Below are 230,686 nucleotides of genomic sequence, written 5' to 3' on the forward strand. Positions count from 1 at the left end.
ATGGATCGCACCGAGGGGGGCCGCTGCGCGCCCGGAGGGACTCGAACCCCCAACCTTCTGAACCGTAATCAGATGCTCTATCCATTGAGCTACGGGCGCTTGCCGTTTGGCTGGGTATAAGCTTACACGCTCTTCACCAGGATGCAAAATCAAGAGCTATGGCTTGAACCACACCGAAGAAGTGCATCCTGCAGTCGACCAAGATCGAGCAGCATATACAAAGATCCTCCGCGCACCCGGCAGCGCACCCTTATCCTTGCTGCATTCCTGCCCTGGGGAGGTTCGGATGATACCGTCACGCGGAGGACCGGACCCCAGCATACACGTTTTCGCCCCGCGCGCGCAGCTGCGAAGACCGCAACTCGCCAGCCTCACACAAACACCTCACGCGCACCGCTCACACCATGATCGTTACACACGCTTAAGGACTGACCAGGCGCCACCAACCCACGGCGAACAGACCTACCCTGAGACCATGAGCGACATCAGCATTCCCCGCATCGGCTCACTGGAGCCGGCACCCGCACTGGACCATCTCGATCTACTCGCCCCACCCGTCGCCGCTGCACTGACCGCGCTGGCCGAGCGTGGAGTAGCCACGGCCTCGTCCGCACTGGTTGTCGCGATCGACCCGGAGCTCGCGGACACGGAGGTCATGACGCGCGAGTTCGGCATGGACCTGGCACTGTCGTCGAACTGCATTCTGGTGGCCGGCAAGCGCGCCGGCGAGGAGCGGATCGCAGCGTGCGTCGTGCGCGCGACGACGAACGCGGACGTCAACCATGTCGTGAAGAAGCGCCTCGACGTGCGCAAAGCGAGTTTCTGGCCGCAGGAACGCGCGGTTGAGGCGTCGGGCATGGAGTACGGCGGCATCACGCCGGTGGGCATACCCGGCTCATGGCGGCTCCTCATCGACTCGGCGTGCGCGGTCGGATGGAGCTGCATCGGCTCGGGCCTGCGCCGATCAAAGCTCTTTGTGACTGGCGATGTCCTGGCCGCGCTCCCGGGCGCAGAGATCGTCGAGGGCCTCGGAGTCTAACGGGACGAGGCCTGGGCTCAGCAGCGCAGTGACCGCCCGATTAGCGGCCGGTGCACACAGCACCACAAGCGCCGCCGGTGTGGAGGGCGCCGGAGGGCCTGGCCGCAGTGCCGGTGGGCGGTGGCGGGGCCTGGCCGGGCTCCGAGACGACGCGCCGAGCGAAGCTCGCGGCGCGGACGGCGAGCAGGCGGGCCGCCGCCCACCGGCACTGCGGCCAGGCCCATCAAGTCAGGCCACACGGCACCCACAACACGGACGCCACAGGCAACAAAAACCCCGGAACCTGAAGCGGTCCCGGGGTCCGGTGGCGGAGGATGGGGGATTCGAACCCCCGAGGGCTTGCACCCAACACGCTTTCCAAGCGTGCGCCATAGGCCACTAGGCGAATCCTCCGTGCACATCGTGCAGGACAATCATAAGCGACAAAAGGCTCTCAGCGCCAATCCTGGCCAATGGAGCAGGTCACAGCGCGGCACGAACCCCTTAGAAGAGCCCAGAAAAGCCGATCAGATAGAAGATCACGGCGCCGCCGATCAGGATGCTGTCGAATGCGAGGGCTGCGATGGCTTCGCGCGCGCCGACGCGGCCGGGCAGGTTTTGCGCCTGCACGAGGGCAATGATCGCAAGGACGACCGAGACGACAATCGGAAGGAAGAAAATTCCGAAGACGCTGACCCACAGGGCAGCCTTCGCGAGGGGATTCCCAATCGGCTTGGGCGAGTTGTAGCCACCATCGGCGAAGATCGCAGCAACATCTACGTACTGCGTCCCGGGGAACGTGGGCCCCGAGAGGTCGGCGCTGGGGACGCGAAGGCGGCCCGGCGCGTATCCGAAGCGGTCGCCCGGCGCATCCATCGACGAGGTCGCATCCGGGGTCGCCCAGGGCACGCTCGAGACGGCGGGGGCGATGTTCGAGGACGGCTGACTCATGTGCTCCACTATTCCATAACGGGAGGGGCATGCACCACACTTTGCCCGCTGAAGGGGTTTAGGCGTGGCGAAACCTGCGCGGACAGGGATGGACGCGCTACCCTGTTATTCCGACCGGTACGGCCATTCTGCCCATCAACTGATCGGATTTGCACGCTTATGAGCGAAACGAAGACCCCGCTGTTCCGTTGGAAGCTTCACGGTAACGGCACGTCCATTAATCCCGGCGACGTCGTCCTTCCGAGTGAACGACTCTCGTGGCCGCGCACCGCAGGTATTGGTGCTCAGCACGTGGTCGCAATGTTTGGCGCCACGTTCCTTGTTCCGTTGTTGACGGGTTTCCCCCCGTCAACAACGCTTTTTTTCACCGCGATCGGCACCCTGCTGTTCTTCCTGATTACGGCGGGCCGCCTGCCCTCGTACCTGGGTTCTTCGTTCGCGCTGATCGCGCCGATCCAGGCAGTCAGCTCCTCCATGGGCCCGTCCTACGCGCTCGGCGGCATCATTGCGGTGGGCGCGACGCTGGCACTCGTCGGCCTGATCGTCCACTTCGCGGGCGTGCGCTGGATTGATGCTGTCATGCCGCCCGTGGTGACGGGCGCGATCGTAGCTCTCATCGGCCTCAACCTGGCGCCCGCCGCCTGGGACTGGGTGAAGCAAGGCCCGATCACAGCCGTCGTGACGATCGTGTCGATCTGCGTCGTGACCGTCCTCTTCAAGGGCATCCTCGGCCGCCTCTCGATCCTCATCGGCGTACTGATCGGCTACCTGGTAGCGATCTACCAGGGTGAGGTCGACTTCTCCAAGGTGAGCAACGCCGCATGGATCGGCTTCCCCGAATTCCACACCCCCGCATTCTCCTTCTCGACCCTCGGCCTGTTCCTGCCGGTCGTTTTCATCCTGGTCGCCGAGAACGTCGGCCACGTGAAGTCGGTGTCCGCGATGACGGGCGAGAACATGGACGACCTGACGGGCCGCGCACTCGTGGCGGACGGCCTCTCCACGATGCTGGCCGGCAGCGGCGGCGGCTCGGGCACGACGACCTACGCGGAGAACATCGGCGTCATGGCTGCGACCCGCGTGTACTCGACGGCGGCGTACATCATCGCGGCCGGTGTCGCCCTGGTCCTGTCGATGCTGCCGAAGTTCGGCGCCCTCATCGCGACGATTCCCCCGGGCGTCCTCGGCGGCGCGGGCACGGTCCTGTACGGCATGATCGGCATGCTGGGCGTTCGCATCTGGGTGCAGAACCGCGTGGACTTCTCCAACCCCGTGAACCTGAACACCGCCGCGGTCGCCCTGATCGTCGCGATCGCAAACTTCACGTGGGTTGTCGGCGACATGACCTTCGGCGGCATCGCGCTGGGCACGGCTGCCGCTCTGCTGATCTACCACGGCATGCGCCTGATCTCGAAGCTGCGCGGCACGAACCTGGAGGCGGCGACCCCCGCGTCCGCGCCGTCGGGTTCGGAGCTGGAGGGCGAGGCGTACTCGAAGCGCCACCGCTCCCCCGCGCCGCAGGCTGACGCCTGATCTGACGCGTTCATAGACGAGGCCGGGGCTCGGCCACTCGCTCACCGCACGGTGAGGGGTGGGTCGGGCCCCGGCCTCGTTTATCCCTCCCAATTCCGCATGCAATTCCCCGAACGCCCCACGAACACCGTCAGCCCAATGCCCGGAATTCCAACGTTTTTAGGCACACCTATAAAGTGACCGACTGAGAATTGCATGCGACTTTTTCGGGGGAGGCAGGGGCCACGAAGATGCACAGGGGCAACGACGGCCCAGCACGCTCAGTTCCCCTCGCCCCCGCCACCGCGCAGCTCGTCGAGCATGCCCGCCGTGATGATGCCCGAGGGCAGGGCAACGACGGCGACGCCCATGAGCGAGGAGATCATGGCGATGGCACGCCCCACGTCGGAGGTGGGGCGTGCCATCGCCATGAGCGAGGAGATCATGGCGATGGCACGCCCCACGTCGGAGGTGGGGTAGAGGTCGCCGTAGCCGACGGTCGTCAGGGAGACGACCGCCCAGTACACGGCATCGAAGAAGGTGTTGAAGGTTTCCGGCTCGACGTTAAAGATGGCGAGGGCGCTGACGAGGATGTAGCCGATGGCCAGGCCGAGGACGGCGAGCAGCGCCTCCCTCTCTTTCTCGAACACGGCGGCGATGACGGAGGCGCTCTTCGAGTAGCGAATGAGCTTGAACGTCCGCAGGGCCCGAAACAGGCGGAGGACTCGCAGCGTGCGCAGCGCGTCGTTGAGGGCATTGAAGACTGGCAGGATCGACAGCAAGTCGATGACGGCCATGGGGGTGAAGGGATAGATCAGGAACGACAATGCGCCCTTGCCGAGCTTCAGATCCGCCGTCGCCCATCGTGCCAGGTAGTCGGCGATGAACACGAGGACGCAGGCGTACTCGATTGTCTCGAGGACGGGGCTGGATTCCTTGAAGCACAGGGGGAGCAGGCTGGCGATAATGAGCACGGTCATGACGCGCCCGCACCACATTGCCGCTCCACCATCACCATCCAGCAGAGAGTAGAGACGTTTCCGCACCTTTAACACTCCTCATCGATATGCGAGTCACGCGCCGGGAAAACGCACCCACGACTGGGCACTGACTTGCGTCGAGCGAGGGCCCCGGAGCTTGCCACTCGCCGATACCACGCACTGTAGCACCGCGCCTAGTCCCGCCGACCACGCCCCACACACAGTTGTGGGCCGCTCACAAACAGCACAAGAACGCCTATCTCGTCAAAAACTCAACGAGTTTCCCCTCACAAACACCATACATATCAATTATTTACGCGTAAGGTAGTGGGCATGGCAACAGATGCATGCACGCTGTTCGCGACACTGATCGACACGGAAGTTCGCGCTTGGAGCGCCGTTGAATCCGCCCTCTCCGAGGCCGGAAACGCGCTGACACTCGGCCGCTTCCTCGTCCTGCGCACGGTCCGAGACACCCCCGCGTGCCGCATTCAGGAGGTCGCGGCGAGTCAGGGCATCACCCTGGGAGCGGCCTCGCGCCTCGTGGATCGCCTCCACCGCGACGGGCTGCTGCACCGCACCCCGTACGAGCATGACCGGCGCGCGACCATCCTGACGGTGACAGAGCAGGGCCTGGCGCACCTCGAGGAGGCCTGCGCGGTCGTCGAGAAGGAGCAGGAGCGCCTCTTCGCCCCGCTCTCCACAGTCCAGCGCAAGGAGCTGACGCGCTGCCTCGCGCTCATCGCCGAGGCTGCCAAGGAGCGCGCATGATTCGCTTCGACCACGTCTCCAAGACCTACCCGGGCGGCACACGCGCCGTCGAGGACTTTTCCCTCACCGTCGAGCAGGGTTCCACGACCGTCTTCCTGGGCACCTCGGGCTGCGGCAAGACGACGCTCATGCGGATGGTGAACGCGATGGTCACCCCAACCTCGGGCAGGGTATTCGTACGAGACCAGGACGTCGCAGGCGAGGACCCCGTGCGCCTGCGCCGCTCGATCGGCTACGTCCTGCAGGAGGGCGGCCTCTTCCCCCACCGAAGCATCGCAGACAATATCGCGACCGTCCCACGCCTGGAGGGCGCCACGAAGCAGGCTTCCCGCGAGCGCGCGCTCGAGCTCCTCGAGCTGGTGGGCCTGGATCGCGAGATGGCTGATCGCTACCCCGCCCAGCTGTCGGGCGGCCAGCGTCAGCGCGTGGGCGTGGCTCGGGCGCTGGCCAATCGCGCGGACATCCTGCTGATGGACGAGCCCTTCGGCGCTCTGGATCCGATCGTTCGCGCCGATCTGCAGCGTGAGCTGAAGGAGATTCAGCGCACGCTGGGTACGACGATCCTCTTCGTGACGCACGACGTGGACGAGGCGTTCACGCTGGGCGACCAGGTCGCCGTCCTCTCGACGGGCGGCCACATCGAGCAGGTGGGGACACCCACCGAGCTGCTCTGCTCTCCCGCCTCGCCCTTCGTCGCGGATTTCGTGGGCGCCTCGCGTGCCGCGCGCCCGGTGCGCATCGCAGGGCCGGGCGGCCTGGTCGTCGACGACGCCGGCACCCCCGTGGGCACGCTGACGACCGACGAGGCCGGGGAGCGCCCGTGACCTGGCTGTCCTCGAACTGGGGAGTGATTGGCTCCCTGACGCTCGCGCACCTGTGGATCGCCCTCCCAGCGATCGCACTGTCGGTGCTGATGTCCGTGCCGATCGCACGCTGGGCGGCATTTTCTCGCCGTGGCGGCTGGGTCCTGTCTGCCCTGTCGGCGCTGTACGCGGTGCCGTCGCTGCCGCTCCTGATTGTCATTCCTGTGATCGTCGGGGTGGCGCTGCGCTCGCCCGCCAACATGATCATTGTCCTGACGCTGTACGGCGTGGCGGTGCTGGTGCGCCAGGTGGCGGAGGGCTTCCGCGCGATCCCTCGCGCGACACTGCAGGCCGCGAACGCGTGCGGCTATCCCCTCTTTCGGCGTTTCGTCGAGGTGGAGCTCCCCCTGGCGACACCCGTCATCGTCGCGGGCACGCGCGTAGTCGCCACGTCGACGGTGTCGCTCGTGACAGTAGGCGCATTCATCGGCGTGCGCTCGCTGGGCACGCTGTTCACTGACGGCTTTCAGCGCGGGCTCATCGCCGAGGTCGTGGCCGGCTTGGTCGCGACGGTTCTCCTTGCGCTCGTCGTCGATGCGCTGATCCAGGGAATCGGCTGGGCCCTCACCCCGTGGACGAGAAGGGGGCGGGCATGAACATTCTCCTTGACGCCCTGACATGGCTGACGGTCCCCGCGCACTGGCTGGGCGAGTCCGGGATCCTCGTTCGGACTGCCCAACACCTGGGCCTCACTCTTCTGATCGTGACGCTCGCAGCGCTCATCGCGCTGCCGCTGGGCACGTGGATCGGGCACACGGGCAAGGGCCGATGGCTGGTGAGCGCGACGGGCGCGGCTCGGGCGATCCCAACGCTCGGCGTGCTGACGCTGGCCGGCCTGTGGCTGGGTATCGGGCTTGCGGCACCCACGCTCGCGCTCCTCGTTCTGGCGATCCCGCCGCTCCTGTCGGCGACCTACTCGGGAATCGCCTCGACGCCGCGGGCCACCGTGGACGCGGCGCGAGCGATCGGGCTTACCGAGCCCCAGGTCCTCGCGCAGGTGGAGGCCCCGCACGCGGCCGGCCTCGTCGCGGCAGGGGTCCGCTCGGCAACCCTCCAGGTGATCGCGACGACGACACTGGCGGCCTACACGGCGAACTACGGCCTCGGACGTTTCCTCTACGAGGGGCTCAAGACCCGCGACTACGCGGAGATGATCGGCGGCGCGATAGTCGTCGTCGCCCTCGCGCTGGTGACCGACGCACTCCTGGCGCTCATCGCCCGGCGCCTACGCGCCCGCACACATTCTTACTCAGACAACGAGAACAACTCACTCAAGGAGTCACTATGAAACGCACGATGATCACAATGGCTGCCGTCGCGGCTTCCGCCCTGGCCCTGGCCGCCTGCGGTTCGGCAGAGTCGGTCGGCGGCAACACGAGCACCGGGGGTTCGGAGAACGGCTCGACGACGCTCATCGTGGGGTCGCAGGACTACTACTCCAACGAGATCATCGCAGAGGCGTACGCCCAGGCCCTCGAAGGGGCGGGATTCACGGTCGACCGCCAGCTGCGGATCGGCCAGCGCGAGGTCTACATGCCCGAGATCGAGGCCGGCGCAATCGACGTGTTCCCCGAGTACACGGGCAACCTGCTGCAGTACCTGGATGCTGACGCAACCGCGCGATCCACGGACGAGGTCTACGCAGCTCTGCAGACCGCGCTCCCCTCGGGCCTGCGCGCCCTCGAGCAGGCACCTGCGACCGACCAGGATTCCTACGTGGTGACGGCAGATTTCGCAGCCGCGCATTCGCTGGCCTCAATCGGCGACCTCGCGAGCGCGGGCACGCTCACCCTGGGTGGCAACTCGGAGTTGCAGACGCGGCCATACGGTCCGACGGGACTGTCACAGACCTACGGCGTGACCGTCGGGTTCACTCCGATTGAGGACTCGGGCGGCCCTCTCACCGTCAAGGCGCTGAAGGACGGCGACATCCAGCTGGCAAACATCTACTCCTCGGACCCGGCGCTGGCTGACGGGACGCTGAAGGTCTTGGATGACCCGAAGGGCCTGTTCCTGGCCTCGCACGTGGTACCCCTGGCCTCGTCACGCGTCAGCGATCAGGCCGCAGCGGTCATCAATCGGGTGAGCGCCGCGATGGACGCTCAGGACCTGGTGGAGATGAACCGGGCGTCGACGGTGGACCAGAAGTCCGCCTCGCAGATCGCCCGCGAGTGGCTTATTTCCGAGGGTTTGCTCTCCTAATTCCTCCCCTTTACTCGACAAGGCCGGGGCCGGGCGTGTCCGCACGCTCAGCCCCGGCCTCGTCGCATGAACACTTGGTCACAACAGTCCCACTTTTATGTGACCTACACCATGATTTGACCTACTTTTTACGTTTGTAACCAAAATGTAATGCGCACATGATGGACATCTTTCATGAATTCCACGCGGCACGGGTTAATCTCGGACCATACCTGAGGGCACCGCCTCAGTTCCACCCATCAACCAGGAGGAAGAATCCATGAACCTGAAGAAGGCATGGCTCGTCATCCCCGCGGCTGCCGCGCTCGCTCTGACCGCCTGCGCCGGCGGCGGCACCACGTCGTCCGGCTCCGGCGACAAGGTCATCACCGCCAACGGCAACGAGCCCCAGAACCCGCTCCTGCCGGGCCTGACCAACGAAAACGGCGGTGGCAGGATCCTGACCGTCCTGTTCAGCCAGCTCGTCCGCTACGAGACCGACGGCACGGCCGTCCTCGACGTTGCCGAGTCCATCGAGCCCAACGAGGACGCGTCCGAGTGGACCATCAAGCTCCACAACGACCGCAAGTTCTCCGACGGCACCCCCGTCCAGGCCCACAACTTCATCAAGGCCTGGAACCTCATCACGTCGAAGCAGCAGCAGCAGGCTGCGTTCTTCAGCATCTTCGAAGGCACCGACGACGAGGGCAACGGTGAGATCACCGGTCTGACCGAGGTTGACGACTACACCTTCACCGCGAAGCTGAAGAACCCCACCTCGGACTTCATGTCGCGCCTGGGTTACGTCGCCTACGCGCCGCTTCCGGACTCGACCCTGGAGAACCCCGAAGCAGGCGGCCAGGCCCCCGTGGGTAACGGCCCCTACAAGATGGCCTCCGCTGACGCATGGGAGCACAACGTCAAGTTCGCGACCGTCCCCAACGAGCACTACGTGGGTGACACCAAGGCTCAGAACGACGGCGTGACCTTCGTCTTCTACACGAGCCTCGACGCTGGCTACCAGGACCTGTCTTCCGACTCCCTCGACATCCTCGACGGCGTCCCGGCCTCCGTCTTCAAGACCTTCGAGTCCGAGCTGCCCGGCCGCACCGTGAACCAGCCCTACGCTGGCGTCCAGTACTTCACGATCCCGCAGTACCTGCCCCACTTCTCCGGTGAGGAAGGCCGCCTGCGCCGCCAGGCCATCTCCCTGGCCGTCGATCGTGACACCATCACGAAGACCATCTTCAACGGCACCCGTACCCCCGCCAAGGACTTCACGGCCCCGACCCTCGAGGGCTACGACGCCAACATCGCCGGCAACGATGTCCTGACCTACAACCCCAACAAGGCCAAGGAACTGTGGGCACAGGCCGACGCCATCTCCCCGTGGGACGGCGCCTTCACCATCGCCTACAACTCTGACGGTGGCCACAAGGAATGGGTCGACGCGACCGCTAACTCCATCAAGAACACCCTGGGCATCGATGCTGAAGGCAACCCCTTCGCCGACTTCAAGTCGCTGCTCGATGCCGAGGACAAGGGCGAGATGACCGGCGCGTTCCGTAACGGCTGGCAGGGCGACTACCCGGCGCTGTACAACTTCCTGCAGCCCCAGTTCGCCACCGGTGCCGACGCCAACAAGGGCGGCTACTCCAACAGCGAGTTCGACTCCCTGATGATCCAGGCGTCCTCCGCCACCACGACCGCGGACGCCGTCAAGACCCTCCAGAAGGCCCAGACGATCCTGCTCCAGGACCTGCCGGCCGTCCCGCTGTGGTACCCGAACGTCAGCGGCGGTTGGTCGAAGAACGTCGACAACGTCCAGTTCGACTGGAAGGGCCAGCCCGTGCTGTACAAGGTCACCAAGAAGTGATCGCACAAGGTTAACCTCTCCCGCGGGGCGGGCGGCACAAGCCGCCCGCCCCGCGGGCATCTTCTTGACAGCCGCAAACACATCCACGCAGCTCAGCGACGCACCGCACACCCGCATTGACGCGGCACACACTTTCATCTCAAAACAGCATCACGGGATTGATGCGGCTGACAAATTCAGAGACTGATGCGCCATTTGCCCATTCTTTACCCTATGATGAGACCATAGTCGGCCTCGCCTGCGAGGCTCCGCCAGGGATCGGTACCTCCCCTCCCACGACACGAACACTAAAGGATTGTCCATGCTCCGCTACATCGGACGGCGACTCCTCCAGACCATCCCGGTCTTCTTCGGAGCCACCTTTCTGATCTTCGCGATGGTCTACCTGATGCCAGGTGACCCCGTCGCCGCACTCGGCGGCGACCGCGGCCTCTCCGAGGCCGCCGCCGCGCAGATCCGCGCCCAGTACAACCTGGACAAGCCCTTCTGGATGCAGTACCTGCTGTACCTTAAGGGAGTCTTCACCCTCGACTTCGGCACCGCGTTCAACGGCCAGAAGGTTACGTCCATCATGGCGACCGCCTTCCCGACGACCGCGAGGCTCGCCATCTACGCCCTCGCCATCGAGACCTTCCTCGGTATCGGCCTCGGCGTCGTCGCAGGCATGCGCCGCGGCAAGTGGTTCGACTCCACGATCCTCGTGGTCTCCCTGCTGCTGATCTCCGTCCCCACCTTCGTTCTGGGCTTCGTCCTCCAGTACGTCCTGGGTGTTCAGCTCGCGATCCTTCCGACCACGGCCTCGGCCTCCGTCGACATTAAGAGCCTGACCATGCCCGCCATGGTGCTCGGCGGCGTGTCCCTGGCCTACGTCATCCGACTGACCCGCCAGTCCGTCTCCGAGAACGTTTCCGCGGACTACGTGCGCACCGCGCGCGCCAAAGGCCTGTCTGGCGGCGTCGTCATGACGCGCCACATCCTGCGCAACTCCCTCATCCCCGTCGCCACCTTCATCGGTGGCGACCTCGGCGCCCTCATGGGCGGCGCGATCATCACCGAGGGCATCTTCAACATCCACGGCGTCGGCGGCACCCTGTGGAACGCCATCATCAAGGGCGAACCCCAGACCGTCGTGTCGGTGACAACAGTGCTCGTGCTGGTCTACATCATCGCGAACCTGATCGTCGACCTCCTGTACGCCGTGCTCGACCCGAGGATCCGCTATGAGTGACCAGATTCCTTCCGCCAACATCACCCGCACCCGCGCGGGCCAGGACCACTACGTCTCCGACATCGACGAGACCGGCCTCGGTGCCGTCGACGCGGTCGCCGACGAGGGCGCGCCCTCGTCCATGTGGGGCGAGGCCTGGAAGCGCCTGCGCCGCCGCCCGACCTTCTGGATCGCCGCGTTCATCATCGCGCTCGCCGCGCTCCTCGCGCTCTTCCCCTCGCTCTTTACCGCGACAGACCCGAAGTTCTGCGAACTCTCCTCGTCTCTCGCCGGCCCCTCCGCCGGACACCCCTTCGGCTTCGACAAACAGGGCTGCGACATCTACGCCCGCGTCGTCTACGGTGCCCGCGCATCCGTGTCCGTCGGCATCCTCACAACCCTCGCCGTCGTGCTGATCGGCGGCACCATCGGCGCGCTGGCCGGCTACTTCGGCGGCTGGTTCGACGCTCTGCTCTCACGCATCACCGACGTGTTCTTCGCGATCCCGCTGCTCCTCGCAGCGATCGTGTTCATGCAGATGTTCAAGGGCTCGCGCTCCATCGCCATGGTCGTCATCGTCCTGTCCATGTTCGGCTGGACCTCCATCGCGCGTATCACCCGCGGCTCGGTCCTATCCGCGAAGAACGAAGAATTCGTGACGGCGGCCCGCGCGACCGGCGCATCCCGCGCACGCATCCTCCTGAGCCACATCATCCCCAACTCGATGGCCCCCATCATCGTGTACGCGACCGTCGCGCTGGGCACCTTCATCGTGTCCGAGGCCTCCCTGTCCTTCATGGGCATCGGCCTGCCGACGTCGGTCGTCTCCTGGGGCGCTGACATCTCGTCCGCTCAGACGTCCCTGCGCACCAACCCGATGGTCCTGTTCTACCCGGGCGCGGCCCTGGCCCTGACCGTCCTCAGCTTCATCATGATGGGCGACGCCGTGCGCGAAGCCCTCGACCCGAAGGCACGCAAGTGAGCGAAACGAACACCCCCCAGCTCTCCGACAAGGAGATGGAAGAGATCGTCGAACGAGCCGTCGCCGCCGGCACGGCCCCGGCCTCGTCCGACATTCACCCAGACGACGCGCAGCCCCTGCTTAAGATCACGGACCTGGAGGTCACTTTCACCTCCTCGACCGGCGTCGTCCCCGCCGTGCGCGGCGCGAACCTGACGATCTACCCCGGCCAGACCGTCGCCATCGTCGGCGAGTCCGGCTCCGGTAAGTCCACGACCGCCGCCGCCGTCATCGGCCTGCTGCCGGGCACCGGCAAGGTCGCGGGCGGAAAGATCGAGTTTGACGGGCGCGACATCACCCACCTGACCACCAGTGAGTGGGTGGAGCTGCGCGGATCCGGCATCGGCCTCGTCCCCCAGGACCCGATGAGCAACCTCAACCCCGTGCTCCGCGTGGGCAAGCAGGTCAAGGAAGCCCTCATCGCGAACGAGGTCGTACCCCGCTCCGAGGTCGGACAGCGCGTCACCGCCCTTCTCGAGGAAGCCGGCCTGCCCGACGCGGAACGCCGCGCCAAGCAGTTCCCCCACGAGTTCTCCGGCGGCATGCGCCAGCGCGCGCTTATCGCCATCGGCATGGCCGCGCACCCCAAGCTGCTGATCGCCGACGAGCCGACCTCCGCCCTGGACGTCACCGTCCAGCGCCGCATCCTCGACCACCTCGGCAAGCTCACCGCCGAGATGGGCACCGCCGTGCTGTTCATTACGCACGACCTCGGCCTGGCGGCCGAGCGCGCCGAGCAGCTCGTCGTCATGCACCGCGGCCGCATCGTCGAGTCCGGCCCCGCCCTCGAGATCCTCCAGCACCCCCAGCACCCCTACACGAAACGTCTCGTGTCCGCCGCGCCCTCCCTGGCCTCGGCGCGGATCGAGTCCGCGCACAAGCGGGGGATCGCGGTCACCGACGAGGAGCTCGTCGGCGCCGGCAAGGGTGCGACCTCCACGGACGCCATCATCCGCGTCGAGAACCTCACGAAGGAATTCGACATCCGCGGTGCCAAGAAGGGCAACGACACCTTCCTGGCCGTCGACGACGTTTCCTTCGAGCTGCGCCGGGGCACGACCCTTGCGGTCGTCGGCGAGTCCGGCTCCGGCAAATCCACCGCCGCGAACATGGTGCTCCAGCTCCTCAAGCCCACCAAGGGCAAAGTCTACTTCGACGGCGAGGACACCTCGCAGATGAGCGAGGCGGAGCTCTTCCGCCTGCGCCGCCGCCTCCAGGCCGTGTTCCAGAACCCCTACGGCTCCCTGGATCCCATGTACTCGATCTACCGCCTGATCGAAGAGCCGCTGAAGATCCACGGATACGGCTCCCTGGAGTACGCGCGCGCCGAAATCAAGCGCGCCGAGGCCACGGGCCGCGAGCCCGAAGAGTGGATGCGCGTCCTCGTCGAGGCCGCCGACGCGAAGCGTTCGCTGACCGCCGCCGAGAAAGGCCAGTTCAACCCGAAGAAGCTGCGCATCGCGCGCGCTTCCGAGCTGCTCGACATGGTGGCCCTGCCGCGTAGCGCCATGCGCCGCTACCCGAACGAGCTCTCTGGCGGCCAGCGCCAGCGCGTGGCCGTGGCCCGCGCCCTCGCGCTCAACCCGGAGGTCATCGTCCTGGACGAAGCCGTGTCCGCCCTCGACGTGCTGGTGCAGAACCAGATCCTGTACCTGCTCAACGACCTGCAGGCACAGCTGGGCCTGTCCTACCTGTTCATCACGCACGACCTGGCCGTTGTCCGCCAGATCGCCGACGACGTGATCGTCATGGAGAAGGGCAAGCTCGTCGAGGCCAACTCGACGGACGAGCTGTTCAACAACCCGGTCCAGGACTACACGCGCGAGCTGATCGAGGCCGTCCCCGGCCGCAACATCCAGCTCAACCTGTGAGCAACTGACACACGCGAGTGTGGGGCCCGAGGCGCTGCGGCGCTTCGGGCCCCTCGCTGTGTCCTGCCGGGTTGCTTGGCCCGATTGATGATGTTGCTTGTGGCCCCACGGGTGTTCCGGGCGCCGTCGGGCCCGGGTGGCGTCGGGTCCGGGTACCCACCACACCGGCGGCGATGGGGGTTTTGCAGCATTAGGAGGTGGCTGGCGGCGTGTCGCCGGCATGTCACACCCCTAATGACGCATTTCCCCCGTTTGGGGGCGGCCAGGTCCCGACGGGAGGCGGTGTGGCCGCCAAACTGCAGACCACCTCGGCGAACAACGCTGATAACGGCCTGTTGTGACTGATTGGGTCTGCGCTGTCGTGGTTTCGGTCTTAGTCATCGTGTGTTGTTCGCACGTGGGCCCTTGAACCTGCGCGTCAACCCTTAGACGCGCACATAAACCCCTAGACATGCGCCTGGGCTGCGCCGCCCACGCGCATATCATCGGGTTAACGTGCGAGGTATCGGGCCCACGTGCGAGGTATCGGGCCCACGCTACACAAGCCGGGCCCAGGCGCAAGGTGACGGGCTCGCCGGCGGAGCCAGCGACTGATCAAACCAATGTCGCATGCATTGTCCCTATCAACCTTTCACACATTGAAATGGCATCTTCGCAATTCCAACGTTTCCAGGGATTGCAGGATACTAGCTCGGGGAGATTGCATGCGACTGTCGGGGGACGCCACCCCTGACATTTGTCACGGCACCACCTGCATCAAAGGGCACTTCCGGGACCATTAATACGGGCGCAGACTGGGAGCCATGAACGCAGAAGCAACGCCCGCCCTCCAGGCGACAAACATTCACCAGTCTTTCGGCCACGTCGACGCGCTACGCGGCGTGAACCTGACCCTCATGCCCGGCGAGATCGTGGCACTCCTCGGCGTCAACGGCGCGGGCAAGAGCACTTTCCTGGACATCGTCCTCGGCCTGGCCACCCCCACGCAGGGCGACATCAGCGTCTACGGCATGAGCCCGCGCGAGGCCGTGCGCCGCTCCCTCGTGAGCGCGATGCTTCAGACCGGATCGATGCCGCGCAACGGGAAGGTCCGCAACACGATCGACCTGGTCGCCGCAATGCACGCCAACCCAATCCCCACCGACGAGCTCCTCGAACGCACAAACCTCACCAAGCTCGCCAAGCGCCCCCTCGACAAGCTTTCCGGAGGCGAGCGCCAGCGCGTGCGCCTCGCCCTCGCACTGGCCGGCAACCCGGAATTCCTGATCCTCGACGAGCCGACCGCCGGCATGGATGCGCTGGCCCGCCGCGCCTTCTGGGAGACGATGCGCGCCGAGGCCGCGGAGGGCCGCACGCTCCTCTTCGCCACGCACTACCTGACCGAGGCCCGCAAGGACGCCGACCGCATCGTGATCATTGACGCCGGGAAGGTCCTCCTGGACGCTCCCACCGAGCAGGTCGTCGCCGACAACGAGGACCTCGAAGACGTCTTCGAGCGCATCACCTCCCACACCGACGCCGAGTGAGCGCGACGAACGCCCACCCCGATGAGCCGTCCCCAGCCGCGTCCCGAGGCCAACGCCGAGGCCCACGCCCCACGAACGCAGACACGACACACGAAGAAGGCATCATGACCACCCAGGCACCCGCACGAGCCACCGACCGACCGATTCCCTCCCCCTTCACCGGAGCGGGCAAGCTGTGGCGCGCGACTTTCCTGTCCCACATCCTCAACCCGTGGAACATGGCGTTTGCCCTGCTGCTCCCCATGTTCATGTACGCGATGTTCGGCATGACCGATGTTGCGCGCACGACCCAGACCGGGCGCGGGAACCTGGCAGCCGCGATGATCGCGATGATGACCACGTACGGCGTCATCCTGGTCGGAGGCTCGCTCGGCGCGACGCTGTCCGTCGAGCGCACGACCGGCATCTCGCGCATGTACGCGCTGACCCCCATCCAGCCGTGGGTGATCCTCCTCGTACGCCTCACGGCCCTCGTGGCGCTGAGCGCGTTTATCACACTCATCACCTTCAGCTTTGGCCTGGCCACGGGCGCGCAGATGACCCCGGGCGCGTGGGCGGCCAGCGCCGCGGTCGTCGTCGCCCTGTCGGCCCTGGGTGCGCTCATCGGCCTGGCCTGCGGATACACGATCAAGGGTGAGAACGCCTACAGCGCCTCCGCGTTCGTCATGCTGATGGGCGCGTTCGTGTCCGGCATGTTCATCCCGCTGGACCAGCTGCCGCCTTTCGTCGCACAGATCGCGCCCTTCACACCTCTGTACGGCGCCGTCCAGGCGATCTACGCCGTCGCCGGAACCGTGACGATGCCGACCGCCGCGTGGCTCAACATCGCCGGGTGGGCGGTCATCACGGCCGGCATCGCCTGGTGGGGTGCGTCCCACGACACGGGTCGATAGGCTGTTGCCATGAAGGAGCGCTTGATCTCCCTGGCGTGGGCGGCCCCGTGGATGCTGTTCATGGGCTTCCCCCTGGCCTACGCCCTGGAGTTGACGGATACCGCCCAGCGCGCGGGCATCATCGGGCTGTGCGCCCTCCTCGCGGCCGCTAACTCGGCGGTGTGGCTGACCAATCCCCTTCCAGCACGCAACTCTTTCACGAGGCCATTCATCCTCTCACACGCGGCGCTGGCGGCGGCGACGGCCATCTACCTCGTCTACGCGACCGCTGTCGGTTTCCCGTACGCATTCATGCTGACGTCGTATCTGCTGGTCGCATGGATTTTCCAGGCGCCAATTCGCTTCGTCCCCTCGGGCGTCGTGCCGATCGTCGCCATTGCGGGCGTGGCCGCTTATGCCGAGGGAGAGCCACTGTGGATGATCTGGTACCTGGCCCTCCTCATCGGTTTCGTGGGGGTTGCCCGTTGGGGCATGGAACGCTCGGCCCGTGAGCGCCTGCGCCGCCAGGACGCGATTCAGCGCGCGAAGGCCGCCGAGCGTGCGCGCCTGAGCACGGACCTGCACGATATCCTCGGGCACTCGCTGACGGGGATCACGATGGTGTCCGAGCTGGCGGGTCGCCTCCTGGAGGCGGGTCGCGTGGAGGAGGCGCGCGAGCAGCTGCGCGCGGTCACGGCTCAGTCGAACGAGGCCTTGGCTGACGTCCGCCGCATCGTGGCGGCAACGCGGGCCCTGTCGCCCGTCGAGGAGCTTGAGGAGGCCCGTGCCCTCCTGGAGGTCGCGCGCGTCGACGCCGACATCACGAACGAGGGAGAGCCGCCGTCGGGTCCTCGTTCGGCTGCGGCGGCTCACGTGATCCGTGAGGGCGTCACGAACGCGATCATGCACGCGCACCCCTCGTGGGTCCGCATCCGCCTCTCCCCCGGCGGCGTAACCGTCACCAACGACGGTTACTCAGCCGCCTACGCCGCGTCGAGCGCGGGATCAGGGTCGGGCCTGGCGGGCCTGTCCGAGCTGGTCGGCGACGAGGGCACACTTTCCTGGGGCGCGTCGGGCTCCACGTGGACGCTCGCGCTGTCCTTCGGCTCCGAACCCAACGCTCGCTCATCCTGAGGGGCGGGCACACCCGAGAGATGATCCTCTGATCTGCGCTAGCCTGGTACCCCAAGCGCAGACAGGAGGGTGACGTGACGATTCGGGTACTCGTGGCCGACGATCAGGCGATGATTCGCGGTGCCCTGGCGGGGCTGCTGGACCTGGAGCGCGACATCAAGGTCGTCGCGCAGGCCGCAGATGGCGCGCAGGCCCTCGAGGAGCTGGCGCGCGTGGCATCAGCGGACGACCCGGCCCGCAGGGGCACCCCCGTCGACGTCGCCATCATCGACATCGAGATGCCCCGTATGGACGGCATCACGGCCACGCAGGCAATTCGCTCACGTTTCCCGGGCGTGCGCGTGCTCATCGTGACGACATTCGGGCGCCCGGGATACCTGCAGCGCGCCCTCGACGCGGGTGCCACGGGCTTCATGGTCAAGGATGCACCGGTCGAAGCCCTGGCCGACGGAGTGCGCACGGTGGCTGCGGGGGGCCGCGCGATCGACCAGAGCCTGGCCCTCGAGGCGCTGTCGGCGGGCTCCTCACCCCTGACGGACCGCGAGGCCGACGTTTTACGCGAGGTCGAGGGCGGCGGCACCATCGCGGACATCGCTCACTCGCTGGGGCTCAGCCAGGGGACGGTGCGCAACCACGTGTCGTCGTCGATGCTGAAGATGGACGCGCGCACGCGCGCCGAGGCCGCGTCCCTGGCCCGCGCCGCAGGCTGGTTGTAGGCAGGCCGCGCAAGTGGTATCAGAGTGATACCATGTCGATATGGCTATGACACTTCGACTCGACGAGGAACACGCACGCAAGCTGGACGAGCTCGCCCAGCGTTCCGGCACGTCCAAACACGATGCAGTGCTGCGCGCCATCGATGAGGAATTCAACCGCATGACCCACCGTCAGCGCGTCACCGACGCACTCAACCAAACCGTTGAGCGCTGGGGGGACGCACTTGAGCGACTCGGCCAGTAACACTATGCCGTGCGAGTTTCTCTCGCTTGAGGACCTCCTGGATATTATGACTGCACTGAGAATCGGTCCTGTCCGGGATCTCGGCCTCCTCAATGCGGCGGCACTGCGCCCCCAAACAACGTTGATGGGCCAGGACGCCTACCCGTCCACCGCCGCCAAAGCCGCAGCCCTCCTCGAGTCGCTCACGAAAAATCACGCGCTCATCGATGGAAACAAACGCCTTGCATGGGCCGCATGTTCCGTTTTCCTATCACTCAACGCGCTCGAGATCCGGGAGACCGTTTCCAACGATGACGTGTACGAGCTTGTCATCGCCGTCGCTTCCTCTGACGTGACGTTTGAGCACGTCTGCATCACATTGTCGGAATGGACGGCTACGCACCCATGAAGCGCGAGTTGCGTGCCATGAAGGGCAGCAGGCGCACGCCCGCGTAGGTGCCCAGCGTGTTCATGATGATGTCGTCGATGTCGACGACTCGGTAGGTGCAGGGCACGACGCCGAACAGGCCCGTGTACTGGGTCAGCTCGATAAGGCAGGAGACAGCACAGCCGATCACCACCCACGCCAGGACGCGGCGGTGCGGGATCGATCGAGCCAGGCGAGATCCGTCGGCGGGCGCACCCTCGGGGGCACGCCGCATGCGGCGGATGCGCCACGTGGTCTCCACGAGGGACCCCAGGGGCACAAACAGCGCGATGTTCAGCAGGATCGACAGCGCGTACAGGGTGCCACGCAGACTCTCGCCGTCGCGGAACTGGTCGGCGACAGCCACGAACGATCCGAACGGCGTGTAGTTATCCCAGTGGATGATCGCGGCACACGCAGCCACCGGGTCGGAGGGCAGCGGCAGCAGCGTGAAAATCAGCAGGCCTGCCACGTACAGAATCCAGGCGAGAGGCAGGGCGCGCGGGAGCCTCCACTTCGACGAGGCGGGGACCGCGACCGCGGGAATCTCTGCCGTCGTCGGGGTGTCCGGGTTCTCCTCGCGAGGCAGGAGCGCACTCGTCTGTTTCGAGCGACGATAGATGAGCGGCAATGCTTGAACGACGGTCAGGCGCGCACGGCTCACCCGCCCGGCGCTCTGAACGGAGTCGGTCGAGGCCTCGGCACGCCCCGCGGTGACACTGGGTTCACCTCGGCGCCCGAACCACCACCACAGCGCGCACGTGATCGCGCAGACAGTGACGTAAAGGCCCAGATCAAGCGCCCAGTTAATTGCCGTGTACATGTCACCCCTCCCCTTGAGGGGAACATTACCGGCGTTATCGGGCAATGTTGCGGACGTGCGCTCAGTTCCACACGAGATGGACACATCGTGAGAAAACGCCTGGGAAACCACTGGAAATTGCTGGTCAGAACTGCGCGTCACAACGGCGCATGGCGCAGGGCTAGCACCCCGCCCATCACCCGGAACAGATAGACAGCTGCTCGGCGAGCGCGTCCTGTTCAGCCCGAGTCACGCTCAGCCCGTACGCGTTTTTGACGGCGATCTGGCGCTTCACGTAGTCGCAGCGGAACGCGGTATTGGGCGGCAGCCACTGATCCGCGGACGAGGCCGATTTGTCCTCGTTAGCCTGGCCATCCACCGCGAGCAGGTTCTCCGGGTCGTTGGCGAATTCCTGGCGGCGCTGCGCGTCCCACTGCCAGGCGCCCGAGCGCCACGCGTCCGCGAGGGCGACGACGTGGTCGATCTGCACCAGGGACGAGGTCTTGTCCCCCCTCTGGAACTCGATCGTGGCACCCGTGTAGGGCTCAGCGAGCGTGCCCGACAGGACCACGCAATCGCGCGTGCCCGGCTTGAAAGTGGGGCGCGCCAGGTCGCGGGCAAGAATGTCATTGCGGGTGTCGCAGCCGTTGCGGTCGGTGTCCGCCCAGCGCTGCCCGAAGGCCTCGCGGTCATACGCCGGCGCGGCCGGATCGTCGACCGACTCTCGGACCGTGAGCTCACGCAGCTGGCGGGCAGCCTCGCTATCCGGCAGAGAGGACAGCGCCTGCCCGCTGCGCAGCGGCGGCCACCCCAGGCGCGAACGCAGGCCCAGCAGATCCCAGCCGACGCCGGGCGCGAACGCCCACACGAGCGCCGCGAGAATCACCAGCAGGAGGACCGTGTCCCCAACGCTCCTGCGTCGCTTGCGCGCCATCTCCCTCTTCTTCCTCTCACAACACTCACACAATGAGGGCACCCCGAGCGGTCGGGGTGCCCTCATGATGCACCCACCCACCGGCATCTGCGTCCAGGCGGCGAGTGCCTGTGGATAATTAGGCCCTCTTGCGCGACCCCACCAGCTGGCGCACGAAGTAAATCGCTACGATCACAAGCGTGAGCGCACCCATGGAGACCAGCTGAGCCCGGCCCTCGTCGCTCATGAGCATGAGGACACCGATCCCACCCAGACCCGCGAGGACCAGCCACGGCAGCCACGGCCACCCGGGCATACGAATCACGAGAGAGCCCGAGCGCTCCAGCGAGGGGTGCAAACGCATCAGCGAGATGATGATGAACGTCCACACGATCAGCAGAACCATACCGATCGCGTTAATGAGCATGGTCAGGATCGAACCGGGCAGGTACCAGTTACCCAGGACGGCCAGCAGCGCCAGCACGACGACGAGGCCGACCGCGCGCTTCGGGGTCCGTCCAGCCTCAATGTCACCCTGGAGCTCGGTAGCCAGGAGCGCCTCGTCGTCCTCGAGGGCCGCCTCAACGACGGAACGTGCGCGCGCCTTATTGGAGGCCGAGGCACCCAGCAGCCAGCGCGGTCCCATGTCGCGCGCAGACAGTGAGTAGGCCATGCGGGAGGAGGCGTAGATGTTCGCAGAGAACGCGGAAATCAGCGCCATGAAGATGATGACGTTCATGAGCGTACCGACCGCAGGGACGCCCGCCATTTCAAGGATCGCAGCGAAAGCGTTCGTATTCATCGCCTCGCTGTCCCAGGGCAGCAGCGCTATCAGCAGGATGACGGACCCGACGTAGAACACGAGGATACGGGTGACGACCGAGCGAATCGCGCTGCTCATGGCGGCGCGGGGATCCTCGGCCTCGGCGGCGGCGATCGTCACGATCTCCAGGCCACCGAAGGACGTGATGACCGCCAGGAGAGCGACCGCGATACCCGACAGGCCATTGGGTGCGAAACCGTTATGCCCCAGCACGTTCTGCAGCACGCCCTCGTGACCCGGCAGGGGGCCGACGATCGCCGTGCGCGCAACCAGGTACACGCCCACGCCCAGGAAGGCGATGATCGCGACGATCTTCACCATCGACAGCCAGGCCTCGATTTCACCGTACTGCCCGGCCGCCAGCAGGTTAATACCGCCAATAACAACGACAATTACGAGGGCAACCACCCACTGCGGAACTGCGGGGAACCAGCCGACGAAGAACGTCGCCGCGCCCGTCACCTCCAGACCCGACACCATGATGAGCATGACCCAATACAGCCACCCGATCGTGAACCCGGCCCACCGACCGATCCCAGCCTCGGCGTAGGACGAGAAGGACCCCGTCGACGGCAGAGACGAGGCCAGTTCCGCGAGAGCCAGCATGACCGACACGACGATGATGGCCGCCAGGGCGTAGGACACGATGACAGCCGGACCGGCCTGATGGATCGCGGAACCCGTGCCCAGGAAGAAGCCAGCACCGATGGCGAGGCCCAGGGCCATCATGGACAGGTGCCATGTCTTGAACGGCTTACGCGCGGAGGCGGCCGACGCGGCGGGAGCTGAAGAAGCGGGTGTTGATTTGGGAGTCACACCGCCATACTAACGCTTGCCCCCACGCAGAGCTTTTAACTGCGAATATGTGAGAGTGATGGTCCACTCGCGGGTCTGGGGAAGCTTCCAGCGGCGCCAGTGCGCCATTCCTGTGAACACGAGGCCCACGATGATGGACGCGCCCATGCCCAGGACCGGCTGGCCCATGTGCCAGAAGATGACGGTGACCAGCGAGCACGCGAACGCGGGGGTCGCGTAGAGGTTGTTGCCACCAAAGACGCGCGGCACGAGGCCTGCGGAGATGTCACGGACCATGCCGCCGCCGATCGCCGTCATGATGCCCATGAGGATCGCCGGCATGATCGCGAACCCCGCGTCGAGGGTCTTGATCGCACCGGTCGCACTCCAACAGCCCAGCACCATGCCGTCGGCGATCACGAGGAGCACCGACCACGCGCGCGAATCCATGCGGAAGGCCATCGCGATGAGAGCGCCGACGATCGCGAACCCCAGGTAGTAGGGGTCCGTGATGGCGACGGGCGCTCCGGTGCGCGTCGTCAGGAGCAGGTCACGGATCATGCCGCCCGCGAGCGCCGTCATGATAGCGAGAATGCAGAAGCCGACGGCGTCGAAGTTGCGTTCTCGGGCAACTTTGCCGCCGAGGATACCGTTGAGGAGAACGCCCATGAGATCAATGGCTCGGAAGACCTCGGGCAGGGAGTTGTTCAGCGCGTCGAGCAGGTGCATGGCGATCCGGAGGAGTCGATGAGTGTCGTTGTTCATATGCTACAGGGTTTGTCGGCCTATCAGCGAGAGCCATGGCCATCCCGTCTCGCACGGCCACCGGGTGCGACAATGTCCCCATGACTGCTCTCTTCGCCGGGCTCACGACCCTGGATGTCCTGCATCGACTCGACCACGTGCCGGACCCTTCCCTGAAGGTCACGTCAACGGAATTCACGATGGCCGCAGGCGGTCCCGCGACGAACGCGGCCGTCACGTACGCGGCGCTGTGCGCGGCCTCGCGTGTTGTTTCTGATCCTGAGGACGAGGCCGGGGCCGCCTCGGGCGCTCCCGCTGACTCTGAGGAAACGCCGATTCTGTTGACAGCGCTCGGCGAAGGTCCGGTGTCAGCCTTCCTTGCAGCCGACCTGGCGGCCGTGGGTGTGCGCGTCGTGGACGCGACGGCCCCGGCCTCGTCCCCCGCGTCGCGCGAGCCCGCAGTGTCCTCGATCATTGAGCACCCGAGCGGTCGCATGGTGGCCTCCACGAACGCGCGGCTCGACGCCGACGCGGAGCGCGTGGCGACCGATCTGCCCGAGCGGGTCGGCGCGGTCCTCATCGACGGGCACAACCCGGCGCTCGCGCACGCGGCCCTCACGCTGGGCGTACCCGAGGTCGACGGGGAGGACCCGTTCGCCCCACTCGAGGCTCGCCCGCCGCACCCGCGCATCCTGGATGGCGGCTCATGGAAGGAGTGGCTCACTCCCCTGCTGGGCTTCGTCGACATCGCGGTCGTGTCGGAGGATTTCGCGCCGCCGCTGATGGCGCGTCCGGACGGGGCGCAGGTCGCCGAGTTCCTGCGAGGCTTCGGCGCCACGCGCACTGTGCGCACGCGCGGGGATCGGACCGTGCAGTACTGGTGGGATGGCACGAGCGGCGAGATTCCCGTCGAAGCCGTCCCAGACGCATCAACGCTGGGGGCGGGCGACGCTTTCCATGGGGCTTTCGTGTGGGCGATCGAGCGCGGCGGGGACGCTGACCCGGAGCGCCTCATCCGCTTTGCCTCGTCCGTCGCCGCAGTGTCTGTGTCTTCCTTCGGCACGAGGCAGTGGCTGACTTCCCGGGCTCTCGCTGAGCTGGTGCGCGGCTGGTAGGTGGCCGCTGGCGGGGCACGAGTTGCCCGGCGGGATCCCGCGGCTGCTGGCCCGCGACAAAGTTCGCCCAGCGCAGCCCCTACTACGGTGTTTTCACAAAAAACTCGCCCAGCACGCCACAAACCGCGGATTCTAGGCCTTATCTCGTGCGCTGGGCGAACTTACTCACGCATTCGCCCACCATCAGACCAAGCAGGGCGAACTATTTTGCGCACAGGACACAGCCACGTGGCGACTTTGAAACCAATGACACCTCTGCAGCCACAGATGCAGGCCAGCATGAAACCCCCATCACCACTGCGCGCCCCTGAACAGCAACCATTGAAACCAACAACACCACTGCAACCGAAAAACGCACCAAAAACACCCATGTCTCACCCGCACAGGCGATGACGGTTTCAACCCCACGCACGTACGAGCGAGCAAAGGCGACACCGGTTTCAGACAACCGCACTACCTGGTCTGCAGGGCATGGCCGCGGTGCCCACAGGCGTCGGCAAGGCCTAGCCAATAAGGGTGCAATGGCCCGGATATGAAGTGAGCCAGGCCGCAGAGCCGGTGGGCGGCGGCGGGCCAGGGCGAGCTTCGCGCCAACGCACTCAGCCACGCACAGCGACACAGTGCCGCCGGTGTGGAGGGCGCCGGAGGGACCGGAGGGCACGGGCGGGCTTCGACATCGACCACTCCGAGCCGAAAGCTCGCGTGTGGCGATCTCGCGGGCGGGCAGGCCACGCGGCGCCCGGAACACCAGCGGCGCAACAAGCAGCGCCGGAAATCAGGCGATCAGCGACTCACGGGCACCCAGCGGCTCGCCCACTTGGCGGCAACATCCGCCAGGGTAGGCAGGTGCGCCGAACCGGAGGCGGCGAGCGCGCGATCCACGGCCTCGTCGATGATGGGCACGCCGTCGACCGGCGTGTACTCGCCCGCGATGCCGTCGGGGGCAGCGGTCATTTCGACGAGGGAGCCGTCGGGCAGCAAGTGGAAGACCTCGCGCGTGCGGTCGAGCAGACCGGTCTCCTCATCGAAGGAGTCGTGCGTGATGAGCACCGGGACGCTGAGACCGCGCAGCGCGTCCTCACCGGAGACCATGGACATGTCGGCGAGGGTGCGCTTGGAGATCGTGAACTGCCGGCGCACGGACTCGGAGTCGTCGGGCACGGTCGTGGCCCCGTGGTGCTCAAGGTCGGAGAGCTGCACGTCGGAGAACACGAGGTTCCAGTCGTAGGAAAGGGGACCGAGGACCGGGGAGACCAGCACGTATGTCTGCACGGCGGGCGAGCGCGAGCGCAGCGCGACGGCGGCGCCAAACTCGTGGCCGACGCAGATTTGGCGCGCGAAGCCCTGGTCGGCGAGCCAGCCGGACGCGGAGCGGAAGTCTTCGATGAGGGGGTCGAAGGTGATGATTTCGTCGCCCGAGGCGCCGTGGCCGGAGTAGTCGAAGGTGAGGGTGGCATAGCCGGTGCGACGCAGTGCACGACCGAGTGAATCGAACATGCCCGATGCGTGACGATCCGATAAAAAGGTGTGAGAAAAGATCACCGCGGCGTCGCGGCAGTCCACGGGACGCGTGAATGTACCGGAGAGGGACACTCCCCGGGGCGTCTCAATCGTTATCTGAGTCACGCTATAAACATAGCGCGTGCGGACCACTCACGGAAAGAGGGGCCCACACTGTGCACGAATGTGACAAGGGGACATCTGAGACGAGAAGCATCCGTGAATAATCCCCACTCATGGTGAGGATCGTGCGGCGCGGCAGGCAACGCCACTAAGATGGCACGCATACGCGCCGGTGAGAGCCGCGCCCACGGGGATTGCGAAACACCCGCCACAACGGGACGCCCCACGACCTGCAGCGAGAGAAGGACATTCATGGGAACTAAGACTGGAATCCTCATCGGAATTGGCATCGGATACGTCCTGGGCACCCGAGCAGGCCGCGAGCGCTACGAGCAGATCCGCGCGAACGCCTCGAAGCTGCGCCGTCTCCCGATCGTCGCACGCCCCCTGGATGCGGCGGGCCAGAAGATGTCCGACCTCGTGCGTGCGGGCGGCGAACAGGTGACCGATAAGGTCGCCGACGCCGTGAAGGAACGCCTTTTCGGCGCCCCCGCCTCCGAGCCGACGACGGTTGACGCGCAGGCCACCTCCTCCACGACGCAGCGTTGAGCGCGGTGGGGAACGAGGCCGTGAGTGCAGACCCACAGCTCAACACTCAGGAGCCATCACGCGCGCAGATTAAGCGCTGGCGCAAGCACCTGGCTGAGGAGCGCATGGAGGCTCGCACCTACCGCGATCTTTCTGAGCGCCGGACGGGCGAGGAGCGCGCGGTCCTCTTGCAGCTCGAGGAGGCGGAGCGCCGCCACGAGGAGTATTGGCTGGCGCGCCTGGGCGACCACGCCCTGCCCGCTCCCAAACCGCCGCTGCGCACGCGCGCCGCGTCCGTCCTCGCACACCTTTTTGGCACGATTTTCATTCTGGCGATGGCCCAGCGCGCGGAGCAGCGTTCCGCCCGCGACGTGGATGACGATGTTCCCGCGCACATGCAGGCGGACGAGCACATTCACGCCGAGGTCATTCGTTCCCTGGCGGCAAAGTCCCGCGAGACCCTGGCGGGCACGTTCCGCGCGGCGGTCTTCGGCGCGAACGACGGCCTCGTGTCGAACCTGGCACTCGTGCTGGGTGTGGCGGCGACGGGCGTGGAGCCCCATGTCGTTCTCCTGACGGGCATTTCGGGCCTGCTCGCGGGTGCCCTGTCAATGGGGGCCGGCGAGTGGGTGAGCGTGCGCAGTCAGCGCGAGCTGCTCGACGCCTCGATCCCCGACCCAGACGCGCATCAGGCGGTGCCGGACCTGGACGTGGACGCGAACGAGCTGGCGCTCGTATTCCGCGCGCGCGGCGAGAGCGAGGAGGAGGCCGAGCGGCACGCGAGGCAGGTTTTCGTGCGCCTCGCCAAGCCTGCGAACGGCGAGTCCGGCGCGATCGCGGTACGCGCTGCACTGGGCGGCAGCCCCGAGTCGGACGGTGCGGGCGACCAGGTGGGCACGCCCGTGAAGGCGGCGCTGTCCTCGTTCTGTTTCTTCGCGGCGGGCGCGTTCTTCCCTCTGATTCCCTACCTGCTGGGCATGACCAGCCTGGCGGCGATCGTCGTCGCGGCCGTGATCGTCGGCGTCGCCCTGCTGTTCACGGGCGGCGTGGTCGGCATCCTGTCCGGCCAGTCCCCCGCGCCCCGCGCGCTGCGCCAGCTCATTGTGGGCTACGGCGCCGCGGGTGTCACGTACCTGCTGGGTTGGCTGTTCGGTACATCGATCGCCTGAGTCTTCCACGCCGGGACGGAACGGGACGAGGCCGGGGTCCAGCTGGCGGCCCCCTGTGCGACACTTGGGGCATGTCGGTTTTTCTTTCTCGGGCGCGCGGCGCCCTCATGGGCCTGGCTGTCGGCGACGCGGTGGGCACCACGAATGAGTTCAAGTGGGCGGGCACTTTCGATCCGATCACGGACATGGTGGGCGGAGGGCCTTTCCTCCTGAAGCCCGGGCAGTGGACGGATGACACGTCGATGGCTCTGTGCATCGCGGATTCCCTGCTGGCGCAGGGCCGCTACGACTCGTTCGACGTGATGGACCGCTACCAGCGTTGGTTTTCGGAGGGTTACCGTTCGTCGACGGACAGGTGTTTCGACATCGGCGGCCAGGTGCGCGCCGCGCTATTCGATTTCGAGCACGATCCGCGTGTGCCTGTGACCGCAGAGCGTACGACCAGCGCGGGTAACGGCGCGATCATGCGCCTGGCGCCCATGGTGATCGCTGGGTTCCGCTCGCGTTCCCCTCGCGAGGTCGTCGCGACCGCTCGCTTGAGCGCACGCGAGACGCATTTTTCCGTCGAGGCCGAGGCCGCCACCGAGGTCTTCGCCGCCCTGCTGGTTGGCGCGCTGCTGGGCTGGTCCCCGGAGCAGCTCATGGACGTGTCCTGGGCGTCGACGGGTCAGCCGTTCGACGAGGTGGCCGCGCGGGTGATCAGCCCGGATCCGCGGGTTCGGGCGTCGTGGGAGGCTGAGACCAGCGGTTACATCGTGAACGGTCTTCGCCTGGCGGTGCACGGCCTGCTGGATTTCCCTTCCTTCAAGGATGCAACCCTGGCGATCGCCAACATGGGCGGTGACTCGGATACGAACGCCGCGATTTACGGGCAGCTGGGCGGCGCATTCTATGGGATCGAGGCCATCCCGGCCTCGTGGAGGGAGCGTGTGTACCAGGGGGAGGAGATCGACGAGCTGGCGTGCGCCCTCGTGGATCTGCAACTGGAGGCGCCGGTAACGCGCTTCGACGAAGACCTGCAGGACGAGGCGCCCTCCGCCTGACCGGCGGCCGCCTCTGGCCAGCGACTAGACTGGCGCTATCATGCCTGACTCTCGCCCCACGCCTCCGTCCGAGCCCAACGAGCGCGGCCCCCGTTCTCGCAACGCGGGTCGCCCCGCCAACGGGCGTGACAGCGCGCGGCGCCGCCGAGGCCAGGCAGGCCGCCAGGGCCGAGAGAAGCGCACCCGCGAGGGCCGCCAGCCCCGCGAACACGCGCGCCCCTTCAAGCCCTTCACGCCGGAGCAGCTAGCCGAGCGCGCCGCAGCTATCCCCGTCATCTCCTTCCCCGACCTGCCGGTGAGCTCCCGCCGCGACGAGATCGCCCGCGCCATCCGTGACCACCAGGTGGTCATCGTGTCGGGCGAGACCGGCTCGGGTAAGACGACGCAGCTGCCGAAGATCTGCATGCAGCTGGGCCGCGGAGTGGCCGGCATGATCGGGCACACCCAGCCGCGCAGGCTCGCGGCGCGTTCGGTCGCGGACCGCATCGCCGACGAGCTAGGCCAGACCGTGGGCCGCGAGCGCGGCCAGGTGGTCGGCTACCAGGTGCGTTTCACGGACGAGGTCGGCCCCACAACCCTCGTCAAGCTCATGACGGACGGCATCTTGCTGGCGGAGATTCAGTCGGATCCGATGCTGCGCCGCTACGACACGCTTATCATCGACGAGGCCCACGAACGCAGCCTGAATATCGACTTCATCCTGGGCTACGTGGCGCGCCTGCTGCCCGCGCGCCCGGACCTGAAGGTCATCATCACGTCGGCGACGATCGATTCAGACCGTTTCGCGCGCCATTTCGGCACGTGGGAGGGCACGCCCGGCTCGGGCCGCCTGATCGAGCCGGCGCCGGTCATCGAGGTCTCGGGCCGCACATACCCGGTCGAGATCCGCTACCGTCCCCTCGGCCCGACGACGCCCTCCTCGTACAGGTCCGAGGCCTCATCGACGCAGGCAGACGAGCCCGAGGAGAGCGCAGACGAGCAGAGCTCCGGACCCATGCAGCTGGTCCTCGAGGACCCGGACGACGAGCTGGCGACGCTGGGCTACGGCATGGGCGAGGACATCGACGTGGAGACCGCGATCTGTCACGCCGTGGACGAGCTGAGCGCGGAGGGCGACGGCGACATCCTGGTCTTCCTGCCCGGCGAGCGCGACATCCGCGACACGGAGGCGGCCCTCCTCGATCACTTGAAGGGACGAGGCCGGCGCGCGGGAGATGACAAGGGCGCACGCCCGGGAGACATCGAGATCCTGCCGCTGTACGCGCGGCTGACAGCGGCCGAGCAGCATCGCGTGTTCGAGCCGCACCGCCTGCGCCGCGTGGTCCTGGCGACGAACGTGGCGGAGACATCGCTGACGGTGCCGGGCATCCGCTACGTCATCGACCCGGGTTTGGCTCGTATTTCCCGCTACTCCAACAAGACGAAGGTGCAGCGCCTCCCGATCGAGCCGGTCAGTCAGGCCAGCGCGAACCAGCGCGCGGGCCGATGCGGCCGAGTCGCGGAGGGCGTGGCGATCCGCCTGTTCTCCCAAGCCGACTACCTGTCGCGCCCGCGCTTCACGGAGCCGGAAATCCTGCGTACATCGCTGGCCAGCGTCATCTTGCAGATGGCGTCCCTGGGCCTGGGCGCCGTCGAGGACTTCCCGTTCCTGGACGCCCCGGATCGGCGCGCGGTGCGCGACGGCGTGGCCCTCCTCGTGGAGATCAGCGCGCTCGCGCAGGATCGTGAGAGCGCGGACGCGGCCCCGGCCTCGTCCCAGTACAGACTCACCGGCATCGGACGGGACCTGGCGCGCCTGCCGATCGACCCGCGCCTGGGGCGCATGCTGCTGGAGGCCGAGCGCCGGGGATGCGCCTCGGAGGTGCTCGTCATCGTGGCGGCGCTGTCGATCCAGGACGTGCGCGAGCGCCCGGCCGAGCACCAGGGCACGGCGGACGCCTCGCACGCGCGCCTAGCCGACCCGCATTCGGACTTCATCACCTACCTGAACCTGTGGCGCTACCTGGCGGTGCAGGCCCGCGACCTGTCGGGCTCGGCGTTCCGGCGCATGTGCCGCGCGGAGTTCTTCCACTACCTGCGGTGGCGCGAATGGCGCGACGTCGTCGGCCAGCTGCGCCAGATGGCGCGGGCGCTGGGAATCGCCGCGGGGCCGATGGGCGAGCCGTCGACGGGCGACGTCGTGGAGGCCGCCCAGTTCGGCGGCGCGCAGGACGCGGCCGTTCGCGCGGTCTTGGCCTACGGGCAGGGCACGGCGAGCGTGGACGCGGACCAGGTGCACCGCTCGCTGTTGGTCGGCCTGCTGTCCTACCTGGGTTCGTGGGACGAGACAAAGCGCGACTACGAGGGCGCCCGCGGCACGCACTTCACGATCTGGCCGGGCTCGGGCATGAGCGGGCACCCCGCCTGGGTGATGACCGCGGAGCTCGTGGAGACCTCGCGCCTGTTCGCGCGCACGGTGGCCCGCATCCGCCCGGAGTGGGTGGAGCCGGCGGCGCGCGTCCTGCTCAAGCGCTCGTATTCGGAGCCGTTCTGGTCGGTCGCGAAGGGCGCGGCGATGGTCCGCGAGCGCGTGACGCTCTACGGGCTGACGCTGGCGGCGGACCGCGAGGTGCTGCTAGGGCGCTTGGGGGACCTCGTCATCGACGAGGCCGTGGCCGCCTCGCGCTCTCACGCTCCGCGCGCGGGATCGCTGGAGGCGCTGGCGGCCGGGTTGGTGTCGGCGTCGAAGGATTCGCTGTCGTCGGGGTCGTTTGAGCCGCGTCATTTCGAGGAGCTAGCGGCCGCGCGCGAAGGGACGACGGCGCGTGAGCTGGCCCGCGAGATGTTCATTCGCAACGCCCTGGTGGATAGCCAGTGGAGGGAGAGGCACGCTTTCCAACGCCGAAACGAGGCACTGGTGGAGCAGGCCCGCGAGGTTGAGCGCCGTAGCCGCACCCACGGCCTCGTCGCGGATGAGCAGGCGCGCTTCCGTTTCTTCGACGACCTGATCCCCGAGCACGTGACCAGCGCGGCGGCATTCAACCACTGGTGGAAGGACAAGCGCCGGGAGCATCCGGATTTGCTGATCTATCCGGCGTCCCTGCTGATGCCGCGCGAGGCGACCTCGGGCGAGGGTTTCCCGGATCGCTGGCAGTGCGGCGATCTGTCGCTGGCCTTGAGTTACGAGTTTGCCCCGGGTAGCCCGCGCGACGGCGTGTCGATGCGCATCCCAATCGAGGTGCTCGAGCGCGTCAGCGATGCGGGCACGGACTGGCTGGTGCCCGGCATGCGCGAGGACCTGCTGACCGAGGCAATCCGCGCGCTACCCAAGGGCGTGCGCCGCCTGCTGGCCCCCGCGCCGGACGTGGCCGCGTCGGTGGCTCGCTGGATCGAGCAGGCGGGCGACGAGCCGGTCGAGGCGGCGCCAGCGGCGGACGAGTCCGCCGCAGGCCCGCAGAAGACCAAGGATTCCGACGAGCCGGACCCCCTGAGCCTGGACGCCGCGATGGGCCGCCTGGCCGCGTGGGGCGCGACGTCGGGTAAGCTGTCGACGCGCAATTCACCCGCGAAGGCGCCGAAGAAGGCGGCGCAGAAGGAGGCTCCTGCGTCGGAATCCACCCAGCAGGGCGCGCCTGCCACCGAGACGCCCAAGCCCCGCCCCCTCACCGAGGGCCCCATCCTGGACGCCCTCGCCCACGCGGTGCGCGTGTTGCGCGGCGTGGACCTCAGCGAGGCAGACCTGGCGCACGCGCGCGCCCACCTGCCCGATCACCTGCGCATGACCTTCGTCGTCACCGACGCGTCGGGCAAGGAGCTGGGCGCGGGCAAGGACCTGGCCTACCTGCAGCGTTCCCTCGCCAGCGACGCAAACAAGGCGGTGCGCACGGCCGTGCGCGCGGCCCTCGAGGAGGCCGGCGAGAAGCAGGCGCGCAGGAACAAACGCGGGCGCGGGGCCTCGGAGAAGGCCGCCGCGCGAGGTGGGGAAGATTCCTCCACCTGCACATCCGCGTCCAACGTGGGCGCGCAGTCCGCAGCCGGGAAGGGCACGCACGCACCAAAGGACGCCCAGGCCTCGGCCCCCGCGCAGGACCCGGCGTTCCACGCGGACGGCGTCACGCAGATGCCGACGCTGCCGCGCTCGATCACCCAGACCTCGGGCACGATGACACTGCGAGCCTTCCCTGCACTGGTCCCCCAGGGCAGCACCGCGGCCCCGGCTGCGGGCGTGCGCGTCATGGCCAGCGCCGCCGAGGCGGACCGCGAGCACCGCGCCGGCCTCGCCCGCCTGCTGCTCTCCCGCGTCGCACTGGCGACGAACCGCGTGACCACGCGCTGTACGGGCCGCGAGGCCCTCATGCTGGCGGCCTCCCCCTACGCGGACACAGCGGACCTGGTCGCCGACGCGCAGCTGGCCTCGGCCCTCGCCCTCGTGGACGAGCTGAACACCCCCGCCGATGTGCGCGACCCCGAGGCCTTCGAGACGCTCGTGGCGGACGCTCGCGACGCCCACGAGGACCGCGTCTACCAGATCCTCTCCCACGTCGTGCGCGCCCTGGAGGCCAGCGCCGAGGCCGACGCCGCCGTGCGCTCCCACCCCCAGGCCTCGCTCGAAGAGACCACGCGGGACGTCGCGGCGCATGGGAAGACCCTGCTCTACGAGGGTTTCGTGTCGGCGACGCCCGCCTCCGCGCTGCCGCACCTGGCCCGCTACCTGCGCGCCGGCGCTGTGCGCATTGAGCGCGCCGCCTCGTCGCCGGGGGCGCGGGCCCGCGACCTGGAGGACATGGACCGCATCCACCAGGCGGAGGACGAGATCGCCGCCACGCGCGAGGCCCTGGAGCGTCGGCCCTACGACGCCCGCCGAGACGCCGCGCTCACTCAGGCGCGGTGGATGGCCGAGGAGCTGCGCGTGTCCATGTTCGCCCAGACCCTGGGCACCCCCAACAAGGTTTCCATGAAGCGCCTGCTCGGTGTCCTCGCGGGGGCGCGGTGAAGCGCGAGGAGGCACGTGCCCTCGCGCGTTCCCTCATGGACGCTTCTGGCCTGGTCGACTGGCGTTTCCGCTTCGACCGCGCCAAGCGCCGGGCGGGGGCGTGCACGCATACCTCGCGCACGATCAGCCTATCCGGGCCACTCACCGACCTGTACGATGCGGACACGATCCGGGGCATCATTCTGCACGAGATCGCCCACGCCCTCATTGGCCCCTCCCACGGGCACGACGCCGCGTGGAAGCGGGCTGCACGCACCCTCGGCGCCCCCGATTCCGCCCGGTTGCCCTCGTTCCTACCCTCCCCGGACGCACCCTGGGTGGGGACGTGCCCGCGCTGCGGGGCCACCCGCCGCCTGTACCGGGCGCCGAGGCGTGTCTCCTCGTGCGGGGTGTGCTCGCGCGCCTTCAACCCGGCGCTCATCCTCACGTGGGAGCACCGAGGAAAGGCCGCCTCGCCCGGGCGCGCATACGAGCGCGAACTCGCCTCGATCCGCCGCCGTTAGCGTTACCGACGCCAACTGAGTGCGCACGAGGCAAGCGTCCGCCCACGTCACAGTTTTATTCTCCGTACGGGCGCGCACACACCCACCCGACGGCGATACCCTTGATCCCAACACCCCCGAGAGAAGGAAGCCATGGGTACCACCGCCAGCCCCGACGCCACCACCGCTCCCGACCGCGAGGTCCTCACCTGGGAAGGCTTCGGCGACGCGTCCCGTGAGCTCACCCAGCAGATCGTCGACTCCGGCTGGATCCCAGATCTCATCGTCGCTATCGCGCGCGGCGGCCTCATCCCGGCCGGCGCCATCGCCTACGCGATGGACGTCAAGGCCATCGGCACCATGAACGTCGAGTTCTACTCCGGCATCGGCGAAACCCTCGAGGAGCCCCAGCTGCTTCCCCCGCTCATGGACATCTCCGCGATGGACGGCAAGCGCGTCCTCGTCGTCGACGACGTCGCCGACTCCGGCAAGACCCTCAAGATGGTCATGGACCTCATCGACGAGCACGGCCTCTCTCTCGACGGCTCCGCCGCCGTGCGCGTCGAGGCGCGCAGCGTGGTCATCTACAAGAAGCCCGTGTCCATCATCGAGCCCGACTACGTGTGGGCGTACACCGACAAGTGGATCAACTTCCCCTGGTCGACGCTGCCCGTCATCAAGCCGTGACTTCCTCACGGGCGAGCTCAGGACGGCAGGCAACTGCCGCCTCCCCTGAGTGCGCCCAGGCCTCGTCGATCACCCGGCGCATCGTCGAGGCCGTGGCCGAGCGCGCACGCAGCGGTGACCCCGTGCGCGTGCTGGGCCTGACCGGTCCTCCGGGAACCGGTAAGACGACGATCGCCGCCGAGCTGGCGCGCGCCCTGCCCGAGGCCGGCATCCCGGTCGCCGGCCTGGCGCCCATGGATGGCTTCCACATGTCCAACGCGGTGCTGGCCGCGCGCAGGATCGCCGACCACAAGGGCGCGCCCGACACCTTCGACGTGGGCGGATACGTCGCCCTCCTGGGGCGCGTGCGCCGCGCGGACGGCGTCGTCCTCGCCCCCGATTACCGGCGCGACCTGCACGAGCCCATCGCCGCCTCCCTACCCGTCGAGGTCGACGGCGTCGTCATCACGGAGGGCAACTACTTGGGCCTTGAGCTGCCCGGCTGGGCGGATGTGCGCGGCCTCATCGACCTGCTCGTCTTTATTGACACTCCATTCGAGGAGCTTGCGTCGCGTTTGATCGAGCGACACATGAGCTTTGGCCGCGACCGCGCGGACGCCGCGCACTGGGTGCGCACGGTGGACGCGGCGAACATGGCCCTCGTCGATCGCACGAAGGAGCGCGCGGACCTGGTCCTGTCGCTGTAGGCACACTGTCGGGCTCTGACATCCGTTTGTGCGCTTGCATCCAACAATTCGCGTGCATTTTCAACCACTTCCAAGTAAGGTGAACCTATGTTCCTCTTGCTTGGCCTTCTTGGAGGCTTCATCACGGGTATCTCCCCGTGCATCCTTCCCGTCCTACCCGCACTGTTCCTCGGAGCCGCTGGCGGCCGCACCTCGAACGAGGCGCCCCAATCCTCCGAGGCCGGAAAGACGGGCATCGACCCGTCACTGTTCCGCGTCGCTCCGGGCGTAAACCTGGGCGGCGAAGCCCCGAAGAAGGCAGCCGTGAAGGCCGACGGTAGTGACTCGGTGACGCGTCGTCCCGTGCTCATCGTCCTGGGCCTCGTCACCTCGTTCATGATCATCACGGTCGCGGGTTCGGCGCTGCTGAGCCTGCTCAACCTGCCGCAGGCACTGATCCGCTGGACCGGCATCGTCCTGCTGCTGGCCGTCGGCATCGGCATGATCGTCCCGAAGATCATGGAAGTGCTCGAGCGTCCCTTCACGCGCCTGGCACCTCGCACGACGGGCGACAGCGCGGGCTTCGGCCTCGGCCTCGTCCTGGGCGCGGCGTTCGTGCCGTGCGCGGGTCCGGTGCTGACCTCGATCATCGTGGCCTCCAGCTCCGGGCAGATCACGTGGCACATCGTCGGCCTGGCCATCTCCTTCGCGATCGGCGTGTCGATCCCGCTGATGATCGTCGCGATCGCGGGTTCGGGTGTCGCGGCCCGCTTCCTGAAGACCCGCCAGCATCCCCTGCGCATCGCTGCGGGCCTCGCGATGATCGCGCTCGCGCTGGGTATCGCGACGGACGCCCCGATGGCGCTGCAGCGCATGATCCCCGACTACACGGCCTCGCTCGAGGCCAGCACTGAAGGCGCATGCGAGGACGGCGCGTGCGAGCCCGAACACGAGGTCCAGGCAAGCACCGACTTCGCGCAGTGCGCGCGCAGCGGGGCGAAGGATTGCGGCACCCTCCCCGCGATCGGTGCCACGGAGTGGCTCAACTCTCTAGGAGAACCTCACGGCACGGTGACCCTCGTCGACTTTTGGTCGAGTTCGTGCGTCAACTGCGCGCGCGAGATTCCCGAGGTCGAGCGCATCTACGAGAAGTACAAGGAGGCTGGCCTCGTTGTGATCGGCGTACACTCCCCGCAGCAGGCCCACGAGCGCGAAGCGTCCGTCGTCAGTGGCGCCGCGTCCCGTCTGGGCATCACCTACCCGGTGGCGCTGGACCCGGAGCTGGAGGCCTTCAAGGCCTACGGCGCAAACGCGTGGCCGACCCACTACCTGGCCGGGCCTGACGGGCAGCTGCGCTCGATGGGCAGGGGCACCTCGGGCCTCGAGGAGCAGATTCGCACCCTCCTCACCGAGGCGGGAGCGTCCCTGCCCAACTGAGGCACCACCCTTTAACGCAGCGAGCGGCCACCCCACGCAGGGTGGCCGCTCGTCTGCATAAAACGTCGGTTCGCCGCGCGCCTAGCGCACGAGGGCGAGGATCTGCGGGGTGACCCGCTCGATAACCTCAAGGGTGTCCAGGAAGTCCTGGTGGCCGCCGTACCACGGGTCGGGCACGTCACCGCTGCCCTCGGGGTCGAGGTCGCGGTACAGGCACACGCGCGGCCCCTGCCCCAGTTCGGCGGCGGACGCGGGCGCGCCCTCATGCTCAACCCCCACGCGCTCAGCGAGGCGCTCCAGGACGTTCAGGTGGCGCGAGGTCATGGCCAGGATGAGGTCCCACTCCCCCAGCTCGCCGGCACGGATCTGGCGCGCACGATGGTCGGGCACGGTGTACCCGGCGTCGCGCAGCACGCGAGCGGCGCGGCGGTCGATCGGGTTGCCCTGCTCTTCGTCGGAGACGCCGGCGCTATCGACGATGACGTCCACACCGGCGCGCGCGGCGGCCTGTTCGAGGACCGCGTGGGCCATCGTAGAACGGCAGATGTTGCCGGTACACACCATGAGGATTCGGGTGGGGCGATCGTTGGTGTTCATAGCATCCTCAGGTAGGCGGCAACCGCGTCGGCGCTGTGAGAGGCCGCGCGTTTGCCATCCATATGGAACGCCTGGTCGGCGCTGGGCTCACACAGGTCAGAGACGGCTCGCAAGGAGATCCAGTCGACGCCGGCGGACCAGCATACTTGGGCCATCGCGCAGGTCTCCATGTCGGTGGCAATGGCGTCGGGGAAGCGCCGACGCATGGGTTCGGCGTGTTCCTGCGTGCAGAAGGAGTCGGAGGAGAGAACCTGGCCGATTCGCACCCGGTGGGAGATCACGTCGGACAGGTCGTCCAGTCGCGCTGCCGCCGCCTCGGATGAGGTGTAGTCGACGGGCATCTGTGGGATCTGTCCCGGCGCGTATCCAAACGCAGTTGCATCCGCCTGCCCGTAGATGGCGGTCGTTCCAGCGGCGATGTCACCGACGCTGATGTCACGCGCGAGTCCACCGGTCGTACCCGCCGCGATCACCACGGGAGTATCGACGAGTGCGAGGGCGCGGGCGGTGGCGCAGGCGGCGTTCGCCAGCCCGATGCCCGAGGTGACCACCAGGACACTCTTCCCTTCGAGCTCCCCGAGGGCAAATCGCTGGGTCATGCGCGACCCGCCGAGCACCGCGTCGGGTGTCTCAGCGTCGCCGAGGGGGGCAAGCTCGTGTAGGAAGGGGGCGGCCTCCATGTCCATGGCGGCCTGGATGACGGCGTCGACGCGGACGCGTTCGGGCATGCGCAGATTCATGCACTCAATGTTAGGCGACGGCAGCGCCCCGGGCGCGCTCGCCCCGCGCGCAGCGAGACCCCCGGACCGGTGGTTCGGGGGTCTCGCTAGCCTATCGGCCTTGTCAGGACTGGCTGACGCGCTGGCGCTTACGCGCCCACATGCACGCTCCAGCAAGGGCAATCATGCCGACTCCTGCCGCGACGTGGGGGTAGACGCCGTATCCGCCTGCGACGGGCAGCGTGCCCACCTGGGTGTCGACGATACGGATGCCGGGGGCCCCCGCCTCACCGCTCACCCCGGGCTGCGCCGGCAGGACGCGCACAGAGGAAAAGCCCTCATCGGGACCGAACTCCGCCGTGAGGACGGTGGTCGCTTCCGCGTCGTTTCCGACGCTGATGCGGAATGGGACGGGCCTGGGGAGAAGCGCGTGTCCGGCTGGCGCGCGTGTCTCGACGAGCCAGTAGTCGGTGTCAGGGGCCAGGGGGGCACTCAGGAAGGTGGGGCCACCGTCGACGACGCTGACGGGCGTTCCCTTGAGTTCAGCGTTGTCGTAGATCGCGAAGGCAGCGCCCTTCAGCGGGTAGGTTCCATCGTCGTTGGGAGTGCCAACGGGTTGGGTCCCGGCCTTCTCGATGCGGATGTAGCGAGGACGCACGGGAGCGCACGCCTCGTTGTTGGCGCTTCCGTCGTAATCGTAGGGGCCACTCACCGAGTTATAGAGGCCGCGTCTAGGCGTCAGGTGCCCATTGTCGGAGGCGCACTCCAGTGCGGGCTCACTGTAACCCGGGGTCCTCTTGTTGCGTGCCACATTCATACGGATGTACCAGGTGGCCTGGGCGCCCGGTTCGAGGTCCGTTCCCTCGGTGAGGGTGTAGGGGCCGTAGCGCGTTGGGGTGGCGCTGTCGAGTCCTTCCAGGGTCGTGGCGATCCTGACGGAGCGCTCCTTCAGTCCCGGAGCGAAGGAGGGGGAGTCCGCCAGTCGTCCGGTGGTTCCTGTCAGCGTCCCGTCGTTGGTCGCGGTGATGCGATAGGTGACGGTGATGTTGGGGGTGAAAGCGTCCTCGACGCTTTCGATGCTCTTCTCGATGCGGATCTTGGGGGCCTGCTTCTGGTTGGTGAAGGTGCAGGTCACCGGCAGAGCCTTGGCCGAGGAGGCGGGGGGCACGGCGGAGAAGTCGATGCCGCCGGTGGCCGGGTCGCGCGTGACGTTCACTCGGTCGCCAACTCCGTTGACGCAGGTGACCTCCGAGAGCTTCCACTGCGCGGCGTTGGGATCATCGCTGACTGGCCAGGGTCCGTAGTAGCCGGGCTGGCCGGGCGCGATCGGGTTCCTGCCGGGGATCGTGGGGCCGGTCTCCGCGACGATGAACTGGGACTTTCCGGGGATGAAGGACTGGTATCCGCTCAGGACCGTCCCGCCGTTGCCGTAGGCGGTGGGCTTGAGGGAGAAGTCGGAGAAGGATCCGGGACTGATGTAGGTGTCGGCCTGTGCCTCGTTGGGCAGGGGCGCTCCCTCGGGGGCCTTCCAGTCGCCAGCGGGCAGGGTCGTGAAGTTGAAGGCGGGAATCTCCTCGCCGGGGGCTCCGGAGTCCTCGGTGACGTTCTTCGCGATGCGCAGGAATCGCTCCTGACGGAACTCTCCGTAGAGGCATCCGTAGGAGGTTTGATTCTCCTTCGTGGTGAAGGTGTTGACGGGAGCCGAACCCGCGGGCGGCTCGGCGGGGCAATTGCCGTCGGCGCTGGGCACGAAGCCCCAGAGGAAGAGGCGGTAGGGGATGCCGTCAACGACGAGGGTGCGGTCCGAGGTGGTCTTGTTCACGGTGAGCACATCGTCAGATTCGGGCGTCTGCCCCGGAACATCCACGTAGTTGGGGTAGTAGTTCGGCTGGTTGGTGTAGATGTCGTAGTTGCCGTAGCCGGGGCCCACGTGCTGGAAGCAGAACCAGGTGTTCTCCCCGTATCCGCGGATGAGGGCGTAGTAGGGTGCCTCCGCGGGGCACGAGCGGGCGGAGTATGCCTGCGAATAGTACCTGTAGGCTCCGCCTTGATTCGCCACGGCGGTCGTGTCGTTATCATTGGTGGTCTCGTGCTGGTCGAAGGGGAATGATTCTTCGAGGTCTCCGATGCGAATGTCGAAAGAGGCGTGCACGTAGTGGATCGCCGACCAGATCGGGAAGTTGTTGTGTCGAACGGTGCCGATCAGGAAGGTGCTGTTGAGCGCGGACTTGCCGGGGTTGTTGGGCTTGTAGCCCAGGGCGCTCGTGGTTGAGGCGGAGATGACGTTGTCCCTGTACTCCCCCTGGTATCCGTAGGGATTGATGTGGTAGTCCCACGCGACGCCTCGGGTGATGTAGGACCAGTAGTCCCCACGCTTGGCGACGTCGGCCTTCAGCCAGCGTTGGGCCACGCCCGGCTGGTGAGCCTGCGAGTACTGGTTGCGGTCCCTGGAGTCGTAGACGCTCATGCCGCGCACGACGCCGAAGAATGCGTGGTCGGCGACGGCGGTCGTGCGGTCGGTCGGAGAGTCGTTGAGAATGGCGGGACCGATGCGCCCCTCGGTGCGATCGAAGACAACCTCGTCTGATCCGGCGCTTTCGAGGGTCGGGCCGGCCTGGGTCGGGGAGGCCAGCAGGCCGGGCATCGCGACGAGCGCGGCGAGCGCGGCTGCGACGAGGACCCGCACGCCATACCGACGAGGCGTGATCGCGGCCCTCGCATGTCGCACAATGCGGGCGTTGGGGCGATACTGCATCAGTTCTCCAAGTGTCTTTTACGGTTCTATGGTAATTATATTTGTTCAGACAACAAGCGTGCTAGTGAGCTTACTCGCCAATTGACGCTTCGTCTTCATTGGGGGCTGCGGCGTCCTCCACCACAGCCAACGATTCCGGCGGGTGCGGTGCCTCCAGCGCTTCCCGGGCCCGCTTGCGCGAGCGCAGCCAGATCCAGCCGGCGACGCACAGGATCACTACAACGGAGGCGAGGACGGCGATCATCCAGGGCTGCAGGACGCGGGAGTGAACCTGCTCGGCCTCGGCCTGTGCGTCCCCATCATCCATGGGGACCCTTTCGCCCGTCACGAGGAGGCGGTGCGTGTTAACTCCGTAGGGAGTACACGTGATCAGGGTGGCCAGGTCCTTACCCTCTACCTTGTTCAGGGACTCTGTCTCGTTGGGTAGCACCACGCGGATGTCGGTGACCTGATACTTCAGGTGGCGGCCGGCGGTCTCAATGTAGAAGAACTCGCCCATCTGCACGCTCGTGAGTTCATCAAAGATCGTGGCCGTCCCCAGGCCCGTGTGGCCTGTGAGGACGGTGTGGGTGGACTCCCCACCCACGGGGAGAGCTGTGCCGAACAGATGGCCGACCCCCTTGTCGAGGGTCGCGGTGTCGGTTCCGTGGTAGATCGGAAGATTGACGTCGATGGATGGGATCTTGACGGTCGCCATGACGTCGTTCAAGTCGAGCTGAGAGAGGTATTCCTGGTACTGGACGGTGTCGGGGCGCTGCGCATCCAACCAGGGGTCAAGGATGGGTGCCTCCGCGGCCGCGCGGTTGTATTCGTCGGCGCGGCTCAGGCTCTCTGCAACCGCGTCAGGACCAACCTCCTCGGCGACCGCACTGAACTGCTCAGCGATCTGGGACTGGCGCTGATTGTTGTACTGGGTGGCCAGGACCGGGTAGAGCAGGACGAGGATACCGGCCAGGAGGAGAACGGGGGGCGCGATCGTCAGAAGACGGACCTTGAGAGGGGTCTTCGACTGATCGGGCGCTTGCTTACTCACGCGTTCTCCATTCGTGCTGGCACTCCAGCTGAGTCATTGGGATGTCGCCTCACCAGAGGCGAATGTTCGTTGCATGCACGGGGGTGCGGCCTGCGGCCGCACCCCCGTGTGCTACCGCAGATCAGGCGTCAGCCTGCTCCTTACGGCGCTTGTTGGCCAGCACGATCGCGCCGGAACCAGCCACGAGGAGCGCACCCGTACCGATGAGCACGCCGACACCGGCAGCACCGGTCAGCGGCAGGTTGAATCCGCCGTTCTTCGGCACGTCCTTGACGGTGGTCTCGAGGGTGTACTTGTTGTCCTTGGTGGAGTTAGACGCCAGGATCTGGAAGGCGATCGGGCGGGACTGCAGCTCGAAGCCGTCGGGAGCCTTGGTCTCAACCAGGCAGTAGTAGCCGGGATCAGCCACTGCCTCGTTGTCTTCCCAGTCGTTGTTGCGCAGGCCGTCGATCGTGACCTTGCCCTGGTCGTCGGTGACGAAGGTGTCCTTGCCATCCACGGTCAGCTTGGTGTCGAGGGAGGCATCCACCGACTCGAAGTTATTGGCGGGCTTGGTGGTGGGCTTGCACTTGTAGACCTGGAACTCGGCGCCCTGGAGCTTCTTGGTCTCGTCAACGGAGGAGGTCTTGGTGATCGTCACCTTGCCGAACTTGGAGACGACCTTGGCGTTCGGGTAGTCCGGCGGGGGAACCTCGCCACTACCGGGCTTCCAGTTGTTGGCGGGAGCGCCGGGCAGGAGGATGGCCTTGTTCTCGACCAGACCCTCGTCGCCGATCTTCTCCTTGAGGGTACCCTCCAGCGACATGACGATCTTGGTGTCGTTGCTCTTGCGCTGGTCGATCATCTTCTTGCGGCCGGCCTCGGTGAACTCGGCGGTCCAGAAGTTGGTCTTGCCGTCCTTGCCCACGGCCGGGATCAGGGTGTAGTCCTCACCCTTGACCAGGGGAACATCGCCGTCCTTGGCTTCGACCATGCGCAGCTCGATCTGGTCCTCGGGCAGGTCCACGCGCTTGTCGTACTGGTCGACGACGTTGTAGTAGTCCACGACCGGGGCGTCGGGCACGTCGGCGGTGATGGTGTAGGAGATCGGGGAGCCGACGGCGGGCGTCTGGGCGTCGTCGACCTCCTTCTCGACGTTGACCTTGGCGTTCTTCGGGTAGGCGTGAACGTCGTAGACCCACTTGTTCAGCTCGGTGGGGTGCGTCATCGGCACCGTGATGATGAAGGGGCGCGAGCCGGTGTATCCGGCGGGGGTCTGGGTCTCGGTGACGATGTAGGCGCCGAGCGCGAGGTTGTTGAAGGTGGCGAGGCCGTCAGCACCCGTGGTCTGGGAGACGGGCGTGCCGACGCCGTCGGCGCGGGCTGCCTCGATGGCGGCGGCGTTCGCCGAGATCTTCTCGTCGCCCTTGCCCTTACGGTAGTTGGCGAGCTTCTCCCAGCCCTCCTGCTTGGTCAGGTCGACGGAGGTGAGCTTCTCGACGGTGAAGGTCGCGCCGGCCAGCGGCGCACCGGTGGCGCTCGGGTCGAGGAGGCCGTTGCCTTCCTTGGTGCCGTTGTCGTCCTGCTTGACCAGCTTGTGGATGGTGATCGAGCCGGTCTTGGTGGCGTCGAGGTCGACCAGGGAGGGCGCACGCTCGGTCGTGGCGGCCAGGCCGAAGGTGGGGGTTGCCTGCGACGCGGCGGCGGGCAGGGCCAGCGCGCCGGCGGCGACGGCAAAGGCCGCGAGCAGGCTCACGCTGCGGCGGGTCTTCGTGGTGCTCATTGTTTTCCTTATTCTCCTGTGTGTGATGTGTGAGACGTAAGTCTTCAAGGGAAGGCTGACGCCCCCGAGCACGAGCGCGAGTGTCATCCAGCAAGCGCGTCGGCGCCGCAAGCTCTTGACAGCTCGCAGGCCAGGCCGTCGCCACCGGTCAACACGACTGCAACGAGGGTTAACCCGCAACGATCGGGCGCTCGCCGATGAGACGCGATCACTCAAACGAATCGCGACCTCATCGCCACCCGATCGCCATCGAGAATTTCCCTTCGATTGGCTCATATGTCGCGATTGCGAGCCTCACTGGGAGACCTAGGCAATCGCTCGATATCTTTGACATAGAGAACCATACGCCACGGTTACCAAACAATGCAACTCCACATTATCTGTTTCACATAAGTCACCATTTCATTCCCTCAACCATCTCAACTGCCGTATCTTGTGGCGGCATTTCTCTTAATTACCAACCGTTTTAATAGATTATGCAGGCGGGCTACATCCGTCTAGACAGCTGACAGTTAACGGCTATCGAATACGGATAACTGACAGGAGAGGTGGCTTCACACCCATCCATACCCCCTCGCGACTCCCTTACCGGTGCGTGCGCAACCCCAAACTCCCTCAGTCCAGGCCCCGGGCCGCAATTACTGCAGAATAGAGAGCATGGACCTACGCCCCGTCGCTCTGGACACGCCCGTCACCACCTACGATCCCTCGCGTCCGACCCCGGCCGCCATCGTGTCCGGCCACATCGCCGCGCACGACGCGCCTCACCCCCTGTCGGTCTTCGACATGTTCCGTATCGGGATCGGCCCCTCCTCGTCCCACACGGTCGGTCCCATGCGTGCCGGGCTCGCCTTCACGACTGAACTGACGACTCTCCCCCCTCCATGCCACATCACAATCGATCTCTTCGGTTCCCTTGGAGCCACCGGACGCGGCCACTCCACGGACCGCGCAGTACTCCTCGGCCTGGCGGGCTACGATCCGGAAACCGTCGACATCTCCACCGTCGAATCGATCCTGCCGACCCTGGCCAGCACCGGGACGCTGACGCTGCCCAGCGGAGCCCAGGTCACTCTTGATGTTGCACGCGATATCCGCTTCGTCGCGCGCACGGTCCTGCCCTACCATGTCAACGCTCTCACCATCACCGCCACCGACGCAGACACACACATCATCCTGCGACGAACCTACTACTCGGTGGGAGGCGGCTTCGTGATGACCCAGACCAACGACGACACCGACAACCCCGAGGTTTCGTCGCTAGCCTCCGGACAAACCAGCGTCGGCATTGACGTCCCCGCTCCCTATCCCTTCACTTCGGGTAGCCAGCTGCTGGCCCAGTGCGACGCGGAGGGCAAGAGCATCGCAGAGCTGGTGCGCGCCAACGAGGAGGCGGTGCGCCCCCGCGAGACCCTGGACGCCTACCTTGACCGCATCGCCGACACGATGTTCGACTGCGTGGACGCGGGGACGTCCGCGACGGGCATCCTCCCCGGAGGGCTCGACGTCCCCCGCCGTGCGCAAGCGCTCGCCGGAAAGCTCGCCAGGCGCCTCCTTGGCCCATCGGCCCCCGCGACCGCCGAAACGGGGCAAGGGGGGCAGGGTGACGCGCGGGCGTGGGTCTCCACCACGGCCGATCCGATGCGCGCGATGGACTGGGTCAACCTTTTCGCCCTCGCCGTCAACGAGGAGAACGCCGCGGGACACAGGGTCGTGACCGCTCCGACGAACGGCGCGGCAGGCGTTATTCCGGCCGTCCTGGGCTATCTCGTCACCCACTGCCCCGAGACAGGATCAACCCCGGGTGTTGCGGCGGGTCCGGATACGCGCGACGGCTCGATCGCGCCGCTCTCTCACATCCGCCTCACCGACAGCCACGCAGGTGCCACACATGAGGACTGCGACGACGGCGACGAAGAGACGTTCCGGGAGCGTCGCCGCACCCTCGTGCATGATTTCCTACTCGCGGCCACCGCGATCGGCGCACTCATCAAGACGAACGCCTCCATCGCGGGGGCAGAGGTCGGCTGCCAGGGGGAGGTCGGCTCCGCCTCGGCGATGGCTGCTGCCGGCCTGGCCCAGGCGCTGGGAGGAAGCCCCCAGCAGGTCGAGAACGCCGCGGAAATCGCAATGGAGCACTCCCTGGGACTCACCTGCGACCCCGTGGCCGGACTCGTCCAGGTTCCATGCATCGAACGTAACGCCATCGCGGCTGTTAAGGCGATCAACGCCGCACGCATGGCCCTGTGGGGGGACGGACGCCACACCGTGAGCCTGGACGTCGTCATCGAAACGATGCGCCAGACGGGCAACGACATGCTCTCCAAGTACAAGGAAACATCCGAGGGAGGGCTGGCGGTCAACGTCGTCGAGTGCTGAGGCGCAGCTAAGCCTGGCCGGACAACGAGCCGACGCGGATCACGCTGAGCACACCGGGCCCACCGGTGCGGAGGGTGCCGGAGGGACCGGAGGGCACAAGAGGGTCTGGCCGCGGTGCCGGTGGGCGGCGGCAGGGCCAGGGCGGGCCTCGAGATCGACCACTCCGAGCGAAGCTCGCGTGTGGCGATCTCGCGGGCGGGCCGCCGCCCACCGGCACACACAGCGGCCCGGCCCATCAAGGCAGGCCACGCGGCGGCCGGGGCCTCCGGCGCCAGGAACACCAGCGGGGCCACAAGCAACACCACACAGCACAACATGACAACGGGTGGGGCGCCTCTCGACACCCCACCCGTCATCAACACCCGTTGATCAACCAGGAATCAATCCATCGCCAGCGCCTCCGAGGGGCTGACCTTGGCGGCCCGGCGGCCCGGCAGCCACGAGGCGATCAGCGCGGACACGATGGCCACGACGCACACGCCGACCAGCTGCAGCCACGGCACGCTCAGCACGGCGGTGGCCCCCTCAATGGGCAGGCTCATGACGCCTACCCACCCGAAGGCGACACCCATACCGACGCCGATCAGCACGCCGGTCAAGGACAGGAACAGCGCCTCGAAGGCGAGGAGGCTCTTCATCTGGTGTCGCGTCAGGCCCAGCGCCCTCAGCAGGCCGTTCTCGCGGGTACGTTCGGCGACCGACAGGGACAGCGTGTTGGCCACGCCCACCAGCGACACGAGGACGGAGACGCCGAGCAGCCCGACGAGAACAAGCATCAGCTGGTCGATGATCTTCGTGTACATCTGACGCTCCAACGCGGAGCCGTTGACGCTCAGGTGCGAGTCCTTGAGCAGCGCACTCTGGACCGTTTCGGCGTCGGCGCCGTCGGCCATCTTGATGATGACCGCCTGACGCTCGAGCGAGCTCGCGATGGATCGCAGGGTTTTCTCGGAGACCTGGGCCTCCCCGACGCTGCCGTTCTTGTCGTAGGTGGCGCTCAGGTCCACGCACGTGTCGGCGCACAGGCGCAGCGTCTGCCCGGCCAGGGCCTCGTCGCCGACGCGCACCTGGTTATCGCCCAGCTGGGTGACGGTCGAGTGGGTGACGCCCGCGTAGTCGGGTTCTCCGGTGATCATGACCGACGAGGCCTGGGCCTCGTCCTCCGAGCCCGCTCCCTCGGGCCCGGCGTAGGCGGGCGCGCCCGAGGTGGTCGTCAGGGTGCCGGGAGCGGCGTACTGGGCGACGGTGGCGGCGACGCCGTCGGTGGCCGCGATGGCGGCCTGCTGGTCATCGGTGACCGCCCCAGTCGTGGACACGGCCATGAGGTCGAAGGGGCGGGCGTCGTTCACGGCGTTGGTGAGGGTGGTGCGCACGGAGGCGGCACCGACCATGATGGTGACGACGAGGGTCACGCCGATGATGATCGCGGTGCCGGTCGCGGAGGTGCGGCCGGGGTTGCGCGTCGTGTTCTCGCGGGCCATGGCGGACAGGGTACCCGGGAAGGCCGCGCCGAACGCGCGGGTGAGGGCTGGCAGCAGAACCGAGGCGACGAGCAGCGCACCGAGGAGCGCCAGGAGCGACCCGCCAAAAGCCCCGAGGAATTTCGTGCCGCCGCTATCCGAGCGCCACGCAGCCGCCACGGCGGCGCAACCGGCCACAGCGATGAGCGCGCCGATGATGAAGCGGACGGTGTGCTTCTTGCGGGCGGCGGCCCCGGCCTCGTTCACGGGGGCGAGGGCGGCGACGGGAGCGACGCGAGAGGCCGCGCGGGCCGGGAAGACGCCGACCAGGGTCGTGAACAGGGTGGCACCCAGCCACGTGAACGCAAGCTGCCAAACGGAGGCACTCGCCAGCGCCGCGCCGACGCTAGAGGCCAGTCCGGTGCCCGCCTCCGCGAGCGCGCCGATCAGCCAGCCGAGCGCGACGCCAATCGCGGACGAGATCGCTCCGATCGCGAGGGCCTCGCGAGTCACGAGCGAGCGGACCTGTCGCCTGGTCGCTCCCAGCGTGCGCAGCAGCGCCAGTTCGCGGGTGCGCTGCGTGAGCACCACTCGGAAGGTCGACGAGACGACGATAGAGGCCACAAGCGCCGCGATCGCCGGGAAGATCAGCATGATGCCCATCGTCATGGACGCTCCCAAGCGCGCCTGTTCGAGGTCGTCCTGAATTGCCTTGTGCACGCTGGTCACGGTCACTCCCGAGACGGTGCTGATCGCGGAGTTCGCTGTCGCCACCCATTCGTCCTGGGTGGCGCTGGGAGGGTTTGCGTTGCTGTCCGTATCCGCTCCAGAAGTCGCGACGATGAACTGTCCGGACGCGGTGCGCTCGAAGAGCGCGGAGAAACCGCCGTCAGTCACGTAGCTGGCGGGCACGCCCATGCTGATCGTGTTCGAGCGTGTGGTGCCGACGATGGTGAGAGTCTGGTAGGCACCCTCGGTGAACCCTGCGCGCACGCGGACGGTGTCGCCGACCTTCAGTGAGAGGGTCGAGGCCGTGTGCTCCGGGATAGTGATCTGGTCGTCGGCGGTCGGGGCGTCTCCGGCGCTCAGGTCGAGGCCGGCGAAGGGCTTGGGAGCCAGCGGCGAGACGTAGAGTCGGCCACGCGTCGCGTCGGTCTGGGCATCGGCAGGCCACTGGGCCATGTGCTTGATGGCGGTGACGCCGCTGGTGGAACGCAGGATTTCTTCGGCGCGCTGAATCGACTCGCCGGTCGCGTCAGCGTTTTGGGAGACGACGATCGTGCCGCCGCGGTACTGGCTGTAGACGCCGGAGGTCAGGCCCGCGGTCATCGCCGTCATAACGATGAGGGTGATGACGATGAAGGCCGTGGAGATGGCGACGGCCAGGCCGGTGGAGATGTAGCGGCGGCCATGGGAGCGCAGGTTGGCGCTCAGGAGGGAGTTTGTTGCAGACATGAGATGAGCCTTGGGGAGTGGACGCGCGCTCAGCGCAGCGCCGCGGTGAGGGAGTCGGCGGTAACGTCGCGCAGGTCGGAGACAATGCGTCCGTCGCGACACACGAGGACGCGGTCCGCGTAGGCGGCGGTGGAGGTGTCGTGGGTGACCATGATGACGCTCTGGCCGAGCTCATCGACGGCGCGGCGCAGCAGGTCCATGACCTCGGTGGTCGAGTGGGAGTCGAGGTTGCCGGTGGGTTCGTCCGCGACAATGACGGCGGGGCGGCTCATGAGGGCGCGGGCGACGGCGACGCGCTGCTGCTGGCCGCCGGACATCTCGGAGGGGCGATGACTCAGGCGGTCCTCGATACCCAGGGAGTTGACGATGAGGTCGAACCATCCCTTCTCGGGGGTGGCGTCGGCCAGGCGCATGGGCAGGAGGATATTGGCGCGGGCGTCCAGGGTGGGCACCAGGTTGAAGGACTGGAACACGAAACCGATGCGGTCGCGGCGCAGCTTGGTCAGTGCGGTGTCTTTCAGGGCGGTGATGTCGGTGTCTTCGACGAAGACGTGCCCGGAGGTGGGGGCGTCAAGGCCGGCGAGGATGTGCATCATCGTGGATTTGCCGGAGCCGGAGGGGCCCATGATGGCGGTGAATTCGCCGGCGCCGAAGCCGACGCTCACGTCGTCGAGGGCGCGCACCTGAGCGTCGCCGCTTCCGTAGATCTTGGAGACGCCCTGGAGTCGGACGATGGACGAGGCCGGGGCCTCTTGGTCGGCCACGGGGGCCTGCGCGATTGTCGTGTTCGTGTTCATGCATTCATCGTGCGCCTGCGGTGCGCGTCACCGCTAGGGAGGTTTCCCCTGATTCATCCCCGAGACCTCCCGGGGTGCCCTCGGGGGTGCTCGGCCGCCCTACCCCGGGGTGCCACCATTGAAATTCCCGTGTTATGTGCCTGCGGGGTTGTTGGTCCTGACTGTGCCACTCGTGGGCGGCGGGCCTGGCAGCGGTGCGTAGCTGCGGCACCCAGGAGTGATGGCAGAGACACATACCCGAAGTTTCGCACGTAATTCGATTGCGTGAAATTTTAATAACAGCCCGAATCGTTGCAATTCCAACGACACCAATTCACATCCTGAAATAGTGACAGAGGAATTACGTGCAAAATTGGTCGGTTCGCATCCAACAGCGCGGCATCGCCGCCACACGGGGGAATGACGCCATCCAAGCCTCCGACACGCCCGCGACACGCCGCCAGAGGGCTTCGCATGGCGCAAATCCCCCAACCGCAGCCACCCTGAAGTGCACCGCATCGCATCCAAGACCGACGCAGGGCCAATTGGCGCGAAATAGCTCGCCCAGCACAGCCCCTCCAGCGACATCTCCGCGAAAAAACTCGCCCAGCAAGCGCAAAAACGCCGAATTTGGACCAATTTGAGCGCGCTGGGCGAACTTTGTCGCGCTCACGCCCACCATCAGACCAAGCAGGGCGAAGAATATCGCGCACCAGGCGCGACAACGCGGCGACATTGAAACCAACACCACCACTGCTCGCCCCCAACAAGGAACCGCTGAAACCGGCATCACCTCTGCACCCGAGAACTGCACCAAAAACACCCATTTCTCACCCGCAAAGGTGACGGCGGTTTCAATTGAGGCTCGACCTACGCCCGCAAAGGTGACGGCGGTTTCAGACAAGCGGGCCACCCGGTCGACAGGGCCCAGACGCAATACCCGTGGGCGGCGTCGGGGCCTGGCCGGGCTTCGAGACGACGCGCCGAACCAGATAACAGCGACCCAGCCCCACTGGTGTGAAGGGCACCGGAGGGACCGGAGGGCCTGGCTGCGGTGCCCGTGGGCGGCGGCGGGGCCTGGCCGGGCTTCGAGATCGACCACTCCGAGCCGCAGGCTCGCGTGTGGCGATCTCGCGGGCGGGCCGCCGCCCACGGGCACACCAAGCAGCCCGGCCCAAACATGGCAAGCAACGCAGCGCACGGAAAACCCGTGGGGTCTGAAGCGATTACGACTCGCCGCGCGGCTCGCGCAGGGATAGTCCGCGGTAGCGGTTGATGGCGGCACCAACATCGATGAGGCGCGGGCGCGCCAGGAACGCCGGGTACGAGCGGGCGCCAAACTTGCAGACGGCGTCCAGGCCCTCGGAGGCGAGGCGCCGTCCAAGCTTGGCCATGAGGTCGGGCATCGACTGTTTGCCTGCCATCTCCTCGAGGACACCGCGCACGCACCAGGCGATGGCCTCGGCCTGCCCGGGGTCGACGACTGCGGCGACGTCGGAAATGTCGACGGTTGAACGGTCGATGGTTAGCACGGACGTGCCCGAGGCCTTGGTGCGCGGGCGGTCCACGCGGGCCTTCGCGGCGGGCACGCGGGGAGCGGCCTCCCAGATGGTGGGGGCGTCGGTGCGGAGGCGCGGCAGGTCGGCCACGACCTCGCGTGCGCGGGCGGTGACGTCGAGACAACGGTAGTTGTCCATCATGAGGACCCGGTCGGCGGCGTCCAGGAAGGCGCCGGAGCCGCCGACGACCATGATGAGGGAGACGCCGGCCTCGGTGAGGGAGGTGACGCGGTCGACGAGGGGCGTGATGGGTTCCTTCTCGGCGGCGACGAGGTCGCGCATGCGCGTGTCGCGGATGAGGAGGTTGGTCGCGGAGGTGTCCTCGTCGATGAGGAGGGTGCGTGCGCCCAGCTCAAGGGATTCGATGATGGAGGCGGCCTGCGAGGTGGAGCCGGACGCGTTTTCGGTGGAGAAGGACGTGGTGTCGGCACCGCCGGGCAGGTGGGTGATAAACGGCGAGATATCAACGCCTGTGACGGCTCGCCCGTCGGCGGCGCGCACCTTCGTGGCAGTGGGGTCGGTGGCGACGAGCTCGCGGCCGTCGCCGGGGATGTGCGCGTACACGCCCTGGGCGATGGCCTCGAGGAGCGTGGACTTGCCATGGTAGCCGCCGCCCACGATGAGGGTCAGGCCCGGGGGGATCGCCATGCCGGACACCTCGCCGGCGTGCGGCAGGGTGACGGTGGCGCGCAGGGACTCGGGGGCATTGAAAGCGACGACGCCGTCACCCGTCAGGGGCGTTTCGGACACGCCGGAGCGGCGCGCCAACAGGGCTTCGTCGGCGACGAAGGATACCCAGCTGCGTTCCTCGAGGATTCCCTGGAGGGCACGGTAGTCCTCGTAGGCGGCGACGTGGCCGAGGAGGCGGGAGCGCTTGCGGGTGGTGGCCGGGTCCTCGGAGACGAAGTCGAAGCAGTCCATGACGATGTTGGGCACGTCCACGTCGAAGAGGCGGGCGGCGCTCTTGCCGAGGATTGTGCGTCCGCGCGCGGGGAGCTTGACTTGGAAGCGGACCTCGACGCGGTCGGGCAGGACGGTCGCGTAGGAGCGCTGGAGGATGAGTGTACCGGCGCGGGCGATCGACACGTCGCGGGTGTCGCGGGCGCGGATAGCCTCGTCGAAGGAGCGGGCGATAAAGTCCGCGGCAGCCAGGCGTGCGTCGGACGAGGCCAGGGCGGCCTCGGGCAGTCCCATGGCCTCGGGCGTCGACCAGGCGCGCAGGGACGAGGGCGGGGCGTAGGGATCGGCCTGCACGTGATCGATCGCGAGGGTGAAGTCCCCGTAATCCCAGGCACCTAGGGCGTTCTTGTAGAAGCCGTAGGGGCGTCCGTCCGCGTATCGCAGCTGGTCGAGGAGGTCTGCGTCGGTGCCGGCGATGGCGCGCGAGGGTGCTTCGTATCGGGGAGTCATACCCTCAAGAATACAGGCGGAGCCTGCGGAAACGGCATCACCGTTCCTACAGGCTCCGGGGTGTGAGGAGTCAGCACTGTCGCGCGACTCTCACGGGTGGCGGGGTGGTATCAGCACACGACTTATCGATCACTGAGGAAAAAGGCGAGGAGAAGGGCAAGAGGCACGAGCAGCTGGAGTGATGCGCATATGGACGTGACGACCACCGCGGTATTCGTCAGCGACATGATGTCCTGCGGGGCATCCAGGCGCTTCGCCTTCCTGCGCTGCATGAACGACAACACCATCGCGGGGATCGAGAGGAGCAGAAAGGCAGTCAGGAAACTCACGCCAGCCAAGATCATGGCGAGATGCGCCTGGGAACGCAGGTCCGCGTAGGCAACGAGGTGTGAACTCGCATAGTACGGCTGCGCATAGGCCGGCGTGGGCTGACTGTACGCCGTCCCATTGGGCATGCCGTAGGCAGGCTGCTGGCGGTACACTGCCTCGGGATGGCCGTAGGGCGTGGATGCGGCCGGGCCATACGGCGTCTGCTGCGAGTAGGGATCCTGCGCACTCGCAGGATTGGCCCCATAGGGGTAAGCCGGATCGCTCATGGTGCACTCCAGATAGTTCCGTGCGGATGACGATGGGCGCTATCGTAGCAGCGGCCCTCAACCACTATGCGTTGGGGCCCGAGGAAACTCGCCGTTTCCTCGGGCCCCACACGTAACGATGCGTCAGCTGTTGGCGGCCGCAGTCGCGCCGATGATCACCATCAAGATGAGGAACAAGAAAACCGCAGCGGCGATCGCGATCTGGATAATCGAGCAAATCTTCGCAGCCGAGCGAGCGCTCTCCACATCCGCCATCACGTCCATCGGGGCGCCCAGGATCTTGGCTTCCTCAACCAGCTTGTTAGTCCAGAACCACATGCCACCGGCAAGCAGGAGGTGGCCGAACAGGAAACTCACGAAGGAGAGCATGCGGGCCGTCGACGCGTTCGAACGGATCCTCTCAATCTCGGGGTTGAGGGCGTATACGGGCTGACCGTAGGCCGGCTGCGCATGACCGTAAGCCTGCTGCTGGCCGTAGGCCGGCTGCGCATGACCGTAAGCCTGCTGCTGGCCGTAGGCCGGCTGCGCATAACCGTAAGCCTGCTGGGGATGTTCCTGGCCGGCGGCGAGGTAGGCGTTTACGGGATCGCTCATGAGTTGCTCCAAATGGGTTATGTCGATCGGATACGGCTGTCATCGTAGCCGACGCGAGAGTACAAAAATAAACAAAACGGCCTTTAGTTACCGCGAACACAGCGGCATCCGCTGGATCGCTAACGCATGTTCTCCGAGACAATCAGCAAGATGATCAGGCTCACCTGCAGGAGGAGCATGCCGAACGCAATGCCGCGCGCAATGTTCACCTTCCGTGTCACGTCGGACGGAGCGTCGATCTCCTGGGCGTGGGTACACAGGCGCTGCGCCCGAACCGCGTTGGCGAGCAGCAGGATGACCGGCGTCGTGAAGAACCACACGAAGGACATCACGATGGCGACGGTCGCGTTGGACTTGAGGCGGGAGAAGGCCAGCTGCCGGAGCTGATCCGTGGACGGCTGCGCGGGCTGGCTCGCGTACGCGGCCTGCGGATTCACGCCGTACTGCGTGGCGGCGGCCTGCTGCATCGGCTGAGCGACGGGTGCAGGCTGCGCCTGGTAGGCACTCGGCTGGCCGTGGGACGGCATCGGCTGGGCGGGTGCGCCCTGCTGGGGATACGGAGCAGGGGTGCCATACGCCGGTGCCGCGCTGGCGGCCGTGACCCCGCTGTGTCCGGGAGCGTAGGGCGACTGCTGCGCGGCGGGCGCGGCGGACGCGACATTTACGGGTGCGCCCACCGGGGGCGCAAACTGCGCAGGGGCGGGTGCCTGCGGTGCGGCGGGAGCGCTCGACCACATCGAGGCGGGAGCACCCGCCTGGGGTGCGACCGGTCCGTCGCTTTGCTGAGGCCAGTCCCAGCCGGCCGGAATTGCCCGCGAGGGCATCTGTTCATCACTCATTTCAACAACCAATCACTTCGTAGATTCCACGAGCCAGACAAGGAGGAAGGGAGCGGCGATCAGAAGACCAAACAGCACGATCCCGACAATTCCGCAGATGAGAGCCGTCGTTCGCGCACCGCGCACGTCCCTCAGCACGTCCTCGGGGGCACCCAGCCTCTCGGCCTCACTAAGGAGGTTCATGCTCCAGAACCACGCACCGAACGACAGGAGCGGCCCCACCGTCACAAAGCTAACGAAAGACATGATGCGCACCATGGATGCGTTCGAACGCACGCGTTCGACGGCGGGGTTCAGCGCGTACACGACCTGGCCGTACATCGGCTGCCCGTAGGAAGCACCCGCGCCGTACGAGGTCTGGGCGCCGTATGCGGGTTGGGTACCGTATGCGGGCTGCTGCACTACGGGGGCCTGCCCGTAGGCAGGCTGGGCGCCGTACGCGGCCTGGGTGCCGTACGAGGCCTGAGTGCCATACGCTGGCTGGCTGCCGTAGGGATTCGATGGATCGCTCATCAATAGCTCCGGTCAGAATGTGGGATCTTATCCTCTCACATCATACGAGCAACCTCTGCAACGTGGAAGATTCGCCCAACCTCACGCCGGTACACCCGGCCCGCCCCGGCCTCGTCCCACATGAAACGGTGCGGGGGCCGGTTTCCCGACCCCCGCACCACCCGACAAACGGGCGTCACGTCACAGCATGCAGGACACGCAGCCCTCGACCTCCGTGCCCTCCAGGGCCATCTGGCGCAAGCGCATGTAGTACAGGGTCTTAATGCCCTTCTTCCACGCGTAGATGTAGGACTTGTTCAGGTCACGCGTCGTCACCGTATCCGGGTAGAACAGCGTGAGCGACAGGCCCTGATCCACGTGCTGGGTGGCCACAGCGTAGGTGTCGATGATCTTCTCCGGGCCGATCTCATACGCGTCCTGGTAGTACTCCAGGTTCTCGTTCGACATGTAGGGCGCCGGGTAGTAGACGCGGCCAATCTTGCCTTCCTTACGGATCTCCACGCGGGACACGATCGGGTGAATCGACGACGTCGAGTTGTTGATGTACGAGATGGAACCCGTCGGAGGCACAGCCTGCAGGTTCTGGTTATACATGCCGTACTTGGCGACGTCAGCCGCCAGGGCCTCCCAGTCCGCCTGGGTCGGGACCTTGATCGACGAGGCGGCGAGCAGCTCGCGGCACTTGTCCGTGGTGGGGGCCCACTCCTCGTCAATGTACTTGCGGAAGAACTCGCCCGATGCGTACTTCGACTCCTCGAAGCCCTCGAAGGTCTCGCCGCGCTCACGCGCGATCTTGCACGAGGCCTTGATGGCCTCGAACAGGACCGTCATGAAGTACATGTTCGTGAAGTCGAGGGCCTCCTCGGACCCGTAGTGCACGTGCTCGCGCGCCAGGTAACCGTGCAGGTTCATCTGGCCCAGGCCGATCGCGTGGCTCATCGCGTTGCCGCGGGCGATCGACGGCACCGAGCCGATGTCCGACAGGTCCGAGACGGCCGTCAGGCCGCGGATCGCCATCTCGATCGTCTTCGAGAAGTCCGGGGAATCCATGGTCTTCGCAATGTTGAGCGAGCCCAGGTTGCAGGAGATGTCCTTGCCGACGTGGTCGTAGGACAGGTCATCGTTGTAGGTCGAGGCCTCGGACACCTGCAGGATCTCCGAGCACAGGTTCGACATGGTGATGCGACCCTTGATCGGGTTGGCCTTGTTCACCGTGTCCTCGAAGACGATATAGGGGTAGCCGGACTCGAACTGGATCTCCGCGATCGTCTGGAAGAAACGACGAGCGTTGATCTTGCGCTTGTGGATACGGCCGTCGTCCACCATCTCGTGGTACTTCTCCGTCACCGAAATCTCGGAGAAAGGCACGCCGTACACGCGCTCCACGTCGTAGGGACTGAACAGGTACATGTCCTCGTTCTTGCGGGCCAGCTCGAACGTGATATCCGGGATGACGACGCCCAGGGACAGCGTCTTGATGCGGATCTTCTCATCCGCGTTCTCACGCTTGGTGTCCAGGAACTGCATGATGTCCGGGTGGTGCGCGTGCAGGTACACAGCGCCCGCGCCCTGACGCGCACCCAGCTGGTTCGCGTAGGAGAAGGAGTCCTCGAGCAGCTTCATGACGGGCACGACGCCGCTGGACTGGTTCTGAATCTTCTTAATCGGAGCGCCCGACTCGCGCAGGTTCGTCAGCTGCAGGGCGACACCGCCGCCGCGCTTGGACAGCTGCAGGGCCGAGTTGATGCCGCGCGCGATCGACTCCATGTTGTCCTCGATGCGCAGCAGGAAGCAGGAGACCAGCTCGCCGCGCGCCGCCTTACCGGCGTTGAGGAAGGTCGGGGTGGCCGGCTGGAAGCGGCCCGTCATGATCTCATCCACGAAGCTGCGAGCAAGCTCGATGTCGCCGCGCGCCAGGTACAGCGACACCATGGCGACACGATCCTCGAAGCGCTCCAGGTAGCGCTTACCGTCGAAGGTCTTGAGCGTGTACGACGTGTAGTACTTGAACGCGCCCAGGAACGTCGGGAAGCGGAACTTGTGGGCGTAAGCCTGCTTGTACAGCTCCTTGATGTCCGCGAAGTCGTACTGGTCCAGGACGTGCTTCTCGTAGTAGCCCTCGTCCACCAGATACTTCAGCTTCTCTTCCAGGTCGTGGAAGAACACCGTGTTCTGGTTGACGTGCTGAAGGAAGTACTGGCGAGCCGCCGCACGGTCCGCGTCGAACTGGATGCGTCCGTTCGCGTCGTACAGGTTAAGCTGCGCATTCAGCGCGTGGTAGTCCAGCTCCGGGGAGGGAGCTTCCTCTACGCCTGTGTCGGTGTAGTTTTCTGCCAAAACTGTTCCAGTCCTTCGCGAACTCTGGAGACGTCCTCGGGCGTACCGAGGAGCTCGAACTTATACATGTGGGGGACCCCCAGCTTGGCCGCGATGATGTCGCCCGCGATGCAGTAGGCCTTGCCGAAGTTGGTGTTTCCCGACGAGATGACGCCCCTGCACAGGACTCGATTGTCGGGGTCATTGAGGAACCTGATGACCTGCTTGGGCACCGCTCCCTTGATATTTCCACCGCCGTAGGTGGGCACGATGAGCACGTACTCGTCGGTCACGCGCAGGGGTTCATCCTTGGGAAGCAACGGGATTCGCGCCGCCGGGAGGCCGAGTTTTTCGACAAAACGGCGGGTATTGCCCGTCGCCGACGAGAAGTAGACGACGCTGCCCATGATGATCCTTCCTGCTTGGCGGGATGCTGAACCTCTAGTGTCTCACCCCCGAGGCCCGGGCGGCGGGTCCTCACGGCCAGTTGGCTGCTCATTTCCCCGCATCGATGATGCGTTTCACTCCTCGCCGATGCGAGCGCGTGCGTGCCGTTTCCGCGTGAGTGAGCCCCGGCCTCGTTCCCGCCCAGATACGCGAAAGTCCCAGCCTCGCGACCGGGACTTGTCGGCGCGACTCAGGCCTGCAGCGCCAGGGGGGCAGCTGCGGCGGCGACAGCCTTGATGCGGTCGGGGCGGAAGCCGGACCAGTGATCCTCGCCGGCCACGACGACGGGCGCCTGCTGGTAGCCGAGGCCCTTAATGAAGGCGAGGGATTCCGCGTCCTGGGTGACGTCGATCTTCTCGTAGGAGACGCCCTGCTTGTCGAGGGCGCGGTAGGTCGCGTCGCACTGGGGGCAGCGGGGCTTGGAGTAGACTGTGATCGACATGTTCGTGTCTCCTTGCGGCTCAAGGCCGGACGTTGGCATCCTGCGTTGTCTTTCTGGCGGCTCGTTCGCCGCGAACACCACAACACTACACCTCGTGGCCACCCACGCAAGCGACCCCTAGATGTTGTGTGCGCCGCCCCTACTGTGGACGAGGCGGGAGGGGTCTGTGGATGGAGCGAGCGGTCAGGATCTCGGAGGCACCTTTGCGGTTTGTCGCCCCCTCAACACAGGTGGGCGAAGATGCGCGCAAACATTGGGGTTTGCAACTAACCCACGGGCATATCTAGGGGCTTCCAACACCCTCACACACACCTGTGCACCCTGTGGACAAGCACATCATCACCCTGTGTATAACCACCTGCCAACCACCTGAAAGATGTCGAGCATCACACTCTTTGGTGGATACCTTGGGCGTGTCGCACCCGAACATCTAGGGGTCGTTGGTGACTAAGTGCCCCTAGATATAGGGGTGAGTGGCATTTTCGGCGAAATGGCTGGAATCTCGCGGAAATGCGATCACAGGGGGCCTGAGTGATGTGCCGACACGCGCCTCCAACGGGAGATGCCCCTCGATCGAGGGGATCGCACGAGCCCTACATCTAGGGGGGACGCGACCTAGACCAAGGGGCTAACGCTCGACCAACATCTAGGGCATGGATACTCCCTGTATCAAGGCAGCACCTCCCAGGCACTGCACACCAGTAGGCTCTGCCACTCGACAAGACGCGCCCGGCACCGCCCCGCGACGGCTTCCCCGCGACAAAGTTCGCCCGGCACGGGCCATCACGGGCTCACCCGCGAAAAACTTCGCCCGGCACGCCATAAAACGCCATTTCTGGGGCATTTTTCGTGCGCTGGGCGAACTTCTTCGCGCTCGCGTCCACCATCAGAACGAGCAGGGCGAACTTTTTCGCGCGCAAGACGCGGCGACGTGGCGATATTGAAACCAACAACACCACTGCAACCGCTAATGCAGGTCAGTATGAAACCCCCATCACCACTGCGCGCCCCTGAACAACAACCAATGAAACCAACAACACCACTGCGACCAACAAACACACCAAAACCGCCCGATTCTCACCCGCAAAGGCGACACCGGTTTCAACCCCAGGCACGTACGAGCGAGCAAAGGCGACAGGGGTTTCAAGGAACCGAACCGCCTGGTCTACGGGGCCTGGCCGCGGTGCCGGTGGGCGGCGGCGGGGCCTGGCCGGGCTTCAAGACGACGCGCCGAGCCGAAGGCTCGCGGCTCGGACGACTCGCGGGCGGGCCGCCGCCCACAGGCACACACAGCGGCCCGGCCCCACAAAGCACACGCGGCGGCTGGAAATCACGCGGGCGGCCGGGCCATCCGGCGCCCGGAACACCAGCGGCGCAACAAGCACCGCCACAGGAAAAGGAAAGCCTACAGCCCCAGGAACGCCTTGATCGCGGGCATTTCGCGCACAGCCTGCACCAGGCCGGCACGGTAGGTGGCCTCGAGGCGCTCGCGCCGCGACTCGGTGTTGTTGATCCACAGGTTGTCGGGGGCGAACACGTAGGCCTGGCCTCGTTCTTCGAGCTCGAAGAGGAGGCGGCGTCCCGCGTTGTAGCGGTCGGGGCGCCGGGCCACGCCCTCGAACACGGAGGGGAACTGACGGTAGGCGGTGCGCAGGAGGGCACCGACGCTGGCGGGCATGGGACCCTTAACGTAGTCGCGGGGGCGAGTGAGGACGACGAGGAGCTTGCGGTAGCCCTCGCGCAGGGGCTGATCGAAGGGCAGGCCACCGTTGGGTCCTAGTGCACCATCGACGTAGGTGTCGCCCTCGATCTCGACGGGCGGCATGAGGACGGGCAGCGTGGAGGAGGCGCGGATGATGGGGCCGAGCGTGTCCAGTGAGCTCATGTCTTCCTTGGAGAACCAGCGCACCTCGCCGCGCGACGCGTTGAAGGCGGCGACGCGAGTGCGCGCCGGGTTGGCAAGAAAAGCGTCCATGTTGAAGGGGTAGGCACCATCGGGGTAGCAGACTCGCTCGTAGATGTACTCGGCGTTGAAGTAGCCGTGCCCCTTTCGGAAGTGTTTGAGGCCACCGAACTCTGGGTCGTCAACCAGGTCAACGAAGGTCGCGTGCGAGCGGGCGGCGTCGCGGGAGGTGAAGTTGCACAGGTGGCTGGAGCCCGCGGAGACGCCCGAGATGTGGGGGAAGTTGATGCCTTCGGCGATGAGTCGGCTCACGAGTGCGGCCGTGTAGGCGTTGCGCATGCCGCCGCCTTCGAACACGAGGGCGGTGTCATCGATGGTGACCATCGTGGCGATGGACTCTTCGGGGGTCGGGTAGTGCTCTGGCGTTTCCTTCACGTTTCGACCCTACCGTCGCACCTTCAACCTACGCGCGCGTATGCCCGGTGAAGACCACGTAGTGGTAGAAGAAGAAGCGGAACGCGGTGCCCAGGGCGAAGCCGACGACGTAGACGGCGATGTTGTCAGCCAGCGCCGAGGCGAACCCGAGGATGTGGTGGGTGAACAGGAGGCAGAACTGGGAGATGCCGATGCCGCAGGCGTTCGCGAAGAAGAAGAGGATGGCCTCGCGCGTGGCGTTCTCCCGCGTGCGGCCGCGGTAGGTCCACAGGCGGTTGGCGATCCACGAGTAGAGGGTCGCGGTCGCGGCGGCGACGAATTGCGCGGTGTTGGGGTGCCCAGCGAGGAAGCCGAGCGGCCCGTGCTGGAGCAGGTTGAACAGGCCCGCGTCGACGATGTAGGCGGTGGCCCCGACCATGCCGAACTGGATGAACTCACGCACCCAGGCGAGGAGTCGGCGCGTCAGGCTCAGGGACGAGGCCGCGGCCGCTCCCCCCTCAGCCTGCCCTCGGGTGCCGGGCTGGGTGGGTAAGGGGTCGCGGGGGCGCGCGGCCACGGGGTCGAGCGCGGCAGTGGACCCGTGCAGGCAGTGTTCGTCTCTCACTCCCCTAGTGTCGCACGGCCTCGCCGCTGTTTCGTGGATCCCCAACAGTTGGCCCCGCCCCTAAGATGGTGCCCATGACTGACACGACCACGCGTAACACACGGCCTTCGTCAACTCCCCCGGTCGCCCCCAAGCGGTACGGGTACCGGGTGCGCGACCAGTTCGGCCAGCATTTCGATGACCCGTGGGACTGGTTGCGTGACGGCGAGGATCCCGAGGTCAGGGCTCATTTGGAGGCGGAGAACGCGTGGGCGGACACGGTGACGGCGCCGACGCGCGAGGCGGCCGCGCGCCTCGTGGAGGAGGTCAAGGCCTCCACGGCGCTCACCGACGTGACGGTTCCGATCCGCGAGGGCGAGTTCTGGTATTTCCGGCGTTTCGCGGAGGGCCAGTCCTACGCGACGCATCACCGCGCGCCGGTGGAGCGCGACGAGGCCGGGGCACCGGTCCCGCTCGTCCCCCAACCGGGCGTGCCAGCGCGGGGCGAGGAGCTCCTCGTCGATGAGAACGAGTGGGCGCGCGGGCAGGAGTTTTTCCGCCTGGCGGACATGTACCCGTCCCCGGATGGGCGTCTGATCGCGTGGGCGCGGGACACTAGCGGGGATGAGCGCTACACGTGGGTCGTGCAGGAGGCGTCGGGCCGCGTCATCGACGAGGCCGTGGTGGACGCCGGGTACGGCTTCGCATGGGCGGATGATTCCGCTTCCTTTATCTACATGGGCGTGGACGACGCGTGGCGCGCGTGCGACGCGTGGCTGCACCGCGTGGGCACGCCGCGTGAGGCCGACGAGCTGCTGCTGGTGGAGCCGGACGAGGGCTTCGAGATGGGGTTCGCTCCCTCGGGTTTCCCGGGGCACGTCGTCATTCACGCCTCGTCGTCGACGGCGGGCCGCGCGTGGCTGTGGCTGCCCGCCCACCCGTCCGTGCGCCCGCTTCCGCTCATGCCGGTGCGCCCGCGCACGCTGGTGTCGGCGGATTCGGCGGGGGATCGCCTGTTCATCGTGCACACGGGGCTGACGCAGGAGGGCTCGCTCGCGCAGGCGATGCTGCCCGCCGGGGGGTCGCCCGAGGCCTTGGCACAGTTGGGCGTTACTTCTTCCTCCGCGTATAGTCGCCAAGCGCTGGCGGATCGCACGCCGGGCACTCCCCTGCCGGAGGACGAGCCCGCGCCCCTCGCTCCGTTTGAGTCCTGGGAGCCGCTGCGCAGCCCCGGCCCCGGCGAGCGCATCACCGACGTCGAGGCCCACGCGGACTACGTGGCGCTCTCGCTTCGTTCGGGCTCTCTCACGCAGGTCGACGTGTGGGATCGCCGCGAGCCCACGCCCACGTGGCGACGCGTAGAGGTGGACGCCCCGGTGCGCACAATCGCGACCGTGCCGACCCCGTGGAAGGATCCGCTTCGGGTTGAGTTCCAGTCACAGACCGTGCCACCGACGGTCGCCGAGGTGTTGCTGCCGAACACGGCCCCGGCCTCGTCCTCCGAGACCTCGGCGCTGAGCGTGCGGACCCTGCGCACCCGCGAGGCGCCCGGCTGGGACCCCGCCGAGTACGTTGAGGAGCGCGTGTGGGTGGTCGCACGCGACGGTGCCGCCCGCATCCCCGTCACCCTCATCCACCATCGCGACGCGCGCCCGGACGGCACGCACGCGGGCTGGCAGATCGGGTACGGCTCGTACGAGGTCAGCTACGACCCCGAGTTCGAGACCCTGCGTCTGCCGATCCTGCGCCGCGTCGTCTACGCGATCGCGCACGTGCGCGGCGGCGGCGAGATGGGCCGCTCCTGGTACGAGGACGGCAAGGAGCTGGTCAAGGAGCACACCTTCACGGACTTCATCGACGTGGCCGACTGGCTGGTCGACTCCGGGTGGGTGGCGCCCGGTCGCCTGGTCGCGGAGGGCCGCAGCGCCGGAGGCCTGCTCATGGGCGCGGTCACCAACGCAGCACCCGACCGCTTCCGCGCAATCCTCGCGGGCGTGCCCTTCGTGGACGCGCTCTCGACGATCCTGGACCCGACCCTGCCGCTCACCGTCGGCGAATGGGAGGAGTGGGGCAATCCGCTGACCTCGCGCGCCGTGTTCGACGCGATGAGCCGCTACACGCCGTACGAGAACGTGCCCGACGGCGCGCTCCTGCCCGCGGTCATGGCGACGACGTCGGTCAACGACACGCGCGTCGAGTTCGTCGAGCCCACCAAGTGGGTGCAGCGCCTGCGCGAGGCCACCGGCCAGGTTCCCTCCACGGACGAGGCCGGGGCTGGGCAGCGCTGCAATTGCTGCGATTCAGGGACTGGCGAGGTGAGCGTAAGCGGGGAGGCCAGCCACGGCCTCGTCGCCGCGCGCGACCCGTTTGAGCGGCCCATCATTCTGCGCACCGAGATGGTCGCCGGGCACGCCGGCCCGTCCGGGCGCGAGGGCCGGTGGGCGGCGCGCTGCGAGGAGTTCGCCTTCGCGCTCGGCCAGGTGGGCATCACTTTGTAACAAGTGGGGGGCGGTCTTCGTTGGAAGACCGCCCCCCACTATCGCGCCGCGCACGTTGGGGCGCGATAGTGGGCCTTACTGCGCGCCGCCGTCCCAACCGGGCCTCAGGGCGAAGGACTGGATGTCCAGCGTCCGCGTCAACACGCCTTCCTTGAGGTAATAAGCCAGGTCACGGGTCGTGAAGATGTCACGCCACTCGCCACCTTCCCAGGGCCTGTACGAGAGGGTGACGACACGGTCCACTCCGCGGTCCTTGAGCATGTAGACACCGGTCTCGGTCACCTGGAAAACCGACAGGTACTCGCTCCACGGCACGTCGAGGGAGAACAGATGCCGGCCCTGGCCGCTCGTGAGGTCGACGGCAAAAGCGTCCCCGCCAGAGGAGACGAACCTGTATTCGCTGCCCACGCGAATCGCCTCGTACTCGGAAACGCCCTGCTCATCATTCAACTCAAGGGGGTTGCCGGCCTCGTCGAGGACGGGAATGATCGAGCGCTCACCCGTTGACAGGTCCCACCGCTCAAGAACCATCGTTCGCTGCCGCTCGCTCGTCGAACCATGGCTTGAGGCAGCGGCCTCGTCCGACAGCTCGGTCGGCATCGTGATGACATCCCCTTCGCAGGCAAACATGTGCTGTCGCGACCCCAAGCCGTCGATCATCGGCGCTACCGCGAGGACTGGAGACTCCTCGCCATCGTGGTCATTGAGCTGAACAACAGCCGCGAGGGTGGTCGGCGGCTTCTCGTCGCCCGATCGAGCAGCATACGCTGCGAACGCGGCGGCACTGATGCCGGGAGACTGCTTCGTGCCGGTGATCGCCAGGATCCGCGACCCACACTGCCCGACAGCGCCTCCTGTCTTTTCGTTCCTGACTCTCGTCACACGTCCATCAACGTGGACAGTGCCAACCACAAACCCAAACCCTTCATCACTCACAACCGCGAGCGCGCCATCGGGGAGCGCGTAGCGTTGACGTTCGTCGCTGCTACGGTAGCGTCGTTCGAATCCTTGCGTCCCCGCCTCCGTCGTGAGGAAGTCATGAGAAGGCGACCCGTAGAAAACGCCCCGCTCATTCCACAGCACATCGCCGTGAAGCACATTGTTCACGGCAGCAACCTGTCCGCGCCCGTCGGCGTCGAGAAGCACGATCCAGCCGTCATAGTCGTTATACCGAAAATCCTCGGCCACCGTGGACCATCCGGACCCCAGACGCACGGCAACGACCGCGTCATTCGTCGCGTGAAAACTGGCCGGTTTTCTGGTCAATCCCCCATGGAATACGCAGCTCCACGCCAGCGCGGCAACCGATAGCACGACGACGAGGAGAGCCCATCGGCGGATACGCTTCGGCTTCTTCGGGTGGCCATGCTCCTGCTCGTCGGCACCCGTCTCGTGCTTCTCACCGTTGTGTGTACTCATGGTCATCTCCGTCCTCGTCTGTGCGGCGAAGGGCGCGGCCACACCCACCCCCAGAGTCTAGGACACGAGGAGTGGGCTGCCCCGGCCTCGTCCCATCGTCGTAGCAGCCGAAGCCTTATCCCAACCGGGCACGAGGCTCGGACAACCGAACAACCTTACTGGGCACCGCCGTCCCACCCGGGGCGCAGAGAGAATGACTGAATCCTTCGCCAGTGGCCCGACGGCAGAATATCGCCCTCCAACCAGACGTAGTCTGCCAGCTTGTCCATTGTGATGACGTCCCGGTATGCTCCCCCATCCCACGGCCGGTAAGAGAGGGTGACATTGTGATCCTCCCGGCGACCCTCGAGCGCGTAGACGCCCGTCTCACTCACCTGGTACACCATTCGCTGGTTGATTCGCGTACCGTCATAACTAAACAGGAAGCGACCTCGACCGCTCCTCAGGTCCACTGCAAACGCATCCCCGCCTTCACTGATGAACCGGTACTCATCACCGACCTGGATCCCCCGGTAGCCGAAAATGCTGTGCTCTCTATCTATTTCGATAGGATTCCCCTGCTCGTCGATCACAGGAATGATCGTGCGCTGCCCCGTCGACAGATCCCAGCGCTCGAGAACCATCGTTCCCGTCTCTCCACCATCTGCCATCACACGAACGTCTCGAGAGTCGCCCGTTTGGACGCTCGGCATCGTGATCACGTCCCCCTCACAGGCGAACTCTCTCTGTCCCGACACCAAGCCGTCGATCATTGGCGCGACGCCAACGAGGCGGGGAGTATCACCATCGCGATCATTCAACTGAACAACAACAGACAGCTCCTCCGGCTGCGCACCATCATTGCCCGACTGCGCGGCGTAGGCTTCAAGGGCCTCTTGCTTCCTGCGCCAGAGCTGCTTCGTATCAACGATCGACAGGATCCTATCCCCGCACTGTCCCATGTCCCCGCGCGTTCCGGGCGTTGACACGCTCGTCACGCTTCCATCAAGTTCGATCGTATCGACCCGGTAACCCAAGTCCATCTCGTACGAAACCACGATGAATCGACCATCCGACAACTCATAACGCTGGACGTTCGAGGCCCGCCAGCCCTTAGTTTCTTGACTACTCGTTCCGTTTTCTGTCGTCTGGTACTCCCATTGCTCGGCACCGAAGGAAATACCGCGATCAGACCACAGGATCCTACCTTCCCACTGGTTGCCGATACGCACGATATCCTGCTCCCCGTGCACGTCAACAAGTGCGACCAAGTTGTCCTGAATTGGGGCTTCAAGGCCCGACTGCGATTGTGCTTCACCCAGCTGCACAGCAATGACGGCATCCCCAATGGCCAGTTTGCTGGTCGGCGTCACTGGCAGGGGAGCCTTCGGAGCGCAACTCCACGCGAGCAGCGCAATCGGAAGAGCGAGCGTCAGGAACGCCCATCGCCGGGAACGCTTCGGTTTCTTCGAGCTGCCTTGCTCCTGTTCGTCGGCACCCGTCTCGCGCTTCTCACCGTTGTGTGTACTCATGGTCGTCTCCGTCCTCGTCTGCATGCGCTACTGCGCGCCGCCATCCCAGCCGGGGCGTAGGGCGAAGGACTCGATGGCGCGCTGACCACCCGAGAACAGCTTGCGCACCCTCAGGTAGCCCTCCAGGCTGCCCGTCGAAAGAACCACGCGAGAATCGTCACCGTCCCACGGATGATAGGAAAGAGTGACTGCGTGCTCGCGGGAGCTATCCGTCAAGAAATAAACGCCGCTCTCGGTCACCTGGAACACCATGTCCCCTTGTCCGACCTGCTCGGGGATGGAAAACAAGTGACGGCCCTGTCCGCTCGTCAGATTGATTGAGAAGGCATGACCATGGCGACTGATAAGCCTGTATTCGTCGCCCACTAGGATCGCCTTGTCACCATAGATATCCAAATCCTCATTGAGGTGGATAGCGTTTCCTGCCTCATCGAGCACGGGGCTCACCGAGCGCTGCCCCGTCGACAGATCCCAGCGCTGGAGAACGAGGGTCCCTCTCGCCGCAACGACGCTGCTCCCTCTCGCGCCGATGGGATCATCCACTTGGATGCTCGGTGCTGTCAGCAAATTCCCTTCGCAGGCGTACAAGTGCTGCACTGACCTCAAGCCCGGAATCATCGGCGCTGCCGCGAGGATCCGCGGGGTAGCTCCGGCAGGATCATCCAACTGCACGACAACCGAGAAATCTTCCGGTTCACTTCCCTCGCCACCCGACTGAGCGGCATAGACCTCGAACGCCGCGGACTTCATGCTCTGGGACACCTCCGTATTCATAATCGCTAAAACCCGCGACCCACACAGCCCAAAGCCGCCCGACTTGTCGTCGGTCTCCACGCTCGTCATCGTTCCATCACGCTCGATGATGTCCGCACGAATACCAGAGCCTCTCGCAGCACTGATGACTTCGATTCGCCCATCGGGGAGCGCAAAACGGAAATATTCAACGGAACGATCACCCACGCGGGGGATCCGCTGCGTCCCCTCCTGCGTCGTCAAAAAATCCTCCGCCTGGACGCCGTACGACACCCCGAGCTCAGTCCATGCGATATCACCACGCTCCCCGCGTTCGACATGCCCGGCTTGCCCCCGCCCTTGGAAGTCGAGGAGCACAATCCAGTTGTCACCCGTTCCACCCGGCAGGGCCGCAGACGCCTCTGCACCACCCAGCCGCAGGGCGATGACCGCCTCACCCGTCGTCAGCTTGTCGATAGGTTTTTCGTCGAGAGATGCAAGGGAAAGACAGCCCGACAGCAGCATGACGATCGACAGTGCTGCCGCACCGACGCCGGACCGGCGCACGCCCTTGCGGCTGAGCGATCCCTTGCGGTTCCTCGCGCGGGTGCCATTATTGAGCGGCTCGTCAGTATGCGGCTCCATCGTCCTGATCCATTCTCGTCACTGCGCTAACGGGCGCATCATGCGCCCACACCCGAGTCTAGGGCACGAGGCCAGGGCCGCCCCATCCCAGGCCCCAGATACCGCGCAGGACAACGACACCGAGCCCCGGCCTCGTGCTCCAACCCCCAGAGTCAGCGCACCACCCGGCTGCACGCGCTACTGCGCGCCACCGTCCCAGCCGGGGCGTAGGGCGAAGGACTCGACGCTGCGCCTGTACCCCATCAGCAGATTTCGCTCCACGAGGTAGCGCGACATTGTGCCCGTCGTCAAGAGCACACGCTTGCCGCCCCCATCCCACGGCTGGTACGAAAGAGTGAGGACGTCCTCATCATCATTTTGCTCGAGCGCATACACGCCGGTCTCACTCACCTGGAATACCGCTGGGATGAAAGTTTTCTCCGATGGAATCGAGAAAAGGTGCCGGGCGTTGCCGCTCGTCATGTCAACCGCGAAGGCATCCCCTTTCTTCGTCACGAAGCGGTACTCATCCCCCACCCGGATCGCTCGAACACCGTAGAGGTTATTATCCTGATCCGTTTCGATGGGCTGTCCTGCTTCATCAAGCACAGGAATGATCGTGCGCTGCCCTGTGGACAGGTCCCATCGCTGCAGGACCAAAACCCCTTCGAGTGAGTTCCTTTTACCGCTACGCACAGCGGCTGGGTCGTCCTGCTGGAGACTCAGAACCGTGATGACGTTCCCGTCGCACGGAACACTCATCCAACCCTCCACCAGACCATCGATCGCAGGTGCCACCGCAAGGAGTCGGGGAACATCACCAGTGGGTTCATCGATCTGAATCACAGCAGCCACATTCTCGGGCATCTCACCGCCCGACTGGGCTGCATATGCCTCGAACGCCGCCGACCTGATGCTCTCAGATTCCTCAGTATCGGTGATCCCAACGATGTGCTGCCCGCACTGCCCAACCGGCGCACTAGTATCGGGGATTTCCGTCGTCTCAATGCGCCCATTAGGGTGGATCGTGTCGACCCTGATCCCGTCGCTCAAATCTACGACAGCAATTCTCCCGTCCGGGAGCGAGAAGCGTTGATACTCAGAACTCCACGAGTGTTTAACATCGATCTCCTGCGTTCCCTGATCGGTCGTCACGTATTCCTTATCCGGCGCGCCAAAGGAGAGACCGCGTTCAGTCCACATCACATCGCTGCCACGTTTGTTTTCAATACGGGTCGCTTGCCCCCGACCCTGCGCGTCCAGCAGCACGATCCAGTTGTCGTTCGGCGGGTCCGGAAGCCCCGCCGAGAACTTTCCCTGGCTCAGCCGCACAGCAATCACCGCATCCCCCAGACTCAGCTGATCAGCCCGTTTCTCCGTCACAGCCCCCTGAGACATACAGCTCGACATCAGCATGACGATCGACAGTGCAGCCGCAACGACGCCGCACCGACGCACGCCCTTGCGACTGAGCGATCCCTTGCGGTTCCTCGCGCGGGTGCCATTATTGAGCGGCTCGTCAGTATGCGGCTTCATCGTCCTGCTCCGTTCTTATCGCTGCGCTAAATGGCGCATCACGCGCCTATCCCCGAGTCTAGGGCACAACGCCAGGGCCACCCCATCCCAGGCCCCAGATACCGCGCGGGACGGCGACACCGAGCCCCGGCCTCGTCCCCCTCCGATCAAGCCTCGGGATGCCGATAGGATGAGGTCATGACGATTACGGCGGCAGCAGACGGTTCTTCCCTCGGCAATCCCGGGCCCGCGGGGTGGGCCTGGTACGTGGACGAGGACACGTGGGACGCGGGCGGCTGGCCGCAGGGAACGAACAACCTGGGTGAGCTGACCGCTATTCTGCGTCTGCTCGAGGCCACGGCCGAGACCGGCGAAGAGCTGCACATCCTCGCCGACTCGCAGTACGCGATCAACGTCGTGTCCAAGTGGCGGCTCGGCTGGAAAAAGCGCGGCTGGACGAAGGCCGACAAGAAGCCCATCAAGAACCTGGAGCTCATCCAGGAGATCGATCGGGCCATGGAAGGGCGCCGCGTCACCTTCGAGTGGGTCAAGGGCCACGCTGGGCACCGTATGAACGAGCGGGCGGACGACCTCGCGCGCGCATGCGCCGAGGCGTACCAGGCGGGGCGCATGCCCGAACCGGGGCCCGGGTTCGGGGGCGGCGCGTCGCGCGGCGCTGCGTCGGCGGATCAGGCGTCCTCAGATCAGGCGTCCGGGGATCAGCCGGATGAGGGCGCGACCACTGTGGCTGCGTCCGTCGAGCCGCACAACATGCCCGCCACTACTGATGCCCTGGGGAGCGCTCCCGCTTCACACGACGCCTCCACCGACGAGGCCGCCACGTCGACATTCCGTTCTCATCCCAGCGTTTTCTCCACGCCCACCGAGGCGAACGAACCCGCGGAGGCAGCCCCGGCCTCGTCCGTGAGTGAGCCCGCGATGACCACCGAAGACGCGATCGCCCGCGAGCGCGAGTTCATCCTGGCGTGGACCGGCTGTGACGAGGAGGCGCTGGCGGCTATGACCGACGAGCGGACGACGCGCATCTGGCCGGGTGGCGGCGCGACCACGTCGCTGGCGGGGCCCTCGCCCGCTTCCCCATCCATCGGCCGCATCGACGCGCACGATCTGGGCGGGTCGTTCCTGACGCGCTACCGGGTGCGCTGGGAGGGCGGCGCTTCGCTGGAATCCAGCGTGTGGGCGCCGGCGACTTCTGGCGAGGGGCGCCTGATCATGGTGCACCACCAGTCGACGCTGATCTCCTGAGCCTGGGCGTTCTGTCTCGGGTGGACTCAGCTCGCACAGTCTCAACTCTCGCGCGCGCTCGATGCACCGGATCATCACGCGGGGCGCCGGGCCACGGCGCGAATAAGCACCTCGACGGCCAGCGCACGCGTCCCGGTCCAACGCAGCCCTTTACGCGGATAGGTTATGCGCACGCGGATAGGTTATGCGCACGATCTGGATAGGAAACGACAAACTGGATAGGTTATTGCGTTCTGGATAGGAAAATAAGCTATCCAGAAGAGTCGTTCCTATCCAGAACACAACTTCCTATCCAGAACACGCAACCACTCCACCGGAAGACCGCCACGCGACCCATTCGCGGGCCACGAGTGGCGGAACATGTCCGGACACCCCAACAGCACACCAAGCCCCCGTTGTTTGGAGGGCGCCGGTGGAACCGAAGGGACTGCCGGGCCAGGCCTTGCCGCCGCCCACGGGCATACCAAGCAGCCCGGCCCAGCAAGGCCGGCCCCTCCACGAGGAGCCCCCACACGCTTACAGCTTGGCGCCTTCGAAGCTGAAGATGTCGAGGAACTTGCGCGCTCGGTCAGACGCCGGGTCGGCGAAGAACTTGCGCGGCGGGTCGACCTCGACGATGCGGCCCTCGTCCATGAAGACGATGCGGTCGGCGATCGCGCGGGCGAAGCCCATCTCGTGGGTGACGATGAGCATCGTCATGCCGGTACGAGCCAGTTCCAGGACGACGTCGAGGACCTCGCGCACCATCTCCGGGTCAAGGGAGGCCGTGACCTCGTCAAGGAGGAGGATCTCGGGGTCCATCATGAGGGCGCGCACGATGGCGACGCGCTGACGCTGGCCGCCGGAGAGCTGGCGCGGGTAGTCGTCGGCGCGGTCCGCCAGACCGACGCGCTCGAGCAGTTTCAGCGCCCGCGCGCTCGCGTCGGCGCGCGATTCTCCCGCGACGAGGCCGGGGGCGAGCGTCAGGTTCCCCATAACGGTCAGGTGGGGGAAGAGCTCGTAGGACTGGAAGACCATGCCGATGCGGCGGCGAACCTCGGGCCAGGAGACGCCGGGGGCCGCCAGGTCATTCCCATCGAAGAGGATCTGCCCGGAGTTGATCGGCTCAAGGCCGTTGATCGTGCGTAGGAGCGTGGACTTGCCGCAGCCGGAGGGACCGATGATGACGACGACTTCGCCGTCGGAGACGTCGAGGGAGACGCCGCGCAGGGCGTGGTGGCCGCCGGGGTAGGTCTTGTCGAGATCGACGAGGCGCAGCTGCGGGTCGGAGGTCAGTTCTGCCATGTTTTCTCCATGTGGCGTGAGAGGAGCGAGATGGGCCAGCAGATGAGGAAATACAGCGCGAAGATCAGGCCGTAGATCCACAGCGAGGCGGTCGGGTAGTTGAAGCGGTTGGCGTCGATGATCTGCTGTCCAACCTTGAGGACTTCGACGACGCCGATGAGGACGACGAGGGAGGTCGTCTTGATCATGCGGGTGATGAGGTTGACGGCCGGGGGCGCGAGCCTGCGCAGGGTTTGAGGCAGGATGACGCGACGCATGGTCTGCCTCGGGGTGAGTCCCAGCGCGTATGCGGACTCGTACTGATGGCGCGGGATCGCGATGAGCGCGCCTCGCACAAGGTCACCCATTTCGGCGCCGCCCCACAGGGTGAAGACGAGGACGGACGCGGTAATGCCGTCCAGGTTGATCCCCGCGACGCGCGTGAGCCCGAAGTAGGCAACGAACAGGAGGACGAGCTGGGGCATGATGCGCACGAACTCGAGGTAGATCTGCATGAGCCAGCGCAGGGGGCGCCAGCGCGAGCGCATGCCGAGGCCGACGAACACGCCGAGCACCAGCGACAGCACGACGGACAGCGCGGAGATGCCGACGGTGACGCCCAGTCCTTCGAGGATGCGCACGAGGTTGCGGCCTTCGAAGATGACGTTAATTCCCAAATCCGCCACGGCGCACCTTCTTTTCGATGAGTCGGGCCGCGATGGACACGGGCAGAAGGATCACCAGGTAGGCGATGACCAGGAGGATCAGCGCTTCGGAGGTGTTGTAGGACATGCCGATGAGGTCTTTCGCGACGTACACGAGGTCGGGCAGCGCGACGACGGAGACGACGGATGTTTCCTTGATGAGGAAGATGACGTTGGCGGCGAGAGGCGGCACGGAGGTCGCGATGGCCTGCGGGAGGGCGACGTGGCGCAGCGTCTGGGTGCGGGTGAGGCCGAGCGCCGCAGACGACTCCCACTGGATGGTGGCGATCGAGTCGAGACCCGAGCGCAGGGCCTCGGCCATGTAGGCGCCGCCCAGGAAGATGAGGCCGATGATCGCACAGGTCTCGCCGCTCCACTTGATGCCCACGCGCGGCAGGCCGAAGTAGATGAAGAAGAGCTGCACGAGCAGGGGCGTGTTGCGCGACAGTTCGACGTAGGCGGCGGCGATCTGGGCGGCGACGGGGATCCGGTATTGCCGGATCGCGGCCACGAGCAGGCCGACCGCGAGCGAGCCGACGATGCCGATAGCCGCGATCCTCAAGGTGAGGATGGCGGCGTCGACGTACAGGGGCGCGTATCGCGCCAGGATGTCGAGATTCATTGGAAAAATCTGGGACGAGGCCGTGGCCGGCCGGGGCGTTTACCCGCGGTGGGCGCTGTCCCCGGCGGGGCCACGGCCTCGTTCCTGTCAGTTGGTGGAGGTGGTGTCCACGCCGCCTTCGACAACGAGGTCGTCGGGGGTCGCGGCGTCACCGTAGACGGGGGCGAGGGTCTGCTCGTAGTCCTTGTGGAAGAAGTTCTCCTGGCCGAGCTCAACGAGCTGGTTGTTCAGCCAGTCGAGGAGGGCGGTGTTGCCCTTCTTGACGGCGGCCGCGATGTAGCTGGTCTCGCCCAGGCTCTTGATGCCGACGCTGAAGCCGGGGTGCTGGATCGCCCATGCGATGACCTCGGTGTTGTCGGTGGAGAAGGCGTCACCTCGGCCGTCCTCGAGGGCCTGGTAGGCGTCGGAGTACTGGTCGTACTTCTGGAGCTTGACCTCGGGGTGGTTGGCCTCGAAGTAGGCTTCGGCGGTCGTGCCCTTGGTGACGATGAGGGTCTTGCCGGCCAGCTGGCTCACGTCGGTGATTTCAGCCGAGGTGGGCGAGACGACGCCGAGGGAGACCTTGAAGTAGGGGTTCGCGAAGTCAACCTTTTCGGCGCGCTCGGGCGTGACGGTGAAGTTCGCGAGGGTGATGTCGACCTTGTTGGAGGCGAGGACCTCGGTGCGGGCGGCGGCGTCGACGGGGACGTACTTGGCGGTGACGCCCAGGTCGGCGGCGATGCGGTCGCCGTAGACGACGTCGTATCCGGCGGGCTTGCCGTCGGCGTCGATGTAGCCGAAGGGGGCCTTGTCGGAGAAGATGCCGATGACGATCTCGCCGGCTTCCTTGATCTGCTCGGGGCTGCGGTCGCCGACCTGCGCACTCGACGAGGAGGACGAGGAAGTGGACGCGCCACCGGAGCATGCGGCCATGCCGAGGGCTGCGACCATGGCGACGGCGGCCGTGGCGAGTCGAAGGAATGGCTTCTTGCGTGCATGAGTGGCGCTCATGAGGGCTCCTGATCTGCGTTTTCAATGGATGCGCCGAGGGGATTTTCCTCGGCGACAGGAACGATATTTCCACCGGACGGTCTATTGCGCGAGGGCTGTTTCCCGTTTTGAAACTATGTGACAGGTGAGGGCTATCCCTCCCCGCAGGTTTCCACACCGGGACCTTCGACCCACTAAAACGTGCAAGTCGTCACGCACGGCCCCGCCAGCGCGCGCGAGGCCGTAGCGGCGCGTAAGAATTGCTCCCATGCCCAAGCTACCGCGCACCGTGAATGTCCCCGTGCCGGCTAGCCCTACCCGCCTCGAGATCCTCGAGGGCCTGCGCATCACGGCACCCGTCGCCGCGGGTTACATCCCGCTGGGCCTGGCATACGGCGTCCTCGTCATCCAGCTGGGCCTGCCGTGGTGGTTGGCTCCGTCGCTCTCCCTGGCCGCCTACTCGGGGTCGGCCGAGCTGCTCGTCGTCACTCTGGCCGCGCAGAATACGCCGCTGGCCGTCATTGCGGTGACGATGCTGCTGGTGAATTTCCGCCTCCTGTTTTTCGCCTTCTCGTTCCCCCTGCACGTGATCGAGGGGCGTGTCGCGCGCCTCTTCTCGATGTACGCCCTGGTGGACGAGGCCTACGCGCTGACCGCAGCCCGCCCGAACGGGTGGACGAAGCCTCGGCTGCTGGCGATGCAGGTTCTCTTTAACCTGACGTGGGTGATCTCGAGCCTCGTGGGCGTATCCGCGGGATCGTTGATTCCCACGCAGATCGAGGGCCTCGACTTCGCGCTCACGGCCCTGTTCATCACGCTGACCCTGGATGCGGCGCGCACGAGGCGCGAGCTGCCCTCGATCCTCCTGTCTGGCGTGTCCTTCGCGGTGGCCATGGTGGTGGCGCCGGGCCAGCGCCTTCTGGTCGCGCTCCTGCTGTTTGTCGCGTGCCTGGTGGTTCGTCACGTCCTTCATCGCCGAGGCATCCTGCACTCCGCGGCTGAGGTGGCCGAAGGGGGTGCGCAGTGACTCCGACGCTGGGCTACCTGCTGGCGCTCCTGGCGATCACCTTCGTCATCGACTTTACGTTGCGCGCTCTGCCGTTCAAGATCCTGGAGCCGCTGCGCGATTCGCGCTTTGTCTCCGACATGGCGGTGTGGATGCCGCCGGGCATCATGCTGATTCTGGTGCTCTCGACGCTGACGCAGGGCGCGCAGGAGGCGGGTGGCCGCTGGTGGGCGGCGCTGGTGGCGACGGGAGTGACGGTCGCAGTACACCTGCTGAGCGGCCGCAAGCTCCTGTGGAGCGTCGGCATCGGAACGGTCTGCTACGTCGCGTTGCTCAACTGGCTCTGACGAGCTCCGCCGAACGACTCCGACCAGCTGGCTGGGCTGCAGCCGCCCGGACCGCCAGGGTCGACCTACGCGCACGTTAACCCGATAGGTGGTGGCCTGGGCGGCCTGCCCACCATGCCACCAATAGGGTTTAGCTGCGCATTAGCGGGTTAAGGGTGCCAGTAGTGGGGTCCAGCTACCAGATCCGCCTCGCATCCGCCTCGCCTACAGCGCTGAATAGCACAATCGATGCATCCACCCCCTCACGCCGCAACCTCAGCACCACGCAACGGGGGAATGGCGTCATTAGAGGTACGACACGCCGACGACACGCAGCCAACCAGCTTCTAATGCTGCAAACCCCCCCACCTCAGCCAGCCTGAAGTGCGCGGCGCTGCATCCAAGACCGGCGCAGGGGCGGTTGGCGCGAAGAAACTCGCCCAGCACCGCCCCTCCAGCAACTCTTCCGCGAAAAAACTCGCCCCGCGGGCCAGAAAACGCCGATTTTGGGCCATTTTGAGCGCGCAGGGCGAACTTTTTCGCGCTCACGCACACATCAGGCCACGCAGGGCGAACTTTTTCGCGCACGAGGCGAGACAACGTGGCGACGTTGAAACCAACAACACCTCTGCTCACCCCCAACAAGGAAGCCTTGAAACCGGCATCGCCTCTGCTCTCCCCCAACAAGGGACCCTTGAAACCGACATCACCTCTGCACCCGAAAAACGCACCAAAAATGCCCATTTCCCACCCGCAAAGGCGATGGCGGTTTCAATCGGGGCTCGGCCGGCGCCCGCAAAGGCGATGACGGTTTCAGTCGAGGCTCGGCCGACGCCCGCAAAGGCGACACCGGTTTCAGACAACCAGCCGCCTGGTCGGCACGGCCTGACTGCGGTGCCCGTGGGCGGCGGTAGGGCTGGGCCAGACAACGAGCCGACGCGCCGAGCCACCCATCAGCGTCACAAGCCCCACTGGTGTGAAGGGCACCGGAGGGACCGGAGGGCCTGGCTGCGGTGCCCGTGGGCGGCGGCGGGGCCTGGCCGGGCTTCGAGATCGACCGCTCCGAGCCGCAGGCTCGCGTGTGGCGATCTCGCGGGCGGGCAGCCGCCCACGGGCACACCAAGCAGCCCGGCCCCACAGCCGGACCAAACAGCACCTAGAACAGCCACGGCCACAACGGCGCCGCCACAAAACCGCTACCATTGTGTCCATGCACACAGAGTCGTACCTGCACCACGGTCACACCGTTTACGAACACCGCCTGGACGTTCCCCTTGATCACCTGCGCCCCACTGGCGAGGACAACCCGACGATTCAGGTTTTCGCGCGCGAGGTCGTGCGCAAGGGCCGCGAGGACGCGCCCTACGCGGTGTTCCTCCAGGGGGGACCGGGCTACCCGAGTCCGCGTTTCGGCACGTTTACCGGCGGGTGGATGAATCGTCTCCTGCAGGATTACCGCGTGGTGCTCCTAGATCAGCGAGGCACGGGCCAGTCGACCCGCATGGACGCACAGGCGCTCTCCCACTTGGACACGGACGAGGAAAAGGCTGCGTACCTGCGCCACTTCCGCCAGGATCAGATCGTGTACGACGCGGAGGCGCTTCGCCGCGAGCTGTGCGGGGATGACCCGTGGACGACGCTCGGCCAGTCGTTCGGCGGCTTCATCACGACCTCGTACCTGTCGCTGGCTCCCCAGGGCCTGAAGGCCAGCCTGATCACGGGAGGTCTGCCCGGCCTCGTCCATGTGGACGACATCTACCGCCTGACGTATGAGCGCACGGCGGCCCGCAACCGCGCGTACTTCCAGCGCCACCCGAGCGATGAGCGCACGGTGCGCGAACTGTGCGCGCACCTGGCGGACACAGAAGAGACGCTGCCGACGGGCGAGCGCCTCTCCCCCGCGCGCCTGCGCATGATCGGCATGATGCTGGGCGGCCAGGGCAACACGGATCAGCTGCACTACCTGCTGGAGGGACCGTGGACGTCGGTTCGAGGCCAGCGCAAGCTCTCGTCGCAGTTCCTGGCGGCGATCGGCTCGCAGGTGGACGTTGCGCCGATTTACGGCGTGTTCCAGGAGTACATCTACGCGTGTGCGACGCCGGACCTGGTGGGCACGGCGACCGGCTGGGCGGCGGATCGCCTGGCCGAGGAGATCCCGGGCTTCGCGAAGGACGCGAACCCCTTGGATGAGAGTGAGCCGTTCTACCTGACGGGCGAGCACTTCATGCGCCGCGTGTTCGACGAGGATCCGGGCTTGACGCCGCTGAAGGGCGTCGCAGAGATCCTCGCGTCGACGACGGAGGCGGCGCCCGTGTACCTGCCGGATGTGCTGGCCGAGAACACGGTGCCGGTGGCTGCGGCCGTGTATTACGACGACATGTTCGTGCCGCGCGAGCTGTCCGTGGAGACGGGTGAGCTGATCGGCGCTCGCCACTACATCACGAATGAGTACCAGCACGACGGATCCGCCTATTCGGGCGGAAAGGTCGTCTCTCACCTGCTTGACCTGCTCGCGGATTGATCCGCGCGCTCCCGATTGAAAGGACTGGCCATGGCCACCTCAGCTAGCTGTTCTTGTCCGTGCGCTGGCTCGGTGGACCCGACTCGGGTCGCGGGGTTCGCGGCGGGCGTGGGTGCGACCGTCGCGTGGTACGCCCTGCCCGATTACGTGCGCTCACGCCCGTTGCGCGGCCTCGTGAAGGCGGGTCTCCTGGGGGTACTCGGCTGGTCGATGGTGGCGCAGCTGCCGGAGCCCTCGGAACTTCCGCCCTACGATGACGAGGACGTGGATTGCTCGAAGTCGTCCCCCGTCGCGGGTGAGGATCCGCTCGAGGGCATCACTGAGGCGGATCCGGCGGAGCTGGCGGTTCTCGCGGGCGCGGCGCTGGGGTCGGCGATGATCACGGTCGGCGTGGAGCGTTGGCTGTTCCGCCGCGGTGAGGGTCGCCGTGCGCAGGGCGCTCGTTTTGCCCACACGAGGCAGGGGCTGGCCCTGGGCGCTCTGGAAGCGGGCCTGACCGCGCTGACGTTCGGCGCGGGAGCCGTGCGAGAAAAGCTTTCGAAGGGCTGACGTTTCGTCTATCGTCCCGCGCCGACGAGGCCGGGGCGCAGTGATCGGGTCCGTGCGCGTGGGCGTGCGGGCCCGATGCGTGTCAGAGGGTGCGTCCGTTGATGCGGCGCAGTGCTTGGCAGGAGCGCCAGGAGTTGAGGAGCCCCATGGCAAGGGGCAGGGAGGCGAGGGCGGCGAGGAGAGCGGATTCGGTGGCGACGGCGATGCCACCGACGGCGAGGAATCCGATGAACCAGGCGAGCTTCATGCGCGCGCAGGCGGTCATGACGGCGCCGTCTTGCCGGGCGGCGTGCAGGGCTGCGTGGGACTCGGAGAAGATGACGAGGTCTTCGTTGCCGTCCCATTCGCGGTGCCAGCGGCGGGCCGCGATGAGGAGTGCGGCGAGGAGCGCAAGGAGGATGAGTCCTCCTCCGAGAATGAGGCTCAGGGCGAGGCCGGCGAGCTTTTCGCTGACCGGTTCGGGCATGGAGGAGAGTTCGACGATGGCGCCGATGGCGCTGACGGAGACGATCAGGAGGATGGTGACGACGTCGATGGCGATGTTGACGCGGCCCTGCGTTCGCTGGCCGGCGCGCACGCGGTTGTAGCGGCGCAGCTGGTCATTCCCCAGGCGGTAGGGCCGGGGCGCGGCATCGAATTGCAACGGCTGATAGGTCACACCCTCACAATAGCGTTGTCCGTTAACTTTTCGCGCCTTACAAAGCAACTACAAGCTGCCCAGTTGGACACTTTTTCACTGGTCAGGATATGAGCATTTTTCGCCATAATCACTGAAACTGCGCGGCGACAGGGATCAGCGGGTGAGCGCCATCAGTCCGAAGAGGATGAGCCCCGCCAGCACGATCATGCGTATGAAGTCCATGACGGAGCTCCCCGGTCCGGGAAGCACTTGCGCAGGATCCTGAAGGTCAGGCGCACGCCTCGCGGGAGGACGCGATTGAAGCACGCGATCTGCGCGAACGTCATGAGGTAGCCGCTGAGCGACATGACGGCGTACAGGAGGAAGAAGAGGAGCGCGAGCTCATCCGTCATGATTCGCAAGGTCGCGACGTAGCCGATTCCGCAGCCGAAGCCCGCGAAAATGGCGAAAATCCAGGCTTTGTCGAGGGCGAAGGTCACGCGCTTGAGCATCCGCCCGTAGGCCTCGGCGAGGGCCGGCTCCATCTCGACGGCGTCCCAGGTCGACGAGGCACAGGGGCAGCTCGCGGGCAATCTCGCGGGATTGGGGGTGCAGGCGCATGCCGGCCGAGGCGGTCGGCGTAGGCCGCGGCCTGGACGTCGCGACGGTAACAGGCGTCTTCACCCATGACCTTCAGGGATTCGAGGATAGACAGGACCACGCGGTAGTCGTACCGGGCGAGGGCCTCGTCAACGTCGGCGAAGGTGGGCGTCGTCATGGCGCATACGATACCGCCCCGCACACGCCCGAGGTGACCTCGTCCACGACACACGGGTGAATCTCAGAACGTGTCCTGAGCACATCATCTCTGACCTGCGACTACGACAAAACACTGCGCTGTAGAGCCAAATCGCGCTGCGGATTGTTGAACAACCGGAGTACGCTGACCATTAAGTGACGCACAGCATGCGCGCCGCCCGATTGTTCCAACGGAGTGAAGCAATGCCCCCCCCTTCCAGCTACCTCAACGGTTCCCACATCGGCGGGAACCGTAGAATTCGCCGAGTCCTTTACGTGGGACTTTCCGGTTAAGGTGGACGCGATCCTGTCGCTGAAGGATCAGTGCGATAAACCGATCGCGGCACTCGACGAGGCCATTGGCGACGCGACGGCCGCCCGAGGGATGGTCGAACATCAGAGAGCCAGGCTGGTGGAGACCGTCGTCGAGCACCTGACGAATGTCATCTCCGCAGCCGAGCACGCGCTATCATGTTTTCGCTCACTACAATCCGCCCTGGAGGACTACGGGGGCGCCGTGAAGCCCATCAGGACAGAGTTTGAGGCCATCATCACCGACGCCAGTGGCGCAGGATTGACGGTTTCACAAGACGGTACACAGGTGACCATCAGCCACCCGGCGAACATCCCGGGCGGCCTTGGCGCCTTCTTTGCATCGCTGCGCTCGCGCTGCGAGATCAACCAGAGGAAGTTCGCCTACGCGGAAAAACTGTTCGGCGATGCCCTCGCAGGCATCGACCCCGCCCTCTGGGAGTCGACGCTCCTCCCCGTGTTCAACAAATTCGTCGAAACATACGGATTCCCCACGGGGTTGAATGCGAGAGCTCGCTTGCCCGGATGGGCAGACACCATGCACAATACCCTCGCAGACGGGATCGAGTCGGTCTACTTACAGGCGAAGGGTGCCAAGTACCAGGCGCCGGCCGGAATCAAGGACGCGTCCCCCTGGAAGCAGATCACCGAGCGAGGGAACCTCAAGAACTGGAAGGTCCCGGGGGTGGACGCCGTCAAGGGCGGCAGTCGAGCGATCAAGACCGCCGACGTTTTGCGAACGGGCGGCAAGCTCGCGGGCCGCGCCTGCGCGGTCCTCGACGGAGTCGTCAGCGCCTACGACAGCTACCAGTCGGACTCCTACCACCACCCGGAGATGGGACAGGGCGAAAAGATCGCAAGAGCCGGAGTGACGGGCGCAGCCAGCGCTACAGGCGCGTACTTCGGAGCCACCTACGGAGCACAACTCGGCGCAGCGATCGGTGCTGTCGGCGGCCCCGTCGGCATTCTGGCGGGAGGCGTTATCGGCGGCATTATTGGTGGACTTGGCGGAAGCAAACTCGGACAAACGGTAGGGAATATTGTCAACAACGGTATGCACTCACTCATCAACACTGGAGGTTCACAGTCATGATTTTCTGGGAAGTCTTTGGCGCAATTTTCGGGCTCATGATTATTGGCGCCTGGTACATGGAGACCTATCTCGATACCACGTTCTCTAGCAACTCCCGTATCATTACCTCGCGGATGAGCAGCAGCGCGAGAAGCCAAGCAACAACACGCCCACTTGTTGGCCTTGGTTTCTTCATCTGTAGCCTCGGAAACACCAGCTATAAATTGGGTTTCCATTACGTCATGACGGGGATCCTCACAGCCGTCGGTATACTCTGTTTTCTTATCGCTGCCATCTATCATTTCTTCCCCTTATCCGTTCCCCGATGGGCCGACGCTCGGTACCAGTACATGAAGCGCCACGGAATGCTGGACGAGAACGGTGATCCCCTCCCGCAGTTCGAGCTTTCGGAGGACGACGAGGAGTCCGCTGACAACGATCAGGGATGGAGGACACCATGAGTCTGTCGACCTATTGGCTGTTGCCTCCCCGCTGGTCGTCGTGCCCGAAGGAGGAGATCTCCTCGATCCTCAACCAGGCATTCGGGAGCACCGGCGACACACAGGATCAAACAACGGCCGACAATACGGAACAGGATTCAACGTCTCCCGAAGGGGGCGTCATCGCCCTCGCCGTCGGCCCCATCGATGCCGACTACGATTTCACGCCCACCCTCCTCGTGCTCGCATCCCCCATACCCGCGAGCACGACGCCCGCACAGGCGCTCGCCGACTCGGCACGGTCCATGTCCGATCAGGTTCCTGGCTTCCGCATGCTGGAGGATTGCGAGTGGCCGGCGCGACCCGAATCGTCACACCTGCGCACGGGTATCTACATTCAGGGCAGTGTTCCCATCACCGCCTGCCAGTGGGCGTGGATTCATTCTGACGGCGGGAATGACTTCCTCCTCACGGCGACTGCGACGATGACGACACCCGCTTTCGGCGACCTGAACGATGACGTTCTCGCGATCATCATGAGCCTGGAGGTGCGCAATGCCTGACCGTCCTCACATCATCATTCCGGGTGATGTCACCTTAAGCTTCGCTACCTCCGAGGGACTCACCGACGACGCGGCACGTCTCGCGGCTCTCATGCGCACGGCTCGCTCGCGATTGGTCATCGCCACCACGTCTCCGGATGCTTCCCAGTGCCGCCAGGCTCTCATCTGGATGCAGCCGGGCCCCTGCGTCGTCGCCCGCACCGCCACCACCCCCAACGGCGACACTGAGACCCACATTTATCAGATCGATAACGAGGAAATCCCCCATGTCGCGGCGGCGGTATCTCCACTCACGCCTAACCCCGCCGTCTTCGATGGACCTCCCATCCTGCCGACGGCCATCGTGTACGCCGCACAGCAGGGCACGACCCAACAGACGGCCCAGCTTCTCGAGAACTATTCCTCCTACGGCCCCTCAGATTCCGCCTTCGCGCAGGCTCTCGTGGCCCAACGCTGGGCATACACGACCTGGATCCGGGAAGAGCGCACGAAGAAGGGCTCCTTTGTTCCGACCTCCACCCTCTCCACCTTCATCACACCAGCCGCCGCCTACAGGGTCGAGGCTCCGCTTTTCGCGCCCAGCACCGGACCTCACATCCCCATCCACCCCATCTACAACACGCAACTGTGGGCGCTCATCACGTATTTCTTCACCCTGTCACCCGAGAGGAGCCTGCCATGACTTACCGCGTTCTCGAATGGAATTACGAGGAAGTTAATTCGATCATTGCGAAGCTCAGCAACGCCTGCCTGGAACTCACGAATACGCCAGCCCTCAGCACGTCCGACACTGGCAGTGAACACGATGCAACCCTGAGCAAACACGTCACGGCGCTGAACTCAACACGCAGACACATGGCGTGGATCCTGAACGGCATCTACTTGGGCCTCGCCGCCGCGACGGAGGACTTCATGTGCACGGACGACGCGGTCGCGGACGTCATGCGCGAGATCCAACGTTACAACGACGAATACAACCACAAGTACACGCCCCCTGTTCCAACGGGGAACACACAGATCACAGCCGTGACCCCCTCATCAAGCTGACCCCGTCCATGAAACGCAGCACGTCACAGTTCACTTCTGAGCACACACCATGATTGCGATTGTGGGACTGATTCTCATCGGGCCTTTTGGCCTGTACTCGTGGTACGCACAGACCTACACGGACTCATCAAGCGCCTCGCTATGGAGACGCATGTCCACCTCCCCTCAGGCGTTGGGAAAGAGCAGAACTCTCGTCAAACCACTTGTTAGTCTGCTCTTCACTCTTGGGGGAGCAGGAATGCTGGACGAGAACGGAGACCCCATCGACCTCGACGAAGAAAGATCCGACCAACCGAGGTGACCTCGTCCACGAAACACGGGTCACCAGCCTCGTCGCGGGCCTCGCACCCACTATCCTGGACCCTATACGCGAGGCCGCCCCGGCCTCGTCCGTCCGACACCGCACATAGAGGAGCCCCCATGGCAACCGAGCCCGTGTTCGAGGCCATCAACTGGAACAAGATCCAAGACGACAAGGACCTTGAGGTCTGGGATCGCCTGACGGGCAACTTCTGGCTGCCTGAGAAGATTCCGCTCTCCAACGACCTGCCGAGCTGGAAGACCCTCACCAAGGATGAGCAGCTCATGACGAACCGCGTGTTCACGGGCCTGACCCTGCTGGACACGCTCCAGGGCACGGTTGGCGCGGTGTCGCTGATCCCGGACGCGCGCACCCCGCACGAGGAGGCCGTCTACACGAACATCGCGTTCATGGAGTCGGTGCACGCCAAGTCCTACTCGTCGATCTTCTCCACCCTGCTGTCCACGGAGGAAATCAACGAGTCCTTCCGCTGGTCGAACGAGAACGAGGCCCTGCAGAAGAAGGCCGAGATCGTCAAGTCCTACTACGACGGCAACGACCCGGAGAAGCGCAAGGTCGCCTCGACGATGCTCGAGTCCTTCCTGTTCTACTCGGGCTTCTACGCGCCCATGTACTGGAGCTCGCACGCCAAGCTCACCAACACGGCCGACCTGATCCGCCTCATCATCCGCGACGAGGCCGTCCACGGCTACTACATCGGCTACAAGTACCAGCTGGCCGTGAATGAGTCGAGCCAGGAGCGCCAGGACGACCTGCGCGACTACACGTACTCGCTACTGTACGAGCTCTACGAGAACGAGGAGCAGTACACGGAGGACCTGTACGATCCGCTGGGCCTGACCGAGGACGTCAAGAAGTTCCTGCGTTACAACGCGAACAAGGCGCTCATGAACCTGGGTTACGAGGCCCTGTTCCCGGCCGATGCGACCGACGTGAACCCCGCGATCCTGGCGGCCCTGAGCCCCAACGCGGACGAGAACCACGACTTCTTCTCGGGTTCCGGCTCGTCCTACGTGATGGGCGAGGTCGTGGACACCGAGGATGAGGACTGGGACTTCTGAGTTTCACGAGGCCCGGGCCGGGGCGCGCGAACCACGCCGCCTGACCGCCTCCCTCAGCTCAAGACGTACGTGGGTGCGCCCGCCAGATGGCGGGCACACCCACATCGTTTTCAACGGCTCCTACGCCGTCACCAGCAACAGAAATGCGACACGCCCTGTCCACACTCTGTTTGCTCGGACACAACTATTGTCACACGTGTAACATGTGCACCAAATGTCACAGGCGCATCATGGCAAGGTATTCCCTGCCATGACGGACCTTCGATGCGAGCGCGCAGGCCTTTGCTCATCGGGAACATCCCGGCAGATGGGGCCACACCGCTTCGCGCGGCGGCTAAACTGTGACTGGGAGCGGCCTCGCTTCCACCCACACCGTACGTCGCGCGCACAGCGCGGGGGAATGAGGAGAGCACGACTATGAGTATCTTCGACCGCTTCGAGAGCGCCGTCGAGAGAGGCGTCAACGGCGCCTTCTCGCGCGTGTTCCGGTCGGGGATCAAGCCCGTGGACATCACCACGGCGATCCGCCGCGCCATGGACGAATCCGTCCAGGAAGTCTCCGCCTCGCGCATCATTGCCGCGAACCACTTCTCGGTCTACGCCTCGCGCACCGACCTCACCTCCCTCGAGGCGTCCCTCGACGTCCTCGCCGACGAGTTCGCCCAGCAGGCCACCGAACACGCCGCAGCGAACAGCTACTCCCTCCTCGGCCCCATCACGATCGAGTTCATCGCCGACGCCTCCGAGCCCAGCGGCACCCTGAAGGTCGACGCTGAAAACCGCCGGGGACCCGCAGCCCCCGCCACGGCCTCGTCCGCGTCCCCCGAGCACCCGATCATCGACGTCGACGGCGAAAAGTGGCTCCTCACCGAGCCCGTCACCGTCATCGGACGCGGCTCCGAAGCCGACATTGTCGTCAACGACTCGGGCGTCTCACGCCGCCACCTCGAACTGCGCATCACTCCCACCGGCGTGATCGCGACTGATCTGGGCTCCACCAACGGCTCCTTCGTTGAGGGCCACCGCATCGACGCAGCGACCCTGCTCGACGGCAACCAGATCGTCATCGGACGCACCAAGATCCTCTTCTGGACGCACCCAGACCAGAGCGGAGTTTAATGAAGTGACCACAGACCTCGCATTTACCGTTTTCCGCATCGGGTTCCTGGTGCTGCTCTGGCTCCTCGTGCTCGCGGCCGTCAACACGCTGCGACGCGACATCTTCGGCACCGTCGTGACCCCGCGCGGCAAGGGACGCGACAAGGCCACCTCACGCCACAAAGCCTCCCGTGAGAAGCGCAAGGACAACAAGAAGCGCACCTCCACGAACCCCCTGGCTCCCAAGGATCTCCTGGTGACCGGAGGCCCACTCGTCGGCACCATACTGCCCCTCGGCGAGGCCCCCATCGTCATCGGCCGCTCCCCCGCGTGCACCCTCGTGCTCGAAGACGAGTACGCGTCCAGCCGCCACGCGGCACTCACCCCCCAGTCCGACGGCTGGTGGATCGAAGACCTCTCCAGCCGTAACGGCACCTTCATCGACGACGAGCGCCTCAACGCCCCGCGCCAGCTCAAGATCGGTGACGTCATCCGCATCGGCCAGACGACTCTCGAATTGGTGGGTTGATATGTCAGGAAACGCGGTTCAATTCCACTACGCTGCCCGCTCCGACGTGGGCCTCGTACGTTCCAACAACCAGGACTCCGGCTACGCCGGCGCGAACCTGCTGGTCCTCGCCGACGGCATGGGCGGTCCCGCAGGCGGCGACATCGCCTCCTCGGTGGCACTCGCGCACCTCGTCCCCCTCGACACGGACTCGCACCCGGCAGATTCGATGCTCCCCCTCCTGCGCGAGGCCCTCCTCGACGCGCACGAGGAGCTCACCGACCGCTCGAGCCGCGACCGCGACCTCGAGGGCCTGGGCACCACCTGCATCGCGATCATGCGCTCCGGCAACCGCCTCGCGATGGTCCACATCGGCGACTCTCGCGCCTACGTGCTGCGCGGCGACACGCTCACACAGGTCACGACCGACCACTCCTTCGTGCAGTACCTGGTCGACACCGGCCAGATCACTCCCGAGGAAGCCGAGCACCACCCCAACCGCAACGTCGTCCTGAAGATCCTCGGCGACGCGCAGGCCGACGTGGCCCCCGACGAGACGATCCGCGAGGCCGTCGTCGGCGACCGCTGGATGCTGTGCTCCGACGGCCTGTCCGGCGTCGTCTCCCCCGAGACAATCGGCCAGGTCATGGCCGATTTCAAGGATCCGGGCGAGTGCGCCGAAGAGCTCATCCGCCTGGCCCTCCTAGGCGGCGGCCCCGACAACATCACGTGCGTGATCGCGGACATTGTCCCCGCCGGCACGTTCCCGCCCGCTCCCCCGCAGATCGTGGGTGCTGCGGCCATCGACCGCAACGCCAAGTCGCGCGGCGGAGACGGAGCGGCCGCGCGCGCTGCTGCCCTGGGCTCCTCGGCTTCGGGCACCCCCAGCGACGAGGCCGAAGCCCCCGCCGAGCTCAAGCCCCGCTCCTCGTGGTGGACCCCCGTGTTCGTCTCACTCGTGACGGTCCTCGTGGTCGCCGCGTCGTGGATGTCGTGGAAGTGGACGCAGACCCAGTACTACGCGATCGGCCAGGACGGCTACGTCGTCATCTACCAGGGCATCCCCCAGTCGATCGGCCCGTGGCAGCTCTCCCACGCCGTGGAGGTCACCAACGTCGCGCTGTCCGACCTCGCGCCCGTGGACCGCCAGCGCCTCGACACCCCGGTGCTGCGCTCCTCGCGCGCCGATATCGACTCCTACATCGAGGGCCTGCGCCGCTCGGTCGTCCATCCCGACACCCCCTCGTCGCCGACGCCCCAGTCGGGCGCGCCGCAGTCCGGTGAGGCCCAGTCCGGGGCACAGAGCGGGGGCGCCTCCTAATGGCTACCGTATCGATCGCGCCCGCCCGGCCTCGCCGATTCCTGGAGCTGACCCTCATGGGCCTGGCTCTGGCCGTCGGCATCGCCGGCTACGTGCTGACCTCGCTGAACTACACGGGGGAGATCCCCGCGAACCTTCTCACGCAGGTCGGCGTGCTCGTCGCGATCGCCATCATTGCCGAGGTCGGTGTGCACTTCCTGGCCCCCTACGCGGACCCGGTGATTCTGCCGGTCGCCGTCGCGCTGACGGGCCTGGGACTGGCAATGATCTACCGCCTCGACCTGTCGTACGCACGCAGGGACGAGGCCGTGGTGGGCTTCCGCCAAGCGCTCTTCGTGGGCATCGCGATCGTTATCGCGGCCATCATCTTGATCATGCTGCGCGACCACCGCATGCTGCGCCGCTACACCTACACCTTCGGCGCGCTGTCGCTGTTCCTCCTGCTCCTGCCGATGATTCCCGGCCTGGGCCAGGAGACCTTCGGTGCGCGCGTCTGGATCCACCTGGGTCCCATCTCCGTCCAGCCCGGTGAGCTCGTGAAGATCACGCTGGCGATTTTCTTCGCCGGATACCTCGTGACGAACCGCGACAACCTGGCGATCGGCGGCCGCAAGTTCCTGGGCATGCGCCTGCCGCGCGCCCGCGACCTCGGCCCGATCATGGTCGTGTGGCTGATCGGCATCGCGATCCTCGTCCTGCAGCGCGACCTGGGTACCTCGCTCCTCTTCTTCGGCCTGTTCGTCGCGATGCTGTACGTGGCGACGAACCGCGTGTCGTGGCTGGTCATCGGTTTCACGCTCTTCGTGCCGGCCGTCGCGATCGCGGTGAAGTCTTTCAGCCACGTGCAGACGCGCTTCAACATCTGGCTCAACGCCCTGGATCCCGAGGTGTACGAACGAGGTTCGTACCAGCTCGTTCAGGGTTTGTTCGGCCAGGCCTCGGGCGGCCTCATGGGCACCGGTTGGGGTCGCGGATACCCGCAGCTCGTGCCGCTGGCGAACTCCGACTTCATCCTGTCCTCCTTCGCGGAGGAACTGGGTCTGACCGGCATGGCCGCCATCCTGGTCCTGTACCTGATCCTCATCCAGCGAGGCCTGCGCGCGGCGCTGACTGTGCGCGACGGCTTCGGCAAGCTCCTGGCGACCGGCCTGAGCTTCTCGCTGGCCATTCAGCTGTTCGTGGTGCTCGGCGGCATCACGCGCATCATTCCACTGACCGGCCTGACGGCCCCTTTCCTGGCCGCGGGCGGCTCGTCGATGGTGTCCTCCTGGATCACCGTCGCACTGCTGATCCGCGTGTCGGACGCTGCTCGCCGCCCGGCCTCGACCCCCGCGCCGTGGAACTCCGGTATCCAACCTGCCGTGGGAGTAGGTGAGTGAGCCGTGAATAACCAGATCCGCAAGATCTTCATCATCGTTCTCCTGATGTTCGCCCTGCTGGGCGTGGGCATCACGAACACGCAGTTCATTTCCGCGTCCTCACTCAACGCCGACGCTCGCAACCAGCGCACGATCCTGCACGCGGCCGAAACCGACCGCGGCCCAATCATCGTCGACAAGACGGCGGTCGCTTCCTCGCAGCGCGAGGAAGACTCGAAGCGCTACGTGCGCACATACTCCGAGGGGCCGCTATACGCGCCGGTCACGGGCTACTTCTCGTCGGTGGGCAACGCGTCGACGGGCATTGAGGCCGCCGAGGAGGACGTCCTGGACGGCCAGTCCCAGACCCTCCTCGGACAGCGCCTACGCAACCTCCTGACGGGCCAGAATCGTCAGGGCGGCGGCGTCTCCCTCACCCTGAACTCTCAGATGCAGAAGGCTGCGGCCGAGGCCCTCGGTAACCGAAAGGGTGCCGTCGTGGCCCTCGATGCGCGCACCGGCGCGGTCCTGGCGATGTACTCGTCGCCGACCTTCGACCCGAACCAGCTGGCTTCCTCCGACGCCAACGCGGTGTCCGACGCGTTCTCCGCGCTCTCCTCGGACCCAAACAATCCCCTGCTCAACCGCGCGATCTCCGAGCGCTACGCCCCCGGCTCGACGTTCAAGATCCTCACGACGATCGCCCTTATCGAAAACGGCCTCGCCGACCCGGATATGCACATGCCCTCGCCCGTGTCGACGACCCTGCCGGGCACGGCGACCGAGGTCTCCAACATCGAGTCCTCCACCTGCGGCGACGGCGAACCGACGCTGACCGAGGCCTTCGCGCGCTCATGCAACACGACCTTCGTGCTGGCTTCCGAGCAGCTGACAAACCAGCAGCTCCTCGACGTGACGAACCGCTTCGGCTTTGGCCGTGAGTCTCAGATTCCGCTGACGGTAACGCCCTCCGTGTTCCCCGCCGACGCGGACGCCGCGCAGCTCGCGATGAGCTCGATCGGCCAGTACACGGTTCAGACGACGCCTCTGCAGATGGCGCAGGTCGCCCAGGCCATCGCGAACGACGGCCAGATGATGACCCCCTACCTCATCGACTCGATCGTGGACGCCGACAACCAGGTCGTGCGCACGAACAGCCCGACCGACGCCGGTAAACCAATCTCGTCGGAGACGGCCTCGAAGCTGCGCGCCATGATGGAATCCGTGGTCTCCCAGCCCTACGGCACCGGCACGACGATGGCCCTGCCGAACATTGCGGTGGCCGCGAAGACCGGCACCGCAGAGACCGGCAACGGCGACCGCGCGAACGCCTGGGCCGTCGGTTTTGCCCCGGCGGACAGCCCACGCATCGCTTTCGCCGTCCTTGTCGAGGGCGATGACAACGATCCCACGCCCCACGGCGGAGACGTGGCCGGCCCGATCGCCCGCGCCCTCCTGGAAGCGGGGCTGCAGTGAGTACGCCACGCATGACTTCCGGTGCCGGGCGAGTGCTCGGAGGGCGCTACACGCTCCTCACCCCGATCGCCCAGGGCGGCATGGGCGAGGTGTGGAAAGCCCGCGACCGCGTCAGCGGCCACATCGTCGCCGCGAAGGTCCTGCGCCCCGAGCTGACGGGCGAGGAGCTCTCGCTCTCGCGCCTGCGCCTCGAGGCCCGTAACTCGATGTCGATCTCGCACCCGAATATCGCCAACACTCAGGATTCGGGCGAGGAAGACGGCATCGGCTGGATCATCATGGAGCTCGTCGACGGCCATCCGCTGACGGATTACCTGCGCGGCGGCTCCCGCATTGAGCCCGAGTACCTCTTGCCGATCCTCGTGCAGGTCGCGATGGCGCTGGGCGCTGCCGCGCGCGCGGGCGTCGTACACCGCGACATCAAGCCCGCGAACATCATTGTTCGCACTGATGGCATGGTGAAGCTGACAGACTTCGGCATCTCTCGTGCGAAGGGGCAGGTCAACCTGACCGCCGCGGGCATGGTTATGGGTACCGCCCAGTACCTGCCGCCCGAGCAGGCCATGGGTGAGGTCGCCACCCCCATCGGTGACCTCTACGCCCTGGGTGTCATCGCCTACGAGGCCGCAGCCGGTCGACGCCCGTTCACCGGCGAGACCCAGGTGGACATCGCCTTCGCGCACGTCAACGATCCCGTTCCGCCGCTGCCGGACTTCGTGCCCGAGCCCCTGGCCGACGTCATCTTGCACCTGCTGGAGAAGGACCCCGCGAAGCGCCCCGAGTCCGGGTCCGCAGCCGTGCGCGAAATCGCGAGCGCCGCCAAAGCGATGGGCGTGTCCGTAACCCCTCGCCCGCTGCCCCTGCCGAAGGCCGCGCAGCGCCCCGAAGAGGTGCGCACGCCCGTCCAGCCGTCGGTGCCGATCGTCGCGCCCGTGCGTCACCTGACACGCCGCACGCTGCCCGACGAGATGCTGCAGCCCCCCTCGGGACTCACTCCGAAGGTGCGTGCGACGACGGGCCGCCACGCCAAGCTGCCCGTCCTCGACGAAGCGACGACGATCGCCCCCTCCTCGGCCCCGATCCCGATCACGGGTCACCACGCCGCCGTCCCGCGTATCCTCGACGAGGCCGAGGTTCCCCCGGTCTCTCGCCCCGTGTCCGCTCCTACCCGGGTTCGTCGCCTGCACCCCGAGACAACCGGCGAGCAGCCGCCCGCGGTGTCGGGTGCCGTCCGGTCGCTGACCTCGACCGGTCGCCACGCAGCCGTCCCGGCCCCCTCAGCGAATCCGCCGGCACCTGTGTCGGCCCCGATCCCGACGCGATCCACAGCCAAGACAGCCCCCACGCACCCGGCTCCTGCACCCGCTGCTCCTGTGCCCGCGCAGGCCGCCGCACCGAAGACCCCACTGCCGTCCGAGCCGCAGGATCGACGCGCCGCCCTCGCCGAGCGACTGCGCCAACGCGTGGCGGCCCGCCAGGCCGAAGACGCAGCCGAGGAACAGCGCCGCGCAGCCGTCGCCCGCGAGGAAGAACGGCGCCAGCGCGAGCTTCAAGAAGCCCGCGAACGCCGCGAGGCCCGCGAACGCCGCGAGGCCGAAGAAGCCAAGCGTCAGGCAACCCCGCGCATTCCTCAGCCCGCCCGCTCCGAGTCGCCTCGCCGCGACAAGGCGGCCACGGCCTCGTCGCCGCGCGTGTACGGGACCGTTCCCCAGCCTCGCGCAGCCACGCCCTCAAAGCACCAGCGACGCTCGGTCTACGAGCCGCAGCACGAGAAGGCGAAGCGCGGGCCGCGCTGGCACGAGCTCGACGCTCGCAGCGCGCAACGTATCCGTCCGGCGGCCAAGACCGCGTACTCGCGCAGCGTCGTCGCACCACCCGTCCCAGCATCCAGGCAGATTATTCGCGCAGTCATCATCGCAATCATCGTGATTGCGCTCATCGCGCTTGCAGCTATTACGATCAAACACATGCTTGGCTCCCTGATGCAACCAAGTGCGGGAGCACACATTATCGAGGAGGTTAGGACATGGCAGAGCCCATGGCCCACCGTCTAGCTGGCCGATACGAGGTCCGCTCGCTCATCGGGCGAGGCGGAATGGCCGAAGTCCACCTGGGCTTCGACACTCGCCTGTCGCGCGTCGTAGCAATCAAGATGCTGCGCCGCGATCTGGCGCAGGACTCGATTTTCCAGGCGCGCTTCCGCCGCGAAGCGCAGTCGGCGGCGTCGCTGAATCACCCGAACATCGTCGCCGTGTACGACACGGGCGAGGAGATCATCGAGGATGCGACCGGCCGCTCGATCGCGGTGCCCTACATCGTCATGGAGTACGTCGAGGGGCACACGGTCAAGGACCTGATCTCCGACGGCACGGCCGTTCCGATCAACGAGGCAATCGAGATCGTGTCAGGCGTCCTGTCCGCCCTCCAGTACTCGCACGCGAACCACCTCGTGCACCGCGACATCAAGCCCGGCAACATCATGCTGACGTCGGACGGCAAGGTCAAGGTCATGGACTTTGGCATCGCGCGCGCCCTGACGGACTCGCAGGCCACGATGACGCAGACGAACGCCGTCGTCGGCACCGCCCAGTACCTCTCCCCCGAGCAGGCTCGCGGCGAGACCGTTGATGCTCGCTCCGACCTGTACTCGACCGGCGTCGTCCTCTTCGAGCTGCTGACGGGCCGCCCGCCCTTCAAGGGTGACTCGGCCGTCGCCGTCGCCTACCAGCACGTCGAGCAGATCCCGCCCACGCCCTCGTCGATACTGTCCGACATCCCGGACTCGCTCGACCGCGTGGTGCTGAAGTCCCTGGCGAAGAACCGCGAGGACCGCTACCCGAGCGCCGCAGCAATGCTCGCGGACCTGCAGCGCGTGGCCCGAGGCCTCGACGTGGGCGCGCCGCCCACCGACTCATGGGCGACCGAGGTCCTGCCCGCCGCCGGCATGGCGTCCGCACGCACCGCCGCGACCACGCCGATGGCCGCGGTCCCCAGCCACGCGCCCGCCGCGGTGATGGCCGCGACCTCCACGTCGCTGCCCGCTGTTGCCACCGAGGACACTGCGAACGAGGCAGCCAAGGCCCGCAAGCGCCGCACGGCGATCATCGCGACCGTGTTGCTCATCGCCCTGCTGCTGATTGGCGGCTCGGTGTGGGCCCTCACGCGCGGCGCCGCCGAGCCCAAGTCGATCGCGGTTCCCAACGTCGTCGGCCTGACCCAGGCCGAAGCGAAGACCCAGATCGAGCAGGCTGGCTTCACGTGGGAGCTCAACCCCGACAAGGTCGCCTCCGACACCGTCGCTGAGGGCTCCGTGGCCTCCACCGACCCCGCTGCGGGCACGCAGGCCGAGAAGGGCGCGACCGTTCGCGTCACCATCTCCTCCGGCCCCGATTCGGTGACTCTGCCGGACAACCTGGTTGGCATGAGCCCCGACGACGCCCGTAAGGCGATCGAGGCCCTTGGCCTGAAGTGGGAGCTCGACTCCAGCAAGGTCGCCTCCGACACCGTTCCCGAGGGCAAGGTCGCGCAGACCAACCCCTCCCCCGGCTCCAAGGTGAAGGCAGGCCAGACGATCCGCGCCTACCTGTCCTCCGGCTCGGATCAGGTGGACGTGCCCGACCTGTCGGGCATGACCCAGGATCAGGCGCGCAGCACCCTCAAGGGCGTCGGCCTGGAGTTGGGCAACGTGACGAGCGTTGACTCCGAGAAGGAGAAGGACCGCATCGTCGAGCAGGATCCCGCGACCGGCACGAAGGTCAAGAAGGGCACCGCCATTGGCGTGTCCATCTCGAGCGGCAAGGCCGCGCAGGTGGAGATTCCCACCGTCGTGGGCATGGGCCGTGAGGACGCCGAGGCGCAGCTCAAGGCCCTGGGCCTGACCGTCACCATCGAAGAGGTCGCAGGCAACCAGCCCGCCGGCCAGGTCCTCTCCGTCGAGCCCGGCGAGGGTTCGAAGGTGGAGAAGAATTCGACCGTGAAGCTGAAGGTATCGAAGGGCAGCCAGAAAGGAAACAACGGCGGCAATAACAACGGCAACACCAACACGCCAAAGTGAGCACCTGACCCGCGTATCGGTTGTATCGCGTCGCGGTGACGCCGTGTCACGACCATCCCGTTGGTCAGTGAGGCCCGCGCCTGCGAGGAGAGATCCTCCGGCGCGGGCCTCAGCGTATGCGCGGGGGCGCGGGCGTTCGCGCGGGAGTGCGCGGGCGGCCTCGACAACGCACGGATACCAGGGACCGGTGCGCCCGCCTCTTCACGGTGGAACCGTTTCCTCCACGACGCACGGCCGCCAGATAACCAGCTCTGTTGGCAGGTGCTGTGCTGCGGCGCCCTGAGAACTGGATAGGAAACGACGATCTGGATAGGTTACGGCGTTCTGGATAGGAAAATAACCTATCCAGAAGAGCAGTTCCTATCCAGAACAGAACGTCCTATCCAGTACAGGCAGCGACGCTCAATGGCCCCCGCGGAACCTACAGCTTGAAACGCTCCGCGACGACGGGCTTCAGGGACACTGCCCGCTCGCGCGCGTCGGCGTCGCCGCAGGCGGCCAGCCAGTTGGCGAACATGAGATGCCCGGACTGGGTCATGACAGACTCGGGGTGGAACTGGACGCCCTCGAGGGGCAGGGAGCGGTGACGCACGCCCATGATGATGCCGGACTCGGTGGTCGCGGAGACCTCGAGCTCATCGGGCATGGTCGCGGGGTCGATCGTCAGCGAGTGGTAGCGGGTGACGGTCAGCGGCGAGGGCACGCCCTCGAAGACGCCGCACCCGTCATGCGTGATGACGGAGGTTTTGCCGTGCATGAGCTCGGGCGCGTGCCCGACGGTCGCGCCGAAAAGCTCGCCGAGGGACTGGTGCCCCAGGCACACGCCCAGCATCGGGATGCCATGCTCGGCGCAGTCGGCGATGGTCTGCAGGGACGCGCCGGCACTCTTGGGGTCGCCGGGTCCGGGGGATATGAGGACGCCGTCGTAGCCGGCCTCGAACCACGCGGGATCCACGACGTCGTTACGCACGACGTCGACGGTCGCACCCAGGTGGCGCAGGTAGCCCACGATCGTGAAGACGAACGAGTCGTAGTTGTCGACGCAGAGGATTCGTGCCATCGCGGGTCCTTTCATGTACGAGGCCGTGGCCTCTTCTCCGGCATCCATCGTAGGGCGCTCCCCTAGTGGGCGCGCGGGCGCTGTCCGCTCTCCGGGCGCGCAGTCGCGTACGGCGGCACCCAACCGACGTCCGTGGATACGACACGAGGCCGGGGTGCCCCGACCTCGTCCCATCCTCAAGCGAGCGACTCAGGCGCCGCCGACGGAGGACTGTCCCAGTTCCAGGTAGGACTGGACCCAGGGGTAGACCCAGGTGAACAGGGCGGCGACGGCCGCGCCGATGAGGGCCAGGGATTCAATGACTTTGAACCAGGTGGGGCCGGGCAGGTGGCGGAAGATCCATGCGTACATGTGGGGTCCTTCAGTTCGTGGGTTCGTCGACGAGTTCGGCGGGGACGCCCGTGTCCTTGGGGGTCCAGGATTCGAACTTGAGGTGGACGATGTAGCGCTGCCAGTTGCCGTATTCGGGGTGGCAGGTGGTCATGGTCATCCAACGCTCGGTGGGGGTTTCGGACCAGGAGACGTCGTCGATGACGGGGGCGACGACACGCATCTGCGTGGGGTCGGTCGCGTCGATGATCTCGGAGGAGACCATGGAGTAGACGAGGTAGTGGTCGTCGACTTCCACGACGACCTTGTCGCCCTGAGTGAGGCGGTCGATCCAGCGGAAGTTGTTGCCGTAGGTGCGGCGGTGACCGGCGATGGAGAAGTTGCCGACTCCGCCAGGCTGGGTGGTCATGTCGTAGTGGCCGGCCCATCCCTGGTCGAGGACGTAGGAGGTGATGCCTTCGGCGAGGGGGATCTTCATCCAGTCCCAGGTGGGCACGTGGACGAGGCCGTAGACCTCGCCGTCGCCGACTTCGCGGTCGAAGGCGGGCGGATCATCGGTGCGCACTTCACCGAGGGCGCGCTTGGAGGGCTGATGCTCTTCTTCGTACGAGGCGATGGTCTGGGAGACCTGTCCGGCGACCTCGTAGGTCGTCCAGTAGAGCTGCCAGACGGAGAAGAGGCCGACGATGATGGCGAAGGTGATGAGCAGTTCACCGACGACACCGACGATGTTCCAGAAGATGTTGGAGCGCTTTTTCTTAGCCGGCGTGGTCGGGGCGACGTGTTCACCCATTCGATTCCTCCACGGTTGCGTAGTTGACGGTCAGGGGGGTAGTTGCGGGCGCGAAGCTCAGGGAGTCTTTGGTCTGCATGTCCCACCCGAGGCCATACTTTGTCACGTAGGCCTGATAATTCACCATACGTGGGTTTGCAGTAACCGTCGCGCGCAGGGTGGCAGGATCACCGATTGCTTGGATCACATAGGGCGGGGAGAAGCTGGTTCCGTCCACGAGGATGACGTTGCCGATGCAGCGGATGACGGTGCGCGAGGTGATGCGCACGCCCTGGACGGTCATGGCTTCGGCGCCTCCGCTCCACAGCGCGTTCATTGCGTCTTCGATGTCTTGCTGGTGGATGACGAGGTCGTTGGGGGTTGCGCCTTCGGGAATCTCTCCGGGGGGCGCGTCGCTGAGGGTGATTTGGACGCCGGGGCCGGTGACGGTTTGGGTGGAGCGAGCGGTGAAGACGTCCTCGTCGCCGGATTGGGGGGCGACGGAGGTGTAGCTCTGGATCTGCATATCGAGTGAGGAGACTTCGTTTTCGAGGGCTTTGACCTGTTCCTGGCGGTTGCGCACGAGGGTGGACAGGTCGGAGGTTCCCGCGGGGTTTTTGCGTTCGTTGAGCGCGGAGACGGAGAAGAGGAGGCCGGAGGCGACGGTCACGGCGAGCACGCCGGCGATGTGGCGGACGCTGCGTGCGTGCATCTTTCCCCCTTATGTGGCGCTGCGCTTTGGCACTTTCCACGTCCGAGACTACGCTAGTGTTGCGACTAATTCATCACCGCCGGGCGGTTTTCTTCCCGCGCGGGCCAGCAGAGAGGACCCGACGTGGCCGAATCCAAGAAGCGTAAGAAGAATGGGCACGAGGTTGAGGATGATACTGACATCCAGAACTGGACTGACGGCATTCCGCTTAGCCCCGCCTGGTGGGCGCCCACGTTTGTGGCCCTGATGATTCTGGGCCTGCTGTGGGTTGTTGTCTACTACATTTCGTCGGGCACCTACCCGGTTCCGAAGCTGGGCGCGTGGAACATCGCGGTGGGTCTGGGCACGATGATGGTCGGCTTCCTGATGACGCTGCGTTGGCGTTGACGGGGGCGCGGCGGACGCGAGCCTGCCGTCTCCAGTGAGTGTGAGTGTGGGGCGTTCCGGCAGTGGCCGGGACGCCCCACTATTTCTATCGATGAGGCCGTGGCTGACTTCCGGGTCACGGCCTCGTCCTCGGGTTACGGCCTGCAGAGCTCAACCCTCATGCCGGCGTCGTACATGCCAAGGAGGGAGCGTCCGGCGAGGCCGTCTTCAAGGCGCGCGGGGTGCGCGCTGGCGAAGGACATGACGGTGGTGGCGCCGGCGTGCAGGATCGCGGGGGACGCGGGTGTCGAGGGCCCGAGGACGACGGTGTGAGCGTCGGAAGCGAGCGCGAGGAGGCGCGGCATCGTCTTGTTGACGAATGCGGATCCGGAGATGAAGACGTAGTCCATCTCGGGGAGGAGGTATTCGCAAGCGGAGTCGGGGTAGTCGCCTTCGAGGACGTTGCGTTCGAGGATGTTGAGCTCGGCGGCGTCGGGCATGGCGGCGGACGCGAAGGGGAAGTGGCCGATGACGGCAACGCGCTTGCCGGCGACGAGGGGCGCGTAGGGGTGGAAGGTGCGCGCCCAGTTGTTTTCCTTGCAGGGGCGGAATCCGTGGGCGAGGGCACGTACGGGGTGAGAGTGATAGGAGTTGACAGCTGCCATGCCGATGCCGGCGTCCTCGAAGTTCCAGGACTTGGCGAGGGCGGCGATGTCACGCAGGGGGCGGCCGACGAGGTCGGAGGGGTCCTCGGTGGCGCGCGGGCGCGACTGGACGTTCATGCCGAAGGCCATGCCGACGCCGTCTTCGCTGGAGGCGACGCGGCGCCATTTGCCGTCGGTGAGGATCTGGGTGACGGTGATGTCGGCGGGGATCTCGTCGATGAGCTGGTCGTACAGGTCCCAGGGGCTGGTCATGGTCTCTCCTATGGGCGCATGAGGAAGGGTCCGGCACTATTTGCCGGACCCTTCCTATATTAGGTCATCCTTAGATGTCATGTGCCTGTCGGCCGTTGACCCGTCACGCGCCGTAGACCTCGTACAGGACGCGGAACGCGAGCGCGTTGAGCACGAGCATGCCGGCGATCATGCCGAGTGCGACGACCGCTTCGCGCCGGTTCTGGTGCACCTGCGTGACGCCCGGACGTGGGCGGGCCATGTGCACCAGGACCCACGTGGCGCCCACGCCGGCGATCGCCCCGCCGATGTGGCCCTGCCAGGAGATGCCGCTGACCATAAAGCCGTAGACGAGGTTGATGCCGAGCAGCGTCAGGATCGCGGTCGTGTCTGAGCCGCCCAGGCGCTGGAGGACGAACACAGCGCCGAACAGGCCGAAGACTGCACCCGACGCGCCCACGGTGCTCACGAAGATCTCCGAGGGCTGGATGAGGCACCAGACGAGAATAAAGGCCGAGCCGCCCAGCGCGCTCACCAGGTAGAGGGTGAGGAAGCGCCACCGGCCCAGGACCGGTTCGATCGCGCGCCCCACCCAGTACAGGGAGAGCATGTTGAACAGGATGTGCATGATACCCCCGTGCAGGAACGCGCCGGTGAGGACCGTCCACGGGTGCGCCATCAGCCACGCGGGCACGAGCGCCAGGCTGAGCTTCGTGGTGGGCGCCAGCAGGGTCACGACGTACATGAGGACGCAGATCGCCATCATCGCGTAGGTGACGACCGGCGTGCCGGTCGCGGCCGCACGCGAGGCGGAGCCCATCCACCGCTTCTTCGAGGACGTGCAGTCCACGCAGATCGAGCGGACCTCGGTGGGGATCGCGCAGTCCACGCACATTGGCCGGTTGCAGCGCTTGCAGTAGTCGACGCTGCGCACACCCGGGTGGCGCGGGCAGTCGGGGGCGGCGTGCGGGTCAGAGCGCTGGCCGTAGCTCGGCATGCTCATAGCTTCCCTTTCAGCAGGCGGGTAAGGGACGAGGCCGGGGCGTACCATCCCGGTCACTGCACGCAGCAGCGGGGGCGGCCCCGGCCTCGTCGATGATGAGGGGAGAGAGTCAGTCGACGATCTCGATGGAGTTGATGACCTGCTCCGTCACGGGGCGGTCCTGGGCGCCCGTGGGGGTGGTGGCGATGGTGTCAACGACGCGCTTGGATTCCTCGTCGGCGACCTTACCGAAGATGGTGTGGTTGCCGAGCAGCCACGGGGTGGGGGCCACGGTGATGAAGAACTGGGAGCCGTTGGTGCCCTTGCCCATGCGCTTGCCGGCGTTGGCCATGGCGAGCAGGTAGGGGTCGTTGAAGTTCAGCTCGGGGTGGATCTCGTCGTTGAACTGGTAGCCGGGGCCGCCGGTGCCGGTGCCGAGGGGGTCGCCGCCCTGGATCATGAAGCCGGGGATGACGCGGTGGAAGATGGTGCCGTCATAGAGGGGACGGGAGGTCTTCTGGCCGGTCGTGGGGTCGACCCATTCGCGCTCGCCCTTGGCCAGGGTCACGAAGTTGTTGACCGTGTTGGGGGCGTGGTTGGGGAACAGTTCGACGGTGATGTCGCCGGCGGAGGTGTGAAGAATAGCTTTCATGACTGTAATGGTCGCATCTTTTCCTGGGTGTTTCCTGTCCGTCACGCACCTCACGCGAGCCGGTGGGCTGCAGATCACAGCCCGTTGTTGCACAATAGGAGTGAGTGGCGCGTCCGCGCCCCTGTTTATTGTGGACAGAATCGGAGACATCATGGTTACTTCGCCGACTTTCGATGCAGATAAGCTGCGCGCATCGTCTCAGCAGCTTCGCGACGCCGCTGCCATTTACGCCGGCAAGGTTGCCGTGCGGGCTGCCGATCTGGCTGGCCAGGGCGTCGACTGGGCCGCGCCTCGCGCCCAGGCCGCGCTGAATTCCGCGATCGAGCACGCGACCCCCGCGATCGAGAACGCCGCCGCTCGTGCGCAGGCTGCCGCTGCGCAAGCCGGCCCGGCGATCGAGAACGCTCGCGAGCACCTCGTGGACGACTACCTGCCGCGCGCTTCCCTCGCCGTCAACCAGGCGGGCGCCGCGCTGTCAGCTCGCGGTTCGCTGTCGGAGCGCGCTCGCCGCGCTTCCGAGGCTTCGGCTATCGCCCTCACCACACCCACGCGTAAGCGCCGTAAGTGCCGCGCGCTGCGCGCCTTCGGCCTGACGGCCCTGGTGGGTGCCGTCGCCGGCGCGGGCTACATCCTGTGGAAGCGTTCGCAGCCGATCGAGGATCCGTGGGCCGAGGAGTACTGGGCGGACCTGGACACGGATTCTTTCGTGCCGAACACCGAGGCTGAGAAGGCCACCTTCGAGGCGGGCGAGTGAATTTAACCTTCTGAGAGGTTTTTGCTTCGGGGGCCGCGGCGCAGTGCGTCGCGGCCCCCGCCCGTTCGCGCAGACGCCTTCACACTTCTCTTATTGAAAGGGTTACTTTCTTCCGGAACGCAGCTCGCAGTTACCGAGCATTTTTGCGAGCCTTGCCGGTTGGTCATATGATGAGCATCATCTCATTAATGTCTGCGGGCCGCGCCTGCGCTTGTTTCGCCTGGAGGTTTTCGTGAGCGACGTCAGCTTCGACTCAGATAAGCACGATCAGACGCGTCAGGACGCGGAGAGAGGCGGGGAGTCTCTCATGACTGCCGCCGACAGCATCGGCACCTTGGCCGACGCCCAGGTTGAATCCGTGTGGGGCGAGGAGGCCGGCGTCGACGCTGCACGCCGCGCACTGCAGGACTCCTACCTCCTACTAGGTGATGGCTTTAAGGAGGAGCGAAACCACTTCCTCGACTTCGGCACGAAGGTTGACCAGTCCGAGGAAGCCTTCCGACAGATGGAAGAGCAGAACGCAGGTTATTTCTCGCAGACAAGTGCGGCCATGGCCCAGGACCCTGCCGTCGCCGCCGCGGCCGCCGGATCCGGAGCGGGCGCCGGGTCAGGTTCATCCGCTTCGACATCCCAGACCTCACCGTCGGAGTCGCAGGATAACACCAACCCGAACGCAGCCGGTAGCTCCGAGTTCTGAACCCACGAAAGGATATTCCAGTGGTTCACAGCCCCATGTACAAGCGCCTCATGCGTTTCGTAGAGGACGCGAAGGCGAATGAGACCCTGTCCGACTACGACAGCAAGCACAGCTCCACCTTGGACGCCATTCGCGAGGCCGAAGAGCGCATCCAGCATTTCCGGGAGTATCAGGGATTCCAGGGCCAAACCGGCGACGCCATCAACAAGTGGCTTGAGGACGCGGAACGACGCGTCAGGCTCTGGAAGGCTTCGTATCTCGCAACATCGCAGGTCGAGGTCGAGATGCGCCGCGTCATGAAGCACGCGCGCGAGGAGGCCGAGATGCTCTCTCCCGTCCTCGTTGACGCCAGGTTGGACAAGCTGCGCGACGTGGCCGAGGTGACGATCCCGGTCATGGAGCAGTACGGCCTCGTTGGCATGGCATATAACGCAGTTGCATCGACCGGCGCGGCCGTCTACGACGCGATCGCGGCCCAGGCCAACAACCAGCGAGAAGCCAGCTCGACGGACATCCTCCAGCGACTCAACGACTCGATGCAGGGGCTCGCGAACAATGCCGCCCGCATCAAGGAGCTGCAGGAGGAGTTGAAAGATAGCAACAAGATTTGGGACCCGGGCGACCTCCCCCAGCCTTCCAATCCGTCCGTCGCCGATCAGCTCGAAAAGGGAATCAAAGACGTATCGAGCCACGATCCTGGTGTGTATCCAGGCAACAGGGACACCGACTACGGTCGATCGGACCTGCGCGGCCCCAATTCCGGACTCTACCCGAACGGTTTCGACGATCCGACCGCGCAGGACGCGGACGCCGAGAAGCTGCGCAAGCTCCAGTCCGGGCGTATTCCCGACAAGTTCAACAAGGACGGCGAGCTGGGCAGCCGGAGCAAGCCCATCACCAACCCCGAGGACCTGATGGGCATCGACCTGCTGCACAGCCGCATCGGCGGCGAGCGCTACGCCAACGGCACCGTCGGCGGATACACCCCCGCTCCCCCGAACGATCGCCACCATCCTCTGTGGAACATTAACGGAGGGCCCTCCACTCGCTTCGACGCCTCCGGCCGTACGAGCCTGGCGGGTGCGGGCGCCCTCGGTGCGGGTGCCCTCGGCGCCGCAGCCCTGGGCGCGCGCGGTGCGTCGGGCCTGGGTGCCGCTTCGCTCGGCGGGCTGGGTCGCGGCGGCTCAGGCGGCCTGGGCGCGGGCGGCCTCGGCGGGCTGCGCGGGGGCTCAGCTGCCGGCGGTGGTTTTGGTGCCAGCGGCTTGCCCGGTAGCGCGAGCGCATCGGGCGGGACAACCGGCCTGACGGGTACGAACGGCGCGGGTGGAGCGGCTGGAGCCGCTGGAAAAACGGGCGCCGGCAGCACCTCTGGCGGTTCGGGCGCGGCCGGGCGGCCCGGCATGGGCGGCTTCATGGGCGCCGGCGCCGGCGCGGGCGCCGGTGGCGGCAAGGACGACAAGAAGGGGCGCCGGCGCAAGTACGAGGCCTTCAAGTTCGAGGACGACGAGGACGATGCGCTGCCCCCGGGCTACGTCAACCCGATGTCGCAGACCTACGGCTCGGACAAGGATCTGAAGCCCGCCTCCCAGAAGGACGACGGATGGGATCCTCGCCAATGGTGATCACGAACCACGCGTCCGGTCACCGTCGGCGGCTGCACTTTGCGGGTGCGTGCGCGATGACCCTGGCCCTGGCGGCCGGGGCCATCGCCCTGCCCGCCGCTCCCGCGCACGCCGCCGAGCCCATCACAGCAGCCGACCAGCCTCACTTTGCCTACTATCATCTCGATCAGGCGCGGGCCAAGGGCTACACGGGCAAGGGCGTGACCATCGCGCTCATCGACGGCGAGGTCGACACCAGCGCACCCGAGCTGGCCGGCGCCACAATCATCGACAAAACACCGTGCACCGTTACCTCGGGTGCCAATTCGAAGAGCCACGGCACGGCCATGGCATCGCTCCTGGTCTCCAAAGAGTACGGCGTCGCCCCCGACGCAACACTCCTTGCCTACCGCACGACCTTCCCCAAGGATGGAGACAAGGCGGAGTCCGATTGCCGCGGTCACCACGCTAACACGCTCGACGAGCCCGAGTGGCTGATCAATCAGGCGATCACTGACGGCGCCCAAATCATCAGCATCTCCGCCTCAAGTGGAGACACGAGCGACTCGGTGAAGTGGGCGATCGCCCGCGCCAACGCCCTGGGCGTCATTGTGGTGAGCGGCGCCGGAAACGACAACGAGGAAAATACTATTGATAGCTATGGCAAGTGGTCCGGGGTGGTCAGTGTCAGCGCCATCGACACCTCTGGTAAGCGCGCCGAATACTCCTCGTGGGGTAAGGGAGTGACCGTTGCGGCCGTGGGAGGCCCCATCCTCGCCCACAACTACGAGAACAACACCAACATCAGCACGAGAGGCACCTCCAACGCCACGCCCTTGGTCGCAGGCTTCCTGGCCCTGGCCAAGCAGAAGTGGCCTAACGCCACCAGCAACCAACTCCTCCAACTGCTCACGCACACAGCTCGCACTGACCAAGGCGGGTGGAACAAGTACATCGGATACGGCGGAGCAGACCCCGGAGCCATGGTCAACACCGATCCGTCCCAGTACCCCGACGAGAACCCGCTCATGGACAAGGGCTACAGCGACCTGGGCCCCACAAATGAAGAGTCCCAGCAGTACCTCGCCGGCCTCGTCGACCCCCGACGCATCGCCGGAGACCCCACCTACACCTACCGTGGCATCGACGAAAGCATCCTGAAAGACACAGACATCCCCACACCAATTCACCTGGGCAGCAGCCCCCGCTACCACGCCAAGTAGGACAGAAAAGACCCCGCGTCACCGCCGTTTGGTGGTTCGACGCGGGGTCTGTCGTCTCTCGGGATCAGCTCTTTGAGGATGAGTTCATCAGAGCAACCACGATTGCCACGATTCCAGAGACCAGGATAAGGATGATGCCGAGCGGCGTGAGGTAGAACAACATGATGACTGCGAGCCATAACAAGCCGTCTCCACCATCGCCATGATTGCCGGGAACGAGCCCAATGAGCCCCTCGGCAAGGAAGGGCGAAACCGCAAGTAACAAGCCAACTGCGAGCAAAATGACCGCTAGCTTGTATGACGTGCGACGGCGAGCAGGCACCGTAGGTCCGTAGACCCCAGGCCCTAGCTGCGGGAAGCCTGCTTGCACCTCGGCCCCCACGGGCATCTGCCCCCAACTCTGCTGCATGTCGGGTTGCATGGCTTCCACCGGCGCATACTCCACCTGAGGGGGAGCCGGAACCTGCTGGGGGTTGTACCCCGCCACATCGTTCGGGTCGGGGACCTGGGGATTCGGTGTTGTCACAGGAGTTCCTTGGGGGTCGATGGTGTAGGAGCAGAGGCCGTCGGATTAGACGATTTTAGAACAGCGAGATGAGGTAGAAGAACCCGTAGATCAAGAGGATCAGAAGAACGACGAGGCCGACAACCGTGAGCGGTGCAGCGTTCATGAGCAGGCCGCGGGCGACGTAGCCGCGTTCGGTGGGATTCTTCGTCTTGTGGAGCGCAATGATGCCGAGGACCAGACCGATAATGTTCACCACGACGACGGGGATAGAGAAGAATCCGGCTATGAAGATGAAGGCAATCGGAGCCAGGTCCAGCCCGTGCTCACCCCTGGGAATCAGCACGTACACCAGCGTCCCGAAGATAACCAATGCGAAGACAACAAGTCCGGTGATCCCGAATCCGCGGCACGCCGCACCAAGGGCCTGTCCTCGGCTGCGTCCCGGCACGGCGAGCTGCTGGGGATCCTGCCCCGGAAACACATGTGGGCCAGGACCATTCGAATATGGGGCTGTCACAGTAAATTCCTCTAATCGTTGGCGGCTATCAAACAGCGGCATTCCGGATGGATTAGTACGCCATCGCAAAGAGGATGGTGAGCACAACAGCAGCCAGGAACAGGATCATCGGGATGACATTCATCCAAATCCCAACCTTGTAGACCTTCCAGCCACGCGGATCCTGCACCCGCTTGCGCCCAGTCGCGCCAAGGATGAGACCAACGATGTTCATGATCGCGCCCGGGATGTAGATCATTACGGCACCAAATATGAAGGCGAGCGGAGCCATAGCCCTCTCAAAGGAGTCATCCGCGTCGAACGAGATATAGGCTCCAAAGAACAGCCCGCCAACGCAGAGGACGATCCCAACAACACCAAGGCATATGGAGGTTACGCCGAGGGCTTTGCAGGGCGGAGCAGCAAATTCCGGCGCCGGCTGCATGTCGGCGTAGGGGTTTCCTGGCACGGTACCGGGGTAGGCAGGCACCGTGCCCAGATTACCCGGCACGCTGCCGGAGTAGTCGGGCATCCCCGAACCGACAGGATTGGGCATCGTCATCGTTGATCCTTCATAGGTTGACCGTCGTGCCCATTCGGGCGACCACGACAATCCTAAACGAGAGGGAGTCGGAACCTCCCATGGCGGTAACAGGCCCTCGATGACGAGGCCGACGAGGCTCGAGGCCTCCTCACGTCACGAGACTACCAACCACGCCCAGGCACCGATGACGTTGATGACGAAGACCAGGAGAAGCATGAGGACGATGGCATAGCCGAAACCGTATTCTCGCAGCACAGCGTCATGTTCGTTCGCGGCCGTGAGGCTGTTGTAAACGCCCAAGACGATCGTACCAGCGATTAAAAGCCAGCCGCCGACGCCGCACACCATGGAGAGGGTCCACGTGCTTCGCGTGCGCACGGGCCGCGAGGCAACGGACGCACTGCCGGCGGACGCTGCCGCGCGCGTACCGTCATCGGCAACGGTGGGCACCGAAGGGGTGCTCGGCGCGGGAATGTCGTTGGAGTCGCTCATTCATCTGTCCTTTCAAGCATGCATATGTGCATCTTCACCTGCGACCTGATAACTACCCTTTGATCCAGTCGATGACCCCCGCGTCCACCAGGTAGATGAAGAGGGCGATGGCGGCGAGCAGGCTTAGACACAGGAGGACTCCCCAGAAGCTGGCATACCTCTGTTTTTTGGAAGCCCCGCGTTGGGTGACCCCTGACAGGCCGACGACGAAACCAGAAAAACCGATGCATGTCGCGACGAAGCCGCCGATCACCGCAATCACAAAGTACTAGATGAGGTCCCAGGAGTGATCGACGTTCATAAACGACAGGATGCCGTCATAGATGAGGGAGAGGGCGAAAAAGGTGATCGCAACGATCACCCATGTGGAGATGCCGCACATCAGGGACAAACGATTGACACCCGGCAGCTCGTGGGCGGGCGCACCGTTCTCACGCGTGCTGTCGGGAGCTTCCATGAACCCCTCACTCCAAAACGTATTTCAAGAACTGAAATTAATGGAGAGAGGGTGTTAACGCGAGGAGGAATGAGCTGGGATGAGCGCTCTACGAGATTGAGGTAAGAACCACCAGGGGAAGGAACAGAACGCAACAGCACAGGGGCACATTCAGGACTATTCCCCACGTAGCGAGCACCCGCTCGGCCGCGCTGTCGGCGTTCCGACGCGCCCGTATTCCCTTGATCAAGCCCGTCAGCTGGGCGATGCCCACCGGGACGCCCGCGTAGAGGCAGACAATGATGACAGTGAGGCCAGGCAAGAACGGATCCTCCGATGTCGTAGCGAATTCCTTGAGGATCGCAAACAGACCGATGAGCAACGCTTGACCCATTGTCAGCAAGCCTGCGACCCCCAGCCCCACCGATGTCGCACCCGCACTGCTGAAGAAGCGCTCAAACAGGGAAACACACATGGACAGGACCGCAGCACCACACAGAACGAGGAGGGGAACAAGATCACCCGGATTACTCACGATACCCGCGGCGGGGATGATACCGGCGCAGCCAAGGAAGAATGCATTCACACCCACTCCAAGCGCACAGTGCCCGAGCTCCGCGCGATCCTCGGCGTGCTTTCGCCCCACGAACCCGGCGATGACACCCGCCAGGTGAATGATCCCCGCCGCGCTGGCTACGGGCAGGACAGAACGGATAAACGCGTCGTCTCTCATCGCCCCAGAGTCGCCGGGAACGACGAGGTTAGCGCCGGCGCTCATCTCGTCAAAAACCGAGGTCGACAGGACGATGAAACCCCCGATGATCACGGCAAGTCCCACGAGTGCGCAGGCCAAGGACAACCTGCACATCGTTCGCAACACTCGCTTGTTGGGCACAGGTGCGGGACCGGTGTGGTCATTCATCACTATCTCCATCCGACGCTTCAGTGACCTACATGAACAACATCAGAATGATCATGAAGGCGGTGAAGACGACGTATGGCTCGCGTTCAGGAGGATTCCCAGCCAGTTGAGCTTCCGCGTCGTCAGCTTTCCCACTGCCCCAACAATCCCGATAACACCACCGGCGAGGTTCACCGGGCCAATAAACATCAGCGCAAAGAGCGGCAAGAATCCGATCGCTTCCTTGCCACTCGGGTCGGGATCGGATGCGCTGGCTCGGATAGAAAGCCACATGGCCAGTACCATCAGGCCGATGAGGGCCCACCCGACAACACCCAAGATGATCGACACTCGATTCACCTCCTAAGTCACGGGTCCCTGAGTCACGGGAACAGGACCCGGAGCGAAGCCCTGCAGAGCCACCAGGTAGCCCTCGGACGCGGAGTGCGCAGGCGCGTATGGTCCCGAAGACTGTTGCTCAGAATGCTGAGGGTGAGGCGCACTCGTCTCACTACTCCTGTGTGTCACGCGACGCGCTCACCCGAGGAGGGTGCGCAGCACCTGGGCGACCCCTGCCTCGTTGTTGGAGGGAGCAATGAAGCGCGCGGCCTCGACGACGTCTTGCGAGGCGTTGGCCATCGCGAAGGACAGGTCCCCCTCGCTCATCATGGACAGGTCGTTCCCGGCGTCGCCGAAGACGGCGGTCTGGGAACGATCCACCCCGAGGAAACGCTGCAGGTCGCGTACTGCGCTGCCCTTGTCGACGCCTCGGATCTGCAGGTCCGCCCAGTTCGCGCCGGAAATCGCGTACTGGTGAGTATCGGCAAAGTTGGCCAGGGTGGCCTCCGCGAGCGCCTCAACCGGGCCGAGGACGAAGACAGCGAGCTTGACGATCGCGTCGTCAATCTCGCCGGCCTCGATGGCGTCGATGATGGCGATCTGATCATCCACACGCTTGGTGCGGTGGTAGTAGGGCAGAACACCGTCGACGAAGCGGTCGGAGGTGCGCTCGACGTAGGCGAATTGCTTGCCGCACATGACCAGGCCGCCGTCGATCCCATCCGGCCCCGAGGTGGCCTCACGGACGAGGCGGATGACCTCGCGCACCGTGGGGGTGTCCACCGGGTGGGAGGAGACCTCGACACCGTCGCGCATGACGATCCCACCGTTCTCCCCGATGACGGTCATGCCGGGGCGCCCGGGGAACATGTCGATGAGTGTCCACACCTGTCGCCCGGACGCGGGCGCGAAGGTGACGCCGCGCGCGTCCATCTGGTCGAGCAGCTCGTCCATGCCGGGCGGGAAGTTCTTATCGTCGTCCAGGAGGGTGCCATCCATGTCGACGGCGGCCAGGCGCAGGTCGGCGCCCGCGTAACGCGCAGGGTCAGTGGGGGTCATCATGGGTCCATTGTGCCCGACGGGAGGCACGGGTGCTCGCACCGGGGACGAGGCTGGGGCGACCTCACGCTGCCAGGCTCAGCCAGGCGACGAACCTTAGTTGTCGCTGCTCGGTATGTTGGATATCTTCTCCGCGAACGCCATGAACAGGGCGATAACGAGAACAATGACGCCGGCCGGAGTGAAGCGATAGAAGGCCCACACGAAGGCCCAACCCGCCGAAACATCATCGGGACCACCCCGACCGACGGTTGCATCGACATACGCCGAATAGAAGAACGGGCTGATCATCAGCAAAAGCCCAATAGCACCAAGAATGAGCGGAATCTTGTAGTTTCCACTCTTCTTCGTCGAAGGGGACGCTCCGCTCTTACTCTCATTCATGCCTGATCTTTTCACTGCCCGACGCTGGGGTGATGACTACCATCACCATAGCGTAACGGCCGCGGCGAGCAGCACGGCAGCCACGAAGGCCCCGAGCCTCGTAGAGCGCCGCGCACCCATGGACAGTGAGCATCGGGTCGAGGCGGATAGCGAGAAGATCTCCTCGTCGAGGTCGGCTTGCGCACGCACGCTCGGGCGCACGGCGGGCGGATACGAGGGCGGCGCGGGGCGCCGGCGACGCGCGGCTGGCCTGGTGACCTGCGCTCCTCGCGCGGCCCCACCGGCCCCCTCTGCCTGCGAGTACTGGGAAGGCGAGCGGTACACGATGTCTCCATCGACTATTGCGGTGTGAATGGCGCAATCCTAGCACCCATGAGGCGCGTGTCACATGTATTTGATTTCTTTAATTCCAAACAATTTGATCGGAGCCGCGAACCAGCAAACGACTTGCACCCCCTTGCAAAATGAGCTGCCCGTCACACTATGTGTTAGGCTAGCCATGTTCGCTCAAAGCATCGAACGACCCTACGTTGAGGAGAGAATCATGAGCCTGGAAGATCTGGCCAAGAAGGCTGAAGAAGGCTTCGAGAAGGTCGTTGACGCGGCCAAGGAGAAGGCTGAAGAAGCCAAGGACAAGCTCGCCGAGCTCGCTGGCGACGCCAAGGACAAGGCAGAAGACGCCAAGGACAAGGTCGAAGAGGCCACCGAGGACGCCAAGGACAAGGTCGAAGAGGCCGCCGAGGACGCCAAGGACAAGGCAGAGGAGATCGCCGAGGACGCCAAGGACAAGGCAGAGGACATCAAGGACAAGCTCGAGAAGTGAGCTACCAGAAGGGGGGGCGAACCAAGAGGTTCGCCCCCCCTTCTCCATGCACTCGCGCGCCCGACGGTTTTACATTCCCCCGTAGCTCGGACCACGCGACTGGCGACGAGCGCTCTACTCCCGTCCCTCGCGCACGCTCGACAGGATGCGGCGGCGCAGCGGAACGGTCGCCTCGGAGGCAACGACGATGAGCATGACGCCCACAATCGCTGAGGCGAGCGCAATGAGGACACCCTTTCCGGCGCCCGCCGCCAGCATCGGCGACATGAACACCATGCCGAGCAGCATCGAGCCAACGATCATGACGAACGCGGGAATCGCGACCTCGAGGCGACGGCTGCGGTCCATGAAGCCGCGCGGCGACCCCATGTAGGACAGGGCGCGCACCTGGTCGGCGGAGTCGAGGACGCGGATTGACTGGTTGACCGCGGTCGACACAGCGCCCAGCGCGAGGGTGATAGCGAAGGTGAGCAGCATGCCTCTGTTGATGTCGCCGACGACGATGAGCGCGATCTCGTCGGTTCTGTCCCCGCTCATCGAGATCGCATCACTCGCGGGATACATGATGCCCACGAGGAACCCGACGAGGGCCACCGCCCCGAAGGAGCGCCACACGGCGCGTGGGTCGTCGGCCATACGACGCCCGGCCACCATCATCTGGGGGCTGCGCGAGACCCGGGCCATGATGCGCCCCATGAGGCTGATCGACCAGACGCCCACCAGGTTGACGATCAGGAAGATCGCACCCATGAAGCCCATGAACACGGCCATGCCGATAGCAGTCCCCAGGTTCATCGCGAGGGTGCCGACGCTCAGCCAGAGGACGAGAAGGACCAGTCCAAGGACGGGGCCGACCGCGCTCACGCGGCCCGCCTGCGTGCGGCGAGCGACGCCCAGGGGCGTGATCGCGACCTTGCGCATGGCCAGCCACGAGGACAGGGCGGCCAGGAGGATCATGGCGAGCCCCTCGACGAGGAGGGCCACAACCCCCACCCACATCTCGCTGGCCCCCATCGGGCGGCCCTGGAAGGACAGCGCACCCCACGCGGGCAGCGTCACGGCGTACAGGATCGAGCCGACGACGACACCGACAACCGCAAACACGCAGGTTTCGAGGATGCAGGCAAGCTTCGTCTTGCCCGGCGCGAGGCCAACGAGGCGCAGGACAGCGAGGTCGCGCTCACGCCGACTCATGCCCAGGCGCGCGGCCGCTGCCCCCATCGAAATGATGGGAACGATCAGCAGGGTGGCCGCGAAGTACGCAAGCATCACGTAGAACGACGCCATTCCATCGAGGCTCGAGGGGTCGTCGGCCGTGGCGGACGTGGCCGCGACGGCGGCTCTCGCCCCGAAGGCCATGACGCCGCCGGTGACCGCGAGCAGGAACGCGTGCGGCAGGGCGAAGGCAGCGACCGTGAGGACGGACGTCGCCCGGTCACGCGACCGCAGGAGCGCCCCCGCGGCGGCGCGTACCGCGCTCATCGGGCCACCCCCTGGTTGGGGGTTCCACTGCCTCGCGCCTCGAGGGAGATGCGGCCATCGCGCACGTGGATCGTGTGCGGCAGGCGCGCGGCGACAGCGGGATCGTGGGTGACGAGGACAAGGGATGCCCCGGTGGAGGCACAGGCACTCGTCAGCAGGGACATGACCTCGCCGCCGGTGGCTTGGTCGAGGGCCCCCGTGGGCTCATCCGCGAAGATCACCGAGGGATCGGTGGCGAGCGCACGGCCGATCGCGACGCGCTGGGCCTGTCCTCCCGACAGCTGGCCGGGGCGGTAGGGGCCGGCGCCGTCGAGCCCGAGGTTCGCCAGGATCTCGCGCGCCCGGGAAATAGCCTGCGATCTGGGCGTGCCCGCCAGCATGAGGGGCATCGCGATGTTCTCTTCCGTGGGCAGCTCGGGCAGGAGCTGGCCATCCTGGAACACGAAGCCGAAGCGGCGCAGACGCAGGTTGGAGAGAACCCGCTCCGACATGGTCGTCATCTCTTCACCATCCAGGGTGATCGACCCGGAGCTGGGGCGCAGCACGCCCGCCAGACAGTGCAGGAGCGTCGTCTTACCGGAGCCCGAGGGGCCCATGATCGCCACCTGCGTGCCCTGCGGGAGGGTCAGGTCGACGCCCGCCAGGGCGTGGACGGGCGTGTGCCCGCGCGTGTATGTCTTCGTCAGTGCTCGGGTCACCAGACCCGCCGTGTCGTGTGTCATGTTTGAACGATAGGCCCGCAGCCCCGCGCGATTCTATGAGGGTCTGCCCTGGTCTCCCCCTGGCTCATCCCCGATATTAACGCTGCAGTTGCTACGTTTGACGCATGAACCGCGCCCTGGATCCCCTCGCCGCCCAGCTGCTGCTACGCGCCTATGCGCGGGCCACAAACATGCTCATCGCAGGGCGTTCCTTCGCGACGGACGACCCGACGCTGGCCGCCCTGCTGCGCGCGTTCGGCGCCCACGTGCGCCCGATTGCCGAGGCCGAAGGGACCCCGGCCTCGCCCCCGGTCGTCTTCGCGCTCGAGGAGGACGCGGCCCCCACGCCCGGAGCGATCACGGTCCTGGCGCCCGGAGGCGTCTTCCGCGCCGTCATTGCCCCCGACGGGCGCACCATCACGGGCCCCGGCGACGAGGGACGCATCGAGTGGGCGCGCGCCCGCATGCCCGTCACCGAGGCGGCGGCACACGCCCTGGCTCCCCTGGTGGCGGGCCGAAGCGTGGGGCTCTCCCTCGTCCTGGAGCCGAAAACGGCGGCACTGGCTCTCATGCTCTCCGAGGCCGGGGCGCGCGTGAGCGTCTTCGGCTGGGCATCCGAGACCCGCGAGGACGTCGCTGCCCGCCTGCGCGACGCCGGCATCCCCGTCTTCGCGGACTCGCGCGCCTCCCGCGAGCGCGAGTGGGAGCTCGCACGCGAGTTTTTGGCCCAGCGCAGCGAATTCCTGCTGGATGACGGCTCCCACCTGATCCGCCTGGCGCACGATACGGAACGCTGCCCGGGTGTCCTGGACGCGCTGGTCGGCGCTGCGGAGGAGACCACCTCGGGGCTGCGCCCCCTGCGTTCTTTCGATCTGCGCATTCCGATCCTAGCCTCGAACGATGCGCGTTCGAAGACCCTGTTCGACAACGCCTACGGGACGGGCCAGTCGTGCTGGACGACGATCCTCGACCTGATCGACCCACGCGGCGTCGGCGGGCCCGTGGCGGGGATGAGCGTCGTCGTCATCGGCTACGGCGACGTGGGCCGCGGCTGCGCGCGCTTCGGCGCGGCGCTCGGGGCGCGCGTAACCGTCGTGGAGCTGGACCCCGTGCGCGCCCTGCAGGCGTCGATGGACGGGTTCGCCGTGGCCTCGCTGCAGGAGGCCACTGCGAGCGCCGGCATGCTGATCTCCGCGACGGGCGAGCGGGCGACGATCCCGCTAAGCGCACTGGAGGCGGCGCCCGAGGGCGCGATCGTCACGGTCGCCGGCGGCGTCGACGGGGAAGTATCCATCGACGAGGCCGTAGCCGCCTCCTGGGTCATGGCCGAGTCGGGCGATCCCCACGTGCAGACCCTGACCAGCCCCTCCGGCAAGACGCTACACATCCTCGAGCGCGGGGAGGGCATCAACTACACGGCGGGCGAAGGAAACCCCATCGAGATCATGGACATGAGCTTCGGCGTGCAGCTGGCATCCCTGCGCGAGCTCCTCACCCGCGAAGGCGAGCTGGCCCCCGGCCTGCACGACCTGCCGCGCGAGGCCGACGACGCGGTCGCCGCAGCAGCGCTCGGCGCCCTGTCCCTGTCATAGTCGCAGCTCACGTCCACCGGCGGGCCGGTGCGCCCGCCCCGCTTCTACACTGTTAGTCAGCGTCCCCCACTGAAAGGTCCCCCATGAGCGACGTGGTCGTCTGGTCCGCCGGCATGGTCATCCCGATCACCGCCCCCTCGATCCTCGACGGCGCTGTTGCCGTGCGCGACGGGCGCATCGAGCACGTGGGCGCGCGCGACTGGGTCGTCGAAACGCTCACGCAGCGCGGCCTTTCCTTCACCGAACGCCACTTTGACGGCGTGCTGCTCCCCGGCCTCGTCAATGCGCACACGCACCTGCAGTACACGGGCATGGCGTCCGTGGGCGCGGGGCAGTACCGCGGTTTCGACGATTGGGCGCGCGCCTTCGACGAGGTCTACGACGCGGGCGGCCTGGACTGGGGAGGCGACGCGGCCGCCGGCGCCCGGCTGCTCCTGGAAAGCGGCACAACCGCCGCCGCCGACGTGGTGACGGACGCGGCCGCGGCCTCGGCCCTGCACGACGCCGGACTGCACGGCGTCGCCTACTGGGAGGTCATGAGCTGGTCGAACGAGGAGTGGCGAGCCCGAGGAGAACGCGAGGTCTCCGCATCCCTCGACGCCATGCCGACCCCTCCGGCTGTGGGCATCTCCCCGCACGCCCCCTACTCCCTTGACGCCGAGCCGCTGCTGGATCTGCCGGACATGGCCAGGCGTCGCGGCATGCGCATCCACATCCACCTGGGCGAGTCCCACTCCGAGGCCGAATGGTCCGAAACGCGCACGACCGCCCTGGCGGACCTGTGGAAGAGCGAGCATTCCTCGTCATTCACGGCGATGCGCTCGCGCGGGGGTGGCTTCTCGTCAACGCAGTTCGTCGACCAGCTGGGCGTCCTCGGACCCGACTGCCACGTCGCCCACGGCGTGTACATGCGGGCCGACGACCGCCGGCGACTGCGCGCCCGCCAGACGGCCGTGGCGCTGTGCCCGCGCTCGAACCGGGTGATTGGCCTGGACGCGCCGCCCGTCGGCGCCTACCTCACCGAGGGCAATATGATCGCGGTGGGCACGGACTCTCTGTCCTCCTCTCCGTCCCTCGACCTGCTCGAGGACGTCGCCCTCCTCTTCGACCTGGCGCAAGCGCAGGGTTATGAGGATCAGGACCTGGCGCGCCGCCTCCTGCAGGCCGCAACCTTGGGCGGTGCCACCGCGATGGGCCTGGCGACCGGACCTGATCGCCTCGGTCAGCTCCAGTCGGGCGCGGTCGCCGATATGTGCGTCATCGACGTGCCCGTCACCTCGATCGTGGAGACCATCGATACCGTTGCCCGCCACGGTGCCGGTCGCGTCGTCGAGACCGTCGTGTCCGGGCACGTGCGCTACTCGGCCTCGCGCTAACCCTGTCGTTTCCCTTTCGCTCAGCCTCCCTTTCCCTTCGTTTGGAGCTTCGCATGACCGACGTGTCCCCGCTGATTGATGCCATGGGCCTCGCGCCCCACCCCGAGGGCGGCCACTACCGCCGTACGTGGACCGCGCCCGCGCAGGTGGACACGCCGCGCGGGAGCCGCCACAGCGCCTCCGCGATCATCTTCCTCCTCGACCGCGACAAGGAGGCTCGCTGGCACCTCGTTCACTCCGACGAACTGTGGATCTGGTCGGGGCCCGGCGCCCTCGAGGTGCACCTGGGAGGCAGCGGGGACGCCCCCGAGGCCGACCCGCGCATCGTGACGTTGGGTTCTCCGGCCGGAACGCAGGCCTCCGATGCGAGCAACCCCGTGCAGATCCTCGTGCCCGCCGGCACCTGGCAGCGCACCTTCGCCCGCAGCGACTACGCGCTGGCCACCTGCGTCGTCTCCCCCGAGTTCACCTTCGACGACTGGAAGCTCGCCGAGGGGGCCTAAGCCCGACGGCACACTGTCCCACGCCTCGAACGCACAGGGAACGAACGCGCCGCGGAACGCCTTGAACGCGCGAGCACCACGTGTCGGGCATAGGGTGAGACCATCCGCTCGACCAATACGAGCGGCTCGTTCCAAGGAGGAAACATGGGTCTGGAAGATCTGAAGAAGCAGGCTGAAGAGGGTCTCGAGAAGGCCAAGGAAACCTTCGGCGAAGAAAACGTCGAGAAGGCCGTAGAGGCTGCCAAGGACAAGGCGACCGAGGTCGTCTCCGATCTGAAGGACAAGTTCCAGAAGTGATCTGACGGGAGGGCCGGGCCGGCGTGGCCCGGCCCTTTCGCATACCCACACACCACTGTGTCCCATCCCCCAACCCCACGAAACCCCAACGATTTCAACATTTCCCCAGCCCAGGCCTCGTTCCATTGTTTCGTGCAGCGAAACGACGCCAGCGCATTGTGCGGCGCGCCTATACGCTCATCGAGTCAGACCCGCCCACAAGGCGGAATCCCCCACGTCACCGGGAGGCCCCATGCGCCGCTCTGTCCGTTCCCTCGCTGCCGTCGCCGCCATCGCGGCCCTCGGCCTGGCCGCCTGCACGGGCGGCACGAGCTCCTCTTCTTCCGCCGACGCCGAGCAGACCTACGGCCCCGGCGCGCTGCCGACCGTGACGGAAGGCAAGCTCACCGTCGCCACCTCCGATCCCGCCTACTCGCCGTGGATCCTGGACAACGACCCAGCCTCAGGCGAAGGCTACGAGTCGGCCGTCATCTACGCCCTGGCCGAGGAACTCGGCTACACCGCCGACAACGTCCAGTGGGTGCGCGCCACCTTCGACGCGTCGATCACCCCCGGCGCCAAGGACTGGGACCTGAACATCCAGCAGTTCTCCATCACCGACGAGCGTAAGAACGCCGTGGACTTCACGTCCCCGTACTACACGACCACCTCGGCGATCATCACCAAGGCCGGCACCCCGGCCGCCGACGCGAAGTCCATCGCTGACCTCAAGGACGTCCTGATCGGCGTCCAGGCCGGCACGACGTCGCAGCAGTTCGCCTCCGATCACCTGGAGTCCGGCCTCAGCCAGAAGCTGCAGATGTTCAACTCCTCCGACGACACGGTCCTGGCCCTGCAGACGGGCCGCGTGGACGCGATCGTCGTCGACCTGCCAACCGCGTTCTACATGGTCTCCGCGCAGATCGATGACGGCGTCATCATCGGCCAGTTCGACGACACGACGGGCGGCGAGGAATACGGCATCGTCCTGCCCAAGGGCTCCAAGCTCACCCCCACGGTCTCCGCCGCGGTCGACCGCCTGGCTGAGTCCGGCAAGCTTGCCGAACTGCAGGAAAAGTGGCTGAACGAGGCACAGAACGTACCCACCCTCAAGTGAGGCCCCACACTCATGAGTGACTACTCAAGTAACGCGGCGGCCACGCTCACCGTTTCGGCGGTGGAGCGTGGCCGCCGCGCTTATCGGCGCAAGCAGACGGTCCGGTCGATTCTCATCTCCCTAGCTTCCACGATCGTGGTCGCGGGAGTCCTCATCGCCGTGGTCGTCAACTCCGACGGCTGGGAGGCCACCCGCAACACCTTCTTCAACGGCAAGTACTTCGTCGAGGCCTTCCCCCAGGTCCTCTCCGGCCTGTGGCTCAACATCCGGATCCTGCTGATCTCGGTGCTGGGCGTCGCCGTCTTCGCAACCCTGCTGGCGGCCGCGCGCACGCTGGCCGGTCCCGTGTTCTTCCCGATCCGCTTCCTGGCGGCTGCGTACACGGATATTTTCCGAGGCGTCCCCTTCCTGGTCGTCCTCTACCTGATCGGCTTCGGCATCCCCGCGCTCAACCCGACGACGCGTATCCCAACCGCGTTCCTGGGCACGGTCGCGCTGATCCTCACGTACTCCTCGTACGTCGCCGAGGTGCTGCGCGCAGGCCTGGACTCCGTGCACCCCTCCCAGCGTTACGCAGCGCGCTCGCTGGGCCTGTCTCACGGGCAGACGCTGCGCATGATCATCGTTCCGCAGGCGATCCGCAAGGTGACCCCCGCCCTGATGAACGACTTCATCTCCATGCAGAAGGACGTCGGCCTGATCTCGGTCCTGGGTGCGGTCGACGCGATCCGTTCGGCACAGATGGTCCAGGCTAAGACCTACAACATGACGTCCTACGTCGTCGCCGGCCTGCTGTTCATCATCTTGTCGTTCCCCTTCATTCGCCTGTCGGACTGGTACACGGCCCGACTGCGTAAGCGCGAGCAGATGGGAGGCACCGTCTGATGTCGGTCCCCACGAATTACGAGGCCTCCCCCACCTCGGACAACACCACCCCGGTCCTGCGCGCCGTCGGCATCGTCAAGCGCTTCGGAGACAACATCGTCCTGCGCGGCCTGGACCTGGACGTCGCAGCGCACGAGGTCGTGGTCCTCCTGGGCGCGTCTGGCTCGGGCAAGTCGACGCTGCTGCGCTGCGCGAACCTGCTCGAGCGGGTGGACGACGGCCAGATCTTCTTGGCCGGCGAGGACATCACGGACCCGCGCGCGAACGCGGATCAGATCCGCGCGCGCATCGGCGTCGTGTTCCAGCACTACAACCTGTTCCCGCACATGTCAGTGCTGGACAACGTGACCCTGGCCGCCCGCAAGGTGCACAGCTGGGAGAAGGAACGCGCACACGAGCGCGGCATGGAGCTGTTGGACCGCATCGGCTTGAAGGACAAGGCGAAGGAGTATCCGGATCGCCTGTCGGGTGGCCAGCAGCAGCGCGTCGCCATCGCACGCGCCCTCGCCACAAACCCGGAGCTGCTCCTCCTGGATGAGATCACGGCTGCGCTGGACCCGGTGCTCGTCGGCGAGGTCCTGGACCTCGTGCGCGAGATCAAGGAGCAGGGATCGACCATCCTCATGGCGACGCACGAGATCAGCTTCGCCCGCCAGGCGGCAGACCGCGTCGTGTTCCTGCGAAACGGACAGATCGTCGAACAGGGCCCGCCCGAGCAGGTCATCGACAACCCGCGCGAGCAGGCCACCAGGGACTTCCTGGCGCGCATCCTACACTGAGCGCCGGGCCGGGCGTCGGCAACGCTGGCGCCCGGCTTTCGTTCTCCCGCACGAGGCAACGCACAGGGCCCAGGATCCGCAGATCCTGGGCCCAAAGCGTTGTCAGTTTGGAATCAGTTGGCGCCCTCGGTGATGGTCACCTTGAAGTCGGTGGTGATGCCGTCCGGATCGGTCAGGCTCACGGTCACCGGGTCGTCTTCCTCGCCCAGCGCACGCAGCGGGTGCAGGGTGACGACGTTCTTCTCGGACTTGCCGACCTCGAGGGCCGTGGGGTCAGAAACCTCGATCTTCCACTTGGCGGCCTTGTCGGATTCGGCCAGCTTGATCTTCAGGTCGCGCTTCTCGGGGACCTTGATGCCGCTGTCGTCGATCTGAGCGATGGGACGCTCAACCGTCTTGACATCCTTCGGGGTCACGTAGGAGTGAGCGGAATCGGAATCGGTGGCGCAGCCGGTCAGGGCGGTCACGCCCAGGCCGAGAGCCAGCACTGCAGTAAGGATGGAACGCTTGTTCATAAACACAATACTAAGCATCCATCCGCACAGATACGCATCACAAGGCCCGTTTTGGGACGATGTCACAGCATCTCGCGTCACATGGACCAGACCAGCGCCCCCGATTCCACGTCCGTCCAGTACGAGCTAGCAAACTCCGCCCACTGCTGCGGGAACTGCAGCTGCGGGCTATGCGTGCCCCCTCGGATGATGCTCTCGCGAGCCCCCAGGTCTGCGGCCTCCTCGGCGTACCACGACGGCGGCCAGATCTCATCCAGGTCCCCGTACAGCACGTGCACGGGCACGCCCGTAGCTGCGAGCGCCGGGGTGTCGGGGCGCAGCTGGGAGAGGATGCGGGCGATGCCCACCAGGTTTTCCGAGGCCGTGTCCAGCGCTCGGATACGTTGAAACTCCGCCCATCCGACGCCGGGTTCGTCAAAGTTCATGTCGGGGAAGTAGGTGCGCAGCACCTGCTGGCGCGCGCCGGGGCCCGTGGGCAGGGGGTCAAGGATCGGCAGGGTGTTCATCCAGTCGTAGACGGCCCGACCCGAGCAGAACAGGGTCACGGAGGCGAAGAGGTCGGGGCGCTTGACGACGGCCGCGCGCGCGACGATGCCTCCGAAGGAGTGGCCCACGAGGTGCACGCGACCCGTAGTCCCGGCCCAGGCCTCGGCGACGGCGATGAGGTCGCCGACAAAGTCGCTCATCCCGTACGCGCCCAGGCCGGCGTGCGCGGCGGACCCGCCCTGGCCTCGCTGCGAGTAGGCCAGGACATCCCAGCCAGCCTCCCCGAGGAACGGCAGGACGGTCGAGTAGTCCTCCTTGGACCCCGTGTATCCGGGGACGAGGAGCGCGCGGTTCTCCCCCGCACCCCCCGGGGCCGACACCGCTGAGATCGCAGGCGTGCCGTCGACGAGGGCGGGGGCGCTCGGGCCGGTCAGCAGGCCACTGAGCTCGCCGGCCGGGGAGGGGACGGCAACGGCAGTCACGCGCGAGTCCAGAGCGAAGGGACCGAAAGGCTCTATCTGTTTCACGCACCCAATCGTAGAATGAACGCATGACAAACGAGCCGATTGCGAGCCAGCTCGCCCACCGCACGATCCGTGCCTACAAGGACCAGCCCCTCACCGAGGCAGAGGTCACGACGCTCATGGACGTGGCGCGCCATACCGCAACCTCTTCCTTCCTCCAGGCGTGCACGATCCTGCACATCACCGACCCGCAGGTGCGCGAGACGATCGGCACCGCCTCCGGCCAGCCCTACGTGGGCGGCACGAAGGGCGACCTGTTCATCTTCGTCGCCGACCTGTACCGCAACAGCCGCATCCGCGCCGAACAGGGTGTTTCCTCGGAGGCACTGGGCTCGATCAACCTGTTCCTCACGGCACTCGAGGACGCGCTCCTGGCCGCGCAGAACGTGGTCGTGGCCGCCGAGTCGATGGGCCTGGGCACCGTGTACCTCGGCTCGATCCTCGCCGATCCACGCCCCGTTGTGAAGGCGCTGGAACTGCCGGAGCTGACGTTCCCGGTTCTCGGCCTGCTCGTCGGCCACCCGAACCAGGAACCCGGCCAGAAGCCGCGCATGCCCCTGTCGGTCGTCACCGCGAAGAACACGTACCCACGCGTCGAGTCCTACTCCGAGACGCTCGCCGACTACGACCGCGAGGTCACCGAGTACTACGACCTGCGCTCGGGTTCGCGCCTCGAGTCCTTCTCACACCTGGTCGCCACCAACATCGGCGTGGGCGGCGCGCACGTCTCCCCCATCATGGAGGTCCTCAACGAACAGGGCCTGTGCCTGCGCTGATTCTCCCTCATTGACGAGGCCGTGGCCTCCCCTCGTGGTCACCTGACGACCGCCCGGGGCGCCGCGGCCTCGTCGCATGCCGTGCTTGTCGCGCGCTTACAATGAGCGCATGGCTGAGCTTGGTTTTTCCACCTACGTGTTTATTGAGCGCATCGCCACGAACGCGGCCGCGCTGCACCCCTTCCCGGAACACAACGTTGCGCTCGTGCGGGACGCGCTGGCGGACGCGGGCTTCGATATCACGCTCCTCGGCCCTGACGCGCCGGAGGTCGGCGAGGGCGTGTACTTCCAGTCCGAACCCTTCGGGGACGAGGTCATGGGCCTCCTCGCGGACGCCCTCACCTTGCGCGGTATCGGCGCCTACGCCTACGCCCTCGTGGATTCGTCGCTGGGCGGGGACTTGGCGGACATCGCGCTGTTCACCCGCGTGGGCGACGTGTTCCCCCGTCACGGACGCCACATCCTCATGACGCGCATGTACATTCAGCGTACCCTCTCGGGCGCAGGCAACAAGGCCGTGACCTGGGCGTTTGGCTCCCCCACCGACCTGGAGGAGGCGAACCGCTTGCTGTCGGAGAAGTTCGACACCGAGCCGGTGACGGATCCGCGCGGGATGGCCGCCATCGAGATCCGTCACCCCGAGTTCGCCGCGGGAACGGCCGAGCCGATGGTCCTCCTCGACGAGATCTTCCAGGTGCTGGGCGCCGCCGGATTCGAGGGCATCACGATGTGCAACGACCCAGGCCAGCCGGCGCAGGGCTGACACGAATCGCAAGGGCCGCCGCACAGCAGTTTGTGGCTGTGCGGCGGCCCTTCACTGTGGGGTTTAGCGGATCGCCTCCATGATGCGCACGCCGTCGAGCACGCTCACGTAGGGCAGGGGGTTCACGCCGGACTCAAGCACGTACTCCGTGAGCTGGTCGCGCACGACCGTTTGCAGCTCCTCGGGATTCCACGGCTTGCCGATGTAGTAATCCAGGCCCGCCTGGTTCACGGCGCGGATCGTGTCGGACTGGTCCGCCTGGCCGGTGACCAGCACCGTGCGGGTCGCGCCGAAACGCTCATCCTTCATGAGCTCCACGAGGAAGTCAACGCCCGACTTTCCGGGCAGGCGATGGTCGGACAGGACCAGCGCCAACTCGTCCCCGTCCTCGACGATCTCGTCAATGACGGTCCATGCGTCGTCAACGTCCTCGGCGACTTCGAGCCGGATCTTGTCCCAGAACTGTTCAAGATCACGCTCGAGCGCGTCGCGCACGTCCGCTTCGTCCTCAAGGGACAGGATTGTCAGGGTCATGATTCCTCCTCGTGTGGTTGGGCGGGCAACGAGATCCGCATGATCGTGGATCCCGGGTGAGAGTCGATCGTGAGGGTACCCCCATGATCGGCGATAATGGATCGGACGATGGACATGCCCATGCCCAGCCCGAATCGGACGCGCCCCGCCTTGGTGGTGAAGTGCGGCTCCATGATCTTGTCGACGATTCCCGGGTCGATGCCCGGACCGTTGTCCTGGATGTTGATGCTCACGCCCTCGGGCGTGGGACGCACGGTGATGCGGATGATGGCCTCGGCCTCGCCGCGGGCAGGCAGCTCGGGCACGCCGCCCGATGCCTCGGCGGCCGCAACCAGATCGGCTGTCTCATCTTCGATGGCCTCGGCGGCGTTGACGATGAGGTTCGTCCACACCTGCTGCAGCTTCGCGGGGTGCGCGCGCACGGCCGGCACATCCTCATAGTCACAGTCGATGCGGATGCCTCGGACCCTGTGAGCGGTGAGCCGCAGAACATCGTCGATGCCTTCACGCACGTCCACGGGCTTGAGGTCCTCAGCGTCCGGGCGCGCATATCCCTTGAGGGACTGGGTCAGCTCGATGACGCGGTCACCCGCGGCGAGCACCGAGCGCAGGGACCCGCCCAGACGCGCCCCGGCTTCGTACGCGTCGATACCTCCCGGGATCTGCGCGAGCGCACGCGCACCCTCCGCCCCCTGAATCCCCGCGCGCACGAGGCGCCGGGCGAGCGTGCGGTCGCCGACGACGGGCAGGAGCTCCTTCATGAGGGCGCGCTCAACCGACGTGGAGCACGGGGGTGCGGTCAGCGCCCGGGCCATCGCTTCCCTCGACGAGGCCGTGGCCGGGGCCGCGAGCGCCGCGTCGACGTCCTCGTACAGATGCTTGGCGGCGCGCACGAGGGCGGTCACCGGGTTGTTAAGCTCATGGGCGATGCCGGCGCTCAGCTCGCCGAGCATTGCGAAGCGCGCGCGTTCAACCAGCTCGGCGCGGGTAGCGCGCAGGTCCTCGAGCGTGGCCGCGAGGGCCTCCTTCTGGGCCTCAAGGTCCTCGGCAAGCATCGCATTCTCCAGGTGGAGGTCCTCGGCGCGCATGAGGCGACGCGTCAGCGAGCGGATCGCGAGCGCGGTCAGCGTCGCGCCGATCGACGGGTCCTCGGAAATGACGATCTGGAGCTGCTCGGTCGTCAAGCGCACGAGCGTCGCCTCGGTCGCCGTCTCGCCCGTGAAGAACGCGTCCTCGGCGCGGGCCAGCGACACGAGGCCGATGAGAGGTCCCGACGAGGCCAGGTGCGCCAGGACCTCGCCCTGCGGCGAATCCCTGTGCAGGGACACTTGGCCATCAAGGACCAGGTAGACGGCGCCCACCGGCTCGCCCTGGGTCACCAGCTGCGTCCCCTCGGGGACAATCAGCCGAGGCCTCTGGCCGAGCACTCGCTCGACGCCGGCAAGGAGCTCCATGACCACCTCTCGCTCGTCTCGGTCGAGCCCCTCCAAGAGCGGGCCCTGCACGGCGAAAGGCGGCGGATCAGCGATGAGCGAGCGGATCTGCCTATCCGAATAGCCGCACCCCTGCAGGTAGCGCACCATCGTCGAGTACGCCTGGCCTGCCAGCAGCGGCAACGTCCACGGGGACTTCAGCACCGAGGACAGGGCGCCCGACTGCATGCACCGGGTGAGGTCCCTGTGCTCGGCGGCGTCCGTGACGACCACCCACTGCATGCCGCGCAGCGCCGGGATCGTCGCTGCGCGGTCGATCAGCTCGTCAATGTCGCCCACCTCGGAGGTCACCAGGCCCATGAGGACGTGGTCCCCGGCACGCAGGCTCGCGCCGTACTCCGCCAGGTCGCCGATGCCGTCCACGCGATCGAGGCACAGCCCGGGGAACGCGTTCGCCAAGTCCCGGGTGACCGGTGCCGCTATCGAACGCGAGTCGTCGCCGACGACCAGCAGGTGAATGGGGTATCCCGCGCGGTGCCCGCCGCTGCGCACGTCCGTGCGGGCGAGCACCGACGCGTCCTCGGCCGTGGGTCCCCGCGTCCACCCGTGGGCCAGCCCCGGCCTGGGCTGCGCCTGCGCGCCCGAGCCGGCCACGGCCTCGTCGATGGACACGTCACATCACCCCGATCGCACCCCACGTGAGCGGCGCGACGAACGCCAGGAGGATGATGCCCACGAGGCCCACCACGACGCCGACGACCACCATCTCTCGCGTCGGCGTGGTTCCGGTCGAGTAGGCGATCGCGTTCGGCGGGGTCGAGATGGGCAGGCACATGCCCAGGGAGCAGCCCAGCGCAATGACGATGGCGATCTCGGCTGCGCTGGTTGACACGCTCATCGCCAGGCCCATGCCCATGGGGATGAGGAGGTTCGCCGAGGCGGAGTGCGAGATGACGTTCGAGGTCACCCACCCGATGAGCGCGAGCACGAGGATCAGCAGGGCTCCCGGGATCGACGCCCACTGGATGGCGCCGAGCATCCACTTATCGAGGCCGGTCGCAGCCACCCCAGATCCGAGGGCGATGCCGCCCGCAACGAGCCACAGGACGGGCCAGTCCAGGGCACGCAGGTCGTCCCCGCTCATGACCTTCGTCATCAAAAGGATCACGACCGGCAGGAAGCCGACGACGTTGGAGGAGATGTGGTGGAGCGACTCGGTCATCCACAGCAGGATCGTCGCGCCCGCGACCGCGTAGAAGATCATCGCGTTGCGTGACTTCTCGAAGCGAGCCGACGTGTCGATGTCGAAGCTCGCGTCGGCGGGGATGTAGCGCCACGCGATGAACGCCCACGACAGGGCCAGGAGCACCAGCATGAGGGGGACGGCCGCGAGCATCCACTGCAGGAAGGTTACGCTCACCCCCGCGTTCTCCAGCGCCCCCAGCGCGATGGCGTTGGGAGGCGTACCCACCGGTGTTCCCATGCCCCCCACGTTCGCGGCCACCGGGATGGACAGGGCGATGCCCGTGCGTGCCTTCCCTTCGGGCAGGGCCATGATGACGGGCATCATGACGGCGAACATGGTTGCCGTCGTCGCGGTGTTGGACATGAACATGCTCATGATGGCGGTGATCAGCATGACGCCCAGGACCGTCAGGCGAGGTTTGCCGATGAAAGGCCGCAGGAGGACCGCCGACAGGGCGCGGTCGAGCTTGTACTTGGCAGCGCCGTCGGCCACCATGAAGCCGCCCAGGAACAGGATGATGACCGGGTTAGCCAGGGCACCAAAGAACTTCGTGTAGGCCGGGGCACCCTCACCCACACTCAGCAGCGCATGGTCCGAAATGAACAGGACCTCCAGGAAAATAACGAGGACGGCCGTGCCCGCGAGCGGCACCGCCTCCGTCACCCACAGCAGAATCGCTGCCAGGAAGATGCCGAACATGCGTGTACCGGCCACATCCAGGCCGGGGAGCTGGATCACGAGGCAGGTGGTGATGGATGCCAGCGCGCCCAGGGCACCCAGGGCCTTGACCGGGTTGAACGCCGCTTTCTTCTTGGAGAAGTCTGCAGGTCGCGTGGACATGTTCTGGGCGGAGCGCGGATTGATTGACACCGCGCCCCTGGAGCGTCGAGCCATTATGGGAAGACCTCATCGTCTTGCGTGGATAATGTCCAACCAGTGTATGCCAGCACACACAAAATGTGAAACCGGGGCGGGGCTTTCCAATACCCCACCCCAGCTTGACGCTCACCCAGTCAGTCGATCCTCGCATGACCCCCTACTCGGCCACGGCCTCGTCGATCTCGTAGCCCGTCGGGAGGACGCCCGGACGCGCCGGCTCCCACCCGAGCGCGGGGGCCACATACTCCGCGAAGTTGCGGATGATCGACCAATTTTCCTCGAATCCGAGCTGGTTGGGGATCGTCAGGAGGAGGGTGTCGGCCTCCGCGAGGGCGCGGTCCTGGCTCAGCTGCTTGATGAGCGTCGAGGGGGCGGCCGCATACGTGCGCCCGAAGGTCGCAATGCTCGAGTCGAGGTGTCCGACCTGGTCTCCCGAGGCACTCAGGCCGTACAGGCCGCGGTCGCGCTCGGACAGGAGCGGGAAGATCGAGCGCGACACGGACACGCGCGGCGTCCAGCCATGGCCAGCCTGCGCCCACGCCTGACGGTAGGCGCGCAGCTGCTCGGCCTGGATGTCACCGAAAGGCTTGTCCCCATGCTCGAAGACCAGGGTCGAGCTCATGAGGTTGATGCCGTCGCGGGCCGCCTGAATCGCCGAGGCGTTGGATCCCGCGCCGTACCAAATCCGGGATCGCAGGCCGGGCGAGTGCGGGAGAACCGGCAGGGGCGTGCCCGGGTTCATCTGCGTCGGGTACTGCTCGCGCAAGGGCGCGGCCTCGGCCATCGGCTTTCCGTCGATGGCGTCGAGGAAGCGCTCGTAGTGGGCGCGGGCGAGGTCGGCGCCATTTCGCTCTTCGGAGCGGTAGCCGAAGGATTCCCATCCCTTGTTGGCGATTTCGGGGGCACCACGGGAGACGCCGAGGGCGGTGCGGCCGTCTGCGATCAGGTCCAGGGCGGCGGCCTCCTCGGCGAGGTAGAGGGGATTCTCGTAGCGCATGTCGATGACACCCGTGCCCACCTCGATGGCCTTCGTGCGCGAGGCGATGGCGGAGAGGAGCGGCATGGGCGCGGCCGCCTGCGCGGCGAAGTGGTGGACGCGGAAGAAGGCGCCGTTGACGCCAAGCTCATCTGCGGCGACAGACAGGTCGATCGCCTGGTGAAGGGACTCGGCGGCAGTGATGCCGTGGCGGCCACCGTTCGAGTAGTGGCCGAAGCTCAGGAATCCGAAGTATTTCATGACGTCACCCTACGCCATATCGGTTGAATGTTCAACTATATCGAGTGTGGGGTGCGAGATAGGAGCGGAGCGCCTGGGCGCCACCCCCTCGCTTTACGCGCGTCAAACGGCACACAGGCCCGTGATTACCCTGTTCACACGGGCGCTACACCCGATCAGTATGCATAACACCCCTTCTGATCGGGTGCAGCGCCCCCTAAAGGGTGCAGCGCTCACCTCCAAAACACTAGCCGTGCCAGCCAAGGCGCCCCACCACCACCCCTTCGGGGAGCATGTTGTCTGACCGCACACGCCATCACCACGCACGCAACAAAAACCGCAGATCCTCAAAGGATCTGCGGTTTCATCGTGCGCGAGGGGGGAGTTGAACCCCCACTCCATCACTGGAACACGGACCTGAACAGCGCCGGTCACTTCACCGCACATGGGTCGGAGTTCTCCGTCGATGCTGTGCGCTACCTGCTCGCGAACCCGCTTCACTGTGGCTACATCAAGCACTACGCGTCGGGTGAGCTGTACCCGGTTCAGGGCGAGGCGTTCCCGCCCATCGTCGGCGAGCAGACGTGGCGGGCCGCGGTGGCGAAGCTGGAGTACAACGTGCGGAGGTCGGCGAGGCAGGGGAACCAGCCGAAGTATCTCCTGTCCACGATCGGGCTGTGCGGGAAGTGCGGCGCGACGCTCGTCTCGGGGACGAACAGCCGCAAGCAGCCGACGTACCGCTGCGGCGAGCAGTTCCATCTCACCCACCAGCGCGAGCCCGTCGATGCGATGGTCACCGAGGCGGTGCTCACGCGTCTGTCCTCGGTGGACGTGCACGACCTCGTGATGCCACAGGAGGACGATGGGCCGGATCGCGAGGAGCTGCTGACGGAGCGGAACGCCCTGGTCGATCGGGTGAAGGAGCTGAGCCCGCTGCTGCGCGACATCCATCATCCGGTCCTGGAGATAACGGCAGCGATCAACGACGTGAAGGCCCGCATCGACGAGATCGACGCGGAGCTGCTCGACCGTTCGGTGTCGGCGGCGGCGAAGCTGCTCGCGGACGTCGAGGAGCCGGTCGGCACCGCGGAGCGCCGCGAGGTGGTCGAGGCGAAATGGAAGGTGTTGGACGTGGACCGCCGCCGGATGCTCGTGGACGAGCTGGTGACGGTGACCATCGAGCCCATCACGCCCGGTCACGTGAAATTCGACCCCGACCTGATTCGGATAGAGCAGCGTCGCGACTGACTCATGAGCCGACTCGTCATTGCAATGGTGAGACGACTCGTGGGAGAATGGTTGCAGACAAGAAGATCCCACCGGGGCCGCGACTTAGAAGCGCGGGGTTCTGCTCCCGGATGAGTAGCCGGTCAAGCAGCCCAAGTACCGTGGCGGGGAACCGGAAGATACTCATGTCTGAGGACTTCGGATGTCTGTCGTTATCGACGTTCCCCGCGCATCCGCGCTCGACAGGCTGAAGCAGCAGAACGAGCCCGAGCAGTCGCAGCAGCAGCTCGGCAGTCCGGAGACGATGGAGCTGTTGACCTCGATCCTCGCCGCCGTCGAGGCGCAGAACACGAGGATCGCCACGCTGACCGAACAGCAGAAGAAGCTCGCGGGGTTCGTGAAGGTCATGGACGAGGAGACGACGAGGCGGCTGGAGCGGATCACGGCCCCGGCGTCAACCTCCTCGCCCTCCAGCGACGTGTCCGCGAGGATCGCGAGTATCGAGAGCAGGCAGAACGAGATCGCGAGCACGCTCGGCGAGTTCGCGCAGAGTCTTAACAGCGAGAGCTTGAACGCCGCGTCGCGGAGCTTGGTCGCGGAGGCGCAGAAGAATCGCACGGCTACAGCCTCGGCGATTGAGGGTCTGAAGGCGCAGGTCACAGCGAACCAGAAGCTCGTGAGCCAGGTCGGCGGCGCGGTCCAGCGGATAGAGAAGCGCACCGAGGAACGGGTCGAGAAGGCTGTCGAGCAGGTCGCCGGGGAGGCTTCGGCCACGATGACCGCGAGCCTCGACGCCTCGAACGCGCGGGCGGAGCGGATCATCGCCGCGACGGCGAAGCTGGAGGCACGACAGCTCTGGTCCGCCGCCGCCGCGATATGCCTCGTTCTCCTGCCGGTGGCCGTGGTCGTCGCCGGTCTCTGGATGGGCATCGCCGGGCTCATCACGGGTGTTCAGTGAGCGCTGGACGTGGACGGGAGCGTGTGGCTCGGCATCGGCCGGTGGCTCGTGGTCGGCGCTGGCCTCGCCGGGGCCAGCTACAGGCTCTTCGCGTCCGTCCGCTGGGTTTCGGGTCTCATGGAGACCTGGAAGGGCCGCGGGATGCCGAAGTGGCCCCGCTGGCACAAGAGGTGATCACGCCTCACGAGGGCAAGCGCGCGCAGCGCGTGCGTCAGCCGCGACAACTGGACATTAGGTCAGCGGCTGCTGTATAGTTCAGTGCATGCTGACCATTGCTTCGCGTCTTGACGTCATGAACCGGCTCGGCCGGGCCATGGCCGACCCGACGCGCTCCCGCATCCTGATGTCCCTGCTCGACAGCCCGAGCCACCCCGCGGTGCTCTCGCGCGAGCTGGGGCTGACCCGCTCGAACGTGTCCAACCACCTGACCTGCCTGCGCGACTGCGGGATCGTGGTCGCCGAGCCCGAGGGCCGCCAGACTCGCTACGAGATCGCCGACCCGCACCTGGCCGCGGCGCTGACGGCACTGGTCGATGTGACCCTCGCCGTGGACGAGAGCGCGCCGTGCATCGACCCGGCCTGCTCGGTTCCGAGCTGCTGCGCCGCGAGCAGTTCGGGGGACGCCTCGTGAGCGCCGCCTGCGGCTGCGACGAGCCGACGACCAGCCCCGCGGACAAGGCAGAGGAGGCAGAGCGCCCGTGGTGGCGTGATCCCGGCCTGGTCGTGCCGATCCTCTCCGGCGTCGCGTTCGGCACCGGCCTGGCGCTGGAGTGGTCGGGGCTGCACATCGCGGCGCTGGTCGCGTTCTGGGCGGGCCTGCTGCTGGGCGCGTACACGTTCGTGCCCGGTGCGATCCGAAATCTCGTTGTGAAGCGCAAGCTCGGGATCGCGCTGCTGATGACGATCAGCGCCGTGGGCGCGGTGATCCTCGGCTACGTCGAGGAGGCGGCCGCGCTGGCGTTCCTCTACTCGATCGCCGAGGCCCTGGAGGACAAGGCGATGGACCGCGCCCGCGGCGGGCTGCGCGCGCTGCTGAAGCTCGTGCCGGAGACCGCGACCGTGCTGCGCGACGGGACCTCCGCCTCGGTCCCGGCCAGGGAGATCGCCGTCGGCGACGTGCTACTGGTCCGCCCTGGCGAGCGGGTCGCGACCGATGGGCTGGTCCGCTCGGGCCGGTCGAGCCTGGACACTTCGGCGATCACCGGTGAATCGATCCCGGTCGAGGTCGCGCCCGGAGAAGCGGTGTCGGCGGGCGCGATCAACAGCGCCGGCGTGCTGGAGGTCGAGGCGACCGCCGCGGGCACCGATAACTCGCTGACCACGATCGTGGAACTGGTAGAGCAGGCCCAGGCCGAGAAGGGTGACCGAGCCCGGATCGCTGACCGGATCGCCCGCCCGCTGGTGCCCGGCGTGATGGTCCTCGCCGTCCTCGTCGGCGTGCTCGGGTCCCTGCTCGGCGACCCGGAGACCTGGATCACCCGCGCCCTGGTCGTCCTCGTCGCGGCCAGCCCCTGCGCGCTGGCGATCGCGGTGCCCGTCACCGTGGTCTCCGCGATCGGCGCGGCGACCAAGTTCGGCGTCGTCATCAAGAGCGGGGCCGCCTTCGAGCGCCTCGGCGGCATCCGGCACCTGGCCGTGGACAAGACCGGCACTCTGACCCGCAACCGGCCCGAGGTAACCGCCATCGTCGCCGCCCATGGGTTCGACGATGCGCAGGTGCTTGCTTGGGCTGCCGCCGTGGAGCAGCACTCGACGCACCCACTCGCCGCCGCCATCGCCGCCGCGGGCCGGGGAACCCCCGCCGCACAGGACGTGGCCGAGGAGGCCGGGCACGGCATCGGTGGCCTGGTCGACGGCCGCAGGGTGGCGGTGGGCAGTCCGCGCTGGATCGACGCCGGTCCGCTCAAGGCCCGGGTCGAGGACCTGGAGGCCGAGGGGCAGACCTGCGTGCTCGTCACCGTCAACAGCTTCCTGGCCGGGGCGATCGGCGTCCGCGACGAGCTGCGCCCCGAGGTCCCCGAGGTCGTACGGACCCTGCGCGACCAGGGTGTCGAGGTGAGCATGCTCACCGGCGACAACTCCCGCACCGCTGCTGCGCTGGCGAAGCTGGCCGGGATCGGCGACGTGCACGCCGAGCTGCGTCCCGAGGATAAGGCTCGCATCGTCGCCGGGTTCTCGGAGACGTCGCCGACCGCGATGATCGGCGACGGCATCAACGACGCGCCCGCCCTGGCCGGGGCGACCGTGGGCATCGCGATGGGCGCGACCGGCTCCGACGCCGCGATCGAGTCCGCCGACGTCGCCTTCACCGGCCACGACCTCGGCCTCATCCCGCAGGCTCTGCGCCACGCCCGCCGCGGCGGCAGGATCATCAACCAGAACATCGTGCTGTCCTTGGCGATCATCACTGTGCTGCTGCCGCTGGCGATCACCGGCGTGCTCGGCCTGGCAGCGGTCGTCCTCGTGCACGAGGTCGCCGAAGTCGTCGTCATCGCCAACGGACTGCGGGCTGCGCGTGCCCGCAAGCAATAGGTATTCCGTCCAACGCCATAACTCAGACATGCGCTAGCGCATGTCGATAACGCCGGTTCCAACCTCGATAGCCTTCGTGCGCGAGGCGATGGCGGAGAGAAGCGGCATGGGCGCGGCCGCCTGCGGGGCGAAGTGGTGGACGCGGAAGAAGGCGCCGTTGACGCCAAGCTGATCTGCGGCGACGGACAGATCGATTGCCTGGTGCAGGGACTGGGCCGCGGTGATGCCGTGGCGGGGGCCGTTCGTGTAGTGACCGAAGCTCAGGAATCCGAAGTATTTCATGACGTCAGCCTATGGGGTGCGATTGAATCTTCAACTATATGGGGTGTGGGATGCGAGATAGGCAGGCTGCCAGTGTCCAATAGTGGGCACCGAGCCGACATGAAGGACCTTTCACGCGCACGTTAACCCGATACGCGCACATGGGCCCTCCAATCCGCACGTTAATCCGATGGGTGGCGGCCTAAACCCGACATGTGGCCACCTGGGCCCGTTCACGCGCACGTTAACCCACCTGGTGGTGGATCGGCCGGGCCGCCACCAAACGGGGGAAATGGCGTCATTAGAGGTACGACACGCCGGCGACACGCCGCCAACCAGCTTCTAATGCTGCAAAACCCCCACCGCAGCCAGCCTCGTGCACCACGTCGCCTACAAGACCTGGGCGCAGGGCCGATTGGCGCGAAAAAACTCGCCCCGCACGGCCCCTTCAGCAGCATTTCCGCGAAAAAGTTCGCCCAGCAAGCGTAAAAACGCCAATTTTGGGGTGTTTTGAGCGTGCAGGGCGAACTTCTTCGCGCTCACGCCCACCACCAGACCAAGCAGGGCGAACTTCTTCGCGCACGAGGCACGACAAGATGGCGACGTTGAAACCGACAACACCACTGCGCGCCCCTGAACAGCAACCATTGAAACCACCATCACCTCTGCACCCGAAAACTGCACCAATAGCACCCATTTCTCACCCGCAAAGGCGACGACGGTTTCAGTCGAGGCTCGGCCGGCACCCGCAAAGGCGATGACGGTTTCAGACAACCGGCCCACCTGGTCAACAGGGCCAGGCGGCGCCACCCATGGGTGGCGGTGGGACCCGATCGGCACATATTCGCATGCAATTCCCCCACGTACACTTCATGCTTTGAAATGTAATCGTTGAAATTCCGGGCTTTTCACTAAGTGACGAACTGCATGTGTCAGGGAATTGCATGCGAAACTGAGGATAGGGAACGCTTCGAGGCGCGGGACCCGGCCGGGCGACCAGTGGGCGGCCAGTGTTACAAATGTCGTCAAACCAACGCGATTCCAATCACCCCGCGAGAGCCCCTGTTACAAACATCGTCAATCTACGCCCAATACCGCCATTTTCAGCGAAAAAGCCCTCGGATTGACGACGTTTGTAACAACACGCACCCGAGCACCCCAAAAACTCAACACGCGAGACCCCCATGACGCCCCCAGGAAGCGGCGGGCCAGGCTGCGGTGCCCGTGGGCGGTGGCGGGGCCTGGCCGGGCTTCGAGGCGACACGCCGAGCCGAAGGCTCGCAGCGCGGACGGCGAGCGGGCGGGCCGCCGCCCACGGGCACACAAAGCAGCCCGGCCCCACGCGGCGCCCGGAACACCCGTGGGACCACAAGCAAGGCTTATAGGTCAAAACGTGTTGGTTTCGGTTTAGTAGGTTTCGTGCCAGGTTCCGCTGTGGTGGAAGTCGGTCCAGTTAACTGCGGTTCCCCACCTGTCGATCTCGGCTTGTGCTTGGGCGCGGTGGCTGGCCTTGTCGAATTGGTCAATGATCTGTTGGTCGGTGATCGTGGTTTTAAGGATGTGTGCTGGGGTGGCAGGGAACTCGGTGTGCAGGTAGCACCACCACAACACGGTCTTGACCTGGTGATTAAGGCTCATGCCACGAGCACGCAGCGTAGTTGGGTATTAATCCCGCCCTCAATCAGGTTCGACGTCCTGGCAATGGGGTCACCTTCAAGGTCAAGGGCGGGATCGAGGTAGGTAAACAGCGTGCCTTGTTTAACCAGCGTGTTGAGGGAGTTCTTGGCCTGGATCAGCCGGGCATGGGTGGCAACCCAACGTCCGTCTGGTAGCCGGGTGCGCTGGGCTAGGAACTCCTTGTAGGTGGTGTTCCAGGTGGCGAGTTTGCTCATCCATGCCACTGCCTGGTCAAAGGTAGTGACCTCGAGCAAGGCCTGAGCAAGACTGTAGAGATCAACACCTGCCTGAGTGCGTGGACGGGTGGTGGTCTTACGCTTGACCGCGCTATAGGCGTGAAAGACACAGCGTTGGATCCGGGTGGTAGGCCAGGTGGTCTTCACCGCGCTGGCGATGCCTTGCCCACCATCGCACACGACAACATCTGGGGGCGCGATCCTAGACATCAGTGCTTGCCGGGCGCGGGTGGTCTCACCCTTGGCCACGTACCAGCCAAGCACATGGGTCTTGGTGCAGGCAATAAGAACCACCAGCTTGTGGGACAGGTAGATTCCGTCAACAAAGACCACATGGTTAACCTCCTCAACCAGTGGACAAACTGGCCATAGATGCCAAAATGGTTCGTTACGCCGTCGTATGGTGCGTCCCTTGAGCCCGTAATCGGACAGGGTGTATTTGCCGGTGACGAAGTCTAAAAACGCACTGAGATGCCGGGCATGGGTATCGTTACGCCGAGACTGGCCTGCCCTACACGCAAAACAGCGGAACCTTGGCCTACCTGTTCGAGTTGAGCCCCATTTTTGCGTCGTGCCACCACAGATTGTGCATCGAGGATTTCCTATCCCCCAATCCAAGCCGATTCAAACCCCGACCTTACCGCGGAATATCAATCAAAAACCGGGATAAAACCAACACGACCTGGCCAACCAAGAACTCAAGTCACAACGAGTCCAACCCCCACCTTTCGGCTTTGTAGCAACGAAAGACAGCCCAAAAACCAACACAACCTGACCTATAAGCCTCAACAGCCAGGGAAAACAAAAACCGCAGACCCCGAAGGATCTGCGGTTTCATCGTGCGCGAGGGGGGAGTTGAACCCCCACTCCATCACTGGAACACGGACCTGAACCGTGCGCGTCTGCCTATTCCGCCACTCGCGCGTACCCAGAAAGAATAGGGGCACCACACCCCCCGCGTCAAATCAGGGTTGTATGACCCAGGGCACAAGACCCTGTACAACCTAGATTAAACCGCACTATTTCACCGAAAGATGCGACCGGCATACTACGGCATCAACCTGCACGCAACGATGCCAGCGATACCCAACAGGCTCGCAGCGATCACAGCAGCATCCACCCATCCGAGTCGAACGCGCGCCCCACGAGTCGCACCATCCTGAGCCTCAATGGATCCACGCATAGACATCGCGCGCCCGGTTTCGGCCGCGCCGCGGGAGGTGGCCGACAGGATCGCAGTAATGACGTCGACGCTCAAGCGAGCGGAACCGCGCAGCGACAGCGTCGCCATGTCCTGCCCGAGGCGCAGCTTGGCAGTATCGAGCACCGCCTGCGCCTGATCTCGCAGCATCGGCAGGCCTCGCAGGGCGGAGGCCATGACGAGCGACCACTGATCGACCGGCGCCCCCAGCAGCCGCAAGGGCCGCAGGAAGAAACGCAGAGCGGCCGCGAGCGAGGCGGTCGGCGTCACCCAAGCGATGAGCCCAGATCCCCACAGGACGACGAGCGCCAGGGTGGAGACACGCAGGAAGAGCTCGAGGCCATCCCCCAGCCAAGCACCGAGACAGCCGCCGATAAAACCGGAGACGAACCACATGGGCGGACGCGGGGCGACGCTGAGGGGGAGACGGACGACCAGCGAGGCAACGAGGAGGAGGCCCCCCACGATCGCGAGCGTCGACCAGCGCGGCAAGAGGATCACGCACGTGGTGAGCACAGTCCAGCAGGCGATAAGGGTGCCGGGCCAGGCGCGCGACAGTGGCGTCGGCCAGGGCAGGGGCCGAGGCAGGGGGAAGCCCGCACTTCGCCGGGGCTTCGGGCGCGGGGGCCCTTCGCCGAGGCCGGGAGGAGTCCTCGAGAATCGACCCTCGCTGGCGCCACCACCGGGGCCGGTCGCCCCGCAGGCGGAGTGGGGTTCCATCATGAGAGCACCCCCTCTGCGAGGCGTCCGTGGCTGTCGCACAGGGAGTCCATGCCTTCGAGGTCATGGGAGATGACGAGGATGGACAGGCCCGCGCGCCGGCGCTCATCCAGGACAGAGATGAGCAGGTCACGCGAGGCCGCGTCGAGGCCGGCCATAGGCTCGTCGAGGATGAGGACGCTCGGGTGGGAGGAGAGCAGCCCAGCGAGTGCGACGCGACGCATCTGGCCGCCGGAGAGGTCGTCGATGCCGCGCGTCGCTAGGGCAGGGTCGAGGCCGACGAGTTCCATGGCCTCGGCGACGAGCCGGTCGCCTTCCTCGCGGCTGATGGCACCCTTACGATGTGGAGATCCGGTGCCGATGCGCGGCCCATGACCGGCGGCGGCGAGGATGTCGGAGCGCACGGAGGGGCGCTGAAGCTGGAGGCGCGCGAACTGCATGGAGAGGGCGACCTCGCCGACGCAGCGCTCCATGGGACGCCCGCCGAGGGTTACGCGACCCCAGGTGGGAACGAGCAGGCCGGTGAGGACGCGCGAGAGCGTCGTCTTTCCCGATCCGTTGTCCCCGGTGATGAGCATGGCCTGCCCGGGGTCGAGGATCAGGCTGACGTCGCGCAGGACAGGCTTCTCCCAGGGGGTGCCGAGGTCGTAGGTGTGGGCGACACGGTCAGCCCACAGGTGGGCGGCCTTAATGAGGGCGGGCGCGCCCGCCACAGAAGACACAGTCGGCGCATCGGGGGCGGGGGAAACTGGAGGATCCCCGGCCTCGTCGATGCGAAGCCCGTCCGCGGCGGCGCTCCCCTCCCCCGCGCGGCGGTCGGAGAGGATGCGCCCACCGTCGATCGTGACGACGCGGTCGGCGCGCGCGCTTTCGGCGGGGTCGTGGGTGATGTGGACGACGGCGATGCCGCGCGCGGGCAGGGAGGCGAGGAGGTCGAGCATCTCGGCGCGGCCCGCGCGGTCGATCATAGCGGTGGATTCGTCGGAGATGAGCAGGCGCGGGGAGCGCGCGAGGGCACCCGCGAGCGCGAGGCGCTGAAGCTGCCCGCCGGACAGAGAGCGCGGGTCGGCATCGGCGAGGCCAGCGAGGCCGACGCGCTCGAGCAGCTCATCGAGGTCGAGACCGGCGATATGCTCGGCGTTCATGCCCCAGGTGACATCTTCGGCGACACTCTGTCCGAGAACAAGGAGTTCAGAGCGCTGTCCCACGAGTGCGGTCCCACCGACAGCCCCAAGGACGCCGCCGCCCTCGCGCGTCCCAGAACCGGGTTCGGCACCCGCGAGGAGGAGGGCCAGGGTGGACTTGCCCGAGCCGTTATGCCCGACGATGACCGTGAATTCAGGCCGCTCGAAGCTCAAGGTGACGCCGCGCAGCGCGGGGTGGTCGGCGCCGGGGTAGGTGAAGCTGACGTCGATGAGGGTCAGGGGCAGGGGGGACGAGGCCTCGGCGGCGGGTTCTTCATCGACGCGGGCGGTCGCGTCCAGGAGCGGATCCCAGCCTTCGTCGAGGGAGATGCGGCTGAGGATGGCTCCGAGGAGCCACCTGGCGGCGAGGACCAGGAAGGCGACGCCGATGAGGCGGGTGATGGGGATCCAGATCCACCACCAGTCGACGAACCATTGGCCGAGCTGATGCCCCGCGTCGACAAAGCCGCCGGAGTGGGGGATGTTCCCGATCAGTTTGAGGAAGCCGTCGAGGGTCTTTTGGATGCTTTCGAGGCCGAGGGTGCGCAGGTCGGACAGGATCCAGAAGGCGATGCCGGTGCCGACACCCCAGACGAGGCCGAGGCCGGCGGCGACCCCGGAGACGGGGAGCCATGAGGCGCGTTTCTTGTGGAGGAAGCCGATGATGAGGCCGACGAGGGCGGCCTGGAACGCGCGTCCGGCGGTGGCGACGCCGCCGACGGCGATGGCGAGGAGGATCGTCGAGGCGAAGGCTGCGACCGCGGCTCGTGGTCGCAGCTTAAGGGAGACCATCGCGAGGGGAACTGCTGTGGCTACCTGGAAGAAGAGCTGAAAGACCGGGGTAACTGTGGCGATAAGGCCGAAGGTGACGGCAAGGCCAGAGAGAGCGCCGGCGGTCGCCACCTCGACGGGGGTGAGGCGGCGGGCGTCGCGCGCGGTTGAGCTCATGTGCCTAGTGTCCCAGGCCCCGCCCACATCTGCGACCGCCGGGCTGCGATCGCCGGGCTGCGATCGCCCACCACACAGCAGCCAGAAGCACCCCAAGACACCTGACAAGTCCAAGATTTTAAAGTAATTAATTGTTGACAAACATGGCTCACATCACTAGGTTTACTCACTAAGTCCACTCGACACAGGAGTCATGATGACAAGCCCAACACCGCAGTACGGCCTCGGAAACAACACGCCAAACGCCACCCCGAGCGCCCCTCACTCACCCTTTCAGCAGGTGACACCCCCTCAAGCCAAGCCGTTTTACACAAAGTGGTGGTTCATCGCCATCGCGGTCCTCGTCGGCCTTGTCCTCATCGGCAGCCTGACGAACCCCAAGAGCAAGAACAGCACCAAGGACGCCGAGCCATCGACAGCATCCACGACAACAGAATCAAGCGCGGAGATCACCGTGCCCAACGTCGTCGGCATGCGCGGCGACGAGGCCCGCGCAACGCTCGAAGCACTCGGCAAGGTCGACATCTCCTTCAAGGACGAGTCGGGCAAGAAGATGGTGCTCGACGTGACGAACTGGACCGTCACCTCTCAGACCCCCAAGGCGGGAGCAACTCTCAGCAAGGGCGCTAAGGTCACGCTTTTCGTCCACCACGACACGGACGACGCCGAGCCGACGGACACTCCGACGACCGAAGCACCACCGACGACCGATCCCAAGACGGATGACGTTCCGCGCGAACACCGCAAGGCGCTGAAGACCGCAGAAAACTACTCGAAGCGACTCCACATGTCAAAGCAAGGCATCTATGACCAGCTGATCAGCGAGGCTGAAGGATTCTCTCCCGAGGCAGCCCAGTACGCGATCGACAACATCCAAGCCGACTGGAATGCAAACGCTCTCGCCAAGGCTAAGGAGTACGAGAAGTCACTCAATATGTCCGATGAAGCAATCCGTGAGCAACTCGTCAGCGAGTACGGTGAACAATTCACCCAGGAAGAGGCAGACTACGCAATCTCCCACCTGGACGACTGACACCGCTTATACACAAGAACACGTCTGAGACAAAGGCGGGGCGGGCGTTGCAGCTCATGCAACCCCCGCCCCGCCTTCACTGGCACCTCAACAAGTACTGCCAGAACAGGCCCCAACGCCTATTCCCTGTTGATCTCACCGAAGGGGATGTGGACGCTCGGGGTGGAGAGCGACGCGCCTTCCACCTGACGGCGCTGGTCATCGAAGAAAATGTGCGGCTGTAGCACCTCCAGCATGGGCCCCTTCGGGAGGCCTCCCAGGAAGAAGGCGTCGTTGACGCTCAGGCCCCACTGCCCAATCGAGTTAATCGCACGCTCGTGAGCGGGGGCACTACGCGCCGTCACGACGGCGACGCGGACCCGACGCCGGTACCCCTGCGGATCATCCACACTTTTCGAGTCCTCGATCCCCTGAATTCTGTTGATTCTCTCCAGAAAATCGGCCATCGGCCCGCGGTCGATAGGCACCTCTGCCAGGGCACTCTCATTCTCCTGATACTTATCCAGGCCCCCGGTCTGGAACACTCGCTCGGCGGAATCGTCGGCCAGGACTCCGTCGAAGTCGAAGGCGATTCGCAGGTCGTTTCCCCCGTCGTCGGCTACTCCTGGGCCAACGACGTGCCCCGCCGCAAATCCCATATCGATCGCCTCGCGCACGTCATCCTCGTTCGCGGAGAGGAACAGGGACATGCGCAGCGGCTTCATGAAGCGATACGGGGCGCGCCCCTGCATGAAGATAGCGCGCGTGATGTCTAACCCGTGATGCTTGACCGATCGCATGACCCGCAGCCCCGTCTCGGGGTCGTTACGCGAGAGGATGACGACTTCAACCAGACGCTCGCCCTCGGCGAGGTCGTTAAGGTCCAGGAGGCGCCGAATAAAGGGGAAAGCAACTCCCGATTCTAACACATCGTCGAGGTGCTCACACTGATAGGCACGGTACTTCTCCTCGCCCTCGTTACGGAATACGGCGTCCGACTCCGACAGGTCGAAGAGGGCGCTGGAGGCAACACCAATAACGAGGGCGCGCTCCAGATCAAGACTGTCGGGCATCGCATTCTTCCTTCCGCTCGCAGATGCTTCTTCCCTTGAGAGACAGGGTATAGCTGGCCGTGCACACCTGCGGCTCTGGGGAAAGGGGCGCGCGCGGGTCTACGCGTCCTCGTCGTCGAGAGGAAGAGCGGCGGGCACGGGGGTGTCGAGGTCGCGGATGCGGGGGATGGCGTACATGACGACACCGACGACGCAGAAGAAGACGCCGGAGGCGGTGAAGAGCACGGGGCCTCCCATCTTCTCGGCGAAGGCACCGCCCAGGACCATACCGACGGGCATCGCAAGCCCGAGCATCAGCTGGAAGAACCCGAGCGCGCGACCGACCTTATCCTCCCCGACGTGGCGCTGGATGAGGGTCATCAGGGGGGCGTGGAACCACGCCAGGAAGATGCATCCGAATCCCATGAGGGCGACGAAGGCCCAGAAGCCACTGCGGGGAAGCAGGCCGACGGCGGCGAAGGGGAGGCCGACGACGACGGTCGTCGCGCTGATAAGCAGCGCGAGGCGTTTGCCCCCGCCCCACGCCATCATGATGACCGCGCCGACCAGCATGCACGTCCCGGTGATCGCCTCGGCGACGGACACCATCGCCCCGTCGGCTCCGAAGTACTGCTGCGCCATCAGCGGGTAGACGACAGCGAGCGCCTCGAACACCATCATGCCGGCGGTGAGGGCGACGATGAGGGAGACGAGGCCCGAGTTGGCGCTCAGCGCGCGCCAGCCCTCGCGGATCTGCCCCATGATGGTTGGGGGCATCTCGGCCTCGACGGAGGGAATCCTCGCAAGCGCCAGGCCGGCGACCGCCAGGAGCGCTCCCACGAACTCCAGACCCAGGGTGTAGGGAAGCCCGAAGGCGGTGTACAGGGCGATGCCGATGGCGGGGGAACCGATGTTGGCGATGGACCCCACGGCCTGGTCGAGGGTGTTGACTCGCATGAGGTGCTTCTCGGGGACCAGCATCGGCATGGCCGCACTCATCGCGGGGAAGTGGAAGGCCTGGAAGCAGCTGCGCAGCGCGGCGAAGAGGCATATGAGGGCGAAGCTCCCGTGTCCCAGCCAGGCCAGCGCCCCGAGCGCCAGCGACATACCACCCGCCCCCAGGTCCGAGATAATCATGACGGTGCGGCGGTTATAGCGGTCAGCGGCGACCCCGCCCAGCGGTGCCAGAAGGCCGAGGGGCAGCTGAGAGAGGGCCATGACGATGGCGAGCTTGAGGGCAGATCCTTCGGTCGTGGTGACGTGCCAGACGATCGCCCATCCCGACGCGCCGCTGGTGATGATGGAAAACGCCTGGCCGCTCCAGATCATCGCGACCACTCGCCACCAGTTCGACGCCAGGGTGCGTCCGGAGGCGCTAACCAGCGCGGATGAGGAGGTGTCCCGAGTCATTTCCACGAGGGTAGCCGGGCATTTGTAGCCAGTCAACAGACGACGTGAGCCGACCGCCGTGCCGACGGGATATAGCACCGTGTCATAATGCCACACTCACCCTTGTGAGGAACACCTAATTTTGTGTAGCATATCCCTCGCAATCCCTAAACACGAGAGGACGCAATGAAAACCCGCCTCGCCACCCTGACCGCAATCCTGGCCACCGCCACCCTTGCCCTCACCGCCTGCGCAGGCGGCTCCGGCTCCGCCACCAGCCAATCGGAGGCGACCACCCAGGACGCCTCAGCCTCGTCGACGCGCACGATCACCGACCACGCGGGCAACGAGGTCGTCCTGCCCGAGAAGATCACCCGCGTCGCCATCGACCAGATCCCGATCGAATCCACCTACCTGGCCTACTTCGACGGCAAGGCCCCCTACCTGGTAGGCATGAGCGCCGCCCGCGTCAAGGCCATGAGTCAGACGATCGCCGCCGAGATGGCGCCCGAAATGATGCAGGTGGACACCAGCTACTACGACAAGGGTGAACTCAACGCCGAGGCCCTCCTGAACCTGAACGTCGACGTCGTCTTCTACAACGCCTTCAACAAGGAACACGGCGAAATGTTCCGCAAGGCCGGCATCCCGGCCGTCGGCTTCACGACGCTGGGCAACCCCTCGGAGACCTACGCGGAATGGATGGAGCTCCTCGAGGACGTCTTCAACGAGGACGGCCACATGGCCGACAAGATCGCGCTCGGCAAGGACCTGGTCGCCGACGCCCGAGCCCGCACCGCGAAGGTTCCTGCCGACCAGAAGGTCTCGACGATGGTGCTCATGGGCGCTGCCGACGGCCAGCTCGCGGTCGCGGGCGGCAAGGACGGCTGGTTCACCAACGAGTGGGCCGACTCGCTGAACTACACGAACGTCACGCGCGACACCGACACCTCGCACACGCCCGTCACCTTCGAGCAGGTCCTCACGTGGGATCCCCAGGTCCTCCTCGTCACCGGCAAGGGCATGTCGAACATGACGGCGAACACCGTCCTGACGAACTCGGTCGAAGGCATCGACCTGTCTACCCTTAGCTCCGTGAAGTCCGGCCGCGTCTACTCCACCGGCCTGGGCATGTGGAACTGGTTCACCCCCAACCCGGATTCCCCGATCGTGGCGAACTGGATCGGCGCCTCCCTGTACCCGGAGCAGTTCTCCGACGTTGACCTCGTGTCGATGACGAAGGACTACTACCAGAAGATGTACAACTTCACGCTCACGGACGAGCAGGCTCAGCGCATCATCAACCCGGACTCCGCGTCCTAATACCCGGCCCCGGCCTCGTCTCCCTGAACTGCCTCCCGTTTCTTGGACATCGAAATTGAAGTCCGGGGAATGGGAGGCTTTTCATGTCTGTGGATCTGCGGTTGAGGCATGATCGTTTGCTTCGGGAGCAGGCGGTGTCGATGTTTGAGAGGGGTTGTGGCTATGCTTTGACCGCCGGGAGGCTTGGTGTGTGTGCCGAGACTGTGAGAGAGTGGCAGAAGACATACCGCGCAATTGGGAGGAGCGGACTTTTGGCCATGGGAGTGAAGTACGCCAGATACGACTATGAGACCAAGGTCGCCGCAGCGAGGGCCGTGGTAGACGGCGGGATGAGTAAGCCTGAGGCGATGGTGCGCTTCGGTATTGCGAGCGCGACACCGTTGAAGCAGTGGTGCAGGCTGTACCGCGAGGGCGGCGCGCAGGCCCTTAAGCCTAAGCCCAAGGGCAGGCCGAAGGGGTCGGTGCGGGCGGTGCCACCAACGCGTGAGGAGGAACTCCAAGAGCGCGTGCGTAAGCTTGAGGCGCAGGTGGCGTACCTAAAAAAATCGATTGCCCTGAAGGCGCAGAGGCGCTCCCAAACCGGGACAAAGCCCTAGTGGTTGCCGAGCTTTCAGGGCATGGACACAGGGTGTGTGATCTCCTCGAGGTGGCAGGCCTTGCCAGGTCGAGCTACTACTACGCGCTGACTCACCCCCAGCAGCCAACCAGAGCGCAGCTACGTCCCAAGGTCGCCCAGATCTTTTCACGCACCCCCAACGGGTGCGGTCACAGGCAGATAGCCATGTGCCTGCGCGCTGAGGAAGGGGAGCGCATCGCCGACAAGACGGTCTTGAAGATGATGCGCGAGATGGGTCTGCGCTGCGGCATACGCCGCGAGAGGGCCTACCACAGGTACAACTCCTACAAGGGGGACGTGGGACACAGCTTCGACAACATCATCGGCCGCGACTTCAAGGCCGATGGCCCCTGGCAGAAACTGGGTACCGACGTCACCGAGTTCAAGCTCTCCTTCGGCAAGGCCTACCTCGCTCCGGTCTACGACTTTGCCAGCAAAGAGATCGTCGCGCACTCCATTTCGATGTGCCCCAACCTCGCCCAGCAACAAGAGATGCTCCAGATACTCATGGACGCCAAACCAGCAGGGGCCGAACCGATCTTGCACTCGGACATGGGATGGCAATACCAGCACGAAACCTACATCAGCACGCTCGCCGATAACGGTTTCATCCAGAGCATGTCACGCAAAGGCAACTGCATCGACAATGGCGCCACCGAGCAGGTCTTCGGACACCTCAAGGACGAATTCTTCCGCGGCCAGGACTGGCAGACCTTCGAGAGCTTCAAAGCCGACCTCGACGCCTACATCACGCACTGGAACACAACAAGACGCCAAGTAAAGCTCAAGGGCCTGACCCCGGCAGAATACCGGGATCAGGCCCTACAGGAAGCCGCATAACGGCTACCATTTAAAGCGTCCAAGTTTCGGGGCGCAGTTCACCCCTATCGACGAGGCCGGGGTCCCTTATGCGCTTTACTCCCGGCGCGCGTCGGGGAGAGGACATCATGAAGTCTGTGCTGACCAGGAACGGGCGGCTGCGTGTGTGGGTGGTCCCCACGCTGATCGCCCTCATCGTCGTGTGCGCGGCGGCAGCCATGCTCATCGGCCGTTTTTCCGTGTCCCTGGAGGACGTGGTCGCGGCGGTGCGCGCACGGTTCTGGGGTGGCCCGGCGGTGCCCCCGCGCGTCAACTCGGTCGTGTTTGACCTGCGAGCGCCGCGCATCATCGTGGCGATCCTGATCGGCGGGGGCCTGTCGGTTGCCGGCGCCTCGTTCCAGTCGCTCTTCTCCAACCCCCTGGCCACACCGGACACCCTGGGCGTCGCGGCGGGCACGTGCGTCGGCGCGGTCATCGCCCTGTTGCTGGACTGGAACCTGATCGGAGTGCAGGCCGCGGCGCTCGTCGCGGGACTGGCGACGATGGCTTTTACGACGGCGATTTCACGCACTCGCACGGGCGCCTTCAACGTCATCACGCTCGTGCTCGGCGGCGTCATCGTCTCCGCCCTGGCGAACGCTGTCCTCTCGCTCCTCAAGCTGACGGCCGACCCGACGAGCCAGCTTCCCGAGATCACCTACTGGCTGATGGGCTCGCTCGCCGCGGTCACCTACCACCAGATCGCACTGGGCGCCCCCTTCATCATCGCGGGCGTCGTCGTCATCGTGGCGCTGCGCTGGCAGCTCAACATCCTCTCCCTCTCAGAGGACGAGGCCCGCTCCGCCGGCGTCAACGTCTCCCTCATGCGCGCGATCCTCATCGTCGCGTCGACGGTCATCACGGCCTCGGTCATTTCGATGTGCGGCCAGGTCGGCTGGGTCGGCCTGCTCGTACCGCACTGCGCGCGCATGCTGTGCGGACAGAACAACCGCGCGGTGATCCCCGTGTCGCTGCTACTCGGGTCGGCGCTCATGATCGTCATCGATACGCTCGCGCGTTCCCTGTCGGCCTCGGAGATTCCCATTTCGATCCTGACGGCCATCATCGGCGCCCCCTTCTTTATCGTGCTGCTGCGCCGGACGGGAGGAGCGCGATGATTAGCGTCGAAAACGCGACCTTCACCTATCCGGGCGCACCCTCCCCAATCCTGACGAACGTGTCCTTCGAGGTGCCCGAGCGCTCGCTCCTGGCCATCCTGGGTCCGAACGGCGCCGGCAAGACGACGCTGCTGCGCACCATGATCGGCCTGCAGAAGTGGGACAGCGGACGCACACTCATCGACGGCACCCCCATTTCCTCGATGTCGACCCGCGCGCTGGGCCGCGTCCTGTCCTACGTGCCGCAGGCCCGCAACGCATCGAACGTGGCGCTCACCGGCCTCGAGATGGTGATGGTCGGGCGAGCCCCGCACATGCGCACCCTCGCACAGCCCGGAGCGCGCGAGGAACGCATGGCCCGCGACGTCCTCGACGAGGTAGGTGCCTCCCACCTGGCCGAGATGCCCTGCGCGACCATGTCGGGCGGCCAGTTTCAGATGATCCTCATCGCCCGCGCCCTCGTCGCCGACCCGCGCGTCCTCGTGCTTGACGAGCCGGAGACCGGCCTCGATTTCCGCAACCAGCTGATCGTCCTGGGGCTCCTCGAGCGCCTTGTGAGGGACCGAGGCCTCGCCGTCATCATGAACACGCACTACCCGGCACACGCCCTGCGCGTCGCGGACCAGGTCGCGCTCTTCTCCTCCACTCACGAGGCCGTGGTGGGTCCGGCATCCTCCGTCATGAACGCGGACACCCTCGCGAGCATCTTCGGGGTGGACGTGGCGATCGGCAGCGTCGCCTTCGAGGGAGAGGACGTGCAGGCGATCGTCCCAGTTCGACTGAGTGGAGATAAGTAGCGCCGTCACGCGGAAAACTACTTCGTCACGATTGTGCAGGTCAGCCACATTTTCACCGCGAGTGCGGTACCGTATGACTGTGATTCCGCACGCCCAGTCCGGGGGCATCGATGCCGGGCAGGGGCAACGGGACCATGTCGACTCCGCAGACGGGGCCGAACGGTGCCCCAGCGTTGGGGCGAACACGAAGGAGGGCCCATGGCTACCGGGACCATCAAGTGGTTCAACGACGCCAAAGGCTTCGGATTCATCACTCCTGATGACGAATCCGGCGACGTCTTCGTGCACTATTCAAACATCATCGGCCAATCTGGGCGCCGTACTCTTCTAGAGGGCGAGAAGGTCGAATATGAGGCGATTGAAGGACCAAAGGGCCTCCAAGCTATGAATGTGGCACGAGCCGAGTGACCGTGTGTGCCCGGGTGGAGTCCCCACTCGGGCACACTTGCACGAAGTGACATGTTCTCCACTGATCTTCATGCATGTCTTTTTCGTTGATAAAACAACGCTTTAATAGCTTTTTGCAATGGCTGTGCCATGCCTTACAAGGGCTTGTGCGGTATAGACCGAGCGGTGGAATCCGCGTAGAATTGGTGCTGCACCAAGGGGGGCGACCAGGAGTCAGCCCCCTTTTTTGATGCCGTCGCCCACCCGGGCGGCACGGACCAACAGGTTCACAAACACGCTGGCGTGCGGGGCGCGCTTCGTGCTTCCGCGCGAAGACACTCATAAGGAGAACCCCATGAACCAGATCGTCAAGGCTGAAACCGCCCCCACCATGTCCCAGGCCACCGCCTCGGCTTCCGTTCTCATCGCCCTGATCGTTGTCCTCGCGGGCCTCGGCGTGTTCGCTGCCCTTCAGGTTGCTTCCGTCGCGTCGGTCGTCTTCGCGATCGTCATCGCTCTGACCGCCCTGATCGTTTCCCCCGCTCTTCTCTCGATCGCTCACACTCGCGCCTGAGCCTATACGGGGCGCGTGAACGACACGCGCCCCACCCCCGCCAGCGTGACACCGCAGAGGTGTCACGCTTTTTCGTTGCTTTCTTAGCTTCTTTGCGTCTTGGCTTCTTTGTTTCTCTTATCCCTGTAGCGCCGTTTCCCGTGCTCCCATCCTTGCGGCACCACCCCCTTGCTCTCGGCTTCAGCAGCTCACATCCCCCGGGATTGGCCAAAACACAGACAGGTCCCTCGACGGGGGGAATTGCGCCATGCAAGGGTGCGACACGCCGGCGACACGCCGTCAGAGCGCTTCGCATGGCGCAAAAACCCCACACCACCCCGGCGTCGGTCACCACGGCGTTTAACAGTGAGGCTCTGACACCTAGGGCTACGGAAGGACCGAAGGTAACGTCCTGAGCACAGCGCGCACGCTGAACGGATCAACAGGAGGTGCCACGGTCTGATGTCCAGCTGGGCAGCGCAGCAACACCCATCGTCCCTTTACCCGAGATTTGCATATTGTGCTCTCCCCCACTAAAGTCCGTCTATTAAGCACGACATCAAGGAGGATGCCATGAGCGATTTTCAGATGAATCCTGCGGATGTCCAAGAGGCATCCGTACTTATGAGTCGCTTGGCCGACAGAATGTCCGACTTGGAGCTCACCAAGTCGGATGATTCCCTCGACTGTGGGGACACCGCTGTGCAGGAGGCACTGGCGTACTTCGTCTCCATGTACAACAAGCGCGGCCAAACGACGCGAACATGGCTCAATGGATGCTCCGACAGCCTACATGCCACCGCACAAGCATCCGAAGACACCGACGATGAAGCAGCGGAGTTCTTCGCAGCCCTTCGAGCCAAGCTGTAGGAATGAGGCAATCATGTCAACACGGTTTTCACAGCGCTTCCCAGCAGTAACAGGAGACCTTGGCGGACTTTGGTCGAGCCAGAACGAAATCAGAAATCGTAGGCGAGATATTCGCGATTTGGGCACGAGCCTCACCGGCGCTATCAGTACGTGTGACGATTGGACAGGACTCGCTAAAGAGGCCTTTATCAACAGTGCAACAGCGGAACAAAAAGAGATCAACATTTGGGAAGACGGATGCCTCCAGGCTGCCAACGCTTTGAAGAGCTACTACTTCACCCTGGAGTGGGTTATCAGCTCTGTCAACAACATTCGCGCCCAAGCAGACGAATTGTGGGCGCAATTCCAAGCAATGTCCCCAGAAACCAGATCAAGTCAACACGCTGAGATTGAGGGCGAACTAGCTTATCTCCAGAAATCCTACGACGACGCGAAACATATCCTGTCAGAAGAAGCGTTAAATACGGCCGCTATTCTCAGGGAGGCCTTGTACTTCACGCCGGAGGATATTCATACGGAGACTCTTAAGAATGGCAAAATACGGAGACTCGATTATGGGGATACTCGCTCCCTGACATATACAGAACTGCAAGAAATACTCGACCGGCTAGCTGACCCTTCATCCTCTCTTTTCAATATCGATCAGGGCCGCATTGGCGACTGCCACTTACTCGCCTCGCTAAACGCTTACAACCAGAGCGAAAAAGGACGCGAACATCTCGCAAAGATGATCACTCCTCTCTACGACTCCGATAATAGATTTGTCGGTTTCTTCGTCACTTTGCCTGGATATGACGGTGGCCACCAACGCGTCTTTGTGCAAGATGTCCTCGTTCACGGCAACGGAGACGACACGCAGGCGGACATAGCTTCTATCTTCGAAAAGGCCTTCATTCAGGCACATATGGGAGGAACGCAAGGAAAGTTCCCTGCATGGGGAGCATCAGGAAGCTTCAGCGCTTGGACAATGAAGGACATCTCTGGGGAGAATGCAGCAATAACTGCCAATCTGGGATTTGATCGAGACGCCATGAAAGAAGCCGCTATCAACGGCATCCAAGCAGAGAAACCTGTTGTCGCAGAATCCAGTATCGCCACACACGACACGACCGTCACCACCCCCGACGGGAGTCGCGAGAATATTCAAATTGTCTCCCAACACGCATATACGGTGGTTGGAGCAGACGAGAACGGAGTGACCCTCATAAACCCCTGGGGACATAACAAACTGAGTGATAATCCAGACATCCATACGGATGCGACCTTCACGATGAGCTGGAAAGATTTCTACGCAAACTTTGGCGATGTCACCGTTGGGCGCATCCCATGAGCATCAGACCCGCACGCATCCGCGCCATCGTCATGGCCATTCTCGTCCTGGCGTTCGTCATCCCCTGGACCTACGCACACATCGCCTACGCCTGGCCCTGGAAAGAACAATCCACAGGCAACGCCTGCACCGGCCGATACTACCTCACTCCGTACGACGAGCATCGCCCCATCAACTTGGGCACACTCTCCGATGGACGAACCGTTTTCATGGGCATGACAGGAAAAGTCTCCATGGGACGCAAAATTGGTTCCTTCGGCCTGTCAGCACGCAACAACAACAATCATTACGAGTCCATCGGGGGCGCCACTGAGCTTCACCGAGGCGACAGCATCACCGTCGAAGGGGTCGGCACCTTCACCCTGAAGGAAGCACACTCAGACATCGTCTGGTTCACCCCCAACCCAGGAAAAGCACTGTTCTGCTTTGACCCAGATCCCTCATTCACCGTCCGTGAAGAGCCCTAACACACCCACTGACGACAGCACCCACCATAGAAGCACACCCATGAGTACCACACACAGCCGCACACGCACACGCATCCGCGCCATCGTCGTGGCCATCCTCGTCCTGGCATTCGTCATCCCCTGGACCTACGCCCACATCGCCTACGCCTGGCCCTGGAAACGATTCCAAACGGGCACCCGCATCACCTGCCAGGGCCAGTACCTGGTAGGAGCAGAACCTAACCAGAACGCGACGCGCCTAGGAACACTGACCAACGACTCGTTGGTCAGGCTTGACGCCTGGGGAGAAATCCGTATGGGTGCTGAGACTGCAGGCTTCACCCTATTCACGATTGAAGGCAACCACGTGAACGACATCGCTCACGTACCAGAACTGCAGCTCGGGGAGTCCACCACCGTCGCGGGGGTGGGTACCTTCACCCTCAAGGAAGCCCACTCCGGCACCGTCTGGTTCACCCCCAACCCCGGCGGAGCGGCCTTCTGTTTCGACCCAGACCCCACCTTCACCGTCTACGACTACGCACAACAAGGTCACTAACACCGGCCATCTCCACCAGGGAGCACGACCCATGAGCATCAGACCCGCACGCGTCCGCGCCATCGTCGTGGCCGTCCTCGTCCTGGCCTTCGTCATCCCCTGGACCTACGCACACATCGCCTACTCCTGGGACTGGAAAGAACAATCCACAGGTGAGGCCTGCACCGGCCGATACTACCTCACCCCATACGACAAGCAACGATCCATGAAACTGGGAACCATCTCCGACGGACGCCTCGTCTACATCGGTATTTCCGGAAAAGTCTCCATGGGACGCCAGATCGGCTCCTTCGGCCTATCGGCACGCGACGACAACGACCACTTCGACTTCCTCGGGGGTGCTGAGGATTTACACCTCGGCGACACTACCACCATCGAGGGGGTCGGCACCTTCACCCTCAAGGAAGCACACTCCGGCATCGTCTGGTTCACCCCCAACCCAGGGAAAGCAACATTCTGCTTTGACCCAGATCCCACATTCACGTTCCGTGACTTCCCATAACAAACTCACGGACGACAACCACCATCACCACAGAAGCACACCCATGAGCATCAGACCCGCACGCGTCCGCGCCATCGTCGTGGCCATCCTCGTCCTGGCATTCATCATCCCCTGGACCTACGCCCACATCGCCTACGCCTGGCGATGGAAACGATTCCAAACGGGCACCCGCATCACCTGCCAGGACAGGTATCTTGTAAGTGGCAATCCTCACCAACCATCGCAACTACTGGGAAACCTGTCGAGTGGCTTACCCGTGCTTGTCAGGGTCAAGGGTGAAGTTGTCATCGGAACAGAAACCGCCAGTCTGGGGCTATCTGCGGTTGACGGCGAGAACTTCCATCGCCTCGGCCTCGTCACTGAGATTCATCGAGGCGAGTCCACCACCATCGCGGGGGTGGGTACCTTCACCCTCAAGGAAGCCCACTCCGGCACCGTCTGGTTCACCCCCAACCCCGGCGGAGCGGCCTTCTGTTTCGACCCAGACCCCACATTCACGATGAACAACTTCGCACAACAAGGCCACTGACGACAACAACCGCCCCAGCGGAGCACCCGCAATCCACCCACCAACGGTAGAGACGAGGGATGGGGACCCACCAGGATCCCCACCCCTGAGCCGTTCACGCCACAGATGACGCGACGCGGTCGATTACTCGGGCTGAGCTGCAGCGGCCGCCTGCGCGGCCGCCGGAGCCGCGGCGGCAATAGCATCCAGCTCCGCCTCGCCGTGAGCGCCGGACACGAACCACACCTCGTACACCGAGGGCGGCAGGGCCACACCCGAGGACAGGAAGGAGTGGAAGAAGGGGGCGTAGCGCCACACCTCCTGGGCGCGCGCCTGGTCGTAGTCGTACACGCCCGAGGAGGCCGCGGCCTCGCCGAACATGACGGAGAACAGGGATCCCGTGCGCTGGAGACGGTGCGCGACGCCGGCAGCGCTGAGCGCGTCCGACACGATCGTGCTGATCTCCTGGGCCGAGGCGTTTACGCGGTCGTACACGCCCTGATCAGCCAGTTCGAGGGTGCGCAGGCCGGCGACCGTGGCCAGGGGGTTGCCCGAGAGCGTGCCCGCCTGGTAGACGGGGCCCAGGGGGGCCAGCAGGTCCATGACGTCCGCGCGCCCGGCGACGGCCGCCAGGGGCATACCGCCGCCCACGACCTTGCCGAAGGTCACCAGGTCTGGCACCCAGTCGGCACCCTCCACGCAGGACGCGTCAACGAAGCCGGCACTGTAGCAGCCCGAGGGCGCGCCGTCGACCCACCCGGCCACGGCCTCGAGGCCCCACCAGCCGGCGGGGTCGACACGGAAGCCGGTGAGGACCTCGTCGAGAATCATGAGCGCGCCGTGCGCGGTGCACAGCCGGCGGATCTCGCGGTTCCACCCGGGGTGGGGCGGGACCGTGCCCATGTTGGCGGGGGCACCCTCGAAGATAACGGCGGCGATACTGTCACCCACCTGCTCGAAGCACGCGCGCAGGGCCTCAACATCGTTGTAGGGCAGGACGATCGTCTGGGCGGTGATGGCCTCGGGGACACCGGCAGAACCGGGCAGGCCACCCGTAGCAACGCCCGACCCGGCGGCGGCAAGCAGGCCGTCGGAATGGCCGTGGTAATTGCCGGCGAATTTCACGATAAGGTCACGCCCGGTGGCGCCGCGCGCCAGGCGGATCGCCGTCATCGTCGCCTCGGTGCCCGTGGACACGAAGCGGACACGCTCCGCGAAGGGCACGCGCTCGCGCACGGCGCTGGCCAGCAGCGTCTCAGTTTCGGTGGGTGCACCGAAGGACAGGCCACGCAAGGCGGCCTCCTGGACGGCTGCCACCACCTCGGGGTGTGCGTGGCCGAGCAGCGCCGGGCCCCACGAGCCAACAAGGTCCACATAGGAGCGTCCCTCGACGTCGGTGACGCGTGCGCCGCTCGCGCTCGCGATGAAGCGCGGGGTGCCGCCGACGCCGCCGAAGGCGCGCACGGGCGAGTCGACGCCGCCGGGAATCACGGATTTTGCTTGGGAAAATGCGGTTTCGTTAGTGGTCATAGCTACCTTCATCGGGGGTAAGAGGGATAGCGGCACGCGGAAGCGCGCTCAGCGGGTCCGGCGGGCGACCTCGAGGGCCCAGTAGGTGAGGACGGAGTCGGCTCCCGCGCGGAAGATGCCGGTCAGGGATTCGTCGATGACGCGGGTGCGGTCGATCCACCCGTTGGCGGCGGCGGCCTCGACCATCGCATACTCGCCGGATACCTGGTAGGCGGCGACGGGAATATCGGAGGCGGCGGCCACGTCGGCCAGCACGTCCAGGTAGGGGCCGGCGGGCTTGACCATCAGCATGTCGGCGCCCTCGGCCGCGTCGAGCAGCGCCTCGAAGAGACCCTCGCGTCGGTTCGCGGGGTCCTGCTGGTAGGTGCGTCGGTCGCCCTTGAGCGTGGAACCGACGGCCTCGCGGAAGGGCCCGAAGTAGGCGGACGCATACTTCGCGGAGTAGGCGAGGATGGCGACGTCCGCGTGTCCCGCCTGGTCGAGGGCGGCGCGGATCGCGGCGACCTGGCCGTCCATCATGCCCGAGGGCGACACCATGTGTGCGCCCGCGCGCGCCTGGGAAATCGCCATCGCCTGGTAGAGCGGCAGGGTCGCGTCGTTGTCGACACCCCCTTCGGAATCGAGGAGGCCGCAGTGCCCGTGGTCGGTGAACTCATCCAGGCAGGTGTCCGCGCACACGACGAGCGCGTCGCCGACCTCGGCGCGCACTGCGGCGAGGCCGCGGTTGAGGATCCCGTCCTCCGCCCACGCCTGGGAGCCGATCGCGTCGCGGCGGGCGGGCACGCCGAACAGGTCGATGGCACCCACGCCCGCTTCGGCGGCCTCGGCTGCGGCCCGGCGCAGCGAGTCGATCGTGTGCTGGTACTGGCCCGGCATTGCGGTGATCTCGCGGGGCTCATCGATGTCGTCGCGCACGAAGACGGGCCAGATGAGCTTGGCGGGATCGACGTGAGTTTCGCGCACGAGCGCGCGCATCGCTGGGGTCGAGCGCAGGCGGCGCGGGCGAATCGTCGGGATCGGGGAGGAGTCCACCCCGGCCTCGGCGAGGTAGGAGGTAACGGATTCGGGGACGGTGGTCATGAGTCTCTTTCTTCAGGTGCGTCGGCTTGGGCGGGGCGGTCGAGGGCGTCGATGAGGGCGCGGACGATGGCATCGGGTGTGGGGGACGAGGCCTGGGCCGCGACCGCGATCCCCTGCCGACTGGCGGTGGCTGCGGTGGGTGCGCCGATGGTCACGACCCGAGTTGAGGGGGGCGGCAGGCCGAGGAGCGGGGCGAGGGCGCGCGCCTGGGAGGAGGCGGTGAGGACCGCCGCGTCGTAGTGCCCCGCGCGGAAATTCCCCGCGATATCGTCGGGAATATCGGTGGCGTCGGCGTGAGTGGTGGTGTAGGCGTCGACGGCCTCGACGCTCCAGCCAAGAGCGCGTAGCCCGTCTGGCAGCGTGTCGGGCGCTGCCGCCGACCTGGGGATGAGGACCGGGCGCTCACCGGAGGCCGGGGCAGGGAAGCATTCGAGCAGCGCGGCGGCGGATCCGGCTCCGGTCACGTCCGCACTCACACCCGCGTGGTCGCTGATCCATCGGGCCGTGGCCTCGCCGACGGCGGCGATGCGCGTGCCGAGCGAGCGCGCTCGTGGAAGGCCAGAAACGACGGCCCGCGCGGCCCTCCAGGAGGAGAACACAACCCACGCGAATCCGCCGTCAGCAAGCCGGTCACGGGCCGCATCGAGCTGCGCGGAGTCGAGCGGCGTCGACACAGTGAGGGCGAGAGCATCCACCTGAGCCTCGGCCGTCCGCAGGGCGCGCGCGATGGCGTCATCGGACTTGGTGCGGGTCAGGAGGATCCGCCGCCCGGTCAGGGGTGCGCTCGCGTGGGGCTCGTTCACGAGGATTGCCTCGGCGCTTTCGTCGCTCCCAAGTCGGTGACCTCGGCGGCGCCTCCCGCGAGCAGCTGGCGCGCCACGTCCTCGCCGAGGCGGGCGGCCTCGTCCAGACCAACCGAGTCCGTGAGCGCGAGCGAGCCTCTCGCCTTGACCCGCTCGCGCCCGTCGACGCTCATCACGCGCGCGTCGAGCAAGAGGACCGAGGAGGCCTCGTCCACGCGAGCGAACGCACCCACCGGTGCCGCGCACCCCGCACCCAGGGCGGAGAGAACGGCCCGCTCGGCGCTGGCCGCGAGCGCAGTCGGCCGATGGTTGAGGGTGCCCAGGAGGGCGTGCAGGAGGGGGTCGTCCTCGTCGCGCGTTTCGATGGCGAGGGCGCCCTGCGAGGGGGCGGGCATCATGATCGCTGGGTGGAGCACGTCGGTGGCGTGGGCGTCAAGGCCGATGCGCCGCAGCCCGGCAAGGGCGAGGACGACCGCGTCGAGGCGCTCACCCGTGCCGAGGGCGGAGGGCGCGGTGCCCGCGTCGGCACCCAGGTCGAGGCCGCGCACGCGCGAGAGCCTCGTGGGGACGTTGCCGCGCAGGTCGCAGACAAACAGGTCGGGGCGCGCGGCGAGCACCTGGGCGGCGCGCCTGGGCGAGCCCGTGCCGACAAGCGCGCCCTCCGGCAGGGATGCCAGAGTCGCCCCGTCGGCTGCGCACAGGGCGTCGCGGGGGTCTTCACGCTGCGGGACGGCAGCGATGCGCAGCCCCGGCGTGGGGGCGGTGGGCAGGTCCTTGAAGGAGTGAACGGCCAGGTCGCACTCTCCCCCGAGGAGGGCGAGCCGCAGCTGAGCGGCGAACACGCCGACGCCACCGAGCGCAGCCAGGGGCTCCGCTGATACGTCGCCGTGCGTGCGCACGACCTCCAGATTGACGCGCACCTCCTCGCCGAGGCGAGCCCCGGCCTCTTCGATCGCCCGCGCGACGGTGGTGGATTGGGCGAGCGCCAGGCGCGATCCCCTGGTTCCCAGAACGAATGTCCGCGTGGTCATAGCAGTCCTTTCGCGCCCGCGCGGGCGTGTGTGACAACGGAGGCGATGCCAGTTCCCGCGACCCAGGCGCCCGTGAGCGCCACTCCCCCCAGGGGACGCACCTGTTCCTCGAGCGCTCTCACGCAGCCGCGATACTCTGGCGGCAGGGGTGGGAGCGTGCCGTTCCAGCGGGCGAGGAGGTGGTCGGTGACGGCCTCGGCGGCGATGGTGACGCCGGTGAGCGTGCGGATGTCGCGCAGGGCCCCCTCGACGGTGACGGCGGGTTCGGCCTCGCCGAGGCGCCCGTAGGACAGGCGCAGTAGGTGCGTGTGGGGCGGGAGTTGGTCGGCGAGCCAGGGCCACTTGACGTTGAGGTGGGACAGCGCCTTTGCCGCCACCGGCCGCTCCTCGGCGGGGGCGGGCGCGACCAGGAGGCCCTGGGAGACGGGCGCGTCATCCAGCTCGGGGGCGCGCACGGCCAGGGTGAGGCGCGCGATGGGCGCACCCTCGGGAACGCTCACATCGGGCACGAGGCCGGGGATGCGCGCCTCGGTCAGCAAGCGCAGGGAGGCGTTGGCGCTGCAGGCGAGGACGAGGCGCTCCGTCGTAACGCTCACCCCCGGCCCGCTCGGCACGGGTTCAGCTCCGGGGGTGGGCCCGGGCTTGGTCGGCCCGCACTCGAGGGTCCATCCCGCGGCCTCCCGCCTCAGTGAGAACGCGCCCGCGCGGGTCAGGACGGTTCCCCCGGCCTCTTCGATGGCAGCCCTCAGCGCGTCGACGAGGACGAACATGCCGCCCTCGACGCAGGCTTCGGGGGTGCGGCGCGATCCGGCGGCGGCCAGACGCGCAGCGACCGCAGCGGCCAGGGATCCGTGACGGGCAGTGTCGGCGCGCAGGCCGGGAGCGACCGTGTCGGTTGCCAGCACGGAAGGATCGGCAGTGTAGATGCCCGCGATGATCGGCCGCACCGAGCGCTCCAGCACGGCCTCCCCCATGCGCGCGGCCACGAAACCGGCCAGAGTCTCCCCGGCCTCGTCCATGCCGATGCCGCCACCCATCGAGCGATCCTCGAGCGCGCGGCGCACCCCGGCCTCGCCGAGCACGTGGGCGCAGTCGGGCGCGTCCGGGTGGGCCGGGATTCCCAGGAACGAATCGCGCAGGAAGGGACGCAGCTCCCAGCCGCCGCGCAGGGCGGGGGCGTAGAGGCGGGCGCCCGAGCCGGCAGGCTCGACCGAGGTCAGCCCCAGGGCCTCCACAATCGAGGAGGTGTCGGTGCCACGCACGACGTATGTCTCCGCGCCCAGGTCCACGTTCGCTCCGCCGACCGTGCCGCGGGCGATGAGGCCACCCAGGTAGCCGCGCGCCTCAATCAGAAGGGGACGTACGCCCGCGCGAGCCAGTTCCCACGCGCTCACGAGGCCGGCGATGCCACCGCCGACGACGACCGCGCCGGGGTGGCTGGGGATGGCCGCCAGGGGGTTCATCGTTCGTCACCCAGCTCGTGCACCAGCTCCACGATGCGCGTCAGCACGTCGGGGTCGGTCGTGGGTGGCACACCGTGCCCAAGGTTGAAGACGTGCCCCGAGGCGGAGCGCCCAGCGTCGAGGATATCTCGAACAGCCTGTTCGATAACGTTCCACGGAGCCTGAAGCAGCGCGGGGTCCAAATTCCCCTGCACGGCCTTCCCAGGCACCTGAGTGACGGCCCACGACAGGTCCGTCTTCCAGTCCACGCCCACGCAGTCGGCACCGACCTCGGCCATGTCGGCCAGGATCGGCGCGCTGCCCGTCCCGAAGTGGATGAGCGGAGCACGCTCACCGGTCACCGGGCTGACGGCACCCGCGACGCGCTGCGCAACCAAGCGCGAATACGGCGCGACGGATTCCCTATAGGTACGAGGCGAGAGAGACCCCACCCACGAGTCGAAGAGCTGCGCGGCGCTGGCGCCGGCCTCGATCTGAGCGGTAATAAAGTCGGCACTCACCCACGCACACCAGTTCATGAGAGCATCCCACGCGCCCGGGTCGGACGCCGCGAGCGACCGCGCGGCCATGTGATCGCGCGAAGGACGCCCCTCGACCATGTATGCGGCCAGGGTGAAGGGGGCGCCGCCGAATCCAATGAGCGACGTGGAGCCTAGCTCGCGCACCGCCGTTGCGACGCCGTCGCGCACGGACTGGGCTCCCTCGGCGCAGTCACGCGCGCGACCGGTGGAATCGGTCCAGGACCCCTCCCCGTAACGATGACTCAGCAGCTCATCGATGCTCTCGCGCGTGCGATAGGGATGATCAAGGACCGGGCCAACCCCCGGCTCAATCTCGACACCCACCCCGGCCAGGCGCAGAGGGACCATGATGTCCGAAAAGAAGATGCCCGCGTCCACGCCGTGGCGCCGCACGGGCTGCACCGTTGCCTCGGCGGCCACGTCAGGGCGCAGGCAGGCCTCGAGCATGGGCAGGCCGACGTCGGCGCGCAGCTCGCGGTACTCAGGCAGGGAGCGTCCGGCCTGACGCATGAACCACACGGGGGTGGGCCCGCGTTGCCCGGTCAGGGCGGCGATCAGCGGGGGCGTCGTCATGTGTCTCCCTTAATTTAATGATGTATTCATGCGTTAATTCGCGCATTTCCGTCGTTTTCCAGTCTAGTTCAAGACAATTTCTCACACGTCGCAAACGCTTGATTTTACGTGCCTTTATGTCCATTTATCCGCAGGAGAGCACCATTTATTTCGTCAACATTCCGAAATGACACGGCGTCACCAACAAAAATAGCTTCGCTCCTCTGCCCGCGCTACCCGCGTGCCCTTAAATGGACGAGTTGTGACTATTCATGTGCTCTCCGCGGACCACCGCTACACCCCCCTTGACGACATCGCCCGGCTCTCCGGCGCGGACGACCTGGGTCCTACCCTCATGCGCTCGCTGCCAAAGGCCCGCGGAGTCATGGTCTTGCGCACCTGCAATCGCGTCACCGTCTACGTCGATGCTCCGGCCTCGGCCAACCCCCACGCGCTCAAGGACGCGGTCGAGCGCGAGCTAGCCCAGGCCTCGCACGCGCAGCGCGAGGACGTGCACCTGCGGCACCTGTGGGGTCGCGACGGCCTCGTCGATCTATTTTCAACGGCGGCGGGACTGGAGTCCATGGTCATCGGCGAGCGCGAAATCGCCGGGCAGATGCGCCGCGCCGCGCACACAGCCTGGGAGGACGGGACCCTCAGCTGCGACCTGGGGCGCGCCGCCGAACGGGCCTCTGCGACCTCCCGCCGCGTCGCCACCGAGACCGGACTGGCCGGGGCTGGACGATCCGTCGTCGCCGTCGGCCTCGACATGGCTGCGGCTCACCTGCGACCGTGGGAGGGCGCGCGCGTGCTCATCGTCGGCACGGGCGCCTACGCGGGGGCGACCGTCAGCGCCCTGCACGCGCTCGGCGCATCGGACGTGGCCGTCTACTCGACGTCCGGGCGCGCACGCGAATTCGCCGAGGGGCGAGGCATCGGCTGGGTTGATGCCGCAGGCCTGCCCTCTGCTCTGGAACGCGCCCACCTCGTGGTGACGTGCCGAGGGCTGGGAAGCCCCGTCCTGACTCGCGACATGGCCGCCCAGGCCGGGCGTACCGTGGTCCTGGATCTCGCGCTCATGCGCGACACCGAAAGCTCTGTTGCGTCACTCCCGAACATCACTCTCATCGATCTGCCGACCATCCAGGCGTCGGTCCCAGCCGTCGATGCTGACGCACTGACGCGCGCCCGCGCCATCATCGACGAGGAGGTCTCCTCCTTCGAGCGCGGCCTCGGCGCCCGATCCATGGACCCGGTCGTGCGGCACCTGCGCTCACGCGTTTTCCGCATAGTTGAGGAGGAGATCGATCGCCTCGGCGAGGATCCCCTCTCGACCGACGACGCGGCCCGAGCACTGCGTCACCTGGCCGCGCGCCTCATCCACAACCCGACCGTCATGGCGCGCAGGGCGGGCGAGGAGAGCCAGCAGGAACGCTACCTGGAGGCCCTGGGCGTGGTCCTCGGCATCGACGAGACCGCCCTGATTTCGGGGGACGACGCGGCCCCTCACTCTTTCTCGCCAGGTGATCACGGCCGTTCCCGCGGCGGCGTCTGCCCACACGATGTTCATACACTGGGTGCATGAGCACCCAGAAGAACGAACCACGCGCACTCGCCCTCGGCGTTTCCTGCTACGTGATCTGGGGATTCTTCCCCCTGTACTTCTCGCTGCTCTCCCCCGCCGGCGCCGTCGAGGTGATCGTCCACCGCGCGGTGTGGGGCCTGTTCTTCTGTGTTGTTGCGCTCGCTGTGACGGGTTCACTGGGAAAGATCCGCGCGCTGATCGCCGACCGGGGAGCCCTGTGGCGCCTCGCGGTCGCGGGCGGGCTCGTCGTCATCAACTGGTCGGTGTACGTGTACGCAGTCCTCGCCGGCCACACGACTGATGCGGCGGTTGGATACTTCATCAACCCCCTCGTGACGATCGCGCTGGGCCTCATCGTGCTGCACGAGCGCGTCACCCCGATCCAGAAGGTGGCCCTGGCCCTCGGCGTCGTCGCCGTCGTCATCCTCGTGATCGGCCAGCGCGCGGTCCCAATCGTCTCCCTCACACTCGCCCTGTCCTTCGGCCTGTACTCACTCGTAAAGAAGGACGTGGCCGCACGCGTCGACCCGCTCGCGGGCATGGCGATCGAGACGGCCGCAGTCTCACCCTTGCTGCTGGGCTACTACGCCTACCTGGCTGCGACATCCTCGACGTCCTTCCACACGATCGCTTCTTCCGACGACTCTGGGGTGTCCTGGGTGATTCACCTGGCGCTCCTGCTGGGCGCGGGTGCTCTGACGATGATCCCACTCATCATGTTTGCCTCGGCGGCGAGAGGCCTGACCCTGGGGACGATGGGCTTCCTGCAGTACCTGGGGCCCACCCTGCAGCTCCTCGTCGCAGTGTTCATTTTCCACGAGACCGTTCCGACATTCCGCTGGATCGCAATGGGCGTCGTGTGGGTGGCGCTAGCGTGCCTGAGTGCCGACTGGCTGCTTTCCTCCGTGCGCGCCAAGCGCCTGGCGCGCACGGATCACCAGGACTGAGGCCGGGCACGTCCGTTACGTCGGGCACGTCGGGGACGTCGAGCACATCGGGCACGTCGAGCCTGCGAGGAGCACCCACAACCACCGCACCGCGACAAAATTCGCCCAACACGGGGCCTTCACAGGCTCACCCGCGACAAAGTTCGCCCAGCGCAGCCCCTACTACGGTGTTTTCGCAAAAAACTCGCCCAGCACGCCACAAACCGCCGATTCTAGGCCTTTTCTCGTGCGCTGGGCGAACTTATTTGCGCACAGGACACAGCCACGTGGCAACTGTGAAACCACCATCACCACAGCGACCGCTGATGCAGGCCAACGTGAAACCGCCATCACCAATGCTCGCCCCCAAACAGCGACCATTGAAACCACCATCACCTCTGCAACCGAAAAACACATCACAAACGCCCATGTCTCACCCGCAAAGGCGATGACGGTTTCAGTTGGGTCTGAGCCTGCGCGAGCAAAGGCGATGGCGGTTTCATCTGAAGCTCGCCCTGCGCGAGCAAAGGCGACGCCGGTTTCACGCGAGAGATTTGTGATGCCCGCGGGCTATGGCGGGGCCTGGCCGAGCGACCAGCGGGCGGCCGACGTTACAAACGTCGTCAAACCACCACGATTTAAATCACCTCGCGAGGACCTCTGTTACAAACGTCGTCAATCTGAGCCCAAAAACCAACATTTTCACCGAAAAAGCCATTGGATTGACGACGTTTGTAACAACAACGCAGAAATCCACACGAAAAACTCCTCGGATTGACGACGTTTGTAACAACACGCACCAGAGCACCCCAAAATCCCAGCACAACAAGCCAGACCACATTGGGAGTCCGGAGAACCTGGCTACGGTGCCCGTGGGCGGCGGCGGGGCCTGGCCGGGCTTCGAGCCGACGCGTAGAGCTGCCGAACAGCGACCCGGTCCCACTGGTGTGGAGGGCGCCGGAGGGTCCGGAGGGCACGGGCGGGCTTCGAGGCGCGGCGCCGAACGAAGTGAGGACGCCTAGCCTCGCGGGCGGCCGGGGCCTCCGGCGCCCGGAACACCCGTGGGGCGCACAAAGCAGACCGGCCCGACGAGTCAGGCCCTCCGGCGCCAGCAACACCAGCGACCGGGCAAACCGCCCTTACTCTCCGCCGCCGGGCTCCGGGCGTCCCGTGTAGTTGACGAAGCGCGCCATGTCGCCCTGGAAGAGGGCGGTGACGGTCGCGGTCGCGCCGGCGCGGTGCTTGGCGACGATGATGTCGGCCTCGCCAGGGCGATCTTCCTTGTCGTAGTAGTCGGGGCGGTGCAGCAGGATAATGATGTCGGCGTCCTGCTCGAGCGAGCCGGACTCACGCAGGTCGCTCATCATGGGCTTGCGGTCGGTGCGGCCCTCGGAGTTACGGTTCAGCTGTGCGACTGCAATGACCGGGATGTCGAGGTCCTTGGCCAGAAGCTTGAGATTTCGCGACATCGCGGAGACTTCCTGCTGACGCGACTCGACCTGGCGGCCGCTCGTCATGAGCTGGAGGTAGTCAATGACGACGAGTCCCAGGTTTTCCTGCTGCTTGAGACGGCGGCACTTCGAGCGAATCTCCGAGATGGTGATGTTCGCGGAGTCGTCGACGTACAGGGGAGCCTCGCTCATGCGCGAGGTGGTTTCGGCGACCTTGCGCCAGTCGACGTCGCTCATTTTGCCGGCCTGCATCTTGGACAGGCGCACGCCGGACTCGGCGGAGAGCATACGCATCGCGATTTCCTGCGAGCTCATTTCCAGCGAAAAAATCAGCGAGGTGATGCCGTGCTTCATGGACGCGGAACGGCAGAAATCCAGGGCGAGAGTGGACTTACCCATGGCGGGTCGGGCGGCGACGATGATCATCTGGCCTCCGTGCAGGCCCTGGGTGAGTTCGTCGAGGTCGGTGAAGCCGGTGGGTACGCCGTTGAGCTTGCCCTGGTTCTTCTCGATGTCTTCGAGGGCGTTGAGGATGTCCGAGCTCATCTGCGTCATGGAGACGTAGTCGGTGGTTTCGCGCCCGTCGGAGACGGCGTAGACCTCGGCCTGGGCCTGGTCGACGATCTCGTCGACGTCGCCGCCCGCGTCCGCGTAGCCGAGCTGGACGACGCGCGTGCCCGCGGTGACGAGTCGGCGCATGATGGCTCGCTCGCGCACGATGCGCGCGTAGTAGGCGGCGTTCGCGGCGGTGGGCACGGAGGCGATGAGGGTGTGCAGGTAGGCGGCGCCGCCCACCTTCGACAGGACGCCCGCGCGCTTGAGTTCGCCGGCGACGGTGATGGCGTCGGCGGGTTCCGCGCGGCCGTTGAGTTCGACGATGGTGTCGAAGATCGTCTCGTGGCTGGGCTGGTAGAAGTCCTGCCCGCGCAGCATCTCGGAGACGATGTTGGCGGCCTCGGTCGTCAGCATCATCGATCCAAGGACGCTCATCTCCGCGTCGATGTCCTGCGGCGGGACGCGGTCGAACTGGTCGTCGGACATCGTGATCCTCTCGGGTGCGGGGCTTTCTGGGACGAGGCCGGGGCTGGGCTGAGTGCCGCGAGCGCGGCCTGAAGCCCTGTGGATAGAGAGCCTTCAGGCGAAGACTAACGCGTTGTAGGCGATTGCGCGAACGACGCTGTGCGCGGGCATGTGCACATATTGTGGATAACCTGTGCACAACGCCGACGACGCCTGTGCACAACGCGAAACGACCGATCTATCAGGGCAGATATCCTCATCACAGTCACATCATTGTCATTCATTGGGCCATCTAGAATTTCCTAATGCACGGCTTTCCACAGGCCTGTGCACACATTGTGGAAAAGAATCGGAGTGTCATGACGAGCACACAGGGACCCAGCGACCCGACCTCACCCGCGAAGCGTGGGGAGGCCCCGGCCTCGTCGACCCCGACGATCACCACGCGGATGATCCTCTCCCTCGCGCTGCCCTCCCTGGGGGCCCTCATCGCGGAGCCGCTGTTCACCGTCATCGACTCCACGATGGTCGGCCATCTGGGCACCCCGCAGCTAGCGGGCCTGGGCATCGCGTCGACCGTGCTGAACACGGCGGTCGGGCTCTTCATCTTCCTGGCCTACTCCACGACGTCCCTGGCGGGCCGCCACCTGGGGGCCGGGCGGCGCGACCGTGCGATCCGCTCGGGGGTCGAGGCCATGTGGCTAGCGGGAGGCCTCGGCGCCCTCACAGCGATTCTTCTGGCCATCTTCGCCTCTCCCCTGCTCACCTGGTTGGGGGCAGACGCTGCGACGATGCCGCACGCCCTGGCCTACCTGCATGCCTCTGCGCCCGGCCTCGTCGGCATGTTCGTCGTCCTGGCGGCCACGGGCACCCTGCGCGGGTTGCAGGACACGCGCACCCCGCTGGTCGCGGCGTCCGTGGGCGCGGTCTTCAACGCGGTGGCCAACTGGGTGCTCATGTACCCCCTCAACCTGGGGGTGGCGGGTTCCGGCCTGGGCACCGCGATGACGCAGACCCTCATGGCGGCCTTCCTCGGGTGGATGATCGTGCGCGCGGCCCGGCGCGAGGGCGTGAGCCTGCGCCCCTCCACATACGGCCTGTTCGGCGCGGCACTCGAGGGAGCGCCGCTACTCGTGCGCACCCTCGCGCTGCGCGTCGCCCTCCTCGCGACCCTGAGCGCGGTCACGGCGATCTCCACCCAAGCCCTGGCCGCCCACCAGATCGTGTGGACCCTGTGGACGTTCGCCGCCTACGTGCTCGACGCGCTCGCAATCGCCGCCCAGGCGCTCGCCGGATTCACGACCGGCACCGGAGAGCGCGGCGCCATGCGCCCACTCCTGCGCACCCTCTCGCGCTGGGGCATCGGCTTCGGCGTCGCCGTCGGCATCGCTCTGGCGATCACCGCGCCCTGGATTACCCGCATCTTCACGACCGACCAGACCGTCATCGACTACGCGACCGTCGCCATCATCGTCGGCGCGCTCTTCCAGCCCATCGCCGGCTACGTCTTCCTCCTCGACGGCGTCCTCATCGGCGCGGGACGAGGCCGCTACCTGGCCGTCGCCGGCATCGTCAACCTGGTCGTCTACGCCCCGCTCCTGTGGATCATCGCCCACTCGTCCACCCTCACCGCTCGCCCCTCCCTGGCGCTCGCGATGGTCTGGCTCGCCTACTCGGCCGTCTACACAGGCATGCGGGCCCTCACCAACGGGTTCGGCGCCCGCTCGCTGTAGCCGATCGACGAGGCCGGGGCCGGCCTCGTGCGCACCCCCGGTGTCGCGCGGGGTTCGACCTCCCGGCAGGGCGGGCCCAGGCCTCGTCCCGAGGAGCCCAATCGTGACCGGAAACGCCCTAGCGAAGACGCTGCCATCCGTGTAAAGTGGGTAGCTGGACTATCCGCACCCGCGGCCGGTCCAGCAGGCCCTCACGGGCCATACGCAACGCCCTCCTGTCACGGACCGTCCGTGACCGTAAAGACCATAGGAGGTGGGAACCAACGTGCGTAACTACGAACTGATGGTGATCCTCGATCCTTCGATCGACGAGCGCACCGTCGCCCCCATGATGGAGAAGTACCTGGCACCCGTGGCTGCCAACGGCGGATCCGTCGAGAACGTTGACGTCTGGGGCAAGCGCCGCCTTGCTTACGACATCCTCAAGCGTTCTGAGGGCATCTACGTCGTCATCGACATGACCACGACCCCCGAGGTCGCTCTCGAGATCAACCGCCGCATGGGCATCGACGAGACCATTCTCCGTACGAAGCTCCTGCGCCCCGACGCTCACTGAGCCGACACCACACCCTCTAAGCCCGAGGAGCCGACATGGCCGGAGATACCGTCATCACTGTCATCGGTAACCTGACCGCTGACCCCGAGCTGCGTTGGACGCAGTCCGGCGCCGCGGTCGCCGATTTCACGGTGGCCTCCACCCCCCGAACCTACGACCGTAACGCCGGTGAGTGGCGCGACGGCGACACCCTCTTCATGCGCTGCTCCGTGTGGCGCGAGACCGCTGAGAACGTCGCCGAGTCGCTGCGCAAGGGCATGCGCGTCATCGTTCAGGGTCGCCTCACCCAGCGCTCGTACGACACCCAGCAGGGTGAACGTCGCACGGTCGTTGAGCTGCAGGTCGACGAGGTCGGCCCCTCCCTGCGCCGCGCACGCGCGCAGGTCACCCGCACCGCCCCTTCCGGTGGCGGCGGCTACCAGTCCGACAACCGCGGCCAGCAGGGCGCGCCCCAGCAGGGCGGCGGTTACGGCGGCGGCCAGGCTGGATATGGCCAGGGTGGCGCCAACTACGGCGCACCGACCGGCGGCTCCCCCGAGGACCCGTGGCGCTCCGCCCCCGCTGGCGGCGCTACCTCCTTCGGCGACGAGCCCCCGTTCTAAAGTCGCGCGCCCCGGCACCTACGCCGGAAAGCGCCACGTCGAAGACAACACGCTTGGGGCGGCACAGTCCGCCCGGATTCACTAGGAGACCATCATGGCGAAGCCCCAACTTCGCAACAAGCCCATCAAGAAGAAGGCCAACCCGCTGAAGTCGGCCAAGATCGAGAAGATCGACTACAAGGACACCGCTCTGCTGCGTAAGTTCATCTCGGACCGCGGCAAGATCCGCGCCCGCCGCGTGACCGGTGTTTCCACCCAGGAGCAGCGCAAGATCGCTCGCGCCGTCAAGAACGCGCGTGAGATGGCTCTGCTGCCCTACTCCACGACCGGCCGCTGATAAGGGAAGGACACAGCTGATATGGCTACCACGAAACTGATCCTCACCCACGACGTCCCCAACCTCGGCCACGCCGGCGAGGTCGTCGAGGTCAAGGCTGGCTACGCCCGCAACTACCTGGTCCCCCGCGGCTTCGCCGCCAAGTGGACCGCCGGCGCGCAGAAGCAGATCGACCAGATCGCCGCTGCTCGTCGCCGCCACGAGATCGCCACGATCGACGACGCTCGCGCCGTGCGCGACGCCCTCCAGGGTGCCGTTGTCGAGATCTCCGGCAAGGTTGGCAACTCCGGCCGCCTGTTCGGCGCCGTCTCCGCTGCTGCGATCGCTGACGCGGTCAAGGAGCAGCTGGGCCAGACCATCGATCGTCGTCGCGTCATCATCGCCTCGCCCATCAAGGCCGTTGGCGACTACACGGTGACCGTCGGCCTGCACACCGAGGTGTCCGCGAACCTCAAGGTCCGCGTTTCTGCCGCGAAGTGAAGGCTTCACGCATCGGTTGAATGCTGATTGAAGGGGTGGCCCCCGCTCATGCGAGCGGGGGCCACCCCTTTTGCTGCCTGCAAGATCTGACGCTCGTCTACGACACGTCATTGCTTGTCCCCTCTGGGGCGTGGCAACGGAGGGCACATGATGGGAGCACATACGCTCACATCTGGATAGGTTGTGCGCATCCGGATAGGTTATTCGCTTGTGGATAGGTTATTAACCTATCCAGATGTTCATAACCTATCCGGATCGTCGTTTCCTATCCGCGTACGCATACACCCCTGTGAACACACCGCGGGCCCCGAGGATGCTCCTCGGGGCCCGCAACATCGGCGCTAGGACACACGGCTAGTTTCTTCGGCCGCCATTGTTGTTGCCGTTGTTATTGCCGCCGTTATTGTTCCCGCCGTTGCCGTTGTTGGGACCGTTGCCGCCGTTGTTATTCCCGCCGTTGCCGTTGTTGGACCCATTGCCGCCGTTATTGTTCCCGCCGTTGCCGTTGTTGGAACCGTTGCCACCGTTCTGAGAATTCTCGGTGGGCTCGGCGGAGGGCGTCTCGGTGGGGGTAGGCGTCTCGGTGGGCTCGGCAGCGGACTGCGGGGCGTCGGTCGTCGCGCTCGGCGCGGGCGTGGGCGCGTTGTTGTGCACCTTGCGGTTGGACTCGACCTTCCAGGGGAAGTCGTCGCCCGGCAGGTTTGCGGTCGCCGGCTTCATGTAGTCGATCCACACGTCGACCGGCCAGTCGCCGCCGTGGAACTGAGCGAGGCCGCCCACGTCATCCAGGGGCACCGAGTTACCGGCATCGTCGGACTGGTACATCGACACGGCGGTCACCATGCCGGGCACGAAGCCCACGAACTGGGCGGAGAGCTGGTCCGAGGAGGTACCGGTCTTGCCGGCCGTCGTCAGTCGCGCGATCGCGGGATCAACGTTGGCGGCCGTGCCCTCGCCCTTCGTGACAGCCTCGAGGGCCGGCATGATCGAGGAAACTTCCTCGACGTCGAAGACGCGCTTGGGGGCCACGTCGCCGCTGTAGAGCAGCTTGCCGTTCGAGTCCTCGACCTTCTTAACGATGTGGGCGGTGACGCGCTCACCACCGTTCGCGATCGTCGAATAGGCGGTCGTCAGGTCGATGTTGTGCGGCGAGGAGGGGCCCAGGACGTTGAGCAGCTCATCGTTCAGGCCGACCGTGTCCTCGGGGATGCCCGCGTCAATGGCGGCCTTGAGCGTATTCTCCGGCTCAACATCGTCGTTCAGGCCCACGAACACCGTGTTCATCGAGTACGCGGTCGCCTTCACGAGGGTGACGTTACCGAAGGAGTAGCCGCCGTCGTTCGAGACCGGGGTGCCCATGCCTCGGAAATACTGGGGGGACTTACCCGAGTACGTGTCGTAGACCGTGCCACCCAGGCGCGCGTTCGCCAGCAGGGCGAACGGCTTAAAAGCCGAGCCGGCCATCGCGATGTCCTGCGTGACGGCATTCTGCTGGCGCTTCTCATAATCCGCGCCCGCGTACTCGGCGAGGATCTCGCCCGTGGCCGGGTCCATGGAGGACAGGGCCACGTGCTGGTGCGTCGGATCCCAGCCCTCGACCTCGTTCATGCCCTCGGCGGCCGCGACCGCCTGCTCCTGGTGCTCCTTGACGATCGTGGAGGTGATGCGCAGACCACCCTGGCTGATCTTGTCCTCGTCGAACTGGTCGGAGGCGAGGAGCTCCTGCTTGACCTGGGCCATCAGGTAGCCGTTCGTGCCGGTCATCGTCGCGCTATTGAGCGTGTCGGGGTCGATCGTCTCGGGGAACACCGCGGCATCCTTGTCGGCCTGTGTGATCCAGCCGTCCTCAACCATGAGGTTCAGGTCGCGCTCCCAGCGCTCCTTCGCCTTGTCGGGGTTGACGGCGGGGTCCCACGCGGAGGGAGCGGGAATGACGGCCGCAAGGAGCGCCGACTCGGACAGGGTCAGCTGAGAGGCGCCGTGGCCGAAGTACGCCTGGGCGGCCGCGTCGATGCCGTACGCGCCACGACCGAAGTAGATCGTGTTCATGTAGGCGCCGATGACCTCGTCCTTGGACTTCTCACGGTTGATCTTGATGGCCAGGACGGCTTCCTTGAGCTTGCCCGTGTAGGACGTGGTCTCGCCGATGTAGTAGCGCTCCACGTACTGCTGGGTGAGCGTCGAGCCACCCTGGCGGGCGCCGCCGCGCAGGTTGTTGATGAGGGCGCGGAAGATGCCCTTCAGGTCAACACCCGAGTTCGTGTAGAACGTGCGATCCTCGGAGGCCACGATCGACTTCGAGACGTAGTCGGGAAGCGTCGTCGTGTCGATGATCTGACGGTTGATGTCACCCAGGGTGCCCATCTCGGTCGTGCCGTCGGCGTAGTAGACCGTGGTCTTCTGCGCGAGCGCCAGGTCATCCGGCGCGGGTACGGTCAGCGTGTTGTAGAGGTACAGGAACACCGCCATGCCCGCGATAAACACGCCCAGGAAGACGGTCAGAATTGAGTAGCCGATGCGCTTGGCCCACCGGTGCTTCTTCTTCGCCGGGCCCTTCTTACCGGCCGACGACGCCTTGGCAGCCTTCCGGGATGCATGCGATCCGGCCGCGGCGCGCGCCGCACGTCGCGAGGGCAGCGAGTCCCGCCCTGACGTGCCGGAGCCGCCAGGCTCGATGATGTCGTTCCAGTCAGACTGTCCGTTGTTAGTAGCCACGTATTCGCCCTTTCAGCGGATTGGTGTACCCCTAGATTAACCGGGTTTCCTGAAAGAACCCCAAAGTATGGGCTGCAACACAAAGGGGTGGGTACCGCGCACCCACCCCCTTCGTGCGGCTTCCGCCGCGGTCTCAGATCAGGACCACTGTTCCTCGGGACGACCATCGACCGCCCACAGGGTGTGGAAGACACCCTCCTTGTCTACCCGGTGATAGGTGTGGGAGCCGAAGAAGTCACGCTGGCCCTGGATGAGGGCAGCCGGCAGGCGCTTCGCGCGGATCTGGTCGAAGTAGGCCAGGGACGAGGCGAACACCGGAATCGGAACGCCGGCGAGGGCCGCCTGGGCCACGACGCGACGCAGCGCGGGCGTGCACTCCTGGAAGCGCGTCGCGAACGGCTCGGCGGCCAGCAGCAGCGGCAGGTCGGGGTCGGCCTCGTAGGCGCGGGTGATGTCGTCGAGGAAGGCCGCGCGGATGATGCAGCCCGCGCGCCAGATGCGAGCCAGGGCACCCTTGTCAATGCCCCACTCGTATTCCTTCGCGCCGGCCTCGATCTCGTCGAAGCCCTGCGAGTAGGCGACGATTTTGGAGGCGAAGAGCGCCTGGCGCACGTCCTCGATAAACGCGGCCCGGGCCTCGTCCGACTCGATGACGAGGGCGGTGGCGTTGCCCGCGAGAGCCTGGCCGGCCGCGCGCTGGGCGGGCTCGGAGGACGCGCCGCGCGCGAAGGTCGCCTCGCCGATCGCTGTGACGGGGACGGCCAGGTCGAGGGCGGTCTGGACCGTCCATTTGCCGGTGCCCTTCTGCGAGGCGGCGTCCACGATGAGGTCGACGAGGGGCTTGCCCGTCTCGGCGTCCACCTGGCGCAGGACCTCGACGGTGATCTCCATGAGGTAGGAGTTGAGCTCGCCCTCGTTCCAGGCGGCGAAGATGTCGGCAATCTCGGCCGGGGTCGCGCCCAGGCCCTCACGCAGGAGGGTGTAGGCCTCTGCGATGACCTGCATGTCGGCGTACTCGATGCCGTTGTGCACCATCTTCACGAAGTGGCCGGCGCCGTTCGCGCCGATGTACGTGCAGCAGGGGACGCCGTCGTAGGTGCCGGCGATGGCCTCGAACATGGGGCCGAGGCGGTCGTACGAGGCCGGGGTGCCGCCGGGCATGATGGAGGGACCCCACAGGGCGCCCTCCTCGCCGCCGGAGACGCCCGCGCCCACGAAGTGCAGGCCGCGCTCGGCGGCCCACTTCTCGCGGCGGATCGTGTCGGTGAACAGGGAGTTACCGCAGTCGACGATGATGTCGCCCTCGTCCATGAGATCGGCGAGTTGCTCCATGACGGCGTCCGTCGAGGGGCCGGCCTGGACCATCATGATGGCGACGCGGGGCGCGCGCAGGGACGCGACGAAGTCTTCCAGCGTGGACGCGGGAACGAAGGTCGCTTCGTCGCCGTGCTCCGCCATGAGCTTCTCGGTGCGAGCCTGGGTTCTGTTGAAGACGGCGGTCGCGTAGCCGTTGCGGGCCAGGTTGCGGGCCAGATTTGCGCCCATGACTCCCAGGCCGTACACGCCGATGTCGGCCGACGCCTTCTCGGGGGTGAACGTGCTCATGCGATAACACTCCTAACAAAAAGTTGAATAATTCCCAGGGTACGGCGGCATGACCGGGAGTGCACCATGCGCGGGCGTGACGATTGTCGCCCCGCGCCCCGTCTCACTGTCCCTGGGCCTCGCGGGCGGCCTTCGCGGCGGCCTTGCGAGCCTTCTTTTCCGCGACCTTGGCCTCCCAATGGGCCTGCTGAGCCTGGTACTCCTCGGCGAGGGCGCGCACGTCGTCCGATGCCCACCAGTCGAGAAGCGCCTGACGGGCAGCCTCCTCGCCCAGCGGCCCGCGCTCCATGCGCAGCTCAAGCAGGTAGTCGCGGGCGATCTTCACGGCGCGCGAGGGGCGCAGCCCGAGGATCTCCATGATCTGATCGCCGTCAAGGTCGGGGCGAATCGCGTCCAGCTCCTCCTGCTCGCGCAGGGCGGCGATGCGCGTCTCGAGGTCGTCGTAGGCGGCGGATAGGTAGTTGGCCTTACGGCGGTTGCGGGTCGTGCAGTCCGCGCGCGTCAGGCGGTGGAGGCGCTCGAGGAGGTCACCCGCGTCGGCCACGTAGCGGCGCACCGCGGAGTCGGACCAGGCGGCCTCGCCGTAGCCGTGGAAGCGCAGGTGCAGCGCGACCAGGTTGGAGACGGCCTCGATCGTCGCCTTGTCGAAGTGCAGGGCCTTCATGCGCTTGCGCGTCATCTTCGCGCCTACGATCTCATGGTGGTGGAAGGACACGGTGCCGTTCGGCTCGAAGCGGCGGGTCGCCGGCTTGCCGACGTCGTGCATGAGGGCGGCGAAACGCAGGATGAAGTCGGGTGCGGGCACGGCACCATCCGGGCCGGTCTCCAGGTCCATCGCCTGCTCGACGACGGTGAGGGTGTGCTCGTAGACGTCCTTGTGGCGCTTGTGCTCGTCCACCGTGGAGACGAGGCCGGCAACCTCGGGCAGCACGATGTCGGCGACACCCGTGTGCACCATCAGCTCGATGCCGCGGCGCGGGTAGGGCGAAATGATGAGGCGCTCGAGCTCGGCGCGGATGCGCTCAGCGGAGACAATCTCCAGGCGCGAGGCCATGGTCTCCATCGCGTTCATGACGTCCATGTCGACGTCGAGGCCCAGCTGCGCGGAGAAACGCGCGGCGCGCATGATGCGCAGCGGGTCGTCGTCGAAGGACTGCTCGGCGGACACGGGGGTACGCAGGTTGCCGTCCGCGAGGTCGGCGAGTCCGCCGCACGGGTCGACGAGGGCCATCTGCGGCAGGCGCATCGCCATCGCGTTGACCGTGAAGTCGCGGCGCGTCAGGTCACCTTCGAGCGTGTCGCCGAAGGTCACCTCGGGCTTGCGCGAGCCAATCTCGTACTCGTCAGTACGGTAGGTCGTCACCTCGACGACCAGGTCGCCGCGGCGCCCACCGATCGTGCCAAACTCCTTGCCGATGTCCCAGGTCGCGTTGCCCCACTGCGCCAGGAGCTCCTCGGTGCGCTCGGGGCGCGCAGAGGTCGTCATGTCGAAGTCGTGCGGAGTCACTCCCAGGAACGCGTCGCGCACGGGCCCGCCGACGAGCGCGAGCTCCTCCCCGGCCTCGTCAAAAATCGTGCCGAGTTCCATAATCGCGGGCGGGAGCGCGGCGAAGGTCCTCGTGGCGTTTGCCATGAGGGTAGGAATGTCCGTCGTTCCGGCGTTTTGCGCGGTCACTGGGCCGTTATTCGGGGAAGCTGACTGGGTACTCATCGCCCTTAAGCATGCCAGCAAAGCACCCTGGCCGACTACCGGGGGCCGCGTACCGGCTACAGTGGAGTCATGCCTGCACGTCCAGTTGACCGCCGAGGCGGGGTGCCCCGACCCCCGCGTCGGTCCGCTTCTGTGCGCGCTGGCCGCTCTCACCTGCCGATTTCCGCGGAAACCAGCGCGGGTGGCATCGTCGTGGACGTGCGTGACGGAATTCCCTATGCGGCGTTGATCGCGCGACGCAATCGAGCGGGTCGCATCGAGTGGTGCCTGCCCAAGGGCCACCTCGAGGGTTCCGAGACTCCCCAGCAGGCCGCGCTGCGCGAGGTCGCCGAGGAAACTGGCATCCACGGGCGTATCATCCGCCACCTCGCATCGATCGACTACTGGTTCTCCGGCAACGACCGCCGCGTTCACAAGGTCGTCCACCACTACCTGATGGGGTATGAGTCGGGCACGATCTCCGTCGATGGGGATCCGGATCACGAGGCTGAGGAGGCCGCGTGGGTGCCGCTGCGCGACGTGTCGCGCCAGCTGGCCTACCCCAACGAGCGCCGCATCGTGCGCATCGCCCTGGACCTGCTGTATCGGGATGGCCGTGACTAGGCGCGCGCTGACGGCTGGCGTCCTGTGCGCGGCGATCGCTCTTCCCTTCGGCCTCGGTCTAAGCGAGGCCGGGGCCGCCCCGCTGCCCACCGTGACCTCGCAGTCGGACGAGTCGCGCCCCACCGTCATGGGCACAGTCTCAGAGGATTCTGGGCTTTCCGTTTCCATTAACTCGCTGTCGCCTCGAATCATCACAGATGAAAACGAACTCGTTATCACAGGAACGGTCCGTAACGATTCACCGACGACGCTCGCGAATATCTCCCTCGAGGTGTTCGTCGCCAACGAGACCCCGATCTCAGTCCCCGCGCTGACGACCGCCCTCTCCGACGACGAGCCGGACGCCACCCACGCGGCCTCCTCATCGCTCACGGACGTCGCCCGAGGAGCCACGACTTCATTCGAGATCCGCATTCCCACGTCCTCACTGCCCCTCACCGACGCCGAGGAGTGGGGCCCGCGCGTCACAACCGTGACTGCGACCTCCGGCGAATACTCGGGCAAGGACCGATCGATCATCGTGTGGGACTCGGGCGCGCAGATCTCCGCCTCGCGCGTGAGCACCGTGATCCCCTGGACCTCGACGAGCACCACCCAGGACCAGGGTGAACGCTCGGCGGTCCTCAGCCTCGCCTCCGCCAGCGGCGTCACCCTGGCCGTCGACCCGCTGCTGATCCCGCGCGGCCCGCAGCCCACGGCCACACCGACCCCCTCGGCTTCCCCTTCGACTTCCCCCTCGGCCGACGCTGGCCAATCCGGATCTGACCCTGCCCAGTCCGGCCAGTCCGACGCGGAATCGGGTCAGTCCGACGCCCCCACGGCCTCGCCGAGCGCGTCCCCCACCCCGACGCCCGCCCCCACGGCCACGGACCCGGCGCAGCGCGCGCGTGACCTCCAGTCCGAGGCCTTCGTCGCGGCGCTCCTGTCGAACGCGACCGAGATCATCGCCCTACCCGAGGGAGACGCCGACCTCGGTGCCCTGTCGCTGTCGGGCAACACCGGCTTCTGGGACCGCGCCTCGCGCTCGATGGCCGACTTCCCCGACACGCTGCGCAAGGCCGGGTGGGTCGCACCCGCCAACTCTCCGGCCAGCCCGAGCCCGTCAGCCTCGGCCACCCCCTCCCCTTCCGGGACACCCGAGGCCACGCCCACGCCGAGCGCATCCACGAGTACCGCCGGCCAGTCCGCCACGACGACCTTCTCGCCCGACTCCGGGCCCTCGATCCTGCGTAACGTCGCCTGGCCTGCGGACACGACCTTCGGCACGTCGTTCCTGTCCGGATTCTCCTCCTCGGACCAGATCACAATCGCCCCGGTGGGCGCCCTGACCCCTGCCGAGGACGTTCCCTTCACCTCCTACGCGCGCGTCAACGTCAACCCTGCCACCGGCGAGACCTCAACGGATGGGACGGGCGCGCGCTCCCTCGCTCAGCAGAGCGACATCGCGGCGCTCCTGTCGTGGAACGCGTCCGGCGGCGACGAACTCGACGCCGAACAGGCCCTCACCGCAATCACCGCGATCATCACCCGCGAGCGCCCCGCCTCTTCGCGCACCATTTTCGCTGCGGCCCAGCGCGGAACCGTCATCAACGAGCGGCTCACCAGTCGCACGAAGGCGCTGTTCTCACCCCGCTGGGTGAGCGCCATGTCCTTCAGCGAGATGGCCGCCAGTGAACCCACCGACGTCGACCGCCAGACCGTCGGGGCCGGTGTCCTCGCTACCGACACGGAGACCGCGATCTCGGCCATGGCCTCGTCCCTGACCATGCTCACACCACTTGCGAACGCGACGGACGACGCCGACGCGGTGTATGCCTCGGTCACCCCCCAGATTCTCCCGGCCCTGTCCGCGCAGCTCACCCCCTCCGAGCAGCTCGACGCGGCGACTGCCGTCACCTCGCAGGTCACGACGATGCTCTCCGCCGTGACCGTCGAGCCCTCCTCGGCCATCAACCTCATTAACAAGTCCGCAAACTTCCCCGTTCTCGTACGCAATAACCTGCCCTGGCCGGTGCGCGTCGACGTGACCCTCGTGCCCGACGACCCGCGTCTGCGCGCCATCCCCGCCCAATCCCAGACGCTCGCCGCGCAGGGCGCGACGACGGTCGAGGTGCCCGTGCGTGCAATCGGCAGTGGCGACATCGAGGTCACGTACAAGGTCACCACGCCCAACGGCGTTGTCCTCGACGACTCCCAGACCGTGACCGTGCGCATGCGCGCCGGGTGGGAGGATGCGATCACGGCCGTCATCGCCTCGCTCTTCGGCCTGCTCTTCCTGGCCGGCATCACGCGTTCGCTACGCAAGAGGGCCGCACGCAAGGCGCAGGCTGCATCCGGCGACGCCGACACGACAGACATCACCACTGAAACCGAGACAGCAACGACGAAGGAGACCCCATGAGCTCGAACACGCCTCGCCGATCGATCCTCAGGGCATCGGCGCTCATGGCGTCGGGCACCATGGTGTCGCGCATCCTCGGCTTCGTGCGCAACGCGATGCTTATTGCCGCGGTCGGCGCGACGGCCGGCGGTGTCGGCGCCGCCTTCCAGACCGCGAACACGCTGCCCAACACGGTCTTCAACCTGCTGGCCTCCGGCATCTTCGACGCCGTCCTGGTCCCGCAGATCGTCGGCGCCATCAAGCGCCGCAACGACGGTGACATCTACGTCAACCGCCTGCTGACCCTCGCGGGAACCCTGCTCTTCCTCGTCACGTTCGCGACGATGGTGCTCGCCCCCGTCCTGGTGATGATCACAGCGGCCGGCTACACCGAGGACATTCGCAACCTCGCGATTCTCTTTGCCCTCCTGTGTCTGCCACAGCTCTTCTTCTACGGCCTGTATAACCTGCTCGGCGAGCTACTCAACGCGCGCGAGATCTTCGGGCCCTACATGTGGGCGCCTGTCGTCAACAACGTCGTAGGCATCGTGGGCCTCGGCGCTTTCCTCGCCATCTGGGGCGGCGCACCGGACGGCGGCATTCCCGCGGGCGATCTGACGGGCGCACAATTCTGGGTCCTCGCCGGATCCGCGACCCTCGGCGTCATCTGCCAGGCCCTGTGCCTGCTGTGGCCGATGCGCCGGGCGGGAGTCTCCTTCAAGCCGGACTTCCACTTCCGCGGAACCTCTTTCGGGTCAATGCCGCGCGTGGCCGGATGGACGTTCGCAACCCTGAGCGTGTCCCAGGTCGGCGTCCTGTCCACGAACAACCTCGCTGCCATGGCCGACGGTTTCATCGGCCGCAACGGCACTCAGGGCGGCGTCGTCGGCATCCTCGCCTACTCGACGGCGTTCATGATCTTCATGGTTCCCCAGTCGCTCATCACGGTGTCGCTGACGACCGCAATCTTCACCCGCATGGCCGGTGCCGTTGCTGACAGCGACGACCGCGCGGTGGCCGACAACTACCACCTGGGCGTGCGCACTATTACGTCGCTGACCCTCGTCGCCGCAGCCATGCTGATAGCCGGTTCCGTCCCCATGATGGAGATCGCGATGGCGGCCAAGGGCGGGGATCCCGAGGCCGTGACCGGCTACGCCCTCGTCCTCGCCTCGCTCATGCCCGGCGTCGCCTCGACCGGCATGGTCCTCATGAGCCAGCGCGTCTTCTTCGCCTACGAGGACGTCAAGCCCGTCTTCCTCATGGGCATTGGTCCCACGATCCTCCAGGTGATCGTCGGCTGGTCGATGTACGCCCTGACCGGCGCCCGCTGGTGGGTCGTCGCGGCCGCACTCGGCGAGACCGTGTGCCGCTTGACCCAGGGCATTATCGCGGTCGTGTGGGTCTCGCGCGAGAACCGCTACATCGACCGCGCGGGCCTGCTGCGCTCTTACGCGTCCTACCTGGCCGCGGCGATCGTCGCTGGCATCGTGGGCTTCGGCCTCCTGTGGCTCATGGGCATCCACACCGAGATTTCGTCGACGCTGGGCCGCATGGCACTGGCCGGCGTGAAGCTCTCGCTCGTGTCCGCGCTGACCGGCCTCGTGTACCTCCTGGTCCTGCGCTTCGCTGCGCCCGGCGAATCCGCCGTCATGATGCGCCCGCTGCTCACCCGCCTGCGCGTTCCGGGTGCTGTGGTGAACATCCTGGCAGCGTCCTCCACGCCCACCCCCGCACCAGCTGAGATAATGACGGGACACACACCCGACGAGACGGAGGAACCGATGGCTCCCACGCCCGAACGCAGCGGCGACGACGAGAAGCTGCCGTCGTTTGACGAGGTGCTCTCCACCTCGCCGATCCCCGCGCCCCCCACGCCTCCCGCGGCCCCCGCAGCCGATGAGGCTAAGGAACTGGCCGACAATGCGGCCGAGGAGCTCGTCGACATGCCACCGGCCCCCGCGCCCGCCGAGGTCCCGACCCTCGGCCCCGCGACGCAGGCACCCGTCGAAAACCCGCTGGTCGCCGAGGCCGTGGCCGTGCCCATCGTCGACGACATCGCCGAGGCCACGGAGGCCGCGCAGGCACAGGCAATTCCCGAGTCCCTCGCGGAGTACGGCATCGAGCCCGTGACGGATGAGGTGGAGGCCGCGCAGGTCGAGGCCCCCGCGTTCCCCCTCGCTCCCCCGCCGCCGGCCCCCGCCGCCAGCGGATACGAGCGCGACGCTGAGGTCAATCCCGAGGACTACCCCCATCCCGCTCCCCTGATGGACGGCCCCTCGACGCATCAGATTCCGCGCGTGCAGGCACCCGAGGCGGTGCCCGCTCCCCCGGTCGAGGATGCCACCGAGGTCATGGACCCCGTCCCCCCGATGCCTGCCGCTCCCGTGCAGGACGCCCCGGCCTCGTCGAACGAGGAGGGCTCCTCCAAGCACTCCGGCACGCTCGTCGACCCGACGAAGCCCGCGCTGATCTTCGGCGTCGTCCTGGTGCTCTTTGGCGCGATCTGGGGTCCGTGGATGGCCACCCGACCGGTCACCGACCTGGATCTGACCCAGTCCCTGCGCGCCGGCATCTCCCAGCAGCAGTCCAACGAGGAGCCCAGCCCCGCGCTCACCACGACGCCCCCGCCGGCTCCGACCACGACCCCCGTGATCTCCTCCGTGCAGGTCCTATCGTGGAACAACGACGACGGCGACCACCCGGACCGTGCGATCAACATGATCGACTCGAACCCGGCGACATCCTGGTCCTCGCGCTGGTTCGACAACAACCAGTTCCGCGACGAGACTTCCGTGACGATCGTCGTGAAGCTCCAGCAGAAGGCCACCGTGTCCTCGGTGACGCTCACCATGGATCCGGCGACGTCCGGCGGCGAGGTCGTCGTGCGTAACGTCACGGACCCGGCGAACCCGCGCGGTGGAACAGAGCTGGCCATGTCGGCGTTGTCTCCGACGACGACGATTCAGCTGCCCACGGCCGTCGAAACCGACTCGATCGCGCTGCAGTTCCGCTCCATGCCCAAGGGCCAGGACGGACGCAACTGGGCGTGGATCTCCGAACTTACAGTTCAGTAACCCTGAAGGAGTGTACGCATGTCTTTCGTGACAATTCCGGGCCTGGTCAAGGCCGAATCCACCGATACCACCGCTGAGACCGCCGAGGTGCAGATCCCGTCGGCCGAGGTGCCCGAGGGCGCCATCGTCCACGACGTCGTCATCGTTGGCTCGGGTCCGGCCGGCTACACGGCTGCGGTCTACACGGCCCGCGCGGGCCTCGCCCCCATCGTGCTGGCCGGTCAGCTGGCCGCGGGTGGCGCGCTGATGAACACGACCGAGGTCGAGAACTTCCCCGGTTTCCCGGAGGGCATTCAGGGCCCCGAGCTCATGGACAACATGCGCGATCAGGCCGAGAAGTTCGGCGCGGACGTTCGCTACGAGGACGTCGTCGCCGTCAACCTCGAGGGCGACGTGAAGGCCGTGGCGACCGAGGACGAGGTCTTCTACGCGCGCGCCGTCATCCTGGCGACCGGCTCGGAGTACCGTCACATGAACGTGCCCGGCGAGGACGAGTTCTCCGGCCGCGGCGTTTCCTACTGCGCAACCTGCGACGGCTTCTTCTTCAAGGATCGTCGCCTGGCCGTCATTGGTGGCGGCGACTCCGCGATGGAGGAGGCCACCTTCCTGACGAACTTCGCGTCCGAGGTCGTTGTCGTACACCGCCGCGACGCCCTGCGCGCCTCGCGCGTCATGGCCGAGCGCGCCCTGAACAACCCGAAGATCTCCTTCGAGTGGAACGCGACCGTCGACGAGGTCCTGGGCGACGAGGCCGTAACCGGCCTGCGCCTGGCCTCCACGGTGGATGGCTCCACGCGCGAGATCGCCGTGGACGGCGTGTTCGTCGCGATCGGTCACCTGCCCCGCACGGGCTTCCTGCGCGGCCAGGTCGCCCTCGACGAGGCCGGCTACATCACGGTCGACGAACCGTCGACGCGTACGTCCGTCGCGGGCGTCTTCGCCTGCGGTGACGCCGTGGACCACACGTACCGCCAGGCCATCACGGCGGCCGGCTCCGGCTGCCGTGCGGCCCTGGATGCGGAGCGCTGGCTGGCCTCCCTGGGCGACCAGGCGTGACCTCCTCCCCCGCTGCTCCCGGCGCTGCGAGCGCTGGCGTGCCCCGGCCTCGTACCTGCCCGTGCGGGTCGGGGGCGTTGCTGGCGCAGTGCTGCAGGCGCTACCTGGACGGCGAGGTGGCTCCGACCGCCGAGGCGCTCATGCGTTCGCGCTACACGGCGTTTGCGCTGCGCGACGAAGACTACCTGTTCCGCACGTGGCACCCGCGCACGCGCCCCGCTCCCCCGTACTGGGTGGAGGGGACGCAGTGGACGGGTCTGCAGATCCTGGGGGCCGAGGCCGGGGGTCCTTCCGACGAGGAGGGCACGGTGACGTTTGTGGCCTCGTGGCGGGACACATCGACTGGCGAATCCGGGCAGATGCGGGAGCATTCGCGCTTCTCACGCCGGGCCGGGCGCTGGATGTACGAGTACGGCGCCAACGACTGACACTACGGTAGGATTTCACTATGATTGCTCGTCGCCTTCTGACTCCCCCCGTGATCATCGGGTTTCTCCTCGTCGCGGCTGTCGCCGTCGCGGGCGGATTCATTACGAGTCCCCTATCGATCGACACCACGGTGTGGTCTGACTTCGTCGCGTCGCGCACGCCGGCGATAAACTCGTTCATGACGGGCGCCTCGTGGCTGTTCGACCCCAAGCGCGCGGTCGTCGTGGCGCTGGCCGTGGCGGTCGCCGTGTGGTGGTTCATCAAGAAGGTCATGAACGCCCTGTACATCCTGTGTTCCGTGGTGTTCTCGGCCGCAAACAGCTTCATCATCAAGCACGTGTACGAGCGTCCTCGCCCCGAGGAGGCGCTGCGTCTGATCACCGAGGACGGCTACTCGTTCCCGTCGGGTCACGCGACGTCCGTAACCGCACTGTTCGTGTCGCTGGTCCTGGTGCTGACGACCACGCGCGTCGGTCGCCGTCTGCGCTACCTGCTATGGGCCGCGGCGCTGACGTTCATCGTGTTTATCTGCGTGACGCGCTTGTACCTGGGCGTCCACTGGGTGACCGACGTGATTGGCGGCTTCAGCGTGGGTCTGGGCTCGTCGATGATCTTGGCGCCGTTCATGATTGGACCTAACGCCCTGAAGTTGTTCCGCTAGTTATCGGAACTCAATTGTTGCAGGGAGCGCCCGGGGCCGTGGCCCCGGGCGCTTGTGCGTGCGCTGTGTATGGCCGTGCGGGGCTTCCAGTGGTGCGCGAAGGTGTGCGTGTGTAACAGGTTCATCCTCTGCCTGTGATGCCTCCTTCAGGTACCCGCGGCACCCGTCGCACGCGGTTGCGCCGAGGCTTACACACTGGGGCAAGACCGTGCATGTGCCGCCCAACACGAGGCCTTCGTACTCACACCCGCGATAAAGCTCGCCCAACGTGAGGCTGTTTGCGGCATTTCCGCGAAAAACTCGCCCAGCACAGCATAAAACGGCGTGTTTGAGCAATTTTTCGTATGCTAGGCGAACTTTTTCGCGCTCGCACCCACGTCAGGCCGAGCAGGGTGAATGTTTTCGCGCCGATGCTGCCCGCCGTGCCCTCCGGCGCACGGAACACCAGCGGCGCCACAAGGAAGAACCTCAAGCCCACCCGGGAACGCCGTGGGGGCGGGTATGCCAAAGGGGCGGGTACCGAAGTACCCGCCCCTTGTCGGCTCACTCAGCCATTGCCTCGTCGAGGCTCAGGCCGACTGATCCTCAGTCCTGGCGAAGGCGACGCATCCACAGGAACATGCCGCCAACGACGGCCGCTCCCAGGCCTGCTCCGCCGATCAGGCCGTCGAAGCCGGTGCGGGCGAGGCCCTGCTTCGGCTTGGTGACCGGGACGTCGGGTGCGACGTAACCGAAGTTCACGCCGGTGACCTTCTGGTTGTCGAAGCCGATCGTGATCTCACCGGACATGGAGTCGGCGATGCCGTCCGGGTCCTCGGTCTGGTCCAGGTCGGCGAGGTCGCCGTCCGGGTAGACCTTGACGCGGTAGGTGCCCGCGGGCAGCTTGGAGAAGGAGTACTTGCCGTCCTTGTCGGTCGTCGTGGTGGTCGCGACGACCTTGCCGTCCTTGTCGAGCAGGTCGACCGTCACGCCGGAGAAGGTCTCTTCACCGTCGGTGTAGGAGCCGGACTTGTCGGAGTCGCGGTAGACGGTGCCCTTGATGGTGTTGTTCGGGACGTAGCCGAAGTCGACGTCACCCTTGGTGGGGTTCTTCTCGTCGAGGGTGATCGGCTCGGATGCGTTGTCCAGCTTGTTGTCGGGGTCGCCGGTCTGGTCGGTGTCGGTGAGGGCACCGTCCTTGACGACCTTGACGGAGTAGTCGCCGTCGGGCAGGTGCTCGAAGGAGTACGTGCCGTCCTTGTCGGTCATCGTGGTGGCGGTGACCTTGCCGTCCTTGTCGAGGAGCTGTACCGTCACGCCGGAGTAGCGTCCTTCGGTGTCGCCCTTCTTTCCGTCGCGGTCACCGTCGCGGTAGATGGTGCCGTTGATGGAGTTGTTGGCGATGTAGCCGAAGTTGACGTCCGTTTCGGTTCGGTGGTCGTTGCTCAGCGAGATGATGCCGGAGGTGGAGTCCTTGGTGGAGTCCGGATCCTCCGTCTGGTCGAGGTCGGTGAGGGCACCGTCCTTGACGACCTTGACGGTGTAGTCGCCGGCGGGCAGCTTGGAGAAGGAGTATGCGCCGTTCTCGTCCGTCGTGGTGGTCGCGACGACCTTGCCGTCCTTGTCGCGCAGTTCGACAGTCTGGTTGGCGTAGCCCTTCTCGGTTGCGCCGTGCGTCTCGTCGCGGTCACCGTCGCGGTACACGAGGCCGTGGATCGAGTAGTCGGGGACGTATCCGAAGTCGATGTTGTCCTTGGTGGGGTTGTCCTCGCCCAGGGTCACGGGTTCGGAGGCGTTGTCCTTGTTCGCGTCCGGGTCCTCGGTCTGGTCGGTGTCGGCGAGCTCGCCGTCCTTGACGACCTTGACGGAGTAGGTGCCGTCGGGCAGGTGCTCGAAGGAGTACTTGCCGTCCTTGTCGGTCGTGGTGGTACCCACGACGTTGCCGTCCTTGTCGAGGAGCTGGACGGTGACGCCGGAGTATCCGGGTTCGGTGCCGTCGTGGTCGCCGTTGCGCGAATCATCGCGGTAGACGGTGCCCGACAGGGAGTTGTTGTTCACGTAGCCGAAGTTGACGTCCGTCTTGGACGGGTTGTCATTGTTCAGTGTGATGGGCTCGGAGGAGTTGTCCTTCGTGGCGTCCGGGTCGCCGGTCTGCTCGAGGGGGGCGATGGGGCCATCCTGAACGACCTTGACGGAGTAGGTGCCCACGGGGAGCTTATCGAAGGAGTAGTTGCCCTTCTCGTCGGTCGTGGTGGTGGCGACGACGTTGCCGTCGACGTCAACCAGGTTGGCCGTCACGCCCTCGTAGAGCTTCTCATCCGTGTCCAGCGTGCCGGAGCGGTTGCCGTCACGGTAGATGGTGCCCTTGATGAAGTAGTCGGGCACATAGCCGAAGTTGACGTTCTTCTTCGTGGGGTTGTCCTCGTTCAGGACGATGGGCTCGGAGGCGCTGTCCTTGGTGCCGTCCGGGTCCTCGGTCTGCTCGAGGTCGGTGAGGGCTCCGTCCTTGACGACCTTAACGGAGTAGGTGCCGTCGTGCAGGTTGTCGAAGGAGTAGTTGCCGTTGGCGTCGGTCTTGGTGGTCGCGATGACCTTGCCGTCCTTATCGAGGAGCTGGACCGTCTGCTCGGGGTAGCCGGCCTCTCCCCCGTTGAGGGAGTTGGAGCGGTTGTCGTCGCGGTAGACCGTGCCGGAGATCGAGTTGTTCGAGATGTACCCGAAGTTGACGTTCTTCTTGATCGGGTCGTTCAGCTCGAGGGTGATGTCACCGGAGGTGTTGTCCTTGGTGGCGTCGGGGTCCTCGCTCTGGACGAGGTCGGCGATGGGGCCTTCCTTGTGGACGCGGACCTTGTAGGTGCCTTCCTCAAGGTTGGTGAACGCGTAGGCGCCCTTGGCGTCGGTCGTGGTGGTGGCGACGACGTTACCGTCCGTGTCGAGGAGATCGACGGTCACACCCTGGTAGAGCTTCTCGCCGTCCTCGAGGGACTCGGAGCGGTCGGCGTCACGGTAGACGGTTCCCTTGATCGTGTAGTTCGTGGCGTAACCGAAGTTCACGTTCTTCACGGAAGGATTGTCGTGGCCCACCTGGATGACGCCGGAGGTGTGATCCTTGGTGCCGTCCGGATCCTCGGTCTGCTCAAGCTTCTTGAGGAGGTCGGAGGGCTCCGCCTTGACGGTGTACTTGCCGGCGGGCAGCTTGGAGAAGGAGTACGTGCCGTCTGCCTTCGTCGTGGTCGTCGCGACGACCGCACCGTCCTCGCCGAGCAGGGTCACGGTGATGCCGTCGAAGCCGGGCTCGGAGTTGTTGAGGGTCTCGGAGCGGTCCTTGTCGTAGTAGACGGTGCCGGAGATGGTGTAGTCCTCGGCGTAGCCGAAGTTGACGTTGGTGACGTCCGGGTCGGTGCGCGTGAAGGTGATGGCCTGGGAGCGCGAGTCCGCCTGACCGGAGGGGTCCTCGGTCTGCTCCTTGTCCGCCAGCGGGCCGGTCTTGTCGACCTGGACGGTGTAGGTGCCGTCGTTGAGGTCGGTGAAGGAGTAGTTGCCGTCCCCGTCGGTCTTGGTGGTACCCACGACGTTGCCGTCCTTATCGAGCAGCTTCACGGTGATGCCAGACAGGTCGATATCGGCCGTGTTCTTCGTCTTATCGCGGTTCTGGTCGAGGTAGACGTTGCCGGAGATCGCGTGCTTTTTGATGTAGCCGAAGTTGACGTTCTCGCGGACCGGGTTGTCGGCGTTGAGCGTGATCACGCCGGAGGCGTTGTCCTTCGTGCCATCCGGATCCTCGGTCTGGGTCAGCTCGGCGATGTCGCCGGCCTTGGTGACCTTGACCGTGTAGGTTCCGGCGTCGAGGCCGGTGAAGGAGTAGTTGCCGTCCGCGTCGGTCTTGGTGGTGGCGACGACGTTACCGTCGGCACCGACCAGCTCGATCGTGATGTCCTTGAAGGGGTCCTCACCGTTGTCGGACGAGGAGGACTCGTTCGCGTCGTAGTACACCTTGCCCGAGAGGCGGTGCTTGACGGTGATGGACGCAGAGGAGGAGTTGTTGCCGGGCACGAGGTCGTACTCGGGCGGGTTCACGAAGGCAGCCGTGTTGTTCAGGGTCTTGCCGTCGGTGTCGGCGTTCAGCGTGACCGTCACGAAGAGCGAGGCGTATTCGCCGGCGAGCATGTCGCCGATCGTCCACGTGGTGCCGTCGAAGGTGCCGGCCTCGTCGGTGCCCTTGCATTCCTGCGGCAGGCCGGTCGTGTAGCCGGAAGCGCACTTGTGCATCTCAGCGGACACGAAGGTGGTGCCTGCGGGGAAGGCTTCCTTGACCTTGAGGTCGGGGGCCTTGCCCTGGCCGATGTTGCCGGCGTCTATGCGGTAGGTGACCTGGTCTCCGGGCTTCAGGTTGGAAGCGTCGGAGACGACGGTCTTGTTGAGGGCGACGTCGAGCCCGAGGGTCATGGCGACCTTGATCGGCTCGGCGGGCAGGATGGCGCGGTTGTTCGAGGCCTGGGTGGCCGCGATCGCGACGGACTCGTAGGCGATGCCGGTCGCGTTATCGGGGGCCTTGATGGGCGCGATGATCGGGATCGATGCGCCGGCCTTGATCGGGGTGGCCTTGCCGTTGATGTAGATGCGGTAGGACTTCACGTCGGCCCACGAGGCCGGGGTGGTGGTCCAGTTGTTGTCGCATCCTGTGGGGCCGGCTGCCATCGCGTCACCCTGCTTCATGACTTCGCCGCGGCAGGGGTTGTAGGAGGTGGAGTACTCGATGGTGACCTGCGAGGGGTCGATGCCCGATCCTGCGCCGACCTGAAGGGGGCCGGTGAGGATGGGTGCCCACTCGGAGCCACGAGGATCAGAACCCTGGATGGAGGTGTCGCCAACGTGGGGCAGGATGCCGTAGACGGTCATGTCGGACAGGTCCGCGTTACCGGAGTTGGTGGGGGTGATGCGGTACTTGCCGTCTTCACCCTGGCGGATCATGGACACGCCGTCGACGTACTTCTTGTAGGTCGAGCCTTCCACGGAGCCGAGGCCCTCAAGGACGACGTCGGCACCGGCCTGCTCGGAGACCGTGAAGGTCGATGAGACGGGGCAGACCTGGTCAGCGGTGGAGCCATCACTGTTGACATCGTAGGTGTCATCGGTAGAGCCGTAGAAGCAGATCGTGGTCGACTTGGAGGTCAGCGCGTACTCGGGCTCGGCCGCGGAGATGTAGGCCTCGTTCTTGTGCGTGCCGGCGCTCATCGAGGGGCCGACCTTGCCGCGCAGCTGGATGGTGGTGCCACCCTTGGTCTGGTAGCCGGGCCAGGTGACCTGGACGAGCTGGCGGGTGCAGCCGGTGGCGTCGGTGACATCGCGGACCGTGACGGTCTTTTCCTTACCTGCGGGACCACCGGTGACGGAGTCCTCGACGAAGGTCATGCCGCAGGGCAGCAGGTCGGAGATGACGGGCTGGGAGTCAACGACGGTCGAGGTGTTATTCGCGGTGACGCTAAAGGTGACCTCGGAGCCGGGGAACGCCAGGTTGCCCTTGATGGTGGACTTGACGTTGTAGTACTTGGGCAGCGCGGTGCCCAGGGTGAGGATGTCGCAGTAGTCGTCGGCGGGGATCTGGATGGATCGGGAGCCGTCGAGGGACTTCATGGACCAGTCGGTGACACAGTTCTGGACGCGCACATACTGGTCGGACTTGCCGGCCTTCCATGCGGCGGAGTTGGTGTCGGCCTCGACGTAGGTCGTGCCATCCTCGGTCGTGGGGGTCCCTGCGCCGACGGGGCCGGCGACGTTGAGGATGGAGGACTCACCGGCGGGGATCGTCTGCTTGTAGTGGAAGACGGTCAGGTACTCGTCGGCGGCGAAGGAGGAGAAGTCAAATGCCTTGCCGTGGTAGACGGTCTGAGTGCCGGTGTTGCCCTTGTTGGTCCAGTAGGTGATCTCGATGGGCGTCGTGGTCTGGGTGTCGATCGTCTTGACGCTCATGAGGGGCTTGTCGCAGTCCTTGGAGCCGTCGGTCGGGGACACGAGGCCACAGGTCAGGTAGTCGGTGTACTCCATGACGACCGGGACGTTGGAGTTGTTGGAGTAGCTGTACAGCCAGTTGCCCTGCTTGCCGCGCTCGAACTGGCTCATAGCGCGCTTGTTGAAGCCGCCGCCGTAGCGGATCTCGCTGTCGAAGCGGTGCGTGAAGGAAGCGTCGGCGGTGACAACGTTGGTCTCGTTGTTCATCTCCTTGCCGGTGAGCTTCGCGGTGTTGGTGACGGTGTCGTCCGTGCAGGTGTCGTCGTAGTGGACGGTGACGGACAGGACGAGGTTCATGAACGCGGGGTTGACGTCGCCGATGTTCCAGGTGACGGTGTGGGTCGCGGCGTCGTAGGAGCTCTCGACGGTCGCGGCCGTGATCGTCTTGGTGTTACCCGAGGCCGAGGAGGACACGTACGTCGCGCACTTGGGCAGCGGGTCGGTGATGACGACATCGGTCATGTTGGACTTGCCGTTGAGGCCGTCCACGTTGGTGTCGTACTTCGGCGTGATCTGGTAGGTCACGTCGACGTTCTTGGGGCTTGCAACCGGGCCGGTCTTGCTCAGGAGGGGCGTCGGCTCGGACTTGATCGTGACGGTCGCCTGGGAGGTTTCCTTGCTCTCGCCCGAGGTGAAGGTCGCGACCGGGGTGACGGTGGAGCCGCCGGGGGTCACGCCGCGCAGGGCGGTGAAGGTCAGGACCGTCTGGAACGAGGAGCCGGCGGCGACTGTTCCGAGGTTGTAGGTGACGAGGCCGTCAGCGTTGGCGGTCGGAGCCTTGATCGTGGGGGTGACGACCTTCTTGCCGGCGGTGGCCGTGGCGTTGACGCCGTAGGGCGCCGAGTCGGGGTTCGGGTCACCCGCGGGGGTCACCGTGTGGGGCAGCGTGATGGTGACGACCGAGTCAACGCAGTCCTCCGTGGTGGAGGCACAGGCGAACTCGACGACGTAGCGCTGCTCAACACCGGACAGGTACGAGGTCTCATCGGGCGTGATAGCGAGTTTGAGCCTCGGAGCCGCCGCATATGTGGGCAGCGTCGTGACGCCAAGCATGACGAGGGCGGTCGTGACCAGCATGGCAAGCAGCTGGGCGGGCTTGGAAGCCTTCGACCACATGTGATTGGTGTGCACAGCCTACTCCTGAATGTGCGAAAAGCGTGCATTTCAAGCCAATTTTACGAGTTCCTCAACAAGTGTGAAGACGCTGTTTTCCGAGATGAGAAGCCTTCCAACTTCACCTGTGCAGGTCAGTTTTCAAACAATGGTGATGCACCGACAAACAACCATCCATACGGTTTATACACAACTGTGCATAGTGCTGTGGATAAATACGGTGCTTCACTGCATCTGACGTGCCACTTTGCACAATTGTTGTGACGGGGCGCCCTGATTCGCCACCTATAACCAGGTGGTCGGACAAATTTTATCCAAGCGCACAATATGGCGTCAGCGGTGCCGCTGACCTGCTCAAATTGTCGAAGCTCACAAACAGAAAACCCGCAACCACCAGGTTGCGGGTGACACGTGGACCTCCGTAGACAGGCGGAGAACTCTGGCTCGGCCACGCGCCGTCCACAGACCTCCGAGGTTTCTTGTGGCGCCAGTCGCCTATAAAATACGATGACCAGCGACGATAACGTGCATGACCACAGCACTCTACGCCCGGGTTTGGGTGGACCACTTCCTTGATCGGGAGCAGCAGCCGATGCCCCTCACAGCCTTCGCCGACACGATCGCCGGCCAATTCCTGCACTGAACCCTCCCAAGGATCCTCCATGACAACACTGATCTGGCTTCGCGACGACCTCCGTCTAGCTGACCACCCGGCGCTGACAGCCGCCTGCTCAGCAGCAGATGGACCCGTGGTGGCACTGTGGATCCACGAAACCCGGAGGACCGATGAAGACAACAATCGGCACGGCCCACGCCCGCTCGGTGCGGCCACCCGGTGGTGGTACCACCGCAGCCTGCAACAGCTGGCACCGCGGCTTGCAGACCTTGGCATTCCACTCGTCTTCACCCGGGGTGATGCCGCGAACGTCATGCGCCGAGTCGTGGACGCCTTGCAACCTACCGTCGTTCACTGGACACGACGCTACGCCCCGGCAGCCTGCCGATTGGACGCTGCCATCAAGCAAGAGTTGACATCCCGCACCGAAGTGCACAGCCACCCCGGCAGCCTTCTCGCCGAACCGTGGCTGATGCAGACGGTCAACGGCTCCCACTACCAAGTTTTCACACCGTTCAGCCACGCCGTAGCCGACCTGCCCCTCACTTCCCTCCTGCCCGAGCCCTCACCGATCGGCGAGCGGGGCGGTGCGGACACAGCCCTCGCCACGTTGCGGGAGGACGGTGTCCTGCAGAACTTAGAGGACATTGGCTTGCTCGACGAGGGCCCCGCCTGGTGGGAAGAGACTCTCGCACAGCACTGGGAGCCCGGTGAACTGGCAGCCCGGCAGCAACTGGACGCCATCGACAGCTGGTTGCCCGGCTATGCCACACGCCGTGACCTGCCCGGGGAGGAAACATCCACCAGTAGAATCTCGCCGAGGTTGCGGTGCGGGGAACTATCGCCGCGCCAAGCCGTGGCCGCAGCCCGTACCAGCACGGCCTCGGGCGAGGATATCGTCGCTTGGACCAGGCAACTCTACTGGCGCGAGTTCAGCTGGCACCTGCTCCACCACCGCGAACATCTAGAGGACACCCCCATGCGTCCAGCTTTCGCGGAATTCCCCTACTATCCCGACGACCACCTGGCGCGGGCCTGGCGACAGGGCCGCACCGGCATCGACCTCGTCGACGCTGGAATGCGGCAACTATGGCAGACAGGCTGGATGCACAACCGGGTGCGCATGGTCGCGGCATCGCTGCTCACCAAGAACATGCTCCAGCCCTGGCAAGACGGCGAGCAGTGGTTCTGGGAGACTCTCGTGGACGCAGACGAGGCCAACAATCCTATCTCGTGGCAGTGGGTGGCCGGCTGCGGCGCAGACGCTGCGCCCTACTTCCGTATCTTCAACCCTGACCTCCAGCGCACCCGCTTCGATCCGCGCAGCCGCTATGTCAGGCGCTGGATCCCGGAGGGACTCGCTCGGCCTGTCGTGTCCGTCGTCGACCTGGCCGAGTCGCGACGCGAGGCGCTCGCCGCTTACGAGCAAGTACGCGGGTTATCCGGCTCCCTTGCCAAGCCTCAACGCGGTTGAGGTGAGTGTCCTCGGGATCACGCCGACGCCAGAGCCACCTCACCAACGCCCTTGCCCGGGCCGGGCCTAAGACAGCAAAAAGGCCCGAACCGAAACCATACAAGATGGCAAGGATTCGAGCCTTGTACGTAGAGTGGAGCTAACGGGACTCGAACCCGTAACCCCCTGCTTGCAAAGCAGGTGCGCTACCAATTGCGCCATAGCCCCGTTGGAGGAACTCAGTCCTCCACGGCGTCCGTGACGGACTTCCACAGGTCAGCGTTATCGGAAAGATCAACGAGAATTTGTCGGACGGCGATGCCGACGGCCACGACGGATCCGACAGCCACACAACAGGTGACCCATTTCTTCATGATGATCCTCCGCTTTCGCTCGCCTGCGGATGGTGGGCCTAGGTGGGCTCGAACCACCGACCTCAGTCTTATCAGGACTGCGCTCTAACCTACTGAGCTATAGGCCCAACCGGCACCCTTTCGGGCACTCGGATATAGTACACAGCACAAGGCCATCCGGCAAAATCGAGCGTTGGTGACGTCCAACACGACCGCCATTGTCCGGCCATCGACGGAGAGGAGGAGGCCTCGTGACTACGGTCATCGAGCACGCCCGAGACGCGCGCACACCGCTACGAGCGGACATCTCCCCCGCCGATGCTCTCGTTCTCTCGTGCCTGGTCTACGTGGATTTTCACGCGCTGCCCGGGCCTCGTTCCCCGCGCGGTTGCCTGCTCCGAGAAGTCGCCCAGGCCTCGTCAATCCCGTCTCTGTATCGCTATTCGTTGGCGTCCCACGCCGATCGTCCCCTCCTCGAGTCCGCCGGTGCGAGCGCGCGCTTCGGGGGCCTGCGCGTGCGCGATGCGGTCACGCGGCTGACGTCGCAGCCGCTTGCTCAGTTCGGCGCCGTCACCTTCGTCGACGAGGCCGGGGCGACCTACGTGGTCTTACGCGGGACGGATGCAAGCGCAGTCGGGTGGGCGGAGGATGCCCGCTTCGGCCTTGATTTCCCGACGGATTCGCAGCTGTGGGCCGCCAACTACCTGGCGTTTGCGGCGGCACGGGCCAATGGGCCACTCACCGTGGTCGGCCATTCAAAGGGTGCGAATCTCGCGCTGTACGCGGCGGCGGCCACCACTCCCCCGGCGCTCAAGCATGTCTATGCCTTCGATCCCGTGGGATTTCCCGCGTCGGTCATTGACGATGGTTTCTTTCTTGGCATCGACGGGCGAATGCGCGTTTACGTGACGGCCGGCTCGTGGGTGAGTCCACTCCTTCCGCTGCCCACTCCGGCAACGGTCGTCACATCATCCTGGCCGGGGCCACTCAGCCACAACCCGTATGCGTGGCGCTCGCAGGGGTCAACACTTGCTCCCGATCACCGGCGGCAATCGCGGTCCGGACTCATCTTGCGCGACATCCTTGCGGCGGTCTTGCGGGCACGCCCGATGCGGATTGATACCAACTACCAACACCGGCATTCGAGGTGGACACCTGGGCCCTTTCATACGCACGTGGGCCCCTTCCCCCGCACGCTAACCCTATGAGATGTGCGTGGGCGGCCCTGCCCACGTGCAGGTCAAGGGGTTTACGTGCGTATCCAAGGGTTAACGTGCAGCTCATCGGGTCCACGTGCGATATATCGGGTGAGCACTCGGAGTAACGGGCTCAGCTGCGAACAACACAGCGCGACAGAAAGCGTCGCACCCAGCACGCGGACCACCTCAGACACAACAGGGCTTTTTCAGCGTTTATCGCCGAGGCGGTCTGCACTTTGGCATCGAACCGTGACCTCACTGCTGCCACATGGGGAAATGACGTCATGAGAACCCCGACACGCTACTGACACGCCGACAGCCAGCTCCTCATGCTGCAAAACCCCCACCGAGGCCGATGTGGAGGGTGCCGGAGGCACCGCAAACTATGGTGGCGGGGCCGGCAGGCGCGACAACATTCACCCGGTACGCCCTCTCCCCCACTCAACCCGTGACAAAGTTCGCCCAGCAACCTCAAAAACGTCAAATTTGGGGTGTTTCGAGCACGCAGGGCGAACTTTTCCGCGCACCGGACGCAGCGACGTGGGGACGATGACACCACTGCAACCGCTGAAACAGACCAGCATGAAACCCCCATCACCACTGCGCGCCCCTGAACAGCAACCGTTGAAACCGACAACACCACTGCGACCGCAAAACGCACCAAGAACACCCATTTCTCACCCGCAAAGGCGACACCGGTTTCAGTTGAGGCTCGGCCGGCGCCCGCAAAGGCGACACCGGTTTCACGCGAAGGATCTGCGACACCCACACGTAGCTTCAAACCCACTCCTCAGAAAACTCGCACGAAGTTCGATCGGACCGACCCCTCAACAACACTCAGAAACATTGAAATACCAACAATCACAATTCAAATTCTGAAACAGTCGCAGGGGAATAACGTGCGACATTAATGACCTGGCATGGAGGGAGGTGACGCACACGTAGTCAGGTGAGGCCAAGCAGTGCCAGCAGAGGGCGACAGTGAGCGATAGCGGGGCCGGGCCGGGCTTCGAGACGACGCGCCGAGCGAAGCTCGCGGCGCGGACGGCGAGCGGGCGGGCAGGCCACGCGGCGGCCGGAGATCAGGCGGGGCTACAAGCAGCGCGATAACCGTCGCAAGGCATAGCAAAAGGGGCCGGCATCAGCCGACCCCTTGCGCGAGTGCCCTCACTCATCCATGAGGGACACCTTGATGCCGCCCACCAGGGAGGCGACGACGTTGTAGAGCATGGCTCCCAGCGTCGACAGGGCGGTGAGCAGAACGACGTTGATGACCGCGACGATGGTCGCGTAGGAGATGACCCGCGGCAGGCGAGTATAGTCCAGGAGGTCCGCGTAGCGGCCGGCGCCCATGGTCTTGAGGAATTCCTCAAGCTGGCTGAAGACGTGCATGGCGTCGACCATGAGCCACAGGACGATCGTGGCGACGACCATTGCGATACCCAGGGCGACGGACAGCAGGAACGCCACCTTCATGACGGTCCACGCGTCGATGCGCGCGATGGCCAGGTCAACTCGGCGGGGAGCGTCGCTGCGGGTGCTCGAGACGTGGTCGCTCATGGGTTTCCTTCCAGGTCGCACTTCCTACCTGCCAGGCTACCGCATCGCCTGGCACCGGCGCTGGTTCCGCGCCGCTTTGGCAGATTGATCACGGGACGAGGCGGGGGCCTCGTCCCGTGATCATGCGTCACTTGTCAGTGTCTGCGGTATCGTCGCCACCTGCGGGGGCCGAAGCCTCGTCCGCGGGGGCGTCGGTCCCTTCCATAGACTCGGTGTTCTCGGACTCGTCAGTCTCGTCCTCGTCACCCGAATCGGGGTTGCGAGTGATCGCGATAATGCGGTCGCCCTCGTCGGGGCGGGCGAAGATGACGCCCATGGTGTTGCGGGCGGTGGGTCGCACGTCGGAGGCGTTGACCTGGACGAGCTTCCCGGACTCGGTGATGACCATGACGTCTTCATCGGGTCGCACGACGAGGGCACCGACGAGGTCGCCGCGTTCGTCGACGAGCTTGCCGACGCGCACGCCGAGGGTGCCACGCGACTTGGTCGGGTATTCATCGACGGGGGTGCGCTTGGCGTAGCCGGACTCGGTGACGATCAGCAGGTCGGTGTTGTCACGCGGGACCTCCATGCTGAGCAGCTCGTCGTCGCCGCGGAACTTCATGCCGCGCACGCCGGACGTGGAGCGGCCCATGGAGCGCAGCTGGTCTTCGGTGGCGGTGAAGCGCACGGCCTGGCCGTCGCGGGAGACGAGGATGAGGTCTTCGTCGGCCATGATGGTCTGTGCGGAGACGAGCTCGTCGGGTTTTCCGTCCTCGTCCTCGCGCAGGTTGATGGCGATGATCCCGCCGGAGCGGGGCGAGTTGTACAGGCTCAGCGGGGTCTTCTTGACGAGGCCGCGCTTGGTGGACAGGACCAGGAAGTCTGCGTCCTCGTAGGTGCGGATCGCGAGAACCTGTGCGATGTGCTCGTCGGGCTGGAAGGCCAGCAGGTTGGCGACGTGCTGGCCCTTGGCGTCGCGACCGCCTTCGGGGATCTCGTAGGCCTTGGCGCGGTAGACGCGGCCGAGGTTGGTGAAGAAGAGCAGCCAGTTGTGCGTAGTGGTGACGAAGAAGTGTTCGACCACATCGTCGCCGCGCAGCTGGGTGCCGCGCACGCCCTTACCGCCGCGCTTCTGCGAGCGGTAGTTGTCCGTGCGGGTGCGCTTGGCGAAGCCGTCGCGGGTGATGGTGACGACGACGTCCTCTTCGGGGATGAGGTCTTCCATCGACATTTCCCCGTCGAAGGGGAGGATGCGGGTGCGACGCTCGTCGCCGAACTTGTCGACGATTTCGCCAAGTTCGGCGGAGATGATGGCGCGCTGACGCTCGGGCTTGGCGAGGATGTCGTTGAGATCGTCGACGCGGGCCTTGAGTTCGGCGTGCTCGTCCATGATCTTCTGGCGTTCGAGGGCGGCCAGGCGGCGCAGCTGGAGGGCCAGGATCGCGTCGGCTTGGATGGCGTCCACGTCGAGCAGCTCCATGAGGCCGGCGCGGGCCTCATCGACCGTGGGGGAGCGGCGGATGAGGGCGATGACCTCGTCGAGGGCGTCGAGGGCCTTCAGGTAGCCTTCGAGGATGTGCAGGCGCTCGAGGGCCTTGCGCAGGCGGAACTTCGTGCGGCGCACGATGACGTCGATCTGGTGGTTGATCCAGTGGCGGATGAAGCCGTCGATCGACAGGGTGCGGGGCACGCCGTCGACGAGCGCGAGCATGTTGGCGGAGAAGTTCTCCTGCAGGCTAGTGCGCTTGTAGAGGTTGTTGAGGACGACCTTGGCGACGGCGTCGCGCTTGAGGACGATGACGAGGCGCTGGCCGGTGCGGCCGGAGGTCTCGTCGCGGATGTCGGCGATGCCGCCGATCGCTCCGTCGCGCACGAGCTGGGCGATTTTGTCGGCCAGGTTGTCGGGGTTGACCTGGTAGGGCAGCTCGGTGACGACGAGGCACTGGCGGCCCTGGATTTCCTCGACGTTGACGACGGCGCGCTGCGTGATGGAGCCGCGTCCGGTGCGGTAGGCGTCTTCGATGCCCTTGTGGCCCAGGATGGTGGCGCCGGTGGGGAAGTCGGGTCCGGGGATCAGCTTGATGAGCGCTTCGAGGAGCTCTTCGCGGGACGCGTCGGGGTGCTCGAGGGCCCATTCGACGCCGCGCGCGAGTTCGCGCAGGTTGTGCGGCGGGATGCGGGTGGCCATACCGACGGCGATGCCTTCGGAGCCGTTGGCCAGGAGGTTCGGGAAGCGCGCGGGCAGGATGGTGGGTTCCTGGTTGCGGCCGTCGTAGTTGTCCTGGAAATCGACGCATTCTTCGTCGATGTCGCGGACCATTTCCATGGCCAGGGGCGCCATCTTGCACTCGGTGTAACGGGGTGCGGCGGGGCCCAGGTTGCCGGGGGTACCGAAGTTACCCTGGCCGGCGACGAGGGGGTAGCGCAGCGACCAGGGCTGCACGAGGCGCGCGAGGGCGTCGTAGATCGCGGCATCGCCGTGGGGGTGGTAGTTACCCATGACCTCGCCGACGACGCGGGAGGACTTGGAGAACGAGGAGGTGGGGCGGTATCCGCCGTCGTACATGGCGTACAGGACGCGACGGTGGACGGGCTTGAGGCCGTCGCGCACGTCGGGCAGGGCGCGCCCGACGATGACGCTCATGGCGTAGTCGAGGTAGGAGCGCTGCATCTCCTTTTGCAGGTCGACCTGGCGGATGCGCTCGGTGTCCGAGATGTGCCGCGCGTCAGTTGTCTGCTCGTCGCTCACGTTGTTCCTTACGTTGTTTCTGCTCGATCAGGCCCGCCCGGTACGAGGCTGGGGCTGGGCTGGTCGTGGGTGATGTCAGATGTCGAGGAAGCGCACGTCGGTGGCGTTGCGCTGGATGAACGTGCGGCGTCGGTCGACGTCGTCGCCCATGAGGATCGTGAAGGTCTCGTCGGCGTCTGCGGCCTCGTCAAGGGTGACCTGCTTGAGGATTCGGCTGGCCGGATCCATGGTGGTCTCCCACAGTTCGTGGTCGTTCATCTCGCCCAGACCCTTGTAGCGCTGGATGCCGCCTTCCTTGGGCAGGCGGCGGTTCGCGGCGGAGCCGGCGGCAAGTAGTTCGTCGCGTTCCTTGTCGGAGTATGCGAATTCGTGCTCGGCGTTGGTCCACTTGATTCGGTACAGCGGGGGCATGGCGATGAAGGTGTGGCCGCCCTCGATGAGGGGTCGCATATAGCGGAAGAGGAGGGTCAGCAGCAGCGTGGCGATGTGCTGGCCGTCGACGTCGGCGTCGGCCATAATGACGATCTTGCCGTAGCGCAGTTTCGAGATGTCGAAGTCTTCGCCGATGCCGGTGCCGAAGGCGGTGATGAGGGAGCGGATGGTGTCCGAAGACAGGGCTCGATCCAGGCGCGCCTTTTCGACGTTGAGGATCTTGCCGCGGATCGGCAGGATCGCCTGACGCTCGGGGTCGCGGCCGCCGACGGCGGAGCCGCCTGCAGAATCGCCCTCGACGATGAAGATTTCGCACTCGGAGGGCGTGCGCGAGGAGCAGTCGCGCAGCTTGCCGGGCATGGAGGCGGATTCGAGGACGCCCTTGCGGCGGGTGGCCTCGCGGGCCTTTCGGGCGGCGACGCGGGCGGCCTGGGCGGCCTGGCCCTTGTTGATGATGGCCTTGGCATCGGCGGGGTGGGCGTCGAGCCAGTCGGTGAGCTTGGAGTAGACCTGCTGGGCGACGAAGGTGCGGGCTTCGGTGTTGCCGAGCTTGGTCTTCGTCTGGCCCTCGAACTGGGGCTCGGTGAGCTTGATCGAGATGACGGCGGTCAGGCCTTCGCGGACGTCGTCACCGGTGAGGTTGTCGTCCTTGTCGCGGATGATGCCCTTTTCGCGGCCGTAGCGGTTGACGAGGGAGGTCAGCGCGGTGCGGAAGCCCTCCTCATGCATGCCGCCTTCGGTCGTGTTGATGGTGTTGGCGAAGGTGTGGACGGACGAGGAGTAGGCGGTGGTCCACTGCATGGCGATTTCCACGCTCATGGTGCCTTCGTCGTTTTCGGCTTCGAAGTCAATGATCTCGTTGTTGATGGTCTCGGACTTCTTGGCGGAGTCGAGGTATTCGACGTAGTCACGCAGGCCGTGCTCGTAGCAGTAGGAGACGGTGCGGTGGCCCTTGGTCTTCTTGTCCAAGGCCTCCTCGCCGCCGGCGATCTCGTCGCCTTCGTCGGTGGCGAACTCGCGCTCGTCGGTCAGGGTGATGCGCAGGCCCTTGTTGAGGAAGGCCATCTGCTGGAAGCGCTGACGCAGAGTCTCGAAGTCGAATTCGACGGTCTCGAAGATCTCGGGGTCCGGGTAGAAGACCTGGGTGGTGCCGGTCTCGTCGGTTTCTTCGCCGCGCTTGAGGGGGGTGATGGGGGTGCCGCCGTTTGCGAACGACATGCGCCACACGTAGCCCTGGCGGCGGATCTCGGTGTTCACGCGGGTGGACAGGGCGTTGACGACAGAGATGCCGACGCCGTGCAGGCCGCCCGAGACGGCGTAGCCGCCGCCGCCGAACTTGCCGCCGGCGTGCAGGATCGTCATGACGACCTCGACGGTGGGCTTGTGCTCGGTGGGGTGCTCATCGACCGGGATGCCTCGACCGTTGTCGACGACCTTGATGCCGCCGTCTTCCTGGATCGTGACCTCGATGTGGTCGGCGTAGCCGGCCAGGGCCTCGTCCACGGAGTTGTCGACGACCTCGTACACCAGGTGGTGCAGGCCGCGTTCGCCGGTGGATCCGATGTACATGCCCGGGCGCTTGCGGACGGCTTCCAGGCCCTCGAGGACGGTGATGTCCGATGCGCCGTAGGACTGCTCGCCTTCGGCGTTCTTCTCGTTGTCAGCCACGTGGCTCCCCTCGCAGTGCGCGAAAATAGATGTTTAACCTTGTAGATTCTACCAAAAGTGGCGCTTGTTCCCGGGATTAACAGGATCGGAGGGTTACTTTACAAACTGCGTGATTCCAACGAAAAGTCGACTGTGATCAGTCACATGCCGATTGTGGTTGCGGCTGGGACGCAGGGGGCCGCCCTCCCGGCTGGGAGGGCGGCCCCGTCACTCGTGTGTCAACAGCGACGATTCGCACGCCAGGAGGCTCCGTACGACGCCGATACAGAGCTCTGAGCGGATGCGCGCGCGACGCCTGATCAGTGGATTACTTCGGCTGCCAGGTCCACGTCTGATACTGCTTGCCCTGATAATCGAGGATGGTCCAGAGCGGGTCACGGAACTCGATGGGGTCCCTCTTGTTCTCGATCACCCGGTAGACGACGACTTGTTGCGTCTGTCCAGCGGGAAGGTCACCAGCAGTGGGCACATACGAGAAGTCGTCGGGCTCCGGAGTCTGGAAGAAGTTAGGTATGTGAAGCTGCTCGTTGTTCTGGTAGGGCATCGGCAACAAAACGCACGATTCCGTGGCGTTTCCCTTGTTGGTGACATTGAAGGTGTATTTGAGCGTCTGCTCGTTGTTGTCGGCCTTGGGCCCGTAGGAGATGTCGGTCATCTCGTAGAGGCAATTGGTGTCTTGCGCAACCATGCTGAGCATGCCGTTGGCTCCCGTTCCGTTTCCCTGCGTGGGTGCGGCGGACGGGTTGGTGTTGTTGGGCGCCTGAGGGTTGCCGGGCGCGGGGTTCGCCGGGTTTGCGCTGCCATTCCCCGGGTTCGCCGGGGCGGAGGTGCCGGGCGCGGGGGCGGAGGTGTTCGAGGAGTCGTCGGAATCAGATCCCGACATTGCCCAGATGACGACACCGACGATGATCGCGATGACGACGACCGCCGCGATGATGCCGATGATGAGCGGCGTCTTGGACTTGCCGCCCTGCTGGGGTGCGCCCTGAGGGAATCCACCCTGCCCACCGTAGCCACCCTGCGGGTTCCACTGGCCGTAGGCCTGCTGGGGTGCACCCTGAGGGAATCCACCCTGGTACTGGCCGGGGGCGTACCCACGCTGCTGTCCGTATCCCTGCTGGTATCCGCCTTGGGCTCCGCCGGGGTATCCACCCTGCTGGCCAAATCCCGGGGTGCTTCCTTCGTTCCTGGCGAATGGATTGCTCATGATGTCTCCTTAACAAGCCCTCACACGCGGGCTAACGGAACAGCGTATCAGAGACCGCGCGGTCAGAAACACATTTGGACGCAGACGTGCCCGGCGCTGTCACCCGTAGTCGGCGCGCGGGCCTCGGCCGCGCACGACGTAGGGGCCTTTGCGCCACGAGGGGGCGACGGGTCCTCGGATGATGACCTGCTCGACGACGCCTGATCCTACCTCTTCGGCGATGCGCCGCTCGATGGTGGGTAGGAGCAGCTGGAGCTGTTTGGCCCAGGCGGTGGAGTCGGTGCGCACGACCAGGCGGTGGCCTTCGAAGGTCTCGATGCGAGCGTGTTCGGCGACCTGCGGTCCGACGATGTCGCGCCATTTCGCCATGATCGACCCCATCTTGGTGGGGGTGTCCCATTCTCGGGTTTTGATCGTGCGCGCCAGGATGGCGCCCAGGGAGTTGGCCCTGCGGTAGCGCGGGCGCATGGCTGCCAGGCCGGGGGCGCGGCTCCACGAGGCGCCGGTTCCCTCCAGGGCCTGGCGCAGGGCCGCGAGGTCGCCCTCGGGGTCGTCTTCCGTCGACGAGGCTGGGGCTTCGATCCCGTTGGCGTGGCGGTAGGCGGCGGCTCGGGCTGCGGCACGCGCGGAGACGTTCTCCTCGTCGGTGAGGCGGCCGAATCCGTCGGTTTCGATGGCCGCGTATTCGCTGGATCCGTCGAGGCTGCGGCGGGGACGTGTTTCGTCGAGGCCCCACGAGGGCAGGGTGGACCTCGTGTAGCCGTGCGTGCGGGCGACGCTCTGGGCTCGCTCGAGGGCGCGGACGACGAACTCGTCGGCGTCGGCTTCGTCGCCGGGGGCCACAGCTCCGCTCAGCTCGTCGGCGGCCATGTCCTCGCGCTCACTCATCGTCGGCCTCGTCGATGACGGTGCCGCGCTCGGGGTCGAGGCGCACGTGCAGGGCGTGGTGGTCGAGGGAGTCGGGCAGGTCACCGGCGACCGCGCAGGTGACGATGATCTGCTCTGCCTTCGAGGCGAGGGCGGCCAGGCCCTCACGGCGCGAGGAGTCAAGCTCGGCGAAGACGTCGTCGAGGATGAGGATCGGGGTGTCGCCGTCGTCGCTGAGCAGCTCGAAGGCGCCGAGGCGCAGCGCGAGGGCGACCGACCATGATTCGCCGTGCGAGGCGTAGCCCTTGACGGGCATCGCGCCGAGGCTGAGGGTCAGGTCGTCGCGGTGTGCACCGACGAGGTTGACGCCGCGTTCGGTTTCCTTCTCTCGTACTGACGCGAGGGCCGCGAGCATGCGCTCGGTCTGAGCGTCCACGTCGGTGAGGTCGGCGCTGGCCGGGTTGTCGGGGTCGGTGCCGATGACGCGGTCGACCGAGGCGTCGAAGGCGAGGTGCAGGTGGCGCGGGGAGTCGGCGACGTCGTCGTAGGAGCGCGCGGCCGGCTCTTCCAGGCGCGATACGATGGATGCTCGCGTCGCCGTGATACGCGCGGAGAGGGCGGCGAACTGCTGGTCCCAGATCTCGAGGGTCGACAGGTCGGGGGACTGGCCGCGGCGGAGCGAGGCCTGGGCGGCCTTCATGAGCGCCGCACGCTGGCGCGCGACCCGATCGAAGTCGGAGCGCACGGAGGCGTGAATGGGGGAGAGCTGCGTGGCCAGGTCGTCCAGGAAGGATCGGCGCACCGACGGGTCGCCGCGCACGAGTGACAGATCCTCGGGGGCGAACACGACCGTGCGCACGACGCCCAGAATCTCGCGGGGCTTGACCTGCGCGCGGTTGACGCGCGCGCGATTGGCCTTCCCGCGCACGATTTCCAGCTCGATGACTTGCTCGCGACCGAAGATCACGACCCGCGCGCGGATGACGGCACCACCCGGGGCGGCCTCGGCCTCGTCGATGGGGATGCGCACGAGGGCACCCTCCGCGCCGACCCTGTGCGACGAAAACGTGGACAGGTAGGCGAGGGCCTCGACGAGGTTCGTCTTTCCCTGGCCGTTCGCGCCCACGAGGACCGTGGGGCCCTCGGGCAGCTCAACGACCCCGTGCTTCCAGGAGCGGAAGTCGTCGAGGGCCAGGTGGGAGACGCGCACGTCAGATGCCGAAGCGGATGGGCATCAGCAGGTAGCGGAACTGCGTGACCTCGCCCTCGTCGGCCTTCTTCTGGCCCGTGATGACGGCCGGCTTTGTGGGGTGCGTGAAGCCAAAGCGCACGTAGTCGGTGTCCAGGACCTGCAAGCCGTCGATGAGGAACTGCGGGTTGAACGCGGTCGATATGTCGTCACCGTTCAGGGTCGCCTCGATGGCTTCGGAGGCCTGGGCGTTGTCGCCCTGGCCGGCCTCGAGGACTAGCTGGCCCTCGGTGAAGGCCAGGCGCACGGAGGTCTTGCGCTCGGCAACCAGCGACATACGCTTGACGGCCTCGAGCAGGGCGTGGCGATCGACGACGGCCTGGATCGGCGTCGTATCGGGGAAGAGTCGGCGCACGGCGGGGTAGTCGCCGTCCATGAGGGTCGAAGTCGTGCGGCGGCCCTGGGCGGTGAAGCCGATGAGGGACGAGGCGCCGGGCTGGGACTCGCCGGACAGGCCGACCTCGACCTTGGCGCCCGAAGTCATCGACTTAGCGACGTCCTGAAGGATGCGGGCCTTGACCAGGGCGACCTCCTCGATCGAGGTGTCGGTGGGCTCCCAGTCGAGCTCGCGCATGGCGAGGCGGTAGCGGTCGGTAGCCAGAAGCGTGATCGCCGGGCCGTTGATCTCGATACGCACGCCCGTCAGCAGGGGCAGCGTGTCGTCGCGCGATGCGGCGATCGACACCTGGGTCACGGCCTGCGACAGCGTCGAGGAATCGATCGCGCCGACTCCCGTGGGCTGCGCGGGCAGCAGCGGGTACTCATCAAGGGGCATGACCGCGAGCGTGAAGTGCGAGGAGCCGCAGACCAGGTTCACCTTCTGGCCATCGAGCTCGACGGAGACGGGCTTGGAGGGCAGCGACTTGGAGATGTCGGCGAGCAGACGACCGGAGACCAGGACCTCGCCGGCCTCGTCGGCGGTCGCGGGAATGTGCGAGTTCGCGGAGACCTCGTAATCGAAGGAGGACAGGGTCAGCTCGTCGCCCTCAGCCTTGATGCGCACGCCGGCCAGGATCGGCGAGGCCGGACGCACGGGGAGCGCGCGGGCGGTCCACGATACGGCTTCGGCCAGAACATCGCGGGCGACGGTGAACTTCATAGCTGCCTCCAAAACACAAAACGGATCGGACACTACTTTACCCACAAGTGTGCCCACGTGGGGCAGGAAATTTGCCTTGCGTGCGCCATCGCGTTGCGTCGGTGGCGACGTTGTTGTGCGGAGGCCTGTGAAAAAAATTGTGTCATGTGACTGTCCCTCCATCATAAGGTCTGTGAGTTCTGTGGATAACTCCCTTATGCGTCGGAATTTCAGTCAAATCTCTGTGATGTCATTCCGGGACGAGGCTGTGGATTTGTCACGACCACCTGTGCACGAAGCAAATGACAACTTTTTGAGATCCACAGGCAAGGCCCTTTTCTCCACAGCCGACGCGTATTCGTCCACCAGCTGTGCACAACTCCTGTGAATCTCGTGCGGGCGCCGATTTTCGTCAGCGCCCGCGCCATTTTCACGACTCCCTGGCCTTCTGCTTAATCCTATTTGTAAGCTCTGACACGTGGTTGAAGGTCTCGCGCTTCTCCTTCATAAGCTTCGAGATCTTCTTGTTCGCGTGCATGACCGTCGTATGGTCGCGGCCGAAGGCCTGCCCGATCTTTGGCAGCGACAGGTCGGTGAGCTCGCGGCACAGGTACATGGCGATCTGGCGGGCCTCGACGACGTTGTGGCTGCGCTCCGACGAACCCATCTGCTCGATCGTGACGCCGAAGTAGACGGCGCATTGGCTCATGATGAGGCTGACGGTGATCTCGTTGTCGTCCGGGTTGGACACGAAATCCTTGAGCATCATCTGCGCGAGGTTGAGGTCGATGCGCTCCTGATACAGCGACGCCCACGCGCCGATGCGCACGAGCGCGCCCTCCAGCTCACGGATGTTCGAGGAGATGCGCGAAGCCACGTATTCAAAGACCTCAGGGGTCACCTCAAGGCCCTCGGCGTCCGCCTTCTTATGCAGGATCGCGATGCGTGTCTCCAGGTCCGGCGGCTGAACGTCGACGAGCAGGCCCGAGGAGAAGCGCGAGCGCATGCGGTCCTCGAAGCCCTTGAGCTGAGCCGGGGGCAGGTCCGAGGTCAGGACGATCTGCTTGTTCGCGCTGTGCAGCGCATTAAAGGTATGGAAGAAGCCTTCGACCGTCTGCTCCTTATCACCGATGAACTGGATGTCGTCGATGAGGAGGATGTCGAGCTCGCGGTAGCGGCGGTGGAAGGCCTCGACCTGGGAGTTATCCGTCTTATTGAGTCGAATCGCGTTGATGAACTCGTTCGTGAACTCTTCGGAGTTGACGTAGCGGACCTTCAGGTGGGGCATCATCGACAGCGCGTTGTGGCCGATGGCTTGGAGCAGGTGCGTCTTGCCCAGCCCGGAATCGCCGTAGATAAAGAGGGGATTGAAGGCGGTGCCCGGGGTTTCAGAGGCGGCCAGCGCGGCGGCGTGCGCGAAACGGTTCGACGGGCCGATGACGAAGGTGTCGAAGGTGAACTTCGGGTTAAGGTGGGTCGGGCCGGAGTCCGTGGGCGCGGTCACGAGGGCGGGGGAGTGGTGCTCCTCGTCCTCATCGGTCGACGAGGCCGGGGCGTCCGTAGGCGCGGCGGGGGTCGTTTCCTCCTCTTCCTCTTCTTCCGTGACGACCTCGAGCGTGGGGTCGACGGTGATGGCGATGCGGACGGTGCGGCCCAGGTGCACGGACAGGGCGGTCGTCAGCTTCGATTGCGCCTTGTCTTCAATCCACTGCTTGGTGAAATCGTTGGGGACGGCGAGGAGGATCGTGCCTTCGATGTCGCCGAGGGGACGGGCCGAGCGCAGCATCGACGTGGCGACGGGCCCCAGCTCGTCGGTGGGGACTGCGTCCAGGGCCGCAGCCCACGCGCGTGTGAGGGAATCCGACTCCACGGCAACCTCCGGTCACAAATTCAGGTGAGTTCGGTCACGACTAATCGGTGATGTGCGTGACGCTCGTACATTATCGAAGTGTAGTCCGCGCACATGTTATGCACAGACTGGGGATGAACCTGTGGAGAACTATCACAGAATCACAGCTTTGTAGTTACAACTTTGGGTCCGCAGCAGCGTGCGGAAAGCAAAAATACGCATAGCCTGTGGATAACTGTTGTCATCCACCCTCTGTGGACGGATGAGATCCACAGTGATTTGCACAGCTGTGGATACTGTGTGTGACGCGGTGGGTAACACCGCCGCGTTGACGTGTGGCCCCAATCCGCTTAATCTTGGTCTTTGTTTGCGCCCATTTCGGGCGTGCGTCCCCGCTATCGCGCGTGCTTACGTGTCGATAGCCCAACCGATACCGAGTGGGAAACCACTCCCCGCCGAGGAGAATTGCCGTGACCACCAAGCGGACCTTCCAGCCCAACAACCGTCGTCGTTCCAAGACGCACGGCTTCCGTCTGCGCATGTCGACCCGCGCCGGCCGCGCCATTCTGGCTGCCCGCCGCCGCAAGGGCCGCGCCAAGCTGTCCGCCTGAGACACCCCGGTGCTGCCGCGCGCGCACCGCATGGTTGACCCAGCGGACTTCACCGCCGCGATCCGACAGGGAACGCGAGCAGGGGATCCGCTGGTCGTCGTCCACGTCCGAGCCGACGAGGAACGCAACAGTCGCCTCGTCGGTTTCGTCGTACCCAAGCGGGAAATCAAGCGCGCCAACGGACGCAATCGCGTCAAGCGGCAGCTGCGCCACCTCATGCGCGAACGGATCGCCGACCTCCCCAAAGGAGCCCGGGTCGTCGTGAGAGCCTCGTCCAAGGCTCTCGGCGTCCCCTCCAAGGAACTCGGCGAACACCTTGACCGCGTGATGGCGCGAGCGTGGCGTAAGTGGGACGCACGATGAACATGGCGGGCCGGGCGCTTCGCGCTCTCATGTCCGCACCCATCGTCGCCTATCAGCGCTACATCTCCCCGGCCCTCGGCCCCCGGTGTCGATACGCACCCAGCTGCTCCACCTACGCTCTCCAGGCCATTCGCGTCCACGGACCCATCAAGGGACTCATCCTCGGGACTTGGCGGTTGCTCAGATGCAACCCCTGGAGCCACGGGGGAGTGGACCACGTACCAGAGCGTGGACGCTGGAAGCCCGACCCCTGGATTCCACCCGAGGATTGGGCTGGGCACGACAACTGGGTACGCCCCGACCCCATGGGACTCGACCCGGAGCACGACCTGACCGAGCCGGACACGGCCTCGGGACTCTAAGGAACAACGAAACAGCGGCGCTCCCGCGCCACGGCGAAAGCGAAAACTATGTTCGACGCAATCCTCCACCCCTTCGCGTGGGCGATCTCCTACGTGTGGGTCTGGATCCACGACCTCCTCGTGCTGCTCGGAATGTCCTCCGGATCGGGCATGGCATGGGTCCTGTCTATCGTGCTGCTCACCATCCTGGTGCGTATCGCCATCATCCCGCTGTTCCTCAAGCAGATCCGCTCCTCGCGCGCCATGCAGGCCATCCAGCCTGAGATGCGTAAGATCCAGGAGAAGTACAAGGGCAAGAAGGACCAGGTCAGCCGTCAGAAGATGATGGAAGAGACCCAGGCCCTTCAGCGCAAGCACAAGGTCTCGCCCTTCGCCTCCTGCCTGCCCATGCTCGTTCAGATGCCCGTCCTCTTCGGCATGTACCGAGCCATCATCGCGGTCTCCTCCATCTCCAACGGCACCTACACCTACCGCGGCGAGGCCACCGATCACCTCGGCCCGCTCACCGAGTCCGTGTCCACCGAGATCGTGAACTCCACCGTCTTGGGCGTTCCGCTCTCTCACACCCTGCGCGAATCCTGGGGCCAGCCCACGATCGTTGCCGTTTTCATCGCCGCGATCGTCCTCATGGTCGTCCTGCAGTTCGTCTCCATGCGACTGTCCTTCTCGCGCAACATGCCCGACATGGGCGACAACCCGATGGCTCAGTCGCAGCGCTCCATGATGTACGTGATGCCGCTGATGTTCATCTTCTCCGGCGCGTTCTTCCAGATGGGCGTCGTCGTCTACACCGTGACCGCCTCCTTCTGGGCCCTCGCCCAGTCCCTCTGGACCATCAAGGTCATGCCGACCCCCGGCTCCCCGGCCTACGCCGACCTCCTCGCCTCCCGCGAGGCCGCCTACCAGGAATGGGCCAAGCCCTACTTCCAGAACTACGACCGTGAGCGCGCCGCCCTGGGCGTTGCCGGCTCCGACCCGCGCATCGACGAACTTAACGAGCGCACCCTCGCCGAGCTGCGCTCTAAGGCCAAGAAGCAGCGCGTCGCCTCCGACTTCCCGGCCTCCATGAGCGCCGGCGAAATCATCACCGTCTACCGCAACCTGGCCACCCAGAAGTGGACGACCCTGCCCGACGAGCAGTGGATGCACGGCCTCACCCTGGCCGTCGAGAAGCGCCTGGCCAAGCAGGAAGCTTCCGCCCATCGCGCCGAGCTCCAGAAGCAGGTCCGCGACCGCCGCGCCCTCGAGCGTGAGTCCGCCAAGGCCTCGTCTAAGGATGCGTCCGAGGCCAGCGAATCGACCTCCGGCCACGGCTCGCTGAGCGCCGAGGAGATCGAGCGTCGCCGCATCGAGCGCCGCAAGGCCCGCCGCCGCGGCAACAAGCGCTGACCACCATAGATTCACGGTTCCAGGCCCCCAGCCGGTAACCTGGACACCAGCAAGACCCCATTCCCCACTACGGAGGACACGTCATGAGTGACGACAACGCAGACAAGCTGACCCGCCTCGAAGAAGAAGGCGAAATCGCCGCCGACTACCTGGAAGAGCTGCTTGATATCGCCGACCTCGACGGCGACATCGAGATCGACGTCGAAAACGGCCGCGCCTCGGTCGAGATCGTCGCCGACGACCCCGACGCCCTCGACCGCCTCGTGGGCGACGACGGCGAGGTCCTGGACGCCCTCCAGGAGCTGACCCGTCTGGCCGTCCAGACCGAGACAGGCGAGCGCTCGCGCCTCATGCTCGACATCGCCGGCTTCCGCGCCGAGCGCAAGGAAGAGCTGCAGGACATCACCCGCGAGGCGATCGCCCGCGTGCGCGCCACCGGCGAGGCCGTCAAGCTCGACGCCATGAACCCGTTTGAGCGCAAGGTGTGCCACGACGTGGTCGCCGACGAGGGCCTCACCTCCGAGTCCGAGGGCGCCGAGCCCCACCGCCGCGTGGTTATCCTCCCCGAGGACACCGACGGTGAGTGAGAACCCGAACGGGATGGGAAGGGGTCGCCAGGTCGGCGACCCCTTCGTCCCAGAAGAGCCCACGCAGGCCGTCTGCGAGTTCTTTGGACCGGCCTTCGCCGAGGTCGCCGAATACGCGCGCATGCTCGAGGAGGAAGGCGAGATTCGCGGCCTCCTGGGCCCGCGCGACATGGAGCGCATCTGGTCGCGCCACATCGTCAACTCCGCCGCCGTCCTGGACTTCATGCCCCGTAAGGATGGCCGTCAGGTCCTCGACGTCGGCTCCGGTTCCGGTCTGCCCGGCATCGTGATCGCTGCCTGCCGCCCCGAGCTCGATGTGCACCTGGCTGAGCCCATGGCGCGTCGCGTTGAGTGGCTGATGGACGTTGTCGAGGACTTGGGCCTCGACAACGTGACGATCCACCAGGCGCGTGCCGAGGAGCTTCGCGGCAAGGGCAAGGCTGACGTGGTCACTGCCCGCGCTGTGGCGAACATGAGCAAGCTCGTGCGCATGACGTCGAAGCTGATCGCCCCCGGCGGCTCGCTCGTGGCCCTCAAGGGCCGCCGTGCGCCCATTGAGGTGGACGAGGCCTCGGCGGAGCTCCGTCGTCACCACCTGCGCGCTGAGATCCATGAGGTGCCCTCCATCATGGAGGACGAGTCGACGTACGTGGTCGTCTGCAATCGGATCAAGTAACGCGTCCCCAGTGGGGGAGAGGAGCGTCGTGGCGGTTGCTGCGGCGCTCCTCTCATATAGTGACGCGAAACACATTGGTGTGGTGTTGTGTCAGATCGATTCCCTCGATTGACGATTTGTCGCGTTTTGGCTCTTCGCTGGGAGAATCGATCCTACAGAACGAAATTTTTTTCGTTTCACGGCGGTGCGCGGAGATTGTGTGCGCCTGGATGCATCCCGGGCCTTTCGTGCTGGAAGTGTGTGCGTCTGCCCGTAAACTAGGGGCAGTATCTAGGAAGGTGTCACGTGAGTATCAACAACACCCCTTTGTCGAATCAGATCGAGCGCAACATGCGCGATCTGGCCATGCTCGAGCGCGCAACGTTCCCGCGCCCTCAGCACACGCGCATTATCGCCGTCGCGAACCAGAAGGGTGGCGTCGGTAAGACGACGTCGGCCGTTAACCTCGCGGCCGGCCTCGCGATGGGTGGCTTGTCTGTCCTCGTCGTCGACGCGGACGCCCAGGGAAATGCGTCGAGCGCGCTCGGCGTTCCGCACCCCGCCGGAACCCCGTCAACCTATGACGTCATTATTGGTGGCGCCAGCGTTGCCGATGTCGTGCAGCCGTGCCCCGACATCGACGGTATTGTCGTGTGCCCGGCCACGATCGATCTGTCCGGCGCCGAAATCGAGCTCGTCGATGTTGAGCGTCGTGAGTACCGGCTGCGCGAGGCCTTGCGTGAGTATGTTTCTGAGCATGTCGATATCGACATCGTGCTCATCGACTGCCCGCCTTCACTCGGCCTTGTGACGCTGAATGTCATGGTCGCCGCCGACGAGGTTATGATCCCGATTCAGGCTGAGTATTACGCCCTGGAGGGCCTCAGCCAGCTGTGGAACACCATCGAACGGATCGGTGTCGATCTTAATCCCGGCCTGCGTGTCTCCGGCATGTTGCTGACGATGGCGGACAAGCGTACGAAGCTTTCCGAAGAGGTCGAGAGCGAGGTTCGTTCGCACTTCCCGGACCACACTTTTGAGACCGTCATCCCGCGATCGGTGCGCATTTCCGAGGCGCCGAGCTACGGTCAGACTGTCGTCACGTACGATCCCCGCAACGTGGGTGCAATCGCGTATCGGAAGGCCGCGTTGGAGCTGTGTCAGCGCGTTGCTGCCTCTGAAGAGTGATTGTTTCACGTGAAACATTCGGTGTTTTCCGTATGTTTCCTCAGATCGGCACGTATTAGTTACCGTGCGTGAGCATTGGTGCAACAAAGTGATCAAAGACGCTTACTAGCTGAGCGCATGCCATTGTTTCACGTGAAACAATGAACCGACGCAATTGAAGGAGTATTGCAATGGCGGATGCAGCATCGAAGTCTGAGGGCCGTAAGGGCGCTCGCAGGCACACTGGTCTCGGCCGTGGTCTTGGCGCTCTCATTCCTCAGGCTAGCGAGCAGGCGCCGCACAACGCACCCTCCGCGCCCTCCCGTCCCCTGGACGTGTTCTTCCCCGAAGGTAGCTCAGGCGGTAAGCGTGGAGGCTCCGCTAAGGACCTTTTGCAGCCCAAGCGTGGCACTGCCTCGTCGAAGAAGAAGCGTCCGACGATGCCGTCCGTTGATGCGGCCGGTGGACGTCGCGGCGCGGGCTTTCGTAGTGGTCTTGGCAGCGGAATCAATGGCTCAGATTCCCGCCAGAAGGCGGCTCGTGTGCCCGCAGCAGGCTCTTCCGCGAACGAAGCAGAAAAGCGCGAAGAACAGAATGTTTCACGTGAAACATCCGTTGAGCACGAGCTTCTTCCGGTGCCCGGTGCATCCTTCGCTGAAATTGCGATCGATCAGATCGTTCCCAACACAAAGCAGCCTCGAGAGGTCTTTGATGAGGACGATCTCAAGGAACTGTCGGCCTCGATCAAGGAGGTCGGCGTTCTCCAGCCCGTCGTCGTTCGTAGTATCCCCGCGAAGGGTCGTTCTGAGAAGCTCACCGAGTTCCTCGCCGATAAGCCCGAAGCACGCTTCGAACTCATCATGGGTGAGCGCCGCCTGCGCGCCTCCGAGCTCGCTGGCGAAACCACGATACCGGCAATTATCCGGGAGACCGAAGACGGAGATCTGCTCCGCGACGCGCTCCTGGAAAACCTCCACCGGGCCCAGCTCAACCCGTTGGAAGAAGCGAGCGCATATCAGCAGCTCATGGCGGATTTCGGTGCGACTCAGGAAGAGCTCGCCAAGCGAATCGCCCGCTCACGCCCGCAGATTGCGAACACCCTGCGCCTCCTCAAGCTCCCGCCGTCCGTCCAAAAGAAGGTCGCCGCTCAGGTCATCACCGCCGGCCACGCCCGAGCGCTGCTGTCTCTGTCGACGCACGAAGAGATGGAGCGACTGGCTGAGCGTATCGTCGCCGAGGGTCTCTCCGTGCGTACTACCGAAGAGATTGTTCGCCTCGGCAAGGCGAAAGCGACGCCGCGTCCTCGTGCCCGCCAGCAGCGTCCTCTGTCGCAGCTGGGGGAGAGCGTCGTATCGGCGCTGTCCGACGCGTACGATACGCGCGTGACCATCACCGAGGGACGTAAGAAGGGCCGGATCGTCATCGAATTCGCAGGATGCGAAGATCTCCAGCGGATTGCAGACCTTATCCTTCGCTGATATAACTTCATAGTTTTTTCGCAGATCAAGCGCAGTATGTTTCCAACGCGACACTTCCTGAGCTAATCTTCGGATGAATTAACGCTTAAACTACCTTTAAAGGGTCCGCCGTCGGGCCCTCGCAGTACCAGAAGGAGCGAAAGGCATGAACGCCCAAGGCAGTTCGCGCACCGTGCTTTTCGATGTCGGTGGTGTGCTCGTCGATGCTCACCCGGATCCGCACGCTATCGCCGAGTTGTTCGGTGATGGTTCTCGTTGTCTCACGGCACTCGTTGATCAGGCGATGTGGACCCATCGTGGCGAGTATGACGCCGGGATGTCCGACCGTGAATTTTGGGACCGTATCGCTGGGGACTGCGGTCAACCCGAGCCTTCCAGTGCCCTTCTGAAAGAACTTGTCGCGCTCGATGTGTCGCGCATGGCGACGGTAGACGAAGAAACTCTCGATCTTGTACGCCGTCTGCGTCGACAGGCAGTACGCCTCGGTATTTTGTCTAACGCACCGTATCCCATTGCGAAGGCAATTCGTCGCTCCGAGTGGGGAAGCCTCTTCGACTTCTTCGCTTTCTCGTGCGACTACGGCGTCTGTAAGCCGTCACGCGGTATCTACCGCGACGTACTCGTGCGCCTTAACGTACCTCACGAGGACGTTGTTTTCATCGATGACCGTCGCGTGAACGTCCGCGCGGCGGAGCTCCTCGGCGTTCAGGGCATCGTTTGGCAGGGCGTTGAGGACGCAGAAACGCGCCTGAAGGAGCTCGGAGTCCTTCGCTGATAGGCTCTGTGTCAGCGAAACTGACCTCAGCTCGGCATCGAAGAAACGACACAGAGGCGTACAGAGAACGAAATCTCACCTCGATTTGGTCTCTCTAGCACCGCGCGCACGACCAATCGCGCCAGACCGTCGTCCCGTCCGTCGAAGCGCGCATGAACGGCAGACAATGTTTCACGTGAAGCAATGACGGATACATGTCTCGTTGTATCGTCGTGATTGGCATGGTGCTACTACTGTTTTCGATCGACTGCTACCCGTGCTATGCTGGCACCTGTAGGGGTCAGAAGGCAGTCCACCCTATGTGCTTTGCACCGGACAGCCGAAGCGCCCTACAGTGAGGACATTAGGCAGCCCCATCGGGCAGCCAGGATGTCCTCACTTTTTATTGCGCGTATTGACCGATTGTGGGCGCCATAATCGGTCGGTGATAGAGCGTGTCCGTGGGCTATAGGCGCAAACGTGGTGCTTTAGGCGGCGTGTTGTGGGTCTAGTGGGCGCGTCCGGCCCAGCCTTTGCGTGGCCAGAGTCCTTCTTCTGGGGTGGGGGTTCCTTCCGGGATTCCGTGGCGTTTCTGATCGGTGTGGTTGGGGTGTTTTGGTGTGGGGATCCGGCGGGGTGTGGGGCGCCCGTCGTGTTCCCGTTGGGTCAGGACTTCGGTGGGGGTCGGGGGTTGTGGGGTGCGCAGGAGGAGAGCCCATTCGGCGATGACGGCTTGGTGGTAGGCACTGGCACCGCGGTGAGCGTGGAGGAGTTCACGCACGACAGCGTTGATGGATTCGACGTGGTTGGTAGTGGCGCAGGCCGGCGGGTCGGCTGGTGTGCCGTCGGGGTTGGTCAGGTAGGTGAACAGCACTCCTTGGCGTGCCAGTCGTGCCAAGCGTCGGTAGGCGCGGCGCGTGCGTTCATGCGTGTACCACCAGGTTTTACCGGTTTTTGACGCCCATGCAGGGTCTTGAGCGGCGAAGGTGCGCTGTGACATCCATTCTCGGAAGGTGTGCCCAAAGTCGTGGAGCATCGTCAACCACGCGCTGGCTTGGTCGACGCTGGTGATGCTCGTCAAGCGTCGTGACAAGGCCAGCAACGCCCGTGCGGGTTCGGTTCTGGGATGCATGGTTAGGTCGCGGATGATGTCACGATGAACGTGGACCAGGCAGCGTTGCACGCGCGTGGCGGGCCATAGGTGCGCGATAGCTGCCAAGGCGCCTGCAGCACCGTCGGTGGTGACCACATCGGCAGGAGCGAGGCGTTCAAGTAGGGCCGTGTAGGCCTGCGCGGATTCGTTGGCCGCCCACTGCCACTCCAGCACATGCTCGCGGTCTCGGGCGATCAGCAGCACCCATCCGCCCGACAGGTGCATGCCGTCAATGAAGATCTGATCGTGGACCTGCCCGGTGACGGGCGGGTGAGGTACCGGCACCTGCCAGCACCAACAGGTACGACGCCGGAAAGCGCGCGCTGAGCCTTCCTGTTCGTCTTGGGTGTGCCGAGACGTTGCCCACGCGATGAAGTCTGCCAGCTCATCGGCTTGTTCGTGTCGGCGCGCACGCCCTGATGGACATGTGGTTGACAGGGCGCACGAGGTGCATTTCCACCGTTGAGCGCCCGCCGCGGTGTGTCCATTCTTCTTCATCGGCACAGCGCACACCGGGCAACGCCGAGCACGATTCGATCGTGTTCTCACCCACTACACGATCACCCCAGAAAGTCAAGGAAGCTGCGCGATTAACCGCCCGAACCTAAATAACAGCGACTTTCGCCCGCAATCCCAACCTAAACCCGGAACTTAAGCACCACGTTCGTGACCTATAGTCCGATTGTGGGCGCCATAAGCGGTCGGTGATAGAGCGTGTCCGTCGTTGCATAGTGCGATGGACTGGCGATTGTTTCACGTGAAACATGTGGGCCCGGGAGGACGATTCTCCCGGGCCCACAGCGCGTTGAATGAGCGATCACTCCTTGATCGCCTCGGCGTCCTCGGCGATAATGGCGCCGGCGCCTTGCTCGTCGAAGGCGTTGGCGACGCTGTGGACGTCGCGGCCTCCGGCCACGAAGTCCACAATGTCAGCGCACAGCTGCGCGAAAGACGAGTCCTCAAGCGCGTCAGCGGCCTGGGGGAGCAGCGAGGTGTCCGTCATGCCAGGCGCGACGTTCGCGTCGATGAACCAGCAGGTGCCCTCGTCGTCGACCACGAAGTCCATGCGGGACAGGTCGCGCAGACCCAGCGTCGTATGGGCCTCGACGGCCGCGGCCTGCAGGTCTGCGAGAAGCTCGTCGGAGAGACGAGCGGGAACGAAGTACTCCGTTTCGTCGGTCGTGTAGCGGGCATCGTAGTCGTAGCGGCCACGATCCGTCGACACCTCGACCGGGGGCAGGGCCACGGGACCGTCCCACAGATCGACGACGGAAACAGCCACGTCGCGGCCGTCAATGCGCTGCTCGACCATCAGGCGCTGGCCGTAAGCGAAGGCATCAACCATCGCGCGACGCAGGGCCTTGGCGTCCTGTGCAGTTGAAATACCGAGAGCAGAGCCGCCGTCAGTCGGCTTAATGACGACGGGGAAGGATACCGAGCCCTCGAGTGCAGACAACACGTGAGAAGCACCCAGCTGGCGGAAAATCGCCTGCGGAAGCGTCACCCAGCCGGGCGTCGCGAGGCCCGCAGAACCTAGCAGAGCCTTTGCCGTAGGCTTGTTCGAGGCAAGCATCGCCTGCACCGACGATGAACCCACGAAGGGGATTCCGAGTGACTCGAGGAAGGACTGCAGGGATCCGTCCTCGCCAATCGAACCGTGTACCAGCGGCCACACAACGTCGGGGGAGAAGGACGAGATGGCGTCCGCGAGAGAGGCGTCGACGTCGGAAATACGCACGTCGTAACCGAACTGCGTCAGGATGTTCGCGACGCGACGACCCGAACGAACTGACACGTCACGCTCGTGCGTCAGACCGCCGGCAATGATCAGAACTTTGGTAGCCATGGGGGTATCTCCTCAGGTATCTCTTAGCGATCGGACCCGGCCCCGGCCTCGTCGCCCGAAGCCGTACCGAACATGTCAACGATTTCCTTCTCCGTGTTGACGACCGTCGAGAGGCGGCGAACGCCCTCGCGGATGTCCTCGGGAGTGGGGTAGCAGAACGACAGGCGCAGGTGGTTGGAGCCCGAACCGTCGTAGAAGAACGCCGTGCCCGACACGTATGCGACCTGGGCGCGCACGGCGCGTGGCAGCATGGCCTTCGCGTCGAGGCCCTCGGGCAGCGTGACCCACGTGTAGAAGCCGCCGTCCGGCACGGTCCACGTGCACGAAGGCATGTACTCCTCGAGCGAGGTGAGCATCGCGCGGCAGCGCTCCGCGTACATCGAGCGGAAGGACTTGACCTGGCCGTACCAGTCGTAGTTACCCAGGTAGTCGGCGATCGCCATCTGGCCCACCATCGACGGGCACAGGATTGCGGATTCGAGGGCCAGGACCAGCTTCGCGCGGATCGCGTGCGGTGCGTACGCCCAGCCGATGCGGAAGCCGGGCGCAAACATCTTTGAGAAGGAACCCAGGTAGACGACGCCCTCGGGGCTGTACGAGGCGATGGCCGGGAGCGGATCGTTGTGGAAGCCGAGCAGGCCGTAGGGGTTGTCCTCGACGATCAGGACGTGCTCGCGTAGGCAGATCTCGGCGATGATCGGGCGACGCTCGGCGGAGAGCGTCACGCCGGCGGGGTTGTGGTAGTTCGGGATGATGTAGATGAACTTGATCGTGCGGCCCGAGGCGCGCACGTCGCGGATCGTCTCCACCAGGGCCTCGGGGATGATGCCGTGCTCGTCCATGGCAACGTGCACGACGTCGGCCTGGCGCGCGCGAAATACGCCGAGCGCGCCCACGTAGGAGGGTGCCTCGGCGAGGATGACGTCGCCCGGGTTCACGAAGAGCTCCGTGACGAGGTCGAGGGCCTGCTGGCTACCCGTCGTGACCACGACGTCGTCCGGGTCGGCGCCGACGATGCCGTCGTAACCCATGACCTCGGTGATGCGTTCGCGCAGCACCTCCCAGCCCTGGCCGCTGCCGTACTGCATGGCCTGCGCGCCGTGGTTGCGGATCAGCTTCTCCGCGGACGCCGCGAGCTTATCGAGGGGCAGGTCCTTGAGGTTCGGCATGCCACCGGCGAGGGAGACGACCTCGGGGCGCGACACGACCGAGAAGAGAGCTCGAATCTCGGATGCGCGCAGGTTGTGTGCGCGGTCCGCGTAGACGTCGTACCAGGGGTCGAGGCGGTTTCCCTGCGCGGGCGTGCGCCCGGATGAGGCCGGGGTGCCGCCGTTGGTCGAAGGCTGAGTCAAGGCATGCCATCCTTTGCATGAAGTTACATAGAACCGTATAGGTCAAGTGTGCCACTTTCCTGGCCATACGGGGTAACGGGGCCGGTGGTTGGGCAGATGTTTCACGTGAAACATTGATTGTGGTGGCGCTCATGTTCCGGGCGCCGGAGGCCCCGGCCGCTGTGTCGGCCGGGCTGCTCTGTGTGCTCGTGGGCGGCGGCCCGACCGCGAGCCGTCCGCGCCGCGAGCTTTGCTCGGCGCGTCGTCACGAAGCCCGGCCAGGCCCCGCCACCGCCCACCGGCACCGCGGCCAGGCCGCGCGTGTAGGGCTGCCGTTTCCTCCGGGTACTCAGGCCCCGAACAGTGGTGAGACGATAGCTCTTCTTGACTCCGCGTCCGTCCAGGGATACGAGGTATTGAATCAGAGCCCGAATCCGTCGATAGGGGTCAGAGTTCCGAATGGTGACGTCAACCGTGTTATCCCTTCACACCGCAGGCAAAATGATGATATATGCCGTGCAAAGTGCTAAGATTTCAGTAGCAAAGCCAGCCGTTGACCCTCCGCTGATATGGAGAAGCCGATGACTGGCTTTTTATCTATTGAGGAGCGGCAACGTGGCCAGTTTTTTGGAGCGTGCAGATGAGCTTGTTTCCAACTGCGTACGCCGCCTCAACAAGGGGAGTGCTGAAGAGGCAAGCCTCTACTGGATCTTCTACTACGACTACCCGCCATCAACGAAAGTGGCTTTCAACCCCATCACAGGGCACCAGTTGAACCTCGCGCAAAGCGACCAGCATCGATATGACTGCGTACTTTGAAGCATTGGTGAAGAAACAGAAGGTAGCCCCGCGAAGGGGAGAAGAGCTCCGAAGTCTTGGGACATTGGAATCATGCTGTGCACGACGATTCGATAGAGTGTGCGCATGACACGCGATGCTGATGCCGACGCCATTCAATTTGATCCCGATAACTTCTGGGCCGATCAGCCCGCTCTTCCCAAACAGGCCGAGTCAATCGATTGGGAAACGGAAGAGGTGCGGGAGGCGCGCGTCAAGGATCGCCTCGGACGGGAGATCAAGGTCCTTGTCTTGGTAAAGACCATGCCTCAGCTCTCCGCCCAGTACAACGACACCGTGTGCGTCGCAGGCCTTGCGCTGGATCCCTTGCGTTGGGTGCGCCTCTACCCTGTGCCCTTTAGGTACTTGGCTGTGGAGAACCAGTTTACGAAGTACGCGCTCATCAAAGTGAAGGTGCGCCTCTCAGACGGCGATCCCCGTTTCGAAAGCCTCAAGATCGACGCGACCTCGATACGCGTTGAAGATGAGCTCGACAGTAGGGATGGCTGGAAGCTCCGCGCTCGGTATGTGGAACCGGTTGGAGAAGTGTCCTTGTGTCAGCTGCGTCGCAATATCGACGATGATGACAATGGTCCTTCCCTGGGCCTCGTGCGCCCTCAGTGCGGAAGCGTGAAACTGCAACTGGAAACAACTCCACCCGAAACGGACAAACAAGCGATGAAGCGTCAAAGGATCCTCATACGCCAGGAACTGGACCTGGGTGGTGCTTTTGTGGACCAAGGACTCATCAAACTTGCCGAACCTCCGCGCCTGTCAGGGTGGTTCTGCTTTACGTGTGAGGGCGAACCCGAGTGCACTGGCCATAGGCTTGGTTTCATAGACTGGGAGTTCGCTGCTCTTCAGTACAATAAGAAATCTCTCGATATCGAGGGGCTCAAGAACCTGTTAGTCGCTAAGTTCGAGACCAATCCCACCGCGCAGGGTAAGGATCTCCGGTTCTTCGTCGGCAACCTCCACGACAAGGTTAAGCGCAATGCCTTCCAGATCCTTGGCCTCTACTACCCCTCCACGAGGGCTGTCTTAGCCGAACGCAACTGTCTGTTCTGAGCCCGTAGCCGCTGGATCACCAGGTGGCGGTGGCAACACTTAGGGGTCTCTTCGAAGCATAGGATGATCACGTTCCCTCGCCGGGTGAGCTCAGCGAGTTCTCCCAATTGCCGGTCGGCTTCGGGGGTGCTGAGGACTTCGTCGTTGAAGCGCTTGTGTGCGCGCTCGGCTTCGGGGGTGCCCGGATGGGCGAAGCCGGGGCGGTTGTCCTTTGGGTTCCCCAGTGCGCGCAGGTGTACGTAGTCCACGCCTGCGCCCGCCAGAGCGTTGGAGAGGGCCGTCTTGGAGAAGCCCTTCTTACGCGAGATCGCGTTGAGGCGGATATCGACGACGTAGGCGGCGTGCAAGCGCTTGCACTCGTTGAGCAGGTCCTCAATCGAGTGGCCTTCGTATCCCCAGCCGGTCACCACGTGTGTCATGCCCTCCATCTTAGACTGGGATCAGCGCTGGTGTGAGGCGCTAAGGCATGGAGGAAGGGTCGAGCCGCTATGATTCCGGCAACCGCTGTAGTGCTATAGCGGCGCGTAAACCTGGGCGCATGCCAGGGTTTTGTTGGAGTTCGACCGTTCCGTTTTGCTTTCCTTTTTTCACCTGAGTAAGAAACATCGATTCGCGGATCCTGAGTCGAGGTTTGCGCGCCCCCGTCACTAATGTCCACGTGCTTGGTACTCTGTATCTCGTCGATTTGTGGCAGTAATGCTGTCCGCGGCAACCCGAGTGATCCCCGGAACCATGTCCATCTCTCAAAGATATAATGATGCTACTTAATCGATGCGAGTATCTCAGATGTTGATGAATCGCGTCAATAGGCAATGGTCAGTGTGATGTCGTTTGGCATCCTTCTCTCATGGGCGCTTCATTGCGATGCGCTCGTACGCTCGGCGGAGCCGCTTGAGGCACATGCCGATCACGAGCAGGAAGTGGACGGTGCCGGCGACTGCGATCCCGGTGAGCGTGGGTCCGCACGAATCATAGCCGATCCACTTCCCAGCGCCGCACACGATGAGGTAGATCGCCAGCGTCACCCCCCAGAGAATGGCCCAAAGGGTGTTGGCCATGCACTCATCGACGAGCGCGAAGTCGTCCTCGCCCAGACGCTTGTCGTTGTCCAGGGTGGTCCGAAGCTGGAAGAGGAACACCGCCATCGTGAACAGCAGACCAGCGACGATGGAGATGCCCGAGACGGCGCCGCCGACGTCGGCGATCTTCGCGCCCAGCTTCCACGTTGCCGTGCCTGCGATCAGCGGCAGGAGTGCCTGCGCGGCAACGCCCCACCAGTCGGTGCGGCCGATGCGGTTGTCATAGAGGGTGCTGAAATGGTCGGCTGGTACTCTCCACAGGGATGCCTTGCCCACCGTCTTCACTCTCCTCGGGACGGCCTCGCCGGTCGGCTCCACGATGCCTCCCACGCTGCACCACGGCGTTCGCACAGGTCCCTCACGCGCTCCGTGCACTTGGCCACTAGCTCTGAGGTCTCGAGCGTGGGCTCGGTGGCCTCGTTGAGCAGCTCACGGATGGCTGGAGCCCCCTCGGTGCCCAGCTCGAACTTCTTGGTGCGCCCGTCGTGCTCCATGGTTACCCACACCCTGTGATCCTCCGGCAGGTCCTCGACTGAGACGATGCGCTTGAGGGTATTCTCGTCCTTGAGGCCGTTGAGAAGTTTCCTCGGGAACCGCTTCCTGCGCTGCGGCCGAGCGATGTGTGACACCTTGCCAACCTCGACGTGGGGCCCATCCGCGACGTCGACACTCTTGCCCTCTACACGCACCTCCACCTCCGTCAGCTCGGCAGCCTCGGCCCATACCTCACTCTCGGTGACCGCGGTCATCACCATGGTCACCTTGTCGGTGTAGTTGCTGAAGTATGGGCGGAACAGGTCTCGGATGCGTCCGCCAGCCTGGCCGCGGGAAGATTCCTCCGACAAGAAGTACGCCCGCTCGCCCGTCTCCGGAACGAAGAGGAGGGCACGGTTGCTGCCGGTCGGTGCCTGGTTGTCGGCGATGGTCCCCACCGGTTCGCCAGTGTCAACGTCGACGAGTTCGCCGGCCTCGCCATAGGCTCCGACGCGCAGGTCTAGCAGGAGGACCCGCGGTGCGTAGAGGGATACGTCGTCCACGCTCACCCAGGTCTGTCGGTCCTCGTTGTGAGTCTCGGCCGTCGTTAGATTCTTAACCCAGGTTTCGAAGATCTTGAGCAGGTCCTCGCCGTCCAAGTCTGCCGGAGCGAACGAGGAGGGGTTGCGCTTGCGCTTCTGGCGGAAAGCCAATTCGTAGACGGTAAGGACTCGACGTCCCATGATTCCTCCTTAATTTAGATAGGAACCATCATAGTAGTCTGCTTTGACGGTCATTGGACCAGACCGTTCTCAAGTGATGATTGCGGCAGATCCTGCTTATCTAGGAATGAATCTTTCCGCGATTGGTAACTTCATCGTGAGGAGCAATCATCTGTTTCGCCTCTCTGGCAATGTTAGTCATAGTCGTCTGACCAGTGGCTGCCGGGTAGAGAAACGAGAAGTCCGCAGCCCCTGCGGGTCTGCGGACTTGCGTGGAACTCCGGCCTGGCCGGAATTCGCTCAGTGGCGGTCGGCCTTCACCAGGCGCTTGGCGTCGGCGAGCTCGTTGAGCTGATCGATGTGGGCCTGGGCAACCATGACGTCGATGGTCGAGAACATGAGTGAACTCCTCGTGGGATCGTATGTTGTGTTGATTCCCTGTTTGACGAGGCCGGGGATCACCCGGCGGATCTCGTTCGTGGAGTGTGCCAACGCGGGTGGCGTTGGCGCGACCCTGCGTTTCAAACAAGAAAAGCGCCGGACCAGCTTGGCAGCTTCGTCAGGCGCTTGATGGTTATAGTTTATCCCTCACAAAACGCGCAATCAACCGTTCGGCCAGTAATTTAGATCGCATCAAAAACCAAGCAATTGCAAAGCAAAGTGGTTACGTGCACACCACCTGCGCAAACGTGCGCACGCCGTCACAATTCATCTATTGTGTCGGCTATGCTCGCCCACAGATCACAAAATTTCGGATATTTGTATGTCGGTTTGTGCAGGTTCATGAAACACCTGTATGTGCGACCCTGGCCCGCAAGGGGCATGGCAACAGCGATTGAGGTGGGGGAGTGGTGCTCACCGAAGTTTCGGGGCGTCATCAGAGCTCTCGGCCGCATTGCCTGGCCGTAACTGGGGCCGCCCTCATGAAGGGGATGGGCTGCAATCACGGGTTTCGGGTGCCAGAACTTTGCGCGGCGTGGGCCGCAGGCATAGAATGATAACGATTCTCATTCATATACACGTGCGAAGCACCTAGAGGACCCCCTCATGAACCCCACGAAGTACCGGAACCCGGGCCGCGCAGCTGCCCGGGCTTTCGCCGCCATGGCCCTCGCGGCCACCTTCTTCCTCGTGCCCGGAGCGGCACACGCCGCCGACGAGGCCACCGCCGACACCGCGGACGCAGTAGCGACAGAGGAGTCCACCACCGCCGACGCCGCAACGACCGACGCAGCCACGGCCTCGTCCGAGGCCGACGCTTCCACCTGCGCCGTCATGCGCACCGCCCCCGCAGGCACCACGGCCACCCTAGACCGCGGCCACGCCGACATCTTCGACCTGACCTCCGACGCGTCCGGCACCCTGACCCTCCGTATTAAAGAGGACGCCACGGGCTCTGGCGTCATGCGTGAGCCCGAGCAGACGCTCCTCGCCGTCAACAAGTCCACGCTCACCCAGATCCCCGCCTCCGTTAGCCAGGCGACCGGCGCTCCCGCCGCCGCGTACCTTCTTGGCCAGTCCGGCGACAACCAGGCCACCGTCCTGTGGCCCGGCTGGGACACCCTGGGCGTCACGGCCGGCGGATACGACGCCGCGCGCTTCCACATCTCCTACACGGGCCCGGAGAACGGCCGCATCTACGCCTTCACCTCCAGCTTCACCGAGGGCACCAAGGCGGTCACCAATGACGGCAGCTTCGACCTGGCCCCCGAAGGTGACGACATCGACCAGCCCTACGCCGCACACAAGCACGTCAACTGGCTGTTCACGCGCGCCGGCCGCTACACGCTGACCGTCCAGGCCAGCGCGTGGACCCCCGGCAACACCGGCGCCGCCAACGCCGTCGCGCCCGCCCGCACGTACACGATCGACGTCGCCGACGAGGCGTCGTGCCTCGCCGAGTCCGGATCGGCCCCCTCGACCGACCAGGCCCAGCCCGCCCCCGCCCCCGGCGTGGGCGGCGCCGCGGGAACGCCCAGCGCCCCGGCCCCCGCACCCGGCGCGACGGGAACGACCGGCACCACCGGCACGACGACCGGCGCGAACCCCGCCCCCTCTTCGGGCGCGCGCACCACCTCCGGCACGACCGGCGGTGAGCGCTGCGTCGCCACCCGCATCACCCGCGAGGCCACCGAGGCCGAGGCCGCCACCCTGGCCTCGAACAGCGCCCCCGCGAACACCGCGCGCACGACCCTGACGGTGAGCGTCGGCGACGGCGCCTCCGGCAACGCCACCGATGGCCACTTCGACCTGGGACCCGCCATCGAAAACGGCACGCTCGTCGCCCGCGTCAAGGACGACCGCACCCAGCCCGCACAGTGGGTCGACCCCTCGTCCCTGACCTTCGCCCTCGGTGACGCCGCGCGCATCACCGCGCCCGCCGACCTCGGCTTCGTCGCCACCCCCGGCTCCAGCGTCTGGCTGATCCCCTCCACCCAGATCGCGGGTGTGCCGTGGCTGGGCCTGAACTCCCAGCGCGAAGAGATCGTCACCGGCACCACCGGCCCCGTCCAGTTCACCCTCGACGCCGTCGAAGGCCCCGGACGCGTCGCCGTCTTCAACGCGGGCGCGCTCGGCTCCGGCGTCGGCGAGCACGTCTTCGACGGCCCGGGCACCGGCTACACGCTCGGCGCCAACACGCACGCCCACCAGAACTGGGTGTTCACCGCGCCCGGCACCTACACACTGACCATCACCATGCGCGTCACCCCCAACGGCGCGGCGCTCGCGGGCAGCGGCTTCGGCTCCGGCGGCGACCTCACGGCCACCGGTGCGACCGGCCCCAACGGGCGACCCATGGTCTCCCAGGTCGTCGGCCGCACCGCGTCCGGCAAGGAGTGCGACCTCTCCCTGGCCACCACCGGTGCCGACACCATCCCCCTGACCGTCGTCTCCCTCACCTGGGCGCTCACGGGCGCGGCCTGCGTGTGGGTGGGCGCGATCGGACGCCGCCGCAACCTGTGCAAAGCGCTGTGACCCCTCATTTACGAGGCCGACTCTCCCTCATCCCCCGCCTCCCCTTCCGTGGGTGGCGGGGGAGTGGGTGTGTGCTCGCTGCCTCGGCGTTAGCGCTCACGGCTACCCTGGCCGGCTGCGCGCCTGCGCCCGACCCCGCAAGCGATGGCGAACTGCGCGTCGTGGCCACGACCGGCATACTCGCCGACCTCGTGCGCAACGTCGCCGGAGACCGCGTCCGTGTCACGCAGATGGTGCCCGACGGGGCGGATCCGCACTCGTGGGAGCCCTCCCTGCGCACAGTGCGCGACGTCGCCTACGCGGACCTCGCCTTCTCCAACTACCTCATGCTCGAGGAGCATGCCCTCATCCGCGCCCTCGACTCCAACCTGCCCGCCGGATCGCGCTCCGTCTCCGTCGCCGAGGAGGCCGCCAAGAACGGTGCGACCATCCTCCCCCTCGTCGAAGACCGCGCCCTCGACACCCCGTGGCTCGGCATGCGCGTGTGGGGCGACGGCGCCGACATGGGGGCCACCCGCGCCTCGCAGATCGACCTGACGACCACCGGCGTCGACGGGCCCGGGCAGGCTGCCGCGTACCTCACCACGTCCTTCGGGCAGCCCGAGATCGCCTTCGCGACCTCGGACGGCTTCAACGCCGCAGGCGGATACGACACCGACACCGCGCAGCTACCCGCCGATGCCCACCAGCACATGAGCTGGGCGTTCACCGCCCCCGGCGTCTACCGCGTCCACTTCCGCGCCAACCTGCGCACCACCCCCGGCGCTACGCCCGTCAGCGTCGGGGAAGGCAGCGCCGTCTTCGCCGTCGGCACCCCGCCCGAGGAGATCGCCGCCAGTGAGGGCCGCCGCGTCCTGTCCGCCGGCCACGCCGACATCACCGTCAACCTCACCACCAAGCGCGTCGAGCTCGCCTCCGACGCCGGAGCACTCAGCGGGGACGAGGCCTCGGCCCCCTGCGTGGGCGGAGGAACCACGGGCGCGGCCGTCGCCTCGACCATGGAATGCACCGACCTCGACCAGGTCGTCATCGAAGTGCCCACCCGCGCGCTCACGACGATCCCCGGGGAGGCCTCGTTCCGCTTCATCGGTGAGCCCGGCGCCAGCGTGTACATGCTGCCGCAGGCCGTCCTCGGCAAGCACGTCCACGGCGACATCGACCCCCACCTGTGGCACGACGTCCACAACGCCCAAGCGTACGTGCGCGTCATCCGCGACTCGCTGATCTCCGTCGACCCCGACGGCGAGGCCACCTACCGGGCCAACGCAGCCGCCTACCTGACGCGCCTCGACGAGCTCGACGCCACCGTGGCCTCGACCATCGCGTCCATCCCCGAGGAACGCCGCAAACTCGTCACCACCAACGACGCCTACGCGTACCTGGCGAACGCCTACGGGCTCACCGTCGCCGGCTTCGTGGCGCCCAACCCCAGTGTCGAACCCTCCATCGCCGACCGGATCAAACTCCAGGCCACCCTGTCCGACTCCTCGATCCCCGCGGTGTTCCTCGAACCCAACCTGGCGCGCACCCGCTCCACCCTGCGCACCGCCGCCACCGACGCGGGCGTGGACATCTGCCCCCTGTACGGCGACACCCTCGACGACCAAGCACCCACTTACATCGACATGATGGAACACAACGCCCGCTCACTGGCACGCTGCCTGGGCGGCAAGGAGATGCCATGAACACTCATTCCTGCTCCACTTCCGGCCGAGGTGTCGTCCGCCAGGACGACCGCCGGCTCTGCGCCCCGGGGGCGGCGGCCCGCCCGCGAGATCGCCACACGCGAGCTTCGCTCGGAGTGGTCGATCTCGAAGCCCGGCCAGGCCCCGCCACCGCCCCCGGGGCTAGCCGGCGGCCTTTCCGCAAGCCCGGCCAGGCCTTGCCGCCGACCACGGGACAGAGCGGGCGGGCATCACAGCTCGTCGTACGTCCAGGTGCCACCGCCCATGGGGGGAATGGCAGCACTAGAAGCATCCCTACGGCGTGTCGTCGGCGTGTCGCGGCTCTAATGACGTTATTCCCCCGTCTCGGCATGTCGGTGTTCGCCCTCATCGTGTCGGCTCTCCTCGTCATCGCGGGTGCTCCCTCTTCTTTTGCTGATCCGAGTCCCGACCCCGACCTCGCGCAGAGCGTCGCCGCTCACGAGGAGTGGTCGAATGAGGCCAGCGAGATCGCCGTCGGGCACGTCGACCTCGGCCCCCGACTGATCGACGGACAGTGGCGGGCCGGCCTGCGCCACGACGCCGAGAGCGGCCCCGTGTGGCGCGACCCCAACCAGACCGTCCTGCGGGTGAGCGACGCGGCCGTCATGACCGCGCCCGACTCCGCCGACTACCCCTTCCTGGCCGACGTCGCGGGCAAGCCCGTGTACGTCGTTCCCCAGACGCAGAACCCGAACGTCGTGTGGCTCGGCTGGAACACGCAGGACCCCGCCGTCACGGCCACCATCGACCGCGGCCTCACCATGCGCGTCGGCCCCGTGAGCGGCCCCGGCCGCGCGTGGCTGTTCCTGCAGTCCGGTACCTTCGGCAAGCCCCTCCTGCTCGCCGACTCGGGCGCGGCGCCTGGCGACGTGTGGATCGACTCGGGCACGCACGTGCACGCCAACTGGGCGTTCTCCGCGCCCGGTACCTACACGGCGACCGTGACCTTCCTGGGCACGACCACCGCCGGCGAGGCTGTGGCCGCCTCCACGACCCTGCGCTTCGCCGTCGGTGACGCCGCCTCCGCGTCCGAGGCCCTGGCCATGGCCGCGCCCGCCGCTGCTGATTCCGCTTCGGCGGGGGCGTCCGCTTCTTCCCCGGGCGCCGCGCCCGCTGCTTCCGGGGCCGCCGACCCCGCTGGCTCCTCCTCTGCCGCCGGTGCCCAGTCGGGCGGGCTGCCCGACTGGGCCTTCCTCGCGATCATCGCCGTCGCCGCGGCGTCCCTCCTCGTGATCGGCGCCCTCGTCGTGGCGCGCTCGCGCCGCAGCCGCGCCGAACAGGCCGCCGCCATCGCCGAGGCCGACTCCATCCTTGCGCCCCTGCCCGCCGCCCGCGGTGAGGGTTCGGGCGAGGGCGGCCCCGGCCTCGTCGATCGAGGAGGGGAGCAGTGAGCCAGCTGCGCGTCACCGGACTGGGCGCGTCCCTGGGCGGGCGCAGCGTCCTCGAGGGCGTCGACTTGGAGGCCCGGGCCGGGGAGCTCGTCGGCCTCATCGGACCTAACGGCGCCGGGAAGACCACGCTGATCCGCTCGATCCTGGGCTTGATTCCCTCCAGCGGGCGCGTCGAGACCGACGGCGCGATCGGGTACGTGCCGCAGCGGCACGAGTTCGCGTGGGACTTCCCGATCAGCGTGCGCGACGCCGTCCTGCAGGCCGTCACCGTGCGGCGAGGGCTGCTTGGGCGTGCGCGAACCCCGCACTTCCGCGCGGTCGAGGAAGCCCTGTCCCTCGTGGGGATGCGAGACCTCGCGAAGCGTCCCATCGGCGAGCTGTCGGGCGGCCAGCGCCAGCGCGTCCTCGTCGCCCGGGCCCTCGCGATCCGGCCCGCCGTGCTGCTTCTCGACGAGCCTTTCACCGGCCTCGACATGCCGACGCAGGAGATGCTCATGGACCTGTTCCGCGCGCTCGCGGACGGGGGGCGGGCCCTCCTCATGACCACGCACGACCTTATCGGCGCGCGCGCCGGCTGCGACCGCCTGTACCTGCTGCGGCGCACGATCGTCGCGTCCGGGCGACCCGACGAGCTGGCCGACGCCGACCCGTGGATCCGCGCCTTCGACGTGCGACCCGACAACCCGATCCTCGACGCCCTAGGAGTGCGCGCATGAGCACCGTGATCCACGCGGCCGGGGGTGGCCTCGCCGCGGCGGCGGACTTCCTGAGCCCCTACGACTTCTTCCGCGACCTGACGAATCCCGCGCTGGCGTTCCTGCCGCGCGCGCTGCTGATCGCGGTCGTCGCCGCGCTCGTGTGCGGCAGCGTCGGCGTGCACGTCGTCCTGCGCGGCATGGCTTTTATTGGTGACGCGGTCGCGCACTCCGTGTTCCCCGGCCTGGCGATCGCCTTCGTGTGCGGTGGGTCCCTGGTGTTCGGTGGAGCGCTCGCGGGCGTCGTGACCGCCGTGCTCGTGGCCTTGTTGGCGCAGAACCGCAGGCTCAAGGAGGACTCTGTCATCGGCGTGCTCTTCGTCGGCGCGTTTGCCCTGGGTGTCGCGATCATCGCGCGGGCACCCGGGTACGCGGGCAGCCTGCAGGACTTCCTCTTCGGGTCGATCACGGGCATCCCGGCGTCGGATGTGCCCGTGGTGCTGGCTGGCGCGTTGTTCGTGCTGCTCATGCTGTTCCTGGCGCACCGGCCCATCGTGGCCGTGACGCTGGACCGCGAGAGCGCCCGGGCGGCGGGCGTGCACGTGCTGCTGGCTGATCTTTCCCTGTACGTCGCCGTGGCCCTGGCGGTCGTGATCTCCGTGCAGACGATCGGCAACGTCCTGGTGCTGGCCCTGCTCGTGACCCCCGCGGCCACCGCGCGGCTCCTGTGCGACCGCCTGGGGACCATGATGATCCTGTCGCCCGCGCTCGGCGCTTCGGGAGGCCTGGTGGGCCTGTACCTGTCGTGGGCGCTGGACGTGCCCACGGGCGCCACGATCGTCCTGGTGCTCACCGCGTGCTTTGTGCTCGCCTGGGTTTTCGCGCCGAGGCACGGGCTCCTCGCGCGGACGTTGCGGGAGAGGCGGGGGTGAGCCCGGCGTTGCTGTGAGCGGGCCTGTGTTTGGGCCTGTGAGTGGTGGCCTGTGTGTGGGCTTCTTCGAGGACCCGGCCCCGGCCTCGTGAACCTCTGAATCGCTTGTTAACCTGAACAACTGGTCATATGCTTGGCGAGGTAGCACAGTGTTCTGTGGCCCACGAAATCGTGGGTGGAGGTGAGGCGAAAGTGAAGCGGCGTAAGCGTAGCCGGTCGCGCATGAGGAACAGTGTCGCCGTGGCTGCGGTGGGCGCGCTTGCGGCGGGTATCGTGTCGATTCCCGCTGCCCCAGCGAACGCAGCCGACACGATTACAGCGGCCGATCAGGCGTACTTCTCGTACTACGGATTCGATCGGGCGCGTGCAAAGGGCTACACGGGCGAGGGCGTCACCATCGCGATGATCGATGGCAAGGTGAATACCTCCGTCCCTGAGCTTGCGGGTGCAAACATCACGGTGAAAACTCCGTGCACGATTAACTCGTCACCCGCTCTAGAAACGCACGGAACGGGGGTTGCGTCCATCCTCGTGTCTGCGGACTATGGTGTGGCACCGAAGGTCTCTCTTCTTGCGTATCAGGGGACATTCGGTGCTGATGGCGATCAGGGTAGTAGCGATTGTGATGACCCAAGTGGCGTCACCAAGGACAGCCAGCCATGGCTTTTGAATCAGGCGATGAATGATGGGGCCCAGATCATCAACGTCTCGGCTTCGACGCCGAATGAGTATAAGGAACTCAAGTGGGTTACCGCTCGAGCGATTGCGCAACAGGTAATTTTGGTTAACGCTGCTGGGAATAGTTCACGTGATGATGACGCTACGTCGTTGTCTGCGTGGTCCGGTGTGGTTGGTGTGACAGCAATCAGTGTCGATGGGACTCGGCAGGACTATTCCTCGTGGGGTCAAGGTGTTGTAACCACATCGATCGGCGGGCCTGTGCTCTTCCGTAACATCGAAACCGGCGCTAACGACACTATCTCTGGTACGTCGGTCGCCTCGCCTATCGTCGCGGGTGTTCTGGCGTTGGCGAAGCAGCGGTGGCCTGAGGCGACCAGTAATCAGTTGCTGCAGTTGCTGGTGAAGACGGGCTTGAATCCTGATCACGGGTGGAACAAGTACACGGGGTTTGGCGGTATCGACCCGGGCGCGATTTTGAATACGGATCCGTCGCAGTTCCCTGATGAGAATCCGTTGGCGCAGAAGCAGGGCGGGTCGAGTCCGACGCCCGAGGAGGTCCAGCAGTACGCGGATGGCGTCGTGGATCCGACGGATATCGTGAACGATAGTTCGTACACGTATCGCGGCTTCGACGAGTCGAAGCTGAAGGATGGCCTGAACGTCTACCCGACGCACCTGGGCACGAGCCCGCG

General features: G+C 65.8%; 205 protein-coding genes, 5 tRNA genes, 1 other RNA gene and 3 pseudogenes (1 of these 214 running past the window's edge). 113 read left to right on the top strand and 101 right to left on the bottom strand.

Annotated features, from left to right (window positions below; all coding sequences use genetic code 11):
* Positions 1-26: 26 nt before the first annotated feature.
* Both FOC40_RS00250 and ffs read right to left on the bottom strand, forming a co-directional pair.
* Positions 27-99 (bottom strand) — tRNA-Arg (locus FOC40_RS00250).
* A gap of 117 nt (positions 100-216) precedes the next feature.
* Positions 217-312: signal recognition particle sRNA small type (ffs, locus tag FOC40_RS00255), an RNA gene on the bottom strand.
* Between the two features lie 163 nt (positions 313-475).
* Here ffs and FOC40_RS00260 point away from each other — a divergent pair.
* The gene (locus FOC40_RS00260; RefSeq protein ID WP_003797311.1) at positions 476-1,039 is read left to right on the top strand and encodes a YbaK/EbsC family protein; all 564 of its coding nucleotides are present in this window, start codon (positions 476-478) and stop codon (positions 1,037-1,039) included.
* A 305-nt stretch (positions 1,040-1,344) separates the two neighbouring features.
* Here FOC40_RS00260 and FOC40_RS00265 read toward each other — a convergent pair.
* Both FOC40_RS00265 and FOC40_RS00270 read right to left on the bottom strand, forming a co-directional pair.
* A tRNA-Ser gene (locus FOC40_RS00265) sits at positions 1,345-1,432 on the bottom strand.
* A gap of 90 nt (positions 1,433-1,522) precedes the next feature.
* Positions 1,523-1,969 (bottom strand): hypothetical protein, encoded by a 447-nt coding sequence (locus tag FOC40_RS00270; protein ID WP_003791775.1) that lies wholly within the window; start codon positions 1,967-1,969, stop codon positions 1,523-1,525.
* A gap of 159 nt (positions 1,970-2,128) precedes the next feature.
* Between FOC40_RS00270 and FOC40_RS00275 the strand changes: the two genes are divergently transcribed.
* Positions 2,129-3,502 carry a uracil-xanthine permease family protein gene (locus FOC40_RS00275; RefSeq protein WP_003797317.1) on the top strand — a complete coding sequence of 458 codons (1,374 nt, stop codon included), beginning with the start codon at positions 2,129-2,131 and terminating at the stop codon, positions 3,500-3,502.
* A 260-nt stretch (positions 3,503-3,762) separates the two neighbouring features.
* Here FOC40_RS00275 and FOC40_RS00280 read toward each other — a convergent pair whose 3' ends face one another.
* The gene (locus FOC40_RS00280) at positions 3,763-4,527 is read right to left on the bottom strand and encodes an ion transporter (RefSeq protein ID WP_155844081.1); all 765 of its coding nucleotides are present in this window, start codon (positions 4,525-4,527) and stop codon (positions 3,763-3,765) included.
* A 267-nt stretch (positions 4,528-4,794) separates the two neighbouring features.
* Between FOC40_RS00280 and FOC40_RS00285 the strand changes: the two genes are divergently transcribed.
* The 15 genes from FOC40_RS00285 (at position 4,795) to FOC40_RS00355 (ending at position 19,131) form a co-directional block, all read left to right on the top strand.
* Positions 4,795-5,232 (top strand): MarR family winged helix-turn-helix transcriptional regulator, encoded by a 438-nt coding sequence (locus FOC40_RS00285; RefSeq protein ID WP_003797321.1) that lies wholly within the window; start codon positions 4,795-4,797, stop codon positions 5,230-5,232.
* Positions 5,229-6,056, top strand: a complete 828-nt coding sequence (locus FOC40_RS00290) for an ABC transporter ATP-binding protein (protein ID WP_003797323.1) — start codon at positions 5,229-5,231, stop codon at positions 6,054-6,056. Before FOC40_RS00285 ends, FOC40_RS00290 begins: the two co-directional genes overlap by 4 nt.
* The gene (locus FOC40_RS00295; RefSeq protein WP_003797325.1) at positions 6,053-6,691 is read left to right on the top strand and encodes an ABC transporter permease; all 639 of its coding nucleotides are present in this window, start codon (positions 6,053-6,055) and stop codon (positions 6,689-6,691) included. Before FOC40_RS00290 ends, FOC40_RS00295 begins: the two co-directional genes overlap by 4 nt.
* Entirely contained in the window at positions 6,688-7,383 is a 696-nt protein-coding gene (locus FOC40_RS00300) for an ABC transporter permease (RefSeq protein WP_039929912.1), read from the top strand. Before FOC40_RS00295 ends, FOC40_RS00300 begins: the two co-directional genes overlap by 4 nt.
* On the top strand, positions 7,380-8,297 hold the full coding sequence (locus tag FOC40_RS00305) for an ABC transporter substrate-binding protein (protein WP_003797329.1): 918 nt from the start codon (positions 7,380-7,382) through the stop codon (positions 8,295-8,297). Before FOC40_RS00300 ends, FOC40_RS00305 begins: the two co-directional genes overlap by 4 nt.
* A gap of 259 nt (positions 8,298-8,556) precedes the next feature.
* The gene (locus FOC40_RS00310) at positions 8,557-10,152 is read left to right on the top strand and encodes a peptide ABC transporter substrate-binding protein (protein ID WP_003797331.1); all 1,596 of its coding nucleotides are present in this window, start codon (positions 8,557-8,559) and stop codon (positions 10,150-10,152) included.
* 301 nt (positions 10,153-10,453) lie between these two features.
* Positions 10,454-11,380: an ABC transporter permease gene (locus FOC40_RS00315; protein ID WP_003797334.1), complete on the top strand. Its 927-nt coding sequence runs from the start codon at positions 10,454-10,456 to the stop codon at positions 11,378-11,380.
* Positions 11,373-12,341, top strand: coding sequence for an ABC transporter permease (locus tag FOC40_RS00320; RefSeq protein ID WP_003791753.1), 969 nt, complete (start codon positions 11,373-11,375; stop codon positions 12,339-12,341). Before FOC40_RS00315 ends, FOC40_RS00320 begins: the two co-directional genes overlap by 8 nt.
* A complete protein-coding gene (locus FOC40_RS00325) occupies positions 12,338-14,251 on the top strand; it encodes a dipeptide ABC transporter ATP-binding protein (RefSeq protein ID WP_003797336.1) in 1,914 nt (637 codons plus the stop codon). Before FOC40_RS00320 ends, FOC40_RS00325 begins: the two co-directional genes overlap by 4 nt.
* Positions 14,252-15,054: 803 nt before the next feature.
* Positions 15,055-15,777: an ABC transporter ATP-binding protein gene (locus FOC40_RS00330; RefSeq protein WP_003797338.1), complete on the top strand. Its 723-nt coding sequence runs from the start codon at positions 15,055-15,057 to the stop codon at positions 15,775-15,777.
* 104 nt (positions 15,778-15,881) lie between these two features.
* Positions 15,882-16,670 carry an ABC transporter permease gene (locus tag FOC40_RS00335; RefSeq protein WP_003797340.1) on the top strand — a complete coding sequence of 263 codons (789 nt, stop codon included), beginning with the start codon at positions 15,882-15,884 and terminating at the stop codon, positions 16,668-16,670.
* Positions 16,671-16,679: 9 nt separating this feature from the next.
* The gene (locus FOC40_RS00340) at positions 16,680-17,783 is read left to right on the top strand and encodes a sensor histidine kinase (protein ID WP_003797342.1); all 1,104 of its coding nucleotides are present in this window, start codon (positions 16,680-16,682) and stop codon (positions 17,781-17,783) included.
* 74 nt (positions 17,784-17,857) lie between these two features.
* A complete protein-coding gene (locus FOC40_RS00345) occupies positions 17,858-18,499 on the top strand; it encodes a response regulator transcription factor (RefSeq protein WP_003797345.1) in 642 nt (213 codons plus the stop codon).
* Positions 18,500-18,539: 40 nt separating this feature from the next.
* Positions 18,540-18,743, top strand: a complete 204-nt coding sequence (locus tag FOC40_RS00350) for a type II toxin-antitoxin system VapB family antitoxin (protein ID WP_003797348.1) — start codon at positions 18,540-18,542, stop codon at positions 18,741-18,743.
* Between the two features lie 4 nt (positions 18,744-18,747).
* Positions 18,748-19,131 (top strand): type II toxin-antitoxin system death-on-curing family toxin, encoded by a 384-nt coding sequence (locus FOC40_RS00355; protein ID WP_003797350.1) that lies wholly within the window; start codon positions 18,748-18,750, stop codon positions 19,129-19,131.
* On the opposite strand, the gene FOC40_RS00360 is transcribed toward FOC40_RS00355, so the two are convergent.
* From FOC40_RS00360 to FOC40_RS00375, 4 genes are all read right to left on the bottom strand, one after another.
* Positions 19,118-19,972 (bottom strand): VanZ family protein, encoded by an 855-nt coding sequence (locus FOC40_RS00360; RefSeq protein ID WP_003797352.1) that lies wholly within the window; start codon positions 19,970-19,972, stop codon positions 19,118-19,120. The genes FOC40_RS00355 and FOC40_RS00360 overlap by 14 nt on opposite strands.
* Positions 19,973-20,147: 175 nt before the next feature.
* On the bottom strand, positions 20,148-20,885 hold the full coding sequence (locus FOC40_RS00365; protein WP_003797354.1) for an HNH endonuclease family protein: 738 nt from the start codon (positions 20,883-20,885) through the stop codon (positions 20,148-20,150).
* 118 nt (positions 20,886-21,003) lie between these two features.
* Positions 21,004-22,416, bottom strand: a complete 1,413-nt coding sequence (locus FOC40_RS00370; RefSeq protein ID WP_003797360.1) for an amino acid permease — start codon at positions 22,414-22,416, stop codon at positions 21,004-21,006.
* Positions 22,417-22,512: 96 nt separating this feature from the next.
* Positions 22,513-23,211, bottom strand: a complete 699-nt coding sequence (locus FOC40_RS00375) for a trimeric intracellular cation channel family protein (protein ID WP_034512020.1) — start codon at positions 23,209-23,211, stop codon at positions 22,513-22,515.
* 116 nt (positions 23,212-23,327) lie between these two features.
* On the opposite strand from FOC40_RS00375, the gene FOC40_RS00380 reads away from it, so the two are divergent.
* Entirely contained in the window at positions 23,328-24,341 is a 1,014-nt protein-coding gene (locus FOC40_RS00380; RefSeq protein ID WP_231126025.1) for a PfkB family carbohydrate kinase, read from the top strand.
* A 783-nt stretch (positions 24,342-25,124) separates the two neighbouring features.
* On the opposite strand, the gene FOC40_RS00385 is transcribed toward FOC40_RS00380, so the two are convergent.
* Entirely contained in the window at positions 25,125-25,838 is a 714-nt protein-coding gene (locus FOC40_RS00385) for an alpha/beta hydrolase (protein WP_003797364.1), read from the bottom strand.
* Between the two features lie 378 nt (positions 25,839-26,216).
* On the opposite strand from FOC40_RS00385, the gene FOC40_RS00390 reads away from it, so the two are divergent.
* The 8 genes from FOC40_RS00390 to FOC40_RS00425 all read left to right on the top strand — a co-directional run bounded on the left by FOC40_RS00390 (position 26,217) and on the right by FOC40_RS00425 (position 36,947).
* Positions 26,217-26,513, top strand: coding sequence for a hypothetical protein (locus tag FOC40_RS00390; RefSeq protein ID WP_003797367.1), 297 nt, complete (start codon positions 26,217-26,219; stop codon positions 26,511-26,513).
* On the top strand, positions 26,510-27,661 hold the full coding sequence (locus FOC40_RS00395; protein ID WP_003797369.1) for a VIT1/CCC1 transporter family protein: 1,152 nt from the start codon (positions 26,510-26,512) through the stop codon (positions 27,659-27,661). The genes FOC40_RS00390 and FOC40_RS00395 overlap by 4 nt, the downstream gene beginning before the upstream one ends.
* Before the next feature lie 71 nt (positions 27,662-27,732).
* Entirely contained in the window at positions 27,733-28,704 is a 972-nt protein-coding gene (locus tag FOC40_RS00400; protein ID WP_003797371.1) for an ADP-ribosylglycohydrolase family protein, read from the top strand.
* A gap of 40 nt (positions 28,705-28,744) precedes the next feature.
* A complete protein-coding gene (locus FOC40_RS00405; protein ID WP_155844082.1) occupies positions 28,745-33,676 on the top strand; it encodes a DUF3418 domain-containing protein in 4,932 nt (1,643 codons plus the stop codon).
* Positions 33,673-34,179: a SprT-like domain-containing protein gene (locus FOC40_RS00410; RefSeq protein WP_003796864.1), complete on the top strand. Its 507-nt coding sequence runs from the start codon at positions 33,673-33,675 to the stop codon at positions 34,177-34,179. The genes FOC40_RS00405 and FOC40_RS00410 overlap by 4 nt, the downstream gene beginning before the upstream one ends.
* A 132-nt stretch (positions 34,180-34,311) precedes the next feature.
* On the top strand, positions 34,312-34,845 hold the full coding sequence (locus tag FOC40_RS00415; protein ID WP_003796867.1) for a phosphoribosyltransferase: 534 nt from the start codon (positions 34,312-34,314) through the stop codon (positions 34,843-34,845).
* Positions 34,842-35,531, top strand: a complete 690-nt coding sequence (locus tag FOC40_RS00420; RefSeq protein ID WP_003796870.1) for an AAA family ATPase — start codon at positions 34,842-34,844, stop codon at positions 35,529-35,531. The genes FOC40_RS00415 and FOC40_RS00420 overlap by 4 nt, the downstream gene beginning before the upstream one ends.
* Before the next feature lie 87 nt (positions 35,532-35,618).
* On the top strand, positions 35,619-36,947 hold the full coding sequence (locus tag FOC40_RS00425; protein WP_003796872.1) for a cytochrome c biogenesis protein/redoxin: 1,329 nt from the start codon (positions 35,619-35,621) through the stop codon (positions 36,945-36,947).
* Between the two features lie 81 nt (positions 36,948-37,028).
* Here FOC40_RS00425 and FOC40_RS00430 read toward each other — a convergent pair whose 3' ends face one another.
* The 5 genes from FOC40_RS00430 to FOC40_RS00450 form a co-directional block, all read right to left on the bottom strand.
* Positions 37,029-37,544 carry a low molecular weight protein-tyrosine-phosphatase gene (locus FOC40_RS00430; RefSeq protein ID WP_003791709.1) on the bottom strand — a complete coding sequence of 172 codons (516 nt, stop codon included), beginning with the start codon at positions 37,542-37,544 and terminating at the stop codon, positions 37,029-37,031.
* On the bottom strand, positions 37,541-38,284 hold the full coding sequence (mtnN, locus tag FOC40_RS00435) for a 5'-methylthioadenosine/S-adenosylhomocysteine nucleosidase (protein ID WP_003796874.1): 744 nt from the start codon (positions 38,282-38,284) through the stop codon (positions 37,541-37,543). Before mtnN ends, FOC40_RS00430 begins: the two co-directional genes overlap by 4 nt.
* Positions 38,285-38,387: 103 nt before the next feature.
* A complete protein-coding gene (locus FOC40_RS00440; RefSeq protein WP_003796876.1) occupies positions 38,388-41,018 on the bottom strand; it encodes a SpaA isopeptide-forming pilin-related protein in 2,631 nt (876 codons plus the stop codon).
* A 70-nt stretch (positions 41,019-41,088) separates the two neighbouring features.
* The gene (locus FOC40_RS00445; protein WP_003796878.1) at positions 41,089-42,051 is read right to left on the bottom strand and encodes a class C sortase; all 963 of its coding nucleotides are present in this window, start codon (positions 42,049-42,051) and stop codon (positions 41,089-41,091) included.
* A gap of 121 nt (positions 42,052-42,172) precedes the next feature.
* Positions 42,173-43,813, bottom strand: coding sequence for a SpaH/EbpB family LPXTG-anchored major pilin (locus FOC40_RS00450; RefSeq protein WP_155844083.1), 1,641 nt, complete (start codon positions 43,811-43,813; stop codon positions 42,173-42,175).
* Positions 43,814-44,470: 657 nt separating this feature from the next.
* Between FOC40_RS00450 and FOC40_RS00455 the strand changes: the two genes are divergently transcribed.
* Positions 44,471-46,192 (top strand): L-serine ammonia-lyase, iron-sulfur-dependent, subunit alpha, encoded by a 1,722-nt coding sequence (locus FOC40_RS00455; protein WP_003796882.1) that lies wholly within the window; start codon positions 44,471-44,473, stop codon positions 46,190-46,192.
* Between the two features lie 380 nt (positions 46,193-46,572).
* On the opposite strand, the gene FOC40_RS00460 is transcribed toward FOC40_RS00455, so the two are convergent.
* The 13 genes from FOC40_RS00460 to FOC40_RS00520 all read right to left on the bottom strand — a co-directional run bounded on the left by FOC40_RS00460 (position 46,573) and on the right by FOC40_RS00520 (position 61,541).
* Positions 46,573-49,107 (bottom strand): FtsX-like permease family protein, encoded by a 2,535-nt coding sequence (locus FOC40_RS00460; protein ID WP_003796883.1) that lies wholly within the window; start codon positions 49,105-49,107, stop codon positions 46,573-46,575.
* Positions 49,108-49,136: 29 nt separating this feature from the next.
* A complete protein-coding gene (locus tag FOC40_RS00465) occupies positions 49,137-49,904 on the bottom strand; it encodes an ABC transporter ATP-binding protein (protein WP_003796886.1) in 768 nt (255 codons plus the stop codon).
* A 340-nt stretch (positions 49,905-50,244) separates the two neighbouring features.
* Positions 50,245-50,787 carry a hypothetical protein gene (locus FOC40_RS00470; RefSeq protein WP_003796888.1) on the bottom strand — a complete coding sequence of 181 codons (543 nt, stop codon included), beginning with the start codon at positions 50,785-50,787 and terminating at the stop codon, positions 50,245-50,247.
* Between the two features lie 322 nt (positions 50,788-51,109).
* Entirely contained in the window at positions 51,110-52,852 is a 1,743-nt protein-coding gene (locus FOC40_RS00475; protein ID WP_003796890.1) for an ABC-ATPase domain-containing protein, read from the bottom strand.
* 122 nt (positions 52,853-52,974) lie between these two features.
* Positions 52,975-53,448: a hypothetical protein gene (locus FOC40_RS00480; RefSeq protein ID WP_003796892.1), complete on the bottom strand. Its 474-nt coding sequence runs from the start codon at positions 53,446-53,448 to the stop codon at positions 52,975-52,977.
* A gap of 123 nt (positions 53,449-53,571) precedes the next feature.
* Positions 53,572-54,042: a hypothetical protein gene (locus tag FOC40_RS00485; RefSeq protein ID WP_003796895.1), complete on the bottom strand. Its 471-nt coding sequence runs from the start codon at positions 54,040-54,042 to the stop codon at positions 53,572-53,574.
* 119 nt (positions 54,043-54,161) lie between these two features.
* Complete coding sequence (locus tag FOC40_RS00490; protein WP_131240594.1) at positions 54,162-54,881, bottom strand: hypothetical protein; 720 nt, start codon at positions 54,879-54,881, stop codon at positions 54,162-54,164.
* 12 nt (positions 54,882-54,893) lie between these two features.
* Complete coding sequence (locus FOC40_RS00495; RefSeq protein ID WP_003796900.1) at positions 54,894-55,394, bottom strand: hypothetical protein; 501 nt, start codon at positions 55,392-55,394, stop codon at positions 54,894-54,896.
* Between the two features lie 180 nt (positions 55,395-55,574).
* Positions 55,575-57,731, bottom strand: a complete 2,157-nt coding sequence (gene nrdE, locus FOC40_RS00500; RefSeq protein WP_003796902.1) for a class 1b ribonucleoside-diphosphate reductase subunit alpha — start codon at positions 57,729-57,731, stop codon at positions 55,575-55,577.
* Positions 57,701-58,117 carry a class Ib ribonucleoside-diphosphate reductase assembly flavoprotein NrdI gene (gene nrdI, locus FOC40_RS00505; RefSeq protein WP_003796905.1) on the bottom strand — a complete coding sequence of 139 codons (417 nt, stop codon included), beginning with the start codon at positions 58,115-58,117 and terminating at the stop codon, positions 57,701-57,703. The genes nrdE and nrdI overlap by 31 nt, the downstream gene beginning before the upstream one ends.
* Positions 58,118-58,347: 230 nt before the next feature.
* Complete coding sequence (gene nrdH / locus FOC40_RS00510) at positions 58,348-58,599, bottom strand: glutaredoxin-like protein NrdH (RefSeq protein ID WP_016460788.1); 252 nt, start codon at positions 58,597-58,599, stop codon at positions 58,348-58,350.
* A 1,405-nt stretch (positions 58,600-60,004) separates the two neighbouring features.
* Positions 60,005-60,937: a patatin-like phospholipase family protein gene (locus FOC40_RS00515; RefSeq protein ID WP_003796908.1), complete on the bottom strand. Its 933-nt coding sequence runs from the start codon at positions 60,935-60,937 to the stop codon at positions 60,005-60,007.
* Positions 60,938-60,965: 28 nt separating this feature from the next.
* Positions 60,966-61,541 carry a GtrA family protein gene (locus FOC40_RS00520; RefSeq protein WP_003796910.1) on the bottom strand — a complete coding sequence of 192 codons (576 nt, stop codon included), beginning with the start codon at positions 61,539-61,541 and terminating at the stop codon, positions 60,966-60,968.
* Between the two features lie 65 nt (positions 61,542-61,606).
* On the opposite strand from FOC40_RS00520, the gene FOC40_RS00525 reads away from it, so the two are divergent.
* The gene (locus FOC40_RS00525; RefSeq protein ID WP_003796911.1) at positions 61,607-64,018 is read left to right on the top strand and encodes a S9 family peptidase; all 2,412 of its coding nucleotides are present in this window, start codon (positions 61,607-61,609) and stop codon (positions 64,016-64,018) included.
* A gap of 75 nt (positions 64,019-64,093) precedes the next feature.
* On the opposite strand, the gene FOC40_RS00530 is transcribed toward FOC40_RS00525, so the two are convergent.
* From FOC40_RS00530 to FOC40_RS00545, 4 genes are all read right to left on the bottom strand, one after another.
* Positions 64,094-65,437 (bottom strand): hypothetical protein, encoded by a 1,344-nt coding sequence (locus FOC40_RS00530; RefSeq protein ID WP_039929889.1) that lies wholly within the window; start codon positions 65,435-65,437, stop codon positions 64,094-64,096.
* Positions 65,438-65,592: 155 nt separating this feature from the next.
* On the bottom strand, positions 65,593-66,948 hold the full coding sequence (locus FOC40_RS00535) for a hypothetical protein (protein WP_231126026.1): 1,356 nt from the start codon (positions 66,946-66,948) through the stop codon (positions 65,593-65,595).
* 27 nt (positions 66,949-66,975) lie between these two features.
* Positions 66,976-68,325: a hypothetical protein gene (locus FOC40_RS00540; protein WP_003796917.1), complete on the bottom strand. Its 1,350-nt coding sequence runs from the start codon at positions 68,323-68,325 to the stop codon at positions 66,976-66,978.
* Between the two features lie 177 nt (positions 68,326-68,502).
* A complete protein-coding gene (locus FOC40_RS00545; RefSeq protein ID WP_003796919.1) occupies positions 68,503-69,840 on the bottom strand; it encodes a hypothetical protein in 1,338 nt (445 codons plus the stop codon).
* Positions 69,841-70,017: 177 nt separating this feature from the next.
* Here FOC40_RS00545 and FOC40_RS00550 point away from each other — a divergent pair, with 177 nt between their 5' ends.
* The gene (locus tag FOC40_RS00550; protein ID WP_003796920.1) at positions 70,018-71,085 is read left to right on the top strand and encodes a ribonuclease H family protein; all 1,068 of its coding nucleotides are present in this window, start codon (positions 70,018-70,020) and stop codon (positions 71,083-71,085) included.
* Between the two features lie 516 nt (positions 71,086-71,601).
* Here the strand turns inward: FOC40_RS00550 and FOC40_RS00555 are convergent.
* The 4 genes from FOC40_RS00555 to FOC40_RS00570 form a co-directional block, all read right to left on the bottom strand.
* The gene (locus FOC40_RS00555; protein WP_003796925.1) at positions 71,602-72,369 is read right to left on the bottom strand and encodes an amino acid ABC transporter ATP-binding protein; all 768 of its coding nucleotides are present in this window, start codon (positions 72,367-72,369) and stop codon (positions 71,602-71,604) included.
* Entirely contained in the window at positions 72,357-73,034 is a 678-nt protein-coding gene (locus tag FOC40_RS00560) for an amino acid ABC transporter permease (RefSeq protein ID WP_003796928.1), read from the bottom strand. Before FOC40_RS00560 ends, FOC40_RS00555 begins: the two co-directional genes overlap by 13 nt.
* Positions 73,015-73,674: an amino acid ABC transporter permease gene (locus FOC40_RS00565; RefSeq protein ID WP_003796930.1), complete on the bottom strand. Its 660-nt coding sequence runs from the start codon at positions 73,672-73,674 to the stop codon at positions 73,015-73,017. Before FOC40_RS00565 ends, FOC40_RS00560 begins: the two co-directional genes overlap by 20 nt.
* An 87-nt stretch (positions 73,675-73,761) precedes the next feature.
* Complete coding sequence (locus FOC40_RS00570; protein ID WP_003791655.1) at positions 73,762-74,664, bottom strand: cysteine ABC transporter substrate-binding protein; 903 nt, start codon at positions 74,662-74,664, stop codon at positions 73,762-73,764.
* Between the two features lie 247 nt (positions 74,665-74,911).
* Here FOC40_RS00570 and FOC40_RS00575 point away from each other — a divergent pair, with 247 nt between their 5' ends.
* A complete protein-coding gene (locus FOC40_RS00575) occupies positions 74,912-75,670 on the top strand; it encodes an AzlC family ABC transporter permease (protein WP_003796932.1) in 759 nt (252 codons plus the stop codon).
* A complete protein-coding gene (locus tag FOC40_RS00580) occupies positions 75,667-75,996 on the top strand; it encodes a branched-chain amino acid transporter permease (RefSeq protein WP_003796935.1) in 330 nt (109 codons plus the stop codon). Before FOC40_RS00575 ends, FOC40_RS00580 begins: the two co-directional genes overlap by 4 nt.
* A gap of 285 nt (positions 75,997-76,281) precedes the next feature.
* Here FOC40_RS00580 and FOC40_RS00585 read toward each other — a convergent pair whose 3' ends face one another.
* The gene (locus FOC40_RS00585; RefSeq protein ID WP_155844084.1) at positions 76,282-76,719 is read right to left on the bottom strand and encodes a hypothetical protein; all 438 of its coding nucleotides are present in this window, start codon (positions 76,717-76,719) and stop codon (positions 76,282-76,284) included.
* Between the two features lie 466 nt (positions 76,720-77,185).
* Between FOC40_RS00585 and FOC40_RS00590 the strand changes: the two genes are divergently transcribed.
* Together FOC40_RS00590 and FOC40_RS00595 are read left to right on the top strand one after the other, a co-directional pair.
* On the top strand, positions 77,186-78,496 hold the full coding sequence (locus FOC40_RS00590) for an alpha/beta fold hydrolase (protein ID WP_003796940.1): 1,311 nt from the start codon (positions 77,186-77,188) through the stop codon (positions 78,494-78,496).
* A gap of 30 nt (positions 78,497-78,526) precedes the next feature.
* Complete coding sequence (locus tag FOC40_RS00595; protein ID WP_039929838.1) at positions 78,527-79,045, top strand: hypothetical protein; 519 nt, start codon at positions 78,527-78,529, stop codon at positions 79,043-79,045.
* An 82-nt stretch (positions 79,046-79,127) separates the two neighbouring features.
* Here FOC40_RS00595 and FOC40_RS00600 read toward each other — a convergent pair whose 3' ends face one another.
* Positions 79,128-79,703: a hypothetical protein gene (locus tag FOC40_RS00600; protein ID WP_003796943.1), complete on the bottom strand. Its 576-nt coding sequence runs from the start codon at positions 79,701-79,703 to the stop codon at positions 79,128-79,130.
* A gap of 185 nt (positions 79,704-79,888) precedes the next feature.
* Complete coding sequence (locus FOC40_RS00605) at positions 79,889-80,257, bottom strand: ABC transporter permease (protein ID WP_231126027.1); 369 nt, start codon at positions 80,255-80,257, stop codon at positions 79,889-79,891.
* 500 nt (positions 80,258-80,757) lie between these two features.
* Between FOC40_RS00605 and FOC40_RS00610 the strand changes: the two genes are divergently transcribed.
* The 13 genes from FOC40_RS00610 (at position 80,758) to pknB (ending at position 95,094) form a co-directional block, all read left to right on the top strand.
* Positions 80,758-81,867 (top strand): hypothetical protein, encoded by a 1,110-nt coding sequence (locus tag FOC40_RS00610; protein WP_231126028.1) that lies wholly within the window; start codon positions 80,758-80,760, stop codon positions 81,865-81,867.
* Entirely contained in the window at positions 81,864-82,307 is a 444-nt protein-coding gene (locus tag FOC40_RS00615) for a hypothetical protein (protein WP_003796952.1), read from the top strand. The genes FOC40_RS00610 and FOC40_RS00615 overlap by 4 nt, the downstream gene beginning before the upstream one ends.
* On the top strand, positions 82,304-82,849 hold the full coding sequence (locus tag FOC40_RS00620) for a hypothetical protein (protein WP_039929892.1): 546 nt from the start codon (positions 82,304-82,306) through the stop codon (positions 82,847-82,849). Before FOC40_RS00615 ends, FOC40_RS00620 begins: the two co-directional genes overlap by 4 nt.
* The gene (locus FOC40_RS00625; protein ID WP_003796956.1) at positions 82,842-83,531 is read left to right on the top strand and encodes a hypothetical protein; all 690 of its coding nucleotides are present in this window, start codon (positions 82,842-82,844) and stop codon (positions 83,529-83,531) included. Before FOC40_RS00620 ends, FOC40_RS00625 begins: the two co-directional genes overlap by 8 nt.
* A complete protein-coding gene (locus FOC40_RS00630) occupies positions 83,528-83,896 on the top strand; it encodes a hypothetical protein (protein ID WP_003796958.1) in 369 nt (122 codons plus the stop codon). Before FOC40_RS00625 ends, FOC40_RS00630 begins: the two co-directional genes overlap by 4 nt.
* 420 nt (positions 83,897-84,316) lie before the next feature.
* Positions 84,317-85,279: a class 1b ribonucleoside-diphosphate reductase subunit beta gene (gene nrdF, locus FOC40_RS00635; RefSeq protein WP_003796962.1), complete on the top strand. Its 963-nt coding sequence runs from the start codon at positions 84,317-84,319 to the stop codon at positions 85,277-85,279.
* Between the two features lie 417 nt (positions 85,280-85,696).
* Entirely contained in the window at positions 85,697-86,398 is a 702-nt protein-coding gene (locus FOC40_RS00640; protein WP_003796966.1) for an FhaA domain-containing protein, read from the top strand.
* A gap of 4 nt (positions 86,399-86,402) precedes the next feature.
* On the top strand, positions 86,403-86,906 hold the full coding sequence (locus tag FOC40_RS00645; protein ID WP_003796968.1) for an FHA domain-containing protein FhaB/FipA: 504 nt from the start codon (positions 86,403-86,405) through the stop codon (positions 86,904-86,906).
* A gap of 1 nt (position 86,907) precedes the next feature.
* On the top strand, positions 86,908-88,206 hold the full coding sequence (locus FOC40_RS00650; protein WP_003796969.1) for a PP2C family protein-serine/threonine phosphatase: 1,299 nt from the start codon (positions 86,908-86,910) through the stop codon (positions 88,204-88,206).
* On the top strand, positions 88,206-89,585 hold the full coding sequence (locus FOC40_RS00655; protein ID WP_003796971.1) for an FtsW/RodA/SpoVE family cell cycle protein: 1,380 nt from the start codon (positions 88,206-88,208) through the stop codon (positions 89,583-89,585). Before FOC40_RS00650 ends, FOC40_RS00655 begins: the two co-directional genes overlap by 1 nt.
* 3 nt (positions 89,586-89,588) lie before the next feature.
* Positions 89,589-91,040: a peptidoglycan D,D-transpeptidase FtsI family protein gene (locus FOC40_RS00660; protein WP_003796973.1), complete on the top strand. Its 1,452-nt coding sequence runs from the start codon at positions 89,589-89,591 to the stop codon at positions 91,038-91,040.
* 11 nt (positions 91,041-91,051) lie between these two features.
* Positions 91,052-93,094, top strand: coding sequence for a serine/threonine-protein kinase (locus FOC40_RS00665; RefSeq protein WP_003796975.1), 2,043 nt, complete (start codon positions 91,052-91,054; stop codon positions 93,092-93,094).
* Entirely contained in the window at positions 93,067-95,094 is a 2,028-nt protein-coding gene (gene pknB / locus FOC40_RS00670) for a Stk1 family PASTA domain-containing Ser/Thr kinase (RefSeq protein ID WP_155844086.1), read from the top strand. Before FOC40_RS00665 ends, pknB begins: the two co-directional genes overlap by 28 nt.
* 421 nt (positions 95,095-95,515) lie before the next feature.
* On the opposite strand, the gene FOC40_RS00675 is transcribed toward pknB, so the two are convergent.
* From FOC40_RS00675 to FOC40_RS00685, 4 genes are all read right to left on the bottom strand, one after another.
* Positions 95,516-96,202 (bottom strand): glutamine amidotransferase-related protein, encoded by a 687-nt coding sequence (locus FOC40_RS00675; RefSeq protein ID WP_003796982.1) that lies wholly within the window; start codon positions 96,200-96,202, stop codon positions 95,516-95,518.
* 141 nt (positions 96,203-96,343) lie between these two features.
* Positions 96,344-96,505 carry a hypothetical protein gene (locus FOC40_RS10530; protein WP_003791609.1) on the bottom strand — a complete coding sequence of 54 codons (162 nt, stop codon included), beginning with the start codon at positions 96,503-96,505 and terminating at the stop codon, positions 96,344-96,346.
* Between the two features lie 10 nt (positions 96,506-96,515).
* Positions 96,516-97,277 (bottom strand): class E sortase, encoded by a 762-nt coding sequence (locus FOC40_RS00680; RefSeq protein WP_003796985.1) that lies wholly within the window; start codon positions 97,275-97,277, stop codon positions 96,516-96,518.
* Positions 97,270-97,968 (bottom strand): DUF881 domain-containing protein, encoded by a 699-nt coding sequence (locus tag FOC40_RS00685; RefSeq protein WP_003796986.1) that lies wholly within the window; start codon positions 97,966-97,968, stop codon positions 97,270-97,272. Before FOC40_RS00685 ends, FOC40_RS00680 begins: the two co-directional genes overlap by 8 nt.
* 123 nt (positions 97,969-98,091) lie before the next feature.
* Between FOC40_RS00685 and FOC40_RS00690 the strand changes: the two genes are divergently transcribed.
* The gene (locus tag FOC40_RS00690; protein ID WP_003791600.1) at positions 98,092-98,355 is read left to right on the top strand and encodes a cell division protein CrgA; all 264 of its coding nucleotides are present in this window, start codon (positions 98,092-98,094) and stop codon (positions 98,353-98,355) included.
* 134 nt (positions 98,356-98,489) lie between these two features.
* Here the strand turns inward: FOC40_RS00690 and FOC40_RS00695 are convergent, their stop codons facing one another.
* From FOC40_RS00695 to FOC40_RS00705, 3 genes are all read right to left on the bottom strand, one after another.
* Positions 98,490-99,251 carry a Rossmann-like domain-containing protein gene (locus FOC40_RS00695; RefSeq protein ID WP_003796989.1) on the bottom strand — a complete coding sequence of 254 codons (762 nt, stop codon included), beginning with the start codon at positions 99,249-99,251 and terminating at the stop codon, positions 98,490-98,492.
* A gap of 103 nt (positions 99,252-99,354) precedes the next feature.
* Entirely contained in the window at positions 99,355-100,233 is an 879-nt protein-coding gene (locus FOC40_RS00700) for a rhomboid family intramembrane serine protease (RefSeq protein ID WP_003796991.1), read from the bottom strand.
* A gap of 109 nt (positions 100,234-100,342) precedes the next feature.
* Positions 100,343-100,864, bottom strand: coding sequence for a peptidylprolyl isomerase (locus FOC40_RS00705; RefSeq protein WP_003796993.1), 522 nt, complete (start codon positions 100,862-100,864; stop codon positions 100,343-100,345).
* Positions 100,865-101,015: 151 nt separating this feature from the next.
* Between FOC40_RS00705 and FOC40_RS00710 the strand changes: the two genes are divergently transcribed.
* From FOC40_RS00710 to FOC40_RS00725, 4 genes are all read left to right on the top strand, one after another.
* Complete coding sequence (locus FOC40_RS00710; protein WP_196773354.1) at positions 101,016-101,618, top strand: hypothetical protein; 603 nt, start codon at positions 101,016-101,018, stop codon at positions 101,616-101,618.
* Between the two features lie 232 nt (positions 101,619-101,850).
* The gene (locus tag FOC40_RS00715) at positions 101,851-102,315 is read left to right on the top strand and encodes a hypothetical protein (protein ID WP_231126029.1); all 465 of its coding nucleotides are present in this window, start codon (positions 101,851-101,853) and stop codon (positions 102,313-102,315) included.
* A 20-nt stretch (positions 102,316-102,335) separates the two neighbouring features.
* Positions 102,336-103,937 carry a hypothetical protein gene (locus FOC40_RS00720; protein ID WP_155844087.1) on the top strand — a complete coding sequence of 534 codons (1,602 nt, stop codon included), beginning with the start codon at positions 102,336-102,338 and terminating at the stop codon, positions 103,935-103,937.
* Positions 103,931-105,139, top strand: a complete 1,209-nt coding sequence (locus FOC40_RS00725) for a S8 family peptidase (RefSeq protein ID WP_003797001.1) — start codon at positions 103,931-103,933, stop codon at positions 105,137-105,139. Before FOC40_RS00720 ends, FOC40_RS00725 begins: the two co-directional genes overlap by 7 nt.
* Positions 105,140-105,203: 64 nt before the next feature.
* Here FOC40_RS00725 and FOC40_RS00730 read toward each other — a convergent pair whose 3' ends face one another.
* The 11 genes from FOC40_RS00730 to FOC40_RS00780 all read right to left on the bottom strand — a co-directional run bounded on the left by FOC40_RS00730 (position 105,204) and on the right by FOC40_RS00780 (position 110,622).
* Positions 105,204-105,665 (bottom strand): iron transporter, encoded by a 462-nt coding sequence (locus FOC40_RS00730; protein WP_231126030.1) that lies wholly within the window; start codon positions 105,663-105,665, stop codon positions 105,204-105,206.
* 55 nt (positions 105,666-105,720) lie between these two features.
* A complete protein-coding gene (locus tag FOC40_RS00735; RefSeq protein WP_231126031.1) occupies positions 105,721-105,990 on the bottom strand; it encodes an inner-membrane translocator in 270 nt (89 codons plus the stop codon).
* A gap of 226 nt (positions 105,991-106,216) precedes the next feature.
* Positions 106,217-106,705: a hypothetical protein gene (locus FOC40_RS00740; RefSeq protein ID WP_003797009.1), complete on the bottom strand. Its 489-nt coding sequence runs from the start codon at positions 106,703-106,705 to the stop codon at positions 106,217-106,219.
* A gap of 135 nt (positions 106,706-106,840) precedes the next feature.
* Positions 106,841-107,179, bottom strand: coding sequence for a hypothetical protein (locus tag FOC40_RS00745; RefSeq protein ID WP_003797010.1), 339 nt, complete (start codon positions 107,177-107,179; stop codon positions 106,841-106,843).
* 52 nt (positions 107,180-107,231) lie between these two features.
* A complete protein-coding gene (locus FOC40_RS00750; protein WP_003797012.1) occupies positions 107,232-107,441 on the bottom strand; it encodes a hypothetical protein in 210 nt (69 codons plus the stop codon).
* A gap of 6 nt (positions 107,442-107,447) precedes the next feature.
* Positions 107,448-107,636, bottom strand: coding sequence for a hypothetical protein (locus FOC40_RS00755; RefSeq protein ID WP_003797016.1), 189 nt, complete (start codon positions 107,634-107,636; stop codon positions 107,448-107,450).
* A gap of 88 nt (positions 107,637-107,724) precedes the next feature.
* Positions 107,725-108,441 (bottom strand): hypothetical protein, encoded by a 717-nt coding sequence (locus FOC40_RS00760; RefSeq protein WP_231126032.1) that lies wholly within the window; start codon positions 108,439-108,441, stop codon positions 107,725-107,727.
* A gap of 147 nt (positions 108,442-108,588) precedes the next feature.
* Entirely contained in the window at positions 108,589-108,867 is a 279-nt protein-coding gene (locus FOC40_RS00765) for a hypothetical protein (protein ID WP_003797019.1), read from the bottom strand.
* Between the two features lie 186 nt (positions 108,868-109,053).
* A complete protein-coding gene (locus FOC40_RS00770; protein WP_003797021.1) occupies positions 109,054-109,917 on the bottom strand; it encodes an HAD-IIB family hydrolase in 864 nt (287 codons plus the stop codon).
* 93 nt (positions 109,918-110,010) lie between these two features.
* Positions 110,011-110,298: a hypothetical protein gene (locus FOC40_RS00775; RefSeq protein ID WP_003791561.1), complete on the bottom strand. Its 288-nt coding sequence runs from the start codon at positions 110,296-110,298 to the stop codon at positions 110,011-110,013.
* Positions 110,299-110,340: 42 nt separating this feature from the next.
* On the bottom strand, positions 110,341-110,622 hold the full coding sequence (locus FOC40_RS00780) for a hypothetical protein (RefSeq protein WP_003797023.1): 282 nt from the start codon (positions 110,620-110,622) through the stop codon (positions 110,341-110,343).
* A 220-nt stretch (positions 110,623-110,842) separates the two neighbouring features.
* On the opposite strand from FOC40_RS00780, the gene FOC40_RS00785 reads away from it, so the two are divergent.
* On the top strand, positions 110,843-111,121 hold the full coding sequence (locus FOC40_RS00785) for a YtxH domain-containing protein (RefSeq protein ID WP_039929895.1): 279 nt from the start codon (positions 110,843-110,845) through the stop codon (positions 111,119-111,121).
* A gap of 114 nt (positions 111,122-111,235) precedes the next feature.
* Here FOC40_RS00785 and FOC40_RS00790 read toward each other — a convergent pair whose 3' ends face one another.
* Positions 111,236-112,603, bottom strand: a complete 1,368-nt coding sequence (locus FOC40_RS00790) for an FtsX-like permease family protein (RefSeq protein ID WP_003797026.1) — start codon at positions 112,601-112,603, stop codon at positions 111,236-111,238.
* The gene (locus FOC40_RS00795; RefSeq protein WP_003797028.1) at positions 112,600-113,325 is read right to left on the bottom strand and encodes an ABC transporter ATP-binding protein; all 726 of its coding nucleotides are present in this window, start codon (positions 113,323-113,325) and stop codon (positions 112,600-112,602) included. The genes FOC40_RS00790 and FOC40_RS00795 overlap by 4 nt, the downstream gene beginning before the upstream one ends.
* Positions 113,326-113,429: 104 nt before the next feature.
* Here FOC40_RS00795 and FOC40_RS00800 point away from each other — a divergent pair, with 104 nt between their 5' ends.
* The 7 genes from FOC40_RS00800 (at position 113,430) to FOC40_RS00825 (ending at position 119,832) form a co-directional block, all read left to right on the top strand.
* Complete coding sequence (locus FOC40_RS00800) at positions 113,430-114,896, top strand: adenosylhomocysteinase (protein ID WP_155844088.1); 1,467 nt, start codon at positions 113,430-113,432, stop codon at positions 114,894-114,896.
* Positions 114,897-114,979: 83 nt separating this feature from the next.
* Positions 114,980-116,272 carry an amidohydrolase family protein gene (locus FOC40_RS00805; RefSeq protein WP_003797037.1) on the top strand — a complete coding sequence of 431 codons (1,293 nt, stop codon included), beginning with the start codon at positions 114,980-114,982 and terminating at the stop codon, positions 116,270-116,272.
* A 53-nt stretch (positions 116,273-116,325) separates the two neighbouring features.
* The gene (locus FOC40_RS00810; protein WP_003797039.1) at positions 116,326-116,775 is read left to right on the top strand and encodes a cupin domain-containing protein; all 450 of its coding nucleotides are present in this window, start codon (positions 116,326-116,328) and stop codon (positions 116,773-116,775) included.
* 144 nt (positions 116,776-116,919) lie between these two features.
* Positions 116,920-117,072, top strand: a complete 153-nt coding sequence (locus tag FOC40_RS10535; protein WP_003797040.1) for a hypothetical protein — start codon at positions 116,920-116,922, stop codon at positions 117,070-117,072.
* Between the two features lie 232 nt (positions 117,073-117,304).
* Entirely contained in the window at positions 117,305-118,168 is an 864-nt protein-coding gene (locus FOC40_RS00815) for an ABC transporter substrate-binding protein (protein ID WP_003797042.1), read from the top strand.
* 12 nt (positions 118,169-118,180) lie between these two features.
* A complete protein-coding gene (locus FOC40_RS00820; protein ID WP_003797044.1) occupies positions 118,181-119,053 on the top strand; it encodes an amino acid ABC transporter permease in 873 nt (290 codons plus the stop codon).
* Complete coding sequence (locus tag FOC40_RS00825) at positions 119,053-119,832, top strand: amino acid ABC transporter ATP-binding protein (protein WP_003797046.1); 780 nt, start codon at positions 119,053-119,055, stop codon at positions 119,830-119,832. Before FOC40_RS00820 ends, FOC40_RS00825 begins: the two co-directional genes overlap by 1 nt.
* 113 nt (positions 119,833-119,945) lie before the next feature.
* Here the strand turns inward: FOC40_RS00825 and FOC40_RS00830 are convergent, their stop codons facing one another.
* Together FOC40_RS00830 and FOC40_RS00835 are read right to left on the bottom strand one after the other, a co-directional pair.
* Positions 119,946-120,365: a hypothetical protein gene (locus FOC40_RS00830; RefSeq protein ID WP_003797047.1), complete on the bottom strand. Its 420-nt coding sequence runs from the start codon at positions 120,363-120,365 to the stop codon at positions 119,946-119,948.
* 59 nt (positions 120,366-120,424) lie between these two features.
* Positions 120,425-121,360, bottom strand: coding sequence for an alpha/beta fold hydrolase (locus FOC40_RS00835; RefSeq protein WP_003797050.1), 936 nt, complete (start codon positions 121,358-121,360; stop codon positions 120,425-120,427).
* A 23-nt stretch (positions 121,361-121,383) separates the two neighbouring features.
* Here FOC40_RS00835 and FOC40_RS00840 point away from each other — a divergent pair, with 23 nt between their 5' ends.
* Complete coding sequence (locus FOC40_RS00840; protein ID WP_003797052.1) at positions 121,384-122,133, top strand: NADPH-dependent oxidoreductase; 750 nt, start codon at positions 121,384-121,386, stop codon at positions 122,131-122,133.
* Between the two features lie 109 nt (positions 122,134-122,242).
* Entirely contained in the window at positions 122,243-122,896 is a 654-nt protein-coding gene (locus FOC40_RS00845; protein WP_039929849.1) for a hypothetical protein, read from the top strand.
* 63 nt (positions 122,897-122,959) lie between these two features.
* Here FOC40_RS00845 and FOC40_RS00850 read toward each other — a convergent pair whose 3' ends face one another.
* The 4 genes from FOC40_RS00850 to FOC40_RS00865 form a co-directional block, all read right to left on the bottom strand.
* Positions 122,960-123,430: a response regulator gene (locus FOC40_RS00850; protein ID WP_003797057.1), complete on the bottom strand. Its 471-nt coding sequence runs from the start codon at positions 123,428-123,430 to the stop codon at positions 122,960-122,962.
* Positions 123,427-125,535: a sensor histidine kinase gene (locus FOC40_RS00855; RefSeq protein WP_003797059.1), complete on the bottom strand. Its 2,109-nt coding sequence runs from the start codon at positions 125,533-125,535 to the stop codon at positions 123,427-123,429. Before FOC40_RS00855 ends, FOC40_RS00850 begins: the two co-directional genes overlap by 4 nt.
* A gap of 1 nt (position 125,536) precedes the next feature.
* Positions 125,537-126,949 carry an SLC13 family permease gene (locus tag FOC40_RS00860; RefSeq protein WP_003797061.1) on the bottom strand — a complete coding sequence of 471 codons (1,413 nt, stop codon included), beginning with the start codon at positions 126,947-126,949 and terminating at the stop codon, positions 125,537-125,539.
* 196 nt (positions 126,950-127,145) lie between these two features.
* Complete coding sequence (locus tag FOC40_RS00865; RefSeq protein WP_003797063.1) at positions 127,146-128,225, bottom strand: LLM class flavin-dependent oxidoreductase; 1,080 nt, start codon at positions 128,223-128,225, stop codon at positions 127,146-127,148.
* A 450-nt stretch (positions 128,226-128,675) separates the two neighbouring features.
* On the opposite strand from FOC40_RS00865, the gene FOC40_RS00870 reads away from it, so the two are divergent.
* The 4 genes and pseudogenes from FOC40_RS00870 to FOC40_RS00885 all read left to right on the top strand — a co-directional run bounded on the left by FOC40_RS00870 (position 128,676) and on the right by FOC40_RS00885 (position 132,921).
* The gene (locus FOC40_RS00870) at positions 128,676-129,452 is read left to right on the top strand and encodes a zinc ribbon domain-containing protein (RefSeq protein ID WP_231126033.1); all 777 of its coding nucleotides are present in this window, start codon (positions 128,676-128,678) and stop codon (positions 129,450-129,452) included.
* Between the two features lie 655 nt (positions 129,453-130,107).
* Positions 130,108-130,563, top strand: a pseudogene (locus FOC40_RS10810) (hypothetical protein).
* Between the two features lie 88 nt (positions 130,564-130,651).
* Complete coding sequence (gene cmtR / locus FOC40_RS00880; RefSeq protein WP_003791506.1) at positions 130,652-131,020, top strand: Cd(II)/Pb(II)-sensing metalloregulatory transcriptional regulator CmtR; 369 nt, start codon at positions 130,652-130,654, stop codon at positions 131,018-131,020.
* Complete coding sequence (locus FOC40_RS00885) at positions 131,017-132,921, top strand: heavy metal translocating P-type ATPase (protein ID WP_003797070.1); 1,905 nt, start codon at positions 131,017-131,019, stop codon at positions 132,919-132,921. Before cmtR ends, FOC40_RS00885 begins: the two co-directional genes overlap by 4 nt.
* A 36-nt stretch (positions 132,922-132,957) precedes the next feature.
* Here FOC40_RS00885 and FOC40_RS00890 read toward each other — a convergent pair.
* The 6 genes and pseudogenes from FOC40_RS00890 to FOC40_RS00915 form a co-directional block, all read right to left on the bottom strand.
* A pseudogene (locus FOC40_RS00890) lies at positions 132,958-133,203 on the bottom strand (LLM class flavin-dependent oxidoreductase); the annotation flags it as partial.
* A 369-nt stretch (positions 133,204-133,572) separates the two neighbouring features.
* Positions 133,573-133,956 carry a hypothetical protein gene (locus FOC40_RS00895; protein WP_155844089.1) on the bottom strand — a complete coding sequence of 128 codons (384 nt, stop codon included), beginning with the start codon at positions 133,954-133,956 and terminating at the stop codon, positions 133,573-133,575.
* Positions 133,957-134,589: 633 nt separating this feature from the next.
* Positions 134,590-135,701 (bottom strand): annotated as a pseudogene (locus FOC40_RS00900) (IS1249 family transposase).
* Positions 135,702-135,935: 234 nt separating this feature from the next.
* A tRNA-Leu gene (locus FOC40_RS00905) sits at positions 135,936-136,019 on the bottom strand.
* Positions 136,020-136,143: 124 nt separating this feature from the next.
* Entirely contained in the window at positions 136,144-137,019 is an 876-nt protein-coding gene (locus tag FOC40_RS00910; protein WP_196773356.1) for an energy-coupling factor transporter transmembrane component T family protein, read from the bottom strand.
* On the bottom strand, positions 137,016-139,148 hold the full coding sequence (locus FOC40_RS00915) for a DUF2232 domain-containing protein (RefSeq protein WP_003797083.1): 2,133 nt from the start codon (positions 139,146-139,148) through the stop codon (positions 137,016-137,018). Before FOC40_RS00915 ends, FOC40_RS00910 begins: the two co-directional genes overlap by 4 nt.
* A gap of 280 nt (positions 139,149-139,428) precedes the next feature.
* Here FOC40_RS00915 and FOC40_RS00920 point away from each other — a divergent pair, with 280 nt between their 5' ends.
* On the top strand, positions 139,429-140,181 hold the full coding sequence (locus FOC40_RS00920; RefSeq protein ID WP_231126034.1) for an Ltp family lipoprotein: 753 nt from the start codon (positions 139,429-139,431) through the stop codon (positions 140,179-140,181).
* 119 nt (positions 140,182-140,300) lie between these two features.
* Here the strand turns inward: FOC40_RS00920 and FOC40_RS00925 are convergent, their stop codons facing one another.
* Together FOC40_RS00925 and FOC40_RS00930 are read right to left on the bottom strand one after the other, a co-directional pair.
* Positions 140,301-141,233 carry a 5'-nucleotidase gene (locus tag FOC40_RS00925; RefSeq protein ID WP_003797090.1) on the bottom strand — a complete coding sequence of 311 codons (933 nt, stop codon included), beginning with the start codon at positions 141,231-141,233 and terminating at the stop codon, positions 140,301-140,303.
* 99 nt (positions 141,234-141,332) lie between these two features.
* The gene (locus FOC40_RS00930; protein WP_231126035.1) at positions 141,333-142,622 is read right to left on the bottom strand and encodes an MFS transporter; all 1,290 of its coding nucleotides are present in this window, start codon (positions 142,620-142,622) and stop codon (positions 141,333-141,335) included.
* 165 nt (positions 142,623-142,787) lie between these two features.
* Between FOC40_RS00930 and FOC40_RS00935 the strand changes: the two genes are divergently transcribed.
* The 13 genes from FOC40_RS00935 (at position 142,788) to FOC40_RS00995 (ending at position 152,489) form a co-directional block, all read left to right on the top strand.
* Positions 142,788-143,924: an ABC transporter substrate-binding protein gene (locus FOC40_RS00935; RefSeq protein ID WP_003797095.1), complete on the top strand. Its 1,137-nt coding sequence runs from the start codon at positions 142,788-142,790 to the stop codon at positions 143,922-143,924.
* Between the two features lie 83 nt (positions 143,925-144,007).
* A complete protein-coding gene (locus tag FOC40_RS00940) occupies positions 144,008-144,520 on the top strand; it encodes a helix-turn-helix domain-containing protein (RefSeq protein ID WP_003793785.1) in 513 nt (170 codons plus the stop codon).
* Positions 144,521-144,552: 32 nt separating this feature from the next.
* Positions 144,553-145,380 (top strand): IS3 family transposase, encoded by an 828-nt coding sequence (locus FOC40_RS00945; protein WP_231125988.1) that lies wholly within the window; start codon positions 144,553-144,555, stop codon positions 145,378-145,380.
* Positions 145,381-145,487: 107 nt separating this feature from the next.
* The gene (locus FOC40_RS00950; RefSeq protein ID WP_039929852.1) at positions 145,488-146,516 is read left to right on the top strand and encodes a FecCD family ABC transporter permease; all 1,029 of its coding nucleotides are present in this window, start codon (positions 145,488-145,490) and stop codon (positions 146,514-146,516) included.
* A complete protein-coding gene (locus FOC40_RS00955; protein WP_003797103.1) occupies positions 146,513-147,313 on the top strand; it encodes an ABC transporter ATP-binding protein in 801 nt (266 codons plus the stop codon). The genes FOC40_RS00950 and FOC40_RS00955 overlap by 4 nt, the downstream gene beginning before the upstream one ends.
* A gap of 198 nt (positions 147,314-147,511) precedes the next feature.
* On the top strand, positions 147,512-147,721 hold the full coding sequence (locus FOC40_RS00960) for a cold-shock protein (RefSeq protein ID WP_003791482.1): 210 nt from the start codon (positions 147,512-147,514) through the stop codon (positions 147,719-147,721).
* Between the two features lie 334 nt (positions 147,722-148,055).
* Positions 148,056-148,274, top strand: a complete 219-nt coding sequence (locus FOC40_RS00965) for a hypothetical protein (protein ID WP_034511958.1) — start codon at positions 148,056-148,058, stop codon at positions 148,272-148,274.
* 552 nt (positions 148,275-148,826) lie between these two features.
* The gene (locus tag FOC40_RS00970; protein WP_003797107.1) at positions 148,827-149,123 is read left to right on the top strand and encodes a hypothetical protein; all 297 of its coding nucleotides are present in this window, start codon (positions 148,827-148,829) and stop codon (positions 149,121-149,123) included.
* A gap of 13 nt (positions 149,124-149,136) precedes the next feature.
* On the top strand, positions 149,137-150,453 hold the full coding sequence (locus tag FOC40_RS00975; RefSeq protein WP_039929854.1) for a C2 family cysteine protease: 1,317 nt from the start codon (positions 149,137-149,139) through the stop codon (positions 150,451-150,453).
* A complete protein-coding gene (locus FOC40_RS00980) occupies positions 150,450-150,920 on the top strand; it encodes a hypothetical protein (protein ID WP_003797111.1) in 471 nt (156 codons plus the stop codon). Before FOC40_RS00975 ends, FOC40_RS00980 begins: the two co-directional genes overlap by 4 nt.
* Before the next feature lie 40 nt (positions 150,921-150,960).
* Positions 150,961-151,458 carry a hypothetical protein gene (locus FOC40_RS00985; RefSeq protein WP_003797114.1) on the top strand — a complete coding sequence of 166 codons (498 nt, stop codon included), beginning with the start codon at positions 150,961-150,963 and terminating at the stop codon, positions 151,456-151,458.
* Between the two features lie 31 nt (positions 151,459-151,489).
* Positions 151,490-151,960 (top strand): hypothetical protein, encoded by a 471-nt coding sequence (locus FOC40_RS00990; RefSeq protein WP_003797116.1) that lies wholly within the window; start codon positions 151,490-151,492, stop codon positions 151,958-151,960.
* A gap of 43 nt (positions 151,961-152,003) precedes the next feature.
* Entirely contained in the window at positions 152,004-152,489 is a 486-nt protein-coding gene (locus FOC40_RS00995) for a hypothetical protein (RefSeq protein ID WP_003797118.1), read from the top strand.
* A gap of 123 nt (positions 152,490-152,612) precedes the next feature.
* Here the strand turns inward: FOC40_RS00995 and hemL are convergent, their stop codons facing one another.
* The 6 genes from hemL to hemE are packed head-to-tail and all read right to left on the bottom strand — an operon-like array spanning position 152,613 to position 159,469.
* A complete protein-coding gene (hemL, locus tag FOC40_RS01000) occupies positions 152,613-153,998 on the bottom strand; it encodes a glutamate-1-semialdehyde 2,1-aminomutase (protein WP_039929855.1) in 1,386 nt (461 codons plus the stop codon).
* Between the two features lie 48 nt (positions 153,999-154,046).
* Positions 154,047-155,078 (bottom strand): porphobilinogen synthase, encoded by a 1,032-nt coding sequence (gene hemB / locus FOC40_RS01005; RefSeq protein WP_003797122.1) that lies wholly within the window; start codon positions 155,076-155,078, stop codon positions 154,047-154,049.
* A complete protein-coding gene (locus FOC40_RS01010) occupies positions 155,075-155,881 on the bottom strand; it encodes a uroporphyrinogen-III synthase (protein WP_003797123.1) in 807 nt (268 codons plus the stop codon). Before FOC40_RS01010 ends, hemB begins: the two co-directional genes overlap by 4 nt.
* Positions 155,878-156,912 carry a hydroxymethylbilane synthase gene (gene hemC, locus FOC40_RS01015; protein WP_155844090.1) on the bottom strand — a complete coding sequence of 345 codons (1,035 nt, stop codon included), beginning with the start codon at positions 156,910-156,912 and terminating at the stop codon, positions 155,878-155,880. The genes FOC40_RS01010 and hemC overlap by 4 nt, the downstream gene beginning before the upstream one ends.
* A complete protein-coding gene (locus FOC40_RS01020; RefSeq protein ID WP_155844091.1) occupies positions 156,909-158,375 on the bottom strand; it encodes a protoporphyrinogen/coproporphyrinogen oxidase in 1,467 nt (488 codons plus the stop codon). The genes hemC and FOC40_RS01020 overlap by 4 nt, the downstream gene beginning before the upstream one ends.
* Positions 158,372-159,469, bottom strand: a complete 1,098-nt coding sequence (hemE, locus tag FOC40_RS01025; RefSeq protein WP_003797148.1) for a uroporphyrinogen decarboxylase — start codon at positions 159,467-159,469, stop codon at positions 158,372-158,374. Before hemE ends, FOC40_RS01020 begins: the two co-directional genes overlap by 4 nt.
* A gap of 241 nt (positions 159,470-159,710) precedes the next feature.
* Between hemE and FOC40_RS01030 the strand changes: the two genes are divergently transcribed.
* From FOC40_RS01030 to FOC40_RS01040, 3 genes are all read left to right on the top strand, one after another.
* A complete protein-coding gene (locus FOC40_RS01030; RefSeq protein ID WP_039929857.1) occupies positions 159,711-161,033 on the top strand; it encodes a glutamyl-tRNA reductase in 1,323 nt (440 codons plus the stop codon).
* Positions 161,030-161,980, top strand: coding sequence for an EamA family transporter RarD (gene rarD, locus FOC40_RS01035; protein ID WP_003797154.1), 951 nt, complete (start codon positions 161,030-161,032; stop codon positions 161,978-161,980). The genes FOC40_RS01030 and rarD overlap by 4 nt, the downstream gene beginning before the upstream one ends.
* Positions 161,981-162,206: 226 nt before the next feature.
* Positions 162,207-162,737: a hypothetical protein gene (locus FOC40_RS01040; RefSeq protein WP_155844092.1), complete on the top strand. Its 531-nt coding sequence runs from the start codon at positions 162,207-162,209 to the stop codon at positions 162,735-162,737.
* 361 nt (positions 162,738-163,098) lie between these two features.
* Here FOC40_RS01040 and dnaB read toward each other — a convergent pair whose 3' ends face one another.
* On the bottom strand, positions 163,099-164,451 hold the full coding sequence (gene dnaB / locus FOC40_RS01045; protein WP_003791442.1) for a replicative DNA helicase: 1,353 nt from the start codon (positions 164,449-164,451) through the stop codon (positions 163,099-163,101).
* A gap of 338 nt (positions 164,452-164,789) precedes the next feature.
* Here dnaB and FOC40_RS01050 point away from each other — a divergent pair, with 338 nt between their 5' ends.
* The 5 genes from FOC40_RS01050 to rplI all read left to right on the top strand — a co-directional run bounded on the left by FOC40_RS01050 (position 164,790) and on the right by rplI (position 168,138).
* Positions 164,790-166,163: an MATE family efflux transporter gene (locus FOC40_RS01050; protein WP_004565450.1), complete on the top strand. Its 1,374-nt coding sequence runs from the start codon at positions 164,790-164,792 to the stop codon at positions 166,161-166,163.
* A gap of 265 nt (positions 166,164-166,428) precedes the next feature.
* Positions 166,429-166,719, top strand: coding sequence for a 30S ribosomal protein S6 (gene rpsF, locus FOC40_RS01055; RefSeq protein ID WP_007589137.1), 291 nt, complete (start codon positions 166,429-166,431; stop codon positions 166,717-166,719).
* Positions 166,720-166,754: 35 nt separating this feature from the next.
* Positions 166,755-167,321: a single-stranded DNA-binding protein gene (locus FOC40_RS01060; RefSeq protein ID WP_004565449.1), complete on the top strand. Its 567-nt coding sequence runs from the start codon at positions 166,755-166,757 to the stop codon at positions 167,319-167,321.
* A 94-nt stretch (positions 167,322-167,415) separates the two neighbouring features.
* Positions 167,416-167,658, top strand: a complete 243-nt coding sequence (gene rpsR / locus FOC40_RS01065) for a 30S ribosomal protein S18 (RefSeq protein ID WP_003791435.1) — start codon at positions 167,416-167,418, stop codon at positions 167,656-167,658.
* Positions 167,659-167,679: 21 nt separating this feature from the next.
* A complete protein-coding gene (gene rplI / locus FOC40_RS01070) occupies positions 167,680-168,138 on the top strand; it encodes a 50S ribosomal protein L9 (RefSeq protein ID WP_004565448.1) in 459 nt (152 codons plus the stop codon).
* A gap of 354 nt (positions 168,139-168,492) precedes the next feature.
* Here the strand turns inward: rplI and FOC40_RS01075 are convergent, their stop codons facing one another.
* The 3 genes from FOC40_RS01075 to FOC40_RS01085 all read right to left on the bottom strand — a co-directional run bounded on the left by FOC40_RS01075 (position 168,493) and on the right by FOC40_RS01085 (position 174,091).
* Positions 168,493-170,853, bottom strand: coding sequence for a transglycosylase domain-containing protein (locus FOC40_RS01075; RefSeq protein ID WP_004565446.1), 2,361 nt, complete (start codon positions 170,851-170,853; stop codon positions 168,493-168,495).
* 138 nt (positions 170,854-170,991) lie between these two features.
* On the bottom strand, positions 170,992-172,458 hold the full coding sequence (gene gndA / locus FOC40_RS01080) for an NADP-dependent phosphogluconate dehydrogenase (RefSeq protein WP_004565445.1): 1,467 nt from the start codon (positions 172,456-172,458) through the stop codon (positions 170,992-170,994).
* Positions 172,459-172,561: 103 nt separating this feature from the next.
* Positions 172,562-174,091, bottom strand: coding sequence for a CCA tRNA nucleotidyltransferase (locus FOC40_RS01085; protein ID WP_003791427.1), 1,530 nt, complete (start codon positions 174,089-174,091; stop codon positions 172,562-172,564).
* Positions 174,092-174,301: 210 nt separating this feature from the next.
* Here FOC40_RS01085 and FOC40_RS01090 point away from each other — a divergent pair, with 210 nt between their 5' ends.
* From FOC40_RS01090 to FOC40_RS01115, 6 genes are read left to right on the top strand one after another with little or no spacing between them, the layout of a single operon-like run.
* Positions 174,302-174,772: an NUDIX hydrolase gene (locus FOC40_RS01090; protein ID WP_003791425.1), complete on the top strand. Its 471-nt coding sequence runs from the start codon at positions 174,302-174,304 to the stop codon at positions 174,770-174,772.
* The gene (locus FOC40_RS01095; protein ID WP_155844093.1) at positions 174,759-177,173 is read left to right on the top strand and encodes a DUF6049 family protein; all 2,415 of its coding nucleotides are present in this window, start codon (positions 174,759-174,761) and stop codon (positions 177,171-177,173) included. The genes FOC40_RS01090 and FOC40_RS01095 overlap by 14 nt, the downstream gene beginning before the upstream one ends.
* The gene (gene murJ, locus FOC40_RS01100; RefSeq protein ID WP_004565417.1) at positions 177,170-180,229 is read left to right on the top strand and encodes a murein biosynthesis integral membrane protein MurJ; all 3,060 of its coding nucleotides are present in this window, start codon (positions 177,170-177,172) and stop codon (positions 180,227-180,229) included. Before FOC40_RS01095 ends, murJ begins: the two co-directional genes overlap by 4 nt.
* Before the next feature lie 18 nt (positions 180,230-180,247).
* Positions 180,248-181,285, top strand: coding sequence for a thioredoxin-disulfide reductase (gene trxB / locus FOC40_RS01105; RefSeq protein WP_155844094.1), 1,038 nt, complete (start codon positions 180,248-180,250; stop codon positions 181,283-181,285).
* Positions 181,282-181,713, top strand: a complete 432-nt coding sequence (locus FOC40_RS01110; RefSeq protein WP_155844095.1) for a YchJ family protein — start codon at positions 181,282-181,284, stop codon at positions 181,711-181,713. The genes trxB and FOC40_RS01110 overlap by 4 nt, the downstream gene beginning before the upstream one ends.
* A gap of 20 nt (positions 181,714-181,733) precedes the next feature.
* Positions 181,734-182,375: a phosphatase PAP2 family protein gene (locus tag FOC40_RS01115; RefSeq protein WP_004565414.1), complete on the top strand. Its 642-nt coding sequence runs from the start codon at positions 181,734-181,736 to the stop codon at positions 182,373-182,375.
* A gap of 585 nt (positions 182,376-182,960) precedes the next feature.
* Here the strand turns inward: FOC40_RS01115 and FOC40_RS01120 are convergent.
* A complete protein-coding gene (locus FOC40_RS01120) occupies positions 182,961-189,479 on the bottom strand; it encodes an SdrD B-like domain-containing protein (protein ID WP_004565412.1) in 6,519 nt (2,172 codons plus the stop codon).
* A 659-nt stretch (positions 189,480-190,138) separates the two neighbouring features.
* Here FOC40_RS01120 and FOC40_RS01125 point away from each other — a divergent pair.
* Entirely contained in the window at positions 190,139-191,566 is a 1,428-nt protein-coding gene (locus FOC40_RS01125) for a cryptochrome/photolyase family protein (protein ID WP_004565410.1), read from the top strand.
* A gap of 134 nt (positions 191,567-191,700) precedes the next feature.
* Here the strand turns inward: FOC40_RS01125 and FOC40_RS01130 are convergent.
* From FOC40_RS01130 to FOC40_RS01135, 3 genes are all read right to left on the bottom strand, one after another.
* Positions 191,701-191,773: transfer RNA gene (locus FOC40_RS01130), tRNA-Ala, on the bottom strand.
* 11 nt (positions 191,774-191,784) lie between these two features.
* The gene (locus FOC40_RS10620) at positions 191,785-191,919 is read right to left on the bottom strand and encodes a DLW-39 family protein (protein WP_004565409.1); all 135 of its coding nucleotides are present in this window, start codon (positions 191,917-191,919) and stop codon (positions 191,785-191,787) included.
* Between the two features lie 30 nt (positions 191,920-191,949).
* A tRNA-Ile gene (locus FOC40_RS01135) sits at positions 191,950-192,026 on the bottom strand.
* A 123-nt stretch (positions 192,027-192,149) separates the two neighbouring features.
* Between FOC40_RS01135 and FOC40_RS01140 the strand changes: the two genes are divergently transcribed.
* Positions 192,150-193,106, top strand: coding sequence for an Mbeg1-like protein (locus FOC40_RS01140; RefSeq protein WP_004565408.1), 957 nt, complete (start codon positions 192,150-192,152; stop codon positions 193,104-193,106).
* A 1,158-nt stretch (positions 193,107-194,264) separates the two neighbouring features.
* On the opposite strand, the gene FOC40_RS01145 is transcribed toward FOC40_RS01140, so the two are convergent.
* The 8 genes from FOC40_RS01145 to dnaA form a co-directional block, all read right to left on the bottom strand.
* Entirely contained in the window at positions 194,265-194,657 is a 393-nt protein-coding gene (locus tag FOC40_RS01145; protein WP_004565405.1) for a DUF3566 domain-containing protein, read from the bottom strand.
* Between the two features lie 127 nt (positions 194,658-194,784).
* Positions 194,785-197,388 (bottom strand): DNA gyrase subunit A, encoded by a 2,604-nt coding sequence (gyrA, locus tag FOC40_RS01150; protein ID WP_004565404.1) that lies wholly within the window; start codon positions 197,386-197,388, stop codon positions 194,785-194,787.
* Between the two features lie 75 nt (positions 197,389-197,463).
* Positions 197,464-199,488 carry a DNA topoisomerase (ATP-hydrolyzing) subunit B gene (gene gyrB / locus FOC40_RS01155; protein WP_004565403.1) on the bottom strand — a complete coding sequence of 675 codons (2,025 nt, stop codon included), beginning with the start codon at positions 199,486-199,488 and terminating at the stop codon, positions 197,464-197,466.
* Positions 199,489-199,795: 307 nt separating this feature from the next.
* The gene (locus FOC40_RS01160; RefSeq protein ID WP_050755240.1) at positions 199,796-200,695 is read right to left on the bottom strand and encodes a hypothetical protein; all 900 of its coding nucleotides are present in this window, start codon (positions 200,693-200,695) and stop codon (positions 199,796-199,798) included.
* Positions 200,696-200,794: 99 nt separating this feature from the next.
* A complete protein-coding gene (locus FOC40_RS01165) occupies positions 200,795-201,583 on the bottom strand; it encodes a DUF721 domain-containing protein (protein ID WP_004565400.1) in 789 nt (262 codons plus the stop codon).
* Entirely contained in the window at positions 201,576-202,772 is a 1,197-nt protein-coding gene (gene recF / locus FOC40_RS01170; RefSeq protein ID WP_004565399.1) for a DNA replication/repair protein RecF, read from the bottom strand. Before recF ends, FOC40_RS01165 begins: the two co-directional genes overlap by 8 nt.
* 1 nt (position 202,773) lies before the next feature.
* A complete protein-coding gene (gene dnaN, locus FOC40_RS01175; protein WP_004565398.1) occupies positions 202,774-203,910 on the bottom strand; it encodes a DNA polymerase III subunit beta in 1,137 nt (378 codons plus the stop codon).
* Positions 203,911-204,319: 409 nt separating this feature from the next.
* Complete coding sequence (gene dnaA, locus FOC40_RS01180) at positions 204,320-205,759, bottom strand: chromosomal replication initiator protein DnaA (protein ID WP_004565396.1); 1,440 nt, start codon at positions 205,757-205,759, stop codon at positions 204,320-204,322.
* A gap of 449 nt (positions 205,760-206,208) precedes the next feature.
* Here dnaA and rpmH point away from each other — a divergent pair, with 449 nt between their 5' ends.
* From rpmH to FOC40_RS01225, 9 genes are all read left to right on the top strand, one after another.
* Positions 206,209-206,349, top strand: a complete 141-nt coding sequence (gene rpmH / locus FOC40_RS01185) for a 50S ribosomal protein L34 (protein WP_003791379.1) — start codon at positions 206,209-206,211, stop codon at positions 206,347-206,349.
* Between the two features lie 9 nt (positions 206,350-206,358).
* Positions 206,359-206,712, top strand: a complete 354-nt coding sequence (rnpA, locus tag FOC40_RS01190; RefSeq protein WP_034511940.1) for a ribonuclease P protein component — start codon at positions 206,359-206,361, stop codon at positions 206,710-206,712.
* On the top strand, positions 206,709-207,074 hold the full coding sequence (yidD, locus tag FOC40_RS01195) for a membrane protein insertion efficiency factor YidD (protein WP_004565395.1): 366 nt from the start codon (positions 206,709-206,711) through the stop codon (positions 207,072-207,074). The genes rnpA and yidD overlap by 4 nt, the downstream gene beginning before the upstream one ends.
* 48 nt (positions 207,075-207,122) lie before the next feature.
* On the top strand, positions 207,123-208,463 hold the full coding sequence (gene yidC / locus FOC40_RS01200; RefSeq protein WP_004565394.1) for a membrane protein insertase YidC: 1,341 nt from the start codon (positions 207,123-207,125) through the stop codon (positions 208,461-208,463).
* Between the two features lie 83 nt (positions 208,464-208,546).
* The gene (locus FOC40_RS01205; protein ID WP_003791364.1) at positions 208,547-209,050 is read left to right on the top strand and encodes a protein jag; all 504 of its coding nucleotides are present in this window, start codon (positions 208,547-208,549) and stop codon (positions 209,048-209,050) included.
* A 13-nt stretch (positions 209,051-209,063) separates the two neighbouring features.
* Entirely contained in the window at positions 209,064-209,726 is a 663-nt protein-coding gene (gene rsmG / locus FOC40_RS01210) for a 16S rRNA (guanine(527)-N(7))-methyltransferase RsmG (protein ID WP_004565393.1), read from the top strand.
* A gap of 285 nt (positions 209,727-210,011) precedes the next feature.
* A complete protein-coding gene (locus FOC40_RS01215) occupies positions 210,012-210,893 on the top strand; it encodes a ParA family protein (RefSeq protein ID WP_039929642.1) in 882 nt (293 codons plus the stop codon).
* Positions 210,894-211,063: 170 nt separating this feature from the next.
* Positions 211,064-212,350: a ParB/RepB/Spo0J family partition protein gene (locus FOC40_RS01220; RefSeq protein ID WP_039929641.1), complete on the top strand. Its 1,287-nt coding sequence runs from the start codon at positions 211,064-211,066 to the stop codon at positions 212,348-212,350.
* Between the two features lie 145 nt (positions 212,351-212,495).
* The gene (locus FOC40_RS01225; RefSeq protein WP_004565390.1) at positions 212,496-213,125 is read left to right on the top strand and encodes an HAD family hydrolase; all 630 of its coding nucleotides are present in this window, start codon (positions 212,496-212,498) and stop codon (positions 213,123-213,125) included.
* A gap of 487 nt (positions 213,126-213,612) precedes the next feature.
* Here the strand turns inward: FOC40_RS01225 and FOC40_RS01230 are convergent, their stop codons facing one another.
* From FOC40_RS01230 to FOC40_RS01240, 3 genes are all read right to left on the bottom strand, one after another.
* Entirely contained in the window at positions 213,613-214,755 is a 1,143-nt protein-coding gene (locus FOC40_RS01230; RefSeq protein WP_131240564.1) for an IS1249 family transposase, read from the bottom strand.
* 319 nt (positions 214,756-215,074) lie between these two features.
* Positions 215,075-216,103 carry a D-alanine--D-alanine ligase family protein gene (locus tag FOC40_RS01235; RefSeq protein ID WP_004565388.1) on the bottom strand — a complete coding sequence of 343 codons (1,029 nt, stop codon included), beginning with the start codon at positions 216,101-216,103 and terminating at the stop codon, positions 215,075-215,077.
* 23 nt (positions 216,104-216,126) lie between these two features.
* Entirely contained in the window at positions 216,127-217,455 is a 1,329-nt protein-coding gene (locus FOC40_RS01240; protein WP_004565387.1) for a PLP-dependent aminotransferase family protein, read from the bottom strand.
* Between the two features lie 594 nt (positions 217,456-218,049).
* On the opposite strand from FOC40_RS01240, the gene FOC40_RS01245 reads away from it, so the two are divergent.
* Positions 218,050-218,253, top strand: coding sequence for a hypothetical protein (locus FOC40_RS01245; RefSeq protein WP_039929640.1), 204 nt, complete (start codon positions 218,050-218,052; stop codon positions 218,251-218,253).
* 105 nt (positions 218,254-218,358) lie between these two features.
* A complete protein-coding gene (locus FOC40_RS01250; RefSeq protein ID WP_004565386.1) occupies positions 218,359-219,339 on the top strand; it encodes a hypothetical protein in 981 nt (326 codons plus the stop codon).
* Here the strand turns inward: FOC40_RS01250 and FOC40_RS01255 are convergent.
* From FOC40_RS01255 to FOC40_RS01265, 3 genes are all read right to left on the bottom strand, one after another.
* Complete coding sequence (locus tag FOC40_RS01255; RefSeq protein ID WP_039929639.1) at positions 219,291-219,758, bottom strand: DUF488 family protein; 468 nt, start codon at positions 219,756-219,758, stop codon at positions 219,291-219,293. The two genes, FOC40_RS01250 and FOC40_RS01255, sit on opposite strands and share 49 nt — an antisense overlap.
* Before the next feature lie 426 nt (positions 219,759-220,184).
* On the bottom strand, positions 220,185-220,703 hold the full coding sequence (locus tag FOC40_RS01260; RefSeq protein WP_231126037.1) for a hypothetical protein: 519 nt from the start codon (positions 220,701-220,703) through the stop codon (positions 220,185-220,187).
* A complete protein-coding gene (locus tag FOC40_RS01265; protein ID WP_004565383.1) occupies positions 220,700-221,635 on the bottom strand; it encodes a hypothetical protein in 936 nt (311 codons plus the stop codon). The genes FOC40_RS01260 and FOC40_RS01265 overlap by 4 nt, the downstream gene beginning before the upstream one ends.
* Positions 221,636-222,099: 464 nt before the next feature.
* Between FOC40_RS01265 and FOC40_RS01275 the strand changes: the two genes are divergently transcribed.
* The 7 genes from FOC40_RS01275 to FOC40_RS01305 form a co-directional block, all read left to right on the top strand.
* Positions 222,100-222,453: a hypothetical protein gene (locus FOC40_RS01275; protein WP_131240562.1), complete on the top strand. Its 354-nt coding sequence runs from the start codon at positions 222,100-222,102 to the stop codon at positions 222,451-222,453.
* Positions 222,454-222,661: 208 nt separating this feature from the next.
* Entirely contained in the window at positions 222,662-224,590 is a 1,929-nt protein-coding gene (locus tag FOC40_RS01280; RefSeq protein ID WP_155844097.1) for a TIGR03773 family transporter-associated surface protein, read from the top strand.
* Positions 224,591-224,661: 71 nt separating this feature from the next.
* On the top strand, positions 224,662-226,275 hold the full coding sequence (locus FOC40_RS01285) for an anchored repeat ABC transporter, substrate-binding protein (RefSeq protein WP_004565379.1): 1,614 nt from the start codon (positions 224,662-224,664) through the stop codon (positions 226,273-226,275).
* A 350-nt stretch (positions 226,276-226,625) separates the two neighbouring features.
* The gene (locus FOC40_RS01290; RefSeq protein WP_155844098.1) at positions 226,626-227,687 is read left to right on the top strand and encodes a choice-of-anchor M domain-containing protein; all 1,062 of its coding nucleotides are present in this window, start codon (positions 226,626-226,628) and stop codon (positions 227,685-227,687) included.
* On the top strand, positions 227,684-228,403 hold the full coding sequence (locus FOC40_RS01295) for an anchored repeat-type ABC transporter ATP-binding subunit (protein WP_004565377.1): 720 nt from the start codon (positions 227,684-227,686) through the stop codon (positions 228,401-228,403). Before FOC40_RS01290 ends, FOC40_RS01295 begins: the two co-directional genes overlap by 4 nt.
* Positions 228,400-229,314, top strand: a complete 915-nt coding sequence (locus FOC40_RS01300; protein ID WP_004565376.1) for an anchored repeat-type ABC transporter permease subunit — start codon at positions 228,400-228,402, stop codon at positions 229,312-229,314. Before FOC40_RS01295 ends, FOC40_RS01300 begins: the two co-directional genes overlap by 4 nt.
* A gap of 221 nt (positions 229,315-229,535) precedes the next feature.
* Positions 229,536-230,686: the 5' portion of a S8 family peptidase gene (locus tag FOC40_RS01305; protein ID WP_004565375.1), read on the top strand. Its footprint extends 16 nt past the window's final position; the window shows 1,151 of its 1,167 coding nt (coding positions 1-1,151); the start codon lies at positions 229,536-229,538; its stop codon lies off the right edge, out of view.

It is taken from the genome of Schaalia odontolytica (genome assembly GCF_009730335.1).
Taxonomy (GTDB): Bacteria; Actinomycetota; Actinomycetes; order Actinomycetales; family Actinomycetaceae; genus Pauljensenia; species Pauljensenia dentiphila.

What these genes read in the sequence shown, in the direction of transcription:
- FOC40_RS00260 (WP_003797311.1), top strand. Translation starts at nt 476, where the DNA reads ATGAGCGACATCAGCATTCCCCGCATCGGCTCACTGGAGCCGGCACCC.
- FOC40_RS00270 (WP_003791775.1), bottom strand. Translation starts at nt 1,969, where the DNA reads ATGAGTCAGCCGTCCTCGAACATCGCCCCCGCCGTCTCGAGCGTGCCC.
- FOC40_RS00275 (WP_003797317.1), top strand. Translation starts at nt 2,129, where the DNA reads ATGAGCGAAACGAAGACCCCGCTGTTCCGTTGGAAGCTTCACGGTAAC.
- FOC40_RS00285 (WP_003797321.1), top strand. Translation starts at nt 4,795, where the DNA reads ATGGCAACAGATGCATGCACGCTGTTCGCGACACTGATCGACACGGAA.
- FOC40_RS00290 (WP_003797323.1), top strand. Translation starts at nt 5,229, where the DNA reads ATGATTCGCTTCGACCACGTCTCCAAGACCTACCCGGGCGGCACACGC.
- FOC40_RS00300 (WP_039929912.1), top strand. Translation starts at nt 6,688, where the DNA reads ATGAACATTCTCCTTGACGCCCTGACATGGCTGACGGTCCCCGCGCAC.
- FOC40_RS00305 (WP_003797329.1), top strand. Translation starts at nt 7,380, where the DNA reads ATGAAACGCACGATGATCACAATGGCTGCCGTCGCGGCTTCCGCCCTG.
- FOC40_RS00310 (WP_003797331.1), top strand. Translation starts at nt 8,557, where the DNA reads ATGAACCTGAAGAAGGCATGGCTCGTCATCCCCGCGGCTGCCGCGCTC.
- FOC40_RS00315 (WP_003797334.1), top strand. Translation starts at nt 10,454, where the DNA reads ATGCTCCGCTACATCGGACGGCGACTCCTCCAGACCATCCCGGTCTTC.
- FOC40_RS00320 (WP_003791753.1), top strand. Translation starts at nt 11,373, where the DNA reads ATGAGTGACCAGATTCCTTCCGCCAACATCACCCGCACCCGCGCGGGC.
- FOC40_RS00330 (WP_003797338.1), top strand. Translation starts at nt 15,055, where the DNA reads ATGAACGCAGAAGCAACGCCCGCCCTCCAGGCGACAAACATTCACCAG.
- FOC40_RS00335 (WP_003797340.1), top strand. Translation starts at nt 15,882, where the DNA reads ATGACCACCCAGGCACCCGCACGAGCCACCGACCGACCGATTCCCTCC.
- FOC40_RS00340 (WP_003797342.1), top strand. Translation starts at nt 16,680, where the DNA reads ATGAAGGAGCGCTTGATCTCCCTGGCGTGGGCGGCCCCGTGGATGCTG.
- FOC40_RS00350 (WP_003797348.1), top strand. Translation starts at nt 18,540, where the DNA reads ATGGCTATGACACTTCGACTCGACGAGGAACACGCACGCAAGCTGGAC.
- FOC40_RS00355 (WP_003797350.1), top strand. Translation starts at nt 18,748, where the DNA reads ATGCCGTGCGAGTTTCTCTCGCTTGAGGACCTCCTGGATATTATGACT.
- FOC40_RS00360 (WP_003797352.1), bottom strand. Translation starts at nt 19,972, where the DNA reads ATGTACACGGCAATTAACTGGGCGCTTGATCTGGGCCTTTACGTCACT.
- FOC40_RS00365 (WP_003797354.1), bottom strand. Translation starts at nt 20,885, where the DNA reads ATGGCGCGCAAGCGACGCAGGAGCGTTGGGGACACGGTCCTCCTGCTG.
- FOC40_RS00370 (WP_003797360.1), bottom strand. Translation starts at nt 22,416, where the DNA reads ATGATGGCCCTGGGCCTCGCCATCGGTGCTGGCTTCTTCCTGGGCACG.
- FOC40_RS00375 (WP_034512020.1), bottom strand. Translation starts at nt 23,211, where the DNA reads ATGCACCTGCTCGACGCGCTGAACAACTCCCTGCCCGAGGTCTTCCGA.
- FOC40_RS00380 (WP_231126025.1), top strand. Translation starts at nt 23,328, where the DNA reads ATGACTGCTCTCTTCGCCGGGCTCACGACCCTGGATGTCCTGCATCGA.
- FOC40_RS00385 (WP_003797364.1), bottom strand. Translation starts at nt 25,838, where the DNA reads ATGTTCGATTCACTCGGTCGTGCACTGCGTCGCACCGGCTATGCCACC.
- FOC40_RS00390 (WP_003797367.1), top strand. Translation starts at nt 26,217, where the DNA reads ATGGGAACTAAGACTGGAATCCTCATCGGAATTGGCATCGGATACGTC.
- FOC40_RS00400 (WP_003797371.1), top strand. Translation starts at nt 27,733, where the DNA reads ATGTCGGTTTTTCTTTCTCGGGCGCGCGGCGCCCTCATGGGCCTGGCT.
- FOC40_RS00405 (WP_155844082.1), top strand. Translation starts at nt 28,745, where the DNA reads ATGCCTGACTCTCGCCCCACGCCTCCGTCCGAGCCCAACGAGCGCGGC.
- FOC40_RS00415 (WP_003796867.1), top strand. Translation starts at nt 34,312, where the DNA reads ATGGGTACCACCGCCAGCCCCGACGCCACCACCGCTCCCGACCGCGAG.
- FOC40_RS00425 (WP_003796872.1), top strand. Translation starts at nt 35,619, where the DNA reads ATGTTCCTCTTGCTTGGCCTTCTTGGAGGCTTCATCACGGGTATCTCC.
- FOC40_RS00430 (WP_003791709.1), bottom strand. Translation starts at nt 37,544, where the DNA reads ATGAACACCAACGATCGCCCCACCCGAATCCTCATGGTGTGTACCGGC.
- mtnN (WP_003796874.1), bottom strand. Translation starts at nt 38,284, where the DNA reads ATGAATCTGCGCATGCCCGAACGCGTCCGCGTCGACGCCGTCATCCAG.
- FOC40_RS00440 (WP_003796876.1), bottom strand. Translation starts at nt 41,018, where the DNA reads ATGCAGTATCGCCCCAACGCCCGCATTGTGCGACATGCGAGGGCCGCG.
- FOC40_RS00450 (WP_155844083.1), bottom strand. Translation starts at nt 43,813, where the DNA reads ATGAGCACCACGAAGACCCGCCGCAGCGTGAGCCTGCTCGCGGCCTTT.
- FOC40_RS00455 (WP_003796882.1), top strand. Translation starts at nt 44,471, where the DNA reads ATGGACCTACGCCCCGTCGCTCTGGACACGCCCGTCACCACCTACGAT.
- FOC40_RS00460 (WP_003796883.1), bottom strand. Translation starts at nt 49,107, where the DNA reads ATGTCTGCAACAAACTCCCTCCTGAGCGCCAACCTGCGCTCCCATGGC.
- FOC40_RS00465 (WP_003796886.1), bottom strand. Translation starts at nt 49,904, where the DNA reads ATGAACACGAACACGACAATCGCGCAGGCCCCCGTGGCCGACCAAGAG.
- FOC40_RS00475 (WP_003796890.1), bottom strand. Translation starts at nt 52,852, where the DNA reads ATGACTCCCCGATACGAAGCACCCTCGCGCGCCATCGCCGGCACCGAC.
- FOC40_RS00480 (WP_003796892.1), bottom strand. Translation starts at nt 53,448, where the DNA reads ATGAGCGATCCGGCTTACCCCTATGGGGCCAATCCTGCGAGTGCGCAG.
- FOC40_RS00485 (WP_003796895.1), bottom strand. Translation starts at nt 54,042, where the DNA reads ATGAGCGATCCCGTAAACGCCTACCTCGCCGCCGGCCAGGAACATCCC.
- FOC40_RS00490 (WP_131240594.1), bottom strand. Translation starts at nt 54,881, where the DNA reads ATGAGTGATGAACAGATGCCCTCGCGGGCAATTCCGGCCGGCTGGGAC.
- FOC40_RS00495 (WP_003796900.1), bottom strand. Translation starts at nt 55,394, where the DNA reads ATGAGCGATCCATCGAATCCCTACGGCAGCCAGCCAGCGTATGGCACT.
- nrdI (WP_003796905.1), bottom strand. Translation starts at nt 58,117, where the DNA reads ATGGGCAGCGTCGTCTACTTCTCGTCGGCGACGGGCAATACCCGCCGT.
- nrdH (WP_016460788.1), bottom strand. Translation starts at nt 58,599, where the DNA reads ATGTCGATCACAGTCTACTCCAAGCCCCGCTGCCCCCAGTGCGACGCG.
- FOC40_RS00525 (WP_003796911.1), top strand. Translation starts at nt 61,607, where the DNA reads ATGGTGCCCATGACTGACACGACCACGCGTAACACACGGCCTTCGTCA.
- FOC40_RS00530 (WP_039929889.1), bottom strand. Translation starts at nt 65,437, where the DNA reads ATGAGTACACACAACGGTGAGAAGCACGAGACGGGTGCCGACGAGCAG.
- FOC40_RS00535 (WP_231126026.1), bottom strand. Translation starts at nt 66,948, where the DNA reads ATGAGTACACACAACGGTGAGAAGCGCGAGACGGGTGCCGACGAACAG.
- FOC40_RS00540 (WP_003796917.1), bottom strand. Translation starts at nt 68,325, where the DNA reads ATGGAGCCGCATACTGACGAGCCGCTCAATAATGGCACCCGCGCGAGG.
- FOC40_RS00545 (WP_003796919.1), bottom strand. Translation starts at nt 69,840, where the DNA reads ATGAAGCCGCATACTGACGAGCCGCTCAATAATGGCACCCGCGCGAGG.
- FOC40_RS00550 (WP_003796920.1), top strand. Translation starts at nt 70,018, where the DNA reads ATGACGATTACGGCGGCAGCAGACGGTTCTTCCCTCGGCAATCCCGGG.
- FOC40_RS00555 (WP_003796925.1), bottom strand. Translation starts at nt 72,369, where the DNA reads ATGGCAGAACTGACCTCCGACCCGCAGCTGCGCCTCGTCGATCTCGAC.
- FOC40_RS00565 (WP_003796930.1), bottom strand. Translation starts at nt 73,674, where the DNA reads ATGAATCTCGACATCCTGGCGCGATACGCGCCCCTGTACGTCGACGCC.
- FOC40_RS00570 (WP_003791655.1), bottom strand. Translation starts at nt 74,664, where the DNA reads ATGAGCGCCACTCATGCACGCAAGAAGCCATTCCTTCGACTCGCCACG.
- FOC40_RS00575 (WP_003796932.1), top strand. Translation starts at nt 74,912, where the DNA reads ATGCCCAAGCTACCGCGCACCGTGAATGTCCCCGTGCCGGCTAGCCCT.
- FOC40_RS00585 (WP_155844084.1), bottom strand. Translation starts at nt 76,719, where the DNA reads ATGGGCATTTTTGGTGCGTTTTTCGGGTGCAGAGGTGATGTCGGTTTC.
- FOC40_RS00590 (WP_003796940.1), top strand. Translation starts at nt 77,186, where the DNA reads ATGCACACAGAGTCGTACCTGCACCACGGTCACACCGTTTACGAACAC.
- FOC40_RS00595 (WP_039929838.1), top strand. Translation starts at nt 78,527, where the DNA reads ATGGCCACCTCAGCTAGCTGTTCTTGTCCGTGCGCTGGCTCGGTGGAC.
- FOC40_RS00615 (WP_003796952.1), top strand. Translation starts at nt 81,864, where the DNA reads ATGATTTTCTGGGAAGTCTTTGGCGCAATTTTCGGGCTCATGATTATT.
- FOC40_RS00620 (WP_039929892.1), top strand. Translation starts at nt 82,304, where the DNA reads ATGAGTCTGTCGACCTATTGGCTGTTGCCTCCCCGCTGGTCGTCGTGC.
- FOC40_RS00625 (WP_003796956.1), top strand. Translation starts at nt 82,842, where the DNA reads ATGCCTGACCGTCCTCACATCATCATTCCGGGTGATGTCACCTTAAGC.
- FOC40_RS00630 (WP_003796958.1), top strand. Translation starts at nt 83,528, where the DNA reads ATGACTTACCGCGTTCTCGAATGGAATTACGAGGAAGTTAATTCGATC.
- nrdF (WP_003796962.1), top strand. Translation starts at nt 84,317, where the DNA reads ATGGCAACCGAGCCCGTGTTCGAGGCCATCAACTGGAACAAGATCCAA.
- FOC40_RS00640 (WP_003796966.1), top strand. Translation starts at nt 85,697, where the DNA reads ATGAGTATCTTCGACCGCTTCGAGAGCGCCGTCGAGAGAGGCGTCAAC.
- FOC40_RS00650 (WP_003796969.1), top strand. Translation starts at nt 86,908, where the DNA reads ATGTCAGGAAACGCGGTTCAATTCCACTACGCTGCCCGCTCCGACGTG.
- FOC40_RS00655 (WP_003796971.1), top strand. Translation starts at nt 88,206, where the DNA reads ATGGCTACCGTATCGATCGCGCCCGCCCGGCCTCGCCGATTCCTGGAG.
- FOC40_RS00665 (WP_003796975.1), top strand. Translation starts at nt 91,052, where the DNA reads ATGACTTCCGGTGCCGGGCGAGTGCTCGGAGGGCGCTACACGCTCCTC.
- pknB (WP_155844086.1), top strand. Translation starts at nt 93,067, where the DNA reads ATGGCAGAGCCCATGGCCCACCGTCTAGCTGGCCGATACGAGGTCCGC.
- FOC40_RS00675 (WP_003796982.1), bottom strand. Translation starts at nt 96,202, where the DNA reads ATGGATGCCGGAGAAGAGGCCACGGCCTCGTACATGAAAGGACCCGCG.
- FOC40_RS10530 (WP_003791609.1), bottom strand. Translation starts at nt 96,505, where the DNA reads ATGTACGCATGGATCTTCCGCCACCTGCCCGGCCCCACCTGGTTCAAA.
- FOC40_RS00680 (WP_003796985.1), bottom strand. Translation starts at nt 97,277, where the DNA reads ATGGGTGAACACGTCGCCCCGACCACGCCGGCTAAGAAAAAGCGCTCC.
- FOC40_RS00685 (WP_003796986.1), bottom strand. Translation starts at nt 97,968, where the DNA reads ATGCACGCACGCAGCGTCCGCCACATCGCCGGCGTGCTCGCCGTGACC.
- FOC40_RS00695 (WP_003796989.1), bottom strand. Translation starts at nt 99,251, where the DNA reads ATGACCAGCCCCTGGGACCTGTACGACCAGCTCATCGACGAGATCCCC.
- FOC40_RS00700 (WP_003796991.1), bottom strand. Translation starts at nt 100,233, where the DNA reads ATGAGCATGCCGAGCTACGGCCAGCGCTCTGACCCGCACGCCGCCCCC.
- FOC40_RS00705 (WP_003796993.1), bottom strand. Translation starts at nt 100,864, where the DNA reads ATGAAAGCTATTCTTCACACCTCCGCCGGCGACATCACCGTCGAACTG.
- FOC40_RS00710 (WP_196773354.1), top strand. Translation starts at nt 101,016, where the DNA reads ATGGTTACTTCGCCGACTTTCGATGCAGATAAGCTGCGCGCATCGTCT.
- FOC40_RS00725 (WP_003797001.1), top strand. Translation starts at nt 103,931, where the DNA reads ATGGTGATCACGAACCACGCGTCCGGTCACCGTCGGCGGCTGCACTTT.
- FOC40_RS00740 (WP_003797009.1), bottom strand. Translation starts at nt 106,705, where the DNA reads ATGACGATGCCCAATCCTGTCGGTTCGGGGATGCCCGACTACTCCGGC.
- FOC40_RS00745 (WP_003797010.1), bottom strand. Translation starts at nt 107,179, where the DNA reads ATGAGCGACTCCAACGACATTCCCGCGCCGAGCACCCCTTCGGTGCCC.
- FOC40_RS00755 (WP_003797016.1), bottom strand. Translation starts at nt 107,636, where the DNA reads ATGGAAGCTCCCGACAGCACGCGTGAGAACGGTGCGCCCGCCCACGAG.
- FOC40_RS00770 (WP_003797021.1), bottom strand. Translation starts at nt 109,917, where the DNA reads ATGATGACCCCCACTGACCCTGCGCGTTACGCGGGCGCCGACCTGCGC.
- FOC40_RS00775 (WP_003791561.1), bottom strand. Translation starts at nt 110,298, where the DNA reads ATGAATGAGAGTAAGAGCGGAGCGTCCCCTTCGACGAAGAAGAGTGGA.
- FOC40_RS00785 (WP_039929895.1), top strand. Translation starts at nt 110,843, where the DNA reads ATGAGCCTGGAAGATCTGGCCAAGAAGGCTGAAGAAGGCTTCGAGAAG.
- FOC40_RS00790 (WP_003797026.1), bottom strand. Translation starts at nt 112,603, where the DNA reads ATGAGCGCGGTACGCGCCGCCGCGGGGGCGCTCCTGCGGTCGCGTGAC.
- FOC40_RS00795 (WP_003797028.1), bottom strand. Translation starts at nt 113,325, where the DNA reads ATGACACACGACACGGCGGGTCTGGTGACCCGAGCACTGACGAAGACA.
- FOC40_RS00800 (WP_155844088.1), top strand. Translation starts at nt 113,430, where the DNA reads ATGAACCGCGCCCTGGATCCCCTCGCCGCCCAGCTGCTGCTACGCGCC.
- FOC40_RS00805 (WP_003797037.1), top strand. Translation starts at nt 114,980, where the DNA reads ATGAGCGACGTGGTCGTCTGGTCCGCCGGCATGGTCATCCCGATCACC.
- FOC40_RS00810 (WP_003797039.1), top strand. Translation starts at nt 116,326, where the DNA reads ATGACCGACGTGTCCCCGCTGATTGATGCCATGGGCCTCGCGCCCCAC.
- FOC40_RS10535 (WP_003797040.1), top strand. Translation starts at nt 116,920, where the DNA reads ATGGGTCTGGAAGATCTGAAGAAGCAGGCTGAAGAGGGTCTCGAGAAG.
- FOC40_RS00815 (WP_003797042.1), top strand. Translation starts at nt 117,305, where the DNA reads ATGCGCCGCTCTGTCCGTTCCCTCGCTGCCGTCGCCGCCATCGCGGCC.
- FOC40_RS00820 (WP_003797044.1), top strand. Translation starts at nt 118,181, where the DNA reads ATGAGTGACTACTCAAGTAACGCGGCGGCCACGCTCACCGTTTCGGCG.
- FOC40_RS00825 (WP_003797046.1), top strand. Translation starts at nt 119,053, where the DNA reads ATGTCGGTCCCCACGAATTACGAGGCCTCCCCCACCTCGGACAACACC.
- FOC40_RS00830 (WP_003797047.1), bottom strand. Translation starts at nt 120,365, where the DNA reads ATGCTTAGTATTGTGTTTATGAACAAGCGTTCCATCCTTACTGCAGTG.
- FOC40_RS00840 (WP_003797052.1), top strand. Translation starts at nt 121,384, where the DNA reads ATGACAAACGAGCCGATTGCGAGCCAGCTCGCCCACCGCACGATCCGT.
- FOC40_RS00845 (WP_039929849.1), top strand. Translation starts at nt 122,243, where the DNA reads ATGGCTGAGCTTGGTTTTTCCACCTACGTGTTTATTGAGCGCATCGCC.
- FOC40_RS00850 (WP_003797057.1), bottom strand. Translation starts at nt 123,430, where the DNA reads ATGACCCTGACAATCCTGTCCCTTGAGGACGAAGCGGACGTGCGCGAC.
- FOC40_RS00860 (WP_003797061.1), bottom strand. Translation starts at nt 126,949, where the DNA reads ATGTCCACGCGACCTGCAGACTTCTCCAAGAAGAAAGCGGCGTTCAAC.
- FOC40_RS00865 (WP_003797063.1), bottom strand. Translation starts at nt 128,225, where the DNA reads ATGAAATACTTCGGATTCCTGAGCTTCGGCCACTACTCGAACGGTGGC.
- cmtR (WP_003791506.1), top strand. Translation starts at nt 130,652, where the DNA reads ATGCTGACCATTGCTTCGCGTCTTGACGTCATGAACCGGCTCGGCCGG.
- FOC40_RS00910 (WP_196773356.1), bottom strand. Translation starts at nt 137,019, where the DNA reads ATGATGGAACCCCACTCCGCCTGCGGGGCGACCGGCCCCGGTGGTGGC.
- FOC40_RS00915 (WP_003797083.1), bottom strand. Translation starts at nt 139,148, where the DNA reads ATGAGCTCAACCGCGCGCGACGCCCGCCGCCTCACCCCCGTCGAGGTG.
- FOC40_RS00925 (WP_003797090.1), bottom strand. Translation starts at nt 141,233, where the DNA reads ATGCCCGACAGTCTTGATCTGGAGCGCGCCCTCGTTATTGGTGTTGCC.
- FOC40_RS00930 (WP_231126035.1), bottom strand. Translation starts at nt 142,622, where the DNA reads ATGACTCGGGACACCTCCTCATCCGCGCTGGTTAGCGCCTCCGGACGC.
- FOC40_RS00935 (WP_003797095.1), top strand. Translation starts at nt 142,788, where the DNA reads ATGAAAACCCGCCTCGCCACCCTGACCGCAATCCTGGCCACCGCCACC.
- FOC40_RS00940 (WP_003793785.1), top strand. Translation starts at nt 144,008, where the DNA reads ATGTCTGTGGATCTGCGGTTGAGGCATGATCGTTTGCTTCGGGAGCAG.
- FOC40_RS00950 (WP_039929852.1), top strand. Translation starts at nt 145,488, where the DNA reads ATGAAGTCTGTGCTGACCAGGAACGGGCGGCTGCGTGTGTGGGTGGTC.
- FOC40_RS00955 (WP_003797103.1), top strand. Translation starts at nt 146,513, where the DNA reads ATGATTAGCGTCGAAAACGCGACCTTCACCTATCCGGGCGCACCCTCC.
- FOC40_RS00960 (WP_003791482.1), top strand. Translation starts at nt 147,512, where the DNA reads ATGGCTACCGGGACCATCAAGTGGTTCAACGACGCCAAAGGCTTCGGA.
- FOC40_RS00965 (WP_034511958.1), top strand. Translation starts at nt 148,056, where the DNA reads ATGAACCAGATCGTCAAGGCTGAAACCGCCCCCACCATGTCCCAGGCC.
- FOC40_RS00970 (WP_003797107.1), top strand. Translation starts at nt 148,827, where the DNA reads ATGAGCGATTTTCAGATGAATCCTGCGGATGTCCAAGAGGCATCCGTA.
- FOC40_RS00975 (WP_039929854.1), top strand. Translation starts at nt 149,137, where the DNA reads ATGTCAACACGGTTTTCACAGCGCTTCCCAGCAGTAACAGGAGACCTT.
- FOC40_RS00980 (WP_003797111.1), top strand. Translation starts at nt 150,450, where the DNA reads ATGAGCATCAGACCCGCACGCATCCGCGCCATCGTCATGGCCATTCTC.
- FOC40_RS00985 (WP_003797114.1), top strand. Translation starts at nt 150,961, where the DNA reads ATGAGTACCACACACAGCCGCACACGCACACGCATCCGCGCCATCGTC.
- FOC40_RS00990 (WP_003797116.1), top strand. Translation starts at nt 151,490, where the DNA reads ATGAGCATCAGACCCGCACGCGTCCGCGCCATCGTCGTGGCCGTCCTC.
- FOC40_RS00995 (WP_003797118.1), top strand. Translation starts at nt 152,004, where the DNA reads ATGAGCATCAGACCCGCACGCGTCCGCGCCATCGTCGTGGCCATCCTC.
- hemL (WP_039929855.1), bottom strand. Translation starts at nt 153,998, where the DNA reads ATGACCACTAACGAAACCGCATTTTCCCAAGCAAAATCCGTGATTCCC.
- hemB (WP_003797122.1), bottom strand. Translation starts at nt 155,078, where the DNA reads ATGACCACCGTCCCCGAATCCGTTACCTCCTACCTCGCCGAGGCCGGG.
- hemC (WP_155844090.1), bottom strand. Translation starts at nt 156,912, where the DNA reads ATGACCACGCGGACATTCGTTCTGGGAACCAGGGGATCGCGCCTGGCG.
- FOC40_RS01020 (WP_155844091.1), bottom strand. Translation starts at nt 158,375, where the DNA reads ATGAACCCCCTGGCGGCCATCCCCAGCCACCCCGGCGCGGTCGTCGTC.
- hemE (WP_003797148.1), bottom strand. Translation starts at nt 159,469, where the DNA reads ATGACGACGCCCCCGCTGATCGCCGCCCTGACCGGGCAACGCGGGCCC.
- rarD (WP_003797154.1), top strand. Translation starts at nt 161,030, where the DNA reads ATGAGCACCCAGAAGAACGAACCACGCGCACTCGCCCTCGGCGTTTCC.
- dnaB (WP_003791442.1), bottom strand. Translation starts at nt 164,451, where the DNA reads ATGTCCGACGACCAGTTCGACCGCGTCCCGCCGCAGGACATCGACGCG.
- FOC40_RS01050 (WP_004565450.1), top strand. Translation starts at nt 164,790, where the DNA reads ATGACGAGCACACAGGGACCCAGCGACCCGACCTCACCCGCGAAGCGT.
- FOC40_RS01060 (WP_004565449.1), top strand. Translation starts at nt 166,755, where the DNA reads ATGGCCGGAGATACCGTCATCACTGTCATCGGTAACCTGACCGCTGAC.
- rpsR (WP_003791435.1), top strand. Translation starts at nt 167,416, where the DNA reads ATGGCGAAGCCCCAACTTCGCAACAAGCCCATCAAGAAGAAGGCCAAC.
- rplI (WP_004565448.1), top strand. Translation starts at nt 167,680, where the DNA reads ATGGCTACCACGAAACTGATCCTCACCCACGACGTCCCCAACCTCGGC.
- gndA (WP_004565445.1), bottom strand. Translation starts at nt 172,458, where the DNA reads ATGAGCACGTTCACCCCCGAGAAGGCGTCGGCCGACATCGGCGTGTAC.
- FOC40_RS01085 (WP_003791427.1), bottom strand. Translation starts at nt 174,091, where the DNA reads ATGGCAAACGCCACGAGGACCTTCGCCGCGCTCCCGCCCGCGATTATG.
- FOC40_RS01095 (WP_155844093.1), top strand. Translation starts at nt 174,759, where the DNA reads ATGGCCGTGACTAGGCGCGCGCTGACGGCTGGCGTCCTGTGCGCGGCG.
- murJ (WP_004565417.1), top strand. Translation starts at nt 177,170, where the DNA reads ATGAGCTCGAACACGCCTCGCCGATCGATCCTCAGGGCATCGGCGCTC.
- trxB (WP_155844094.1), top strand. Translation starts at nt 180,248, where the DNA reads ATGTCTTTCGTGACAATTCCGGGCCTGGTCAAGGCCGAATCCACCGAT.
- FOC40_RS01115 (WP_004565414.1), top strand. Translation starts at nt 181,734, where the DNA reads ATGATTGCTCGTCGCCTTCTGACTCCCCCCGTGATCATCGGGTTTCTC.
- FOC40_RS01120 (WP_004565412.1), bottom strand. Translation starts at nt 189,479, where the DNA reads ATGTGGTCGAAGGCTTCCAAGCCCGCCCAGCTGCTTGCCATGCTGGTC.
- FOC40_RS01125 (WP_004565410.1), top strand. Translation starts at nt 190,139, where the DNA reads ATGACAACACTGATCTGGCTTCGCGACGACCTCCGTCTAGCTGACCAC.
- FOC40_RS10620 (WP_004565409.1), bottom strand. Translation starts at nt 191,919, where the DNA reads ATGAAGAAATGGGTCACCTGTTGTGTGGCTGTCGGATCCGTCGTGGCC.
- FOC40_RS01145 (WP_004565405.1), bottom strand. Translation starts at nt 194,657, where the DNA reads ATGAGCGACCACGTCTCGAGCACCCGCAGCGACGCTCCCCGCCGAGTT.
- FOC40_RS01160 (WP_050755240.1), bottom strand. Translation starts at nt 200,695, where the DNA reads ATGAGCAATCCATTCGCCAGGAACGAAGGAAGCACCCCGGGATTTGGC.
- FOC40_RS01165 (WP_004565400.1), bottom strand. Translation starts at nt 201,583, where the DNA reads ATGAGTGAGCGCGAGGACATGGCCGCCGACGAGCTGAGCGGAGCTGTG.
- dnaN (WP_004565398.1), bottom strand. Translation starts at nt 203,910, where the DNA reads ATGAAGTTCACCGTCGCCCGCGATGTTCTGGCCGAAGCCGTATCGTGG.
- yidD (WP_004565395.1), top strand. Translation starts at nt 206,709, where the DNA reads ATGAACATGGCGGGCCGGGCGCTTCGCGCTCTCATGTCCGCACCCATC.
- yidC (WP_004565394.1), top strand. Translation starts at nt 207,123, where the DNA reads ATGTTCGACGCAATCCTCCACCCCTTCGCGTGGGCGATCTCCTACGTG.
- FOC40_RS01205 (WP_003791364.1), top strand. Translation starts at nt 208,547, where the DNA reads ATGAGTGACGACAACGCAGACAAGCTGACCCGCCTCGAAGAAGAAGGC.
- rsmG (WP_004565393.1), top strand. Translation starts at nt 209,064, where the DNA reads ATGGGAAGGGGTCGCCAGGTCGGCGACCCCTTCGTCCCAGAAGAGCCC.
- FOC40_RS01220 (WP_039929641.1), top strand. Translation starts at nt 211,064, where the DNA reads ATGGCGGATGCAGCATCGAAGTCTGAGGGCCGTAAGGGCGCTCGCAGG.
- FOC40_RS01225 (WP_004565390.1), top strand. Translation starts at nt 212,496, where the DNA reads ATGAACGCCCAAGGCAGTTCGCGCACCGTGCTTTTCGATGTCGGTGGT.
- FOC40_RS01230 (WP_131240564.1), bottom strand. Translation starts at nt 214,755, where the DNA reads ATGAAGAAGAATGGACACACCGCGGCGGGCGCTCAACGGTGGAAATGC.
- FOC40_RS01235 (WP_004565388.1), bottom strand. Translation starts at nt 216,103, where the DNA reads ATGGCTACCAAAGTTCTGATCATTGCCGGCGGTCTGACGCACGAGCGT.
- FOC40_RS01250 (WP_004565386.1), top strand. Translation starts at nt 218,359, where the DNA reads ATGACACGCGATGCTGATGCCGACGCCATTCAATTTGATCCCGATAAC.
- FOC40_RS01255 (WP_039929639.1), bottom strand. Translation starts at nt 219,758, where the DNA reads ATGACACACGTGGTGACCGGCTGGGGATACGAAGGCCACTCGATTGAG.
- FOC40_RS01265 (WP_004565383.1), bottom strand. Translation starts at nt 221,635, where the DNA reads ATGGGACGTCGAGTCCTTACCGTCTACGAATTGGCTTTCCGCCAGAAG.
- FOC40_RS01280 (WP_155844097.1), top strand. Translation starts at nt 222,662, where the DNA reads ATGAACCCCACGAAGTACCGGAACCCGGGCCGCGCAGCTGCCCGGGCT.
- FOC40_RS01290 (WP_155844098.1), top strand. Translation starts at nt 226,626, where the DNA reads ATGTCGGTGTTCGCCCTCATCGTGTCGGCTCTCCTCGTCATCGCGGGT.
- FOC40_RS01300 (WP_004565376.1), top strand. Translation starts at nt 228,400, where the DNA reads ATGAGCACCGTGATCCACGCGGCCGGGGGTGGCCTCGCCGCGGCGGCG.